Source organism: Paraburkholderia sp. SIMBA_053, assembly GCF_046534895.1.
Taxonomy (GTDB): domain Bacteria; phylum Pseudomonadota; class Gammaproteobacteria; order Burkholderiales; family Burkholderiaceae; genus Paraburkholderia; species Paraburkholderia caledonica.
Window position 1 is genome coordinate 115,344 of sequence record NZ_JAWRXU010000002.1, and the last position, 230,686, is coordinate 346,029.

General features: G+C 62.3%; 192 protein-coding genes, 2 tRNA genes, 2 pseudogenes and 1 riboswitch (1 of these 197 running past the window's edge). Of the genes and pseudogenes, 123 read left to right on the forward strand and 73 right to left on the reverse strand.

Going from position 1 to position 230,686, the window contains the following annotated elements; all coding sequences use genetic code 11:
- Window positions 1–569, reverse strand: the start of a protein-coding gene (locus tag SB753_RS07100) for a SulP family inorganic anion transporter (RefSeq protein ID WP_087751260.1). Its footprint begins 1,168 nt before the window's first position; the window shows 569 of its 1,737 coding nt (coding positions 1–569); it begins with the start codon at window positions 567–569; the stop codon falls past the left edge of the window.
- Between the two features lie 756 nt (window positions 570–1,325).
- On the opposite strand from SB753_RS07100, the gene SB753_RS07105 reads away from it, so the two are divergent.
- The gene (locus SB753_RS07105) at window positions 1,326–2,129 is read left to right on the forward strand and encodes a transglutaminase-like domain-containing protein (protein WP_088174838.1); all 804 of its coding nucleotides are present in this window, start codon (window positions 1,326–1,328) and stop codon (window positions 2,127–2,129) included.
- A gap of 512 nt (window positions 2,130–2,641) precedes the next feature.
- Here the strand turns inward: SB753_RS07105 and SB753_RS07110 are convergent.
- Genes SB753_RS07110 through SB753_RS07120 form a run of 3 tightly spaced genes read right to left on the reverse strand, consistent with a single transcriptional unit; the run spans window position 2,642 to window position 6,740 of the window.
- Entirely contained in the window at window positions 2,642–4,180 is a 1,539-nt protein-coding gene (locus SB753_RS07110) for an efflux transporter outer membrane subunit (protein WP_410799732.1), read from the reverse strand.
- Window positions 4,177–5,253 carry an HlyD family secretion protein gene (locus SB753_RS07115; RefSeq protein WP_410799734.1) on the reverse strand — a complete coding sequence of 359 codons (1,077 nt, stop codon included), beginning with the start codon at window positions 5,251–5,253 and terminating at the stop codon, window positions 4,177–4,179. Before SB753_RS07115 ends, SB753_RS07110 begins: the two co-directional genes overlap by 4 nt.
- Window positions 5,254–5,264: 11 nt before the next feature.
- The gene (locus SB753_RS07120; RefSeq protein ID WP_410799736.1) at window positions 5,265–6,740 is read right to left on the reverse strand and encodes an MFS transporter; all 1,476 of its coding nucleotides are present in this window, start codon (window positions 6,738–6,740) and stop codon (window positions 5,265–5,267) included.
- Window positions 6,741–7,488: 748 nt separating this feature from the next.
- Between SB753_RS07120 and SB753_RS07125 the strand changes: the two genes are divergently transcribed.
- On the forward strand, window positions 7,489–7,689 hold the full coding sequence (locus tag SB753_RS07125) for a hypothetical protein (RefSeq protein ID WP_020065378.1): 201 nt from the start codon (window positions 7,489–7,491) through the stop codon (window positions 7,687–7,689).
- A 62-nt stretch (window positions 7,690–7,751) separates the two neighbouring features.
- On the opposite strand, the gene SB753_RS07130 is transcribed toward SB753_RS07125, so the two are convergent.
- Window positions 7,752–8,426 (reverse strand): antibiotic biosynthesis monooxygenase family protein, encoded by a 675-nt coding sequence (locus SB753_RS07130; RefSeq protein WP_410799738.1) that lies wholly within the window; start codon window positions 8,424–8,426, stop codon window positions 7,752–7,754.
- 375 nt (window positions 8,427–8,801) lie between these two features.
- On the opposite strand from SB753_RS07130, the gene SB753_RS07135 reads away from it, so the two are divergent.
- Window positions 8,802–9,722 (forward strand): LysR family transcriptional regulator, encoded by a 921-nt coding sequence (locus SB753_RS07135; RefSeq protein WP_410799740.1) that lies wholly within the window; start codon window positions 8,802–8,804, stop codon window positions 9,720–9,722.
- Here the strand turns inward: SB753_RS07135 and mug are convergent.
- The gene (gene mug / locus SB753_RS07140) at window positions 9,695–10,225 is read right to left on the reverse strand and encodes a G/U mismatch-specific DNA glycosylase (RefSeq protein WP_410799742.1); all 531 of its coding nucleotides are present in this window, start codon (window positions 10,223–10,225) and stop codon (window positions 9,695–9,697) included. The genes SB753_RS07135 and mug overlap by 28 nt on opposite strands.
- Entirely contained in the window at window positions 10,222–11,247 is a 1,026-nt protein-coding gene (locus tag SB753_RS07145) for a GlxA family transcriptional regulator (RefSeq protein ID WP_410799743.1), read from the reverse strand. Before SB753_RS07145 ends, mug begins: the two co-directional genes overlap by 4 nt.
- A 336-nt stretch (window positions 11,248–11,583) precedes the next feature.
- On the opposite strand from SB753_RS07145, the gene SB753_RS07150 reads away from it, so the two are divergent.
- From SB753_RS07150 to SB753_RS07165, 4 genes are all read left to right on the forward strand, one after another.
- On the forward strand, window positions 11,584–12,162 hold the full coding sequence (locus tag SB753_RS07150) for an AraC family transcriptional regulator (protein WP_410799745.1): 579 nt from the start codon (window positions 11,584–11,586) through the stop codon (window positions 12,160–12,162).
- Between the two features lie 220 nt (window positions 12,163–12,382).
- Window positions 12,383–14,248: a biosynthetic-type acetolactate synthase large subunit gene (gene ilvB, locus SB753_RS07155; protein ID WP_410799747.1), complete on the forward strand. Its 1,866-nt coding sequence runs from the start codon at window positions 12,383–12,385 to the stop codon at window positions 14,246–14,248.
- Window positions 14,249–14,291: 43 nt separating this feature from the next.
- Complete coding sequence (locus SB753_RS07160) at window positions 14,292–14,591, forward strand: helix-turn-helix transcriptional regulator (protein ID WP_310065533.1); 300 nt, start codon at window positions 14,292–14,294, stop codon at window positions 14,589–14,591.
- A 217-nt stretch (window positions 14,592–14,808) separates the two neighbouring features.
- Window positions 14,809–15,747, forward strand: coding sequence for an aldo/keto reductase (locus SB753_RS07165; RefSeq protein WP_410799749.1), 939 nt, complete (start codon window positions 14,809–14,811; stop codon window positions 15,745–15,747).
- 152 nt (window positions 15,748–15,899) lie between these two features.
- On the opposite strand, the gene SB753_RS07170 is transcribed toward SB753_RS07165, so the two are convergent.
- The 3 genes from SB753_RS07170 to SB753_RS07180 are packed head-to-tail and all read right to left on the reverse strand — an operon-like array spanning window position 15,900 to window position 20,420.
- Window positions 15,900–17,030, reverse strand: a complete 1,131-nt coding sequence (locus SB753_RS07170) for an acyl-CoA dehydrogenase family protein (protein WP_410799751.1) — start codon at window positions 17,028–17,030, stop codon at window positions 15,900–15,902.
- A gap of 12 nt (window positions 17,031–17,042) precedes the next feature.
- Window positions 17,043–18,251 carry an acyl-CoA dehydrogenase family protein gene (locus SB753_RS07175; RefSeq protein WP_410799753.1) on the reverse strand — a complete coding sequence of 403 codons (1,209 nt, stop codon included), beginning with the start codon at window positions 18,249–18,251 and terminating at the stop codon, window positions 17,043–17,045.
- A 48-nt stretch (window positions 18,252–18,299) separates the two neighbouring features.
- The gene (locus tag SB753_RS07180; RefSeq protein WP_410799755.1) at window positions 18,300–20,420 is read right to left on the reverse strand and encodes a 3-hydroxyacyl-CoA dehydrogenase NAD-binding domain-containing protein; all 2,121 of its coding nucleotides are present in this window, start codon (window positions 20,418–20,420) and stop codon (window positions 18,300–18,302) included.
- Window positions 20,421–20,567: 147 nt separating this feature from the next.
- Between SB753_RS07180 and SB753_RS07185 the strand changes: the two genes are divergently transcribed.
- The 3 genes from SB753_RS07185 (at window position 20,568) to SB753_RS07195 (ending at window position 22,330) form a co-directional block, all read left to right on the forward strand.
- Window positions 20,568–21,476, forward strand: a complete 909-nt coding sequence (locus SB753_RS07185; RefSeq protein ID WP_410799756.1) for a LysR family transcriptional regulator — start codon at window positions 20,568–20,570, stop codon at window positions 21,474–21,476.
- 200 nt (window positions 21,477–21,676) lie between these two features.
- The gene (locus tag SB753_RS07190; RefSeq protein WP_088174822.1) at window positions 21,677–21,865 is read left to right on the forward strand and encodes a hypothetical protein; all 189 of its coding nucleotides are present in this window, start codon (window positions 21,677–21,679) and stop codon (window positions 21,863–21,865) included.
- Window positions 21,866–21,949: 84 nt separating this feature from the next.
- The gene (locus tag SB753_RS07195) at window positions 21,950–22,330 is read left to right on the forward strand and encodes a DUF5594 family protein (RefSeq protein ID WP_410799758.1); all 381 of its coding nucleotides are present in this window, start codon (window positions 21,950–21,952) and stop codon (window positions 22,328–22,330) included.
- Window positions 22,331–22,358: 28 nt separating this feature from the next.
- Here the strand turns inward: SB753_RS07195 and SB753_RS07200 are convergent, their stop codons facing one another.
- The 7 genes from SB753_RS07200 to SB753_RS07230 form a co-directional block, all read right to left on the reverse strand.
- On the reverse strand, window positions 22,359–24,158 hold the full coding sequence (locus SB753_RS07200) for a methyl-accepting chemotaxis protein (protein WP_410799760.1): 1,800 nt from the start codon (window positions 24,156–24,158) through the stop codon (window positions 22,359–22,361).
- A gap of 240 nt (window positions 24,159–24,398) precedes the next feature.
- Window positions 24,399–26,510, reverse strand: a complete 2,112-nt coding sequence (locus tag SB753_RS07205; RefSeq protein WP_204520485.1) for a phosphocholine-specific phospholipase C — start codon at window positions 26,508–26,510, stop codon at window positions 24,399–24,401.
- A 78-nt stretch (window positions 26,511–26,588) separates the two neighbouring features.
- Window positions 26,589–26,912 (reverse strand): hypothetical protein, encoded by a 324-nt coding sequence (locus SB753_RS07210; protein WP_410799762.1) that lies wholly within the window; start codon window positions 26,910–26,912, stop codon window positions 26,589–26,591.
- A gap of 179 nt (window positions 26,913–27,091) precedes the next feature.
- Entirely contained in the window at window positions 27,092–27,946 is an 855-nt protein-coding gene (locus tag SB753_RS07215; protein ID WP_410799764.1) for an alpha/beta fold hydrolase, read from the reverse strand.
- 8 nt (window positions 27,947–27,954) lie between these two features.
- Window positions 27,955–29,559 carry a benzoate-CoA ligase family protein gene (locus SB753_RS07220; RefSeq protein WP_204520487.1) on the reverse strand — a complete coding sequence of 535 codons (1,605 nt, stop codon included), beginning with the start codon at window positions 29,557–29,559 and terminating at the stop codon, window positions 27,955–27,957.
- 114 nt (window positions 29,560–29,673) lie between these two features.
- On the reverse strand, window positions 29,674–31,269 hold the full coding sequence (locus SB753_RS07225) for a 3,4-dehydroadipyl-CoA semialdehyde dehydrogenase (protein WP_410799765.1): 1,596 nt from the start codon (window positions 31,267–31,269) through the stop codon (window positions 29,674–29,676).
- An 8-nt stretch (window positions 31,270–31,277) separates the two neighbouring features.
- Window positions 31,278–31,745, reverse strand: a complete 468-nt coding sequence (locus tag SB753_RS07230) for a DUF4863 family protein (protein ID WP_410799767.1) — start codon at window positions 31,743–31,745, stop codon at window positions 31,278–31,280.
- Window positions 31,746–31,925: 180 nt separating this feature from the next.
- Between SB753_RS07230 and SB753_RS07235 the strand changes: the two genes are divergently transcribed.
- The 4 genes from SB753_RS07235 to boxA all read left to right on the forward strand — a co-directional run bounded on the left by SB753_RS07235 (window position 31,926) and on the right by boxA (window position 37,553).
- Window positions 31,926–32,945 (forward strand): helix-turn-helix transcriptional regulator, encoded by a 1,020-nt coding sequence (locus tag SB753_RS07235; RefSeq protein WP_410799769.1) that lies wholly within the window; start codon window positions 31,926–31,928, stop codon window positions 32,943–32,945.
- Window positions 32,946–33,058: 113 nt separating this feature from the next.
- Window positions 33,059–34,729 (forward strand): 2,3-epoxybenzoyl-CoA dihydrolase, encoded by a 1,671-nt coding sequence (gene boxC, locus SB753_RS07240; protein WP_410799771.1) that lies wholly within the window; start codon window positions 33,059–33,061, stop codon window positions 34,727–34,729.
- Window positions 34,730–34,796: 67 nt separating this feature from the next.
- Complete coding sequence (gene boxB, locus SB753_RS07245; protein WP_410799773.1) at window positions 34,797–36,224, forward strand: benzoyl-CoA 2,3-epoxidase subunit BoxB; 1,428 nt, start codon at window positions 34,797–34,799, stop codon at window positions 36,222–36,224.
- 87 nt (window positions 36,225–36,311) lie between these two features.
- Window positions 36,312–37,553 (forward strand): benzoyl-CoA 2,3-epoxidase subunit BoxA, encoded by a 1,242-nt coding sequence (gene boxA, locus SB753_RS07250; RefSeq protein ID WP_408414208.1) that lies wholly within the window; start codon window positions 36,312–36,314, stop codon window positions 37,551–37,553.
- 33 nt (window positions 37,554–37,586) lie between these two features.
- Here boxA and SB753_RS07255 read toward each other — a convergent pair whose 3' ends face one another.
- Window positions 37,587–38,327: a TetR/AcrR family transcriptional regulator gene (locus tag SB753_RS07255; protein WP_410799775.1), complete on the reverse strand. Its 741-nt coding sequence runs from the start codon at window positions 38,325–38,327 to the stop codon at window positions 37,587–37,589.
- Window positions 38,328–38,629: 302 nt separating this feature from the next.
- Between SB753_RS07255 and SB753_RS07260 the strand changes: the two genes are divergently transcribed.
- From SB753_RS07260 to SB753_RS07295, 8 genes are all read left to right on the forward strand, one after another.
- Window positions 38,630–39,910, forward strand: coding sequence for a Zn-dependent hydrolase (locus SB753_RS07260; protein WP_410799777.1), 1,281 nt, complete (start codon window positions 38,630–38,632; stop codon window positions 39,908–39,910).
- Window positions 39,911–40,077: 167 nt separating this feature from the next.
- Entirely contained in the window at window positions 40,078–41,427 is a 1,350-nt protein-coding gene (locus SB753_RS07265; protein ID WP_410799779.1) for an NAD(P)-dependent oxidoreductase, read from the forward strand.
- Between the two features lie 60 nt (window positions 41,428–41,487).
- A complete protein-coding gene (preA, locus tag SB753_RS07270; protein ID WP_408170969.1) occupies window positions 41,488–42,816 on the forward strand; it encodes an NAD-dependent dihydropyrimidine dehydrogenase subunit PreA in 1,329 nt (442 codons plus the stop codon).
- 127 nt (window positions 42,817–42,943) lie between these two features.
- Window positions 42,944–44,455: an NCS1 family nucleobase:cation symporter-1 gene (locus SB753_RS07275; RefSeq protein WP_020065408.1), complete on the forward strand. Its 1,512-nt coding sequence runs from the start codon at window positions 42,944–42,946 to the stop codon at window positions 44,453–44,455.
- Between the two features lie 52 nt (window positions 44,456–44,507).
- A complete protein-coding gene (gene hydA / locus SB753_RS07280) occupies window positions 44,508–45,959 on the forward strand; it encodes a dihydropyrimidinase (protein WP_410799780.1) in 1,452 nt (483 codons plus the stop codon).
- A 360-nt stretch (window positions 45,960–46,319) separates the two neighbouring features.
- Window positions 46,320–47,102, forward strand: coding sequence for an amino acid ABC transporter substrate-binding protein (locus SB753_RS07285; RefSeq protein ID WP_020065410.1), 783 nt, complete (start codon window positions 46,320–46,322; stop codon window positions 47,100–47,102).
- A 22-nt stretch (window positions 47,103–47,124) separates the two neighbouring features.
- Complete coding sequence (locus SB753_RS07290) at window positions 47,125–47,802, forward strand: amino acid ABC transporter permease (protein WP_020065411.1); 678 nt, start codon at window positions 47,125–47,127, stop codon at window positions 47,800–47,802.
- Window positions 47,802–48,569, forward strand: coding sequence for an amino acid ABC transporter ATP-binding protein (locus SB753_RS07295; RefSeq protein ID WP_020065412.1), 768 nt, complete (start codon window positions 47,802–47,804; stop codon window positions 48,567–48,569). Before SB753_RS07290 ends, SB753_RS07295 begins: the two co-directional genes overlap by 1 nt.
- A 124-nt stretch (window positions 48,570–48,693) precedes the next feature.
- On the opposite strand, the gene leuA is transcribed toward SB753_RS07295, so the two are convergent.
- Window positions 48,694–50,412: a 2-isopropylmalate synthase gene (gene leuA / locus SB753_RS07300; RefSeq protein ID WP_410799782.1), complete on the reverse strand. Its 1,719-nt coding sequence runs from the start codon at window positions 50,410–50,412 to the stop codon at window positions 48,694–48,696.
- Window positions 50,413–50,714: 302 nt separating this feature from the next.
- Between leuA and SB753_RS07305 the strand changes: the two genes are divergently transcribed.
- On the forward strand, window positions 50,715–51,221 hold the full coding sequence (locus SB753_RS07305; RefSeq protein ID WP_310355800.1) for a hypothetical protein: 507 nt from the start codon (window positions 50,715–50,717) through the stop codon (window positions 51,219–51,221).
- Window positions 51,222–51,281: 60 nt separating this feature from the next.
- Here SB753_RS07305 and SB753_RS07310 read toward each other — a convergent pair whose 3' ends face one another.
- The 4 genes from SB753_RS07310 to SB753_RS07325 all read right to left on the reverse strand — a co-directional run bounded on the left by SB753_RS07310 (window position 51,282) and on the right by SB753_RS07325 (window position 55,300).
- Window positions 51,282–53,150 (reverse strand): glycosyl transferase family 1, encoded by a 1,869-nt coding sequence (locus tag SB753_RS07310; protein WP_410799784.1) that lies wholly within the window; start codon window positions 53,148–53,150, stop codon window positions 51,282–51,284.
- 143 nt (window positions 53,151–53,293) lie between these two features.
- Window positions 53,294–54,556, reverse strand: coding sequence for a DUF3443 domain-containing protein (locus tag SB753_RS07315; protein WP_410799786.1), 1,263 nt, complete (start codon window positions 54,554–54,556; stop codon window positions 53,294–53,296).
- A gap of 30 nt (window positions 54,557–54,586) precedes the next feature.
- Complete coding sequence (locus SB753_RS07320; protein ID WP_410799788.1) at window positions 54,587–54,817, reverse strand: hypothetical protein; 231 nt, start codon at window positions 54,815–54,817, stop codon at window positions 54,587–54,589.
- 21 nt (window positions 54,818–54,838) lie between these two features.
- On the reverse strand, window positions 54,839–55,300 hold the full coding sequence (locus SB753_RS07325) for a DUF2844 domain-containing protein (RefSeq protein ID WP_410799790.1): 462 nt from the start codon (window positions 55,298–55,300) through the stop codon (window positions 54,839–54,841).
- Between the two features lie 343 nt (window positions 55,301–55,643).
- Between SB753_RS07325 and bamC (SB753_RS07330) the strand changes: the two genes are divergently transcribed.
- Window positions 55,644–56,876 carry an outer membrane protein assembly factor BamC gene (bamC, locus tag SB753_RS07330; protein WP_087752602.1) on the forward strand — a complete coding sequence of 411 codons (1,233 nt, stop codon included), beginning with the start codon at window positions 55,644–55,646 and terminating at the stop codon, window positions 56,874–56,876.
- Between the two features lie 178 nt (window positions 56,877–57,054).
- The gene (locus tag SB753_RS07335; RefSeq protein ID WP_020065419.1) at window positions 57,055–57,210 is read left to right on the forward strand and encodes a hypothetical protein; all 156 of its coding nucleotides are present in this window, start codon (window positions 57,055–57,057) and stop codon (window positions 57,208–57,210) included.
- Window positions 57,211–57,372: 162 nt separating this feature from the next.
- Here the strand turns inward: SB753_RS07335 and SB753_RS07340 are convergent, their stop codons facing one another.
- From SB753_RS07340 to SB753_RS07365, 6 genes are all read right to left on the reverse strand, one after another.
- Window positions 57,373–58,299, reverse strand: coding sequence for a DMT family transporter (locus tag SB753_RS07340; protein ID WP_392392371.1), 927 nt, complete (start codon window positions 58,297–58,299; stop codon window positions 57,373–57,375).
- Between the two features lie 250 nt (window positions 58,300–58,549).
- On the reverse strand, window positions 58,550–60,148 hold the full coding sequence (locus SB753_RS07345) for an L-lactate permease (protein ID WP_020065421.1): 1,599 nt from the start codon (window positions 60,146–60,148) through the stop codon (window positions 58,550–58,552).
- Between the two features lie 265 nt (window positions 60,149–60,413).
- Window positions 60,414–60,935 carry a hypothetical protein gene (locus SB753_RS07350; protein ID WP_020065422.1) on the reverse strand — a complete coding sequence of 174 codons (522 nt, stop codon included), beginning with the start codon at window positions 60,933–60,935 and terminating at the stop codon, window positions 60,414–60,416.
- Window positions 60,936–61,156: 221 nt separating this feature from the next.
- A complete protein-coding gene (locus SB753_RS07355) occupies window positions 61,157–61,369 on the reverse strand; it encodes a glycine zipper 2TM domain-containing protein (protein ID WP_020065423.1) in 213 nt (70 codons plus the stop codon).
- 265 nt (window positions 61,370–61,634) lie between these two features.
- Window positions 61,635–63,566 carry a phosphomethylpyrimidine synthase ThiC gene (gene thiC, locus SB753_RS07360; RefSeq protein ID WP_027775490.1) on the reverse strand — a complete coding sequence of 644 codons (1,932 nt, stop codon included), beginning with the start codon at window positions 63,564–63,566 and terminating at the stop codon, window positions 61,635–61,637.
- Between the two features lie 91 nt (window positions 63,567–63,657).
- Window positions 63,658–63,776: riboswitch (TPP riboswitch) on the reverse strand.
- Window positions 63,777–64,016: 240 nt separating this feature from the next.
- Window positions 64,017–64,436: a GreA/GreB family elongation factor gene (locus SB753_RS07365; RefSeq protein ID WP_020065425.1), complete on the reverse strand. Its 420-nt coding sequence runs from the start codon at window positions 64,434–64,436 to the stop codon at window positions 64,017–64,019.
- Window positions 64,437–64,993: 557 nt separating this feature from the next.
- On the opposite strand from SB753_RS07365, the gene SB753_RS07370 reads away from it, so the two are divergent.
- The 5 genes from SB753_RS07370 to SB753_RS07390 all read left to right on the forward strand — a co-directional run bounded on the left by SB753_RS07370 (window position 64,994) and on the right by SB753_RS07390 (window position 69,049).
- Window positions 64,994–65,848, forward strand: coding sequence for a DUF1223 domain-containing protein (locus tag SB753_RS07370; protein WP_410799794.1), 855 nt, complete (start codon window positions 64,994–64,996; stop codon window positions 65,846–65,848).
- A 26-nt stretch (window positions 65,849–65,874) separates the two neighbouring features.
- A complete protein-coding gene (locus SB753_RS07375; RefSeq protein ID WP_027775488.1) occupies window positions 65,875–66,513 on the forward strand; it encodes a cytochrome b/b6 domain-containing protein in 639 nt (212 codons plus the stop codon).
- 32 nt (window positions 66,514–66,545) lie between these two features.
- Entirely contained in the window at window positions 66,546–67,337 is a 792-nt protein-coding gene (locus SB753_RS07380) for a molybdopterin-dependent oxidoreductase (protein WP_020065428.1), read from the forward strand.
- 113 nt (window positions 67,338–67,450) lie between these two features.
- Window positions 67,451–67,696 carry a pentapeptide MXKDX repeat protein gene (locus SB753_RS07385; RefSeq protein WP_410799796.1) on the forward strand — a complete coding sequence of 82 codons (246 nt, stop codon included), beginning with the start codon at window positions 67,451–67,453 and terminating at the stop codon, window positions 67,694–67,696.
- Between the two features lie 423 nt (window positions 67,697–68,119).
- Entirely contained in the window at window positions 68,120–69,049 is a 930-nt protein-coding gene (locus SB753_RS07390; RefSeq protein ID WP_020065430.1) for an EamA family transporter, read from the forward strand.
- Between the two features lie 69 nt (window positions 69,050–69,118).
- Here SB753_RS07390 and SB753_RS07395 read toward each other — a convergent pair whose 3' ends face one another.
- Window positions 69,119–71,152, reverse strand: coding sequence for an FAD-dependent oxidoreductase (locus SB753_RS07395; protein WP_410799798.1), 2,034 nt, complete (start codon window positions 71,150–71,152; stop codon window positions 69,119–69,121).
- A 360-nt stretch (window positions 71,153–71,512) separates the two neighbouring features.
- Here SB753_RS07395 and SB753_RS07400 point away from each other — a divergent pair, with 360 nt between their 5' ends.
- Window positions 71,513–72,307 carry a DUF4397 domain-containing protein gene (locus tag SB753_RS07400; protein WP_020065432.1) on the forward strand — a complete coding sequence of 265 codons (795 nt, stop codon included), beginning with the start codon at window positions 71,513–71,515 and terminating at the stop codon, window positions 72,305–72,307.
- A 268-nt stretch (window positions 72,308–72,575) separates the two neighbouring features.
- Here SB753_RS07400 and SB753_RS07405 read toward each other — a convergent pair whose 3' ends face one another.
- Together SB753_RS07405 and SB753_RS07410 are read right to left on the reverse strand one after the other, a co-directional pair.
- Window positions 72,576–72,710 (reverse strand): entericidin A/B family lipoprotein, encoded by a 135-nt coding sequence (locus SB753_RS07405; protein ID WP_020065433.1) that lies wholly within the window; start codon window positions 72,708–72,710, stop codon window positions 72,576–72,578.
- 228 nt (window positions 72,711–72,938) lie between these two features.
- Window positions 72,939–74,480 (reverse strand): sensor histidine kinase, encoded by a 1,542-nt coding sequence (locus tag SB753_RS07410; protein ID WP_410799800.1) that lies wholly within the window; start codon window positions 74,478–74,480, stop codon window positions 72,939–72,941.
- Between the two features lie 239 nt (window positions 74,481–74,719).
- On the opposite strand from SB753_RS07410, the gene SB753_RS07415 reads away from it, so the two are divergent.
- The 5 genes from SB753_RS07415 to SB753_RS07435 all read left to right on the forward strand — a co-directional run bounded on the left by SB753_RS07415 (window position 74,720) and on the right by SB753_RS07435 (window position 77,023).
- Complete coding sequence (locus SB753_RS07415; RefSeq protein ID WP_020065435.1) at window positions 74,720–74,896, forward strand: DUF1328 domain-containing protein; 177 nt, start codon at window positions 74,720–74,722, stop codon at window positions 74,894–74,896.
- Between the two features lie 109 nt (window positions 74,897–75,005).
- A complete protein-coding gene (locus tag SB753_RS07420; protein ID WP_006052455.1) occupies window positions 75,006–75,167 on the forward strand; it encodes a DUF1328 domain-containing protein in 162 nt (53 codons plus the stop codon).
- Between the two features lie 83 nt (window positions 75,168–75,250).
- Window positions 75,251–75,823 (forward strand): bacterioferritin, encoded by a 573-nt coding sequence (locus SB753_RS07425; protein WP_020065436.1) that lies wholly within the window; start codon window positions 75,251–75,253, stop codon window positions 75,821–75,823.
- 118 nt (window positions 75,824–75,941) lie between these two features.
- Window positions 75,942–76,574 (forward strand): response regulator transcription factor, encoded by a 633-nt coding sequence (locus SB753_RS07430; protein ID WP_013338705.1) that lies wholly within the window; start codon window positions 75,942–75,944, stop codon window positions 76,572–76,574.
- Window positions 76,575–76,594: 20 nt separating this feature from the next.
- On the forward strand, window positions 76,595–77,023 hold the full coding sequence (locus SB753_RS07435) for a response regulator (RefSeq protein WP_027775480.1): 429 nt from the start codon (window positions 76,595–76,597) through the stop codon (window positions 77,021–77,023).
- A 13-nt stretch (window positions 77,024–77,036) separates the two neighbouring features.
- Here SB753_RS07435 and SB753_RS07440 read toward each other — a convergent pair whose 3' ends face one another.
- A complete protein-coding gene (locus SB753_RS07440) occupies window positions 77,037–78,239 on the reverse strand; it encodes an MFS transporter (protein ID WP_410799803.1) in 1,203 nt (400 codons plus the stop codon).
- 197 nt (window positions 78,240–78,436) lie between these two features.
- On the opposite strand from SB753_RS07440, the gene SB753_RS07445 reads away from it, so the two are divergent.
- A complete protein-coding gene (locus SB753_RS07445) occupies window positions 78,437–78,922 on the forward strand; it encodes a DUF2569 domain-containing protein (protein ID WP_410799805.1) in 486 nt (161 codons plus the stop codon).
- Window positions 78,923–78,944: 22 nt separating this feature from the next.
- Here the strand turns inward: SB753_RS07445 and SB753_RS07450 are convergent, their stop codons facing one another.
- Genes SB753_RS07450 through SB753_RS07475 form a run of 6 tightly spaced genes read right to left on the reverse strand, consistent with a single transcriptional unit; the run spans window position 78,945 to window position 84,872 of the window.
- Window positions 78,945–79,772, reverse strand: coding sequence for a phosphodiesterase (locus tag SB753_RS07450; RefSeq protein WP_410799807.1), 828 nt, complete (start codon window positions 79,770–79,772; stop codon window positions 78,945–78,947).
- A 44-nt stretch (window positions 79,773–79,816) separates the two neighbouring features.
- Window positions 79,817–80,905 carry an ABC transporter ATP-binding protein gene (locus SB753_RS07455; RefSeq protein WP_408171002.1) on the reverse strand — a complete coding sequence of 363 codons (1,089 nt, stop codon included), beginning with the start codon at window positions 80,903–80,905 and terminating at the stop codon, window positions 79,817–79,819.
- Window positions 80,902–81,807 carry an ABC transporter permease gene (locus tag SB753_RS07460; RefSeq protein ID WP_410799809.1) on the reverse strand — a complete coding sequence of 302 codons (906 nt, stop codon included), beginning with the start codon at window positions 81,805–81,807 and terminating at the stop codon, window positions 80,902–80,904. Before SB753_RS07460 ends, SB753_RS07455 begins: the two co-directional genes overlap by 4 nt.
- Before the next feature lie 49 nt (window positions 81,808–81,856).
- Window positions 81,857–82,681, reverse strand: a complete 825-nt coding sequence (locus SB753_RS07465; RefSeq protein WP_020065443.1) for an ABC transporter permease — start codon at window positions 82,679–82,681, stop codon at window positions 81,857–81,859.
- Complete coding sequence (locus SB753_RS07470; protein ID WP_410799811.1) at window positions 82,678–83,757, reverse strand: ABC transporter substrate-binding protein; 1,080 nt, start codon at window positions 83,755–83,757, stop codon at window positions 82,678–82,680. Before SB753_RS07470 ends, SB753_RS07465 begins: the two co-directional genes overlap by 4 nt.
- 47 nt (window positions 83,758–83,804) lie before the next feature.
- Window positions 83,805–84,872 (reverse strand): LacI family DNA-binding transcriptional regulator, encoded by a 1,068-nt coding sequence (locus tag SB753_RS07475; RefSeq protein WP_088174790.1) that lies wholly within the window; start codon window positions 84,870–84,872, stop codon window positions 83,805–83,807.
- A gap of 227 nt (window positions 84,873–85,099) precedes the next feature.
- On the opposite strand from SB753_RS07475, the gene SB753_RS07480 reads away from it, so the two are divergent.
- Window positions 85,100–85,184: transfer RNA gene (locus tag SB753_RS07480), tRNA-Leu, on the forward strand.
- A 68-nt stretch (window positions 85,185–85,252) separates the two neighbouring features.
- Here the strand turns inward: SB753_RS07480 and SB753_RS07485 are convergent.
- Together SB753_RS07485 and SB753_RS07490 are read right to left on the reverse strand one after the other, a co-directional pair.
- A pseudogene (locus tag SB753_RS07485) lies at window positions 85,253–85,447 on the reverse strand (tyrosine-type recombinase/integrase); the annotation flags it as partial.
- 660 nt (window positions 85,448–86,107) lie between these two features.
- Complete coding sequence (locus tag SB753_RS07490; RefSeq protein ID WP_310355773.1) at window positions 86,108–86,311, reverse strand: hypothetical protein; 204 nt, start codon at window positions 86,309–86,311, stop codon at window positions 86,108–86,110.
- Window positions 86,312–86,890: 579 nt separating this feature from the next.
- On the opposite strand from SB753_RS07490, the gene SB753_RS07495 reads away from it, so the two are divergent.
- On the forward strand, window positions 86,891–87,127 hold the full coding sequence (locus SB753_RS07495; protein ID WP_087752589.1) for a hypothetical protein: 237 nt from the start codon (window positions 86,891–86,893) through the stop codon (window positions 87,125–87,127).
- A 742-nt stretch (window positions 87,128–87,869) separates the two neighbouring features.
- On the opposite strand, the gene SB753_RS07500 is transcribed toward SB753_RS07495, so the two are convergent.
- Together SB753_RS07500 and SB753_RS07505 are read right to left on the reverse strand one after the other, a co-directional pair.
- Window positions 87,870–88,148 carry a hypothetical protein gene (locus SB753_RS07500; protein WP_410799813.1) on the reverse strand — a complete coding sequence of 93 codons (279 nt, stop codon included), beginning with the start codon at window positions 88,146–88,148 and terminating at the stop codon, window positions 87,870–87,872.
- A 266-nt stretch (window positions 88,149–88,414) separates the two neighbouring features.
- Window positions 88,415–89,485, reverse strand: a complete 1,071-nt coding sequence (locus tag SB753_RS07505) for a phytanoyl-CoA dioxygenase family protein (protein ID WP_410799815.1) — start codon at window positions 89,483–89,485, stop codon at window positions 88,415–88,417.
- An 807-nt stretch (window positions 89,486–90,292) separates the two neighbouring features.
- Between SB753_RS07505 and SB753_RS07510 the strand changes: the two genes are divergently transcribed.
- From SB753_RS07510 to SB753_RS07530, 5 genes are all read left to right on the forward strand, one after another.
- Window positions 90,293–91,804 (forward strand): sugar ABC transporter ATP-binding protein, encoded by a 1,512-nt coding sequence (locus SB753_RS07510; RefSeq protein WP_410799817.1) that lies wholly within the window; start codon window positions 90,293–90,295, stop codon window positions 91,802–91,804.
- Window positions 91,805–91,820: 16 nt separating this feature from the next.
- Window positions 91,821–92,846, forward strand: a complete 1,026-nt coding sequence (locus tag SB753_RS07515) for an ABC transporter permease (protein WP_020065452.1) — start codon at window positions 91,821–91,823, stop codon at window positions 92,844–92,846.
- 89 nt (window positions 92,847–92,935) lie between these two features.
- Complete coding sequence (locus SB753_RS07520) at window positions 92,936–93,877, forward strand: ABC transporter substrate-binding protein (protein WP_020065453.1); 942 nt, start codon at window positions 92,936–92,938, stop codon at window positions 93,875–93,877.
- 42 nt (window positions 93,878–93,919) lie between these two features.
- Window positions 93,920–95,218 (forward strand): L-fuconate dehydratase, encoded by a 1,299-nt coding sequence (locus SB753_RS07525; RefSeq protein WP_410799819.1) that lies wholly within the window; start codon window positions 93,920–93,922, stop codon window positions 95,216–95,218.
- A gap of 79 nt (window positions 95,219–95,297) precedes the next feature.
- Window positions 95,298–95,801 (forward strand): M48 family metallopeptidase, encoded by a 504-nt coding sequence (locus SB753_RS07530; protein ID WP_020065455.1) that lies wholly within the window; start codon window positions 95,298–95,300, stop codon window positions 95,799–95,801.
- Between the two features lie 50 nt (window positions 95,802–95,851).
- Here the strand turns inward: SB753_RS07530 and SB753_RS07535 are convergent, their stop codons facing one another.
- A complete protein-coding gene (locus SB753_RS07535) occupies window positions 95,852–98,200 on the reverse strand; it encodes an FdhF/YdeP family oxidoreductase (protein ID WP_410799821.1) in 2,349 nt (782 codons plus the stop codon).
- Between the two features lie 167 nt (window positions 98,201–98,367).
- On the opposite strand from SB753_RS07535, the gene SB753_RS07540 reads away from it, so the two are divergent.
- The 4 genes from SB753_RS07540 (at window position 98,368) to SB753_RS07555 (ending at window position 102,126) form a co-directional block, all read left to right on the forward strand.
- Window positions 98,368–99,801: a PLP-dependent aminotransferase family protein gene (locus SB753_RS07540; RefSeq protein WP_408171015.1), complete on the forward strand. Its 1,434-nt coding sequence runs from the start codon at window positions 98,368–98,370 to the stop codon at window positions 99,799–99,801.
- A 62-nt stretch (window positions 99,802–99,863) separates the two neighbouring features.
- Window positions 99,864–100,217, forward strand: a complete 354-nt coding sequence (locus tag SB753_RS07545; RefSeq protein ID WP_204520519.1) for an ArsR family transcriptional regulator — start codon at window positions 99,864–99,866, stop codon at window positions 100,215–100,217.
- A gap of 156 nt (window positions 100,218–100,373) precedes the next feature.
- Window positions 100,374–101,516 carry a BMP family ABC transporter substrate-binding protein gene (locus SB753_RS07550; protein ID WP_020065459.1) on the forward strand — a complete coding sequence of 381 codons (1,143 nt, stop codon included), beginning with the start codon at window positions 100,374–100,376 and terminating at the stop codon, window positions 101,514–101,516.
- 79 nt (window positions 101,517–101,595) lie between these two features.
- Window positions 101,596–102,126 (forward strand): nucleoside deaminase, encoded by a 531-nt coding sequence (locus SB753_RS07555; RefSeq protein WP_020065460.1) that lies wholly within the window; start codon window positions 101,596–101,598, stop codon window positions 102,124–102,126.
- On the opposite strand, the gene SB753_RS07560 is transcribed toward SB753_RS07555, so the two are convergent.
- Window positions 102,123–102,716 carry a lysozyme inhibitor LprI family protein gene (locus SB753_RS07560; protein WP_410799823.1) on the reverse strand — a complete coding sequence of 198 codons (594 nt, stop codon included), beginning with the start codon at window positions 102,714–102,716 and terminating at the stop codon, window positions 102,123–102,125. The genes SB753_RS07555 and SB753_RS07560 overlap by 4 nt on opposite strands.
- 252 nt (window positions 102,717–102,968) lie before the next feature.
- On the opposite strand from SB753_RS07560, the gene SB753_RS07565 reads away from it, so the two are divergent.
- The 5 genes from SB753_RS07565 (at window position 102,969) to SB753_RS07585 (ending at window position 108,859) form a co-directional block, all read left to right on the forward strand.
- On the forward strand, window positions 102,969–105,266 hold the full coding sequence (locus SB753_RS07565) for a putative bifunctional diguanylate cyclase/phosphodiesterase (RefSeq protein WP_310065485.1): 2,298 nt from the start codon (window positions 102,969–102,971) through the stop codon (window positions 105,264–105,266).
- Between the two features lie 126 nt (window positions 105,267–105,392).
- Window positions 105,393–106,793: an FAD-containing oxidoreductase gene (locus SB753_RS07570; RefSeq protein ID WP_288823548.1), complete on the forward strand. Its 1,401-nt coding sequence runs from the start codon at window positions 105,393–105,395 to the stop codon at window positions 106,791–106,793.
- 95 nt (window positions 106,794–106,888) lie between these two features.
- Window positions 106,889–107,464 carry a TMEM175 family protein gene (locus SB753_RS07575; RefSeq protein ID WP_020065464.1) on the forward strand — a complete coding sequence of 192 codons (576 nt, stop codon included), beginning with the start codon at window positions 106,889–106,891 and terminating at the stop codon, window positions 107,462–107,464.
- Window positions 107,465–107,466: 2 nt separating this feature from the next.
- The gene (locus tag SB753_RS07580; RefSeq protein ID WP_410799825.1) at window positions 107,467–108,273 is read left to right on the forward strand and encodes a hypothetical protein; all 807 of its coding nucleotides are present in this window, start codon (window positions 107,467–107,469) and stop codon (window positions 108,271–108,273) included.
- Window positions 108,274–108,370: 97 nt separating this feature from the next.
- Complete coding sequence (locus tag SB753_RS07585; RefSeq protein WP_410799827.1) at window positions 108,371–108,859, forward strand: metallophosphoesterase family protein; 489 nt, start codon at window positions 108,371–108,373, stop codon at window positions 108,857–108,859.
- Between the two features lie 174 nt (window positions 108,860–109,033).
- Here the strand turns inward: SB753_RS07585 and proP are convergent, their stop codons facing one another.
- The 3 genes from proP to argA form a co-directional block, all read right to left on the reverse strand.
- Window positions 109,034–110,503: a glycine betaine/L-proline transporter ProP gene (gene proP / locus SB753_RS07590; protein WP_020065467.1), complete on the reverse strand. Its 1,470-nt coding sequence runs from the start codon at window positions 110,501–110,503 to the stop codon at window positions 109,034–109,036.
- Window positions 110,504–111,242: 739 nt separating this feature from the next.
- Window positions 111,243–111,518: an oxidative damage protection protein gene (locus tag SB753_RS07595; protein WP_027775455.1), complete on the reverse strand. Its 276-nt coding sequence runs from the start codon at window positions 111,516–111,518 to the stop codon at window positions 111,243–111,245.
- 113 nt (window positions 111,519–111,631) lie between these two features.
- Entirely contained in the window at window positions 111,632–113,020 is a 1,389-nt protein-coding gene (argA, locus tag SB753_RS07600; protein ID WP_020065469.1) for an amino-acid N-acetyltransferase, read from the reverse strand.
- 23 nt (window positions 113,021–113,043) lie between these two features.
- On the opposite strand from argA, the gene hrpA reads away from it, so the two are divergent.
- The gene (gene hrpA, locus SB753_RS07605) at window positions 113,044–117,504 is read left to right on the forward strand and encodes an ATP-dependent RNA helicase HrpA (RefSeq protein WP_410799829.1); all 4,461 of its coding nucleotides are present in this window, start codon (window positions 113,044–113,046) and stop codon (window positions 117,502–117,504) included.
- A 267-nt stretch (window positions 117,505–117,771) separates the two neighbouring features.
- On the opposite strand, the gene SB753_RS07610 is transcribed toward hrpA, so the two are convergent.
- Window positions 117,772–120,642: a YadA-like family protein gene (locus SB753_RS07610; protein WP_410799831.1), complete on the reverse strand. Its 2,871-nt coding sequence runs from the start codon at window positions 120,640–120,642 to the stop codon at window positions 117,772–117,774.
- A gap of 577 nt (window positions 120,643–121,219) precedes the next feature.
- Here SB753_RS07610 and SB753_RS07615 point away from each other — a divergent pair.
- From SB753_RS07615 to SB753_RS07630, 4 genes are all read left to right on the forward strand, one after another.
- On the forward strand, window positions 121,220–122,239 hold the full coding sequence (locus SB753_RS07615; protein WP_020065472.1) for a beta-propeller fold lactonase family protein: 1,020 nt from the start codon (window positions 121,220–121,222) through the stop codon (window positions 122,237–122,239).
- Between the two features lie 63 nt (window positions 122,240–122,302).
- The gene (locus SB753_RS07620; RefSeq protein ID WP_410799833.1) at window positions 122,303–123,298 is read left to right on the forward strand and encodes a sterol desaturase family protein; all 996 of its coding nucleotides are present in this window, start codon (window positions 122,303–122,305) and stop codon (window positions 123,296–123,298) included.
- Between the two features lie 149 nt (window positions 123,299–123,447).
- Complete coding sequence (locus SB753_RS07625) at window positions 123,448–124,281, forward strand: EI24 domain-containing protein (protein ID WP_020065474.1); 834 nt, start codon at window positions 123,448–123,450, stop codon at window positions 124,279–124,281.
- 30 nt (window positions 124,282–124,311) lie between these two features.
- Complete coding sequence (locus SB753_RS07630; RefSeq protein WP_310355740.1) at window positions 124,312–125,142, forward strand: competence/damage-inducible protein A; 831 nt, start codon at window positions 124,312–124,314, stop codon at window positions 125,140–125,142.
- A 130-nt stretch (window positions 125,143–125,272) separates the two neighbouring features.
- Here SB753_RS07630 and SB753_RS07635 read toward each other — a convergent pair whose 3' ends face one another.
- Window positions 125,273–125,737 (reverse strand): rhodanese-like domain-containing protein, encoded by a 465-nt coding sequence (locus SB753_RS07635; RefSeq protein ID WP_204520527.1) that lies wholly within the window; start codon window positions 125,735–125,737, stop codon window positions 125,273–125,275.
- Window positions 125,738–126,175: 438 nt separating this feature from the next.
- Here SB753_RS07635 and glnA point away from each other — a divergent pair, with 438 nt between their 5' ends.
- From glnA to SB753_RS07655, 4 genes are all read left to right on the forward strand, one after another.
- Window positions 126,176–127,591: a type I glutamate--ammonia ligase gene (gene glnA / locus SB753_RS07640; protein WP_020065477.1), complete on the forward strand. Its 1,416-nt coding sequence runs from the start codon at window positions 126,176–126,178 to the stop codon at window positions 127,589–127,591.
- A gap of 143 nt (window positions 127,592–127,734) precedes the next feature.
- Entirely contained in the window at window positions 127,735–128,877 is a 1,143-nt protein-coding gene (gene glnL, locus SB753_RS07645; RefSeq protein WP_020065478.1) for a nitrogen regulation protein NR(II), read from the forward strand.
- 48 nt (window positions 128,878–128,925) lie between these two features.
- Window positions 128,926–130,443, forward strand: coding sequence for a nitrogen regulation protein NR(I) (gene ntrC / locus SB753_RS07650; protein ID WP_288823540.1), 1,518 nt, complete (start codon window positions 128,926–128,928; stop codon window positions 130,441–130,443).
- Window positions 130,444–130,624: 181 nt separating this feature from the next.
- The gene (locus SB753_RS07655) at window positions 130,625–132,760 is read left to right on the forward strand and encodes a prolyl oligopeptidase family serine peptidase (protein WP_410799835.1); all 2,136 of its coding nucleotides are present in this window, start codon (window positions 130,625–130,627) and stop codon (window positions 132,758–132,760) included.
- Window positions 132,761–132,846: 86 nt separating this feature from the next.
- Here SB753_RS07655 and xth read toward each other — a convergent pair whose 3' ends face one another.
- Window positions 132,847–133,623: an exodeoxyribonuclease III gene (gene xth, locus SB753_RS07660; RefSeq protein WP_310065475.1), complete on the reverse strand. Its 777-nt coding sequence runs from the start codon at window positions 133,621–133,623 to the stop codon at window positions 132,847–132,849.
- Between the two features lie 191 nt (window positions 133,624–133,814).
- Here xth and SB753_RS07665 point away from each other — a divergent pair, with 191 nt between their 5' ends.
- Window positions 133,815–134,102 carry a hypothetical protein gene (locus SB753_RS07665; protein ID WP_020065482.1) on the forward strand — a complete coding sequence of 96 codons (288 nt, stop codon included), beginning with the start codon at window positions 133,815–133,817 and terminating at the stop codon, window positions 134,100–134,102.
- 113 nt (window positions 134,103–134,215) lie between these two features.
- Window positions 134,216–134,292: transfer RNA gene (locus SB753_RS07670), tRNA-Met, on the forward strand.
- A gap of 106 nt (window positions 134,293–134,398) precedes the next feature.
- Here the strand turns inward: SB753_RS07670 and SB753_RS07675 are convergent.
- Complete coding sequence (locus SB753_RS07675; protein ID WP_410799837.1) at window positions 134,399–135,097, reverse strand: aspartate/glutamate racemase family protein; 699 nt, start codon at window positions 135,095–135,097, stop codon at window positions 134,399–134,401.
- A 222-nt stretch (window positions 135,098–135,319) separates the two neighbouring features.
- Between SB753_RS07675 and SB753_RS07680 the strand changes: the two genes are divergently transcribed.
- Window positions 135,320–136,612, forward strand: coding sequence for an amidohydrolase family protein (locus SB753_RS07680; RefSeq protein WP_410799839.1), 1,293 nt, complete (start codon window positions 135,320–135,322; stop codon window positions 136,610–136,612).
- A gap of 113 nt (window positions 136,613–136,725) precedes the next feature.
- On the opposite strand, the gene SB753_RS07685 is transcribed toward SB753_RS07680, so the two are convergent.
- Window positions 136,726–138,834 carry a M3 family metallopeptidase gene (locus tag SB753_RS07685; RefSeq protein WP_410799841.1) on the reverse strand — a complete coding sequence of 703 codons (2,109 nt, stop codon included), beginning with the start codon at window positions 138,832–138,834 and terminating at the stop codon, window positions 136,726–136,728.
- A gap of 278 nt (window positions 138,835–139,112) precedes the next feature.
- Here SB753_RS07685 and SB753_RS07690 point away from each other — a divergent pair, with 278 nt between their 5' ends.
- On the forward strand, window positions 139,113–140,255 hold the full coding sequence (locus tag SB753_RS07690) for an acyltransferase family protein (protein WP_410799843.1): 1,143 nt from the start codon (window positions 139,113–139,115) through the stop codon (window positions 140,253–140,255).
- A gap of 323 nt (window positions 140,256–140,578) precedes the next feature.
- Here the strand turns inward: SB753_RS07690 and folD are convergent, their stop codons facing one another.
- The 3 genes from folD to fixL form a co-directional block, all read right to left on the reverse strand.
- A complete protein-coding gene (gene folD / locus SB753_RS07695) occupies window positions 140,579–141,439 on the reverse strand; it encodes a bifunctional methylenetetrahydrofolate dehydrogenase/methenyltetrahydrofolate cyclohydrolase FolD (protein ID WP_020065487.1) in 861 nt (286 codons plus the stop codon).
- A gap of 355 nt (window positions 141,440–141,794) precedes the next feature.
- Window positions 141,795–142,442 (reverse strand): oxygen response regulator transcription factor FixJ, encoded by a 648-nt coding sequence (fixJ, locus tag SB753_RS07700; RefSeq protein ID WP_020065489.1) that lies wholly within the window; start codon window positions 142,440–142,442, stop codon window positions 141,795–141,797.
- Entirely contained in the window at window positions 142,439–144,955 is a 2,517-nt protein-coding gene (gene fixL / locus SB753_RS07705; protein ID WP_087754038.1) for an oxygen sensor histidine kinase FixL, read from the reverse strand. The genes fixJ and fixL overlap by 4 nt, the downstream gene beginning before the upstream one ends.
- 274 nt (window positions 144,956–145,229) lie before the next feature.
- On the opposite strand from fixL, the gene aceE reads away from it, so the two are divergent.
- The 3 genes from aceE to lpdA all read left to right on the forward strand — a co-directional run bounded on the left by aceE (window position 145,230) and on the right by lpdA (window position 151,685).
- Window positions 145,230–147,926: a pyruvate dehydrogenase (acetyl-transferring), homodimeric type gene (aceE, locus tag SB753_RS07710; protein WP_204520533.1), complete on the forward strand. Its 2,697-nt coding sequence runs from the start codon at window positions 145,230–145,232 to the stop codon at window positions 147,924–147,926.
- A gap of 85 nt (window positions 147,927–148,011) precedes the next feature.
- On the forward strand, window positions 148,012–149,682 hold the full coding sequence (gene aceF / locus SB753_RS07715; RefSeq protein WP_410799846.1) for a dihydrolipoyllysine-residue acetyltransferase: 1,671 nt from the start codon (window positions 148,012–148,014) through the stop codon (window positions 149,680–149,682).
- Between the two features lie 209 nt (window positions 149,683–149,891).
- Window positions 149,892–151,685: a dihydrolipoyl dehydrogenase gene (lpdA, locus tag SB753_RS07720; protein WP_410799848.1), complete on the forward strand. Its 1,794-nt coding sequence runs from the start codon at window positions 149,892–149,894 to the stop codon at window positions 151,683–151,685.
- 338 nt (window positions 151,686–152,023) lie between these two features.
- On the opposite strand, the gene SB753_RS07725 is transcribed toward lpdA, so the two are convergent.
- Entirely contained in the window at window positions 152,024–152,596 is a 573-nt protein-coding gene (locus SB753_RS07725) for a phasin family protein (RefSeq protein ID WP_020065495.1), read from the reverse strand.
- A 770-nt stretch (window positions 152,597–153,366) separates the two neighbouring features.
- Here SB753_RS07725 and pbpG point away from each other — a divergent pair.
- Window positions 153,367–154,548, forward strand: a complete 1,182-nt coding sequence (pbpG, locus tag SB753_RS07730) for a D-alanyl-D-alanine endopeptidase (RefSeq protein ID WP_410799850.1) — start codon at window positions 153,367–153,369, stop codon at window positions 154,546–154,548.
- A 96-nt stretch (window positions 154,549–154,644) separates the two neighbouring features.
- On the opposite strand, the gene SB753_RS07735 is transcribed toward pbpG, so the two are convergent.
- A complete protein-coding gene (locus SB753_RS07735) occupies window positions 154,645–155,457 on the reverse strand; it encodes an IclR family transcriptional regulator (RefSeq protein ID WP_027775436.1) in 813 nt (270 codons plus the stop codon).
- Window positions 155,458–155,636: 179 nt separating this feature from the next.
- On the opposite strand from SB753_RS07735, the gene SB753_RS07740 reads away from it, so the two are divergent.
- Together SB753_RS07740 and SB753_RS07745 are read left to right on the forward strand one after the other, a co-directional pair.
- Window positions 155,637–156,359 carry a (Fe-S)-binding protein gene (locus SB753_RS07740; RefSeq protein WP_020065499.1) on the forward strand — a complete coding sequence of 241 codons (723 nt, stop codon included), beginning with the start codon at window positions 155,637–155,639 and terminating at the stop codon, window positions 156,357–156,359.
- A gap of 10 nt (window positions 156,360–156,369) precedes the next feature.
- Window positions 156,370–157,785, forward strand: a complete 1,416-nt coding sequence (locus SB753_RS07745) for a LutB/LldF family L-lactate oxidation iron-sulfur protein (RefSeq protein WP_410799851.1) — start codon at window positions 156,370–156,372, stop codon at window positions 157,783–157,785.
- Between the two features lie 222 nt (window positions 157,786–158,007).
- Here the strand turns inward: SB753_RS07745 and SB753_RS07750 are convergent, their stop codons facing one another.
- Window positions 158,008–158,547 (reverse strand): hypothetical protein, encoded by a 540-nt coding sequence (locus SB753_RS07750; protein WP_410799853.1) that lies wholly within the window; start codon window positions 158,545–158,547, stop codon window positions 158,008–158,010.
- A 267-nt stretch (window positions 158,548–158,814) separates the two neighbouring features.
- On the opposite strand from SB753_RS07750, the gene SB753_RS07755 reads away from it, so the two are divergent.
- The 10 genes from SB753_RS07755 (at window position 158,815) to iscX (ending at window position 166,002) form a co-directional block, all read left to right on the forward strand.
- Window positions 158,815–159,054, forward strand: a complete 240-nt coding sequence (locus SB753_RS07755; protein ID WP_410799855.1) for a hypothetical protein — start codon at window positions 158,815–158,817, stop codon at window positions 159,052–159,054.
- Between the two features lie 192 nt (window positions 159,055–159,246).
- Complete coding sequence (locus tag SB753_RS07760; protein WP_214878655.1) at window positions 159,247–159,744, forward strand: low molecular weight protein-tyrosine-phosphatase; 498 nt, start codon at window positions 159,247–159,249, stop codon at window positions 159,742–159,744.
- A 133-nt stretch (window positions 159,745–159,877) separates the two neighbouring features.
- The gene (gene iscR, locus SB753_RS07765) at window positions 159,878–160,408 is read left to right on the forward strand and encodes a Fe-S cluster assembly transcriptional regulator IscR (protein WP_006051269.1); all 531 of its coding nucleotides are present in this window, start codon (window positions 159,878–159,880) and stop codon (window positions 160,406–160,408) included.
- Window positions 160,409–160,480: 72 nt separating this feature from the next.
- Window positions 160,481–161,704 carry an IscS subfamily cysteine desulfurase gene (locus tag SB753_RS07770; protein WP_020065504.1) on the forward strand — a complete coding sequence of 408 codons (1,224 nt, stop codon included), beginning with the start codon at window positions 160,481–160,483 and terminating at the stop codon, window positions 161,702–161,704.
- A 71-nt stretch (window positions 161,705–161,775) separates the two neighbouring features.
- Window positions 161,776–162,189 (forward strand): Fe-S cluster assembly scaffold IscU, encoded by a 414-nt coding sequence (gene iscU, locus SB753_RS07775; RefSeq protein WP_020065505.1) that lies wholly within the window; start codon window positions 161,776–161,778, stop codon window positions 162,187–162,189.
- A gap of 130 nt (window positions 162,190–162,319) precedes the next feature.
- Window positions 162,320–162,643, forward strand: a complete 324-nt coding sequence (iscA, locus tag SB753_RS07780; RefSeq protein ID WP_020065506.1) for an iron-sulfur cluster assembly protein IscA — start codon at window positions 162,320–162,322, stop codon at window positions 162,641–162,643.
- 131 nt (window positions 162,644–162,774) lie between these two features.
- Window positions 162,775–163,314, forward strand: a complete 540-nt coding sequence (gene hscB / locus SB753_RS07785; protein ID WP_020065507.1) for a Fe-S protein assembly co-chaperone HscB — start codon at window positions 162,775–162,777, stop codon at window positions 163,312–163,314.
- 104 nt (window positions 163,315–163,418) lie between these two features.
- On the forward strand, window positions 163,419–165,290 hold the full coding sequence (gene hscA / locus SB753_RS07790; RefSeq protein ID WP_410799858.1) for a Fe-S protein assembly chaperone HscA: 1,872 nt from the start codon (window positions 163,419–163,421) through the stop codon (window positions 165,288–165,290).
- 157 nt (window positions 165,291–165,447) lie between these two features.
- The gene (gene fdx / locus SB753_RS07795) at window positions 165,448–165,789 is read left to right on the forward strand and encodes an ISC system 2Fe-2S type ferredoxin (RefSeq protein ID WP_006051275.1); all 342 of its coding nucleotides are present in this window, start codon (window positions 165,448–165,450) and stop codon (window positions 165,787–165,789) included.
- A gap of 15 nt (window positions 165,790–165,804) precedes the next feature.
- A complete protein-coding gene (gene iscX, locus SB753_RS07800) occupies window positions 165,805–166,002 on the forward strand; it encodes a Fe-S cluster assembly protein IscX (RefSeq protein ID WP_410799860.1) in 198 nt (65 codons plus the stop codon).
- Between the two features lie 97 nt (window positions 166,003–166,099).
- Here iscX and SB753_RS07805 read toward each other — a convergent pair whose 3' ends face one another.
- The 5 genes from SB753_RS07805 to SB753_RS07825 all read right to left on the reverse strand — a co-directional run bounded on the left by SB753_RS07805 (window position 166,100) and on the right by SB753_RS07825 (window position 173,010).
- Window positions 166,100–166,864: a glycine zipper 2TM domain-containing protein gene (locus tag SB753_RS07805; RefSeq protein ID WP_410799862.1), complete on the reverse strand. Its 765-nt coding sequence runs from the start codon at window positions 166,862–166,864 to the stop codon at window positions 166,100–166,102.
- A 235-nt stretch (window positions 166,865–167,099) separates the two neighbouring features.
- Window positions 167,100–168,656: a lysine--tRNA ligase gene (gene lysS, locus SB753_RS07810; protein WP_131321599.1), complete on the reverse strand. Its 1,557-nt coding sequence runs from the start codon at window positions 168,654–168,656 to the stop codon at window positions 167,100–167,102.
- A gap of 157 nt (window positions 168,657–168,813) precedes the next feature.
- Window positions 168,814–169,918, reverse strand: a protein-coding gene (gene prfB, locus SB753_RS07815) for a peptide chain release factor 2 (RefSeq protein ID WP_410799864.1) whose coding sequence is annotated in 2 segments (ribosomal slippage) — window positions 168,814–169,836 and window positions 169,838–169,918 — 1,104 coding nt in all. Because the reading frame shifts where the segments join, the coding sequence is not laid out codon by codon here.
- A gap of 163 nt (window positions 169,919–170,081) precedes the next feature.
- Window positions 170,082–171,788, reverse strand: a complete 1,707-nt coding sequence (recJ, locus tag SB753_RS07820) for a single-stranded-DNA-specific exonuclease RecJ (RefSeq protein WP_408164454.1) — start codon at window positions 171,786–171,788, stop codon at window positions 170,082–170,084.
- Window positions 171,789–171,825: 37 nt separating this feature from the next.
- Window positions 171,826–173,010: a regulator gene (locus tag SB753_RS07825; protein WP_410799866.1), complete on the reverse strand. Its 1,185-nt coding sequence runs from the start codon at window positions 173,008–173,010 to the stop codon at window positions 171,826–171,828.
- 454 nt (window positions 173,011–173,464) lie between these two features.
- Here SB753_RS07825 and SB753_RS07830 point away from each other — a divergent pair, with 454 nt between their 5' ends.
- The 10 genes and pseudogenes from SB753_RS07830 (at window position 173,465) to ftsB (ending at window position 185,035) form a co-directional block, all read left to right on the forward strand.
- Complete coding sequence (locus tag SB753_RS07830) at window positions 173,465–174,718, forward strand: lipoprotein-releasing ABC transporter permease subunit (RefSeq protein ID WP_088174756.1); 1,254 nt, start codon at window positions 173,465–173,467, stop codon at window positions 174,716–174,718.
- A complete protein-coding gene (gene lolD / locus SB753_RS07835; protein WP_193610953.1) occupies window positions 174,711–175,454 on the forward strand; it encodes a lipoprotein-releasing ABC transporter ATP-binding protein LolD in 744 nt (247 codons plus the stop codon). Before SB753_RS07830 ends, lolD begins: the two co-directional genes overlap by 8 nt.
- A gap of 93 nt (window positions 175,455–175,547) precedes the next feature.
- Window positions 175,548–176,336: a TatD family hydrolase gene (locus SB753_RS07840; RefSeq protein ID WP_204520541.1), complete on the forward strand. Its 789-nt coding sequence runs from the start codon at window positions 175,548–175,550 to the stop codon at window positions 176,334–176,336.
- Window positions 176,337–176,460: 124 nt separating this feature from the next.
- Window positions 176,461–177,828 (forward strand): annotated as a pseudogene (locus SB753_RS07845) (ComEC/Rec2 family competence protein); the annotation flags it as partial.
- 118 nt (window positions 177,829–177,946) lie between these two features.
- Window positions 177,947–179,248 carry a ComEC/Rec2 family competence protein gene (locus tag SB753_RS07850; protein ID WP_410799869.1) on the forward strand — a complete coding sequence of 434 codons (1,302 nt, stop codon included), beginning with the start codon at window positions 177,947–177,949 and terminating at the stop codon, window positions 179,246–179,248.
- Between the two features lie 237 nt (window positions 179,249–179,485).
- Window positions 179,486–180,289 (forward strand): alpha/beta fold hydrolase, encoded by an 804-nt coding sequence (locus SB753_RS07855; RefSeq protein ID WP_087754024.1) that lies wholly within the window; start codon window positions 179,486–179,488, stop codon window positions 180,287–180,289.
- A 121-nt stretch (window positions 180,290–180,410) separates the two neighbouring features.
- Window positions 180,411–182,084: a CTP synthase gene (locus tag SB753_RS07860; RefSeq protein WP_020065519.1), complete on the forward strand. Its 1,674-nt coding sequence runs from the start codon at window positions 180,411–180,413 to the stop codon at window positions 182,082–182,084.
- The gene (gene kdsA, locus SB753_RS07865) at window positions 182,081–182,935 is read left to right on the forward strand and encodes a 3-deoxy-8-phosphooctulonate synthase (protein ID WP_020065520.1); all 855 of its coding nucleotides are present in this window, start codon (window positions 182,081–182,083) and stop codon (window positions 182,933–182,935) included. Before SB753_RS07860 ends, kdsA begins: the two co-directional genes overlap by 4 nt.
- Window positions 182,936–183,202: 267 nt before the next feature.
- Window positions 183,203–184,486 carry a phosphopyruvate hydratase gene (eno, locus tag SB753_RS07870; RefSeq protein ID WP_410799872.1) on the forward strand — a complete coding sequence of 428 codons (1,284 nt, stop codon included), beginning with the start codon at window positions 183,203–183,205 and terminating at the stop codon, window positions 184,484–184,486.
- Between the two features lie 117 nt (window positions 184,487–184,603).
- Window positions 184,604–185,035: a cell division protein FtsB gene (gene ftsB / locus SB753_RS07875; RefSeq protein ID WP_027775415.1), complete on the forward strand. Its 432-nt coding sequence runs from the start codon at window positions 184,604–184,606 to the stop codon at window positions 185,033–185,035.
- 153 nt (window positions 185,036–185,188) lie between these two features.
- On the opposite strand, the gene SB753_RS07880 is transcribed toward ftsB, so the two are convergent.
- The 3 genes from SB753_RS07880 to SB753_RS07890 form a co-directional block, all read right to left on the reverse strand.
- Entirely contained in the window at window positions 185,189–185,572 is a 384-nt protein-coding gene (locus SB753_RS07880) for a hypothetical protein (RefSeq protein WP_020065523.1), read from the reverse strand.
- A gap of 215 nt (window positions 185,573–185,787) precedes the next feature.
- Window positions 185,788–186,735 (reverse strand): Hsp33 family molecular chaperone HslO, encoded by a 948-nt coding sequence (gene hslO / locus SB753_RS07885; RefSeq protein WP_027775413.1) that lies wholly within the window; start codon window positions 186,733–186,735, stop codon window positions 185,788–185,790.
- Window positions 186,736–186,809: 74 nt separating this feature from the next.
- Window positions 186,810–187,334 (reverse strand): gamma carbonic anhydrase family protein, encoded by a 525-nt coding sequence (locus tag SB753_RS07890; RefSeq protein WP_020065525.1) that lies wholly within the window; start codon window positions 187,332–187,334, stop codon window positions 186,810–186,812.
- Window positions 187,335–187,555: 221 nt separating this feature from the next.
- Between SB753_RS07890 and SB753_RS07895 the strand changes: the two genes are divergently transcribed.
- From SB753_RS07895 to SB753_RS07940, 10 genes are all read left to right on the forward strand, one after another.
- Entirely contained in the window at window positions 187,556–188,479 is a 924-nt protein-coding gene (locus SB753_RS07895) for a ferritin-like domain-containing protein (protein ID WP_410799874.1), read from the forward strand.
- 80 nt (window positions 188,480–188,559) lie between these two features.
- Window positions 188,560–189,444 carry an alpha/beta fold hydrolase gene (locus SB753_RS07900; protein WP_410799876.1) on the forward strand — a complete coding sequence of 295 codons (885 nt, stop codon included), beginning with the start codon at window positions 188,560–188,562 and terminating at the stop codon, window positions 189,442–189,444.
- Window positions 189,445–189,559: 115 nt separating this feature from the next.
- Window positions 189,560–190,390 (forward strand): 3',5'-nucleoside bisphosphate phosphatase, encoded by an 831-nt coding sequence (locus SB753_RS07905; RefSeq protein ID WP_027775410.1) that lies wholly within the window; start codon window positions 189,560–189,562, stop codon window positions 190,388–190,390.
- Window positions 190,391–190,499: 109 nt separating this feature from the next.
- Complete coding sequence (locus tag SB753_RS07910) at window positions 190,500–191,135, forward strand: L-threonylcarbamoyladenylate synthase (protein WP_020065529.1); 636 nt, start codon at window positions 190,500–190,502, stop codon at window positions 191,133–191,135.
- Window positions 191,136–191,182: 47 nt separating this feature from the next.
- Window positions 191,183–191,845 (forward strand): site-2 protease family protein, encoded by a 663-nt coding sequence (locus SB753_RS07915; protein ID WP_020065530.1) that lies wholly within the window; start codon window positions 191,183–191,185, stop codon window positions 191,843–191,845.
- Between the two features lie 6 nt (window positions 191,846–191,851).
- The gene (locus tag SB753_RS07920) at window positions 191,852–193,054 is read left to right on the forward strand and encodes a tryptophan--tRNA ligase (RefSeq protein WP_027775408.1); all 1,203 of its coding nucleotides are present in this window, start codon (window positions 191,852–191,854) and stop codon (window positions 193,052–193,054) included.
- Window positions 193,055–193,071: 17 nt separating this feature from the next.
- Window positions 193,072–193,668: a class I SAM-dependent methyltransferase gene (locus SB753_RS07925; RefSeq protein WP_410799879.1), complete on the forward strand. Its 597-nt coding sequence runs from the start codon at window positions 193,072–193,074 to the stop codon at window positions 193,666–193,668.
- 43 nt (window positions 193,669–193,711) lie between these two features.
- The gene (gene dapA / locus SB753_RS07930; protein ID WP_020065533.1) at window positions 193,712–194,638 is read left to right on the forward strand and encodes a 4-hydroxy-tetrahydrodipicolinate synthase; all 927 of its coding nucleotides are present in this window, start codon (window positions 193,712–193,714) and stop codon (window positions 194,636–194,638) included.
- Between the two features lie 124 nt (window positions 194,639–194,762).
- Window positions 194,763–195,902 (forward strand): outer membrane protein assembly factor BamC, encoded by a 1,140-nt coding sequence (gene bamC, locus SB753_RS07935; protein ID WP_027804234.1) that lies wholly within the window; start codon window positions 194,763–194,765, stop codon window positions 195,900–195,902.
- A gap of 6 nt (window positions 195,903–195,908) precedes the next feature.
- On the forward strand, window positions 195,909–196,682 hold the full coding sequence (locus SB753_RS07940) for an MBL fold metallo-hydrolase (protein WP_087752283.1): 774 nt from the start codon (window positions 195,909–195,911) through the stop codon (window positions 196,680–196,682).
- Window positions 196,683–196,799: 117 nt separating this feature from the next.
- Here SB753_RS07940 and SB753_RS07945 read toward each other — a convergent pair whose 3' ends face one another.
- Entirely contained in the window at window positions 196,800–197,498 is a 699-nt protein-coding gene (locus tag SB753_RS07945; protein WP_020065536.1) for a Bax inhibitor-1/YccA family protein, read from the reverse strand.
- 321 nt (window positions 197,499–197,819) lie between these two features.
- On the opposite strand from SB753_RS07945, the gene ndk reads away from it, so the two are divergent.
- The 17 genes from ndk (at window position 197,820) to SB753_RS08030 (ending at window position 217,467) form a co-directional block, all read left to right on the forward strand.
- Complete coding sequence (gene ndk, locus SB753_RS07950) at window positions 197,820–198,245, forward strand: nucleoside-diphosphate kinase (RefSeq protein WP_020065537.1); 426 nt, start codon at window positions 197,820–197,822, stop codon at window positions 198,243–198,245.
- Window positions 198,246–198,405: 160 nt separating this feature from the next.
- On the forward strand, window positions 198,406–199,557 hold the full coding sequence (gene rlmN / locus SB753_RS07955) for a 23S rRNA (adenine(2503)-C(2))-methyltransferase RlmN (protein WP_088174746.1): 1,152 nt from the start codon (window positions 198,406–198,408) through the stop codon (window positions 199,555–199,557).
- A gap of 216 nt (window positions 199,558–199,773) precedes the next feature.
- On the forward strand, window positions 199,774–200,859 hold the full coding sequence (locus tag SB753_RS07960) for a helix-turn-helix domain-containing protein (protein ID WP_410799882.1): 1,086 nt from the start codon (window positions 199,774–199,776) through the stop codon (window positions 200,857–200,859).
- A gap of 85 nt (window positions 200,860–200,944) precedes the next feature.
- The gene (gene ispG / locus SB753_RS07965; protein WP_027775402.1) at window positions 200,945–202,261 is read left to right on the forward strand and encodes a flavodoxin-dependent (E)-4-hydroxy-3-methylbut-2-enyl-diphosphate synthase; all 1,317 of its coding nucleotides are present in this window, start codon (window positions 200,945–200,947) and stop codon (window positions 202,259–202,261) included.
- A 20-nt stretch (window positions 202,262–202,281) separates the two neighbouring features.
- Window positions 202,282–203,622, forward strand: coding sequence for a histidine--tRNA ligase (hisS, locus tag SB753_RS07970; RefSeq protein ID WP_088174744.1), 1,341 nt, complete (start codon window positions 202,282–202,284; stop codon window positions 203,620–203,622).
- A 78-nt stretch (window positions 203,623–203,700) separates the two neighbouring features.
- Window positions 203,701–204,330, forward strand: a complete 630-nt coding sequence (locus tag SB753_RS07975; protein ID WP_020065542.1) for a YfgM family protein — start codon at window positions 203,701–203,703, stop codon at window positions 204,328–204,330.
- A gap of 67 nt (window positions 204,331–204,397) precedes the next feature.
- Window positions 204,398–205,543, forward strand: coding sequence for an outer membrane protein assembly factor BamB (gene bamB, locus SB753_RS07980; protein ID WP_027775399.1), 1,146 nt, complete (start codon window positions 204,398–204,400; stop codon window positions 205,541–205,543).
- A gap of 732 nt (window positions 205,544–206,275) precedes the next feature.
- Entirely contained in the window at window positions 206,276–207,613 is a 1,338-nt protein-coding gene (gene der / locus SB753_RS07985) for a ribosome biogenesis GTPase Der (protein ID WP_027775398.1), read from the forward strand.
- A gap of 143 nt (window positions 207,614–207,756) precedes the next feature.
- Entirely contained in the window at window positions 207,757–207,993 is a 237-nt protein-coding gene (hfq, locus tag SB753_RS07990; RefSeq protein WP_006051315.1) for an RNA chaperone Hfq, read from the forward strand.
- A 73-nt stretch (window positions 207,994–208,066) separates the two neighbouring features.
- Window positions 208,067–209,239 (forward strand): GTPase HflX, encoded by a 1,173-nt coding sequence (gene hflX / locus SB753_RS07995; RefSeq protein WP_033379419.1) that lies wholly within the window; start codon window positions 208,067–208,069, stop codon window positions 209,237–209,239.
- 47 nt (window positions 209,240–209,286) lie between these two features.
- On the forward strand, window positions 209,287–210,681 hold the full coding sequence (hflK, locus tag SB753_RS08000) for an FtsH protease activity modulator HflK (RefSeq protein WP_410799886.1): 1,395 nt from the start codon (window positions 209,287–209,289) through the stop codon (window positions 210,679–210,681).
- 12 nt (window positions 210,682–210,693) lie between these two features.
- On the forward strand, window positions 210,694–211,596 hold the full coding sequence (gene hflC / locus SB753_RS08005) for a protease modulator HflC (RefSeq protein WP_020065548.1): 903 nt from the start codon (window positions 210,694–210,696) through the stop codon (window positions 211,594–211,596).
- Window positions 211,597–211,642: 46 nt separating this feature from the next.
- Window positions 211,643–211,834, forward strand: coding sequence for a DUF2065 domain-containing protein (locus tag SB753_RS08010; protein WP_020065549.1), 192 nt, complete (start codon window positions 211,643–211,645; stop codon window positions 211,832–211,834).
- A gap of 225 nt (window positions 211,835–212,059) precedes the next feature.
- Window positions 212,060–213,211 (forward strand): ATP phosphoribosyltransferase regulatory subunit, encoded by a 1,152-nt coding sequence (locus tag SB753_RS08015; RefSeq protein WP_020065550.1) that lies wholly within the window; start codon window positions 212,060–212,062, stop codon window positions 213,209–213,211.
- Between the two features lie 133 nt (window positions 213,212–213,344).
- Entirely contained in the window at window positions 213,345–214,691 is a 1,347-nt protein-coding gene (locus tag SB753_RS08020; protein WP_020065551.1) for an adenylosuccinate synthase, read from the forward strand.
- Window positions 214,692–214,694: 3 nt separating this feature from the next.
- The gene (locus SB753_RS08025) at window positions 214,695–215,285 is read left to right on the forward strand and encodes a phosphoribosyltransferase (RefSeq protein WP_020065552.1); all 591 of its coding nucleotides are present in this window, start codon (window positions 214,695–214,697) and stop codon (window positions 215,283–215,285) included.
- 295 nt (window positions 215,286–215,580) lie between these two features.
- Window positions 215,581–217,467 (forward strand): potassium transporter Kup, encoded by a 1,887-nt coding sequence (locus tag SB753_RS08030; RefSeq protein ID WP_027804236.1) that lies wholly within the window; start codon window positions 215,581–215,583, stop codon window positions 217,465–217,467.
- Between the two features lie 154 nt (window positions 217,468–217,621).
- Here SB753_RS08030 and SB753_RS08035 read toward each other — a convergent pair whose 3' ends face one another.
- Window positions 217,622–219,970: a Tex family protein gene (locus SB753_RS08035; protein ID WP_204520551.1), complete on the reverse strand. Its 2,349-nt coding sequence runs from the start codon at window positions 219,968–219,970 to the stop codon at window positions 217,622–217,624.
- Window positions 219,971–220,216: 246 nt separating this feature from the next.
- Between SB753_RS08035 and SB753_RS08040 the strand changes: the two genes are divergently transcribed.
- From SB753_RS08040 to SB753_RS08050, 3 genes are all read left to right on the forward strand, one after another.
- Window positions 220,217–221,254: a hypothetical protein gene (locus SB753_RS08040; RefSeq protein WP_087751094.1), complete on the forward strand. Its 1,038-nt coding sequence runs from the start codon at window positions 220,217–220,219 to the stop codon at window positions 221,252–221,254.
- A 171-nt stretch (window positions 221,255–221,425) separates the two neighbouring features.
- Window positions 221,426–221,644 (forward strand): DUF465 domain-containing protein, encoded by a 219-nt coding sequence (locus SB753_RS08045; RefSeq protein WP_020065556.1) that lies wholly within the window; start codon window positions 221,426–221,428, stop codon window positions 221,642–221,644.
- 64 nt (window positions 221,645–221,708) lie between these two features.
- Window positions 221,709–223,973: a helicase C-terminal domain-containing protein gene (locus SB753_RS08050; protein ID WP_410799890.1), complete on the forward strand. Its 2,265-nt coding sequence runs from the start codon at window positions 221,709–221,711 to the stop codon at window positions 223,971–223,973.
- A 198-nt stretch (window positions 223,974–224,171) separates the two neighbouring features.
- Here the strand turns inward: SB753_RS08050 and SB753_RS08055 are convergent, their stop codons facing one another.
- Together SB753_RS08055 and SB753_RS08060 are read right to left on the reverse strand one after the other, a co-directional pair.
- Complete coding sequence (locus SB753_RS08055) at window positions 224,172–224,435, reverse strand: hypothetical protein (protein ID WP_084166713.1); 264 nt, start codon at window positions 224,433–224,435, stop codon at window positions 224,172–224,174.
- Between the two features lie 233 nt (window positions 224,436–224,668).
- On the reverse strand, window positions 224,669–225,919 hold the full coding sequence (locus tag SB753_RS08060) for a JmjC domain-containing protein (RefSeq protein WP_410799892.1): 1,251 nt from the start codon (window positions 225,917–225,919) through the stop codon (window positions 224,669–224,671).
- A gap of 32 nt (window positions 225,920–225,951) precedes the next feature.
- On the opposite strand from SB753_RS08060, the gene SB753_RS08065 reads away from it, so the two are divergent.
- On the forward strand, window positions 225,952–226,497 hold the full coding sequence (locus SB753_RS08065; protein ID WP_020065559.1) for a peptidylprolyl isomerase: 546 nt from the start codon (window positions 225,952–225,954) through the stop codon (window positions 226,495–226,497).
- Here the strand turns inward: SB753_RS08065 and SB753_RS08070 are convergent.
- Together SB753_RS08070 and mutS are read right to left on the reverse strand one after the other, a co-directional pair.
- Entirely contained in the window at window positions 226,477–227,892 is a 1,416-nt protein-coding gene (locus SB753_RS08070; protein WP_410799894.1) for a hypothetical protein, read from the reverse strand. The two genes, SB753_RS08065 and SB753_RS08070, sit on opposite strands and share 21 nt — an antisense overlap.
- The gene (gene mutS, locus SB753_RS08075; RefSeq protein WP_410799896.1) at window positions 227,879–230,563 is read right to left on the reverse strand and encodes a DNA mismatch repair protein MutS; all 2,685 of its coding nucleotides are present in this window, start codon (window positions 230,561–230,563) and stop codon (window positions 227,879–227,881) included. Before mutS ends, SB753_RS08070 begins: the two co-directional genes overlap by 14 nt.
- Window positions 230,564–230,686: the final 123 nt, after the last annotated feature.

The window sequence follows — 230,686 nt, forward strand, 5'->3', positions numbered from 1 at the left end:
GCGCCAAGCGACAGCAGATCACGCAAGGGTCCGCGATCGTCGAAGGAAATGGCAAAGAGTTTGGGTAGCTGGCTGATCAGGACAGTCAGCGCAATGCCGTTCATGTAGCCGTATCGAATCGGCTTGGAGAGCAGTTCCGTAATGAAGCCGAGGCGGAGAAGCCCCATCACAATACAGAAGAGGCCAGAGACGATCGCCATCATGCTGGCTATCGCGATCGCGCGAGACGGGTCGCTGCCGGCGGTAGCAATAACGACGGCAAGAATCGGCGCGGCCAGCGCGGAGTCGGGACCGAGAACCAGAATCCGGCTGGGGCCGAAGACGGCATAAGCCAGTAACGGAACGATCGTCGCATAGAGACCGTAAACGCCAGGCACGCCGGACGCCTCGGCATATGCGATACCCACGGGTACGAGCATCGTGGTGAGCACCAGTCCCGCTGCGAGATCGTTAGGTAGCCAGTTGAGCCGATATGTCCGAAGCATCGTCAGACCGGGCAGCCAACGCAGCCATCGCCGCGCGGGCGCCGCAGTCTGTCCACCTTCCGGAACAGGATGGTCGGATTGCATTTGTCGGATGGTTGAGGAAAAAAGTCGCGATATTGAGTGTTCCGCACTGCCATTTCCGCATCAAGGATAGGCGAGTCAGTCGGGCACGGTGAATGGGACCATGGTCCAATATCTCCCGCAGCAGGCGATGCGTAGACAGGCGTTGACATGCATATTTACCGGTTACGAGTATTGACGCTCGTGACCGGCGGACCCGGTTTGCCAGCGCATGCAGTCCCGCGACGCAGCACGGTATCGGCAGCCGTTGACGGCAGCAAGCTTTGGCTCCGAGCGCCGCTTTTAAATAGATCGCGACATTAAGCAGAAATGCGCCCAGAATGAGGAGGAGAGCGGCCTCTTCGTGGCCGCCGAAACGGGGGAACAAAATGGCAAAAGGTCAACTGCGTAGTAACCGCGAGGCGAAAAAGCCAAAACAGCCGAAGAAGTCACCATCACCGGGAACGGATCTGTTCAGGACGCCTGCCTCCAAGTCTGCCGTACCGAGTGCGGTAGCGAAGAAAAAGTAACGACACGCGCACGTGGCGGGCAGCCGCTTTGCCCCATGTGTGTGCGCATTTCAACAAGGTGTACGAGAGCTAGTTAGAAGCAGCGTCGCTGCGATTTCGCGTGCACCTTTTTCCTGTTTTTGGCGAGTCACCATCAGCAGAATTGTTATCGCTGATCCGTCGCTCGATCCACCCGACCCACGTCACCGCCGGCACCCGGCATATCCAGCGCGCAGCGCGTCACGTGTTTTATCAATGAAAGGATGGTCCGATGAAACTTCGCGTGGGCTATGAGCTGGTCTATGAGTGCGCACAGCCGACACCGATGATGTTGATGCTGAACACACACTTTTCGCACGCTCAGGACGTGTTGTCCGCCGATCTTCTGGTTGTGGATCCGCCAGTGGCCATTACGCAGTATCGCGATAGCTTCGGCAATCTGTGCAGCCGCCTTGTTGCACCTCAAGGGGCGATCTCGCTTTCGACAAGCGCGCTGCTCAACGTCTCCGATCAGCCGGAGACGCGCGGTCCTTTTGACTATCAGCACGCCGTCGAAGCGCTCCCGGACGAGTGTCTCGCGTTCTTGCTCGGCAGCCGTTATTGCGAAACGGATCTGCTTTCCGACATTGCGTGGAAACTATTTTCCGGCACGCCACCCGGCGGTGCACGGGTTCAGGCGATTTGCGACTACGTGCACCGGCATATCGAATTTGGCTACGAATTCGCGCGCCCGACCAAAACCGCATTCGATGCATGGCAGGAACGCAAAGGCGTCTGTCGCGATTTCGCCCATCTGGCTGTGGCGCTGTGCCGTGCAATGAATATTCCGGCACGCTACTGCACCGGCTATATCAGCGATGTCGGCGTGCCGCCGCCCTGGAGCGCAATGGATTTTGCGGCATGGTTTGAAGCGTATGTCGGCGGCTCATGGCAAACCTTCGATCCGCGCAATAACGTGCCGCGTATCGGTCGGGTACTGATGGCGCGTGGCCGCGATGCCGCCGACGTGGCAATCAGCAACACGTTCGGCCCGACGAAGCTCATCAAATTCGACGTTCACTGCGCGGCGGAATGACGGGCGGTTCCGGCGCAGCCTGGAGCGAGGCGGTCGACACACGTTCGACACATGCTCGACGCCTCGCGGTGACATGTGTCGCCGGCCGAGTTAGCTGCCCCGATAAATGTCGCAAGACAAGCCAACGATACAAGGACCCCCGTCTCGCCCTCTGCCGCTTGCGGCGGAGCCGCCGGGTTGCGGTCCGAGAGAGTCGTACCCGGGTGTCGCTGCCGTAGGTTGCGACATTGCAGGTTGCGACATGGTCGTACCTGATCCGTCGCTATTCTGGACAGGCTGGCCAGTTTGCGAATACGCGAGACCCGATGCAGCGGACATTACCGTGGCAACCAGCATTGAAGATAAGGAAACTTTCATTTTTAACCTCAGTTTGAAGCACGATCCGGTATAGATCGATAGGATCACGAATCGAACCGTGTAGGTTGAATTACATACCTTCTTTTGACCCCTTTGTGCCGCAATTGCCTAATTGCGTGTCGATTGTAAGAACGGGCAGCGTCGCGGCTCAACTTCTAATGCTCCGCTTGCTGCTGGCCATAAGTCGACTCCCAACCACCGCCGAGTACCTTGCAGAGCGTGATGAGATCAGTGGCGGCGTTCGCTTTGCTGTGTTCAAGATTACTCTGAGCGTCGAGCAACTGCTTCTGCACGTTGAGCACGTCGAGAAAATCGACGGCCCCTGCTTTGTACCGTTGCCGTGCGATCGAAAGCGCACTCTGATTCAGGCTGACCACTTGTTTGAGCCGATCGTTGCGGCGCTGTTCGGCGTCGTACACGACAAGCGCATCGTCCACCTCGCGCCAGGCCTGCAGCACCGTGCGCTTGTAGACGATAGCGGCTTCCTGCTGTTGCGCCTCGCGCAAGTGCAGTGTTCCCTTCAGGCGGCCGCCCTCGAAGATTGGAAGCGTTATTGACGGCCCGATCACGAATTGACCCGACGCCCAGTCTGCGAGACTCGAAAGCTGAAGGCTCTGAAATCCCGCGCTGCCATTGAGCGATATGCGCGGATAAAAGTCTGCCTTAGCCATACCGATAGTCGCGGTCGCGGCGTGCAATTGCGCCTCGGCTCTCCTGATGTCCGGCCTGCGTTGCACCACTTCCGACGGAAACCCGATAGGTACCTGACGAGGCAACGCGGGAACATCACCGGCCTCGCTGAGCATCTGCTGTAGTCCACCCGGCTGCATTCCCAGTAACACGCCAATTGCATTGATCGTTGTTTCGCGGCTCGCCTCAAGAGTCGGAATGAGGCTCTCGATCGACTCTGCCTGCGCGGAAGCGTTGGCCACGTCCAGATTCGTAGTGACGCCTTCACGTACTCGCGTCTCTGTGAGCTTCGTGGCATCGCGAGCGATCGCAAGGTTCTGCTTTGCTATTTCCAGCAGAGCCTGAGTGTCGCGCAGCTGAACATAGTCTCGCGCAAGTTCCGCGCGTGCAGACAACAGCACAGCATTCCGGTCCTGATAAGACGCCTCGCTCATCGCGGTGGCGGCCTCCACGCCACGCCTTACTCGTCCCCAGAAATCGAGTTCCCACGACGCGTCGAAGCCGAACTGATAAAGGTCGTATGCCGGCGAGCCTTTGTCGCCAGGCAATGCCGCCACGCCGGTCGGCGAGGCACCGGAAGCAGACTGGGTTTGTGTTCCCGTGGGAGTAACGCCGAGCAACGAGAGGATGCCGTTCATGCTGCCACGCTCGCGGTTATATGAGGCGGCTCCATTGAGGCTGGGATATTCCTCGGCGCCGACGATGCGTCTCTCCGCCCGGCTTTGCAGCAGGCGAGCGGACGCCGCCGCTACATCGAGGTTCGCATCACCCAGACGTTCTTCCAGCGAATTCAGCGTGGGATCGTTAAGCAGCTTCCACCAGTCGGAGTTGAATTCCGACTCGACCGGGCGGCTCGCTGCTTGCGCGGACTGTGTTCGATTGAACACATCAGGTGCAGCGGCCTCTGGGCGCTCGAAGTTGGGCCCGACCAGACACCCGCTTAGCGCAAAGCACACCAACACAGCCAATGCCGGTGTACGGACGGAAAACTCGCGCGCGTTCATTTGAGGTCCGCCTCCTTCATCGACACATCGGCGGGTTTGCCGACAGCGACTTCAGTCTCGACAGAAAGCCCCACGCTCAATGCAGATGCCGCTTGCTGACCCGGGTCGATGCTGATCTTGACCGGCACGCGCTGCACCACTTTCGTGAAATTACCGGTCGCGTTGTCGGGCGCGATAGGCGCAAAGCTGACGCCGGTAGCGGGCGCAAGACTGTCGATATGGCCTCGAATAACGACGCCCGGAAAACTGTCGACCTTAATGCGCACTGTAGCTCCCGGGCGCATTCTTGCAAGCTGGTTTTCCTGAAAGTTCGCGACGACATATGCATCCGTAAGCGGCACGATGGCAAGAAGCGGGGCACCCGGCGTAATGAATGCGCCAACGCGTGCCGAACGTCTTCCGACCTTCCCGTCTATGGGCGCACGAATCTCCGTATAGGAAAGGTTCAGCTTTGCCTGCTCCAGAGTGGCCTGCGCATGCGCGAGGGCGCCGGCTGCTTTATCGCGCTGCGTACGCAGCACGTCGAGGTTTTGCTGGGTGGCGACGAGTACTGCGCGATCGCGCGACTGTTGTGCGAGTTGCTCGGCCAGTGCGCTCGATGCACGCTGTTGTTCCTGCGTCGTGCCCGCGCCGGTTTCGGACAGATTGCGATAGCGCGATGCATTTGCTTGCGCAAACTCGATGGCTGCTTCGTCCGAGCGAAGCGTCGCGCGGCCCTGATCGACGAGCGACGGATGTCGCGCAATCTCTGCGTCGTAGTTCGCAACGGAGGCTTTCGCGGCGGCCACGTCAGCCTCGGCGCTCATGAGCGCTGCCCGGAAGTCACGGTCGTCGATACGCGCGAGCAGTTGGCCGGCCTTCACCTGCTGGTTATCTGTGACCGGCACGTCAGACAACTGGCCTGCGATGCGTGACGCCACCAGAGTGAAATCGGCGGTGACATACGCGTCGTTGGTCGACTCGCTGCCGGGCTCGGCCCACAGCCATATACAAACAAGTGCAACGACGCAGGGAACCACCACATACGCGGCGAGCCGAAGCGTTTTCAAAGGGAGTCGGAAGACAGTTGACATATGTTCGTCGATCAGCGGGAAGAGGGAGGCGTGGTGCACCAGGGCGGATAGATACGCGTCGGTAACACGGGCACGAGAAGAAGCAGGGCTATCGCGATGCAGCCCATCACGCGATAAAGGTCCGCGGATGTCAGCACGACGGACTGCTCGTGAATACGATGCGCAAGTGCGGCGAGGAGGCCGTGATCTTCACCGACGCTTTGCGCTGTAATCAGTGCGCTATTGCCGAGCCGGTCAACGAGCATGCTCGAATGAAAGTGCTGGCGAGCGGTACCTAGCCCCTCGATGAGACTGGTCGCTACCACTCCTGCGAAAACCTTCACCGTGTTGAACATGGCGGATGCAAACGGGCCATCTGTTGGAGCGAGACCACCGGTTACGCCCATCAGGATCGAGAGGATCACCATGGGTTGTGCTGCAATTTGCAGCGATTGCAGCCAGTAGAAGTTATCGCGCACCCACTCTGACGTCATGAAGCTTCCCATGAAGCAGGTGACGCCCATCAGCGAAATTCCTACGGCGAGAATCCACCGGCGGTCGATCCGCTGGATGTTCAGAACGGCCGCAGTCAGAGGCAGCGCAATTAATAGAGGCAGTGCGACGAGCAGCGCCAACGGCGTCGTTTGAAGCGGCCGGTAGCCGTGTACTTTCGCAAGGTATTGGGACGGGATGACGGCGATGCCGGTCAGCAGGATCACGGCCCCCGCGAGCGTAAGAAGGCCGTGCGTGAAGTTTCTCCGGCCAAGTAGACGCAGGCCGAAAAACGGCAGCGGATGAAACCACTCGTTCACGATGAATGCGATCAGCAGCAATGCACCACCGCCGAGCATCACGCGGATAAAGCCGGAATTGAGCCAGTCCAGCCGGTCGCCCTGTAATAAACCAATGACCAGCATCGCAACTGCAGGACAGCCTGTCACGAATCCGCTCCAGTTGAACGATTTGAAGCGTTCGAGTTTGAGCGGCTCTACAGGAAGCCCTTGCTGGATCGCGATACAACTCAGCAGGCCTAGCGGCACGATCTGCCAGAAAGTCATCCGCCAGTTCACATATTCAGTCCACAGCGCGGCGAGAGGAATTCCGAGTGCCGGCCCGAAGGTTGCAGTCAATGCATAGCCAGCAAGTCCATAGAGCTTGATCTTCGGCGGAAGATAGCGCAGTGCTGCGATGATCAGCATCGGCGGAAGACAACCGCCGGCTATTCCCTGGAGTACTCGAAGCACATACAGCGTCGGCAGATTCGGTGCCAGCGGGCAAAGAAATCCGAACACCATGGTGGCCACTACCGCGCCGATCGTGAACCGCTTGAGCGTGAGCGTCATCGCGAACCACGGCGCAAATACCATCGTGGTCACGTTTGCAGCCTCGAAGAGAGCAGTCAGCCACGTTCCGTCGTCGTGTCCGATCGACAGCGCGCCGCGGATGTCCGTCAGCGCGACCGCCGTCACCTGCTCATTGACTATCGCCAGCAATGAGGAGAGAAGCATCCCAACCAACCCGATTGCGAGGCGAGGCGATAACGCAGATGTCGCAGCGTTCTTTGGAGCTGGACTGTCTGCTTCCCGTAAGGCGACCGGTGCCGACGAGCCGACTTCCTCCGGTTCTGCCGTTCCAGTTGTCCGTGGCGTTGCGATGTTCATGAGGTCTGCAGATCTACCAGAATGGTTGGGCTTTTGCGCCGGGCACCGGGATTGCCGACGCTCGGTAGTGTTAAATATCGAGCGGAATCGGCGTACAGGTCACTTCTTTCCCCTCGTAGTTCCGGCGCGTCCGTTCAACGTATTTCAGCGCCGCGGGACTACCGCATCGAGGTTGATTAATTCTAGGAGACCAACTGATCTTCATGAAAGACAATGGAGCTTGTGCATTTGGCCATTCCGTTTGCGAATCGGGCCAATGAGTCCGAGCGCCCTCATGCATGCGCGTGTTCTGGAATAGTCTCTTTCGATTCGACGAGCCAATCGACATGGGTTGTGCTGGAGACAGTACGAAGACGTGTAACTCGCCACGAAGCGTACGGTGGCCATTTCTGATCGTTTTTGGGCCAACGCAAGAATGCAGGCTTTCCAATGGCAAATACGACACCCATAGTTAGGACGAGCCGGCGATGTGCCGTCGCGCCATGCTTCTTCTGAAAGGTGCATCGCCATGAACCGTGTGCTGGTTTGCATGCAGCCTGATCTCTGGTGCGGAGAACGTGTGCAGCCGTAATGCTATTGACTGGAGAGGTGAGACATGAAATTTTCGGTGAAGAAAGACATTCACACAGACGACGTCCCGACCATTGAGCATGCAATGAAGATGGTCGACGCAGACGCCAAAGTTAGCGTGAACGTCGATGCAAAAACCGTGAGCGTCGATTCGTGGTTAATGCCGGAGGAGTTCCTCGTTGCTTTCGTTGACGAAGACTATGACGTGCGCATTGTCGAGGCATAGGCTGACGGTACTCGGGCGTATCGAGAGGCAGTGTAGAGCCGCCTCCCGATTCGCCCCGCGCGCTAGGCAGCGGGCTGCGCGTCGCTGAAGTATTGAGGTGCTTCACGGCGATCGAACATTCCATACTCGCGCACCACACGAATATGTCGCAAATGCACGTTGGCCGGCAGCGTGGCTCCTCGTTGGAACACCTGCGCGGCTTCTAGATCGCGCCATGTCAGCACCGCAATCACGTCGCCTGGCGTCATTAGCGCATCGAATACGTCCCACGCAACCAGACCGGAAGCCGCAAGGTCGAGTCCCATTGACTTCACAACTGCCTCTGCTCCTGCCTGTCTGAGCCACTCCGGCGCATACGTCGCAGCGAGTAACGTGACCGCAGTGCCTGCTCCTGTCTCAGTTACATCGAGACGTTGTTCAAGCAGCACTTCTCCCTCAGGCAGGCAAGTGTCCTCGACGACTTGTCCAATTCGCAGGCGATAGTCGGAAAACACTCGGTCGCGCGCTGCCTGTTGGACCTGATGATGCTTCGTCGTGGTGCGCCAGCGCACGAGGGACTTTTCATCGCGCCACGTTGACAGCGAAAGCAGCCACCCGTCGCGCGTCAAACTTGCATAGCGGTTGTTGTCGATAAAGCCCACGATCTTTTCGAGTTCTGGGCGTAGCATCTTTGCCATGCCGAGATACAGATCGAACTGTTCACGTAGAGGATGTACTTCGAGCATTGCAGAAAACATTCCGGACTCTTCCTTTGCTTAGCGATACGATTGACCCGCAGTCGGGCGATTGGCTGCATTGATTGTCCGTGACGCATCGAATTTACTGAAGCGCAAGCGCGCCCCATATTGGGCCAATAAGTTCGGCAAATTTGCCATTCCGCTGGCGCGTGTCACCACAGTCGCCGCGCGGAGACGAGCGTCTTCTTCCGTCAGACCAATAGTGCGGATGCGGGCATAGCTAGCACAGCGAACACTTTGTGCATTGCATCTGCGTCTTCCTTAAATAGCCTGCGCTCGGCCAATCCCGGTCTTCTTTGGGCCAAGGTGAAGAAACGAAGCATTCCGGTGCCTACAATCGCGAGGGGCGCAGCAGATGACCGATGGGGAGTTGAAATGGACAAATTGCGCGAGATGGAGGTCTTTGTAGCCATCGTCGATCGTGGCAGCTTTACGGGTGCATCGGAGAAGCTCGGAATGTCGACACCGGCGGTCTCACGGGCACTGAATTCGCTTGAAGCGCGGCTTGGCACGCAACTGCTCGCACGGACCACTCGCACGGTTCGGCCAACTGACGCAGGCGTCGGCTACCTCGATGCCTGCCGTAAGGTGCTGGACGCTATTACCGAGGCCGACGCGAATGTCGCTGCAGACCACCTGAATCCTGTCGGCACGCTGACGGTATCGGCGCCTGTTCTATTCGGGCAGCGGTTCGTCGCGCCCTTGATCAACGCGTTCGCGCTGCGCTACCCCGAGGTCAACGTCAATGCCGTGTATGCCGATCGCACGACTCGGCTACTGGAAGAAGGCGTGGATATTGCAATTCGTATCGGCCATCTTGGAGACTCGACGATATTTGCCGTTCCTCTAGGCACGGTGCGACGCCGGACCTACGCGGCGCCGGCGTACATTGCTGCGCATGGTGAGCCCAGCCATCCCAGGGACCTGATGAACCACCACTGTGTGTCGTTTACCGGCGTGTCCAGTCCGTTCGAATGGGTGTTCAACGAGAATGGATCAAGACTGCCGGTGCGGCTTCAGCCACGCATGATTGTCGACCTGTCTCCCGCCGCGGTGCTGGCGGCACTCGATGGCGTAGGCATCACTCAACTGCTCTCGTATCAAGCGGCGCCAGAGGTGCTCGATGGCAAGCTGCGGGCTCTCCTGACGGCGTTCGAACCCGAGGCTGTGCCAGTGAATCTGCTGCACATCGAGCGGCGGGGCGCGAGCGGCAAGGTGCGCGCGTTTGTGGATTTCGTCACCGAGAGCCTGCGCAGCAATCCGCACCTTCAGGACGAAGACGCAACGGCCACGTAAAGTTCGCGATAGGCACTCACCAGCGAATCGAGGCTATATGCACGATTGAGGCCACTCGGGTTAGGCAGCACCCATGCGCGCGCACCGCCGAATCTATCGGCCTGCAATCCCCATTGGATATCGCGCCTGCCGGACATTGCCGAGATCGCCATCTTCCCGAGAAAGGCAACATACCGCGGCGCATACCGTTCGATTTTGCGCTGGAAATCAGATGCGGCCGCTTCTATCTCCAGTCGCGAAAGCTCGCCTGCTCGCGCAGTTGGACGCGAGACCGCCGTGGTGAGTCCACAACCATAACGGAGCAAAGTACAGTCGTCTTCAGGACGAATCTGTTGCGGAGTAAAGCCTGCGAGGTGCACCGTCTGCCAGAAGCGGTTGTTTCTACCCTCGAAGTGGTGACCTGTCGCTGCAGCACGCATGCCAGGATTTATTCCACAAAATATCAGCGACAAACCTGGCTCGAGAACATCCGGAAGCGATTGAGCGTCGATTGCGCAACTCACGAATAGCTCGCGCTTTGAGCCGCCACCAGCATGCCGCTGCCCGTATCTGTCCGCGGGTGCGACTCGACCGTGCCGCGGAATCGTTGGCGATATTGTTTTGGCGTGACATTGAGTCGACGGGCGAAGGTGGTACGCATTTGCGTGGCACTGTGAAAACCGCACTTGAATGCGACGGTTTTTAGCGGAGCGTCCGAGTCTTCGAGCAGCTTTCTCGCCGTATCTACGCGAACCTGTTCGACAAACGCCGAAGGCGTGACCTTCGCATACTTGGCGAAGAGGCGGGAGAAAGTGCGTCGGCTGACCGAAACAGCGGTGGCGAGCTGTTCGATCGAAAGAGTGTCGGTTATATGCTCGGTCACATACTGATGCACTTTGCCGATAATCGGATTGTCATCCTTGCCGGCGCCGATGTAAGGGCTGTACTGCGATTGACCGCCTTCCCGCTGGATATATACAACAAGGCGTTTTGCGACACGCACCGCCATTTCGTGTCCCCAGTCTTCGGCCACGAGCGAAAGACAAAGGTCGATTCCCGCTGTCACGCCAGCAGATGTAAACAGCCGGCCGTCACGAATGAAAATCCGGTCGGGCTGCACGCAGGCCAGAGGGAAGTCGCGCGCGAGGCGGGCGGCTTCTGCCCAATGGGTCGTTACTTGCTTGCCGTCGATCAGTCCCGCGTGTCCCAGCACAAACGCGCCGTTGCACACCGAACCGAACCGTGCCGCGCCATATGCCTGCGTTTGCAACCATTTCAAAAAGTCGTCCGTTGGCTGGTAATCGGGCAGGGTCGGTCCTCCCGCGACGAGAACCATATCGAACTGGGCGAGAGAATCGGCAAAAGCCGATGGCACGGAAAGTTGCATCCCGTTGGAGCATGTCACGGTGCCGGCTTTGCTTCCGACAAGCGACACCTCATAGCGTTGATGCTCGGAGAGATTTGCATTCGCTTCCGCGAATACATCGAGTGGGCCTGCAACGTCCAGTGCCTGCACACCATCGAATACGACAATGGCGACTTTCATGCCGTGACCTTCATCAAATAGGAATGCGCTTCCGTTACCAGCATGGGCCGACGCTCCTTGATGGGGGCGCCATGCAACGCGATAAGCGACGGCAACGAGCGATGGCTTAGCTTACAGCAACCGCCACATGCGGCGCCCGCCGTAACCGTTAAATGACTTTTGCGTCAGTGTAAAGAACGGACAAAAACTCACGGCAACGCCGGCGGCACGAAGTGGCCCAAATTCCGCGCTGATTGGCCAGGTATCGCGGGTTCTATGCATTCCGGGGCGACGTCGATTGGTTAAAGTTGATTTGAAGGATCGATCTAGTTGAGTGCACTCGCGGAGTAACGGCGCATGCGTGTCGGAATGATGGTGTATTCAGGTTTTCAACTGCTCGAGGTGAGTTGCCCAATGGACGTGTTCCAGGAAGCGAACCGTGTATGCGGCGCCGCCTTCTACGAGCAGCACGTTGTCGGGCCGCGTCCCGGGCCGGTTACATGCTCGAACGGCACCGCGGTGGGCACCACAGCATCTCTGCGCGATTTGCAGACATCGTTCGACATTGTCATGGTGCCCGGTTCTCCGGCGACAGGTTCGGAGCGCGAGCACCGCGAACTGGTGAATTGGCTAACGAACGCTGGACGCATCGCGAGAAAGATCGCGTCGGTATCGAACGGTGCTTTTCTCGTGGCGCGCGCGGGTCTTGCGAACGATCGCTGGCTGACCACGCGTGAGTGCGACGCACAGCGTCTTGCAAGCGAGTATCCATCGGTACACGTTGTAACGGATCAAATCTGCTTGAAAGACGGCAACCTTTATTCGTCGGGCGGCGTGAGTGCCGGTATCTATCTCGCGTTGGCTCTCGTCGGAGAAGATCTGGGCGAGCACATCGCCGGCGACGTTGCGAAAGCACTATTGCGTCCAGGCATTTGAACCGAAGCGTGTACCGCAAGGTGCTGGAACGACCGCGTTTCCTTTTTCGCAATGCCACGGCGTTCCGGTGGCCCGGATGTGTTCTCTTTTGGCCCGTAGAGCGCCTGCATCGTTGAGCGTGCTGTTTCGAACATTGGCAGAATCGTCTTCATGTTCTTCCGGTCCATCGCCGGTAAGACCTGGCCGTCGATCCCAAGGCGGTTCTCCACACGAGTCAGCCATGACCACCAATCTGAACGTTGCTTCACAAGTCTGTCCGGCACCAACGCTTCCCGGCGAAGCAATGTCGGGCGCCGACATTATCCTGCGCGTACTTGCGGAGCAGGGCGTCGATACGCTATTCGGATATAGCGGCGGCGCGATCCTGCCGACTTACGACGCAGTGTTCCGTTTCAACGAATCACACGCCGCACGCCCTGAACGCCAGATCAAATTCGTCGTGCCGGCCAACGAACAGGCGGCGGGTTTCATGGCGGCCGGCTATGCGCGCGCGAGCGGAAAAGTAGGTGTGTTCATGGTGACGTCCGGGCCTGGCGCGACCAATGCAGTCACGCCGATCGCCGACTGTAACGGCGATTCGATTCCCGTCGTCCTCATATGCGGGCAGGTGCCGCGTGCGGCAATCGGCAGTGACGCTTTCCAGGAAGCGCCGGTCTTCAACATCATGTCGGCCTGCGCCAAACAGGTGTTTCTCGTCACCGACCCCGCCAAACTCGAACAGACATTGCGCACGGCATTCGAAATCGCGCGCACCGGCCGCCCTGGTCCGGTCGTGGTAGATGTGCCAAAAGACATCCAGAACTGGGTCGGTCAATATCGCGGGCAAGGCACCTTGCACTTTCGCGGCTACTCCGACCGGTTGCGATTGGTGGCTAACGGTTCTCGTCTTGACGAGCAAAAAGGCGCCCAGTTCTTCGATCTCCTTGGACAAAGCGAGCGACCGCTCCTGTATGTGGGCGGCGGTGTTATCGCGGCAGGCGCAACGGCCGAACTGCGTCAGCTCGCGGAGCGTTACGAGATCCCGGTCGTGACGACGTTGATGGGCCTCGGCGCGATGCCAGCGCAACACCCGCTATCGCTCGGCATGCTCGGCATGCACGGCGCCGCCTGCGCGAATTACGCCGTTGAAGATTGCGACTTCCTGATTGCTGTGGGCGCACGATTCGACGACCGGGTCGCGGGCGGCCGACCGGACATGTTTGCGGCAGGCGCGCGACACGTCGCACATATCGACATCGACGAGGCGGAGATCAACAAGGTCAAGCGCGCGCATTGGAGTCACATAGGCGACGCGAGGCAGGCATTGCGCGCATTGATGGAGCACGAGTCCGTTGCTTTGTCGTCCGCCCTATGGATCGGATGGGTGACGGAACTGAGGCAGCACCACGGCATGAACTATGACCGCAGCAACCCGCTGATTCAGCCGCAGCGTGTGATTGAAAAACTCAGCGAAATCACAGGTGGCCGCGCGATCATCAGCACAGGTGTAGGCCAGCATCAAATGTGGACCGCACAGTTCTACCAGTTCACCGAGCCGCGAAGCTTTCTTACCTCGGGCAGCATGGGCACGATGGGATACGGTCTGCCCGCCGCAATCGGCGCTCAACTGGCGCGGCCTGATGCGCTGGTTATCGACATCGACGGTGACGGCAGTATCCGCATGAACGCTGGAGAACTCGAAACGGCCAGCACGTACGGCGTTCCAGTAAAAGTCTTGCTGCTCAACAATCGCGGTGACGGGATGATTCGCCAGTGGCAGCGTCTCTTTTACGAAGGACGTACTTTCGTGAGCGACAAGGCTCTTCATCGCAAGGACTTTGTGATGGCGGCGCGCGCGGACGGCTTCGAGTTTGCCTGTCGCGTCGAAACACCGAGCGAACTCGAAGAGAAACTGAAAGCATTCGTGGCGTTCGAGGGACCCGCTTTTCTGGAAGTGATGATCGATCAGAACGCCGACGTATTTCCAATGGTAGGTCCGGGTCAAAGCTATTCGAACATGATTACAGGGCCGTTCATACCGTCGCGATCCGATCCGGAACCACGAAAGGAAGGGGCGGTGCGCCTTCAGGCTGCGGACATGTTCTGAGCATGCTTTCGATGCTTTCTATTTCCATTCCGGGCAAAACGCCATGATTGATGTCGACCTGATTCACAAGGCGCTAGCCAATCCCTTCCGGCGGCAGATTCTCGCGTGGTTGAAGACGCCGGACGAAGTTTTTGCACAGGGTCACATCGATTTCAGTCATGGCGTTCCACCGAACGCGATTCATGCGCGCAGCGGATTATCGCAGTCCACGGTCTCGGCGCACGTTGCAAGCCTGGTACAGGCGCAGCTTGTGGTTCCGACGCGAGTGGGCCAGTGGGTCTTTTTATCGCGCAATGAAGAGGTGATCGGCGAGTTCGCCAGACAGGTCAGCTTACATTTGTGAATGCGGCGCGCGGCGCACCGCGTCTCTTCTCTTCGTCGAAATCGTCCGGTGTTCTTCACAAATCGTCCTATGCTGGAAGTCGAGACAAGGGTTGGACAATTGCAAAGGCACAGTCTTCGCTTCAGGTTCGATGCGTGGCATTGACCCTGTCTCTTTGCCCGACCGGAGTACCCGGCTTCGGGACCTGTGCGGCACCACTCAATGCGGAGGTATCGTCATGATCGAGCCTTGCGATTTCCGGCTCAAAAGAATTGCGCTGAACCACGGAGGCGGCTCCATGCCCGCAATCGGCTTTGGCACGCTGATCGCCGATGCGGCCATCACGATAAGCGCCACGAAAGACGCGCTGGAAGCGGGCTATCGGCACTTCGATTGTGCGGAACGCTATCGCAACGAGCGCGAGGTGGGCGACGCGTTACAAGCGGGACTTGCAGCGGGTGGAATCGCACGCGAAGACATCTTCGTGACCACGAAGCTATGGAATTCGAATCATCGTCCGGAGCGCGTCAAACCGGCTTTCGACGCAAGCCTTGAAAGGCTTCGACTCGACTATCTGGATCTTTATCTCATTCATACGCCGTTCGCATTCCAGGCGGGAGATGAGCAGGATCCCCGAGACGTAAATGGAAACGTGCTTTACGACGAAGGAGTGACCCTGCTCGATACGTGGCGGGCGATGGAAGATCTGGTCGACGGGGGAAGATGTCGCGCGATCGGTCTGTCCGACATTGGCCTCGATGATCTGATACCGCTCTATGAATCGGCAAGAATAAAGCCGGCCGTGGTTCAGGTCGAGGCGCATCCCTATCTTCCAGAAAACGAACTCCTGGAGTTCTGCAAGAAGAAAGAGATCGTGTTTCTGGCGTTTGCCCCGTTAGGTCACGGAATTAGACCCGGGCCGCTCGAAGATCCCGTCGTTTCACGAATTGCCGCGCGGATTGGCAAGACGCCTGCACAGGTACTGCTTGCATGGGCGGTGCAGCGTGGTACCGCCGTCCTGACGACGCCGAAGACCGCCGCCCGTGCGCGCGAGAATTTCGACATTTCAGCTCTTCCCGCTGACGCCTTTGACGAGATCAATCGCATCGAAACCAGGCAGCGGTTCAACCAGGTCGTGAAGACCGGCAACCCGGGATTTATCCCGCGCATTGAATGAGGTTGCGATCTGGCGCAGTGCTGGCCAGAAACGAGCGTGGAATGCCCCGAAACCGTCGAAGCGAGCGCGTCAGTCATAACCCTTAGAACCTGAACTGTTCTCATCAGCGGTCAGGAGACTGCTGGTCCTGGCGGGCAGACACGGTTATGACTTCACTCGCGCCCCAAGCGCACGAATCTATCCAGGTGATGATCCTCATCTCCAAGCTGATGATCGATCATCACAAGCCGCTTCGCGTAATGAGCGAGTGGCAACTCCCACGTCATGCCTATGCCGCCGTGCAGTTGAATGCACTCTTGCGCGACGAGTGCGCCGATCCTGCCGATGCTGTACTTCGCCGCCGACACCGCGCGCTCCCGCACCGTGCGCTGCGCACCGAGCGCCGCTGCCGCGTTGATTACCGCTGAACGCGCCTGCTCGATTTCCAGCAGCATGTCGGCCATTCTGTGCTGCAGCGCCTGGAAGCTGCCTATCGCCACGCCGAACTGCTTGCGCGTGCGCAGGTAGTCGAGCGTGTAGTCTTTCGCGACATCCATCGCGCCGACGGCCTCCGCACACAACGCAAGCACACCACATGCGATCGCATACTCGAGCGTCGGGAAGCCCGCACCTTCCGCGCCAAGCAGCGATTCTTCGCCGAGCTTGACATTGTCGAACGTGACTTCGGCCGCGCGTCCGCCGTCGATCTTCGGATAGCCGCGCACGCTGACGCCTGCTGCGTCCCGAGGCACGAGAAAGAGCGATATGCCTTCCTCTGAGTCGTCGTCGCCGACGGTCCGCGCGGACACGAGGAAGAGTGCAGCGTGCTCACCGTGCTGCACCACCGCTTTAGCGCCGTTCAATTGCCACGTGTCGCCCTCGCGCTGGGCGCGCGTGGTGACACGCGAGAGTTCGTAATGGCCGCCGGGTTCACCATGCGCGAGTGCGGCGATACGCGAGCCGTCGATCAATTCGCCCAGCAGAGCGCGTTGCGCGGCGTTGCCGCTTCGTGCGACGGCCTGCCCCACACTAAGCGTATCGAGGAACGGTTCGACCACGAGGCCGCGGCCCAGGCTCTCGAACACCACCGCAATATCGAATCCGCCGCCGCCAAAGCCGCCGTTCGCTTCATCGAAGAGGGCACCGATAATGCCTAGCTCTGCAAAACGACTCCACAGTTCAGGGCTAAAGCCTTGAGGCGAGCGGGCGATCCTGTCGCGCGTCTCGAAGCGGTACTGCTCGCTGACGAAGCGGTTCAGCGTATCCGCAAGCATGCGGCGATCTTCGGTGTGCTGGAAATTCATGACGTGCGTCTCCTACAGTCCGAGGATCATTTTAGAAATGATGTTCTTCTGGATTTCATTTGAGCCGCCGAAAATCGACAGCTTGCGGTTGTTGAAATACATCGAAGCCGCGCTCGCCGCTTCTTCGGAACCGACCGGTGCGCCTTGATAACCGTCGTGCAATGCTTCTTCGATGAACGGCTGCGCATACGGCCCCATCGCGCGGCGCGTCAGCGACGAGATTTCCTGGCGAATCTCCGTGCCGCGAATCTTCAGCATCGAACTCTCGGCACCCGGCACGCCTCCGCCCGCTACTGCCGCGATCACGCGCAAGTTGGTCGTCTTCATGTTCTCCAGATCGATTTCAACGCGTGCCATGCGCGCCGCGAACGCCGGATCTTCGCAAAGCGGCCGGCCGTTGCGCTGCTGTTTCGCGGCAATCTTGCGCAGCCGGTTGAACGCCGCGACGGAGAACCCGACGCCCGCAATATTCGTACGCTCGTACGTCAGCAGATATTTGGCGTACGTCCAGCCCTTGTTTTCCTCCCCGACAAGGTTCGTAGCCGGCACTCGCACGTCGGTGAAAAATACTTCGTTCACTTCATGCTCGCCATCGAGCGTGATGATCGGCCTCACTTCGACGCCCGGCGCTTTCATATCGATGAGCAGGAAGCTGATGCCTTCCTGCTTGCGTACGTCGGTTGCGGTGCGCACGAGACAGAAGATCATGTTCGCGTAGTGGCCGAGCGTGGTCCAGGTCTTCTGGCCGTTCACGAGGTAATGCTCGCCGTCCGCGTCGACGCCGCGCACGGCAGTGGTCTTGACCGAAGCGAGATCGGACCCTGCGCCGGGTTCGGAGTAGCCCTGGCACCACCAATCGGAACCATCGAGAATACGCGGCAGCCAATGCCGCTTCTGCGCTTCATTGCCGTATCTGATCAACACCGGTCCGAGCATGTTGACGCCGAACGGCACGATGCGCGGCGCTCCGGCCAGCGCACATTCGTTTTCAAAGATGAACTTATGCACTGCGGTCCAACCCGGTCCGCCGTATTCTGCCGGCCAGTGATTCGCAAGCCAGCCGCGCTCGTTCAGAATCGCATGCCACCCGGCCATGTCGTCGCGCGTGAGGCGCCGGCCGCCATGCACCTTGTCGGCGAGGTGCTGTGGAAGCTTGTCGCGCAAGAACGCAAGCACCTCTTCGCGGAAGGCTTCTTCTTCAGGGGTGAAGTTCAGATCCATGACTGTTCCTTCGTGATGTTCAACGGCTGCGCGGAAAAGCGAGCCGCTTCATGCCGTGTGATTGAGGCTCGCAAAATCCGCGCCGCGCTCGACCAGATCAATCAGCAGGGGCGAAGCTCGCCAGAACAATGGGTCTTCTTTCGCAAATTCGCGGATGTCCGCGAGAATGCGCGGCAGGCCGACCATGTCCGCATATTTCATCGGGCCGCCGCGATAGCGCGGGAAACCGTAGCCGTATAAAAAGGTCACGTCGACGTCGAGCGGTCGCAGCGCAATCCGTTCGTGCACGACGTTCGCTCCTTCATTGATCATCGCGGCCATGTAGCGGCGAATGATCTCGTCGTCGGAGAATTCACGCGGCGTGATGCCGGCTCGTACACGCTCGGCATCGATGATCGCCTCGACTTCCGGATCGGGCTGGCCGCTGCGCGATCCTTCGGGGTACAGATAAAAGCCGCGCCCCGTCTTTTGACCGAACCAGCCTCGCTCGCATAGACGGTCGGCAATCTGCACATAGCGCGCCGCCGGATTGCGCGTCGCTGCGCGCCGTTTGCGCGCTGCCCAGCCGATGTCGCCACCCGCGAGATCCACCACCTGAAACGGTCCCATCGGGAAGCCGAACCCGCGTACCGCTGCATCGATCTGATAGGGCGAGGCGCCGTCTTCCATCATTGCGTCTGCGGCACTGCGATACACGGCGAGAATGCGGTTGCCAATGAAGCCGTCGCACACGCCTGCGCGTACCGGCGTCTTGCGCAGCTTTTTGGCAAGCTCGAATGCGGTGGCGACAACGTCGGCGCTGACGGCTTTCGGCACGACTACTTCAAGCAGCTTCATGATGTTGGCCGGCGAGAAGAAGTGCAGACCGATCACATCGGCGGGGCGCGAGATGCTGGCTGCAATCGCGTCGATGTCCAGATACGACGTGTTGGTTGCGAGCACGGCGCCCGGCTTGCACACGCGATCGAGTTCGGCAAACACGGCCTGCTTGACCGACAGATCTTCGAACACCGCCTCGATCACGAGATCCGCGTTGGCGAGTGCATCGTATGAAGTACTGCCGGTCCAGCGCGCCATGAGTTGGGCCTTTTTCTCGGCGCTCATGCGGCCCTTCGCAATCAGGCCGTCATAGACCTTTTCGATGTGCGCGCGGCCCCGGGCGAGCGAAGCTTCATCGCGCTCGATCATCGTCACGGGCAGGCCCGCGTCGAGCACTGCGACGGCAATGCCCGCACCCATCGTGCCGCCGCCGACGACGCCAATCGCGTTCAGCCCACGCGGCTTCGTGTCGCGCGTCTCGGGCGCTTTGAGCACTTCGCGCTCCGCAAAAAACGCATGAACGAGGCCCGCACGCTGCGGACTGTCGAGGCATTCGAGAAAGAGTTGGCGTTCGCGGCGCAAGCCGTCTTCGAAAGGCTGTGCGATCGCCGCTTCGACTGCATCGACGATTTTTAGCGGTGAAAACAGACCACGCGATTTTTTCGCGGTCTCGGCGCGTGCCGTAGCGACTGCGGCGAGGCTCGAGGCCCGGTCGTTCAACGCAGTGGCGTCACGGGTGCGCCGCACTGGCGCATGACCCGCAAGCAATTCGTGAACATAGGCGAGCCCTTCCGCGAGGATGTCGTCGCTGCTGCCAAGCCGGTCGACGAGCCCTAACGCCAGTGCTTCCTGCGCGTTTGCATGGCGACCGCTCAACATCAGGTCGAGCGCCGCCTGAGCGCCGATCAGGCGCGGCGTGCGTTGCGTGCCGCCCGCGCCGGGCAGCAACCCGAGTTGGACCTCGGGCAAGCCGAGCTTCGCCCCGTCTACGGCGAGCCGGTAGTGCGCCGCGAGCGCCACTTCCAGACCGCCGCCGAGCGCCGCACCGTGAATCGCCGCGATGACGGGTTTCGTACACGCTTCAATGCGGTTGCATACGTCCGGCAACGACGGCGGCACCGGTGGCTTGCCGAACTCGCGAATGTCCGCGCCGGCGATAAAGTTGCGGCCCACGCCGACGATCAACACGGCTTGCACGGAAGGGTCGCTGTCGGCGGCTTCGATCGCGGCGAGCAGTCCGCGCCGCACGTCGGCGGAGAGCGCGTTGACGGGCGCGTGATCGATCGTGACGAGCAGCACCTTGCCACGCAATTCGCGTGTCACGACGTCGGTTGAAGTGGTGAGGCTCATGGCGTTTCGTCTCCTGGCTGATTGTCTGGGCGCGTAGGCGGCATCCCGCGCCCGCGAATTGTGCTGATTGTGGAGTGGTCAAGGTTCATTGACAATCACATGAACGATTGACAGACTGTCAAAATATCTTTGACAAAAGGCGCGGTTGTGGACGTCCATTCGCTGACTTTGCTGGTGGAGATACTCGACGCAGGTAACCTGAGCGAGGCGGCGAGGCGCCTGAAAATGAGCCGCGCGAACGTGAGCTATCACCTGAACCAGCTGGAACGCTCGGTGGGCTTGCAACTCGTCCGGCGCACCACGCGTCGCGTCGAGCCCACGGAGATCGGTCTTCAGCTATATGAGCATGGCCGCGCGATTCAGAACGCGCTACTGGCCGCGCGCGAATCGGTAACGACGCTTGGGCAAAGCCTGCAGGGGCGAGTGCGCCTGAGCGTGCCGAGCGGTTATGGGCAACTCGTCATGTCGGAGTGGTTGATCGAGTTCAAGCGTCGCTATCCGGGCATCGTTCTCGATGTGTTGTTCGAGAACCGCGTGGAAGACCTGATGCGCGACGAAGTGGACATTGCCGTGCGGGTCATGTCCGAGCCACCGCAAAATCTCGTGGCACGCGACATGGGGCCGGTCAGGTACGTTGCCTGTGCATCGCGCACGTTCGCGGAAAGCCACGGCATGCCCATGCAACTAGACGATCTGCGCACCACGCCGTTGATTACGGCGGCGGTCGTGGGCCGTCAGTTACGCGTTGCCGCCTATCTCGGTGACGAACGGCATGAGGTGCTGCTCGAACCGACGATCATCTCCGAGAACTTTCTGTTTTTGCGGCAAGCGGTACTTGCAGGACTTGGCGTCGGCATCTTGCCGGATTATGTGGTGCAGGATGATCTGAAACGCGGCGATGCCGTCACCACGCTCGACGAATGGCGTTTGAGCATCTTCGGCACGAACATGTACATGCTTTACATGCCGAACCGGCACCACACTCGCGCCGCGGCGACTTTCATCGAGTTCATTCTGGCGCAGGCGCGAGCAAGCGGAAGAGGCGGCGCTTCGTAGCCCGCGCTTCATAGCCCGCGCTTCATAGCCCACGCTTTGTAGCCCACGCTTCGTAGCCCGCGCGTCTTCGGCGGACCACAATTGTCCCTTCATGTAGCTCTCGCGAGTATGCTGTGAAAAAGAGCGCGCACGCGCCGTGCGACAGTACGCCACGAACTTGAAGAACGTTATGAACGTCGTGAACGTCAGCGGAGACCGGAATGAAGTGGACAATCGCATTTCTCGTCGTGCTCGCAAGCATCATTGTCGCGATGCTGATCGCGCGCCTGCCCACCGAGCAGGCTATTCGCCTGGCTGGCTATGCGGCGACGGCAGCGCTTGCTGCGCTCGTGAGTTACGTGATCCGGCGGCGCGGCAATCGCGCGCGTAAAACGAGGCGCGTGGGCTAGGCGGCGCCGAGCTGAGTGCTTGCAGCGGGCCGCATGGTACATGCTACGATGCTCCGCTCATTGCGCAGCATGTCGGAGAATCAGATGCGTCCAGAGAATGCCGCCCGTTTCGATGAAGAGTTCGCGCCTCGCATTGCCGGGGCCATCGCCGCGTGCTTCGCTACCACCGTGCACACGGAAGTACTGCCGTACGAAGGCCCTGGCCATCCTACGCGCCTGCGCATTCATGCCGCACCGCTAGAGCATATCGCCCAGTTTGAGCATCCGTTGAATCTATATCTCACGTGGGACAGCGACGAGATCGAGAGGCTCATGAAAGAAGAAGGCCAGGCGCGTTTCTCTCGCTATCTGGCCGCGCTGCCGCGAAAGCTGGCGGCGTGGCATCATGCGCGTGACCTCGATTTTCTTTCGCACACGCAGGCCGATCCGGTGGCACTGATCGGCGGGCTCGACTTCGAGTCGTGAGCCCGCGCCACCGGTTTTTTCGGATCGTCTAGTCGAGCTTGAACTGCGTAACCGCGCTCGCAAGGCTCACCGCCTGCGATTGCAATGCAGCTGCTGCTGCGGTCGACTGTTCGACGAGCGCGGCGTTCTGCTGAACCATTTCATCCAGCTGGCTCACCGCGCGGTTCACTTCCTGAATGCCGCGCGTCTGCTCATTGGCGGCTTGCGTGATTTCGGAAATGATCGTGGTCACGTTGGCGACGTTGCTCACGATCTCCGTCATCGTTTCGCCCGCCTGCCGCACCTGGCCTGAGCCTGAACTGACACTCGCGACCGTGGCTTCGATCAGCGCCTTGATTTCCTTGGCGGCTTGCGCGCTGCGTTGCGCGAGGCTGCGCACTTCGCCCGCCACGACCGCGAAGCCGCGACCCTGTTCGCCGGCGCGGGCAGCTTCAACCGCAGCGTTCAACGCAAGAATGTTGGTCTGGAAAGCAATGCCGTCGATCACGCCGATGATGTCGGAGATCTTCACCGACGCATGTTCGATCTCGCCCATCGTCGTAATCACTTCGGAGATCACCACGCCGCCGCGCGAAGCGACCTGCGATGCGGAAACCGCGGTCGTGTCGGCCTGCTTCGCGGCGCTCGCCGATTGGGTGACCGTGGACGTGATCTCTTCCATCGACGCGGCGGTTTCCTGCAAGCTCGCCGCAGCCGATTCAGTGCGTCCGGACAGATCGACGTTGCCTGCTGCAATTTCATTGGCGGCCACGCGCACCGACTCGCTCGCGTCGCGAATCTGACGCATCACGTGACTCAGTTTGTCGATGAATGTGTTGAACGATCGGGCGATCTGCGCGACTTCGTCGTTGCCGACGGCGGGCAGGCGTTGCGTCAGATCGCCTTCGCCGGAACCGATGTCGTCCATTGCATCGCGTACTTTCGACAGACGCTGGAACGAAACCGCGGTGACCGCCGCGACGATAGCCGCTGCAATGCCCGCAATCACGATCAGCGCGATCACGGACGCGGTCAGCAGCGAACGCATGCCGGCGGTTGCCTCCGCTTTGTCGAGCGCGACGACCACGTACCAGTTGGTGCCCGGAATGGATTGCGCGCGCAACAGTTTCGGGCTGCCGCTCACGTCCATCTGCAGCGGACGTTGCGCGCCAAAGAGCGCGGCGAGCTTGTCGGCCGCGAGTCCCGGCACCAGATCGGACACCGGCTTCAACGTGAGCTTTGGATCCGGGTGCGCGACGATATTGCCGCTCGCATCGATCAGCATGCCGAAGCTCGCGGGCGTCGGGTGGATCGATTTCACGTTGGCGATCACGCTGTCCATTGCGACGTCGCCGGACACCACGCCCTTCACCGCGCCGTCGCGTACCACGGGCGCGGCGAAGGCGACCACCAGCTTACCCGAGCCGACATCGACATAAGGCGGCGTTGCCACCGGCTTGCCTGCTGCCACGGCCTGCTTATACCAGGGCCGCCCGGTCGGATCGTAGTCGGCGGGAATGCCGGTCGGGTCGGAGAACTTTGCTGTCTTGTCAGCGTAGCCGACATAAACGTTGGTGAACTTGCCAGCGGTGGCGATCTGCTTGAGCGCCGGCGACGGGTCGGGTTGCAGAACTGCGTTCTGCAGCGAGTCGATCATCTGGCTGTTGGCGGCAACCCAGTCGCTGATACCGGCTGCATGGCCGCTCTCGACTGCCGTCAAACTGCTGTCGATGGCGTCGGCGTTGTACGAATTCGCGACCACATAATTAAGGACCGCATTGGCAGCAAGTGCGACCACGACGATAGCGACGCACAGCGCAACGATCCGCGCGCGAATGGATGTGAACATGGTGGAAGTCTTTCGGATGAGCATAGAGCCGTAGTGATTGAGGCGGGCGCCTCATACGCGGTTTACGGCTCTCGAACCGAAAGTCTTGAGCGCATGTGCGCTAGTGTCTTCACGCAGTGCATCGCGCGAATTCGTCTGAAGATAAGATTCAAATACGGCCAACGTGCACTACGATTTGAAAAAAACGGCCGCTGCGTTTTATCGCAGCGGCCGTTGTCATGCGTTGGTGTTCGCGCTCGTTCAGGCGCCCAGCGCGGGATCGCTCATGCTGCTCTTGCCCGTCTCCACGTGGCCCGCAAAACGGCGGGCAAACAGCGGGTCGGTGTCGACGGTAATCGCCAGGTCGTACCAGCCGTGCGCATTGCGAAGATCGAGGTAAAGCTCGTCCGTATCGCCGCCGCGCACCACACGTTTGATCGTGTGCTTCGGGTCGTACGCATTGACAATCGTGAACTTGCAATGCGCGCTGCCCACGTTTTCAAGGCGCAATTGCAGGTTGCCGTTCACGACGTCGTAGCCTTCGAGCACTTCGGGGCGCGCGATATCCGAGCCGTCCCACCAGCTGCGAGCAATCGGCCGGCCGGTGAAGCGGCGCAAGAAACCGTTCGGACCGTGCACGGTGAAGTCGTAAGTGCCGTCCGCATTCAGCGGGAACTGATCCTGCAGGCGCTTGCCAGCCTCGACTGTGTACGTGCGCGGCGCCTCGAGGCTGTTCGCGCGATAGACGAGAAACACCGCGCCCGCGCTGCCCGTATTGACGAAGCGCATGGTCAACGTTTTTTCGGCGCCTTCGCCATGCACTCGCACGAACATTTCATACGGCAGCGCGCGAGCCGGGCGCACGCCGGGTTCCTGGCGCGGGACTGCCTGGACCGCCGGCGGCAGCGGCACATAGTCCGGATGACGGTTCTGATCGGGCGGCACATAGCCGCTCGTGCTCGGCAACGTCGGGAAGGCGTCGTTCGGATTGCTGAAGTTGAAGGCCGACGTCAGGTCGCCACACACGGCGCGTCGCCACGGCGAGATGTTCGGCTCGCCGAGATTGTGCTGCTGGCCGAAGCGCTGTTCGATAAAGCGGATTACCGACGTATGGTCGAACACCTCCGAACAAACATAGCCGCCTTTGGACCACGGCGAGACGACGAGCATCGGCACGCGCGGGCCGAGGCCGTACGGCGCGGCAACGTTCTTTGCATCGCCGGGATAGATTTCGTTGACGGTGTCGACGGTGGAGAGGCCGTTCGCACTCGAACTCGGCGCACACGGCGGCACCATGTGGTCGAAAAAGCCGTCGTTCTCGTCGTAATTGATCAGGAGTACGGTCTTGCTCCACACCTCGGGATTCGACGTCAGGATCTGCAAGACCTGGTCGATGTACCACGCGCCGTAGTTCGCGGGCCAGTTCGGGTGCTCTGAATAGGCTTCCGGTGCGACGATCCACGAGACTTGCGGCAGCGCGTTGTTTTGCACATCGCGCTTGAGAATGTCGAAGTAACCGTCGCCCTTCAATGCATTCGTGCCGGTGCGCGCGTTCTCATACAGCGGGTTGCCCGGCTGAGCGTTGCGGTACTGGTTGAAGTAGAGCAGCGAGTTGTCGCCGTAGTTGCCGATGTAAGCGTTCTGAGTCCAGCCCCACGAGCCCTTGGCGTCGAGCCCGGTGCCGATGTCCTGATAGATCTTCCAGGAAATGCCTGCGTTTTGCAGCACTTCCGGATAGGTCGACCAGCCGTAGCCGAGTTCGGAATTGTCGATCACGGGACCGCCGCCGGTGCCGTCGTTGCCTACACCGCCTGCCCACATGTAGTAGCGGTTCGGGTCCGTCGGGCCCATCAGCGAGCAATGGTAGGCGTCGCAAATCGTGAAAGCGTCGGCGAGTTGATAGTGAAAAGGAATGTCCTCGCGCGTGAGGTAGGCCATGGTGGTCGAGCCTTTGGCGGGCACCCACTGATCGTAGCGGCCGCCGTTCCACGCGGCGTGCGTGCTATTCCAGTCGTGCGCGAGGTCCTGCAGGAACTGCAGTCCGAGGTTCGGCGCGCTCGGGCGGAACGGCAACACATATCCGAGATCCGCAGCAAGCGGTTGATACCACACCGGCTTGCCATTGGGCAGGTTGACCGCACGCGTGTCGCCGAAACCGCGCACACCCTTAAGCGTGCCGAAGTAGTGGTCGAACGAGCGGTTTTCCTGCATCAGCACCACGATGTGTTCGACGTCGCGGATCGTGCCGGTCTTGTTGTTCGCCGGAATGGCGAGCGCGTTGCGAATGCCTTGCGGCAGCATGCTCAGCGCGGTGACGGAACCGGCCGCGTGCGCGGCAGAGCGTAGAAAATCACGACGATTTTTTGAGGTCATGGTATGTGCTTTCGTGTCTTCAGTGGGAAAACGATCCACGCAGCGCGGCAGGCATGAGCGGCGCGTGAAGCGCGGGACTCAGTCAACGGTATGGATTACAGGTGTGGCGAGGGGCGTCGAAGCGGCGGCGGACAATGCCGGGTCGGCGCTTGATGCAGGTAGTGCTGGGCTTTGAATCGTGACGGCGGCAGGCGAGGGCGATGCAGAAAGAGGATTTGCCGACAGGACGGCGGTGCTGCTCTGATCGGTGGCATTCAGCGCGGAGCCGGCATTGCCCGCATCCGGCGCCTTGGCGTCGTCATTGCCGCAGGCGACGATCAGCGCGGAAAGCGGCAGCGCCACGAGCGCAGTGGCCAAACGTTTGCGATGCAAGGCACTGAACGGCTTCGACACATAGGACATAGCGATGTCTCCGGCACGGGGAACGCGCGGGCATCGGTGTGCCCAGGTCAGCGGTGCGAAGAGAATATCCGCTTACCTGTGTAAGTTTTGTGAAGTTTTGGAAATTTGGGGATTTGGTGACAAATGGGGATAGAGGCTGTCGCCTCGCCCGTTGCGTGCCGGCGAGCGGCAACCTGCCGCTACCGGTATCGCGACACGAACTCCGCGATTGCCTCGTTCAACCGGTCCGGCGCATCGCGGTGTGGCGAGTGTCCGCAAGCGTCGAGCTTGACGAGTTCCGCATGCGGCGCGTACTTGGGAATGGTGTCGATCTGAGCCATCGTGCCGTAGTTGTCGTCGTGGCCTTGTAGGGCGAGCAACGGCTTGCTGATCGTCGGAAGCTGCTGCGCAATCGACCAGTCGCCGAATGCGGGGTCCAGCCAGATATCGTTCCAGCCATAGAAAGCGGAATCGACGTCTGCGTGATAGCGGGCGAGCTTGTCGCGCAGGTCGGTGCTTTCGTAAAGCTGCTTTGTCTGCGCGATGCTTTGCACCGATAACTCTTCGACAAATACGTGCGGCGCGATGGCCACCGCGCCCGCCAGCGCGTCGGGATGCAACGCCGCGTAAAGCAATGCGATCGAGCCGCCGTCGCTGTGTCCAATGACCCACATGCGCCGCCGTTCCTGCAGGCCAATGCCGAGTTCGTCCAGCAGCGCGGGCAAAATATCGCGTGCCTGGTCGCTCATGAAGTCGACCGGCCATTTGACGTGGTGGGGGCGCGGTGTCGACAAACCATAACCGGGACGCGAGTAGACGAGTCCACGCATGCCGAGCCGCTCGCACAGCGATTGTGGCCAGTCGCGCCACATGGCGATCGAGCCGAGTCCTTCGTGAAGAAAGACGGCGATTGGCGCATGGCTCGTTGCGTTGCCCGTTGGTTCGGCGGCTTCACCGTTCAACCAGCGATATTCAATACGCAGCGGCCCGTGCGATGCCGTGGCGGGTAAATCGGCGAAATGGCTAGTGGGTGTTTCGACAGCGGCATTCTGCATGTATCACCTTATGACTGTTCGCGCAGTTTGAAGCGTTGAATTTTTCCGGTGGCGGTCTTCGGCAAGTCGTCGACGAACACGATATCGCGTGGATACTTGTGCGGCGCGAGCCGGTCTTTCACGAACGCCTTCAATTCGTCCACCAGTATCTCAGACGGTGAAAACTCGCGCTTCAATACGACGAACGCGCGCGTTTTCACAAGGCCGCCGTGATCGACACCGACCACGGCCGCTTCGAGCACTGCGTCATGCTGCACCAGCACCATTTCCACTTCGACCGGCGACACATACTGGCCACTGACTTTCAGCATGTCGTCGCTGCGGCCCGCATACACATAGCAGCCATTTGGCAGACGGCTGTACTTGTCGCCGCTGCGAATCCACTCGCCGAGAAAAGTGGCTCGCGTTTTTTCGCGGTTACACCAGTACATCAGCGCGGCACTCGGGCCTTTGATAAAGAGGTCGCCCACTTCGCCGTCGCCGACCGCGCGACCGCTGTCGTCGCGCAACTCCACTTCGTAACCCGGTACAGGGCGCCCCGTCGTGCCATATTCGACTGCGCCCGCGCGATTGGACAGGAAGATATGCAGCATCTCCGTCGAGCCGATGCCGTCGAGAATTTCGCAGCCGAAGTGCCGCGTAAAACGTTCGCCGATCTCGCGCGGCAATGCCTCGCCAGCGGACGTGCAAATGCGCATCGCGACATCGTCGCGCGCAGGCAGGTTCGGCGAAACGAGCATGCTCGCGTAAAGCGTCGGCACGCCATAGAAAACGGTCGGACGGTGGCGCGTGAGGCGGGAGAAAACGGCGTCGGCGGTGGGGCGCTCAGCCATCAGCACAGCAGTAGCGCCGACAGAAAGCGGGAAGGTCAGCGCGTTACCCAGCCCATAGGCAAAGAACAGCTTCGCCGCGGAGAACACCACATCGCTTTCGACAATGCCGAGTACCGGCTTTGCATATAACTCGGCGGTCCAGTAAAGATTCGCATGCGTGTGGACCGTGCCCTTCGGTTTTCCGGTCGAGCCCGATGAGTACAGCCAGAAGGCAATGTCGTCGCAACCTGTGGTGGCGGCTTTCAAGGCGGGCGTCGCGGCGTCGATCAGGTCTTCCAATACCGGCGCCGCGAGCGGCTCGCCTTCAGGTGCTGGCGCCGCCCGGTTGGAGACAATGAGCTGGCAGCCGTCGTGCTCGGCCGTCGCCATGGCTTGCGTGACGTTTGGGATCAGCGCGCTCGACGCAATGACCGCCCGCGCATGGCTATGCGTGAGCATGTACACGTAATCGGCCGGCGTGAGCAGCGTGTTTGCGACCACCGGAACCACGCCCGCATAGAGCGCGCCAAGAAAAGCGATGGGCAATGAGACGGTGTCGAGCATTACCAGCAGTACACGCTCTTCCGGATGCACGCCCAAACCGCGTAACGCGCTCGAAAAGCGCCGTGCGCGGTCTTCGAGTTCGCCGTAAGTCATGTGGCCGCTGTCGTCGATATAGGCGGTTTTCGCCGCGCGCGGCGCGTTCAACGCGAACAGATGAGCCGCGAAATTGAAGCGAGCGGGCGGCGGCTCGACCGTGACGACGGGCTGGCTTGCAGCCGGTTCGAACAGGGCTTCCATATGTCTCCTCCATCGAGTGGGGGCGGTCCGGCTGTTATGTGCTCATGATCCGCTGAATGTCTGCGTGCGCTACTGTGGGCGCTTCTTCGTCATGTGGTGTTCATCTTCAAGCCGTCATGCCGTGGGCAAATGGGTTAGCTGCGCAACTGCATCGATTGCCGTTGCCGACGCCTGAATTGCTGAACGCCGGTGATAGAAACCAAGCGCGCGGAGACCACCGAGTTCTTCACCGCCGCCCGCGCGTCCCGGTCCGCCGTGAAGCGACATCGGCATCACGTTGCCGTGGCCGGTCTGACTCTGCTCGACGGACGGCGAAACCGCATGCACGCGGCCATGCGAATCGGCGAGTTCAAGCGCAAGCCTGCCCAGGTGCGCGTCGTCGTTTGAATAGATCGATGCGACGAGCGATCCCTGTCCGCGCCGCGCGAGGTCGACCGCGTGCGCTTCGCGCAGTTCACCGGCACTGTCTGCGACGCGATATGGCGCCACACTCGCCACGGGTCCGAATACTTCGACATCGTGCAGCAGGGTTGCGTTATCCGGATCGTTGACGACGAACAGATGCGGCGCGATGCACGCAGCAACAGCCGCATCGGCGTCGATGAGCGGCGCGGCCGACCCGTCGTACGCGAGCACCGCTTCCTGACGCAACGCTGCAATGCCCGCCAGCACGTTCTCGTATTGCGCGCGGCTCACGAGCGATCCCATGCGCACGGCGTCGTTGCGCGGATTGCCCACGGTGATCTTCGCGAGCTTCGTTTTTAGCGCATCGACGACGGCATCAAGCGCCGTGTCGGGAACGAACGCGCGCCGGATCGCCGTGCATTTCTGCCCGGATTTCACGGTCATTTCCCGCACGACTTCCTTGATGAAAAGATCGAATGCGGGCGTGTCGGGGGTCGCATCCGCACACAGAATCGCGCTGTTCAGACTATCGGCTTCGACGTTGAGCCGCGCGCCGCGTACGACGAAAGCCGGGTGCGCGCGCAGCGATGCGGCCGTTTCAGCCGAGCCCGTGAAGGACACGACATCGAACGCCTGAACCTGGTCGAGCAACCCCGCAGAGCCGCCACAAATCACCGAGAGCGCGCCGCGTGGCAGGATGCCCGCGTCGACGACATCGGCGATCATGCGTTGCGTGAGCCACGCCGTCGCGGTCGCGGGCTTGACGATGACGGGCACGCCGGAAAGCAACGCAGGGGCCGCTTTTTCCCACAAGCCCCACGACGGAAAGTTGAATGCATTGATAAAGAGCGCGACGCCGCGCGTTGGCGTGAGCACGTGCTGCACGCTGAACGATTGATCCTTGCTCAATGCGCTCGCGTTGCCGTCGCGCAGCGCATGCACATTGCCGAGCGATGCTCCTAACCTGGCGTAGTACGACAGCGTGAAAATGCCGCCGTCGATATCGACCGCTGAATCGTTGCGCGTCGTGCCGGAGTTCGCGAGAGCGATCGCATAGTAGTCCTCGCGCTTCGACTGAAGGAGCTTGACCACATCGGCGAGACGCGCGGCGCGCTCGGCATAGGTCAGCGCGCGCAGGGACGCGCCGGCTTCATCGCGCGCAAAGCGGAATGCGTGTGACAGATCCAGTCCTTCGCTGGACACGCGCACGAGCGCTTCTCCCGTTACCGGATCGGTCAGCGTGTGTCCGTCTCCGGTTCCCGCGACCCATTCGCCCGCTACGTGGTTCTTCAACAGTTCGATCATGACGGCACTCACGCAGCGGTGAATTCGATTGCGCCTTGCGGCAGGAGATACAGCACGAGCGCCCCGCCGTTCGCCACCGTGGGGCGATGCGCGGAGCCTGCCGGATAGACGCACCAGCCGGCAGGATGACCGTCGAAAGTCGCGCCTTCTGTCAGCGGCATGATGAGATCGATCTCGCCGTGCGGATGAACATGATGCGGGCCGGCAATGTCCTTCATGTCGACCACGTCGACGGAAAAGCCGTGGGTGTCGGGCAGCGCTTTGAAGATGCGCCCGTAACGGATGCCGCCGCCCTCGCGGTTGCACAGCCAGCCTTCAGCGGCTCCCGCGCGGCATGCAGCGGCGAGATCGCGAAATGTCTGGCTGTCTGCGGGATACGTGCTGTTGAGCCAGTCTGCGAGTTCGGCGTTCAGCGGCCGGCCCGCGAGTTGCGCTGTCACGCCGGCTATCAGGCGCTGGAAATCGGATGGGGACATGCGGGCCTCCAGACTGTGCGCACGCACGTTAATGCATGTGACGCGCTGCGCGGTCTCCGTAATGCCGCTCGAAGAATCGCGGCGAGCTTGGTATGCGATCAATGTTCGGCGAAAATTAACCGTTCACTAAGCGTGTGTCAAGCACTATAGTACATGTATGGCTGGATCTAGGTAGAAAACATGAACCGAAATAACGTTGCTTCATCGTCCGACTCGCCTTCTGACTCGCCGTCTGACTCGCCATCCGATTCGCCGTCGATCGAAACCGTCGGCGAGGAGAGCGCTCGCGGCGAGCGCACCGGCGAACGCGAAGAGCGCGACCCGTTTCTGACCGCGATGGGCGAGCGAGTGCGCCTGCTGCGCGCACGTCGCGGCATGACGCGCAAGACACTGGCTGCTGAAACCGGCTTGTCGGAGCGGCATCTCGCGAATCTGGAATCGGGCGTCGGCAATGCGTCGGTGCTGGTGTTGCGGCAGATCGCGGCCACGTTGAACTGCCCGCTGGCCGAGGTGATCGGCGACGAAACGACTGCGTCCGCCGAATGGTTGTTGATCCGCGAACTGCTGCACGGGCGCGACCAGGCCGCGTTGCAGCGCGCGCGCGTGGCACTTGCCGAGATGTTCGCGCAGGCGCCGCGCGACCCGCATCGCAAGGACCGGATTGCGCTGATCGGACTGCGCGGCGCCGGAAAATCGACGCTCGGGCGCATGCTCGCGCAGGAGCGCAAGGTTCCGTTCGTCGAACTGACGCGGGTGATCGAGCAACTGGCGGGCTGCCCGCCGGCGGAAATCCATTCCCTATATGGCGCGAGCGCTTACAGGCGGTACGAACACCGTGCGCTCGAAGCGGTGATTCAGGAGCACGAACGTGCGGTGATCGCGTCGCCGGGCGGGCTGGTGTCCGAGTCCGGCACGTTCAACGCGCTGCTGTCGCATTGCTTCACCGTGTGGCTGCAGGCCGCGCCGGAAGAGCACATGCGCCGGGTCGTCGCGCAGGGCGATTTGCGCCCCATGTCGGGCAACAAGGAGGCGATGGACGACCTGAAGCGCATTCTGGCCGGCCGCAGCGAGTTGTATGGCCGCGCGGATATGACCTTCGACACGAGCGAGAAAACCTTGGCGGACGCTTATCTGCAACTGCGAGACCGCCTTGCAGCGCGGCTCGCAGCCGAATCGCCCGATGAGGCACGCGCTGTCTGACATGCACTGACGGATCAGGGAAACACCTTAATATGCATTAAAGTGCTTTACATGGGTTGGACGGTGCACTATTGTTCTAGAAACAACTTGCATCGTCCAGTCAGGAGACGCCCATGTCCACAGCAGAAGCCGCGATTGCGCCGGTCGACTACCGCACCGATCCCTCGCAGTACAAGCATTGGAAGCTGAGCTTCAACGGCCCGGTAGCGACGCTCGGCATCGACATCGCGGAAGACGGCGGCATTCGCGACGGCTATAAGCTCAAACTGAATTCGTATGACCTCGGCGTGGATATCGAACTGCACGACGCCATTCAGCGAATCCGCTTCGAGCACCCGGAAGTCAAAACCGTCGTGTTGACGAGCCTCAAGGACCGTGTGTTCTGCTCGGGCGCCAACATCTTCATGCTCGGCCTTTCGTCGCACGCGTGGAAGGTTAACTTCTGCAAGTTCACGAACGAAACGCGTAACGGACTGGAAGACTCGTCGCGTCATTCGGGCCTCAAGTTTCTTGCGGCGGTGAACGGAGCCTGCGCGGGCGGCGGTTATGAACTTGCGCTTGCGTGTGACGAGATCTATCTGGTGGACGACCGCTCTTCGTCGGTGTCGTTGCCGGAAGTGCCGTTGCTCGGCGTGCTGCCCGGCACGGGCGGTCTCACGCGAGTCACTGACAAACGCAAGGTGCGCCATGACCGCGCCGACATTTTCTGCACCGTGGTCGAAGGTATTCGCGGCGAGCGGGCAAAAGCGTGGCGTCTCGTGGACGAGGTCGTCAAACCGAACCAGTTCGACCAGGCCATTCAGGCCCGCGCGCTCGAACTCGCCGCGCAGAGCGATCGTCCTTCGGCCGCGCAAGGTGTGATGCTCACGCGCATCGAGCGTACGGACCGCGACGACGGACTCACGTATAAAACGCTAGACGTCACGATCGATCGCGCTAAACGCATTGCGACATTCACCGCAAAAGCGCCGCAAACGGAACAGCCCACAAATATCGACGCGATCGTCGCAGCGGGCGCGAACTGGTGGCCGTTGCAATTCGCTCGCGAACTCGACGACGCCATCCTGTCGATGCGCACCAACGAGCTTGAAGTCGGCACGTGGATATTCCGAACCGAAGGCGACGCGCGCAACGTGCTCGCCGCCGACGCCGTGTTGATGCAGCACAAGGACCACTGGTTCGTACGCGAGACGATTGGCATGTTGCGCCGCACGCTCGCGCGCATCGACGTTTCGTCGCGTTCGTTATTCGCGTTGATCGAACCGGGCTCCTGCTTTGCCGGCACGTTCGCCGAACTCGCTTTTGCAGCGGATCGCTCGTATATGGCCGCGTTGCCGGGCAATGAGGAAGAGGAGCCGGCCATCACGCTGTCGGAAGCGAACTTCGGTCTTTATCCGATGGTTACCCGCCAGTCACGGCTTGCACGCCGCTTCTATGAAGAAGCGGCGCCGCTCGACGCGGTGCGTTCGCTGATCGGACAGTCGGTCAAGCCGGTCGAGGCCGAGCGTTTGGGACTTGTCACGGCAGCGCCGGATGACATCGATTGGGCCGATGAAATTCGGATCGCACTCGAAGAACGCGCGGCAATGTCTCCCGATGCGCTGACCGGACTCGAAGCGAACCTGCGTTTCAACGGCCCCGAAACAATGGAAACGCGCATTTTTGGCCGTCTCACCGCGTGGCAGAACTGGATCTTCAACCGGCCGAACGCAGTGGGCGAGAAGGGTGCGCTCAAGGTGTACGGCAAGGGCAGCAAGGCGCAATTCGACGTATCGCGCGTTTGACGCACGAGCGCGATACGACGCCCGCTTCCCGGTACGCCTCTCACCTTCCGCATTGCAAGGAACGACCATGTCAACGATCAACTACAGCGAAAAGATTCCGAACAACGTCAACCTCGCCGACGACCGCGCGCTGCAGCGCGCGCTCGAGCAGTGGCAGCCGAACTTCCTGTCGTGGTGGGGCGATATGGGCCCGGAAGGCTCGCACGGCTACGACGTGTATCTGCGTACTGCGGTGAGCGTGGATGCGGGAGGCTGGGCGCATTTCGATCATGTGAAGATGCCGGACTATCGTTGGGGCATCTTTCTGACCCCAGGCGACCAGGACCGCAAGATTCACTTCGGCGAACATAAGGGCGAAGCCGCATGGCAGGACGTGCCCGGCGAGCACCGCGCCAATCTGCGCCGTATCATCGTGACGCAAGGCGATACGGAGCCCGCTTCCGTCGAGCAGCAACGACACCTCGGCTTGACCGCGCCTTCCATGTACGACTTGCGCAACCTGTTTCAGGTCAACGTGGAAGAAGGCCGCCATCTGTGGGCCATGGTGTACCTGCTGCACCGCTACTTCGGCCGCGACGGTCGTGAGGAAGCCGAAGCATTACTCGGGCGACGTTCCGGCGACGACGACAATCCTCGCATTCTCGGTGCGTTCAATGAGAAAACGCCGGATTGGCTCGCGTTCTATATGTTCACGTACTTCACTGATCGCGACGGCAAGTTCCAATTGTCCGCACTCGCGGAGTCGGGCTTCGACCCGCTCGCGCGCACCACAAAGTTCATGTTGACCGAAGAGGCGCACCATATGTTCGTCGGCGAATCGGGCGTTTCGCGCGTGATTCAGCGGACTGCTCAGGTGATGAACGAACTCGGCACCGACGACGTCGCCAGGATTCGCGCGGCCGGCGTGATCGACTTGCCGACCATTCAGCGCTATCTGAACTTCCATTACTCGGTGACGATCGACCTGTTCGGCGCGGACCATTCGTCGAATGCGGCCACGTTCTATAGCTCGGGCCTGAAGGGCCGCTATGAAGAGGGCAAGCGCGACGACGATCATCAATTGAACGGACAGAGCTACAAGCTGCTGGATGTGCAGGACGGCAAGCTCGTGGAACGCGAAGTGCCCATGCTCAATGCGATGAACGAAGTTCTGCGCGACGACTACATCAAGGACTCGGTTGCGGGTGTAGGACGCTGGAACAAGGTGCTCGAAAAGGCCGGCATAGACTTTCGCATGACGGTGCCGCACAAGGCGTTCAACCGGCAGATCGGCACCTTTGCGGGCACACGCGTGTCGCCCGACGGCCGCGTGATTGGCGAAGCGGAGTGGGCCGCAAACGAAGCGAAGTGGCTTGCTACACCGGAAGACCGCGCATTCGTTGCTTCGCTGATGGGTCGCGTCTCGGAGCCCGGCAAATTCGCGAACTGGATTGCGCCGCCTGCGATGGGCGTGAACCGTCAGCCGGTCGATTTCGAATACGTGCGCTTTAACTGAACGCCGGTTTCGCAAAACGCGGGAGTTGCTGAAGTTGCATGAAGCGCGCGTGGCAAGCTTGCACGGCACAATATGGTGGAGGAAGTCATGAACGGCCCAGTGTCGATCGAGGTTCTCAGGCAGCATCTGATCGATCCGGAAATCTGCATTCGCTGCAATACGTGCGAAGAGACCTGTCCGATCGACGCGATCACGCACGACGAAAACAACTACGTCGTGAAAGCGGATGTCTGCAACGGCTGCATGGCGTGCGTGCCGCCTTGTCCGACCGGCGCGATCGACAACTGGCGTACCGTATTGAAGGCCGACGCATATCCGGTCGAAGAACAATTCACGTGGGACGTCTTGCCGGAGCAGAACACAATGGCCGCGCCCGCAGTGGAGGAATCGCCCGCGGCGGACACTACCGGCGATGCAGTGGCGAACGCGAGCGGCATTGAAGTAGACACCGTGCGCGGGTCGGTCGTGCCGCCGTGGTCCGCCGCGAAGCCTTACGTCAATCTGTACACACACAAGACACCGACTACGGCGACTGTGGTCGGCAACTACCGGCTTACCGACGCATCGACGGAAAGCGACATACATCACATCGTGCTGGATTTTGGAACGATGCCGTTTCCGGTGCTCGAAGGTCAATCGATCGGCATTCTTCCGCCCGGCGCGACCGGCGACGGGCGCGTGCACCACGCGCGCCAATATTCGATCGCCAGCCCGCGCGACGGCGAGCGCCCCGGCTACAACAACGTTTCGCTGACGGTGAAGCGCGTCGCACAACGGCATGGCGATTCGATCGACGGAGTCTGCTCGAACTATCTGTGCGATCTGAAAAAGGGCGACGTGGTCACGGTGATCGGCCCGTTCGGCAGCACGTTTCTGATGCCGAACCATCCGAATTCGCATCTTCTGATGATCTGCACGGGCACCGGTTCGGCCCCGATGCGCGCAATGACGGAATATCGCCGGCGCCGTCGCCTGAAGGGAGCAACGGGCAAGCTGATGCTGTTCTTCGGTGCTCGTACCAAAGAGGAATTGCCATACTTCGGACCGCTAACTAATCTGCCGAAAGATTTCATCGACACCAATCTCGCATTCTCGCGCACGCCGGGGCAGCCCAAGCGCTACGTGCAGGACGCGATGCGCGAACGCGCGGTCGACGTTGCGCAGATGCTCAAGGACGACAATACGCATATCTATGTATGCGGGCTAAAGGGCATGGAAGACGGCGTGCTGCAAGCGCTGAAGGAGATCGGCGAGCAGCATCAGCTGGATTGGGAAGCGCTGTGGGCAAAGCTGAAGAAAGAAGGGCGCCTGCATCTGGAAACGTATTGATCCGGCCGCGCCAGAAACCGCTACCGCGAAGCGTCACCGGCCTGGCGCCCGTTGTGCCGGCGACACTGCCCCGCACGCGCGAATGACCAGCTGCACGACTTCTTCGGTCGTCGCCTCGAACGACTTTTGCGTCATCGCGCGCTTGCCTTTCAGCGCGCGAATCTGTGCGTCGAAGTCGGCATAGTGCTGGGTCGTCGCCCAGATCATATACATCAGCGTGCGCGCATCGACAGGCGCGAGCAGGCCTCGTGAGATCCAGTCGTCGATTACTTTTACACGGCTGTCGAGCCATGGCTTGACGCGCCCCGTGAGAATGTCTTCCATATGCACGGCGCCGTGAATGATCTCGCTCGCCCACACTTTCGAGCCGAGCGGACGCCGCCGCGACAATTCCATTTTCGCGCGCACATATCCGCCGATTGCCTCCACCGGATCGTCGCTGCATTCGAATGTATCGGCTGCGCGGTACCAGTCTTCGAACAGGTCTTCGAGCACACGCCGGTAAAGCGCAAGCTTGGTCGGGAAGTAGTAATGCACGTTGGCTTTCGGTAAGCCCGCGCGTTCGGCGATCATCGCGGTGCTCGCGCCGTCGAGTCCGCGTTCCGCGAAGACCGCTTCCGCACAAGCCAGAAGATGCGCTTCGTTCGACTCGCGAATGTGCGCCTTGCGCCGCCGCAAAGGCGCGCGCGTTTCGTCGTTTTCCGTGATGCCCCCAGCCACGTCGTCGTCTCTCATGTTCGCCTTCGGCAGCATGGGTGCCGCGTCGCGCTTCATTCTAGTCGCTCGACGCACTGCTGATCTACGTATTTTGAAAGCCGCTTTCCGCGCTGCTGCAATGCAATGGCACGCTTCTCGCTCTTGGTTTGCACGTGCGAAAAGCATTGATTTGGCGGAGTTAATCGTCTACAACCTGTCCAACTGGACAGGATTGAGAAAGCGGGACATGCACCAGGGTTAGCCCTCGCTATGAGAAGCAACCAGGCGCATGGAACCTGCACCGCAGCCGTGCGGAGACGCCCCAAAAGCCGCCGCCCATGCACCAGTTTCATGTCGGTTCACCGGAAGGAGCGAGACGAATGAACGCGGTATCCGAAGCGCTAAAGCGGGCAGAGCCCGCTACGTCGATCAGGATCGACGGCAAGCGGCTGTGGGACAGCCTGATGACGATGGCAAAGATCGGCGCAACGCCTAAAGGCGGCGTATGCCGCCTCGCGCTGACCGACCTCGACAAGGAAGGGCGAGACCTGATCGTTAGCTGGGCGAAGGAAGCCGGCTGCACAGTCAGTGTCGATCAGATGGGCAACGTGTTCATGCGCCGCGCGGGACGCAATCCCGATGCGCTGCCTGTGATGACCGGCTCGCATGCGGACTCGCAGCCGACTGGCGGGCGCTTCGACGGCATTTACGGGGTGCTGGGCGGTCTCGAAGTGATTCGGAGTCTGAACGATCACGGCATCGAGACCGAGCATCCTGTCGAAGTCGTGATCTGGACCAACGAGGAAGGCTCGCGTTTTGCGCCGGCCATGGTTGCGTCCGGCGTGTTCGCAGGCGTGTTCTCGCTCGAATACGGTTTGTCGCGCAAAGACGTAGATGGCAAGACGATCGGCGAGGAACTGCAGCGCATCGGCTATGCGGGCGATGTGCCGTGCGGCGGTCGCCGATTGCATGCGGCGTTCGAACTGCATATCGAGCAGGGGCCGATTCTCGAAGCCGAGCAGAAAACCATTGGCGTGGTCACGGACGCGCAAGGTCAGCGCTGGTACGAAATCACGCTGACGGGACAGGAGGCGCACGCGGGTCCGACGCCGATGCCTCGCCGGCGCGATGCACTGCTCGGCGCCGCGCGAGTAGTCGACCTCGTCAATCGCATCGGGCTGGATAACGCGCCGCTCGCATGCGCGACGGTCGGCATGATGCAGGTCTATCCGAACTCGCGCAATGTGATTCCTGGGCGAGTGTTCTTTACCGTCGACTTCCGGCATCCGGACAACGCCGTGCTGGCGAAGATGGATGCCGCGTTGCGCGAAGGCGTGGCGCAGATCGCGAGCGGCATCGGTCTCGAAACCGAACTCGAACAGATCTTTTACTACGAGCCCGTTGCGTTCGACGAAGCTTGCGTGAAGTCGGTGCGCGCAGCGGCCGAGCGCTTCGGTTACTCGCATCGCAACATGGTGTCCGGCGCGGGTCACGACGCCTGTTATCTCGCGCAAGTCGCGCCCACTTCAATGGTGTTCGTGCCGTGCGTCGACGGGATCAGCCATAACGAAATCGAGGACGCCTTCTTCGAATGGATCGAAGCCGGCGCGAACGTGTTGCTCCATGCGATGCTGGAGCGTGCGTGCGAGCCGGTTTCATAGTTCGCCGATCAATGCGGCTTGCGAGCGCCGTCCTGGCTTCTGGTCGCGAGCCGGATTACCTGCTTTAACGGCTTCACCGTAGCGCCAGAAAAACATGCCGTGCAGGCTTCGCTCACGCGAGAGCCGACAGGTGCGGCTGCGTCCTCAAATCGACAGAAGGAACGTGTATGGCTATCAAGCAAACCGGCGACATCGCCGCGCAACGCCTGTCGCCCGAGCAGCTTTCCTGCGAGTTCTCCGACATTGCACCTTTGCTCGACGCAAGCGCCGCCGCCGCGGCGGCGAGCCGTTGCCACTACTGTTACGACGCGCCTTGCGTCAACGCTTGTCCGACCGGGATCGATATTCCCAGCTTCATTCGCAAGATTGGCAACGGCAACCTGAAGGGCGCGGCGGTGGACATTCTGTCGGCCAATCCGCTCGGCGGCATGTGCGCGCGCGTGTGCCCGACCGAAATTCTGTGTGAAGGCGCTTGCGTGCGCAATCATCAGGACGCGAAGCCGGTGGCGATCGGCGCACTGCAACGTCATGCAACCGACTGGGCGATGGCGCGCGGCGAAGCATTGTTCAAGCGGGCGCCCGCGACCGGTCGGCACGTCGCAGTGATAGGCGCGGGGCCTGCGGGGCTCGCGTGCGCGCATCGCCTTGCACTGGCGGGCCATGACGTCACCCTCTACGACGCTCGCGACAAAGCCGGCGGTCTCAACGAATACGGCATTGCCGCCTATAAAACAGTCGACGATTTCGCGCAGCGTGAAGTGGAATGGCTGTGCTCCGTGGGAGGCATCGAAATAAGAAACGGAGTTGCGCTAGGGCGCGACATCGACCTCGATACGCTGCGCAAGCAACACGACGCCGTGTTTCTCGCGATTGGCCTTACGGGCGTGCGCGCACTCGCGATGGCCGGCGAGGACCTGAGCGGCGTGATGAATGCGGTGGATTTCATCGAGCAGATTCGCAGCGCACGCGATCTCGGCACGGTGCCGGTGGGCCGCCGCGTCGTCGTGATCGGCGGAGGCAATACCGCGGTGGATGCGGCTGTGCAAAGCCGCAAGCTCGGCGCGACATCGGTAGCGATGGTGTATCGGCGCGGCGTCGAATCCATGAGCGCGACATGGGCCGAACGCGACTTCGCACAAACGAGCGGCGTCACGCTTATCACGCATGCAATGCCAGTACGTTTGATCGGCGAGGGCGGCGTGGTGACGGGCGTCGAATTCGAACGCACAGTGAGCGGGGGCGACCAGGAGCGCTTCGTGATCGAAGCGGACATGGTGCTCAAGGCGATTGGCCAGACGCTCGTGCCGGTGGGAATCGAACGCGAGTTGCTGACGCTCGACGGCAGCCGCATTGCTGTCGATGCAACCGGGCAGACGTCGCTTGCCGGCGTCTGGGCGGGCGGCGATTGTGCGGCCAGGGGCGGTATCGACCTGACCGTGCAAGCCGTGCAGGACGGCAAGCTGGCGGCCGCCGCTATCGATGCGCAATTCGCTCGCACCGCCGTGAAAGCCGCGTAGCGTGGCTCGCTGCACAGCACTGGAAGACACAACAAAATAGCCGTCCCCAAGGAGCCGAACATGGCCGATCTGCGCTGTACGATTGCCGGCATCACATCGCCGAATCCCTTCTGGCTCGCGTCTGCGCCGCCGACCGACAAAGCCTATAACGTGAACCGCGCGTTCGAAGCCGGCTGGGGCGGCGTGGTGTGGAAGACACTCGGCCTCGACCCGCACGTGGTCAACGTGAGTTCGCGCTACGGCGCGGTGCAATGGAACGGTCAACGCATCGCGGGGCTCAACAACATCGAGTTGATCACCGACCGCCCGCTCGACGTCAATCTGCGCGAGATCGCACAGGTGAAACGCGACTGGCCCGAGCGCGCCATGATCGTTTCGCTGATGGTGCCGTGCAATGAGCGCGACTGGAAGTGGATCTTGCCGCTCGTGGAGGACACGGGCGCCGATGCAGTCGAACTGAATTTCGGATGTCCGCACGGCATGAGCGAACGGGGGATGGGCGCGGCGGTCGGCCAGGTGCCCGAGTACATCGAGATGGTCACGCGCTGGGTCAAGGAAAGCTCGAAGCTGCCGTGCCTCGTCAAGCTCACGCCGAATATCACCGACATCCGGCTCGGCTCGCGCGCGGCATACAAGGGCGGTGCGGACGGTGTGTCGTTGATCAACACGATCAACTCGATCGTCGCCGTGGATCTCGACGCAATGTCGCCGTTGCCGATGGTGGACGGAAAGGGCACGCACGGCGGCTACTGCGGCCCGGCGGTCAAGCCGATCGCATTGAACATGGTCGCTGAAATCGCACGTGACGTGGAGACGCCGAACCTGCCGATTTCGGGTATCGGCGGCATTTCGACCTGGCGCGATGCAGCCGAATTCATGGTGCTGGGCGCGGGCAGCGTGCAGGTCTGCACCGCGGCCATGCACTACGGTTTTCGCATCGTCACGGATCTCGCCGACGGTCTTGCCAACTGGATGGACGAGAAGGGCTACGCGACGCTCGACGACATTCGCGGCCGCGCCGTGCCCAACGTTACCGACTGGAAGTACCTGAACCTCAAGTACGACATCAAGGCACGCATCGACCAGGACAAGTGCATTCAATGCGGCCTCTGTCATATCGCATGCGAGGACACTGCGCATCAGGCGATCATGAAAGAAAAAGATGGCGTCCGGCATTTTGAAGTGATGGACTCCGAATGTGTGGGCTGCAATCTGTGCATGCATGTGTGTCCGGTCGAGCAATGCATCACCATGGAGCGCGTGGACAACGGCGAATACGCGAACTGGACTACGCATCCGAACAATCCGGCGCGAGTGAATGCTCCGGCTGGTGAGGTAGAGGCAGAGTCAGCGAACGCCGAACCCGCCCACGCAGCAAAAGCCGCCTGAAATACAGGGCGAAATCGTTGTAAGCGCAGTTGTTAGCGCAGCGCTTGTACCGAACCGGTGTTTTCTCTAACGCCCGACGCGCCGACAGAAGCCGCGCGGGCTTCAACGATCTAGTGGAGATCTTTCGATGAAGCAGACCGCGCAACCCGTCGATCCGCAATTCGCGGCCGGCGCGCAAGGCAGCAGTCTTTACAACGACGACCTTGCACCCACCGGCCCCGCGCAGCGCACCTGGCGCTGGTATCACTTTGCAGCGCTGTGGGTGGGCATGGTGATGAACATTGCGTCGTACATGCTCGCGGCCGGATTGACTGAAGAGGGTATGTCGCCGTGGCAAGCGGTGTTGACCGTGCTGCTAGGCAACCTGATCGTGCTCGTGCCGATGTTGCTGATCGGCCACGCGGGCGCCAAGCACGGCATTCCGTATGCGGTGCTGGTGCGCTCGTCGTTCGGCACGCAGGGCGCCAAACTGCCGGCAATGCTGCGCGCGATTGTGGCCTGCGGCTGGTACGGCATTCAAACGTGGCTCGGCGGCAGCGCGATCTATACGCTGTTGAATATTCTCACCGGCAACGCACTGCACGGCGCAGCGTTGCCGTTCATCGACATTTCCATTGCACAGCTCGCGTGTTTCCTGGTGTTCTGGGCCTTGCAGATCTACTTCATCGTGCATGGTACGGACTCGATCCGCTGGCTCGAAAGCTGGTCGGCGCCAATCAAGATCGTCATGTGTATTGCGCTTGTCTGGTGGGCGACGTCGAAAGCGGGCGGACTCGGCTCGATGCTCGCGGCGCCTTCGCAGTTCGTGCCGGGCGGCAAGAAGGAGGGCATGTTCTGGGCGACTTTCTGGCCGGGCCTTACCGCCATGGTCGGCTTCTGGGCCACGCTCGCGTTGAACATTCCCGACTTCACGCGCTTTGCAAAAACGCAGCGCGACCAGATTGTCGGGCAGTCGATCGGTTTGCCGGTGCCGATGGCTTTGCTCTCGGTAATCTCGGTGGTGGTGACGTCCGCCACCGTGGTGATCTACGGCAAGGCGATCTGGGACCCGATCGACCTGACGAGCCGGATGACGGGCATTGGCGTCGGCCTCGCTCTCATCATCCTCACGCTCGACACGATGTGCTGCAATCTTGCCGCGAATCTCGTCGGACCCGCTTATGATTTTTCGAGCCTGTGGCCGAAGGGCATTTCGTATCGCGTCGGCGGCATGATTACCGCGACCATCGCAATCGTCATGATGCCGTGGAAGATTCTCGCGACTACCCAAGGCTATATCTTCACGTGGCTCGTCGGTTACTCGGCGCTGCTCGGTCCGGTGGCAGGCATTCTGATGGTCGACTACTTCCTGATTCGCGGCACGCGGCTCGATACCCGCGAACTATTCGACGAGCGCGGCGAATATAGCTATACCGGCGGCTGGAATATCGGCGCGGTGGTCGCGCTGGTGATCGGTGTGCTGCCGAATCTGCCGGGCTTTTTGCACACGGCGTTTCCTGCTTCGTTCGCGAACGTGCCGTCGATCTTCAATACGGTCTACACGTATGCATGGTTTGTCGGGCTCGCATTGGCGTCGATCGTGTACAGCGCCTGGATGAAACTCAGCAAAGGACCCAGCGCGCGCGTCGCGAGTGCATGAGATAAACGCGTATGTAGCAGGGACACAAGCAAATTCATAAGGAGGCGGCAAGATGACGACCCTGATTCGCGGCGGCACCATTATCGACGCGGAGAACACGTATCGAGCGGACGTGTTGTGTGCCGACCCGCAAGACGGCGGCACCATCCTGCAGATCGGAGCGGACCTGGAAGCGCCGGCGGGCGCGGCGATCGTCGATGCGGGCGGGCAGTATGTGATGCCTGGCGGCATCGATCCGCACACGCATATGGAGCTGCCCTTCATGGGCACCACCGCGAGCGACGACTTCTATACGGGCACTGCAGCGGGATTGTCGGGCGGCACCACGAGCATCATCGACTTCGTGATTCCTGGTCCGAAGCAAAGCCTGATGGAAGCGTTCAGGCAGTGGCGCGGCTGGGCGGAGAAGGCGTCGGCGGATTATGGGTTTCATGTCGCCGTGACATGGTGGGACGACTCGGTGTATCGCGACATGGGCACGCTCGTGCATGAACATGGCGTGTCGAGCTTCAAGCACTTCATGGCCTACAAGAACGCGATCATGGCCGACGACGAAGTGCTGGTGAACAGCTTCTCGAGATCGCTCGAACTCGGCGCGCTGCCCACTGTGCATGCGGAAAACGGTGAACTGGTGTTTCAGTTGCAGCGCCAGCTGCTTGCAAAAGGCTTCACGGGGCCCGAGGCGCATCCGCTGTCACGGCCGCCCGAAGTCGAAGGCGAGGCGGCCAATCGCGCGATTCGTATCGCGCAGGTGCTGGGAGTGCCGGTGTATATCGTGCACGTGTCCGCGAAAGACGCTGTCGATGCGATCTCGCGGGCGCGCAGCGAAGGGCTGCGCGTATTCGGCGAAGTGTTGCCGGGGCATCTCGTGATCGACGAAGCCGTATATCGCGATCCCGACTGGACGCGCGCCGCAGCGCATGTGATGAGCCCGCCGTTTCGCTCGGCCGAACATCGCGAGGCATTGTGGCGAGGTTTGCAGGCCGGCCAATTGCATACCACCGCGACCGATCACTGCGTATTCTGTGCGTCGCAAAAGGCCATGGGCCGCGAAGACTTCACGAAGATTCCGAACGGCTGCGGCGGTGTTGAAGATCGCATGGCGGTGCTGTGGCATCACGGTGTGAACTCCGGGCGTCTCACGCCTAACGAGTTCGTGCGCATTACGTCGACGAACGCCGCACAGATCTTCAACCTGTACCCGCGTAAAGGCGCGTTGCGTGTCGGCGCCGATGCGGATATCGTCGTATGGGACCCCAACGCAAGCAAGACGATCTCCGTGAAGACGCATCATCAGAAAGTCGACTTCAATGTGTTCGAAGGCATGACGGTGCAAGGCGTGGCCATGCATACGCTCACGCGCGGCGCGCTTGCCTGGACCGACGGCGACCTGCGAGCCGTGAGAGGCGCCGGGCAGTATCAGAAGCGCCCGCCAAATGCTGCTTACTTCGACGCGATCCGCGTGTCGAACAAGCTGAAAGAGCCGCATCCCATCGAGCGGTAGCGGTCTAAAGTCCGGACTGCGGCGCGGGCGGGCAAGCTCGCGCCGTTTTTCCTTTCGGCGCCGCGCAATCACCGCGCAATCACGCGGCACCGCTGTCTCGCGTTTTCCCCGATGGCGTCCCGCCCATGTTCCATGTTGCGATGCATGCCGCGTCGTCACATCTGCTGTAGAGTTGGAATTCATGTGATAGTGGAGGCGATGGCTGCGGCTTAGCACGGATGCGCATATGGATTGGAAACCTGATCCTTTGTAAAAACGCAGGCCGTTTGCTACAGTCCGCCCACTCCGCCGGGCACGAGCGCCGGTGGGACTGCCAACACGCGTCCAGGCATGCGTCCTGACCACCTTAGGGAGCCACTCATGAAGTCGATTCGTTCCATTGTGCTGATCGCGCTGTTTCATGCGGTAACCGTGAGCCCCGTGTTCGCCGCCGATGAACTCGCGCAGATCAAGTCCTCGGGCGTGTTCAGGATTGGTACGGAAGGCACTTATGCACCGTTCACCTATCACGACGAGTCGGGCAAGCTAACCGGCTTCGACGTGGAAGTCGGCACGCAGATCGCGCAGCGTCTGGGCGTCAAGCCGCAATTCATCGAAGGCAAATGGGACGGGCTGATTGCCGGTCTCGACGTGAACCGCTACGACGCGGTGATCAACGAGGTTGCGGTGACCGACGCGCGCAAGCTCAAATATGATTTCTCCGACCCGTACATCACGTCGCATGCTGCACTGATCGTGCGCTCGGACAACAACGCGATCAAGACTTTCGACGATCTGAAGGGCAAAAAGTCCGCCAACACGCTCACCAGCAACTTCGGCAAGATCGCCGCCGCGCACGGCGCGGAAGTGATTCCCGTGCAGGGCTTCAATGAATCGATCGATCTGCTGACCGCGGGCCGTGTCGATGCAACCGTGAACGATTCGCTGTCGTTCCTCGACTTCAAGAAGCACAAGCCGGATGCGAAGGTGAAGATCGCCGCGCTGGACACATCGCCGGAAAGCAGCGACAAGTCCGCCGTGCTGATTCGCAAGGGCAGCCCGGAACTCGTCGCGGCGATCAACAAGGCGCTCGCCGATATGAAGAAAGACGGCACCTACGCGAAGATCTCGCAGAAGTACTTCGGCAAAGACGTCTCCAAATAAACGCCTTTCGCGAGTCTGAATCATGCCGGCATGGTTGCATCTGATGGCGCACTCGCTGTGGCCCCTGCTATATGCGGGGCTCGTGTTCACGGTGCCGCTCACATTGGCTTCGTTTGCAATCGGACTCGCGCTCGCGTTTATTGTCGCGCTGGTGCGGCTCTTTGGGCCGAAGTGGGCAGTGGCGGTAGTGCGCTTTTACGTGTGGCTGTTTCGCGGCTCACCGTTGCTCGTGCAACTATTCGTGATCTTCTACGGCTTGCCGAACGTAGGCATCGTGCTCGATCCGTTGACGGCGGCGATTATCGGCTTCTCGCTGAACGTGGGCGCCTACAACTCGGAAGTGATTCGCGGTGTAATCGAGTCGATCCCGAAAGGACAGTGGGAAGCCGCGTATTCAATGGGAATGACGCGCGAACAGGCGCTGCGTCGTGCGATCTTGCCGCAGGCCGCACGCGTCGCGCTGCCGCCGTTGTCCAACTCGTTTATCGCGCTCGTGAAGGACACGTCGTTGGCTGCTGTGCTGACTGTGCCCGAAGTGTTTCAGGCAGCGCAGAGAATTGCTTCGGTCACCTACGAACCGTTGATTCTTTATACCGAGGCTGCGCTGGTGTATCTCCTGTTCAGTTCGGTGCTGTCGTCGGCTCAAGTGAGGCTTGAACGAAAGTTCGGCCGTCATGCACTCTTTCAGGCGGGCAACTAATGATCCGACTGGAAAAAATCGACAAGTATTTTTCCGGGCTCCGTGTGCTCAACTCGGTCGACCTGCACCTCGCGCAGGGCAACGTGACTGCGTTGATCGGGCCGTCGGGTAGCGGCAAAAGTACGTTGTTGCGTTGCGTGAATCTGCTGGAAATTCCCGAGGCCGGCTCGCTCGAAATCGGCGATCAGAAACTCACGTTCAGCCGCGACGAGCGGCCGTCGCGCGAAACGGTCCTGACTATTCGCCGCCGTACCGGCATGGTGTTTCAGAACTTCCAGTTGTTTCCGCATCTCACGGTGCGTCAGAACGTGATGGAAGGCCTCATCACCGTGCTGAAATGGGACAAGGAAAAGGCGCGGGCCCGCGCTGACGAATTGCTGGAGAAGGTCGGCATCGCGCACAAGGGCGATGCATGGCCTGTCACCCTGTCGGGCGGGCAGCAGCAGCGAGTTGCGATCGCGCGAGCACTGGCGCCGTCGCCCGAAGTATTGTTATGCGACGAGCCCACGTCCGCGCTCGATCCCGGACTCGCCGCGGAAGTGGTCGAAGTACTCAAGCAGCTCGCGAATGAAGGCATGACCATGCTGATGGCGACGCATGATTTGCGGCTCGCCGCTACGATCGCACGCGACGTGGTGTTCCTTAACAACGGCGTAGTGGTGGAGTCGGGTCCGTCACGCGATGTGTTCATGCGGCCGAAGCAGGAGGAAACCGCGCGCTTCGTCTCGACGCTGACGCACAGCTTGCCCGATGCATGGACCGAGTGAAGCGGGCGTGAGCGCACCTTTAAATAAGAAAGCCGCTGAGGTATGCAACAAAGAAGAAAGGGGCGCCAGTTCAGAACTGCGCCCCTTTTGCATATCAGGCCATTAAAGGCACCTTATTGGTGTCTTACGCTTCGACGCGCTCTGCTTCGTTGTCCAGCGCCGTTTCGAAGAACCGTGTCTTCGCCTCTTCACTGACGCGAGCATACGCGCGGTTCACGCCGCTGATCACCGCTCGAATCGACGCGGTCACCAGATTGGCGTCGATACCCACGCCGAACGCGCTGCCGGTTACGTCCGCACCGGCCATTTCGGCGACGGCGACCGCGCGGGCGTCGGCGCCTTGCGTCAAGGCGCGCTCCTCATAATGCTGGATGCGCACGGGCACACCGATCGCGTGCATCAGTGCGTCGAGCGGACCGTTGCCTTCGCCGTTCAATACGCGCCGGGTGCCATTGATGTCGACAGTCAGCTTGATGTGCTCGCGTCCGTCCTGCTCGGACAGGCTGTGGCCGATGTAGTGCACTGGCGCGGTATTCTGCACGTACTCCTGCTGGAACAGTTCCCAGATCTGCGATGGCGTGACTTCCTGTCCGCTGTCGTCGGTAAAACGCTGCACGGCCGAACTGAAATCCACCTGCAAGCGGCGCGGCAACACGACGCCGTAGCTCTGCTCGAGCAGGTACGCGATGCCGCCCTTGCCAGACTGGCTGTTCACACGGATCACGGAATCGTAGGTGCGGCCCAGGTCGTTCGGATCGATCGGCATGTACGGCACTTCCCACATCGCGTCGGGTTTCTGCACAGCGAAACCTTTTTTGATCGCATCCTGATGCGAGCCGGAGAATGCTGTGAACACCAGATCGCCCACATACGGATGACGCGGATGGACGGGCAACTGCGTGCATTCCTCGGCGGTGCGCGCGATTTCGTTGATGTTCGAGAAGTCGAGTCCGGGATCGACGCCCTGCGTGTACAAATTCAGTGCGAGCGTGACGAGGTCCACGTTGCCGGTGCGCTCGCCGTTGCCGAACAGGCACCCTTCGATACGATCCGCGCCTGCCATCACCGCGAGTTCCGCCGCGGCCACCGCGGTGCCGCGATCGTTATGCGGATGCACCGACACGATCAACGAATCGCGGCGCGCGAGGTTGCGGTGCATCCATTCGATCTGGTCGGCGTAGACGTTCGGCGTCGCCATTTCGACCGTTGCAGGCAGATTGACGATGGCCTTGTGTTCGGGCGTGGGTTGCCAGATGTCGAACACCGCGTCGCAAACTTCCTTCGCGAATTCGAGTTCGGTGCCGCTGAACACTTCAGGGCTGTACTGCAGCGTGAAATGCGTTTCCGGCGCGGCATCGGCGAGACGTTTCATCGTGCGCGCGGCTTTTTGCGCGAGTTCCTTGACGCCGTTCTGGTCGAGCCCGAACACGATCTTGCGGAATTCCGGCGCGGTTGCGTTGTACAGATGGACGATCGCGCGCGGCGCGCCACGCAAGGATTCGAACGTACGCTCGATCAGATCGTCGCGGGCTTGCGTCAACACTTCGATCGTTACGTCGTCGGGAATGTGGCCGCCTTCGATCAGCTCTCGCACGAAGTTGAAATCGGTCTGCGATGCCGACGGGAACGCGACTTCGATCTCCTTGAAACCGATCTGCACCAGCGTCTTGAACATGCGCATCTTGCGCTCTGCGTTCATCGGCTCGAACAGTGCCTGGTTGCCGTCGCGCAGGTCGGTGCTCATCCAGATCGGCGCGCGCGTGATCGTGCGCGACGGCCACTGGCGGTCCGTCAAATTGATGGGCTTGAAGGAGCGGTACTTGGTAGCTGGGTTCTTCAACATTTTCATCGTCCGTGGGTTCGACTGGCTGGTAGTCGACCGGACGACAAGAACGCAAAGCAGCGCCGCCGGTCGGAAACCGGGGCTGGGTCAGTTACTGGGGAATTATGCGGTGCTTCGGGTGTTTCAGATGGAAGCGCGCAGCAGCAGACCTAGCCCGGTAGAGCGGGCTAGTAGTAGCGATAGGGTGGTCTGGGCGCGGTACATAGTGCGCAATAGGAACATATTATTGGGGCGGCGTCAAGCGGGGCGCTCGCGCGCGGCGCCAGGCTACAATTCCCGACGGCTTGAAAAACGGAACGTCAATGAAGATTCGGATTGTCACTATCGCGTGCGCTGCGACCGCCGCAGCACTCCTCGCGGCCTGCACGGCTGTCTACAAGAACTCGGACGCGTGCGAGCAGTTAATGCGAAGCAAGCTGGCAGAACAATCGACCGATACGCTGAAGATCGGCCATACGGGCGCGGGAATCGACGGCTCACGCGTCGTGGTGGAAGGGTCCATTGAACATGTGATGACGGCGTCTGAAGTAGCGGCCGCGTCAGCGCGAGCAGCGTCGGGCGCTCGGGCAGGACGCAGAATGGCGGCCTCGGGTGTGGGGGCGGCTTCGTCTGTGTCGCAGGCGGCTTCGGCGGTCACTGCGTCGGAGGCCGATGCGCTTGCACGGAAGCCGAACAAGCCGAAGAAGCTGATTCTGGCCGCAGCCGCTGAATGCACGTTCCATGGCCCGACGCTGGACACGTTTAGCTGGCTAGCGCCCGCAAAGCTGGCGGCGCCCTCCGACCCGGACGCGAACGAAACAGACGAGTAAGCTCCCAGGCGGCCGGTTCATTATCCAGATGACGTGAATCCACCGCCTGACATTGCGCTGCTATCTGCTCTCCAGCATCAACGCTAGCGCGCTTTCGGCAAACGCCTCAGGCCGGCCTTCAAAGCAGCGCTCAACCGCGCGCGTGTCGATCAGCCGCTGCCGCAATGCTGTGCGTTCGTCGTGTCCGTCGATCATTCGCACCGCTGCCGCGATATAACCCTCGACGTTGTCCGCCGTTGTCCACGGCGGCATACCCACGCGCTCGAACAGCGCGCCGTCTATCCGTTCGAATACCTCAGGCCCGCGCTTGCACACGCCCGGCAAACCGAGCGTGAGCGCGTCGACGATCCCATTCGTATTGCCGAACGGGAACGGGCTCAGAAAGAGATCGGAGCGATTCACGCGCTCCAGGTAGCCCGCATACTGACAAAACTCGTGCACAACCGCGCCCGGCACCGCGCGTCCGATGACCTCGCGCATCTGGTCGAGCGCGAGGCCGGCCGGCACGCCGCTCATGAAGTGGAATTCGACAGGCGTCGCGGCCCGCGCACCGATCTCGCGACACGCTGCGAGAAAACCGGGGTTGAGCTTCATCGCGCTAGCGGTAATGACCACTTCTAGCGTTTCGTGCGCAGGCGGAATGCACGCGGAGATCTCCGGCAACGCAACCGAAGGCCGGTACGGCTGGCCGTCTTTCGGCAGCTTCATCAGGCGCTCGCTGAAGCATGCAGGATCGCCGACATAGTCTTCCTCGACGCTCACGTAGTCGATCTTGTCCGAGTGCGTGGTGGCCGGGTGCCCGAGGCCGGCGATCTGTAACGGCGCGACCCGCAGATTCGACATGAATACCGTCATCACGAACATGCCGACGCTCGGCATATACAGCACGTCGGGCTTTTCGCGCTCCGCAAAGTCGCGAATGGTGCGCAGACATTCCCCGATGTACTCCGGATCTTCCAGTTCGATAAAACGGTCGAAGACCGCTCGCCCGATATCGTCGATTGCATAGCCGAAGCCAAAGCCCACCACCTCGAAATGCTTGCGCGCTGCCTCGATAGTGCGCGAGTGCGTGCGGTAAATTGAATGCGCACCGCCGAACCACTCGAGCACGACTATCATCAACGGCTTTTTGCGGCGCTTCGCGTTCTTCGGCGTCTTGGCGCTCGCCGCGTTCGCCTTGCGCGGTGGCGCCGGCAGGTCGGTCAAACCGAGTTGCGTGAGCTTGCGGCGCACGAGCACATTAATGTCACGCTTGATCTCATGACGGCGCGGCGTTTCTGCGTAGCTGCAAAACATGTAGGCGTTGTGCAGCAACGCGGTGGGCAGATCGTCGAGGTCGCCGATCTGCTGCAGTTTGCCGGGAAGCCACTCGATCAGTGCCTCGCGCTTAACGTGCGCGCTCGGCGAACCCTTGAAAACCGGCGCCAGCAGGACGAGTGCCAGGGAGGCCGCAAGCACCTTGTCGTACGCCCACAGCGCGACCAAGTCCAGCTCCATTTCAGAGCCGGTTGAATACAGCACGCAAAGCTTCTCGACGAAACGGTCACCTGCAAGAAACTGCCTGTCGTGCGCGCCGCGCGGATTCAGTTGGCAGGCGACATGGTCCGCATTGCCAAACGGCGTAACCGAGAACAGCAAACCCACCCATTCATGCAGCGTCAGAAAGAGCCTGAAACATTCGCCGGGCAGCTGGAACTCCGGATCGGCAAAGAGCGTGGAGGCCGCGCTGGCGAGCCGCGTACAGAAGCGCGTGCGTTGCTCTGCAGGCGCAAGGCCGCTCATGCCCGACGCAAGAAAGCTCTCGTCCAGCAGACCGCGTTTGTACTGCAGCAGCGCGAATGCCGAGAGAAGCTGGATCGACGCCCGGATATGCTGCCGCGTGTAGACGAGATGCTCGAATTGGTCGAGCGAAAAGGTGGCTTCTTCCATCGGGAGGGCGTGGGTAGTTATGCATGACTAAGCATTTTCCAGATGCGTTAGCCGCGAACGACGATTATCGCAGCCAGCCGATATCGAATTTGCGCCGTCCACGAATTTGCGAATTTTCAGCACAGCAAATGAGGCATCCCCACTCAGAAGGCGTAGTAAGGGCCGGGCCCCGCGGACGTCGCGCGCGATGCAATCGCGGTGTACACACGGCGCCCGAAAAAGAACGGCAGGCCCCAGCCGAAGCCACTGCTTGCGATGCCCGCCATGTTGTCGAAGGCGTTGTTCGCCGATGCAAACAGAACCCGCGAATTGCCGACCGAAAACGTGACTGCGTTTGCCGCGCCGTCCGTGCCGGTGATCGTCGCCGTCGCCGACTGCGTCGAACTCGGGCAATACCAGTAGCCGCATTGGGGCAGTTGCGTATCGCGATAGAAGAAGCCGTTCGAGCCCGTGTCGAGATAACTTTGCGTGTACGTTTGAGCGCCTTGCGTGGTCGTCACGTAGCCGGTCTGCGGATTGCCCTTCAACACCCGCGCGCTGCCGAGCGTGTTGTTTGCCTGAGTGCCGATGCCGAAGATCATCGACCCGGAAACGGTGAGCGCGCCGCTGTCTGGAACCGCGGGAAGATCGATCACGACGCCGTTGTTGTCGAGGGCGAAGCGGCTGACCGGATTGACCACTTGCTGTGCGAGAGGTTGCGCGGCCGGCATGCAGGCGCCGCCCGCGTCGCAGCCGTAGTACCAGCGTGGCAGCGCCGCGTTCGCGCAGGCGCTGCCGCAGTCGGCCGCGAACGCGCCGACGCCGAGAATGCCGTTGGCACGCAGCGTGTCGAGCGTGAGCATCGACGGACCTGCGCCGGCGCAGTCCGCAGGGACCGTCGGCACCGCAGGGTCGGCAATCAGTTGAATCGCGATCGACGCGGCCAGTTGTCCGGCCATGCGCACGTCCGCGCTGCGCACCGCGCCCCACGCGTAGCCGCCGCCGAACACCGCGCATTCGCCCGATATCCCGGCGCCCGACGTGATCGCGGCGAGCGGCAAGCCAGCCGGAACGGCCGAGGCAAGAATGCGCAGACCGTGCGAGCCGGTGTCCACCTGAATGTTGTCGATGGTCGCGCAGTTGTCCGTGCCCGGCTGGCAGATGGTGACGCTCGTGGTCAGCATGTTGCGCGTGAGACGCGGCGCCGCCGTCACGACAATCGGCTGCACATTGGGCGTGTTCGACTGTGCGACGGCCGTGCCGCTCGGACTCGAGGCGGCGCTTGGAGCCGACGCGACGGGCGCGCTCGCCGCCCCTGAACTGCTCGCCGGGGTGGTCGCGGCCGGGCCGCCACCGCTGCCGCCGCCACATGCCGTAAGAGCCGCGCAGACGAGCAGCAGGAGAGGGAGTGAGAGATTGAGCTTCATGGCGTCAACGTAGGTCGGCAGTGGTTTTGGTTATTCCGGGCGCCTGGTGGTGCGGGCGCGCTGAGGCGAATAGTTGAGGCGCTTCTGGGCGCGGCTTGCCGCAATCGGGTTGAAGGCCGGCGCGAGCGCAGCAACAGGATTTGCGCGGCTGACCATGCGTTGGCCGCGTTGCTTGTCCGGCTCTGTTGGTCCGCCGGCGCCGAACGGGTTGTCCGATGGTCTTTCGAACTGGAGCAGCACCGATACAAGCGCCGGGCCCATCCGGAAGCGTCTGGACCAGCGTCAGCGGAGATCGTCGGCAGTGACGCCCGGCGGCAACGCGCCGGGTAGCCATGCGCGGCCCGCATAGCCGCGCATGGGTCCGCCCGATTCCACGATCACGTCCGGCCGCGCGACGCGCGACGCGTGCAGATTGCCGTCGATTGCGGCCGCAGCGCCCGCCCGGTAAGAGCCGGCGTAGTTGCCGAGCAGGGCGACGAGATCGGGCATCGTCGGGCCCTGCCACGTATAGGCGACGATTTCGCCCGTGCTCGTCGCGTATTCGTTGATGGCGGTGTTGCCCGCATCGGTCAATGTGCGCAGGCGCAGCGCGCCGTTCAGCAGGCTTTGCGGCGCCGCGGCGTGGCCCGTCGGCTGCAGCGGCATCACACCGCCCAGTTGAGCGCAAGCATGGGCACTGACGCACAGCGTCGCGACGGCAATCGCTGACGCGGTAATGACGGGAAAGAGATGGGCTTGGGGCATGACAGTCTCCGTGGCATGGCGCGTTCGTTGTTCTCGCGAAGTCGATTTGAAGATATCACTCGCGCTTCCTGACGAAGCCTGGCGCCCGTTTCACGGCCCTGTGTTATCGCAAAAGTGACGGGCGGCGAGCCTGCAAAGAGTCTTTGAAAACAATGTTCTGACAGACGTGTCGCATGCACCTGACAGGCCATTCGGAATGTTTGCCGAACGTTAAATATGACGCTTGCGGTGAGTCCGTCGGACGGGGCAAACCCCGGTTTTTGCACAGGGCTCGCCGGGATCGGTAAAATATCGGGTTGATCCACGGAAACTTGCCGTGGCGTAGCGGAAGGATTCCCCGAACATGACTGATCTTCGTCTTACCAAGCGGTTTGCAGTAATGCTGATGGCGGGCGGGCTGGTCGCCGGCTGCGGCACGTCGTCGCCGACCAAAGTCGACTACAAGAGCGACTCCAAATCGAAACAGGTGTCACTCGCCGTCCCGCCGAACATGATCGACGAGACGCCCGATCAGCGTTCGCTGCCCCCGCAAGGCGGCGAAACCTCGCTGTCCACGCTGCGTCAGGTTCAGGCGCAGGCGCCCGCGGCCAACACGCTGGCGGTCGTGCCGCCCGTGAGCAACATGCATATCCAGCGCGACGGCACAGAAAGCTGGCTCGTGATCGACGGCAAGGCGCCGGCAGACGCGTGGCCGCAAATCCGCCGGTTCTGGCAGGAGCAGGGTTTCCTGCTGGTGGTCGACCAGCGCGACAAGGGCGTGATGGAAACCGACTGGAACGAAACGCACGCGCAGATCAACGACGGTTTGATCCGCAGCACGCTGTCCAAGGCGCTGGGCAACAGCTACGTGACTTCCGAGCGCAACAAGTACCGCACGCGCCTCGAAGCGGCGCCGAACGGCGGCACGTACGTGTTCATCAGCCAGAAGGGCATGCGCGAGGCGCTGACCGGCACGAACAACGACTCGAGCACGTGGGAGCCGAAGGCGAACGACCCCGGCCTAGAGCAGGAATACCTGAAGCGCTTGATGGCGGCGCTCGCGCTTGCCGATTCGCGCGCAAAGTCGGGCGGCGGCCAGACAGCAGAACTGTCGCCGGCCGGCGCGCAGACCGCGCCTAACGCGGCTACGTCGGGCGCGAAATCGGCGGCTGCGGCCACTGCGGCACAGAATGTCGCCCTTTCGGCACAGCAGCCGGTGCGCGATCCGGACGCGGCGAACGCGTCGGCGCAGTTGTCGTCGAACGAACTGACGCTCGGCGAGCCGTACGACCGTGCATGGCTGCGCGTGGGCCTCGCGCTCGACCGCAGCAATTTCACCGTCGACGACCGCGATCTGAGCCGCGGCCTGTACTTCGTGCGTTACGTCGATCCGAAGGACATGTCGTCGGCCGAGCAGGGCTTCTGGAGCCAGGTATTCCACGGCAAGAAGGAAAAAGTGGCCAAGCAGTATCGCGTGAACGTGCGGGCGCTGACGCCTGACCAGACCCGCGTCGCCGTGGTCGACGACAAAGGTGGTGTCGACGAAAGCCCGCAGGCCACGCAGATCATGACGCTGATGGCCGATCAGCTGCACTGACGCGCGCCGCTGCAACTGGCGGCAGGCTGTCTGAAAACCCGTCCGGAACACCGTTCCCGGGCGGGTTTTTTATTTTGCGACGAATGAGATCACGTTGCCGTCACGCGAGATGCCGCGTGCACACGTCTTGCTCACGATGAGTGGGCCGGTGTGGACCGGCGCTCAACTTGAGACAGCCATGTTCGACGTGATCCCTTACTGGATGTGGGCGGCGAGCTTGCTCGTTCTCGCGCTCGTGTGCGGTGCGGCCTTGAATCCGCAGGAGTCGCGACGGCCGCGAGCGCTGCGGACGCGTCACGCGGGCACGCTGCGCCCGAGGTGGCCGATGCGCTGAATTCAAACGGTGGGTGATTGGAGTCAAGCGGGGGCGCGTCGTGTCGCAGGGCAGCGGGTAGGTAAGACGCTACCGCTGACCTGATGCGAACGCCTCACGGCGGCGCGCCGCAAGGGTTGCCGTTCGCCTGAATGCCCCTCTGATCGACCCGTTGCGCAACCCTCAGGTATCCGCGTGACGGGTCCCGACCCACGGCAAGCGCTTGATGACGCCCGTTGCCAGCGCCGTACCCACCAGAATCACGCCGCAGCCTTCGAGCATGCCGGCTGAAACGCCTTCGCCGAGAAACAGCGCGCCCCACAGAATGCCGAAGATCGGGATCACGAAGGTGACCGTGATCGCCCGCGCCGGTCCGGCCACCGCGATCAGGTGGAAGAACAGCATGTAGGCGATGCCGGTGCACGCCACGCCAAGCGCGAGCACTGCGCCCCACGCGTGCAGCGAGATCGGCGCACTTGGCCAGTAGATCACCGCGAGCGGCAACAGAACGATGGTGGCGCCCGTCATCGTGCCGGCGGCCACTGTGAGCGCGTCGACGCCGGTCAGGTAACGTTTCGTGTAATTCGCGGCGATGCCATACAGCAGCGTTGCGCCGAGCGCCGCGCCGGCGGCGAGCGCGGTTGTCAGCGGCGTCGCCGACGCGCTGCCCGGGCTGGCCATCTGATCCCAGACCAGCATCAGCACGCCGAGGAAACCGATCACGAGGCCGAGCGTGCGCAGCGCGCTCAGCCTGTCGCGCAGCCAGAGGAAAGCCACGAGGCCGCCCCACAGTGGTGTCGTTGCGTTGATCACCGACGTCACGCCCGCCGACAGCGTCAGCTCCGCATAGGCGAAGAGACAAAAGGGCGCCGCCGAATTCAGAATACCCACCACGAGCAGCGGAAAAGCGCGCGTGCGCAGGATCGTCGCCGATTGCTGCAACGGGCGGCGCGCGAGCAGGACGGCGATCAGGAAGGCCGCACCGATGCCGACGCGCAGCGCCATCAGCGGCGCGACGCCAAAGTCGGTTACGCCGACGCGAATAAACAGGAACGACGCGCCCCACAGGGCCGCGAGGATCAGCAACTGGACGATATTTTTGGCATTCATTGTGATGGCGTCGCGCGCGGTTGAGTCGAGACGCCTGCGCATCGTATCAGCGCGAGAAGACGAAACGTTTCAGCGTGGAATGAAATGGCAAGATTCGGGAGAGGGCGTCTGACACACGTGATCGTAAGCGTGGCGGGAAGCCGCGCAAAGCGAGCAATTCTCACGCTGATGTGAGAAAAATTGCGATTTCACGACGCGAGAGAGAGGCGCGGGCGCGCCGAGCCAGCGCGCCCGCCACGCCAACGCTTGTTCAGTGCGGAATCATCCCCTGAAGGACATTCTGCTGGAGCCAAACCAGAATGCCGAGCAGCACGGTCAACAGAATCGAATGCTTGAACGTCTTGGCGAATACCACGCCTTCCTTGCCTTTGAGGTCCGTCGTTGCCACGCCTGTCGAGATATTTTGCGGCGAGATCATCTTGCCCATCACGCCGCCCGAGGAGTTCGTCGCCGCCATCAGAACGGGGTTCAGGTTCAACTGATTGGCCGCAACCACTTGCAGGTTGCCGAACAGCGCATTGCCCGACGTGTCGCTGCCGGACAGGAACACCGCGACCCAGCCGAGGAACGCCGACACCAGCGGAAAGAACGGTCCGACCGACGCGACCCCGAGCCCGAGCGTGTACGTGAGCCCCGAGTAGTTCATCAGATAGGCGAGCCCGACGATGGTCGCGACTGTGAGAATCGCGATGCGCGTCTGCACCCACGTATCGACGATCGCCGCGCCGAAATCTCGCGCGCTGAGTCCGACCACCAGACTCGTGATGATCGCGGCGACCAGAATCGCCGTGCCGGTGGCGAGCGGCTGGAAGTCCCAGATCGCGCCGTACGGTGTGTTGTACAAGGTGATGAACACCGCCTTATCGAGGCCTGGCCAAGGCACTTTGACGTCGCCGATCAAAAAGATTTTCGCCACGGTCCAGACGATCACGACCACGGACACGATGATCCACGGATACCAGCCCTGGCTGCCGCCGATCTTGCCGCGCACTTCGCCGACGCGGTCGATATTGACCGCGAACGCGGGATCGACGGCCGGTTTCCACACGCGCAGAAACGCGATCGTGACGACGAGCGACACCATCGACGACAACACGTCGGTCAGACTGTAATTGACGTAGTTCGACGCGACGAACTGCGTGAGCGCGAAACTGGCGCCTGAAACCAGCAGCACCGGCCAGACGCGCACCATGTTGCGAAAGCCGGCATAGACGGCGATCACGTAGAACGGCAACAGCAAGGCGAAGAACGGCAACTGGCGGCCGACCATTTTTGCGAGCGAATCGGCGGGCAGATGCGTGACTGCGCCGAGCACCGTGATCGGCACGCCGAGCGCGCCGAATGCCACGGGCGCCGTGTTGAAAATCAGCGTGAAGGTGAGTGCTTCGAGCGTCGGAAAACCGAGCAGGATCAGCAGCGAACTCGTGATCGCGACCGGCGTGCCGAAGCCCGAAATTCCCTCCAGCAACGCGCCGAACGAAAAGCCCACCACGACCAGCACGACGCGCCGGTCGTTCGGCAGGTTGTCGATCATCCACATGCGAAAGGCCGCGAAGCGGCCGGAGCGTTGTGCGATGTTGTATAGCAGGATCGCGGTGAACACGATCCACATGACCGGCCAGCACGCGAACACGACGCCAGCGGCGACGGAGTCCAGCGCGAGCCTCACTGGAAACTGCCACACGGCAATCGCGACGACGAGGCCGACGATCAGCCCCGCGAGCGACGCCTGCCATGCAGGCCGGCGCGCCCAGCCGAGCAGCAACAGCACGACGATGATCGGCAATGCCGCGACTAGGAACGACGGAAGCAGGGAATTGCCGACTGGAGTGAGTAGTTGATGAAACATCACGTCTCCTTCGTTGTTGTTCGAAATCGACGCGTGACTGCGAATGACGGGACGCGTCGCTCCTGCAGGACGGATGAGCGCCGCCCGCGCAGAAAACCACCGGTCGGCTCGCTTTTAAACGGTTACTGTGTGCGGCTTAACCAAGCATAGAGCCCGAGGCTCTCACGTCAAGAAGGGAAACTACGGGAGCAATCGGAAGCTTGTCGCCCTGATTCTTGCCGGCGGCGCGCGCCGGCAAGAATCACTTCGCTCAACCTGAAGTCGTTCAATGATGGTAGCCGTGCCCATGGCCATGTCCGCCCGACCACCAGCCGAAGCCGATCGACACAGACGGACCGTACCAGCCAGGATAGCCGTAGCCGTACCAGGGCGGATAAACCGGCGGCGGATAATACGCGGGGTAAGCGGGCGCAACGTACACCGGCGGTTGCGCGACCACATAGGTGGCAGGGGGGTACGACGAGCCTGGCTGCTGCTCGACCTGTTGCCCCTGTTGCCCTTGCATTGGTTGCTGCCCGGCCTGCGGATCGGTGCCCGTGCCGCCCACCGTGCCCACCGGCACTTCTCGCTGTGCCGCGCTGGCTGGGACGGTCGCGTAATACGCAGGGTAGTAGCCCGGATAGTAACCGTATGGGTAATAGCAGCCCGACAGCACCACTGCGCCCGCGGCGCCGCAGAGCGCGAGCCGGACGCGGCCGATGCAACCGCTGGTAGAAATACGTTGGCGCGTGCGGAGCCGCGACAGCATGTGAACGGGATGAGAAGAGTCAATCAGGCGGGACTTCATGACGAGCTCCGGTATGCAAACTACTTGCGAGCGACGCAGCCGACGCCTTCGTCGGTACGTCATTGCACGAGCTTACGCTCACGCGGCGCAAAGAGGATTGCAAAACCGTAACGGCGTATTTCGCCTCGTTTTACGGCATTTCCCGGCGCACGTCTTGTCAGCGGAAAGCGAGCAGGGCATTGCACCCGGGCTCGCGTTTCACCGCTGAGGAGTAACGAAGCTTACTTGCCGACCTGATTACCAATCACGCCGCCCACGGCCGCGCCGCCGAGCGTGGAAAGCGCACTGCCTCCAATGACCGCACCGGCGGCACCGCCGACGCCCGCGCCGATTGCGGTATCCCGTTGCCGCGTACTCATTCCCTCGCAGGCCGAAAGACTCGCGACAACCGCGACGATCATCGCGAGCGAACCCAATTTACGAATCGATTTCATGATGCTCACTCCCTTTGTTGTGATTGGAAGCCGCCTGTCGTATTGCGTTCCTGAATTGATCTTATCGCTGTGGACAGTTTCCAGATGTATGAGGTTGTCAGCAGACTGACGGTTTCGTAATCAAATGTTTCCCAACGCGTAGCAGGAGCCGTACCTGAACAGCAGGCGAAAAAAAGCCCGCCAATGGCGGGCTTTGTGTTGCTAGACGTTGCGCGCGCATCGAAATGCGCGCGCGGCTGTCACCGGTGCGAGAACCGCGTGGCTTTTACTGCCGCTGATAGATCTCGGCGCCTTTCTTCATGAACTCGATGGATTTCACTTCCATGCCTTTTTTCAGCGCCTCGTCGTCGGTGACGCCCTGTTGCGCCGCGAATTCGCGCACGTCCTGCGTGATCTTCATCGAGCAGAAATGCGGGCCGCACATCGAGCAGAAATGCGCGACCTTTGCGGAATCCTTCGGCAGCGTTTCGTCGTGGAATTCGCGTGCCTTATCCGGATCGAGACCGAGGTTGAACTGATCTTCCCAACGGAATTCGAAGCGCGCCTTGCTCAATGCATTGTCACGCACCTGCGCGCCCGGATGGCCCTTCGCCAGATCGGCGGCGTGCGCGGCGAGCTTGTACGTGATGATGCCGGTCTTCACGTCGTCCTTGTTCGGCAAGCCCAGGTGTTCCTTCGGCGTCACGTAGCAGAGCATGGCGGTGCCGAACCAGCCGATCATTGCCGCGCCGATGCCCGACGTGATGTGATCGTAACCGGGAGCGATGTCGGTGGTGAGCGGCCCGAGCGTGTAGAACGGCGCTTCGTCACACCATTCGAGTTGCAGGTCCATGTTCTCCTTGATCAACTGCATCGGCACGTGGCCGGGGCCTTCGATCATCGTCTGCACGTCGTGCTTCCATGCGATCTGCGTAAGCTCGCCGAGCGTCTTCAATTCGCCGAGTTGCGCTTCGTCGTTCGCGTCGTAAATCGAGCCGGGACGCAGGCCGTCGCCGAGCGAGAAGGCCACGTCATACGCCTTCATGATTTCGCAGATGTCTTCGAAATGCTCGTACAGGAAGCTTTCCTTGTGATGCGCGAGGCACCACTTCGCCATGATCGAACCGCCGCGCGACACGATACCGGTCATGCGCTTGGCGGTTAGCGGCACATACTGCAAACGCACGCCCGCATGAATCGTGAAGTAATCGACGCCTTGCTCGGCCTGTTCGATCAGCGTGTCGCGGAAGATCTCCCACGTAAGGTCCTCGGCCTTGCCGTTGACCTTTTCGAGCGCCTGATAGATCGGCACCGTGCCGATCGGCACCGGCGAATTGCGGATGATCCACTCGCGCGTTTCGTGAATGTGTTTGCCGGTCGACAGATCCATCACCGTGTCGCCGCCCCAGCGGATGGCCCACGTCATCTTGTCGACTTCCTCGCCGATCGAAGATGTCACCGCCGAGTTGCCGATGTTCGCATTCACCTTCACGAGGAAGTTGCGGCCGATGATCATCGGCTCGCTTTCCGGGTGATTGATGTTGTTCGGGATGATCGCGCGGCCGCGCGCAACTTCGTCGCGCACGAATTCCGGCGTGATTTCGGTGAGGCCGTTCGGACCAAACGCGCTCGCACCGAACGCCTGGCCCGGATGCTGACGGCCCATCATGGCGGCGAGCTTTTCGCCGTTCGGACCGCTTGTCTTCAGCGTCTCGAGATATTCCGCGCGGCGCTGGTTCTCGCGAATCGCGATGTACTCCATTTCCGGCGTAATGATGCCTTTGCGCGCGTAGTGCATCTGCGACACGTTCTTGCCGGGCATCGCACGGCGCGGCGTGCGATGCAGGCCTTGAAAGCGCAATTCGGCGGTCGCGGGATCGGCGGCGCGCTCGCGGCCGTAGTCGCTCGTGAGGCCGGAGAGCGGTTCCGTATCGCCGCGTTCTTCGATCCAGCGCTGACGCAGCGCGGGCAAGCCGGCGCGGATGTCGATCTTCGCTTCGGGATCGGAGTAGGGACCCGACGTATCGTAGACGTAGACGGGCGGATTCTTTTCACCGCCGAAGCTGTCTGGCGTGTCTGATTGCGTGATTTCGCGCATCGGCACGCGGATGTCGGGGCGCGAGCCGGTCACGTAGACCTTGCGGGAATTCGGCAGCGGCGCGACGGCGGCTTCGTCGACGTGGGCGTCGGCGGAAAGAAACTTCGGGTTGGCGTTCATGCGTGTTCTCCGTCAAAGCAATGTGGGCCGCTAAGCAGGAGACGAGACGGAAGTAGTCGGAATTCGCGAGAGATGAGGCACAAGGGCTGGAGTGCGAAATCCGTACGCTTCCCTGCGCTGGCATTATCCAGATCAGGTTCAAAGGGTATTTCTCACCCACGTGGCACGGACCTCCAACTCCCGTGCATCGCAGGACCCCCGCGTTAGCAGCGCACACGATACACCGGGCGGGCGCCGCTTGGCAACCCGTCTGCAATGCTGTGTGCGATCGGTATGTGCGTCGTGCGCGAAGCGCAGCGCCCTTGCGGGCCGGGGCTATATGCGGGAGCGAAAGCGCAAGACGTCGCATCGCGTCGCAGCCCGCCGATCCGCTATTTGCGCACTATCCTTGTATTGACGGGCGTGCCGCGTATGACGCGCTGCAGCACTTATGCCACGCGGCCTGTTTGCTTACAGCGTGAAATCGTCCGAGGCTTCGGGCTGGTACAGGATCTTTTCGAGCTTCAGCACCTTTTCGGCACCGCTTGGCGGCACGAAGCGGATCTGCTCGCCGCGTTTCGCGCCGAGAAGCGCAAGGCCGACTGGCGAGAACACATTCAGGCGGCCATGCGCGAAGTCGGCGTCGGGCGGATAGACGACGGTCCAGGTCATGTGCTCACCGCTGCTTTCGTCGACGAGCGTCGCCTGCGAGTTCATCGTGACCACGTTGGCCGGAATCTCGCGCGAATCGACGATAACCGCGCGCTCCAGTACGTCGTCGAGCATGTCGTGCAAACGTGCGTCCGCGCCGGGTGCAGCGGCGTGCTTCTCAAGACGGGCGACGTCGAGTTCGGTGAGGTAACACTGCTTGGTCCTTCTGGTCGTTTTCACGGCGGCTACTCCAATTCGATCTGCAATATGGCTGCAATCTGTGTGAGGAAACATCATGCGGATGTGATCGGCCCGGCGCCCCGAAAGTCCCCTTGGGGACGACGCGGCTTCAGGCAAGGAAGCGAGCTGCGTCAGGTGGGGCGCCGGGCGGCGAGAAGCGGAAGCGTTTCTGGCGGAAGCGTTCGCGACGGCTCCTCGGCGGAATGCGGCGCGAACTGCACGCGCGCGCATCCACTTGCGCGGCGGGGGCGCAAGCGAATGTGGGCGCGTGAAGTCGGAGAACGCATTGAAGGGCCGGCAGTTGTCGAGTGGAGATGGGCGACGCGCCGCTTGTAGCTGACGATGACTGTGACGACAGCGAGCGGCGCAGTGATTAAGGGCATGTTAGCACGGCGTCTTTCAACGACCTTCGCGAACATTTCGCCGCTGTAAGTCGGGCCGCGCCAAACGGTGATGCGATGAACACGCGTGCAAACGTCAGGCAAAAAAATTTGCGGGGGACTGTCATAACCTGCTGCGCGCATCGACAAACGTGCAGATCCCGATAGGAGCAGGTCATGCAATCAATCGTTATGCGCCGCGCACGCCGACCGTTCGTTCGAGCCGTTGCAGTCTTCAGTGCAATAGCCATGTTGTCCGCAAGCGGTCTGGCAAATGCAGCCGGCGCGATGTGCAGCGCGCGTAGTCCAGCGCATCGCGTTGCACTCGTCGAGTTGTACAGCAGCGAAGGGTGCAATAGCTGTCCGCCCGCCGACCAGTGGCTCAGCCAATGGAAGCACAGCGGTTCGACGCAAAGCATCGTGCCTCTGGCGCTGCACGTCGACTACTGGAACAGCCTCGGTTGGACGGATCGCTTCTCGCAGCACCGCTTCACGGAACGTCAGCAGACGCTCACCGATCTTGCGGGCGGCCACACCATCTACACGCCTGAAGTTTTCGTGGCGGGGCGCGAGTTGCGAAGCTGGTCGCAACGCGACAGTTTCGAAGGTCGCGTGGGCAAGCTCGTGGCTGAGCCGGCACGAGCGAATGTCGCCCTCGAACTGAAGCCGCAGACGGGCGGCGCATTCAACGTCGCAGCGCGCTTTGACAGCAAGGCTGCCGATACCGCCGGGCCGCTCGATGCCTACGTCGCGGTGTATGAAAACTCGCTGAGCTCGCAGGTCGGCGCCGGCGAAAACCGCGGCGCGACATTGCATCACGAACGAGTGGTGCGGCAATGGATCGGGCCGGTGCCGCTCGTCGGCGGCAATGCGCAGATTACTCGCGACATTCGTTTCGACGATGCCGATACCAATGCCGATACCAACAGGAACGCAAACGCGTCGACCGACAGATTCGGCGTAGTTGCTTTTGTCCAGAACGCAGCAACCGGCGACGTGCTGCAGGTGGCCGAACTGGCTGCCTGCCATTGAGCTCGCGTCAATCAACGGAGATTCCCATGGCAACGCCTCATGTTGTTCGCGACAGCGCACCGCCTGCCGCGCCCTCCAGCGGCGTGATACATCCGGTATGGGTGCGCATCACGCATTGGCTCAACGCACTCGCGGCGATCGTCATGATGCTGTCGGGATGGCGCATTTACGACGCGTCGCCGGTCTTTCCCGCGTTCCGTTTTCCGACGGAAATCACGCTCGGCGGTTGGCTCGGCGGCGCATTGCAATGGCATTTCGCAGCGATGTGGCTGCTGGTTTTCAACGGCCTCGCGTATCTCGCGCTGAACCTTGCGACCGGACGTTTCTTCCGCAAGTTCTTGCCGGTCTCGCCGCGCGCGGTGTTGCACGATTTCATCGCCGCGTTGACCGGCAAGCTGTCGCACGCGGACTTGCGGGTCTACAACGCGGTGCAGAAATTCGCCTACCTGTTCGTCGTCCTCGATCTGCTCGTGCTGGTGCTGTCTGGGCTCGCGATCTGGAAGTCGGTGCAGTTCCCGCTGCTGCGCGAGTTGATGGGCGGCTACGACAACGCCCGCATCGTCCACTTCTGCGCGATGGCGCTGATGGCCGCGTTCATCGTCGTTCATCTGGCGATGGTTGCGCTCGTGCCTCGCTCGCTGCTTGCCATGTTGCGCGGTCGATAAATGCTTCGCGCGAATGTTACGGATACCGAATCATGAACAAGCTCATTAAAAACGCTGCGACGAATGTCGCTGGCAAACTGGACCGCGAGTCGATCCTGATCGACGTCAGGCGCGAGCTTTCGATGCCGTCGCGGCGTCTCTTCGGCAAGCAGCTACTGTCGCTTGGCGGTTTGTCGATGCTGACCGGCTGCTCGCTGACCGACGACGAATCGGTCAACAAGTTTCTCACTGCCGTCTCGCGCCTGAACGATCGCGCGCAAGCCGCGCTGTTCGATCCGAGACAGCTGGCGCCGACTTACACCGAAGCGCAGATCACGCGGCCGTTTCCATTCAATGCCTACTACGGTGTCGACGAGGTGCCGCAGGTCGACGCTTCCGGCTACAAGCTGAAAATCAGCGGCCTCGTGACCGGCCAGCGCGTCTGGAGCTTGCCGGAGTTGTACGCGCTGCCGCACGCGGAGCAGATCACACGGCATATCTGCGTGGAAGGGTGGAGCGCGATAGGTCGTTGGGGCGGCACGCCGTTCGGCGATTTTCTGCGTCGCATCGGCGCGGACACGAGTGCGAAGTACGTCGGCTTCAAATGCGCGGACGACTACTACGAAAGCATCGACATGCCCACCGCGCTGCACCCGCAGACGCTGCTCACGTTTTCGTACGACGGCGAGCGCCTGCCCGCGAAATACGGCTTCCCGATGAAGCTGCGCATGCCGACCAAGCTCGGCTACAAGAACCCGAAGCACATCGTCGAGATGTTCGTCACCAACACGTATCCTGGCGGCTATTGGGTCGACCAGGGCTACAACTGGTTCGGAGGCTCCTGACGCGCGCGGGTCGCCGCATGCGCCGCGCGCATGCGCGACCCCGGGCGGCAGAAGCTTCGGAAATACGCCGGCTACGGCCGGTTCGATTGATCCACAACAAACGGAGTTATCCCATGAAGAAATTTGCAATCGCAGCAGTGGCCGTCACCTTTCTGATGAGCGGCGGCGCCGCATTCGCGCAGGCAAGCGGCGCGATGTCCAACGATTCGATGTCGCATGATTCGATGTCGAAAGATTCCATGTCCAAGGACGGCATGTCGAAAGACCACATGAAGAAGGACACAATGAAGCACGACAAGATGAAAAAAGGCGACGCAATGGGCATGAAACACGACGCGTCGGGCGCGATGAGCAACTAGGCGGGCCGCCATAGCCGCTTATTTTGCGTGCCCGGTGCGGCTTGCGCCGCCCGGGTGGTTCCGATGCACGTTGCATGAAGCGGCGCTTGGCGCTCAAATCCAGACAGAAAGCCGGGGTGCGGTTACGCCCCGGCTTTTTGTTGCATGCGCACCAAAAGTTACGATTCTTTCGCATGGCGCGGTGGGCGCTTACTGCATAATGCGATGCGCGCCACGAATTCGGCGCGTGTCAGCCGCGAATCCGCCAGAGCCACCGCTCGACCGGCGCGGCGTTGCATGTCCCGTCTGGCTTTCTCTGTTAGCCAACCTTCGTACTTCGCTCCACCACCATGTCTGCCAGCCTCGCCCGCCTGACCGCATCGCCGATGCGGTGTCCGCCGTCCCCCCAGCGGGCGCCTCGAACGGCATGGGCGGGTTGAAACGATGTCGCTGGAACTTCCAAGCCGGTTTTCTCGTGGTTTCCCGATCCGTCTGCCGCAGTCGCGCAACGGGCAGATCGCGCTCGCGCTCGGCGTCGTTTATGTGGTGTGGGGCTCGACCTATCTTGCAGTCCATGTTGCGCTAGGCTCGTTTCCGCCGTTGCTGATGTCCGGCCTGCGCAATCTTTTCGCGGGCGTCGGGCTGTTCGTTTTCGCGGCTCGCCGCAATCCGGTTTGGCCGAGCGCGGCGGAGATCCGCAACGCCGGCCTCGTCGGTACGATGCTGGTCGGGCTGTCGAGCGGCATGCTGGCGTACGGCATGCGCACGGTCGGCACGGGCACAGCCGCGGTAATGGTCGCGACCGTGCCGCTCTTTGCGACGGTGATCGCTGCCGTGGCGGGACGCAAGATCGGCAAAGGCGAGTGGTTCGCGGTCGGGCTCGGGCTGGTCGGTATCGCGATCCTGAGCCATGGCGACAGTGCGCCCGGTTCGGCGGGCGGCAGTCTCGCGATTCTATGCGGGGCGCTCTTCTGGGCGGGCGGCGCGCATCTCGCGGGGCGTCTTAAGCTGCCGTCGGACCTGTTTTTGTCCACGTCGCTGCAGATCGGCCTTGGCGGCGCAATGTCGACCATGGTCGCCTGGGTTTCGGGCGAGCGCATGCTCGAAGTGCATTTCCTCCCGCTGCTCGCGTTCGTCTATCTGATGCTGATCGGGACCATGGCCGCCTACGTCGCCTACGGTTTTCTCATACGGCATACGAGCCCGATCATTGCGAGCAGTTGCATGTACGTGAATCCGGTGGTTGCGGTGGCGCTCGGCGCGTTGCTGCTCGGCGAGCCCGTTACGCACTCGACGGTGATCGCGACGGTCGTGATCCTGGTCAGCGTGGGCTTGTCATTCTGGCTCGATTATCGGAAGAAAGGGCTCGCCTGAAAGGCGACGCCTGCGGCGGTACGGGCAGGGCGCGCACGCGACTCCGCCCATTTCCGTAGATGTCCTGCGTCAAAGCCGTGCGGCCAGTTCCGCGCCTTCGCGGATTGCACGCTTGGCATCCAGCTCGGTGGCGAGCGCCGCGCCGCCAATCACGTGATAGCGTGGGCCGCCGGCATCCGCCGGTTCCCGCGGATGCAGATCGCGCAGCGATTCCTGCCCTGCACACACGACGATGTTGTCGACCTCCAGCCATTCTTCGACGCCGCCATGCGCGATCTTCAAACCGCGCTCGCTGATTTCCAGGTACGACACCCCGGCCAGCATCTTCACGCCGTTTCGCGCGAGCGTCGCTCGATGCACCCAGCCCGAAGTCTTGCCGAGCCCTGTGCCGAGCTTGCCCGCTTTGCGTTGCAACAGCCAGATTTGCCGGAACGGCCTAGCCGCAGCGGGCGGCTTCAAACCGCCGCGTTCGCTCACGGAAAGATCGACACCCCATTCGTCTAGCCACGCATCGCGCGGCATCGGCAAAGGCTCGCCAGTGGGATGCAGCAGGAATTCGCTGAGGTCGAAGCCGATGCCTCCCGCGCCGATCACGGCGACGCGGCGTCCTACAGGCGCGCCGCGCAGCACTTCCACGTACGACAGAACATTGGGCAGATCGATACCCGCGATTGCGGGCCGACGCGGCACGATGCCGGTTGCGATCACGATGTCGTCGTAAGCACCGGCGGCGAGGAGCGCTGGGTCGACGCGCGTACCGAGCCGCACGTCGACGCAATGCCGTTCCAGCTGGCTTTGGAAATAGCGGATCGTCTCGCTGAATTCTTCCTTGCCCGGCACGCGCATGGCCAGATTGAACTGGCCGCCGATCGTTGCGCCTGCATCGAACAAGGTGACGCGATGTCCGCGCGACGCTGCAACCGTCGCCGCCGACAGCCCCGCCGGTCCCGCACCGACCACCGCGATAGCGCGCACGAGTTGGGGACCCGCGAGCGGTCGATACACCAGCTCGGTTTCGCGCCCCGCGCGCGGATTGACGAGGCAGGTTGCGCGCTGATTCCTGAACGTATGATCGAGACACGCCTGATTGCACGCAATACAGGTGTTGATTTCGTGCGCGCGTCCTTCGGCGGTTTTCAGCACGAACTCCGGATCGGCGAGCAGCGGTCTTGCCATCGAGACCAGATCGCCGGCGCCGTCGGCGATCAATGCCTCCGCGACCTCAGGCGTGTTGATGCGGTTCGAGACGATCACCGGCACCTTCACCGCGGCCTTCAGTCGCGCGCTCAGCGCGGCGAACGCGGCGCGCGGCACCGAGGTGACGATGGTCGGCACGCGCGCCTCGTGCCAGCCGATGCCGGTGTTGAACATCGTCACGCCCGCTGCTTCGAGCGCCTGCGCGACCTGCACGGTTTCATCCCACGTATTGCCGCCTTCCACCAGATCGATCAGCGAGAGCCGATACACGACGATAAAGCGCTTCCCGCAAACCTCGCGAACCCGCTCGACGATCTCGCGCGCAATCCGCATGCGGTTTTCGATGCCGCCGCCGTAGCGGTCCGTGCGCCGGTTGGTGCGCGGGCAAAGGAACTGGTTGAGCAGGTAGCCTTCGCTGCCCATGATCTCGATGCCGTCATAGCCCGCGCGTTGAGCGAGCTTCGCGCAGCGCGCGTAGTCGCGCACCGTCTTCGCAATGCCGGCAATGCTCAGCGCGCGCGGCTTGAACTTCGAGATCGGCGACTTCAAAGCCGATGCCGACACAACTAGCGGCTGATACCCGTAACGCCCCGCGTGCAGGATCTGCAGCGCGATCTTGCCGCCTTCTTCGTGAACCGCCTGCGTGAGCAGTCGATGATTGCGCAGATCGAATACTGAGTTGAGCGTGCCGCCGAACGGCAGCAGCCATCCTTCGCGATTCGGCGAGATGCCGCCGGTGACGATCAGACCAGCGCCGCCCTTCGCTCGCTCACGAAAATACGCGGCCAGCTTTGGATAATTCCAGAAGCGGTCTTCCATGCCGGTATGCATGGAGCCCATCACAACGCGATTGCGCAGGCGGGTGAAACCGAGGTCCAGCTCCGCGAGTAAGTGTTGGTAAGACATACAGGCTGCCGTTGTAAGTATGGGATGCGCACGAACGATACACCGCGCGATCGCGACCACCATCTGAGGAAAGCTTCTAATGCTCGCAAGATGTTGCCCGGTAAGACATTGTCACGCCTCGATAAGCCAAATCGATGGTTGCGGCACAGCCATTGCTCATTGCGTGCGTCCATCGAATGGACCGCGCGGCGCCCTGAAAAGGCGTAATGCGCGCAGGGATAGGAGGGAGTGCTTCGCGAAGGACAGCCGGACCGGGACCGTTCGAACAACGCATCGAACACGGTTTCAGATGGCACTGTCTTTAAGCGTGCGCCCGCATATGAATGGGCGGAGAGCCCGACATCGATATAGGTGAACACAATGAAACTGATCCGAACCATGGCGGCCGTGATTGCCGTTGCTTCTGTCCTGAGCGCGTGCGGCGGGGGCTCCGACGACGTAGGCAAAGAGCTTGGCCTGACGAACCCGCAAATCCATTTCGTGCATGCGATCCCGAGCGGACCGGCCGTGGATTTTCTCGTGAACGGCACCGCACCGTCGGGACAGACGAATGTCTCGTATAAGGGCGTGACGAACTTCACGAACATCAACACGGGCTCGACGAACGTGGGTTATGCGGCAACCGGCACGACGACCGCGCTCGCAAGCGGCAACTTCCCGAACGTCGCGAAGGGCCACGAATATACGGTGCTCGCGTTGCCGGGCGCGGCGGCAGCCGACATCGGTCTGATCGACGATCCGTTCGACAAGGGTCTGCTTTCGAACAGCGCGCGTGTGCGGGGCTTCAACGCATCGGGCAATGCACCGAACCTCGACCTCTATCTGGTCCAGTCGACCAACACGAACATCAGCAACGTAGCCCCGACGATGTCCGGCTTGTCGTTCAAGAACGCGGTGCCGGCAAGCGGCCAGGATTCCATCTACGTGTCGGGCGGCCAGTATGTGCTGATCGCGACGGCGGCCGGCAGCAAGACGCCGATCTATCAGTCGCAGTCGTTCACGTTGTCGAACAACGCTGACTGGCTGATCACGTCGGTGCCGATCGGCGGCGCGCTGAGCCAGCTGGCGGTGGGACAGATCCATCTGCTCGTCGTGCAGAACGGCAACACGAACACGCCGAGCGTCGAATTGTCGAACACGCTGACGGGCGCATAAGTTCGCTAGAGAGCGTGCGCGCATTGCAGCGCACGCGATAGCGGCAAGTCCTGGGGAGGACGGGGCGGCGATCCACGCATGTGGGTCGCCGCTTTGTTTTGTGCGCAAGCATCGATACATGCATTCGATACCCGCACCCGGACATGACCGCGCTCAACAACGTTCAACAACGTTCAACAAAAAACCCGCTGCGGTTTCCCGCAGCGGGTTTCGTTCAAACGCAGCGGCTATGCGCCGCGGCGGCGCTGGCCGCTCGACGTAGAACGACTTACTTCGCCTTTTCAGCGGAGTTGGTAAGGGCGTCGCCGCCCTTCGAGATGTCCTGGCCAGCACCTGCCATGGTGTTGCAGCCGGCGAGCGCGGCCGTGCCTGCGATGAGAAGCAAAGCGATCAGTCGATTCATGAAAGTTCTCCTTGTCGAGAAGGTATCGGTAGACGTGTCCCGCTAGCGGCTGTGCTAGCTGCCGACCCTGGCTTGCGCCAGTCGATCCGGTCTGATTGCATGGTAAAAAAAGGGTGCGTGCCGCGCTGTCGGCTACGCTGCGATTTTGTTGTAGGCGTGCTCTGGTGTTGGCGTCGGCGCACTCCTACAAATACGAGCAGCAGCGGATTCAAGCGCGGCGCAACGCGGCTAGACCGAAGTGCGCGCGGGGAACGGCAACGGGTCGCTGCCCGGCTGCGCCGACGTGCTGACGCTCGGCATCACGACATGGATGTCGGTACCCCTCGGCACGCCGCGTCTGATGTCGAACTGCCCGCCATGCGCGGCGACCCGCTGACGCATGCCGAGCAGTCCATGGGTATGCGTGCGTGTCAGATCGGCTGGCATGATGCCTACGCCATTGTCGGCGATATCGAGCGTGACGCGCCCGTCGCCGACCTGCAAGCCGATCGACACCTGCGACGCTCGCGCGTACTTCGCCGCGTTCGTCAACGATTCCTGCGCGACGCGAAAGAGCGCGATTTCCGTTTGCTCGTCGAGCTGGATATCGTCGGCGGGAAGCTGCAGGTTCAGCGTCCAGTTATTGCGTTGCGCGGCTTCGTCGGCGAGTGTGCGCAGTGCGGTCACAAGACCGAAATTCGCCAGCACGGTAGGCCGCATGTCTTCGATAATGCGGCGCTTGAGCGCAATGCCCTGGTCCAGATTGGCGAGCGCGCGCTTTAACTTCTCGGAGATGTCCGGGTCGCTCTCTTTCAGTTTGCGGTTTGCCCACGCCACGTCCATTTTGCTCGCGGTGAGAATGGCGCCGAGTTCGTCGTGCAGCTCGCGCGCGAGTTGCGTCTTCTCGTTTTCGCTGACGGCCTGCAAATGCCAGCCGAGTGCCTCGAGTTGACGCGTGCGTTCGTTCACGAGTTGATCGAGCTCGCCTTGTTGTGTGATCAATTGACGCTGAACGCGCGCCTGCCGGTCGATCTGAATGCCCAGATTGCGGAAGAGCAGAATGAACAACACGATATTGAGCGCCGACAGGCCAGCCGCGCATAACGTCGAAATGCGCTGATCGGCACGGCTCGCGGCGAGTGCGTGCTGCGCGCGCCGTTCTTCGTTGTCGCGCAGCAGGCTCAGTGTGCTGTCGACGAGCGCCGCATCTACCGCGTTGGCATGGCTCGCGTTGCCGCATGCGCTCAGATCGAGCGGACGAGGCGCCGCGCGTTGCAAGGCGGCGGCGCCGGCGCCGATTCGCGCGTCGATCAGCGCGCGGATTTGCGTGAAGCTCGCGAGCTCCGCGCTATCGGCTTTGGGACTGCGGTAAAAACGCTCCAGCAGCTGTTCGCTGTCGCGAATGCTGACGGCGGTTGCGCAAAAATCGTGAGCCGCGGCGTCACGCTTCGTCAGAAGAAAGTCGCTTTGCTGCGCGCTCAGACGCGATAGCTGACTCGCGAGCGCGCTGAGTTGCACGGTGACGTCGCGGGCTTCGAGCGCTGTCTCGTACTCGGCGGCGATGCGCTCGCGCGCGGTTTCGAGAATCACCAGGCCGCCGACGGTGATCACAATCGCCACGGTCATCGCGATCGCCCAGCTGCGGTTGCGCATCCAGTTGCTCAGGCGGGCCGCGGCGCCGCGTTGCGGCGCCGGGGTTTGCGATCCGGTTCGCGCTTCCTGTTGCGCTTCGTTCTGCACTTTATTGTGCACTTCATTATGCACATCAGCCGCGTTCTGCACGTTTGACACGTTCTACTCCTTGGACACGCATCAGTGTAGCGTCCGCTGCAGTCGCCGCGGGTGCGCGCCCGCGCGCTGGCGCGCACATTGTGCGTGGCGAATCTGCGTCCCGGCCGCTTCGCGTAAAGCGGCCGTAATCCAATGTAAGCGGATTCTCACACGAAAACCGGAGTGCGTCGGAATGCGCCCGGCGATACAGCTGGATACGATGGAACCTGATCCCATTCACTGTTCTGGAGGAAGCCATCATGCTGAAGTGGGCGTTGTTCTTCGCCGTCATCGCGGTGATCGCCGGCCTTCTTGGGTTCACCGGCGTGGCTGCGGGCGCGGCGGCAATCGCGAAGTTCCTGTTTGTCGTGTTCCTGATTCTGTGCGTGGTGTTCCTCGTGCTCGGCTTCGTGGTGACGAAAAAAATCGTCGATTAGCGCCGCTTTGCCTCCTCGAGGCGCCTGAAACTGGGCGCTTAAGCAAAGCGGCACGCGCAACCTGAGCGCACGGAAATCCCCGCAGATACCAACAAGAAGGAGAGTCGCCATGCTTCACTATGCCATCGTGTTCTTCGTCATCGCCATCATTGCTGCGGTGTTCGGTTTCACCGGAATCGCGGCGGGCGCGGCCGAGATCGCGAAGATACTGTTCTATATTTTCCTCGTCGTGTTCGTGGTCACGCTGCTGCTCGGTGTCTTCCGAACATAGATCTGAACATGATTCTATCGGCGCATCGCGCGGGCACCTTGCGTGATGCAGCCACCCCCCAATACGGATAAAGGAGAGATTCAATGGCGAACACACCTGGCGCCCAAGGCGCGGCATCGCAGTCGAGCGATCCGTTCGTGATGGACATTCAGAAGATCCGCGACGACGCCCGCAAGCACATGTCGGATGGTCCGGTCACGCAAACTTACGGCGCTGATCGCGACACGGTGCTCAAGCTCCTCAACGACGCGCTGGCTACCGAAATCGTCTGCACGTTGCGCTACAAGCGCCATCATTTCATGGCGAAGGGCATCAACTCGGAAGCGGTAGCCGCCGAATTCGCGGAGCACGCGGCCGAAGAGCAGGAACATGCCGACCGTATCGCCGAGCGCATCGTGCAGCTTGGCGGCGAGCCGGACTTCGCGCCGGACGGCCTGAAAACGCGCGCGCATTCCGAGTACAAGGAAGGCGAGAACCTGACGGACATGATTCGCGAGAACCTGGTGGCCGAGCGCATCGCTATCGACACCTATCGCGAGATCATCCGCTATCTTGGCGAGAAGGACGTGACGACGCGGCGTATGTTCGAAGAAATTCTCGCAGTCGAGGAAGAGCATGCGGACGATATGGCCGACCTGCTCGAAGGGCGCGAGTGATTGCGCCTGGCATGGCGAGCTTGCGGCCGGCGGTTCCGGCCGCGATAACGCCAAAGTACGGCGCGACGTCATTACAATGTCTGCTTTGGAGCGATTCCATCGTACGGACACCAAGCCGATGATTCGAGTGTTGATAGCTGACGACCACGCGATCGTCCGAGGGGGTTTCAGACAGTTCGTCGCCGACGAGCCGGACATGTGCGTCGCGGCGGAAGCGGCCACCGGCGACGAAACCATCAGCCTCGTGCGCGAACAGGCATTCGACGTCGTGCTGCTCGACATTGCGATGCCGGACAAGAACGGCATCGACACCTTGCGCGTCATCAAGCAGGTGCGCCCGGAGCAGGGCGTGCTGATCCTCTCGGGCTACCCGGAGAGCCAGTACGCGATCAACCTGCTGCGCGCGGGCGCGAACGGTTATCTGAACAAGGACTGCGAACCCGACGAGATCGTGCGCGCGATTCGTGCGGTAGCGCGAGGGCATCGTTATTTATCCGAGGCGGTGGCCGACACGCTTGCCGACAATCTCGACAAACCGGCGGCGGCGCGGCCGCACGAAGCGCTGTCCGAGCGCGAGTTTCAGATTTTCTGCAAGCTCGCGGCGGGGCAGATTCCCACGCAGATTGCCGAGGAACTGCATTTGTCCGTGAAAACGGTCAGCACGTATAGGGCTCGCGTGCTCGAGAAAATGCGCCTGGCGAACAATGCCGATCTGACTTATTACGCGATCAAGAACGGCTTGATCGAATAATGGACGATCGAGAAATCCCGATGAACAGCGAATCGAACACCGTTGCCGAGTCAGCCAGCCGCGCACCGTTGCGCGTGCTGCTTATCGAGGATTCGCCGCTGATCCGCCGCAGTCTCGTGGAGGCGATCGACGCGTCGGGTTCGCTGCGCGTGGCGGCTTATGCCGATTCGGCCGACGAAGCCATCGCGCTCCTGAGCGACGACGCGTTCGACGCGGTGATTGTCGATCTGCAATTGAAGCAGGGCTCGGGCGTACCCGTCCTGGCCTATTTGCAGCGCGAAGGTTTGATCGACTCCGTGTTCGCCGCGGTGCTGACCAACCATGCGTTGCCGGCTTATCGCGAGCGCTGCGAACAATATGGCGTGCGCCACTTCTACGACAAGTCTTTCGAATTCGATCGCGTAATCGATGCACTGCACGAGTACGCATTCGCACGAAGCAACGGCTAAGCGTTCGCCGCGATCAACCTTTGGCAGTACGAGCCTGCAGCGCCAGATGGTTCCATGCGGCGAGGCCCGCGAACAACAGACCCGCGACGCTCACACCCACCCATCCGAAAACCGGCCACACCGCTGCGCCGACGCCTGAGCCGATCGCTCCGCCGATGAAATACGCAACCATGTACACGGTGTTCACGCGGCTGCGTGCGTCGGGCTTGAGCGCGTAAATGCGCGACTGATTCGAAATCTGCGCGGCCTGCACGCCGACGTCGAGCACGATCACGCCAATCACGAGTCCCACGATGCTCTTCGCGGATGCGCCGAACACGACGAAGGAGATTGCCACCAGCACGATGGACAGCGTGATGATCGCGCGTGGTCCGCGGCGGTCCGCGAACTTGCCGGCAAGAGGCGCGGCGAGCGCCCCCGCCGCGCCGACGATGCCGAACAGTCCCGCAGCCTGTGGTCCGAGATGGAACGGCGCGCCCGCCAGCAACAGCGCAAGCACCGACCAGAAGATACTGAAACCGGCGAATAGCGCGGCGCCCGTCAGCGAAGCCTCGCGCAACGCGCGATGCTCGACGAGCAGATGCCACATCGACATGAGCAGCTTGCCGTAGGTCAGCGTCGAGGTCGGCTTGCTTTTCGGCAGACGCAGGATGATGACCACGGCAAGCACGAGCAATGCGACCACGGAAGCGGCGAATACCGCACGCCAGCCGAGGTATTGCGCAACGAGGCCTGCAGCTGTCCGCGCCAGCAGGATGCCGAGCAGCAGACCGCTCATCACCGTGCCGACCGCATGCCCGCGCTCCGACGGCGGCGCGAGTTCGGCGGCGAACGGCACCGCCTGTTGGGCGATGGTAGCGAGCACACCGATCGCGAGGCTCGCGACGATCAGCACCGACAGCGTCGGCGCGGCGGCCGCCACGACAAGCGCGACGCACATGCCCGCAGTCTGTAGCAGGATCAGCGCCCGCCGGTCGAAGCGATCGCCTAGCGGCGCGAGCAGCAACATGCCGGCCGCGTAGCCGAGCTGAGTGATGGCCGGCACCGCGCCTACCCATGACGCGCTCGCGGGGAACGACTGCCTGAAGTTGTCGAGCAGCGGCTGGTTGTAATAGATGTTGGCGACCGAGATGCCGGCAATGGTCGCGAGCAGAAGCAGCAGGCTGCGCAGCGACCGGTCGGCGGAGGCGGGTGTGGACGCGTTGGAAGTGGACATGAGAGAAGCGGTGGGCGGACCGGCCCATGCACGGTCCTCAAGCGTGCCGATCATACCGGAGCGAACCGGATTGTGCTGACTCGCCGCCACTCGTGCGCCATGTGCGCCCGTGACAAAAATGCGAAGTTTGCCGGGCCCGGATTCGTAGAATCGGCGCGCTATCTCAGCCAACTCCGTACGATCTCATGAAAGAGCCCATGACACGCTCGATTCAACGCCAGTCGCCACGCATTGGCGGATGCCTGCTCATCGCGCTGATCTGTTTCGCGGCGTGGGCGCTCGCTACCGCAATCGCAATGCGCGACCCACTGGAAATGATGCTCGAATGGGAATTGCTTGCGGTATTCGCGCGCGCCGGAACACATGGCTGGTATCGCACGGTGATCGTCATGGTCGGCGCGAATGTGATGACCGGCGCGTTCATCGTGGCGGGTGCAGGTTGGCTGACGCTCCTCGCCGTGCGTAGATCGGCGCGCTTTAACGTGCACGTGCAGGCGTGGCTCGGTGCGATTCTGGTGCTGCGCACCGGCGCTTATCTGGCAAGCGATTACATGACGCATGCGATTGGGATCGACATTGCGATTCCGTTCGACGGCCTGATCCAGGCGATCGTCGCGGCCGCGCTCGGAATACCGTACTTCAGCGTATCGCGGCGCGCGCGTCGAACGTTCGTCAATCGCTGATCCATCAGAAACGGACGCGTGTTCAGTCGATTAGCGCACCTTCCGGCTCGTGGAACGGATAGGGACCGTCGGCGGCATCGACATACGCGTGATGCGTAACCAGACCTGTTGCCGGATCGTAGCGATGCAGCGCATACGCAGGCGGTTCCATCATGAACGCCGACGGCGCGTCGTCGCGAAGGTCGAGCGCGACCTGATGCGCGGGCGCCGGTACCGCGGATGCAATCGTGCCGCCAAAACGCACGAACATCGGGCGATGCACATGCCCGCAGATCACGCGCTCCACGTTCGGATAACGCGCGATCAGTGCAGCCAGTCTGGCTGACGCAGAAGGATCGAGCCGCAACTCGTCCATATGTCCGATGCCGCAAGCAAACGGCGGATGATGCAGCGCGACGATTGTTGGCTTGCCGCTCGCCGCGTCGAGTTGCGTCTCGAGCCACGCGAGCCGCGCGTCGCACAGCGTACCGGCGCTTTGGCCCGGCTCCAGCGAATCGAGAGCGATCACGCGCAATGCGCCGACATCGAATGCGTACTGGACGAATTCGCCGCCGCTGTGCAGTTCCGCACGGTCGGGGAAGGCGGCGCGCAGCGCGGCCCGGTCGTCGTGATTGCCGACCAGCAGAAAGTAGGGCAATTCAAGCGGCGCGAGCAGCGTCTTCAGATGTTCGTACTGTTGCGGATCGCCCTGATCGACGAGGTCGCCGGTGATGATCACGGCGTCAGGACGGGGAACGAGTGCGTTCAGCGCATCGACGCAACGCGCGAGATACGCGGCGGTGTCGACGCGGCGATAGGCGAGCCCGCCGGGCCGCTTGATATGCAGGTCGCTAATTTGAGCCAGCAGCATGGGATAGTCCTTGTTTGAGCGCGCTCAAAAGCAGCGCCGCGTTATTACGATAGCGCAATCAGCGCGTCCTGCACGATCGAGATGCCGACCGGCGTGCCGCGCGCCAGTTCGACGCGGCCCGCGACGTCGACGAGCAACGCATCCGGTGCGGCGCCGCTGATCGTCAGGCGCGTGCGCTCACCGAGAAACGCGCTTGTTTCGACGTGACCTTGCAGTTGTGCGTGTGCGGGATCGGCGAGAAACGCGTCTTCTGGGCGGAAAAAAATCTCGTGCGCCGAGCGTGCCGGCGTCGCAATTTGCGTGGGCGTCGAAGGCAGCGGCACGGCACCGCCCGTGGTCGTCAACATGTTGCCGCGGCGTTCGCCGGCGACACGGTTGATCGTGCCGACGAACTGCGCGACGGTGCGATTTGCAGGTCGGTAGTAGATGTCGCGCGGGGACCCAATTTGCTCGATGCGCCCGGCGCTCATTACGACGATGCGGTCGCCCAGTTCCATCGCTTCGGCCTGGTCGTGCGTCACATACACGGTCGTAATGCCCAGTTTGCGCAGCAGCGTGTTCATCTCGCTGCGCAGTGCGTCGCGCAAACGGGCGTCGAGTGCCGTGAGCGGTTCGTCGAGCAGCAGCACGCGCGGCTGCACGGCAAGCGCGCGTGCCAGCGCCACGCGTTGACGCTGTCCGCCGGAGAGCTGGTCGATCGGTTTATCGGCATGCGCGGTGAGGCGCATCATGTCAAGCAATTCGTCGATGCGCTGCCGCGCTGTCGCCGCAGGCATACGTTTGATCTTCAATCCGTAACCAATGTTGCCGCGCACGGTCAGGTTAGGAAACAGCGCATAGCTCTGGAACACCATGCCCACCTGACGTTTTTCGATGGGCAGGGCGGTGACGTCGTCGTCGCCGAATGCGATGCGGCCGCCGGCGTCGGGCGTTTCGAGTCCTGCGATCATGCGCAGCGTCGTGGTCTTGCCGCAGCCGGACGGACCGAGCAGCACGAGCGTCTCACCGGCTTCGATATGAAGATCGACCGGTTCGAGCACACGTGTGCCGCGGAACGTTTTCGCGCATTGCGTCAACGTGATGGGAACCGAGCCGGCAACAGAAGCGGGCACAGCGGTAGAGGCGAGTTTCATGGTGTCGTGACGGAATTCGAAGCAGAACCGGCGATGCGTTTTTTCGCCGCGTTGCGCTGCCCGGTCGCATCGACGCCGAGCCATTGCATTGCGACGAGGAGCGGCATCGTCATGATGAAAAAGAGAATCGTGTAGGCGCTGCCGATTTCGATGCGCATCGACGCATATGTGTCGGCGAGACCGACCGGCAGCGTTTTCGTGTCGGGCGTGTGCAACATCCACGTCAGATTGAATTCGCCGATGGAAAGCGTCAGCACGGCGAGCGCGCCCGCCACGATGCCCGGCCTCGCGTTCGGCAGAACGATGGTCACGAAGCGCTGCATGAAACTCGCGCCGAGACTTGCCGCGCCTTCTTCGAGCGTGCGCAGGTCGCTGCTCGCGCACACTGCGGCAACCGCGCGCACCATGAACGGCAGCGTGAACACCACATGTCCGACGACGATAAACGCCACGCTCATGCGGAACATCGTGAAGCCGCCGTACACCACGAGGAGCGCGAGAGCCGATGCGAGACCCGGCAGTGCAATCGGCAGCACGAGGAATTCCTCGACGATGCGCGAAAGCCGCGTCTTGCTGCGCGCGAGCACGTAGCCTGCGGGAACGCCGGTCAGCAGCGTGATAAGCAACGTGATCGCTGCCACTTCGAGAGACAGGAACACCGAGCCGTGATACTGCGTCCACACTTCGACGAGCCAGCGCAGCGTGAAGCCGCTCGAAACACCCTTGAAGTAGTTGACGGTCACGCCGGCGACGATCGACATGACAACCGGCACGATCAGGAACGCGCATAGCAGCAGCGTGACGAGCCATTGGCCCGCCGTGAGCCACGCTCTTGCATCGGGCAGACGGAACCGCGTACGTGGCTTTGCCTCGGACGGCAAAGAGGAAGTAATGGAATTCATCGAGAGGTTCTGCTTCCGGTTGGGTTCGCGCTGTATCGAATGACGCCGCTCATGCGCTCGCCGCCACGGCTGAGCCGCTCACGCTGCGCGCCAATGCAAGCACCGCCCACGTGACGATGCCGAGCACGATCGAAAGTCCGGCCGCCGTCATCATGTTCGCGTTGAGCGTGAACTCGGTGTAGATGGTCATCGGCAATACGTCGATGTCGGTTGCGAGCGTGAATGCCGTGCCGAACGCGCCCATCGCGGTCGCGAAGCACACCGCGCCCGCCGCGATCAGGCCGGGCGACAGCGCGGGCAATACGATGTCGCGCGTAATGCGCCACGGCGACGCGCCGAGCGAACGCGCGGCTTCTTCGAGCGATGCATCGAGCTTGGTTGCCGACGCCATCACCGTGACGATCACGCGCGGAATCGAGAAGTACAGGTAGCCGAGAAAGAGGCCGCTCATCGAGTAGGCGAACACCCAGCGGTCGCCGGTGAGCTTGAGCGACAGCGCTCCGATCAACCCCTGGCGTCCCGCGAGCATGATGACCATGAAGCCGACCACTACGCCAGGAAACGCGAGCGGAAACGTCAGCAACGCGAGCAGCGTGCGCTTGAACGCGAACTCGCGACGCGCGAGCAGCAAACCGGCGATCACTGAGAGCACTAACGTGGCCGCCGTGACGGCCGCCGACAACACGATCGTCGCGCCGAGGCTCGACATGTAGCGCGGATTCGTCAGCATCGCGCGGTAGGTGGCGAACGCGTGGCCGTCGCCGCTCAGTTGCGCGAGGGCGCCCATCGGCAACAGCCAGAACGCGATGAAGACCGCTAGCGCCGGCGCGATCAGTGCAATGCGCCAGCGCAGTGGGAACGTAATGTCGTTCAATGCATCACCTGCAGATAACGCTCGCCGAAGCTCGACTGCTTCTCGGCCATCTTGCCGAAGTCGACGGGTTTTGCGCGTGCGTAGTCGCTTGCCGGCAGGAATTTTGCGGCGGTCTGCGCGCTCATCGCGTTCGCGCGAACCGGGCGCAGATACGCATCGGCCCACAATTTCTGGCCTTCGTCGGAGAGCACGAAGTCGAGCACCTTCTTGCCGTTCGCTTCATGCGGCGCGCCCTTCACGAGACTCATCACGTACGGCACGGAGATCGTGCCTTCCTTCGGGATCACAAATTCGACGTTCGCGTGATCCTTGTATTTCGCGCGATAGGCGTCGAAATCGTAGTCGAGCAGAATTGGAATTTCGCCGGACATGACGCGCGCGTAGGCGGTCTGCTTCGGCACGATCGGCGCGTTGGCCTTGAGCTTGCGAAACCAGTCGAGGCCCGGTTCGAAGTTATCGAGCGTGCCGCCGAGCGCCTGATTCACCGCGACCGCGCCTGCATAGCCGACGAATGCGCTCGACGGATCGAGATAGCCGACCATGCCTTTGTACTCGGGCTTGAGCAGGTCTGCCCACGAGCGCGGCACGGGCTTGCCTTCGAGCGCGTCCTTGTTGACGAAGAAGCCGAGCGTGCCCGAGTGGATCGTGAACCAGTAGCCTTGCGGGTCTTTCATGTTCGCGGGGATGTCGTCCCAATGCGCGGGCTTATACGGCTCGACGACACCCTTGTCTTTCGCCTGGAAAGCCGATGAGACGCCCAGATACACCACGTCCGCCACCGGGCTCTTTTGTTCCGCCATCAACTGCGCGATCGACTGGCCGGAGTTCTTGTTGTCGAACGGCACGCGAATGCCGGTCTTCTGCTGGATCGCCTTGATCTGACTTGCCCAGTCGGCCCATTCGGGCGGGCAGTTGTAGCAGATCGCGGTTTCATCGGCGTGGGCCGTTTGCGAGGTGACGGTGGCAAGCGCGGCGGTCACGAGCGTACCGGCGCACAGTGCGACGGCGGTGGATTGGACGAGGCGGCGCATCAGCGGTGTGACTGCCGATGCAAGGCGTACGGAAGAGCGGATCACTGCGGTTCTCCTGGAATGGAAGAGAGCGGGTGGTTCAGGTGGATTGTTCAAGGTTGGAGATGAAGACGCTGGCCGACATGCGTCGCGCCCGCGTCGTTGCGATTTGAAATTGCGGCGATCGTGGCGCCTTCGCGCAAGCTGTGCGGCAGCGTCAGTGCAAGCGGCGTTTCGCCGAGACCTTCGAAATTTGCGGTGACGCGTGTCAGCAAACGGCGCCATGCGGCGCAGCCGATCTCACGGTTCGGCGCGCAGACGCTTGCGAGCGGCGGCGACAAAAGTTCGCCCATTGCGAGACCGTCGAAGCCGAGAATCGACATGTCGCGTGGAATCTGCAGACGCGCCCGGCGCAGGCCGCGCATCACGACCATTGCGAGCAGATCGTTACTGCAGAAGAGGGCGCTTGGACGGTTCGGGCCGCTCGTCAGATGCGCGAGCACCGCGGGCGACAGTTCGTCCGCGTTGAAGTCGACTTCAAGCGCGGGTGCAGGCGAGAGGCCGGCTTGCTGCATTGCTTGCGTGTAGCCGAGATGCCGCTGCCGCGCGCGATCGGAGGCAGCGAGCGTGCCGGCGAGCATGAGGATGCGGCGATGGCCGTGCGCGATCAGCATGCGCACGCCTTCGTAGGCGGCGAGACGGTTGTCCACGGACACCGACGGACGGCGCACCGTGTCGTTGTGCATCAGCACATAGAGCAGACCGTCACGGTCGAGCTCGTCGAGAAGGGGATGCGTGTCGGCGTCGGCGACCGTCAGGATCAGGCCTTCCACGCGATGCTCGCGCAGCGTTTCGATGGCGCGGCGTTCGCGCTCGGCGTCGTACTGGGTGGTCATCAGCATGAGCCGGTAGCCTTGCGCGGCCGCGAGTTCGTCGATGCCTTGCAGGCACTCCGCGAACACAGGGTTGGCAAGCGTGGGCACGATCACGCCGATCAGGCGCGTGCGCTCGCCGCGCAGTTGACGGCCGAGCGGGCTGGGCCGGAAGTTGAGTGCGTCGATGGACTGGCGCACCTTGTCGAGCGTGACCGGATTGACGGTGTGCGGCGCGTTGATCGCGCGCGAGACCGTCGCGATCGAAAAGCCCGCGTGCGCAGCGACGTCCTTGATTGTCGGGGTCATGATTTCCGCTCGGTTGTAAACGTTTTCAGGAGCGGATTATCGGAAAGGTTTGTGACTTGGCGATGACGTCGGTTTCGGTTGCGGATTGTTTGGTTTGAAGTCGAGCGGGGGCGGTGAAGTGCGGTGCGGGTGTGTTGGCGTTGCCGGTTCGATCGGCGGCGCTGCGGAGGTTTGGCCGGCCAGGCGGCCAATGGTAGAATGCGCGTCCACGCGTTTTGACCACCCTCGCCGGGGTGATGAAATTGGTAAACATAGCGGACTTAAAATCCGCCGCCTAACGGCTTGCCGGTTCAAGTCCGGTCCCCGGCACCATTCGCCCAGCGCGGGAAATGACGAAATCGCGCAACGCGTACCAACGAGGGGGTGTGGATTTTTCTGCCCTAAACCGGATTCTGCGGGTCCTTCCTCTTTTGCCCGATCCTACCCACTGCAGCAGCCAGTCTGTCAGTGACGAGGTGCGAGTACCGTTTGGTCGACACGACGGACTTGTGCCCTAGGACGCCGCCGACCGTGAACAGGTCGATTCCCGCGTTAATCATTTCCGACGCGGCGCCGTGCCGCAGATCATGGAATTTCGTGTTCGGATAGGGGCTTTAAGGGTAGCGTGACAGCCTCGCCCGGCTTGCCCACCTTCACGTATGCCGTCTTGGCTGCGTCCCGGCAACACATCAATCCAATTCGATCTCAGCACCTATTTTCCGCATCGTTGCCAGCACCTTCGCTAGTTCATCGGGAGACAGTGCAAGCCGAGCGGCTCCGAAAAAAGGATGTGTGGACTCATCTCGCGTGGCTCGACGCCACCCGTATATTTGCGCCATTGCTGGCTACCCGCGACGCCGAACAGCTCGGCCATCTGTTCGCCTGTGCGATCCAATCGGTTCTTGAGATCGTGGAAGTCGGACGCTTTCGGAGACGAACATTTCATAGAGAAAAGCCGCCTTTCGGCGGCCCTCGGATTTAGTTGAACAGAAACTTCGCGATTGTCATGATCGCGAGGATCAGGCCGCGCGCCATACTAAGGACATCCAGCGCACCTACAGTTTCAACTTCTGCGTTTCGGCCGTCAGCTTTGCAACCCATGCTGCGACTTTGACGACGTCCGAAGTCTTGTCCATTTTCGCTTCATCCTTCCGGGATCGGGCTCCGCGCTCGAACTGTGTGACATCATGAACGCGATCATTCGGCGGAAGGTGTAGCGACACTGCAATCTCGATGATGAGCCACCATCGTTGAGGCTACCCGACGATGCTTATCACCTCCTCGATCGTCATGTCGCCAAAGTACTCCACGAGCAGCGGAAACAATGCGGCGTCGTATGCAGCACAGTGCTTCTCCTTGAAGATGTCGAACTCCCCGTATCGCGCGACAACGCTGGCTTCGGCTGCAATGCTCGCCGACTCGAAGAATGCTTTTGCTTGGGTGATGATGTTGGGGTCCATGCGAAGACTAACGGCAGCGTCGATAAAAGCTTGAGGTCAAGTTGGATGCCGCCCTGTCGCAATAGGAAGGAACAACTCATCAGGAAAAATTCGCATAGTGGTCACGTGTCCTTCTTGATCCCCGAGAGCATCGATTCAAGCGTCGGCGCAATGTCGGCTGTGTAGTAAGTCAGCGGCGCTCCGGCAGGCGTGGAAACCGCACAGTTCATCATTGATCGGCTCCACTGTAGACGCGGCAATCGTAGCCACCCCGGCAGTGTGTGAGGTACCATACTCAAACGCCACTCTCACCGAATTGAACACCGCCCATCATGCCCGCCGCGAGCGGGCTTTCGCACATTCAGCATTTAAAACTGAGGTGTGAAATGGCAGGTACAGCGCGGCGCCGGGCGGATCGGGCGCGACTCAAACATAAACGTAGGGACTGGTGGGCCGGGAAGCCGAAGAAAACTGACGTACAAATCGGCCGCCTGATCGACACTCCCACCCCTTGCAGCTGCTGGATGTGCGGCAATCCGCGGCGCCATCAAAAGGACCGTCTCTCCATCTGGGAGCACCGCTGGTTTCAGGAGGTCGGCGATGAGTCGTAGCAAACGGAAGAATCCAATTCTCGGTAACACGACCGCTGAGACCGAGGCGCCCGAGAAAGCAAAATGGCACCGCCGACATCGGCGCGAAGAACGCGCGCGGCTAAGCTCCCAAGGTGAGGACTACGTCGAACGCAGTCATCGTGAGCATTCGGATCCATGGTCGATGGAAAAGGACGGGAAGAAGTACTGGGGCGATGCGATCAGCTCCAGGCACATGCGCAAGTGAAAGGAAGTGTTCAAGAACGTCGAGCAACGCAGCGAGTTTTCCCGGGTGGTTGAATACCTCAGGGAATTGGGTGAAAAGAGCGCTGCTCCGTCTACAGTGCGCGGCCAGAAGACGAGATGTACTTTGCCTGCCGGGCAAGATCAAACCCGGTGCCGACAGCTTCCACAAGCCCGCCGCGCACATTTTTCATGTCTAACCATCCTTAACAGTGCGCCATTTCGGTCCACCGTATTCTTGCTGGCTGAGAAATCGGGGGATCGCATGAAATATCCGTACGACTTAGTCGCAGGCAGCGTGTTTTTCACTTTGGCAGTCGTATGTCTGGTTGCGCTGCTGGCTTGCTGACTTCTATACCCGTCGCTTTGCCTTCTGTTAGTCGTCTGGGCCAATGGAGCGAAGCCAATGCACACAGCCCTGTTCCGGCTGCGCGTTGACTCGGGCGCGACCGCCGTACATGCAAAGAACGATCGAGCCGCCGGTGCGATACTCCGCCGAAGTGCTCGCAACCGACGCAGGGGCGCGGATTGCCGTATGGGTCGAAATGGGGCGGTTTAACGTGGCGCCTCCAACGCATGCTAAGGCAATGATTCCGAGTAAGACGAGTGTCCCGAGTGAATTGCATCTGCGGCCGCAGCGGTAATGACCACCACGGGCATAGGCGTCCGCACCGAGGATCAACTACGCTGCAAATGTCCACCGAAACTACGTTGATTGCTTGATCATAGTGCTGTCCAGGACGGCATCAACTGGTCGTGCATGAGAACGTGAGCTCTGCCTCCTGGGGCGTCCATCCGCGGACGCCGTGCGTCTGCATATCGACCTGATGCATCAGCTTGCCCTGCTGCCTACAGTATGCGTCCGCCCGTTGCAGGCTCGACGCCTTGACCTCGCCCCATGCGGTCATGCCGCCTCGGACCTGCGTGGTAACTGTGTAGCGGCCGTCGCCAGCGGGCGTGACGTCGGATATGGTGGTGCATGCGGTGAGCATGGTCAGTGCTGCCAGCGCTGTTTTCGTTTTCATTGTGATCCCGTTGCTTGCGGATTGTGCAGCTATGAGTTGACGCGTGCGCTGCTCGTCAACAATTTTGGTGGGTATTCCAACATTTTCCAATGTCTGAGCGCGCGTCAGCAATGCGCGCTCACCAAATACAGTCATCGACAGAACCCGCTCGCCGCCAACGCAAGAGGAACGTTCTTCCTTCCTCAGCCCCGATCACCGCGTATGCGGCATAGGAAGACAACGACCGGGGCATCCGCCACCGGCGTTCAATATGCATCGGCCACGGGTCATTCTGGCCTGAGTCGCCGTCCTTCGCGCCAACCGTGCAGGCGGTAGTGCAAGACTGGATCTTCTCCGGCCTCAAAGACGTCGGGATTAGCTAGCAGGTACTGCTGCGGGTCAAAGTCTGCAGGGATCACCGCTTTTTGTGCGCTGCAATTATTGAAAGACGAGTCTATGAAGCTCTCAGGAATATTGAAGCCGCTGTATTGGTGTTTCACCGGCTCGCCGGTGATCATGTCGTTCATTTTCGAAAAATAGATCGAGCCATAGAACGGGTCGGATCTGAACGGACGATAGTACGCGCAGCCTTCGAAGTAATAGTGTGTCACTTGCGACCAGCGAGTCTTTTCTTTGTTCTTGTGCTCAAGACCGCCATGCAACAAGTTTGATAGCCAGATGACGCTCTCGCCTTTTTTTGGTGTGAAGATGGCCGGCTTTGCTCCATGGGCTTCGATCAATGCGTCCCACATTGTCTCGTAGTCCATCTTGTTTGTTTCTGTGACTGGCTCTGTGGCGCAGTAGCCGATGTGTTCGTTCGTGTAGACGGGCCATTTGTGTGAGCCGGGATAGTACAGGAGCGGGCCGGCATCTTCACCAATGTCTTCGAGAGCCGTCCATACGCCGCACATGAAGCGCTCCGGCACTGAGCTGAAGTGAATCGAGTCAGAGTGGACATGCTGCTGCGTGCCGACAGGGAAATTCAGGGTTTGAAACGGCCACGCTTGCCGTCCGAAAAGCTTGGACAGCAAGTCGATCACTTTCGCGTTCGTGGCAATTCGACGAACGTTTTCGTCGGTCTTCCATGCATCAAGGACTCGCAGGCCGACTTTGGCGTCGTACCACTTTTCCCGCCACGTGGCCCAATCGTACTGATCGTGAAGATTTGACTTGATGGCTGCTGCAATCGCGTCAAAGTCGTCGTCGGGAAACTTGATAATTGCATAGCCGTCGCGATTCAAATCAGTGGCGACCCTAAGCGTTTCGGCGTCGACCGACGGGTCCGCAAAAATCTGCTTGAAAAACGGGCTCTCGACGCTGGGCACACCCGGGAGCAAGTTCGTGAATTTTCCTGTCATTCTCTTTTGTTACCTCTGTGGACATCGCGGGGCGCAAAAACGGGTCGGCGAATTTTACAGCAAAGGTAAACGCCCCAAGTCGCGCGACGGACATTCATCTGCAGCGGATGTAGGGAGAGGGATAGACGCGGAGGTAGCCAAGTTTTGAGCTGGTTTTTACTAGTCACTTTCTACGTCAGCAAGGTCGATGTGCTCGCAAAAAGTACCTTCGCCGACTCGATCGCGAGAAGGTTGATCAACTCCTCGCCTTTCTTTTGCCTTGGACGGCGCCGGAACCGGCCGCTAATCTTCGAAATAAGAATCCATTGCCGAGAGCAACGCCTCAGCGGCCATGGAGCGAGCCTCATCAAGGGCATTGCTCCAGGTAATGGCCTCCGGAATATCCCGGAAGGTGACCACGAATCCCCCTTCTTCGGAGCCGCCGTGCGCTTCCAAAGATGATGCGTGAGTCGTAACGTGGCTCCCGCTTCTTGCGATGTCGCTCCGCGGACGCCGTGGGTTTGCATATCGACTTGATTCATCTGCTTTCCCTGCCGGTGGCGGTATCCGTTACCGCCGCCCCCACCCCAATCCCAAACTGTGCACAAACCCCACCACGTAAGCACTGCACACACTGGGGAATGCCTGAGCTTGAGCCGCTCCCGTCGCGCGTCGTAGAATCGTCGCACATCGGTTTGGGGGTCCAGCAATGTGCCTGGCTTCTCGTTGCGATTTCATTCGAATAATGCCGGGCCGCCCGGCGCTTTCGCGACCCGTCTCCCGGGTTGATGCGGGCGTTCGCCGCTCGCTCGTCATCGGCTTCGCGCCATGACCCCGTTGATTTCCGTCAAAAAGCTCAGCAAGAGCTTTCCCGGCGTGCGGGCGCTTCACGACGTTCAGTTCGACCTGGTCGAGGGCGAAGTCCACGCGCTGATGGGCGAAAACGGCGCCGGCAAATCGACGCTGATGAAAATCCTCGCCGGCGTCTACACCCGCGATTCCGGCGAGATTCTCCTCGGTGGACAGACGGTGGAGTTGCAGAGCCCGCGTGACGCGCAAGCCGCGGGCATCGGCATCATTCATCAGGAACTCCAACTGATGAATCACCTGACGGTCGCCCAGAACATCTTCATCGGCCGCGAGCCTCGCGGGCGGCTTGGCCTCTTTCTCGACGAAGACAAGCTCAATGCGAAGGCGCGCGAAATCCTCTCGCGCATGCATGTGAATATCGACCCGCGCGCCATGGTCGGCAACCTCACGGTTGCGAGCCAGCAGATGGTCGAAATCGCCAAGGCTTTGTCGTTCGACTCGCGCGTGCTCATCATGGACGAGCCTACGTCGGCGCTCAACGACGCCGAAATCGCCGAGCTTTTTCGCATCATCCGTGAACTGAAGCAGCGTGGCGTCGGCGTCGTCTATATCTCGCACAAGATGGACGAGCTCAAGCAGATCGCCGATCGCGTCACCGTACTGCGCGACGGAGAGTACGTGGCCACCGTCGCCGCCGCCGACACGAGCGTCGAGGCGATCATCGGCATGATGGTCGGGCGCACCTTGAGCGACGTTGCGCCCGCCGGGCGGGCTGCGTCGCAAGGCGAGATCGCGCTCGAAGTCAGAAATCTCCACGCCGGCCCGCTCGTGCGGGACGTGAGTTTTACGCTGCGCAAAGGCGAGATATTGGGCTTTGCCGGCCTGATGGGCGCGGGGCGCACCGAGGTCGCGCGAGCCGTGTTCGGCGCCGATCCGGTCGAGTCCGGCGAGATCTTCGTGGAAGGCGCGAAGGCCTCGATCAGAACGCCGAGCGACGCCGTCGCGCATGGCATCGGCTATCTGTCGGAGGACCGTAAGCGTTTCGGGCTCGCCACCGGCATGGATGTGGAATCGAACATCGTCATGTCGAACCTGCGCAATTTCCTGTCGCTCAACTTTTTTCTGCGCCGCGCGCGAATGCGCCGCCGCGCGTCCCACTTCATCAATCTGCTCGCGATTCGCACGCCGTCCGCCGCGCAGGAAGTGCGGCTGCTGTCGGGCGGCAACCAGCAGAAGATCGTGATTGCGAAGTGGCTGGAGCGCGACTGCGACGTGCTGTTCTTCGACGAACCGACGCGCGGCATCGACGTCGGCGCGAAAAGCGAAATCTACAAGCTGCTGCGCTCGCTCGCGGACGAGGGCAAGGCGATCGTGATGATTTCGTCGGAACTGCCGGAGATATTGCGCATGAGCGACCGTGTCGTCGTGATGTGCGAGGGCCGTATCACCGGCGAACTCCCGGCGGAGCAGGCGACCCAGGAGCGCATCATGCATCTGGCCACGCAGCGCCAAACACTGAAAGCGGCGTAAGCCGCGAGAGGACGCTATGACAATGCAACCCGATTCTTCCGCGCTGACCGGCCAGCGGCGCTTAACCGGCCTGAGAGCCCGCATCTTCTCGCCGACTGCGTTGCAGAAGCTGCTCGCCTTCGCAAGCCTGATCCTTCTGCTGGTGTTTTTCAGCTTCGCGTCGCCCGCTTTCATGCAGATGGACAACATCCTCGGCATTCTGCAGGCGACGGCGGTCAACGGAGTCCTCGCGATTGCCTCCACGTTCGTCATCATCACCGGCGGCATCGATCTGTCCGTCGGCACGCTGATGACCTTCACCGCAGTCATTTGCGGCGTGTTTCTCACGTACTGGCATTTGCCGATGTGGCTCGGCGTGATTGCCGCGATCGGCACGGGCGCGATCTGCGGCACCATTTCGGGCACGCTCACCGCGAAGATGAAGATACCGCCGTTCATCGCGACGCTCGGCATGATGCTGCTGCTCAAGGGGCTCTCGCTTGTCGTGTCGGCCGACAAGCCGATCTATTTCACCGACACCGAAAACTTCTACATGATTTCGCAGGACTCGTTGATCGGTTATCTGGTGCCGAGCCTGCCGATTCCCAACGCAGTGCTGATTCTGTTCTTTCTCGCGATCGTGAGTTCCGTCACGCTCAATCGCACCGCGCTTGGCCGCTACACGTTCGCGCTCGGCAGCAACGAAGAAGCGGTGCGGCTTTCGGGCGTGAACGTCGACAGGTGGAAGATCGCCATTTACGGCCTGGGCGGCGCAATTTGCGGTATTGCGGGGTTGCTGATCGCGTCGCGGCTGAATTCGGCGCAGCCGGCGCTCGGCCAGGGTTACGAGCTCGAAGCGATTGCGGCCGTAGTGATCGGCGGGACCTCGCTTTCGGGCGGCTCGGGCACGATACTCGGCACCATCATCGGCGCATTCATTATGAGCGTGCTGACCAACGGCTTGCGCATCATGTCCGTTGCTCAGGAATGGCAGATCGTGGTGACTGGCCTCATCATCATTCTCGCGGTCTACGCGGACATCTTGCGACGCAGGAAGAGCTGACGCTCGCGACAATATCAACAACGGGAGGCGCCACAAGGCTTCCTGCACAGCTGAAGAAGAAGGGTCCACACCTCAGGAGGAGATATTTCATGTTGAATCGCAAACTATTCGGCGTCGTCATAGGCGTCGGCGCGCTCGTCGGCGGCGCGAATCTCGCACACGCGGACGAGGTCTACATTCCGCTCATTTCCAAGGGCTTCCAGCACCAGTTCTGGCAGGCGGTCAAGGCAGGCGCCGAACAGGGCGCGAAAGAACACAAGGTCAGAATCACCTTCGAAGGACCGGAGACGGAAGCCATGGTCGACAAGCAGATAGACATGCTGTCGGCCGCGCTCGCGAAAAAACCGCAGGCGCTCGGCATCGCCGCGCTCGACAGCAAGGCGGCCATCCCGCTGCTGCGAAGAGCGCAGGCCGCGAAGATTCCGGTTATTGCATTCGACTCCGGCGTAGACAGCGACATTCCGCTCACGACCTGCTCGACCGACAATCTCGCGGCCGCCGCGCTCGCCGCCGACAAGATGGCCGAGGCGATCGGCAATGCAGGGGAAGTGGGCGTCATCGTGCACGATCAGACGAGTCGCACGGGCATTGACCGCCGCGACGGTTTCCTCAACGAAATGAAAAGCAAGCATCCGAACGTCAAGATCGTCTCGGTGCAGTACGGCGGCGGGGACCATCTGAAGTCCGCCGAAATCGCCAAGGCGATGATCCAGGCGAATCCGAATATCAAGGGCATTTTCGGTGCCAATGAGGGTTCGGCGGAAGGCGCGGCTATCGGCGTCAAGGAATCGGGCAAGAAGCTCGTGCTGATCGGCTACGACTCCGGCAAGGAGCAGAAAGACGACATCAACTCCGGGTTGATGGCCGGCGCGATCACGCAGAACCCGATCGGGATCGGTAAATGCGTCGTCGATTCCGCGGTGAAAGCGCTCAAGGGCGAGAAGCTGCCGAAGAAAGTCGACACCGGCTTTTACTGGTACGACAAGAGCAACATGAACGATCCAAAGATCGCCGCAGTGCTCTACGATTGATTGATCGTCGCTTAACGAACTGCCGTCGAGGAGCGTGCTCACATGACCACGATTACCACGCTGTCCGTCAGGGACATCCGGTTTCCGACTTCGCGCTCGCTCGACGGCTCCGATGCGATGAACGCCGCGCCCGATTATTCGGCCACCTACGTGACCCTTGAAACGGATGCGCCACACGCGCTTACCGGCCATGGGCTGACATTCACGATCGGCCGCGGCAACGAGATCTGCGTGAGGGCGGTGGAGGCGCTCGCTCCGCTTGTCGTCGGTAGAACGCTCGAAGAGATTGCTTCGGACATGGGCGCTTTCTGGCGCATGCTGACCTCGGACAGCCAGTTGCGCTGGATCGGTCCGGACAAGGGCGCGATCCATCTCGCCACGGCTGCGGTCGTCAACGCGGCGTGGGACCTGTGGGCAAAGGCGGAAGGCAAGCCGGTTTGGAAACTGCTTGTCGATATGAGCCCGGAAGAACTGGTGCGGTGCCTGGACTTCCGCTATGTGACGGACGCGATCACGCCGCAGGAGGCCATCGCGATGCTGCATCGGCACGCGGCTACCAGAAGCGGGCGCGAAAACGAAATGCTCGCGCACGGCTATCCTGCGTACACGACGTCAGCAGGTTGGCTCGGCTATGACGACGACAAGATTCGCCGGCTCGCGCGCGAAGGCGTCGCTCAAGGCTGGACGCATTTCAAGCAGAAGGTCGGCGGCAATCTCGACGAGGACATGCGCCGCGCTCGCATCCTGCGCGAAGAAATCGGCCAGGACCGCAAGCTGATGATGGACGCGAATCAGGTGTGGGATGTGGACGAAGCCATCGCGAACATGCGGCATCTCGCGCAGTTCGACCCGTGGTGGATCGAAGAGCCCACGAGCCCCGACGACATTCTCGGTCATGCGGCGATCTGCCGCCGCCTTGCGCCAATCGGTGTGGCGACGGGCGAGCATTGCCATAATCGCGTGATGTTCAAGCAGTTGCTGCAGGCGCACGCAATCGATTTCTGTCAGGTGGACAGTTGCCGTTTGGGCGGCTTGAACGAAGTAATCGTCGTACTGCTGATGGCGGCGAAGTTCGGCGTGCCCGTGTGTCCGCACGCGGGCGGCGTCGGCCTATGCGAGTACGTGCAGCATATTTCGCTGTTCGACTACATTTGCGTATCGGCGTCGCTCGAAAACCGGGTGCTCGAATATGTGGACCACTTGCATGAGCATTTCGTCGATCCTGTCGTGATCCGCAATGGCCGTTATATGCCGCCGCAGCGGCCGGGCTACAGCATCGAAATGCACGCGGCCTCGCTCGACCAGCACGACTTTCCTGACGGTCCCGTTTGGCGCCCTTGAGCGCGTTGCTGGCCTGGCCGTGTAAACTTGGCGTTCAGCGTTCCGCATTCTCAAGCGGCGCTCATGCAAAGCCACGACCATGCATCAACTGAAATATCTGAGCGGCTATCCGCCCGCATTGCTGGAGAAAGTCAAAAAGCTGATCGCCGACGACCAGCTCGGCGCCTATCTCGCCGCGCGCTATCCGAACTCGCACGAAGTCCAGACGGACCGTGCGCTCTACACATACTGCGCGGAATTGAAGCGTGAGCATTTGCGCAGCGCGGAGCAGATCGACAAAGTCACTTACGACAGCAAGCTCGACGTAGTGCGTCACGCGCTGGGCCTGCATACCAGCATTTCGCGCGTGCAGGGTGGCAAGCTCAAAGCGAAGAAGGAAATCCGCATTGCGTCGCTATTCAAAACGGCGGCGCCGGAGTTTCTGAAAATGATCGTCGTGCACGAACTCGCGCATCTGAAAGAGAGCGACCACAACAAGGCGTTCTACCGCCTCTGCGAGTTCATGCAGCCGGGTTACCACCAGATCGAATTCGACCTGCGGCTTTACCTGACCCATCGCGAGTCGGCGAAGAGTCAGGCTTGATACGTGCCACGGTTTATCCAAACGAAAGCGCGCGGCACGTCATGGCCTTCTCAGGCGGCGACCGCTTCAGCCATTTCGACAGCCGACGCCTTCAGCAACACCGGAATGGACTTCGATGTGGGCGTACCCGCACCGTCCGCGACCGACGACAGCGGCACGAGCGGATTTGTCTCCGGGTAGTAAGCGCCGAGGCAACCGCGCGGAATGTCGTATTCGACTAGCAGAAAACCATCTGCGTGACGTTCGATACCATCGGCCCACACGCTCGTAATGTCCACGCGCTGTCCGGCGACAAACCCCAGCATCGCGATGTCGTCCTTGTTGGCGAACAGCACGCGCCGCTGTCCATATACGCCGCGATAACGGTCGTCGAGGCCGTAGATCGTCGTGTTGTACTGATCGTGCGAACGGGTCGTCATCAGCGTCATCAGGCGTTCGCCGTGCTGTTCTCGTGCGCGATGAATCGGCGTGTCGAGCGCGATGGGATGCACGAGAAACTGCGCCTTGCCGCTGGGCGTTTTCCAGATCCGCTCGCGCGATGCGACGCCCAGGTGGAAGCCGCCCGGGCGCTTGAGCCGCTCGTTGTAATCGTGAAAGCCGTCGATTACTTTCTCGATGCCGTCGCGAATCAGCGAGTAATCCGCGGCGTGCGCGAGCCAATCGACCTTGTCGCTGCCGAGCGTCGCATGCGCCATGCGCGCGACGATCGCGATTTCCGACAGCAGGTTCTCCGACGCCGGTTTGTTCATGCCGTACGAGATGTGCACCATGCTCATCGAATCTTCGACGCTCACGCCTTGCGCAACGCCGTTCTGCAAGTCGATCTCGGTGCGGCCGAGCGTCGGCAGAATCAGCGCGTCGCGGCCATGCACGAGATGGCTGCGGTTGAGCTTCGTCGTGATATGCACGGTCAGATCGCACGAGCGCATGGCTTCCCATGTGCGCGGCGTGTCGGGCGTCGCAATCGAAAAGTTGCCGCCAAGGCCGATGAACACTTTGACCTTGCCATCGAGCATCGCCTGAATCGTATTGACCACGTCGAGCCCATGCTCGCGCGGCGGCTCGAAATTGTAGGCCTCGCCGAGCCGGTCGAGGAACGCCTGCGTCGGCTTTTCTTCGATGCCCACGGTGCGGTCGCCCTGCACGTTCGAGTGTCCGCGCACCGGGCACAGGCCCGCGCCGCGCCGGCCGATATTGCCGCGCATCATCATCAGGTTCGACAGCAGCTGTACCGTCGGCACCGAATTCTTGTGCTGCGTGAGGCCCATGCCCCATGTCGAGATTACCGCGCGGCCCTTCACGTAGATGTCGGCGAGCTTCAGCACGTCCTCGAACGGCACGCCTGCTTCGGCGACGATGGTCTCCCAGCTTTCCGCGCGCAGATCTTCGGCGAAGGCCTCGAAGCCGACCGTATGTTCAGCGATGAACGCGACGTCGAGCACGCGTTCCAGCCCGGAAGCCTGAGCCTCGTCGTCCAGTTCGATCACGCGCTTGGCGACGCCCTTGATGAGCGCGAAGTCGCCGCCGACCTTCGGGCGGATGAACACGGAGCTGATCTTCGTGCTGCCCATCGTCAGCATTTCCACTGGATGCTGCGGGCTCGCAAAACGCTCGAGTCCGCGTTCTTTCAGCGGATTGATCGACACGATCGTCGCGCCGCGCTTTGCGCACTCGCGCAGTTCACCGAGCATCCGCGGATGGTTGGTCGCGGGGTTCTGGCCGAAGATCAGCAGCGTGTCGGCATGTTCGAAGTCGTCGAGCGTCACCGTGCCCTTGCCGATGCCCACGGTGTGAGGCAGGCCGCGGCTCGTCGCTTCGTGGCACATGTTCGAGCAATCGGGGAAATTGTTGGTGCCGTACATCCGGACGAACAACTGGTACAGGAACGCTGCTTCGTTGCTCGCGCGGCCGGACGTATAGAACGCTGCCTCATTCGGGTCGTCGAGACGCTGCAGATGGCTCGCGATCAGATCGAACGCTTCGTCCCAGCCGATCGGCACGTAGCGGTCGCGCATCGCGTCATAGACGAGCGGGTCGGTCAGGCGGCCGTGCTGCTCCAACTCGAAGTCGGACTGCGTCATCAGTTCGGCGACGGTGTGCTCCGCGAAGAACGCGGGCGTCACGCGCTTGCTGGTTGCCTCCGCGGCCACCGCTTTTACGCCGTTCTCGCAGAACTCGAACGTGGATGCGTGCTCGCGGTCGGGCCATGCACAGCCGGGGCAGTCGAAGCCGTCAGGCTGATTCTGTTTGAGCAGCGTGCGGTAGTTGCCGCCCGTCACCTTTTCCTTGATCAGGTTGATGGCGACGTATTTGAGCGCGCCCCAGCCGGCTGCCGGATGCTTGTATGGCTCGATGCGAGGTTCGCTGCCGGATTCGCTGCGTGTGTCGGTTTTTTTCATGAGGTTGCCGCGCGTGGTCTTGTCATGGCTTTTCGGGCCGATGTTCCAAGGCTACTGTGTTCCAATCGCAGTGCAGCATACAGAAAATCAAAAAAGGAAGGGATACAGTTGCTTGCGATTTGTCATAGACTGGCGTCTCAAACCATCCAGTTCCTTGAGCCACGTCCTTGAAACTGTACGAAAAGCTCGCCGATGAAATCACCGAAGCCGTGCGCCGGGGCGTGTTCGCCGCGGGTGAGCGGATTCCTTCGGTGCGGCAGGCGAGCCAGCAGCATGGCGTGAGCATCAAGACGGTGCTGCATGCGTACGCGTTGCTGGAGAGCCGCGGCATTGTCGAGACGCGCCCGCAGTCCGGATACTTCGTGCGCGAAGCCGCGCTGCACGCGTTTCGGCCCGAGACCCGGCGGGCGGGCGGCAAGCCTGCCGCGCTGGTCGCGCCCGTTGCCGCGGAAGTCGACGTGAGCCGCCTCGTTCTGTCGACGCTTCGCAGCATTCGCGCGCACGACGCCGTTCCGTTTGGCTCGCCGTATCCCGATCCATCGCTATTTCCGTGGCGGCGCATCAACCAGTACGCGAACGCGATTGCGCGCCGTCAGGCGAGCTGGAACCTGATCGACGATCTGCCGCCCGGCAACCCGGAGCTGATCCGGCAGATCGCCCGGCGCTATACCGAGAACGGCATGCCGGTCGATCCGGACGAGATCGTCATCACGCTCGGCGCCACCGAGGCCATCAACTTGAGCCTGCAGGCGGTCGCCAAGCCGGGCGACACAGTGGCCGTCGAATCGCCGACTTACTACGCGATGCTGCACGCGATCGAGCGTCTCGGTATGCGCGCTATCGAGGTAGCGACGCATCCGGTCGACGGCATCGACATCGACGCACTCGCACAGGTCATCGAGCGGCAGAAGATCGCCGCCTGCATGGTGATGCCGAACTTCCAGAATCCGCTCGGTTTCCAGATGCCGGATGCGCGCAAGCGGCAACTCGTCGAATTGCTCGCCGCGCATCAGATTCCGGTGATCGAGAACGACGTTTATCAGGAGTTGTATTTCGGCGAGACGCGGCCGTCGGCATTGAAAAGCTTCGACACGCAAGGGCTCGTGCTGCATTGCGCGTCTTTTTCAAAGAGCCTCACGGCGTCTTACCGGATAGGCTGGGCGTTGCCGGGGCGTTATCGTGCGCAGGTCGAGAAGCTGAAGTTTTTGAACACGCTCACGACGCCTTCCGTGCCGCAGGTCGCGGTCGCCGATTATCTGCGGCAGGATGCATACGACCGGCATCTGCGGCATGTTCGCAAGGTCTACCGGCAGCAGGCGAGCATCATGACCGCGCTGGTGCGGCGTTTCTTTCCGGCCGGCACCCGTATCTCGACGCCGCAAGGCGGCTATGTGTTGTGGGTGGAGTTGCCCGAGCGTGTCGATTCGATGCGCCTTTATCAGGCGGCGCTCGCGCGCAGCATTACGGTCGGCCCGGGCATGATGTTTTCGACGCGCAACGATTTTCGCCATTTCATCCGGCTTAATTACAGCTACCCGTGGACTGCGCAAACGGAGGCGGCGTTGAAGACACTGGGCGAACTGGTGACGCAGATGGCGTGAAGCGCTTGCACGAGTTGATGCAGCAGAGCCAGGCAGACAAAAACAGTAAGAAGGAGACACGAATGGATGACGATGAAATCGACCCGGTGCTGATCGCCGTGCTGGGGCAGCTTTGGCGCGCGCATCGAGAAAGCTTGGGAGACGTGAGGCCGCGCCGCGAGATGCGCAGCGGCGCGTGGTCGTTAGCGAGGCTCTCCAAGCAGGCCAACGTGCCGATGAGCGCGCTTCGGCGGCAGTTGACGGTGCTCGTCGACAGCGGTCTGGTGGAGACGACTTTCGACGAAGAGGGCGCCGGCACCGCGCGTCTGAGCGACAGCGGCCGGGAAGTGTGCGCGGAGCTGTTCGGCGAGAGCGGTGCCGCGGGCGATGACGGGGCGCCCGACCCCGACGACACTTCGCCGCCGAGCCTTCACTAGTTAATCGCGCCGCGCGCAATACCGGTTCCGTTATACACGGGATAACAGCGAATAATTTTTCCTCTGAAATTGACCTCGGAATATGGCCCCCTATGCTGGAGGCCTGCCCGCACCAACGGGCGCCAGGCGAACCCCTTAATCGATTTCGGAGAATTCATGAAAACAACGCTGGCGCGAGCGCTGCATCGATCATTGCGTATCAAGACTGCCCGGACCGCGCTCGTCGCGGCATGTGCCGCGACCGTCGGCCTCAGCTTGGGCTTTGCTGCCACGGCAGCGTCGGCGGCCACCGCGCAGCCCGTCGGCATTGCGTTTGTCTACCTCGGCAATCCCGGCGACGCCGGCTGGACCTACGCGCACGAACAGGGCGTAAAAGAGGTCGAGGCAAAGTTTGGCGACAAGATCAAGGTGACACGCATCGAGAACGTGCCCGAGTCCGCAGACTCTGAGCGCGTGTTCCGCGATCTCGCGTCGAAGGGCAACAAGATCGTGGTGGGTTCGAGCTTCGGCTTCCAGGACTTCGAACTGAAAGTCGCCAAAGACTTCCCGGATACGGTGTTCGAACACGCGACCGGCTACAAGAAAGCGGCCAACTTCGCGACGTACGACGTGCGCACCTACCAGAGCGCCTATCTCGCCGGGCTCGTCGCCGGTTACACGACGAAGTCGAACACGCTTGGCTTCGTGGGCTCGGTGCCGGTGCCGGAAGTGGTGCGCAACATCAACGCTTTCACGATGGGCGCGCGCTCCGTGAACCCGAAGGTGCGCGTCAAGGTCGTGTGGATCAATAGCTGGTTCGATCCGGGCCGCGAGAAGCAGGCCGCCGAAACGCTGATCGGCCAGGGCGCGGACGTTCTCATCCAGAACACGGATTCGACTGCCACCATGCAGACCGCCGAGCAGAAGAAGGTGCACGCGTTCGGCTGGGATTCGAACATGAAGAAGTTCGGGCCCAACGCGCAACTGGGTGCGTGCGTGAGCAACTGGGGCGTGTATTACACGTATCTGGTGCAGCAGGTCATGGCGGGCACATGGAACAACGCGCCGGTGTGGTGGGGCCTGAAAGAGAAGGCGATCGATCTCGCCGATATCAACACCGAAGCGGTGTCGCCGACTGCGCAAAAGGCGTTGAGCCAGAAGCGCGACGACATCATCTCGGGCAAGTTCAATCCGTTCGCCGGGCCGATCGTGGATCAGTCCGGGGCGGTGAAGGTTGCGGCGGGCAAGTCGCTGAGCGACGCGGAGCTGCTGCGGTTGAACTGGTTCGTGCAGGGCGTCGACGGCTCGCTGCCGAAGTAACGCGAACCGCATGAACTTTCCATCCTGCCGACAGTAAAAAAGGAGTACACCCGTGAGTCTGACTGTTCCGAGCGGGGAGATGAGCGCAACCGCCGGCGCCGATGCGGCTGGCTTTCCGCCGCAAGGTTTGACGCCCACGCACGAGCAGATCGTGCGGCATCTGCGGCATTCGAGCCGGATCGCCGAGCGCGCGACGCTGCTCGGGCATCACCCGTTCGGCGCGGTGCTGGTCGGCCCGGACCAGGAAACCGTGTTGATGGAGCAAGGCAACGTCGACACCGTGAACCATGCGGAGTCGGTGCTCGCTCGCGTGGCGGCGCTCAACTTCACTCCCGCCTACTTGTGGAGTTGCACGCTGTACACGTCGGTCGAGCCGTGTTGCATGTGCGCGGGCACGATGTATTGGGCGAACATCGGCCGGGTGGTGTTCGGCATGACGGAGAAGCGCCTGCTGGAGGCGACCGGAGATCACGCCGAGAATCCGACCATGAGCGTCGATTGCCGGTATGTCTTCGATCACTGTCAGAAGCGCGTCGAAGTGATCGGCCCGGTCGCCGAAGTCGAGTCCGAGGTAATGGACGTGCAGCGCAGGTTCTGGAATAGCCGCTAGCTCCGCTCCAGCATCGCGATGCCGCAGAACCAGTCGCCGCCATGCGGCCGGTATTTCCACCGGCCGTCGTTCTGCTTGATGACGCTCGGGCACTGCTCGCCGATTGCGATCCCCGGATTCGCGGCCGTGCATTGGCGCATTGCCGTTTCGACGGTGGGACTCGCAGGCACGGACGGCTTGCGTGAGCGCTCCGGGGGCGCGGGCTTGCGCGCGGGTTTGAACGCATCGGCAGGTTCCATGGGTTGGGCGAGCGCAGGCGGCGCGCCCGTCGGGAGGCTCGCCAGCAACTGCTGAAGCTCGTCGATACGTGTTGCGTACCACGTGCCGAGACACGCCGCGTCCCGGCAATTGGCCTCGCGCCAGGCCCATTTGCTGTCGCTGTCGGCGATAAAGCCGCGCCGATCCGGCGCTCGTCGGCGCGCTTTCCAGTAGAGCTGCCCAAGCGTGTCGTCAAGACGCGACAACGCCGTGTCGCTGCAGATCATCTTCTCGGTGAAGGAACGGCCCTTCGTGCAGTTGAAACTTGCGGCCTGAACGGGCGAATGCGCGATCAGCAGCCCGGCGATCAGAACGGAGCGGACGATTTTCATGACGATTCCCGCGATGCATGGTTTTTCATGCAACGGATGATCGTCCGATCCCGTGCGATCGAGACGCCGGAAAAACGCGGCACTTACCGCGAGTGATTACCAGATGTTGCGTCGCGCGGGTCCGCCCGACACTCCGGATCGCGCAATGCAGGACAAACGGAAGCACGCCCGGCGGACATCTTCACGTTTGGCGGGTATACCCTGATGCGCTGCTTACGCTTTCTTGCCGATGTTGGGTTGGGGGGCGCATATATGAACCGCGAAGCGACATCACGCATGGACGTAGGAGCGACGCCCGATGCCGGCCATTACCGGCCGGATCTGGCCGAAGAGGTGTTGGCGTCGGAGCGTAGCGTGTTGCGGCTGATCACGCGCAATACGCCGTTGCCGGAATTGCTGGAAGAAGTCTGCCACCGCGCGGAAGCGCTGCTGGGCGGGGGCGCGTCGTGCTCGATCCTGCTGCTCGACGACGACGGCGTACACGTGAAAATGGGCGCCGCGCCGTCGTTGCCGGCGGAGTTCAGCACGGCGATCGACGGCGTGCCGATCGGTCCGAGCGCGGGCTCTTGCGGCACCGCGATGTACGAGCGGCGGCTGGTGGTGGTCGAGGACATCGAGACGGATTCGCTATGGGCGGACTTCCGCGCGCTTGCGTTGCCGCACGGCTTGCGCGCGTGCTGGTCGGTGCCGTTCGAGAACGACGCCGGCGCCGTGCTGGGCGCGTTCGCCGTCTATCATCGCGAGCCGCGCCGTCCTACCGCGCAGGAAGAGACGATGCTCCGCGATATCAGCCGCAGCGTCGGGCTTGCCGTGCATCAGGACGCGATGGCGCAGCGGCTTGCGAACAGCGAGGAGCACCACCGGCTGGTCGTCGATCATCTGATCGAGGGCATTGTCGTGCAGTCTCGCTCGGGCGTCGTGCTGGCCTGCAATCCGAGTGCGCAACGCATGTTGCGCACCGGTCCGCAGATTGTCGGACGCAGTATCCGCACGGTGATGGTGCGTGGCTTTCACGAGGACGGCTCGCCCGTGGCCGAGCATGAGCGGCCTGTCGCGCAGGTGCTTGCGAGCGGCAAGCCGATGCTCGGCGTCACACTGGCGCTCGAACTGGTGAACGGCGAAGTGATCTGGGTCACCGAGAATGTCGTGCCGATTCTGAAGCCGGGCGAGAGCAAGCCCGACTCCGTACTGATCTCGTTTACCGACATCGGCCCGGTGCGCGAGGCGCAGCGCCAGTTGAAATTTCTCGCGACGCGCGATTCCCTCACCGGGCTCTACAACCGGGCCTATCTGACGGAGCGCATGAACAGCCTGTTCGCACCCGGCAACCCGAATTACAGCGGCGAGCTTACGAGCGTCGCCGTGCTGTTCGTCGATCTCGACGGATTCAAGAAGGTCAACGACACGGCCGGTCATGAGGCCGGCGACGCGTTACTGAGACGGGTCGCCGAGCGGCTTGCCGGCTGCGTCGGCCCGGACGACACACTCGCGCGCGTGGGCGGCGACGAGTTCGTGATCGTGGTGAGCGCCTGCGAATGCAACGAGCAGATAGTCGGCCTCGCGCGTCGCATCCTCGGGGAAATCGCGGTGCCGTTCGCGGTGGCGGACAACGAGTACTACCTGGGCGCGTCGATTGGCATCAGCCGCTTTCCCGAAGACGGCCAGGACGCTCCTACGCTGATGCGCAACGCCGACTCGGCGATGTATCACGCAAAACAGCGCGGGCGCAACAACTTCCAGTTCTTCACGGCCGAACTCAATCAGCAACTGCAACGCCGGTTCCTGATCGAGCAGTCGCTGCGCCGCGCGCTCGCCGCCCACGAGCTCAGTCTCGTGTATCAGCCGATCGTCGATAGTCACGCCGGCCGGACCATCGGCGCGGAGGCACTGCTGCGCTGGTACAACAGCGAGCTTGGCAATGTCTCGCCGGCCGAGTTCATTCCGGTTGCGGAAGACGCGGGCCTGATCGTCGAGATCGGCGACTGGGTGCTCGCCCGTGCCTGCGAGCAGGCGGCGCAATGGCGGCGCACGCTCGCGCCGGATCTGATCGTCGCGGTGAATCTGTCGCCGCGCCAGTTCAACGACGGTCTGGTGGAGCGGATCAGGCGCTGTCTGGACCACTCCGGGCTCGAGCCGGCGGCGCTCGAACTGGAAATCACCGAGCGGCTTCTGATGAGCGACAGCGACACCGTGCTGCCCATGCTGCTCGCGTTGAGCGCGACGGGCGTGCGTATTTCCGTCGACGACTTCGGCACTGGCTATTCGTCGCTGTCGTATCTGAAACGCTTTCCGTTGCACAACCTGAAGATAGACCGGTCGTTCGTGGCGGGCTTGCCCGATCATCGCGATTCGATCGCGATCACGCAGGCCGTGGTGGCCATGGCGCACTCGCTCGGTATGAACGTCACCGCGGAAGGCGTGGAGACGCCCGAGCAGGCCGCATTCCTTCGTTCGATCGATTGCGACAAACAGCAGGGTTATCTGTACAGCCGGCCAGTGGGAGCGAGCGCGTATGCACGCGCGTTGGCGGATGTGTATGCGGCGACGTAATCCGCTCGCCGTGTTGGCGTATGTCGCGAGGGTTCTCAATCCGCGAGGATCGGCAGCGTGACATAACCGCGCTGAAGACTGGGCGTAAGATGCAACGACCTGCATCTGAGCCCCAGGAGACTTGCGATGGCACAGCACTTCGACGCGGTTGTGATCGGCACGGGACAGGGCGGCGCGCCGCTCGCCGTGCGTCTTGGCAAAAGCGGCCGCCGCACGGCGGTCATTGAACGCGCGGCGTTCGGCGGGACCTGTGTGAACGTCGGCTGCACGCCGACAAAGGCGTATGTGGCGAGCGCCCGCGCGGCGCACGTGGCGCGCCATGCGGCAAGGCTGGGCGTGCATATTGGCGGCGCGGTCGGCGTGGATATGGCAGCGGTTAAGGCGCGCAAGGACAAGATCGTGGGCCAGTCGCACGACGGCGTCGAGGCCTGGCTGCGGGGCGCCAGGAACCTCACGGTGTTCACCGGCCATGCGCGCTTCACCGGGCCGCACACGCTTGCCGTCAGCGGGCCGGACGGAGCTGTGCTGCACGAACTGAGCGCGGACGAAATTTTCCTCAATACGGGCACCCGTGCCGTGGTGCCGCCGCTTGAAGGGATCGAGCGAGCCCGCTATTACACCAACTCGAGTCTGCTTGAGATCACGGAGTTGCCAAGCCGGCTCGTGATCGTCGGGGGCAGTTATATCGCGCTCGAATTCGCGCAGGTGTTTCGCCGCTTCGGCAGCGAAGTGACGGTGCTGGTGCGCGGCGATCGTGTGCTCACGCGCGAGGACGCCGACTTTGCGGAGTCGGTGCAGAGCGTGCTGGCGCGTGAGGGCGTGGAGTTCCGTTTCGGAGTGCAGCCTTCGCGCGTCGAGCCGCATCCGCATCGCGAGAATGAGGTGTGTATCGGCTTCGAGCAGAATGTTCCGGCGCTCGAGGCGTCGCACCTGCTGTTCGCAACCGGCCGCAAACCGAATACCGACGATCTCGGTCTTGCCGCAGCCGGCATCGAAACCGACCGGCATGGCACGATTCCGGTGGACGGCCAGTTGCGCACCAACGTTCCGGGCGTATGGGCGATCGGCGACATCAACGGGCGAGGCGCGTTCACGCATACGTCCTACGACGATTACCAGATCGTCGCGGCCAATCTGTTCGATGGCGGCACGCGCACTGTCGACAAACGGATCATGGCGTACGCGGTGTTCGTGGACCCGCCGCTCGCGCGCGTGGGCCTTTCCGAAGACGACGTGCGCAAGAGCGGCCGCGACGCGTTGATCGCGACCATGCCGATGTCGCGCGTGGGCCGCGCTCGCGAGCGCGGCGAGACCGACGGTTTCATGAAGGTGCTTGCCGACCCGCACACCCGGCAGATTCTCGGCGCGGCGATCCACGGTATAGAAGGCGACGAGGCGATTCATACCTTCATCGATATCATGACGGCGGGCGCGCCGTATCCCACCTTGCAATACGCGATGCACATTCACCCGACCATCAGCGAACTGGTGCCGACCTTGCTCGACGGCCTGAAGCCGCTGAAGTAACGCGAGCGCGGCGCGCATCGACAAAGCGTCGCGCCATCGCGGATAATCGCCCCGCATTCAATCGCATTCAATCGCATTCATTCGAGGAACAGCCGATGGGCAAGGGACGTGTCGAAGCCTTCAGCGATGGCGTGATCGCCATCATCATCACGATCATGGTGCTGGAAATCAAGGTACCGGAAGGCTTCGATCTCGCCGCACTGACTCCGCTCGTGCCGGTATTCGCCGCCTATGTGCTGAGCTTCATCTACGTGGGCATTTACTGGAACAATCATCATCACATGTTCCATGCGGTGCAAAGGGTCAACGGCGGCGTGCTGTGGGCCAATCTGCATCTGCTGTTCTGGCTGTCGCTGCTTCCCGCCGTCACGCATTGGGTCGGCGAAAATCATCTTGCCTCGTGGCCCACTGCCATGTACGGCGTCGTGCTGTTCATGTCGGCCATCGCGTACTTCATCCTGACGCGCACGCTGATCCGTGCGCACGGTCATGACTCGACGCTCGCAAAAGCGGTGGGCAACGACATCAAAGGGAAAGTGTCGGTGGCGATTTATCTGGCGGGCATTGCGCTCGCGTTCGTCGCACCGTGGATTTCGGCGGCGCTCTACGCGCTTGCTGCGGCATGGTGGCTCGTGCCGGACCGGCGCATCGAGCATGTGATGGAAGCCTGAGCGTGCTGGCGCTGAAGCTCGCGCTCGTGCCGGCGTTTCTCGCCGCGCTGACGATCGCGGGACGCTTGTGGGGACCGTCGGTCGCGGGATGGCTCGCGGGCCTGCCGGTCGTCGCGGGACCGATCGTGCTGCTGCTCGCACTGGAGCGCGGACCGTCGTTCGCAGCGCCGGCGTCGGTCGCGTCGATTGCGGCGATTGCCGCGTCGGAAGCATTCAATTTCACATATGCGTGGAGTTGCCGCCGGTGGCCCTGGCCGCTCGCGTTGGCTGCGGGCATGAGCGGGTGGCTGACAGCGGCGGTGTTGCTCGTTCATCTGCGCCACTCGCTAGTCTGGGCGGTGGGCGCGGCTTGCGTGGCGGTCGCGGTTTCGCAGAGCGCCTTGCCGCGCGTGTCAGCGCACGTGCCGGCCGGACGCCTGGGCGCGGTCGACCTTGCCATGCGCATGCTTGCCGGCGCGCTGCTGACGCTCGCTGTCACGAGCCTGTCCGCGTCGATGGGCGCGACGTGGAGCGGCCTGCTATCGGTGTTTCCGTTGCTCGGCATCGTGCTCGCCGTGTCGGCGCAACGTGAACACGGCCCTGGCTTCGTTGCGTTGCTGATGCGCGGCATGGTGATCGGGCGCGGCTCGTTTGCGGCGTTCTTCGCGGTGACAGCAGCGATGTTGCCGCGCTATGGCGTGTGGCTGAGCTTTGCGTGCGCGTCGGCGATTTCCGTCGTCGTGCAGGGCGCGACGCGGCGCATGCTGGATTCGAGCCGGCCGCTGCAAGCGGTGTCACGTGAGACATCGTTGCAGCAGACGGTGGATTGATTTTTGCCGGTGCTTGCGGGCGATCGCCCTTGCGCAGCTAGTCTGCGTGCAACGAGCCTGATTGCGACCAGACCCGAGCTTCACGGATACTGTCGTCATGACTTCGTCTAATCGTCGCGCGCCATCGAGCCGCATCGGTCTCATCTCCGACACGCACAACCTCGTGCGTCCCGAAGCGCTCGAATATCTCGCGGGCTGCGACGCCATCATTCACGCGGGCGACATCTGTAACGAGGCCGTGCTGGAGGCGCTCCGTCAGATCGCACCGCTCACCGTCGTGCGCGGCAATAACGACACCGGCGAGTGGGCCGCGTCGCTGCCTACGCATGCGACGCTCAACGTGCAGCAGGTCGCGATTCTTGTCGTGCATGACATCGCCGACGTGCCAGCCGATCCGCGCAACGACGGTATCGGCGTGGTGGTGACCGGCCATTCGCATAAGCCGTCGATCACCGAGCGCGACGGCGTGCTGTTCATCAACCCCGGCAGTGCGGGGCCGCGGCGCTTCAAGCTGCCGGTGTCGGCGGGCATCCTGACGGTCGAAGGATCGCGCGCGCAGGCGAGATTCGATCTGCTGCTGAAATGAAAACGGGCCGGCAAATCTGCCGGCCCGTCGTACGTCTATTTTCGATGTAACTGGAATGCCGCGCGGTACGTCGGCTTCGCTAGCGCGATTACCGCAATCAAGCCTGATACCGCGGTTAGCGGCGACTGCCGAAGGAATCGTGTCGCGTCACCGCGGCTACCGCGCCGCAGTCAATCACGCACGCGCCGTAGCAGTGGCTGCGTAGCGTTCGTCCATCTCTTCGGCTTCACGTTCGCCGCGCAGTACTGCGTGCGCTTCGGCGCGCGTCGCCACGCAAGGGCCCGAGCCGAGCAGCGGCTTGCGGGCGGTTTCGCGAAGCGCCATCACGGAGACGATACCGATCAGCGACGCGCCCATCAGGTAGTACGCAGGCATCATCAGATTGCCGGTGCGGTCGACGAGCCATGCGGTCACCAACGGCGTCGTACCGCCGAACAGCGACACCGAGATATTGAAGCCGATGGCCAGCGCGCCGTAGCGGATTTTGGTCGGGAACAGCGCCGGCAGTGCCGACGGCATCACGCCCGTGAAGCACGACAGCAGCACGCCGAGAATCATCAGGCCGCCGAACACGGGCACCAGCGTGCCCATGCGGATCAGCAGCAGGGCAGGGATCGACAGCGCGAACAGACCCACGCAGCCGAACAGCATCACCGGCTTACGGCCGATCGTGTCGGACAGACGGCCGGCTGCGAGCGTCATCGGCATCATCAGTACCATCACGAGCAGCACGATGAAAAGGCCGTGCGATTCGTTGAAGTGCAGGGTGGCCGACAGGTAGCTCGGCAGGTACGAGAGCGCCATGTAGTCGGTCACGTTGAAGATCAGCACGAGGCCGACGCACAGCAGCAACGGCTTCCATTGCTGCATGAGCAGATTGCGCAGCGACTGCTTCGGCACCGCCTTGTCTTCGGCTTCGCGTTGCTCGGCCTGCTTCTTGAACGCGGGCGTTTCTTCGAGCTTCATCCGGATATAAAGACCCACCAGGCCCAGCGGACCGGCGATCAGGAACGGCACACGCCAGCCCCACGACAGCAGCGCATCGTTCGACAGCGTCGCGGTCAGCACCGCAACCGTGCCTGCGCCGAGCACGTAGCCGATCAGCGTACCGAACTCAAGGAAGCTGCCCATGAAGCCGCGCCGCTTGTCGGTCGAAAATTCGGCGATGAAGGTGGCTGCTCCGCCGTATTCGCCGCCGGTCGAAAAGCCTTGCACCAGACGCGCTACGAGCAGCAGCGCCGGCGCGAGGATGCCGATCGAGCCATAGCTCGGGATCAGCCCGATCGCGAACGTGCCGATCGCCATCATGATCATGGTCATTGCGAGTACGCGCTGACGGCCGATGCGGTCGCCGAGCGGCCCGAACACCATGCCGCCGACCGGGCGCACGAGAAATGCGGCGGCAAACGTTCCGAACGTGGCGATCAACTGGGCGGAAGGGCTCGACGACGGGAAGAACACTTTGCCGAGCGTGACAGCGATGTAGCTGTACACGCCGAAATCGAACCATTCCATTGCGTTGCCGAGCGCCATGGCGCCGACGGCACGTTTGAGGAGCGAGTTGTCGACGACGGTGATGTCGTCGAGAGAAAGGCGCTGTTCTTGTTTGTGATGTCGCCAGAAGCCGTTGCTGGAAGCGGTCAAGGTAAAACTCCGATGACTGCGACGAAACTCATGATGCGTTCCGCCACGGTTGCTGGGAAGTGCAGTTTCGCAAACGGGGCGATGGCGTTCTTGCGCCGCGAAGGCGAAAGAGTGGGCGCGCGTCGGAAAAGAAACGCGAAAGCGCGGCAATAGCAGCAAACGCCCGTGCCTCGCGAGCCAGGTCGCGAAAAAACACTCGATTAAATTGTGTTGACTGTTGCACCTGCGTGGCCGTGGAGGGGGGCAGATGCATGAGGACGCAGACGGCTGGAGGCCGGACTACGCCACTGGAAGGCTTGAAACGAAAAAGGCCGGTGCTTTATTCGCCGCCTGAATGACCCTTGGATGACCGAAGGGCGACTTCAAACCGCGATACGACCGACAAGCCTTCTTGTATAAAAACTGTTCCATCGCGATGGACTCACGCAGTGCAGGCACATGGCGGGTCGCAAGGTCAGAGAACGCGAATGTAGGTGAATTGCTGTTGGAACGACGCACATGTTAGCACGATGACAGAGGATCGTGCAAACCCGGTTTCGCACCCGCGGTTTGCCGAAGGCGCTCGATCCCTTGCGGGGCGGGAGATTCCGGCGATCGAGACAGTCTTGAAAAGACATCTGGAAGAGCACCGAATGTACCGTTTGGAGAGTTTGTGCGGCAGGCGAGGGGCGAAAAAAATCCGCGCACCTGGCGCGGATTTCGTCGCTACTGCTGCGAGTGCGGAGCACTCGAATTGCGCTCACTCAGCTGGCGGCGGCACATAACCTTGCGCCGTATCTGCGCCTTCGCCGAAGAAGAACTTTTCGGTCTGCTTCATCAGATACTGTCGCGCGCGCGGGTCGGCCATGTTCAGACGGTTTTCGTTGATCAGCATGGTTTGCTGCTTCAACCAGGCTTGCCACGCTTCCTTGGAAATGCTTTCGTAGATCCGCTTGCCGAGTTCGCCCGGCAGCGGCGGGAAATCGAGGCCTTCGGCTTCCTTGCCGAGCTTCGCGCATTGAACCATACGAGTCATGCTGTGCTTCTCCTGTGTCGACCGGAGTGAATGCTTCGGCACTCACTCCAGTCCCATAAAAAATAATTACCGTAATCGATACGAGGACGGGCGGTCGCTTTATATGGGGCCGCTCAGAGCTGTTTCATCAGCACGAGCGATTTGCGCTGCCAGTTGTACAGTCGGCGGCGGTCTTCGGGCAGGTCGTCGACCGTGACCTTGACGAAGCCGCGCTTGAGGAACCAGTGCTCGGTGCGCGTGGTAAGCACGAAAATGCGCGTGAGCCCGCGGGCCCGCGCGCGTTGCTCGATGCGTTTGAGCAGGCGCTCGCCGTCGCCGGTGCCCTGCGCTTCGGGCGCGACTGTCAGGCAAGCCATTTCGCCGATGCGCTCCTGCGTGTACGGATACAACGCCGCGCAGCCGAACAGCACGCCATCGTGCTCGATCACCGAGAAATGGTCGATGTCGCGCTCGATCTGATGGCGGCCGCGCCGCACCAGTGTGCCGTCCGATTCGAGCGGCTCGATCAGCGCGAGAATGCCGCCGACGTCGTCCGGCGTGGCTTCGCGCAGACTTTCCAGATTCTCGTACGAGATCATCGTGCCCACGCCGTCGTGCAGGAACAGTTCGAGCAGCAGACTGCCGTCGAGCGCGTAAGGGATGATGTGCGCCCGCGCAACGCCGCCGCGGCATGCGCGGATCGAATGCTTCAGATAGAAGCCCGCGTCGCCGGTGACTTCGCCGCTTTCGTGCAGCTTGTACGCGTCGTCGAGCGACAGTTCGCGGATCAGTTCGGTGCCGTCTTCGCCGGCCTGCATGAGGCCGGGCGTTTCGGTCAGGAACACGATCTTGTCGGCGCGCAAGGCGATGGCGGCAGCCGAGGCGACGTCTTCCATTGCGAGGTTGAACGCCTCGCCGGTGGGCGAAAAGCCGAGCGGCGACAACAGCACCAGCTTGCGGCTTGCGAGCGAATGGCGGATCGAATCCGCGTCGATCTTGCGCACCACGCCTGTGTGCGCGAAGTCGACGCCGTCCAGAATGCCGACCGGGCGCGCCGTCACGAAGTTGCCCGAGACGACGCTGATGTGCGCGTGCGCCATGGGGGTGTTCGGCAAGCCCTGGCTGATGGCGGCCTCGATATCCAGACGCACTTCGCCCGCGGCTTCTTTCGCGGACTCGAGCGCGCGGGCGTCGGTAATGCGCATGCCGTGCGAAAACTCCGACTCGACGCCGTGCAGACTCATCTGTTCTTCGACCTGCGGCCGGGAGCCGTGCACGAGAACGATCTGGATGCCCATGGCCTGCAGCAGCGCGATGTCGGACACGAGCGCATTCAGGAGCCCCTGATGCACCACTTCGCCGCCGAAACCGACAACAAACGTCTTATTCCGGAACGCGTGGATATAAGGGGCGACTGAGCGCATCCAGTCGACGAATTGCGCGTGCTGTGCGAGGTTTTCCGTTGCTCCGGCGGGGGCCGGAACGCTCGCGGGCGCGGGGACGAGGTCGGTTTGGGAATTCATGCCGGGGATTATAATGCGCCCCCATGTCGAATGTACCCAAAAGTCCCGCCGCGGCGAATGAGAATGCGGCGCCGGCCGCCGATCAGGCGAACTCCGGCGACGCGCAGCGCCGCCCCGAAAAGGACGCGAACCGAAGCAACCCGGACGCGCCTCGCAAGGCGCGCGAGCCGCATCGTGCCGGCGAACGCGCGCAGGCGTCTTCCAACCAGAAGAATCCGTCTCGCACAGCGAAGGATGTCGAGCGCGCTGAGCCGTCGGGCGAGACGCGTAGCGCACCTGAATCGCGTGAACGGGGCGAACAACGCAAACAACGCGGCGAACAACGCGGCGAACAACGCGGGCAGAGCGCTCAGAGTGACCAGCGCGACCAGCGCGACCAGCGCGGGCAGCCGGAGGCTGGAAAGCCATCGCGCCAGCAACCGCCCCGTGAACCGCGCGCCCCACGTGAGGCGCGCGTGGTGCAGCCGAATCCGGTTCCGCCGATCACTTTCCCCGAAGCGCTGCCGGTCTCGGCCCGCCGCGACGAAATCGCCAAGGCGATCGCGGAAAACCAGGTGGTAATCGTGTCGGGCGAAACCGGCTCGGGCAAGACCACGCAGTTGCCGAAAATCTGCCTCGCGTTAGGGCGCGGCCTCGGCGCGGGCGGCTCGGGCTTGATCGGCCACACACAGCCGCGCCGCATTGCCGCTTCGGCGACGGGCCGGCGCATCGCCGAGGAGCTTGGCACGCCGTTCGGCGAAGTGGTCGGCTACAAAGTGCGCTTCACGGACAATCTGTCGCCGGGTGCATCCGTCAAGCTGATGACGGACGGTATTCTCCTCGCCGAAACACAGACTGATCCGCTGCTCAAAGCGTATGACACGCTGATCATCGACGAGGCGCACGAGCGCAGTCTGAACATCGACTTTCTGCTCGGCTACCTGAAGGAAATTCTGGCCAGGCGCCCCGATCTGAAGCTGATCGTGACGTCGGCGACGATCGACGCCGACCGGTTCGCGCGCCACTTCGGCAGCGAGGAAAAGCCCGCGCCAGTAATCGAAGTGAGCGGGCGGCTTTACCCGGTCGAGGTGCGCTACCGTCCGATCGAAGAGGACAGCCCCGCCGTGAAAGCGGCGCAGGGTACGTCAGGCACATCGGGCGGTCCGGCGTCGCGTGAACGTGCGAAAACTCCGCGAGAGACCGGCAAGGAGCGCGACCGCGATCTGATGGAAGCGATCGTCGACGCCGTCGACGAACTGTGCCGCGAAGGCCCCGGCGACGTGCTGGTGTTTTTGCCTGGCGAGCGTGAAATCCGCGACGCCGCCGAGGCGCTGCGCAAGCATCATCCGCCGCACACGGAAATCCTGCCGCTGTTCGCGCGCCTCTCCGCCGCCGATCAGGAGCGCGTGTTCCGCACCTCCAACGCACGGCGCATCGTCCTCGCGACGAACGTGGCGGAGACGTCGCTCACGGTGCCGGGCATTCGCTACGTGGTCGATACGGGACTCGCGCGCGTGAAGCGCTATTCGTATCGCAACAAGGTCGAGCAGTTGCAGGTCGAGCCGATCTCGCAGGCCGCCGCGAATCAGCGGGCAGGGCGCTGCGGGCGGGTGGCCGACGGCATCTGCATTCGCCTGTATGACGAGAGCGATTACCAGAGCCGCGTGCGCTTCACCGATCCGGAGATTCTGCGGTCGTCGCTCGCGTCGGTAATTCTGCGCATGAAGTCGCTGCATCTGACGGCGATCGAGACGTTCCCGTTCATCGAGCCGCCGCCGGGCCGTGCGATCGCCGACGGCTATCAGCTGCTGAACGAACTCGGCGCCGTCGACGACGACAATCAGCTGACGCCGCTCGGCCGCGAACTCGCGCGTTTGCCGCTCGATCCGCGCGTCGGCCGGATGATTCTCGCCGCGCGCGATCAGCAATCGCTGAAGGAAGTGTTGATCATCGCGAGCGCGTTGTCGGTGCAAGATCCGCGCGACCGGCCGATCGAGGCGCAGGAACAGGCCGACCAGGCGCATCGCCGGTTTGCCGACGAACGCTCGGAATTCCTGCAGTGGCTGAAAATCTGGAACTGGTTCGAAGAAGCGATCGCGCACAAGAAATCGAACAAGCAGTTGCACGAGGAATGCCGGAAGAATTTTCTGTCGCAATTGCGTCTGCGCGAGTGGCGCGACGTGCATTCGCAACTGCTGACGGTGGTGCGTGAACACGGCTGGCGTCTGAACGAAGCTGAAGCGACTTTCGAGCAGATCCATCTCGCGCTGCTGACCGGTCTCCTGGGCAACATCGGACTGAAAGCCGACGACGAGCCGTACTACCTGGGTGCACGCGGCATCAAGTTCTATCTATGGCCGGGCTCCGCGCTCGTCAAGAAAGCGGGCAAGTGGGTCATGGCCGCGGAACTCGTCGAGACGAGCCGTTTGTACGCGCGCTGCATTGCGAAGATCGAGCCTGAATGGATCGAAAAAATCGGCTCGCATTTGCTGAAGAAGTCGCTGTCAGAACCGCATTGGGAGAAGCGCGCGGCGCAGGTGTCGGCCTTCGAGCGCGCGGTTCTGTACGGGCTGCCGATCTATCACCGGCGGCGCGTGAGCTTCGGCAAACAGGACCCTGCGCGAGCGCGCGAACTGTTCATCCGCGGCGCGCTCGTCGAAGGTGAGTTCGACACCAAGCTCGGATTTTTCGCGCACAACCGCAAGCTGCTTGCCGACATCGAGCAACTGGAACACAAGTCGCGCCGTCAGGATGTGCTCGTCGACGACGAACTGATTTTCGCGTTCTACGACCAGGCGCTGCCGAAGGGGATTTACACCGGCGCGTCGTTCGAGCGCTGGTATCGCGATGAACTGAAGAAAAGCGGTCAGCCCGAGGACAAGCTGCGCCTGCTGTATCTGTCGCGCGACGACCTGATGCGACACGAAGCTGCCGGCGTGACGACCGATCTGTTCCCGAAACGGATGACGATGGCGGGCGTCGAAATGGCGCTCACCTATCACTTCGAGCCGGGTTCTCCGCGCGACGGCGTCACGCTCGCCGTGCCGCTCTATGCACTCAATCAGGTCGACGCGCGGCGCTGCGAATGGCTCGTGCCCGGCATGCTGAAGGAGAAGACGCAACTGCTGCTCAAGTCGCTGCCGCAGAAGCTTCGGCGTCACTGCGTGCCGCTGCCGGAATATGCGGCCGGTTTCGTCGACCGGCATGGGCCGCCGCGTTTTGGTGCTGGCGGTTTGCTCGAAGCGTTGATCGCCGATATTCGCGAGCAGAAGCAACTGATGCTGAAACAGTCCGACTTCAAGCTTGAGACGTTGCCGCCGCATCTGTTCATGAACTTCAAGGTCGTGGACGAACACGGGCGGCAGCTCGCGATGGGGCGCAATCTGTCGCAGCTACGGGCGGAACTGGGCGGTCAGGCCCAGCAGCACTTCCAGAAGATCGCATCGAGCGCGGCAGGCGCGGCGTTGGCGGATGCGGCCGGTTCGCGGACGGACGGAGCAGGAGTTGGTGGAGCGCCGCGGACGGCGCCTGCCTCCAGTGGTCAGGCACAGCGAGGGAAGGGCGCGGCTGCGTCAGCGCCGCAGACGCCGTCGCAGGGTGGCGCGGGTAGCGCAGGTAGTGCGGGTAGTGCGGGTAGTGCGGGCGGCACGGCGCTGTACGAAAACCTCACCACGTGGAATTTCGGAAAGCTGCCGGAGTTGCTCGAGATCCGTCGCGGCGGGCAGACGTTATTCGGTTACCCGGCTCTCGTGGATCGCGGCACGCATTGCGACGTCGAGGTGTTCGATTCGCCGGATGAGGCCGCGCGTATTCATCGGGCGGGCCTGCGTCGGCTATTCGCTTTGCAGCTGAAGGAGCCGATCAAGTATCTGGAGAAAAATCTGCCGGGCTTGCGCGAAATGGCGATGCAGTTCATGACGCGCGGTACACAGGAGGAGTTACGCGATCAGCTGATCGACACCGCGCTCGATCGCGCCTGCCTGCAAGACCCGCTGCCCGACGACGACGTCAGTTTCCACACACGCCGCGATGAAGGGCGTAGCCGGCTGACGTTGCTGGCGCAGGAGATTGCGCGGCTGGTTGGGCAGATTCTCGGCGAATATGCGTCGGTACTGAAGAAGCTGGTGCAGGCGAAGTCGTTCACGGCTGCGCACGCGGACATGCAAAATCAGCTCGACGCTCTGATCGGCAAGCGATTCGTGGTGGACACCCCGTACTCGCAGCTCACGCATTTTCCGCGTTATCTGAAGGGTATCGCGTTGCGGATCGACAAATTGAAGGCCGATCCCGCGCGCGACGCACGGCAGTTCGCGGAATTCCAGCCACTGCTGCAGAACTATCAGCGAGCGGTCGCGCAGCGCGGCGGCGTGCGCGATGCACGTCTGTCCGAGTTCCGCTGGCTGCTCGAAGAGCTGCGCGTTTCGCTGTTCGCCCAGGAGTTGCGCACGCCGATGCCTGTGTCGGTCAAGCGGCTTTACAAGGTGTGGGATTCGATGCAGCGGTGAGTCGTTGGGAGGGGCGTAGTGCGTGGCGGTGGCTCGGGCGTTTGGGGGCCGCTGCGCATGCCGGGCGCTTCCTGCGCTTTCCTCGCCTTCAACCGCGCTGAACAAAAAAGGCGCGTGACACCCGTTTCTTATGGAGCACGGGTGTCACGCGCGAACAGGCGCAATCCGGCGCCGGACCTGCGCCGACCTGCTGACTCCATATTTAGCGCCGCGATGCACGGCGCGCTGCCGGACCGGACGCCAGCGCGCCAGCCCGGCAGCACTTACTTACCAGTGCATACCCGCACCGATCGATGCGCCGATCTGGCCGCGCGAGTCCGTACTGCCTTGCAGCTTGTAGACCCACTTGCCCGTCTCCGACAACTGCGACACGCCGATGGCAAGCGCTGACTGGCCGCCATAGGTGCCGCCGGCCATCGCGACCATGCCGTGACCGGGCAGCACAGCTTGCGGCAGACCGACCATGGCTAGAGCAGATGCAGTGCCGCCGTACGAGTCGCGTCGAGCTGAGCGGATCTGGTCGTCGGTGTAGCTGCGCGCCTCGCCCACCGCGCCGTTCGCGCTCTGCTGCAACTGATTGACGTTGACTGCGTCCGTGCCTTGCACGCCGGCTGCGACATTGGCGATCTGGCGCTCCTGACCTGCGGCGCCGACGGACACCGTATTCGCGCGATCCGCGATCGAGCCTTGGCCCAAGGCGACGGAATTCGCGCCGCTAGCATTGGCGGCCGCGCCGAGCGCAGTCGCGTTGTTGCCGCCTGCGATGGAATTCGCGCCGATTGCGGTGGCGTTCACGCCGGTGGCCTGCGCGTTCGCGCCGCCCGCGACCGAGTGTACGCCCGACGACACGGCACCTTCGGTGTCGCGATTACCTTCGCCGCTGAAGAACGGATTCGCTGCGTTGACCACGGCGTTGTTGACGGCGCCGGTGATCGCAGCGTTCAGTTGACCGACGTTGACGGCATCGGAAGCGTCGACGCCTGCGGCGACGTTATGGATCGTGGTGCCGCCGCTGGCAGCATTGCCACCCAGCGTGACGCTGTTTTTGTCGACGTTGCCATTGGCGTCCTGGTCGTACATCACTGCACCGTCGAGCTTCGCGGCGTTGGCAGCGCCTTGGTCGCTGACGGTTTTCAACTGTGCGACGTTGACGGCGTCGGTATCGGCCGTGCCGGCTGCGACGTTCGTGACCTGCCGCTGGTTACCGGCCGAGCCGACCGAGACCGTTCCGGCGCGATCGGCGATGGAACCCTGGCCGAGCGCAACGGAGTTCGCGGCGACGGCGCTTGCCTGATAGCCGAGCGCGACGGAGTTGGAAGCCGCCGCGTTTGCCTGATAGCCGACGGCAAGGGAGTTGAGCCCCGCCGCGCCTGCCTGATAACCGAGGGCAGTCGAGCCGTCGCCTGACGCACTAGCAAAGCCTCCAACGGCGGTGCTGTAGCCACCCTGCGCCTGGGAACTGGTGCCGGCGGCCAAGCTTGCGTCGCCGGCGGCAAGTGCCGAGCTGCCGATGGCAACCGCGTTGCCCCCGGTCGCCGATGCGTCGTCGGTGCCGTCGTTCAGGCCGTTTGCCTTGAAATAGCGCGCCGCGTTCGCACTCACCGTTTGTAACTGGCTCAGGTTGACGGCGTCGGTTGCCTGGGTGCCGGCAGCGACGTTGGTGATCTGGCGTTCGTTGCCGGCTGAGCCGACCGAGACCGTTCCTGTGCGATCAGCGATTGAACCTTGACCGAGCGCGACCGAGTTGGCGGCGACAGCGCTTGCCTGATAGCCCAGGGCGACCGAATTGGCCGCGACAGCGCTAGCCTGATACCCGAGCGCGACCGAGTTGGCCGCGACAGCGGTTGCCTCATAGCCGAGGGCAGTCGAGCCCTCGCCTGACGCGCTGGCAAAACCCCCGACGGCGGTACTGTAGCCGCCCTGTGCGTGCGAACTCGTGCCGACGGCCGAGCTTGCATCGCCTGCGGCAAGTGCCGAACTGCCGATGGCGACCGCATTGGCCCCGGTCGCCGATGCGTCGTCCGTGCCATCGTTCAGGCCGTTGCCGTTTGCCTTGAAGTAGCGCGACGCGCTTGCGGTAGCGGCCTGCAACTGACTGACGTTGACGGCGTCGGTTGCGTCCGCTCCGGCCGCGACATGCGTCAGGCGGCGCTCGTTGTCTTGAGAGCCGATCGATACTTCGCCCTTTGCGACCGTAGCCGCAATTGTCGTGGGATCGGCGCCAGCGGGTACATACGCGGGTTTGCTGAGGTCCGCGCCCGTTGCGGATTGAGCGCCGAGCGCCACGCTGTTGTCAGTGGAGGCTGCGGCACCGTAACCGATCGCGACCGAGTTCAAGCCTGTAACCAGGGCCGCGTAGCCGAGCGCCGTGGAGTTCCCGCCTGAGGCAGTAGCCGACGGACCACCGGCGAAGGCGTTGTTGCCCGACGCCGTGGCCGCATAGCCCAGCGCGACACTGCCGATCGCGCTGGACTTCGCGCCGTAGCCAAGGGCGGTCGACTGCGTTGCGGTTGCGGCTGCGCCGCTGCCTAAGGCGGCGCTGCCATCCTTGTCTGCGAGCGCTCCTGACCCGGCCGCGATCGAGTCGATGCCGTTTGCACTTGCCAGCACTCCCGTGGCAACCGCGTGATCACCAGCGGCAACGGCTGCGGTCCCCGTTGCGACCGAATCGGCGCCCGACGCCACGGCGCCGTTTCCTGCTGCAATCGACCGGAAACCCTCTGCACGCGCACTCATGCCCAACGCTGTCGAACCGTCGGCTGAAGCACTCGAACCCGCGCCTTGTGCGATCGAATTTAACCCGGAGGCTGTTGCCCCTGAGCCCACTGCAATCGAGTTGTCTGCCGCCGCGGCGGCGCCCGCACCTTCCGCAATGGAACTCGTACCCGATGCCGTCGCGTTCAATCCGAGCGCCACGGAGTTATCTCCGGCGGCGGCTGCGAAAGGCCCCGCGGCCGTGGAATTGACGCCTGCCGCCATCGCGTTCGCCTCGCCCAATGCCGCAGCCGCCGCGACAACCGCCAGTACGACAAGCTTCGTGCGCGTAGAGCCGCGCTTGGTCTTCGCCGTTGACGTTTCCGGCGTCGCTACCCAGGTTGCCGTCGCTTCGCACCAGATTGATTGATGGATTTTGTTCACTTGTCTTGAAACTCCGCGCAGTTGTGTCGTGGCCGGAGTGGACGAAATAATCGGAGAGGGCGTCATCGCCCATTAATCAGGTTGCGTGCGGAAAATATCGGCTATTAACGCGAGCCTGCCTGCTGCCATTATCTGGCTGTTGCTTTCGTGTGGTTGCCCACGCCCGGATTATCTGCGTCACACTCGAAACGTCCACGGGATTGAGGGTTGGACGATGAGCACGCGAGATTGTCGGAGCGCGCTGCGAACGGCGGAAATAAGCGAAATCCGAAAATATGCGAAACAAATCCAGCGGTCGTAAATCGATCGCTTAATTTGGTTGTAAAGCGAGGCGGAATAGAGAGTAGTCGTGATTATTCCGAGTTTTAATAATGCGGAGCGGAGATTGTCTTACCGCGTCCGCGCCCAAATGAGACTGACGTTTCTTGCACCGCCGACGCACCCGGAGGCAGATTTCAAGCTTTCCGCAAGCGTCCCATCCGGCCCCTCATTTTCCGTGAGCGACACCCCGATCTGCGTCAACCGCAGGCCCGGGCAAACGTTCTACAATGACGGTCGTTCTCCGAAGTGAGTTTTCATGCGTAAATTTTTTCTTTCTGGCGTGACAGCCACGTTCGCCGCGGGCATGGCTCTCGTAGCCGCCGCAGGCGTTTTTTCTCCGGCGGCCCATGCCAACAACGTGATCGTGCTGAATTCCGCCGAAGCCACGCTGAGCCTTATCGACGAGACGACTCGCCAGGTAGTCGGCACTGTACCGACCGGCAAGGAACCGCATCATCTGATGGCGACGCCGGACAACTCGTCGCTGATCGTGGCGAACTCGGTCTCGAACAACCTGATGTTCGTCGACCCAAAGTCGGGGCAGGTGCAGCGCTGGGTCGAAAACATTGAAGACCCGTACCAGATCGGCTTTTCGCCTGATCGCAAGTGGCTGGTTACTACCGGTTTGCGCCTCGACCGCCTCGATATCTATCACTACGACGGCCAGAAGAACCAGATGACGCTCGCGTCGCGTCTGCCGCTCGCGGTCATGCCGAGCCACATGGCGTTCACGAACGACAGTAAAACGGTGTTTGTCACGCTGCAGGTCTCCGGCGAACTCGCCGCGATCGATCTGGCTACGCAAACCGTCAAGTGGAAAATGAAGGTCGGCAAGGTCCCCGCCGGGCTCTGGATGACGCCGGGCGAAAAGTATCTGCTCGTCGGCATGACCGGCGCCGACTACGTGGCCGTGGTCGACTGGCACACGCAGAAGATCGTGAAGACCATTCACACGGGCAACGGCGCGCACAACTTCCGCTCGCTCGCCGACGGCAAGCACGTCGCGGTGTCCAACCGGGTGGCAAGCACGATCAGCATCATCGACGAAGATTCGCTCACCAATGTCGGCGACATCACCGGTTTGCTGCCGGGTCCGGACGACATGGAACTTTCCGCCGACAAACGGTATCTGTGGGTAACGTTCCGCTTCGCGAAGCACGTCGGCGTCATCGACCTGAACACGCGCAAGCTGATTCAGACCATTGCGGTAGGCCGTTCGCCGCATGGCATCTATTTCTTTAATCGTGCGCCGGTCACGGCGCCGAATGGCGCGTGATAATGCAGCTATCCAAGCCGCTTTTGAGCGAGCCGCACCGATCGAAGTAACCCGACCAGCGCCATGTTCCATCTGATTTCGTCTTCTCTCGACAGCTTCGTCTCCGCGTTGCAGACGTTGCTGTATGTCGACGTGGTGCAGCCGCTGCTGTTCCACTTCAATCTGATGGACTACGACGAGGACACCTACGACAGCCTGTACTGGGTAATCGTGGGCGTCCTCGAAGTGCTGGCCATGTACGCGATTTTGCGGCCGCTGGAAGCGCTGCGTCCGGTCGAGCAGTGGGAGAACCGCAAAGCGGTGCGCGTCGACGTGATCTACACGTGGATCGCCAAGCTGGGCATTCTCAACCTGTTCTCCTTTTTTGCGCTGCAGCCGTTTTTCGACCATGTGCAGGCGTGGTTGCGCCTGCATGACATCTCGAATATCGAGTTCGACAATCTGTGGCCCGGCGTGACTACGCAGCCGCTCGTCACTTTTGTCATGTACCTTCTGGTGCTCGATTTCGCGGGTTACTGGTATCACCGCTGGCAGCACCGCGTCGGCGTCTGGTGGGAGTTGCATGCGGTGCATCACAGCCAGCAGCAAATGTCGCTGTGGGCCGACGACCGCAATCATCTGCTCGACGACCTGCTACAGGCGTCGTTCTTCGCAGTGATCGCGCTCGTGATCGGCGTGCCGCCGTCACAATTCGTCGTGCTGGTCGCCATCACGAATCTCGCGCAAAGCGTCCAGCACGCCAACATTCGCCTGTACTTCGGCTGGCTCGGAGAGCGTCTGCTGGTCAGCCCGACGTTCCATCGGCGCCATCATGCGATTGGCTACGGTCACGAAGGTCTGAAATACGGCTGCAATTTCGGCGTGCTGTTTCCGTGGTGGGACATGCTGTTCCGGAGCGTGTCGTGGAGCCGCGAGATGGAGCCGACCGGTATCAGCGACCAGCTTCAGGGCCGCGTCTACGGCGAAGGTTTCTGGGCGCAGCACTGGCTCGCCTTCGCGCGCATCGGCCGGCGTCTGTCGGCACGGCGGCGCAATCAGGGCGGTGCGACCGCAGTCTGAGCCTGACGGTTCGTTTCTCCGCCCGCCGCCGGTTTCCCCGGCGGCGCGTCACGTGGTTTATGCTGTCCACGTTCGCGCTCAAGGTCCGCATTCTGTGACGGCGCGCCGCTTCCTCCATTTCATCGTTGCATTCACCGGCACTGGCTCGCATGAATGATCTGTTGCGCTCGTTCGGGCGCGCGCTCGCAAGCGCGCTCCACCCGCGCATGCTCTGGCTGACCTTCCTGCCGTTCCTCGCGGCAACAGTCGGGTGGGGCGTGATCCTGTGGTTCTCGTGGCAGACGCTGATCGGCGCGACGCGCGGCTGGCTCGAAAGCTGGTCGTTCACCGTCACGCTCTACCATCTGTTCGACTCGCTTGGCTTTTCCGGACTGCACGCGGCCATCGCGCCGTTCCTCGTGATTGCCATGACGATCCCGCTGATCGTCGTCACGGTATTGCTGCTGATCGCCACGCTGTCGATGCCGGCCGTGATCCGCTTCCTGTCGACTCGCCAGTTCCCAGGCCTCGAAATGCGTCGCGGCGGAACGTGGTACGGCAGCGTCGGCCAGGCGCTGTGGACGACGCTGGTATGTCTCGTGCTGCTGATCGTCACGCTGCCGCTGTGGCTGGTGCCGCCCTTTTTCGCATTGATTCCGCCGCTGCTGTGGGGCTGGCTGACCTATCGCGTGATGACCTACGACGCGCTCGCTCTGCACGCGACCCGCGACGAACGGCGTGCGCTGGTTCGGCGTTTCCGCTTGCCGCTGCTGTTGATCGGCGTCGCGAGCGGTTTGCTGGGTTCGTTGCCGACGCTGTTGTGGGCATCGTCGGTGTGGCTGATCGTGTTATTTCCGGTTATCACCGCGGTGACCATCTGGATTTATGCATTCATCCTCGTGTTTTCGGCGCTGTGGTTCGGCTACTACTGTTTGCGGGCACTGCAACGCATGCGCGCGGACGAGGCAGGGGGCGTGCGGCAGACTGCGCCGGTTCCTTATTGATCAACAAACGACATAACCAAAGAGGCGGCAATGGCATTTGGCGTCATCATCATCGGCGATGAAATTCTGTCGGGCAGGCGCGTCGACAAGCATTTGCCGAAAGTCATCGAACTGCTGGGCGCGCGTGGCTTGTCGCTCGGCTGGGCGGAATATATCGGCGACGACCCGCACCGCATTACCGCGACGCTGCGGCGCACTTTCGACTCCGGCGATATCGTGTTTTCGACGGGCGGCATCGGCGCGACACCGGACGACCATACGCGTCAATGCGCGGCGGCTGCGCTCGGCGTGCCGCTGGAATTGCATCCGCAAGCGCAGAAGCTGATTCAGGAGCGCATTCGCGACATGTATCCGGCCACGGCAGCGACGCCGCTGGACCTGAATTCGCCCGAGAATCTGCATCGTCTGAATATGGGCACGTATCCGCAGGGCGCGGAGATTATTCCGAACGGCTACAACAAGATTCCGGGCTTCTCGATTCGCGAGCACTATTTCGTGCCGGGCTTCCCAGTCATGGCCTGGCCAATGATCGAATGGGTGCTGGACACCCACTACGCGCATCTGCATCACGCCATGCCGCACGCGGAAAAGTCCTTGCTGGTGTTCGAACTACCCGAGTCGCGCGTCACGCCGCTAATGGAGAAGATCGAACACGATTTTCCTGGCGTGCGCGTGTTCAGTCTGCCGAGTGTCGGCGACGCCGAGCGCGGGGGTGTGTATGCGCGTCATCACATCGACCTGGGCGTGAAGGGCGAGCCGGAGGCGGTTGCAGCGGCGTTCGTGAAGCTGCGAGAAGGCGTGCACCTGCTGGGCGGTGACATCGTCGAGCACGAGGCGGCAGCGGCGAAGCCCCGCGCCTGAGCTTCGCCTGCGCGCTACGAAATTTGCGACCGCGCTTGCCGCGCGGATTCGCATTGGGCGGTACGTAATCGCCCTCACGCAATCGCCCTCACGCAATCGCCCTCACGCAATCGCCCTCACGCAATCCCTCTCAAGCGCCGATCCACGGCAACCCGCGAAAACACCAGCCCGAGACGGTCTTGCGGTGCCCCTGGCCGTCCTTGTCGCCTTCGAAGCCTTCCAGCAGGTCATAAGCCTTCGTAAAGCCAGCTTGCGCGGCCGCGACGGCAGCGAGCTTCGAACGCGCGGCGCTGCGGCACAGAAAAAGCACCGGCGTATCCGGCGACGCAACGTCGCTCAACTGATGCAGGAACTCCTGATTCGGCACCGCGCCCGGATAGCGCGTCCATTCGACGTGCGCATACTGCCCGTCGCCGATCACCGGCCGGCCGACCCAGTCGAGTTCCGCGCGCGTGCGCACATCCACGAGACGCGTGCGCGGATCGAGCTGCAGCAGTTCGAACGCCTCGGCAGGCGAGAGCGCGCCAGCGTACGGCAACTGGTTTTCGGTGCGACGTTTGTCCGCTTGTGAATACAGCTGTTCTAGTGTGCTCATGAGTCAGTCTCCTTGACCAAAAGACCATTCTATCGCGGCCTCCAGACGTGGCGCGGGGTCCAGATGCTGCGTCGAACACCACGCCATCCGGCGGATTTAATCGCCCATGTTTGGTGCAAATTTCCGCCAATGCACCAAAATAAACTGACACGGATAGCGCTCAACGAAAATTGCCCCAATGCGGTGCTTGACGCTGAGACGCGAACTGAAGGGCGCACGTCAGGCGGTGCGCGAATTCCCCGGAAACGCGCGCAGCACGTGCGTTCGCGCCTTGTTGGCGCATACATGGCACAGTTGCTGCTTTAACCGTCCCGATCGATCTGCCGCGGCTAATTTCGACTTTTACTCTTCATCATTGAGGGGTGGACGTGCCGGGACGGGTCAGCTAGATTGGGCGGCGGCTGAAATCCGCCGAATTCGTTAATCAGGAGATAGGTTATGAGTAAATCCGTGGCCGACGTCGTTCAACTCGTCAAAGACGAAGACGTCAAGTTTGTCGACTTCCGTTTCACCGACACGCGCGGCAAAGAGCAACACGTTTCGGTGCCGGTGTCGGCATTCGATGAAGACAAGTTCGAAAGCGGCCATGCGTTTGACGGTTCGTCGATTGCCGGTTGGAAGGGCATCGAAGCATCGGATATGTTGCTGGTCCCGGACGCGAACACGGCCTTCATCGACCCGTTCTACGAAGAGTCCACGCTCGTGCTGACCTGCGACGTCGTCGAACCGGCGGACGGCAAGGGCTACGAGCGCGACCCGCGCTCGCTCGCCAAGCGCGCTGAAGCCTATCTGAAGAGCTCGGGCCTGGGCGACACGGCCTTCTTCGGTCCGGAGCCGGAATTCTTCATTTTCGACTCGGTTCAGTGGAACACGGATCAGTCGGGCTGCTTCGTCAAGATCGGCTCTGAAGAAGCACCGTGGTCGTCGTCGAAGGAATTCGAAGGCGGCAACACCGGCCACCGTCCGGGCACGAAGGGCGGCTACTTCCCGGTCGCTCCGGTCGACACGTTCCAGGACATCCGTTCGGAAATGTGCCTGCTGCTCGAACAGATTGGCATTCCGGTCGAAGTGCATCACCACGAAGTCGCGGGCCAGGGCCAGAATGAAATCGGCACCAAGTTCTCGACGCTGGTGCAACGCGCCGACTGGCTGCAGCAAATGAAGTACATCATCCAGAACGTCGCGCACACGTACGGCAAGACGGCAACGTTCATGCCGAAGCCGATCGTTGGCGATAACGGTTCGGGCATGCACGTTCACCAGTCGATCTGGAAGGACGGCCAGAACCTGTTCGCAGGCAACGGCTACGCGGGTCTGTCGGAATTCGCGCTGTTCTACATCGGCGGCATCATCAAGCATGCTCGCGCGCTGAACGCGATCACGAACCCGTCGACGAACTCGTACAAGCGTCTCGTGCCGCACTTCGAAGCACCGGTGAAGCTGGCTTACTCGGCTCGCAACCGTTCGGCGTCGATCCGTATTCCGCACGTGTCGAACCCGAAGGGCCGCCGTATCGAAACGCGCTTCCCCGATCCGATGGCGAATCCGTACCTGTGCTTCTCCGCGCTGATGATGGCGGGTCTGGACGGCGTGCAGAACAAGATTCATCCGGGCGAAGCTGCCGACAAGAACCTGTACGACCTGCCGCCGGAAGAGGATGCAAAGATCCCGACCGTGTGTGCCGGCCTCGATCAGGCCTTGGACGCGCTGGACGGCGACCGCGAATTCCTGACGCGCGGTGGCGTGTTCACGGATTCGATGCTCGATGCGTACATCGAACTGAAGACGAACGAGCTGCAACGTTATCGTCAGTCGGTGCACCCGATCGAGTTCGAAATGTACTACTCGCTGTAAGCGGCAATGGCGCTTCGCCCTTCGAACGGCGAAGCGTTTTGTCCGACGCTCGCGATCGGTCACGAAGGGACGGCGGCGCCGTCCCTTTTTCGTTGGACCGGCCGCAGTGATTTGCCACCATCTCCTATCGGCCAGACTGCAAGATGGTTCTGAAAAATCTGATCAAGGCGCGCAAAGGGCACGAGCAGACGCTGTCGGATGACGCGCAGCTCGTCGCTTCCGGTTTGCTGCAGGGCTTCGAGGCACTGCCCACCGTCGTGCTGATACTCGAGAAGCGCACGCTGCGCGTCGCGTTTGCGAATCCGTCGGCCGAGTCGATGCTCGAGCTTTCGCGCAAGCAGTTGACGCAGATGGCGTGGCCGGACATTTTCTCGAACGCGGACGAGTTGGTCGCGACCATCACCTCGATCGCCGCGAACCGTTTCCACGCGACGCATCTGGATGCTGTGCTCGAGCGGCCCGGTCACGAGCCGCTGCATGTGCACGCGATCGTCGGCTTCCTGGAAAGCGCGCAAGACTACGTGTTGCTCGAACTGTTCGAGAACGAGCGGCATTTGCGCACCGACCGCGAGGAGCGCATCAACGACCTGACGGCCGTCAATAAACAGCTGATCCGCAATCTCGCGCACGAAATCAAGAATCCGCTCGGCGGCATTCGCGGCGCGGCGCAATTGCTCGAATTCGAACTCGGCGAGCGTCAACGCGACGAGTTGCGCGAATACACGCAGGTCATCATCAAGGAATCGGACCGCTTGCAGACGCTCGTGGACCGGTTGCTCGAGCCGCACCGTCATCCGCATATCGTCGGGGACGTGAATATTCACGAAGTGTGCGAGCGCGTGCGTCAGGTGATTCTCGCGGAGTTTCCGCGCGGGCTCACCATCGAGCGCGATTACGACGTGAGCGTGCCGGACCTGCGCGGCGACAAGGAGCAATTGATCCAGGCGCTGCTGAACATCGTGCGTAACGCGGCCGAAGCTTTGCGCGAACGCATTTCGCAAGGCGACGCTCGCATCGAATTGCGCACGCGCATCGCACGCAAGATTACGGTGTCGAAACGCTTATGTAAGCTGGCACTGGACTTGCATATCATCGACAACGGCCCCGGCATTCCCGAGGAAATCCGTGACCGCATCTTCTATCCGCTCGTATCGGGGCGCGAGGATGGCAGCGGTCTCGGCCTGACGCTCGCGCAGACGTTCGTGCAACAACACGACGGTTTGATCGAAGTGGAAAGCCGGCCTGGCCACACCGAGTTTCAGATTCTGCTGCCGCTCGACTGCTAACACCGCATCTGCACACTGCAGGCATCTCAAGACTTCTGACAGACCTATATGAAGCCGATCTGGATAGTAGACGACGATCAATCGATTCGCTGGGTGCTTGAAAAAGCCCTCGCTCGCGAAAACTTCGCGACTCGCAGCTTCGCGAATGTGCGCGAGGCGTCGGCGGCGCTCGATCACGACAGCCCGCAGGTGCTGGTGTCGGACATCAGAATGCCCGGAGGCTCCGGCCTCGAATTGCTGCAAACCGTGCGTGACAAGGTGCCGGGCTTGCCCGTCATCATCATGACGGCGTTCTCGGACCTCGACAGCGCCGTGGCCGCATTCCAGGGCGGCGCGTTCGAATATCTCGCGAAGCCGTTCGACGTCGACAAGGCTGTCGAACTGATCCGCCGCGCCGTGGACGAGAGCATGCGCGGCGAACAGACGTGGGACGAGCGCGTTGCCGATGCACCGGAAATGCTCGGCCAGGCACCGGCAATGCAAGACATGTTTCGCGCGATCGGACGTTTGTCCCATTCCGCGGCAACCGTGCTCATTACCGGCGAATCGGGCACCGGAAAGGAACTGGTCGCGCGTGCGCTGCACCGACATAGCCCACGCGCGAACGGTCCCTTCATTGCGCTCAACACCGCCGCGATCCCAAAGGATCTGTTGGAATCCGAACTATTCGGCCACGAGCGCGGCGCGTTCACCGGCGCGCAGGCAATGCGCCAGGGCCGCTTCGAACAGGCCGAGAACGGCACGCTCTTTCTGGACGAAATCGGCGATATGCCATTCGATTTGCAGACGCGTCTGTTGCGCGTGCTGTCGGATGGTCAGTTCTATCGTGTCGGCGGACACAACCCGCTGCGCGCCAATGTGCGCGTGATCGCGGCGACGCACCAGAATCTGGAATCGCGCGTGCGTCAGGGTTTGTTCCGCGAGGATCTGTATCACCGTCTCAACGTGATCCGGTTGCGTTTGCCCGCATTGCGCGAGCGCAGCGAAGACATTCCTTTGCTCACGCGGCACTTCCTGCAAAAAAGCGCGCGCGATCTTGGCGTCGAGTCCAAGCGGGTGTCGGAAGAGGCGCTCGCGTATCTGGCGTCGCTGCCGTTTCCCGGCAACGTGCGGCAGTTGGAAAACCTCGCCAACTGGTTGACGGTGATGGCGCCCGCGCAGACCATCGAGATCAAGGACTTGCCGCCCGATCTCGGTCCCGCGCAGGCCGGTGCAACCGACCTTGCCGGCGGTGGCGGCGCCGCGCTCGGCACGTCGGACGCGAGCCTGGCGGGTACTGCGCCGATCAACGGCATGAATCCGGTCACGCATTCCGCGGCGGCTGGCAGCATGCCGGTCGCCACGCCCGTCAGCGCTTGGGAAGGCGGCCTGCGCACGGAAGTCGCACGCCTCTTGCGCGAGAACTCCGCCGATGTGATGGACGAACTCGCGCGCCGCTTCGAAGCTGCAGTGATCCGCGAGGCGCTCGACTTTACGCGCGGACGCAAGGTCGAGGCGGCGGAGCGTCTGGGCATCGGGCGCAATACGATTACGCGCAAGATTCAGGAACTCAATCTCGAGCCTTGACGCTCGTTCGTTCCCACTGACCGGAGCGCGGCGGCTCAGGGTATGGCGCGCGCGGCGCCCGCCCTGGCCGATCGCGAGATGTTGCGCCCGGTAACCCCGCGTCGCGAGTCGCGGAAGCCATTGAAGCGGGCTTCCGCGGTCGCAAGGCATAATCAACGCTGTTTTCCTTCGACAGCCGACGATGCCTTCTGCTTCTTCCGTTTCTCCCGACCCGTTTCTCTGGCTCGAGGCGCTCGACGCCCCTGAAGCGCTCGCGTGGGTCGAGAGGCAAAATGCCCGCACGCGCGCCGCATGGTGCAGCGGCGTGCCGTTCGAAACGCTCAGGCAACGTCTCGCCGATGCCTACTTGCCGCGCGAACGTCCGGTGATTCCCGATCGTTGGAAGGAATGGGCATACGACCTGTGGCAGGACGAGCGCAATCCCAAAGGCATCTGGCGGCGCACGACCTGGGCCGCATGGCGCGGCGGCAAGCCTGAATGGGAGAATCTGATCGACTTCGATGCACTCGGCAAAGCAGAAGGAACGCCGTGGGTGTGCTCGGAGTTCGACATTCTCTATCCCGACGGCGATCGCGCGCTGATCACGATGTCGCCGGGCGGCTCGGACGCGCTGGTGGTTCGCGAATTCGACATCGACACGCGGCGTTTTGTCGACGACGGATTCGCGATCCCGAAGGCCGGCAAGCACACCGCATCCTGGATCGACCGCAACACGCTTTACGTGGGATGGGACAATGGTCGCAAGAGCCTGACGCGCTCCGGCTATCCGCGCGAAGTGCGGCGCTGGACGCGCGGCACGGCGCTCGCCGATGCACCCGTCGTGTTCAAGGGTGCGTTTAGCGATATCGGCGTGGAAGGGCATTACGATCCGGTGGAAAAGCGGCACACGGTGGTGAGCAGCGTCGATTTCTTCGACTCGCACACGTACTACCTGGACGACGCGGGCGGCGTCGATGGCGCTCACGCTCCGGCCGACGCCTGGCGTCTTTATGATGTGCCGTCGCACGTGGCAGTGAGCGGCTGGCAGGGCTGGCTGTTGCTCGAACCGCGCCTCGACTGGCACTGCAATGGCGTCGTCTATCCGGGCGGCGCGTTGCTGGCGATTCGCGAAGCCGCGTTCCTGCGCGGCGAGCGTGACGTGACACCGCTCTTCATGCCGACTGCGCAGACCTCCGCGTGCGAATGGACGCATACGCGCAACCAGCTCATCGTCTCGTATCTGGAAGACGTGCAGAACAAGACCTTGTTGTTCACTACGTCGCAAGCCGCCGATCAGACATGGCAGTGGCAGCGGCGCGTCTTTCCATCGCACCCGGACGGGCAAGCCGACGTCTCGCCGGTGGAGTCGACGCTGAACGACGAGGTGTTCGTCGATACCGACGACTATCTGCAGCCTCCCGCGTACTGGCTCGCCGATCTTGCCCGTGACGATCTCAACGAGTGGGAACTGCTCGAGCGCTGGCCGACACAATTCGACGCGACGCGCTTCATGGTGACGCGCGGGCATGCAGTCTCCGCGGACGGCACGCGGATACCGTACACGGTGGTCGGACCGCGGACCGCGCGGGATCAGCAATGCAACGACCCGGCAGGAGGGCAGCCGGCCTCGCAATCGTCGCGGCCCTGCCTGCTGACCGGCTACGGCGGCTTCGCGATTCCATTGCTGCCGAGTTATCTGACGGGGCAGGGCATCGGCTGGTTGGAGCGTGGCGGCGTGTACGTGGTCGCGCACATCCGCGGCGGCGGCGAGTTTGGTACTCAGTGGCACACGGCGGCGCAAGGCGAAGAACGGCAGCGTGCGTTCGACGACTTCATCGCCGTGGCGCAAACGCTCGTCGCGAGCGGCGTGACGAGCGCCGCGCAACTCGGCATTCAGGGCGGCAGCAACGGAGGCCTGCTGGTGGCAGCGTGCATGGTCCAGCGCCCCGAACTCTTCGGCGCGGTGATCTGCGAAGTGCCGCTGCTCGACATGAGCCGCTATCACCTGCTGCATGCGGGTGCGTCATGGATCGACGAATACGGCGATCCCGACGACCCCGACGACGCGCGCGCACTCGCCGCATACTCCCCTTATCACAACGTGTCGGCCGGCGTGAAGTATCCGCCGGTCCTGTTCACGACATCCACCGCCGACGATCGCGTGCATCCCGGCCATGCGCGAAAGATGGCCGCGCGCATGCAGGCGCTCGGCGTCGACAACGTGTGGTACCGCGAAAACACGGACGGAGGACACGGCGGCTCCGATGAACTGGAGCAGGCCGAGCACGATGCGATGGTTTTCGAGTTTTTATGGCGAACGCTGAGCGCTTCCGCTTGAGGCTTCGGGAGAGGCTTTGTGAGAGCCTTTGTGTCTCCCCGCCGGGTTAGGCATCGCCAGACCCGGCCTGATCTTGCCGGTGTTCGTCAGCCGATCTGCGCGACGACCGGTGCATGGTCCGACGGCTGGTCCCACTTGCGCGGCACCTTGTCCACTTCGCATGACGTGCAGGCTTCAGAGAGCGGCTTTGAAAGCAGGATATGGTCGATGCGCAGGCCCGCGTTGCGGCGAAACGCCATCATCCGGTAGTCCCACCACGAATAGATTTTTTCGGGCTGTTCGAACTGACGGAATGCGTCGACGAGACCCAATTCGATCAGCCGCACGAACTCGGCGCGTTCTTCCGGCGAAACGAGGTTCTGGCCTTCCCACGCCTTGGGATCGTGCACGTCGCGGTCGTCCGGTGCGATGTTGTAGTCGCCGAGCAGCGCGAGCTTCGGATACAGCGCCATTTCGCTTGCAACCCAGTTGTGCAGCGCGGCGAGCCAGCGGAGCTTGTACGCGAATTTGTCGGTGCCGGGCGCCTGGCCGTTCGGGAAGTACGCAGAAATAATGCGCACGCCTTCGACGGTCGCCGCGACCACGCGCTGCTGCAAGTCCTCAAAGCCGGGAATATTTCGCACGATGCTGCTTTCGTCCACATTCAGACCCTGGCGCACGAGAATGCCGACCCCGTTGTACGTCTTCTGGCCCGCGAACCAGCTGCGGTAACCTTTCTCTTCGAGTTCGGCGCGCGGGAACTTCTCGTCGGGCAGCTTCAGTTCCTGAAGGCACAGCACGTCGGTGCCGCTGGTTTCCAGCCAGTCGATCACATGCTGTTGGCGGACTTTGAGGGAGTTGACGTTCCAGGTGGCGATTTTCACGGGAGATTCTCAAGCTGAATGGCGCGGGAGCCGTAGCTTACCAGCGCATACGGGGCAAAACGATTTTCGCGCGGCTCGAACCACGCGCAGCGAACCAAAATAAAAAGCCGATGCGCGACGCGCGCGGCGTATAGTGGGGATCACACTCACAGTTTGACTTACTCAGGCACTGGCGTGCAGCGGAGGGCATCATGGCTCAACTTTATCCTGATCTTTATAAGGACTTCGAAGTGCATCCGCTGGTTTTCTCGCGGGCGTTCGACAAGTTCGACGGTCACAAGCGGCACGCGGAAGGCTATGACGTCGCGGTGCGCGTGTGTCGTCCCGGCGCAATCAGCGGGTCGAAGGCGAGCCGCGTGTTCCGTCTCGTGCTGCCTGCAACGTTCTCCGATTTCGGCGTGGCCAAACGCAGCGCGAGCCAGTACGGCGCGGATATTATCGACGGCAAGATCGAGGGCGCGACTGTGCTGGATCTGTGAGCCACAGATGCTCCTTTTGCGCTTTCGTTCGTGCTTCGCTCTAATGAATCATGCGATTGTTGCGGGATCGTTTGACGTATAGCTCACATCTCTATACAATCCTTTTTCTCTGACGCGGGGTGGAGCAGTCTGGCAGCTCGTCGGGCTCATAACCCGAAGGTCACAGGTTCAAATCCTGTCCCCGCAACCAAGCATTGTTGAAAGCCCGCTGGCGCAAACCAGCGGGCTTTTTAACTTGTAGCGCCGCAATTGTGGCGCTGCGATTGCGATGAAATGCAATCGCGCGTCGTCTGGCACTACTGCGTTCCAATCGCCCACTCAACCGCCGTTTGCGCATGCAACGCCGTGGTATCGAAGACGGGCAGAACAGAATCTTCCGGCTTGATCAGCAACGTGATTTCGGTGCAACCGAGAATCACCGCTTGCGCACCACGCGAAGCCAGCGATTCGATCACGTTTTGATACACCGCGCGCGATTCGCTGTTCACGTTGCCGTGACATAACTCGTCGTAAATGATGCGGTGTATGTCCGCGCGTTCTGCTTCTTCGGGCACCAAAGTCTCGAGTCCATAGCGCTCGTGCAGTCGGCCTGTGTAAAACGTCTGCTCCATCGTATAGCGCGTGCCGAGCAAGCCGACGCGCGCGACGCCCGCCGCGCGCAACGCGGTGCCGGTCGGATCGGCGATATGCAGAAACGGTACGTTGATCGCCTGCTCGATCGATTCATACACGCGATGCATCGTATTGGTGGCGAGCATCACCAGCTCGGCGCCGCCGCGTTCCAGTTGACGCGCCGCGTCGGCCATCCTCTCGCCGAGCGCGCCCCAGTCGCCCGCGCGCTGATCTGCTTCGATTGGCGCAAAGTCCACGGTCAGCATCAGGCTGCGTGCGTTGTGATGACCGCCCAGGCGCGCCTTCGCGTGACGGTTGAGCAGCCTGTAATACTCGGCGGACGACTCCCAGCTCATTCCGCCAATCACTCCTATCGTCTTCATCTGCATGCTCCCGATCATTGCGTCTTGCTGACTGAGCTGAGTATAGGTGCGCGGCGGTGCACGCCGCCGGTACGGATTTCGCGGCACTCGCCGGTACGGCAAGCGGACAAAACGCCGGATAAAGCGGTAGATAAGACGCCAGATACAACCTGCGCATACTTTCTGGCGCCGATAGAATCGTCATCAGCCACAGCGCACGGACATACAGACAAGGAGGGAGAGATGGATCTGATCATCCGCCACGCGATGCTGCCGAAAAGCGTCGCGCCGCTAGCCGGGCAGCCGCTCGACATCGGCATTGAAGCGGGGCGCATCGTTGCCGTGGAATCGAATCTCGCCGCCGCCGCGCGCGAGGAAATCGACGCCGCCGGCTCGCTCGTCACGCCGCCGTTCGTCGATCCGCATTTCCATATGGACGCGACGCTCTCGTATGGTTTGCCGCGCGTGAACGCGTCGGGCACGCTTCTCGAAGGCATTGCGTTGTGGGGCGAACTGAAGCCGCAACTTACGCAGGACGCGTTGATCGAACGCGCGATGCAGTATTGCGACTGGGCGGTCGCGCGCGGGCTGCTTGCAATCCGCAGTCACGTCGATGTGTGCGATCCGCGTCTTCTCGCTGTCGAGGCGCTCATCGAAGTGAAGCGCCGCGTCGCGCCTTATCTCGATCTGCAACTGGTGGCATTTCCTCAGGACGGCGTGCTGCGCAGCCCAGGCGCTTTCGAGAACCTGAAGCGGTCGATCGCAATGGGCGTCGACGTGGTCGGCGGCATTCCGCATTTCGAACGCACCATGGCCGACGGCGCGCAGTCGGTGCGCATGCTGTGCGAGTATGCGGCGGAGCAGGGGCTGCGCGTGGACATGCATTGCGATGAATCGGACGACCCCATGTCGCGCCACATCGAAACGCTCGCGGCCGAGACGCAGCGTCTCGGCTTGCATGGGCGCGTCACCGGCTCGCATCTGACGTCGATGCATTCAATGGACAACTACTACGTGAGCAAGCTCTTGCCGCTCATGCGCGAATCGGGCGTGGCGGCCATCGCGAATCCGCTCATCAACATCACGTTACAGGGACGCAGCGACACGTATCCCAAGCGGCGCGGCATGACGCGCGTGCCGGAGATGATGGCGGCGGGTATCAACGTCGCCTTCGGGCACGATTGCGTGATGGATCCGTGGTACAGCCTGGGCTCGGGCGACATGCTCGAAGTCGCGCACATGGGCTTGCACGTCGCGCAGATGACAGGCGTCGAAGGCATGCACGCGTGTTTCGACGCGGTCACGGTGAACGCAGCGCGCATTCTCGGTCTGGAAGGCTATGGCGTCGCGCCCGGCTGCGCAGCCAATCTCGTGCTGCTCGACGCGCGCGATCCGGTCGAAGCGATCCGTTTGCGCGCGGCGCGACTGGCGGTAATAAGCCGCGGCAAGGTGGTGAGCCGTGCGCCGGCTGCGCGCGCGGCGCTGTCGCTCGAAGGGCGTCCCGCAGAGGTGGATTTCAAGCTGCATCGCAGTTGAGCGCGGCAGGTTTTAGCTAAAGAAAAGCCGGTGTCCGCTCGCGCGGAACACCGGCTTCTTTACATCGGCACTGATCGATGCGCCGAGGGTTTCCTCCGCGCATCGTGCGGCGTTCAATGCGCCGCGGCGGGCGTCATGCCGTTGTGTCGCAACAAGGCGTCGATGTTCGGCTCGCGTCCGCGGAACGCCTTGAACGATTCCATCGCCGGACGGCTGCCGCCCACTTCGAGAATCTCCTTGCGGTAACGCATGCCGGTTGTCTGGTCGAGCACGCTGCCGCTCGCGGCCTGCGCCGCTTCCTCGAATGCCGCGTAGGCGTCGGCGGACAGCACTTCGGCCCACTTGTAGCTGTAGTAGCCGGCCGCATAACCGCCGGCAAAAATATGGCTGAACGTGTTCGGCCAACGCGAGAACGGCGCCTGCGGCACGACATGAAAGCGCTCGTTGATCTCGCTTGCAAGTTCGGTCGCGTTCTTCGTGCCTGCTGCGTCGAAGCCGGTATGCAACTGCATGTCGAACATGGAAAACACGATCTGGCGCAACGTGCCGAGACCGCTCTGGAAATTCTTCGCGGCCAGCATCTTGTCGAACAGTTCACGCGGCAGCGGCTGCGCGGTTTCGACGTGCGACGTCATGTCCGAGAGCACATCCCACTCCCAGCAGAAGTTCTCCATGAATTGCGACGGTAGTTCGACCGCGTCCCATTCCACACCGTTGATGCCCGAAACCCCGAGCTCGTCCACACGCGTGAGCATGTGATGCAGGCCGTGCCCAAATTCGTGGAAAAGCGTGATGACTTCGTCGTGCGTGAAGCAGGCCGGCTTGCCGCCGACCGGCGCAGAAAAGTTGCAGGTCAGATAAGCAACCGGCGTTTGCACGCCGCCATGCGTATGTTTGTGACGGCCGCGCGCGTCGTCCATCCAGGCGCCGCCGCGTTTGCCTTCGCGTGCATACAGGTCGAGATAGAACTGCGCGACAAGGCCGCCGTCCTGGTTTTCGACGCGGAAAAAGCGCACGTCCGGATGCCAGACGGCTGCTTCGTCGCGGCGGATGCGCACGCCGAAGAGCGTTTCCGTCACCTTGAACAGGCCTTTGAACACGGCGTCTTCAGGGAAATACTGTTTGACCTCGTTCTCTGAGAACGAATAGCGCTTCTGACGCAGACGTTCGGCGGCGAACGTCATGTCCCACGGTTGCAGATCGCTCAAGCCGAGTTCGCTCAAAGCGAATTCGCGCAACTCCTTCCAGTCCTGTTCCGCATGCGGTCGCGCGCGCGTGGCGAGGTCTTCGAGAAAAGCCATGACCTGTTCCGGCGATTCGGCCATTTTGGGCGCGAGCGATACCTCGGCGAAATTCTTGTAGCCGAGCATATGCGCTTCTTCGGCACGCAGCTTCAACTGGTCGGCGAGCACCGACGTGTTGTCCCATTCGGGCTTGCCCTTGCCGTATTGCGGGCCCAGTTCGGATGCGCGCGTCACATATGCGCGGTACATGGCTTCGCGCATCGGACGGTTTTCCGAGTACTGCATGACCGGGAAGTACGACGGGAAATGCAGCGTGAACTTGTAGCCGGTCTTGCCTTCGCGCTCGGCGGCTTCCTTCGCGGCCTCGATCACGTCTTCCGGCAGGCCGGCCAGTTCCGCCTCGTTGCCGGCTTCGACGAAATACGCGTAGGCGTTGGTCGCATCGAGCACGTGGTCCGAAAACGCTTTCGACAACGCTGCCTGACGTTCCTGCAACTCGGCGAAATGCGGCTTCTGGTCTTCAGGCAATTCCGCGCCGGACAAACGGAAGTCGCGCAGCGCGTTGCCAAGAATTTTCTTGCGTTCGCTCGTCAGCGAGGCGAATTCATCGCTCGCGTTCAGCGTCTTGTACTTCTCGTAGAGCGCGAGATTCTGACCGACGCTCGACCAGAACTCGGTCACGCGCGGCAGATTTTCGCCATACACGGCGCGCAACTCGGGCGTGTCGGCGACGGCGTTCAGATGGCCCACGACGCTCCAGGCGCGCGACAGCGGTTCGGTCGCGCGCTCGACGGGCTCGACGACATCGGCCCACGAAGCGGGCGTGATCGGCTGGGCGGCGCGTTCGACGGCGGCGGCCGCATCGGCGAGCAGCACGTCGAGTGCGGGCGTGACATGTTCGGGGCGGATGTCGCCAAAGCGCGGCAGGTCGGAGAAATCGAGGAGCGGATTGTCGTGATTCGAGACGGTAGTGGACATGAGGCTTCCTGTCTGACGCGGGTGAACGGGTAATCGGTACTTTAATCGGTGCTTGAGCCGCGTGCGCGCTGCGGCGGCTCGTGGCGGCTCATGGCGGTTATTACACCGCACATCAGCATTATTGGGGCGGGGCGCGCCGATTCCAATTGCCGGCACACAAATTAGCAGATGTGGCCGCCTGTAGCGCTTTTGTGCGAAAACGAACGGTGCCAAATGGTGCCGCGCCGCATTCTGACGTGTCTATCGCGTTGCGACGCTTTTCAGCAGGAGAGGTACCGATGACCCCGCTTTCGCACGCTTTATCGCGCAAAGGCAACAATTTCGACCTCGTGCGGCTGCTGGCCGCCGTGGCCGTGGTGTATGGCCATTCGTATCTGCTGCAGTCACCGGACGGCACGACCGACTGGGTCGAAAACGCGCTCGGTTTCGACGGTTTCGGCGCGCTCGGTGTGTACGCGTTTTTTTTGCTGAGCGGCATGCTGGTGACCGCGAGCTTCGACCGCCAACGCTCGGTGCCGCGCTTCGCCGTGCTGCGGATTGCACGCCTGTGGCCGGCGGTGGCGGTTGGATCGCTCGTTACGGTTTTCATCGTCGGACCGCTTTTCACGACGCTGCCGCTGCGTGAGTACTTCAGTTCGGGCATGACGTGGGCGAATCTGGACAACTTCTCGACCATCGTGATGAAAACCGGCTGGGCGCTGCCGGGGGTGTTCGAACACAACCGCTTTCCCGTCGATGTGTGCGGCCCGTTGTGGACGCTGCCGCTCGAAGTACGCTGCTACCTGATCGTGCTCGCAACCGGCTTGCTCGGGTTGCTGTCGAGCGCGCGCGGCGTCGCGCTCGCGGCGGCGCTCGGCATTGCCGCTTTCGTGCTGCGCGTGCATTTGCCGCCGCATCTGACGCCGCATTCGCTGCCGCTCGCACAGATTGGCCTGCGCGACTTCACCGAGACGCCCGGCGGCTATTCGTTCTGGCCGGAGCCGTTTTTCATGCTTGGCATGCTGCTGTATGGCTTGCGGGAGCGGATCAGTATCGACGGCCTGACAGCGCTCGCATTCACCATGGTGTTCCTCGTCTTCCGCGACACGGCCGGCGCGCAGCCGCTGTTCTATCTGGCTTTTGTGTACGGCGTACTGTGGATAGGGACGACGCCGCTGTTGCGGCGGTTCGTGCCGCGCCATGACTACTCGTACGGAATCTACCTGTATGGCTTCATGGTGCAGCAATGCGTCGCGAATATCGCTCCGCAGTTGAGCCATGTGACGGCAGTGCTGATCGCCGCCCCGTTTATCCTGCTCTGCGCGGCTTTGTCGTGGCACTGCGTCGAGCGGCCGGTGCTGACGTGGTGCCGTGGGCGCCTCGCGCGCCGGCGGGCGCCGCGTCCCGACGGCGTGCCGGTGAGCGAGCAGGCCGCGCGCTAGAGCGTGTGGTGAATGTGTGGGGCGGTCAATCCAGGCTTGGAGTGACGGGTTTCGTTTACTGCGACGGCAACGCCGTGAGACGCGATGCGTGTGAGACAGACATTCGAAATGAGCGGGGCGGGGAGCAGGGCGAGGAGATGACGAGACGTCGGCTGGAAGCGACGCGAGGGTGTTTTAAGGTGTTGCAGTAAGTGAGTCTGAAAGCGAGGCAGGAAGCGAAGCGGGAGGTCGGCTCGAACTGATGCGAGAGCCGACCTCCGAGTAGGGTGCGAAGCGAGTTGAAAGCGCGGGGCAGGGCAACGCTCAGCGCTTTCTTTTTTACCTCAAGCGTGCCGCGCGGCCTCACGTTCCGCGGCTTCGATCGTGTTGACGAGCAACATCGTAATTGTCATCGGGCCGACGCCGCCCGGCACCGGCGTTATGTAGCCGGCCACTTCCTTGACGCCTGCAAAATCCACGTCGCCGCACAGCTTGCCGGCTTCGTCGCGATTCATGCCGACGTCGATCACGGCCGCGCCCGGCTTCACCATGTCGGCGGTGAGAATGTTGCGCAGGCCGGTGGCGGCCACCACGATGTCGGCGTTGCGCGTATGCGCGGCCAGATCGCGCGTTTTGCTGTGACAGATCGTGACCGTGGCGCCCGCTTCGAGCAGCAACAGCGCCATGGGCTTGCCGACAATGTTCGAGCGTCCTATCACCACCGCGTTCGCGCCCTGAAGCGGAATGTCGTAAGCCGCAAACATCTTCATCACGCCGTACGGCGTGCACGGGCGAAACAGCGGCTGGCCGGTCAGCAATGCGCCGGCATTGGCGACGTGGAAACCGTCCACGTCTTTCTCGGGCGCGATCGCCTCGATCACCTTGTGGCTATCGATATGCGGCGGCAGCGGAAGCTGCACGAGAATGCCGTGGATGCGCGGATCGCGGTTCAGTTCGTCGATACGTTCGAGCAGTTCGGCTTCCGGCAGATCGGCCGGATAGCGGTCGAGCGATGAGCCGAGACCGTTGTCGTGGCACGCCTTGACCTTGTTGCGCACATAGACTTCGCTTGCCGGATTGTCGCCGACCAGCACGACGGCAAGCCCCGGCTGATGGCCGCGAGCGGTGAGTGCGGCGGCGCGCGCGGCCACGTCGGCGCGCAGGGTCTTGGAAAGGGCGAGGCCGTCGATCAGTTTGGCAGTCATGGTCGGTCGAGAGGGACAGTATGGAAAGCGGAGCAGCGCGCGTGCCGCGCACCGTGGCGTTTTTCAGCGGGAACGGGTCGGCGCAAGAAAAGCACGTGACGCCAATCGGAGCTAGGCGCCGCTGCAAAGTCCGTCATTATACCGGCGTGCGCGGTCATGCCGATGACGTCCGATCGACGCGAGCGCTTGCCTTGACGAAGAAGTAGCGAGGAAGAACCGGCGAAAGGCCGGACTGGGTAGTCCGGCCGCTTGGGGGCCGTGTGGACCGACCGCGCCGACCGGGCCGCCGGGGGCGACGGCCTTTCAGTTCGCGTTAAGCGCGGCAGAAGGCGCGCCTGAAGCACGCCGCCGGCGCTTATTGTGCCGCTTGCTGCGGTTTGTTCGACAACGCGAGTCGCAACAGGTCGGCGACCGTGTTGACGTTCAGCTTTTCCATGATGTTCGCGCGGTGCGCTTCGACCGTCTTGATGCTGATGCCGAGGTCGTCGGCGATCTGCTTGTTCAGGCGGCCGGCAATGATCCGCTCCAGCACCTGATGTTCGCGGGCGGTGAGCTTGCCGAGACGCTCGGCGGCCGCGCGCTGCTGCTGCACGCTCGTGCTTTCGCTGCGCGCCTTGTCGAGCATGCGCTCGACGAGCTTGCGCAACTCGGCTTCGTCGAACGGCTTTTCGATGAAGTCCATCGCGCCTTTTTTCATCGTGGACACTGCCATCGGCACATCGCCATGACCTGTCACGAAGATGATCGGCAGCGACGCATTGTCGGCGATCAGGCGCTCCTGCAGTTCCAGTCCGCTCATGCCGGACATCCGCACATCGAGAATCAGGCAGGCTATCTGGCCCGGATGCTGATGCGGCTGCCATGCGTCGATGAATTGCTCGGCGCTCGAAAAGCACTGCACGCGGTAGCCGTTTGCCTCCAGCAGCCAGCGCAGCGAATCTCGCACGGCCTCGTCGTCGTCGACGACAAAGACAGTTTCCTGTGTGGTGACTGGGCTGTTCATAGCTCTCCCGTAACGGTTTGTGGTGTCGGCGCCTCTGACCCGCCGTTGCTCGGGCCGTCGGGCTCTCCAATAGGCAGACTGCAATGGAACGTGGCGCCCGTGATGTGGCCGTCTGACTCGACGTTGTTGACCACCCACAGACGGCCGCGGTGCGATTCGATAATCGAACGGCAAATGTTCAGCCCCATGCCCATACCATCGGACTTGGTGCTGTAAAACGGTTCGAACAGCCGCTCGGCCGTTGCTTCGTCGACACCCGGACCCTGGTCGACGACGCTGATGCAGACAAAGCCGCTTTCCAGCCGCACGACCACGCGGATCACCGGATCGACCGCATTGGGCCGCGCTTCGGCCATCGCCTCGGCGCCGTTCTTGAGCAGGTTGACCAGCACCTGCTCGATCAGCACCGGGTCGACGTAAATGACGGGCAACCGCGAGCGCATGTCGGTGACGATGCGAATGCGCCGCTTGCGCACCTCGATCTCCGCGAGGCCCACCGCGTCTGCGACGATGTCCGCCACGCGCGTAGCCTGACGCTTGGGCTCGCTGCGTTTCACGAACTCGCGAATCCGCTTGATGATCATGCCGGCGCGCACCGCCTGCTGGGCGGTCTTTTCGAGCACGGGCAGCAGGTTGTCCGGCGTCGTCCGACCGGATTTAACCAGTGCAACGGTTCCCGAGCAATAGTTATTGATCGCGGCGAGCGGCTGATTCAGTTCGTGCGCGAGCGACGAGGCCATTTCGCCCATGGTCATCAGCCGGCTCGTGAACTGCAGTTTTTCGTCCTGCTGGCGCGACAGTTCCTGCGCCTGCTTGCGCGTGGTGATGTCGGTTGCAATCTGCATCTGCGCAAGGTGGCCGTCCACCCATTGAATGTACTGGCGGCGCACTTCGAACCATTTCTGGATGCTTTGCACATAGATTTCCTGCGCGTCTGCCGTGCTCTCCGTCAACGCGGCGGCGGGCAGTCCGGCGTAGGTATCCACCATATCGATCGAATCCGACGACGCCTGTGCGCTATCGAACCCGCCGCCCGCCAATTCCAGGTGGCCGTCAGGGCGGATCCCGAACAGGTGCCGGTAGTAGCGGTTCGCGAACAGCAGTTCGGCTTCATCGGCGGCGAGCACCGAGACGGCGGCGTCGAGGCTCTCCAGCACGGTCGTGAAGCGCTCGTGTGCGGCGGCGAGTTCTTCACGCGCGCGCTTGGGTTCGGTGATGTCGGTCATCGACGACATCCAGCCGGTCTGGCGGCCCGAACTGTCGATGAGCGGCGATACGTAGAGGCGCGCGTGGAACGTGGAGCCGTCTTTGCGGCGCACGCGCAATTCGAAGCCCGAAGAGGGCGCCTTGCCGCGCAGCGTCATGTCGAGCTGACGCTGCATCTCCGGATAAGCGTCGCGCGGCCAGTAAGCGAACGGCGCGGTCTTGCCGACAAGGTCGCTTTCGTCCCAGCCGGTCATCCGGCAAAACGCCGGATTCACGTGTGTGATGCGGCCGTGCATGTCGAGCACGCGCATGCCGATCAGCACGGAATTTTCCATCGCACGACGGAAAAACGCTTCGGCGTAAAGCGCCTGTTGCGCCTCGAAACGCTGCCGCGTGTGTTTCCACAAACTCCACAGACTCCACAGCACGAAACACGATAGACCTGCCACCAGCCACACGAGTGTGTTGTTGGTGAAATTGGTCATTTGCGGGAACGCATAGACGCGCACCGAGACACCCTGGCCCGGCGGGTCGAGCGGCAGGTCGTAGAACATGTCGCGCGGCAGGCGCGGGCGCGTGGACGTGGTGGTCAGCTCGCGGTTGTTCGCGTCGATGATCGAAATCTTGTACTTGGCCGACAGCTCGGGCGGGATGTCGTGCTTCAGAATGCCTTCGACTGAAAACACGGCGGCAATCGAGCCGAGAAATTCGCGGTCGCGATAGACCGGTGTTTGCAACGTGATGTAGCCGTTGCCGAGGTCGTCGTAGATGAGCGGCGAGTAGACCTGGCGGCGCGTGCTGCGCGCCTCGGTGAAGGCGGCTTTCACTGCCTCGTCCATCTGGGTGTCGTTAGGCTTCGCGAGCCGCTGTCCGAATACCGGAAGCGCCGTGCTGGGCCAGCGCGGCTGCTGCTGGCTCGTGTACCAGTTCATGTAGAGGATCTCGGGATGCCCCTGCATGATGTCCGTGGTGGACACCTGGAACGACTGCGGATCGGCGTGGCCCGCCACGAGGTCGCGGGCGAGAGCCTGGATCTGTTCTTGCGCGCCCGTCATGGACAGGCGGATCTGCTGCTGGGCCCATGCGACGTTACGGTAGAGCGTGTCTTCCTGTTGCTGCTGCTCGCGCCGGTTCAGGCTCCAAAGAATCAGGCTCATGACGACCAGGAAAACCAGGATCGACAGGAGCGGCGTGAGCAAATAGGAATTCGACCACCATGGTCCATGGTGCCAGCGGGAGGACGGCGTCGAATCCGCCGGCGAACCGGCGGTGCGCGCCGAGCGAGCGAAAAGCCGTTCGGTCAACATGCGTGGCATTGTAGCGCAGCGCGTACTTCCCAAATGGCGCAAAAATCACGGAAAGTGCCGTTAATCGGCGCACACTAGCTCGCGTATCCGTCAAAAGGCAGTCAAATCAGGTTGCGCCGCAACAATTTTCCGCATTATGATAACCGATCTCGTAATTCGAAAATTTTGTTGCGTGGACGTCGGGACCCTTATTACAATCGGCCGAAGCTGCCGCGGCCGTGCTTCGTCCGCGTCGTCTGTCCAAAGAGCGTTCCTCTATATCCAGGAGACGAGCATGTCCGCTGTACCCGACGAAGTCATGAAATATGTCGCCGCTGAGAAAGACGACGATCCCCAGGAAACCGGCGAATGGCTCGAAGCGCTGGATGGCGTGATTTCTGCTGTTGGCCCCGACCGTGCCCACTACCTGATCGAGAAGCAGATCGAGTTTGCCCGCGTGCATGGCGAACATCTGCCGTTCTCCGCCAACACCCCGTACATCAACACGATTCCGGTCACGCGTCAGGCGAAGATTCCCGGCGACCAGGACATCGAACACCGCATCCGTTCGTACACGCGCTGGAACGCCATTGCCATGGTGCTGCGCGCCGGCAAGGACACCAATGTCGGCGGCCACATCGCGTCGTTCGCGTCGGCGGCCACGCTGTATGACGTCGGCTTCAACCATTTCTGGCATGCGCCGTCCCCCGAACACGGCGGCGATCTCGTGTTCGTGCAGGGCCACTCGTCGCCGGGTGTGTACTCGCGCGCGTTCCTGCTCGGCCGTCTGACCGAACAGCAGCTCGACAACTTCCGCCAGGAAGTGGGCGGCGAGGGCATCTCGTCGTATCCGCACCCGTGGCTGATGCCGGATTTCTGGCAATTCCCGACCGTTTCGATGGGCCTTGGCCCGATCATGGCGATCTACCAGGCGCGCTTCATGAAGTACATGCAGGCGCGCGGCATCGCGAAGACCGAAGGCCGCAAGGTGTGGGCTTTCCTCGGCGACGGCGAAACGGACGAACCGGAATCGCTCGGCGCGATCGGCATGGCCGGCCGCGAACGGCTCGACAACCTCGTGTTCGTGATCAACTGCAACCTGCAGCGCCTCGACGGTCCGGTTCGCGGTAACGGCAAGATCATCCAGGAACTGGAAAGCGAATTCCGCGGCGCGGGCTGGAACGTCATCAAGGTCGTGTGGGGCAGCCGTTGGGACGCACTGTTCCAGCGCGACAAGTCGGGCGCGCTGATGCGCCGCATGATGGAAGTCGTGGACGGCGAATATCAGACGTACAAGTCGGAGTCGGGCGCGTTCGTTCGGGAGCACTTCTTCAATACGCCGGAACTGAAGGCGCTGGTCGCCGACTGGTCGGACGAAGACGTGTGGAATCTGAACCGCGGCGGCCATGACCCGCACAAGATTTACGCGGCGTTTTCCGAAGCCACCCAGACGAAAGGCCAGCCGACCGTCATTCTTGCGAAGACGATCAAGGGCTACGGCATGGGCGAAGCCGGCCAGGCCATGAACATCACCCACCAGCAGAAGAAAATGCAGGTGGAGCAACTGAAGAAATTCCGCGACCAGTTCCGTCTGCCGATCGCCGACGAAGACCTGGTGAACGTTCCGTACCTCAAGTTCGAAGAAGGTTCGAAGGAACTCGAGTACATGCGTGCCCGCCGTCAGGAACTCGGCGGTTATCTGCCGGCGCGCCGTCAGAAGGCCGAATCGCTGCCGGTGCCGGACCTGTCGGCATTCGAGCCGCTGCTGAAGGGCACGGGCGAAGGCCGCGAGATTTCCACGACGATGGCGTTCGTGCGCATTCTCAACATCCTGCTCAAGGACAAGGCGCTCGGCAAACGCATCGTGCCGATCGTGCCCGACGAGTCGCGTACGTTCGGTATGGAAGGTCTGTTCCGTCAGATCGGTATCTGGAATCAGGATGGCCAGAAGTACATTCCGGAAGATTCCGACCAGCTGATGTTCTACCGCGAGTCGGAAACCGGTCAGATTCTGCAGGAAGGTATCAACGAAGCCGGCGGCATGTCGGACTGGATCGCAGCCGCGACGTCGTACTCGACGCACGGCGAGATTATGATCCCGTTCTACATCTTCTATTCGATGTTCGGCTTCCAGCGCATCGGCGATCTCGCATGGGCCGCGGGCGACATGCGCTCGCGCGGCTTCCTGCTGGGCGGAACCGCGGGCCGCACGACGTTGAACGGCGAAGGTTTGCAACACGAAGACGGCCACTCGCTGCTGTGGGCCGCTTCGGTGCCGAACTGCATCAGCTACGACCCGACGTTCGGTTACGAACTCGCGGTCATCATGCAGGACGGCCTGCGCCGCATGGTCGCTGATCAGGAAGACGTGTACTACTACATCACGGTGATGAACGAGAACTACGAGCACCCGGCGATCCCGCAGGGCGAGAGCGTAGCGGCTGACATCATCAAGGGCATGTACGCGTTCCGCAAGGCCGATGCCGACAGCAAGGCGCCGCGCGTGCAGCTGATGGGCGCGGGCACGATCTTCAACGAAGTGATCGCCGCCGCCGACCTGCTGAAGAACGACTGGGGCGTCGCCGCCGATCTGTGGAGCGTGCCGAGCTTCACCGAACTCGCGCGCGAAGGCCACGAAGTGCAGCGCTGGAACCTGCTGCATCCGACCGAAGAGAAGAAAGTCTCGCACGTCGAGAAGCTCCTGAAGGACGCGCCTGGTCCGGTGATTGCCTCCACCGACTACGTGCGCGCGCTGACCGAGCAGATTCGCGCATTCGTGCCGCAACGTTTCGTCGTGCTGGGCACGGACGGTTACGGCCGTTCGGACACGCGCGAGAAGCTGCGCCACTTCTTCGAAGTCGACCGCTACTGGGTCACGGTGGCCGCGTTGAACGCACTGGCAGACGAGGGCACGATCGAACGTAAGGTCGTCGCCGAGGCGCTCAAGAAATACAACCTTGATCCCGCCAAACCCAACCCGATGACCGTCTAAGGCATCATTCCCCGTGTGCCACGGCGTGCGCGCCTGTTCCTGATCGTCAGGGGCAGGTGCGTGCGCGGCCCAGGAGACACTAACAATGAGTCAAGCGATCGAAGTCAAGGTGCCGGACATCGGCGATTACAAGGACATTCCTGTGATCGAGGTGCTGGTCAAGGCGGGTGATACCGTCGAAAAAGAGCAATCGCTCGTCACGCTGGAGTCCGACAAGGCGACCATGGACGTGCCGAGTTCGGCCGCCGGCGTCGTCAAGGAAGTAAAGGTCAAGGTCGGCGACAACGTGTCGGAAGGTTCGCTGATCGTCGTGCTGGACGGCGCCGAAGGTGGCGCGGCTGCTCCGGCGCCCGCTGCTGCGCCTGCCCCCGCTGCTGCTCCTGCGCCCGCACCTGCGCCCGCACCTGCACCGGCCGCAGCGCCCGCTGCAACCGGCGGCGGCCTGCAGGATGTCAAGGTGCCCGATATCGGCGACTACAAAGACATTCCCGTGATCGAAGTCGCGGTGAAGGTCGGCGATCGCGTCGAGAAAGAGCAGTCGCTCGTCACGCTCGAATCCGACAAGGCGACGATGGACGTGCCCAGCTCGGCCGCTGGTGTCGTCAAGGAAGTGAAGGTCAAGGTCGGCGATACCGTCTCCGAAGGCTCGGTCATCGTCGTGGTGGAAGCCGAAGGCGCCGCCGCGGCACCCGCTCCGGCACCCGCAGCAGCACCGAAGCAGCAAACCGAAAAGCCGTCGGACGCGCCGGTTACGCCGTCGCCCGCTCCGGCTTCGCCGTCCGCACTCGCGCAAGCGCCGGTGATTCCGGCCGGCGAGGGGGGCGCACGGCATCCGAGCCACGCTTCGCCGTCGGTGCGCAAGTTCGCGCGCGAACTCGGTGTGGATGTGACGCAGGTGCAGGGCACGGGTCCGAAAGGCCGCATTACGCAAGCTGACGTGACCGCGTTCATCAAGGGCGTCATGACGGGCCAGCGCGCAGCGCCGGCCGGTGCAGCCGCGCCCGCGGCTGCCGGCGGCGGCGAGTTGAATCTGCTGCCGTGGCCGAAGGTCGACTTCACGAAGTTCGGTCCGGTCGACCCGAAGCCGCTCTCACGCATCAAGAAGATTTCCGGTGCGAACCTGCATCGCAACTGGGTCATGATTCCGCACGTCACGAACAACGACGAAGCGGACATCACCGAACTGGAAGCGCTGCGCGTGCAGTTGAACAAGGAAAACGAAAAGGCCGGCGTGAAGATCACGATGCTGGCGTTCGTGATCAAGGCCGTCGTGTCGGCGCTGAAGAAATTCCCGACGTTCAACGCGAGCCTCGACGGCGACAACCTCGTGTTCAAGCAGTATTACCACGTGGGTTTTGCTGCCGATACGCCGAACGGTCTCGTGGTTCCGGTGATTCGCGACGCGGACAAGAAGGGTCTCGTCGAAATCGCAAAGGAAATGACCGACCTGTCGAAGGCGGCGCGCGAAGGCAAGCTGAAGCCGGACCAGATGCAAGGCGGATGCTTCTCGATCTCGTCGCTGGGCGGTATTGGCGGCACGAACTTCACGCCGATCATCAACGCGCCCGAAGTCGCGATTCTCGGCTTGTCGCGTGGCGCGATGAAGCCGGTGTGGGACGGCAAGCAGTTCGTACCTAAGCTGATGCTGCCGCTGTCGCTGTCTTACGACCACCGCGTGATCGATGGGGCCGAAGCTGCGCGCTTCAATGCGTATCTTGGGGCGCTTCTTGCCGATTTCCGGCGTGTGATTCTTTGATTGTGATGTTGCGCGGGGCGCTGGTTTTTTCTTTGATCCGCGTCTCCCTGTAGAACCTGCTCTCTCGTCGGTGAATTTAGCGTCGCCCTTGTGCAGGGCGGCGCCTGCTTTCCTTCGTATTCCAGAGAAAAGCAGCCAGACGAATGGCGCGTTTTCGCCTGACGGTGCAGGTTCCTCGTTCATCACAGTCAATAAGAGAAGGGGACACTATGAGTCTCGTCGAAGTAAAAGTGCCGGATATCGGTGACTTCAAAGACGTCGATGTCATCGAAGTCAACATCAAACCTGGCGACGTCATCGAGAACGAACAGGCGCTGATGACGCTCGAGTCCGACAAGGCTTCCATTGAAGTGCCGAGCGACACAGCCGGTACCGTCAAGGAAGTCCGCGTCAAGGCTGGCGACAAAGTTTCGCAAGGCACGATCATCGCGCTCGTCGAAACGTTGGCGGACGCGGCGCCCGCGAAAGATGCGCCTAAGGCTCCGGCCAAGGAACCCGAGAAAGCGCCGGCTGAAGCGAAACCTCAGGCCGACGCGGCGAAGCCTCAAGCCGCCGCGCCCGCGCCGCAAGCCGGTAGCTTCTCCGGCAGCGCGGACATCGAATGCGACATGCTCGTGCTCGGCTCGGGCCCTGGCGGCTATTCCGCCGCGTTCCGGTCGGCCGACCTCGGCATGAAGACAGTGCTGGTCGAGCGTTACGCAACGCTTGGCGGGGTTTGTCTGAACGTCGGCTGTATTCCGTCCAAAGCGCTGCTGCACACCGCGCTCGTGATCGACGAAGCCGAAGCGCTCGGCGCTCATGGCATCACGTTCGCAAAGCCGCAGATCGATCTGGACAAGCTGCGCGACTTCAAGTCGGGCGTCGTCAAAAAGTTGACGGGCGGTCTCGCTGGCATGGCCAAGATGCGCAAGGTCGAAGTCGTGACGGGGACCGGCTCTTTTGTCGATCCGAATCACATGGAAGTGCAGACCGAAGGCGGCAAGAAGGTCGTGAAGTTCAAGCAGGCGATCATCGCTGCGGGCTCTGAAGCGGTGAAGCTGCCGTTCATTCCGGAAGATCCGCGCGTGGTGGATTCGACCGGCGCGCTCGAACTGCGCCAAATTCCGCAGCGGATGCTGGTGATCGGCGGCGGCATCATCGGCCTGGAAATGGCAACCGTGTACGCCACGCTCGGCGCGAAGATCGACGTCGTCGAAATGCTCGACGGTCTGATGGCAGGCGCCGACCGCGATCTCGTCAAGGTCTGGGAGAAGTACAACAGCAAGCGTTTTGCGAACGTCATGCTGAAGACCAAAACCACCGCGGCAGAGGCCAAAGACGACGGCATCTACGTGTCGTTCGAAGGCGAGAAGGCTCCGGCCGAAGCCCAGCGCTACGACCTGGTGCTGGTGGCAGTCGGCCGCTCGCCGAATGGCAAGAAGATCGGCGCGGACAAGGCGGGCGTGACGGTAACGGACCGCGGTTTCATCGACGTGGACAAGCAGATGCGCACGAATGTGCCGCACATCTTCGCAATCGGCGATATCGTCGGCCAGCCGATGCTCGCGCATAAAGCCGTGCACGAAGGCCACGTTGCTGCCGAAGCGGCTCATGGCGAGAAGGCGTACTTCGACGCGCTGCAGATTCCTTCGGTGGCGTACACCGACCCGGAAGTCGCTTGGGCCGGCAAGACGGAAGACCAGTTGAAGGCCGAAGGCGTCAAGTACGGCAAGGCAGTATTCCCGTGGGCCGCTTCGGGCCGCGCGATTGCCAACGGACGCGACGAGGGCTTCACGAAGCTGCTGTTCGATGAGGAAACGCACCGCGTGATCGGCGGCGGAATTGTCGGTCTGAATGCAGGCGACCTGATCAGCGAGGTGTGCCTCGCGATCGAAATGGGCGCGGATGCCACCGACATCGGCAAGACGATTCACCCGCATCCCACGCTCGGCGAATCGATCGGCATGGCCGCCGAACTCTACGAAGGCGTGTGTACGGACTTGCCGCCGCAGAAAAAGAAGTGATACGCACGGTACATCCGCATTCGTGCGGATCGTGCCAACGAAAAACGGCGCGCCCTTTGCGGGGCGCGCCGTTTTCATTTGGAACAGCGAGCGAGATAGGTTTGCTGCCGGATCGCACCCCAGCGGGGTGCTTACGCCGCGCAAAAAAATCCCGGCGCTTCGCCGGGCAAACGATACGTCAATCAACGTATCGGAGCGTTCGGCCAATTGAAACCGTGTGAGCGGCAACGGCACGACGCTGTTGCTTGCAGAAGCGCCGGCGCAGCGGTGAGCTGGGCCGGCGCAAATAACGCCTTCAAGTCACGCTCCGGGCAAGCCCGAGGAGCGAGGCCTGAACGTTAGACCGGCTTCTTGGCCGAGCGCGATGCTTGCGCTGCGGCTTGCGAAGCTGCCTTCGACGCGGCCGTAGCGGCTGCGTTGAAGTTGCTTTCGGCGATTTCAACAGCTTGCTTCGTGGCCTTGTGAACCGTTTCGTACGTGGTGTTGGCGGCGGTGATGGCCGACTTGATCACGGCGACGGCGGTTTCCGAACCGGCCGGTGCGTTGCGCGCGACGTTTTCGACGAGCGACTGAACCTTGCGGTTCTGCTCTTCGAATTGCGCTTCGGCTACGCGGGCGAACTCGCCTTGCGTTGCCGAGACGATTTCGTACACGTGACGGCCATACGACAGCGCCTTTTCAGCGACCGGCTGTGCGAGGCTTGCTTGCAGTGCCAGCAGTTCTTGCGCGTCTTTGACGGACAGCGCGCGTTGGGCATTTTCCTGGCTTTCCGCGAGCGTCGATTTCACGACTTGCAGGTTCAGTTCAACCAGCTTTTCGACGCCTTCGAATGCCTTGGTCGTCAGGCCGAACAGCGTTTCGAAATTAGCTTTCTGGGCTGCAGCGAATTGCTCGGGGGTCAGCAAAGTCATGGTTTACGCTCCTGGATCGCGGCCCATCTTTGCAGACCGCATTGGGTGGTGGCGAGACGCAGATTCGTCTGCCCGGACCGCGATGAATTGTGCATCGCAGCAATGGATCCTATTTTAAGATGCCGCCAGCGAATGTCAAGCGGTTTTTGTGCATTGCACAATTTTAAGAAACCACTTAGAAAACAATAGCTTATGCGCTTGGCATGACAAGCACGTGACGCGGTCGAATTGACCGTTGCACTGAGCTGGTGCGGCGATTTTTCGGTAGTTAGTTCCGGAAAATGCCCGCTTTTACGCGCTAGTTGTGCGTCGCAAAGCGGGTGGAGCGCAGGGTTGTCATTTAACAAAATATCGCCGCGCAAGCGAATCGATGTAAACCATAAAGTGTCACGGAACGTTAATCGTTGATGCTGGTCGAATGCGCGTCTTTCGATTTGCAGCGGACACTTAACATCGCGCAGGCGCCTCGCATCCAAAGCGTCGCGCGAGGCGTTGCGGCGCTGGTTGCGCGACGCTCGTGTTTCCCCTCATCAAGGTTGTCTCGAAATTGCCGTTATGCTTGAAGGATCACGCCCTTTTTGAGCGTAACGGCGATGGCGGGGCTCGGCGTCCCGATCGTTTTTTTCGATCGAGGCGCGGCACTTATTTGTATTTTTGCGATCGGAGCTTACAAGCCGGTTTAAGGAGCGCCCATAAGTGCTTCAAATTGCTAAATTTTCGTTGTTTTACTACACTTGCGGAAATCTCTCGCCGCTCCTCATAGAACACCCATGAAAACCGACATGTTTTCGTCGCTAAAAGTGATCCACGGCGCGGCGCGCAGCACCGCGCTGTCGGTGGCCGCCTCCATGGTCCTCGCGGCCGCGCTTGGCGCCCCGGTGAGCACTTTTGCCGCTACGCCAGCTGCATCTGCAAAAACCTCGAAACACGCGAAAGCCGCGACCAAGCCGGCCGCCACCGCCAAGGTGTCCAGCAAGGCGGCTAAAGCGGGCAAAGCCGCAGTGGCGAAGACCGCAGCCGTCGACGACGACGCGCCCCGCGCGAGCGTCAAGCGCAAGCGTGTGACTTATACGTCGAGCGGACGTCATCGCTCCGTAGTGCGGCGCGTCGCATATGAGCCGCGGCAGCCTACCGTTGGCCAGGCGTTCGGCCTGCACGAAACGCCGGACGCGCTGATGCTGCGCTCGAGCGTCGCGTACGTGGTCGATCAGAACACGGGCGAGCCGCTCTTCGACAAGAATTCGCGCGCCGTGGTGCCGATCGCGTCCATCACCAAGCTGATGACGGCTATGGTGGTGCTCGATTCGAAAGAACCGATGACCGATCAGCTCGAAGTCACGGACGAAGACCGCGATTACGAGAAAAACACTGGCTCGCGCCTGTCCGTGGGCTCGGTGCTCTCGCGCGAAGACATGCTGCACATTGCGCTGATGGCGTCGGAAAACCGCGCGGCTGCAGCGCTTTCGCGCTACTTCCCCGGTGGCCGCCCGGCGTTTCTCGCGGCCATGAACGCAAAGGCGCGGCAACTCGGCATGACCGACACGCACTTCGAAAATCCGACGGGTTTGACGAGCCAGAATGTGTCGAGCGCGCGCGATCTCGTGAAGATGGTCAACGCGGCCTATCAATATCCGCTGATCCGCAGGTTCTCAACGGATCACAGTTATGAGGTCTACACCGGCAAGCGCACGCTGGCCTACAACAGCACTAACGCACTCGTGCGTAACCCGACCTGGGACATCGGTCTCCAGAAGACGGGTTTCATCAACGAAGCAGGCGAATGCCTCGTGATGCAAGCCAACATTCATGGCCGTCCGATGGTGCTGGTGCTGCTCGATTCGTCGGGCAAGTATTCGCGTTTCGCCGATGCGACGCGGCTGCGCACGTGGCTCGACAACGGCGGCGACCAGGCGCGTATCACGAGCGCAGACGCCAGCGGTCCCGGCACCTGAGCTGTTCGCGCACGGCCGGCTTGCCGGCCAGCCGCTTGAAGTTAAAAAGCCCCGCACTTCTGCGGGGCTTTTTTCATTCGACGGACGGTTTTCGCGTTACGCGTGCGAGCCCGGATGGTGGTTATGACCTTGGGAAGCTTGCGGCCGATACCCGAGCGCCTCGGAAATCACGAGCGCGGTCTGGCTGAGTTGGCCGAGCCAGGAATCCTGCAGGCGATCGGCCGGAGCGGACAACGACAAGCCAGCGACCAGCTTGCCCGTATCGTCGTAGATACCCGCGGCGATGCAGCGCACGCCGAGTTCGAGTTCTTCGTTATCGCGCGCGCAAGCCTGCTGGCGTACGTGCGACAGTTCGCGCTCGAGCTTGGCGAGATCGGTGATGCTGTTCTGCGTGTGACCGGACAGGCCCGTGCGCGTCGCGTAGGCGCGCACGCGCGTCGATTCGTCGGCGGCGAGAAAAAGTTTGCCCACCGAGGTGAGATGCAGCGGCGCGCGTCCGCCAATGGCCCGCACCACCTGCATACCCGAACGCTCCGAATACGCGCGTTCGATGTAGACGATCTCGTCGCCCTGACGCACCGACAGGTTCACCGTCTGGCCCGTCTCGCGATGCAGTTCGCGCATCGGCGTGAGCGCCGCGTCGCGCACCGACAGGCGCGCTTTCACCAGGTTGCCGAGTTCGAGCAGGCGCATGCCGAGCCGGTAAGTGCCGGGATCGGACCGATCGACCAGCCGGCACATCACCATGTCGTTCAGGATGCGATGCGCGGTGGACGGATGCAGCTGCGTGCGGATGGCGAGTTCTTTCAGGCTGACCGGGTCGCTATGCGCGGCGAGTGCGTCGAGCAGGCGCATCATGCGTTCGATCACCTGGATCGAAGTTTTGGGATCCGGGTTCGTGTCGCTCATAAGAAGAATCAGTTGACGCGTCAAACAGCGGAAATTGATTGTATCTCGTATCGTGAAAAAAGCGAACGCACTTGGAAGACCTCTTCGAATTCGGCGAGGCCTTCGTCCTACACCTTCCGAGCGTTGGTATTGTCCGCCAAACAGCGGATAATCAGGGACGTTTTCCCGGAGGAGGGCTCATGCGAGTCGGATTGTTCGTCACCTGCCTCATCGACCTGATGCGGCCCGAAATCGGTTTTTCGGTTATCAAGCTGATCGAGGGCGCCGGTTTTGAAGTCGTAGTCCCACCGGCGCAGACATGCTGCGGGCAGCCCGCGTACAACTCGGGCGAGCGCCGTATCGCCCGCGATCTCGCCGAAAAGACCTTGCGGGAGTTCGAACAGTTCGATTACGTGGTGGTGCCCTCGGGCTCGTGTGGCGGCATGATCCGCACGCATTACGGCGACCTCTTCGCCGACGATCCCGAACTGATGAACCGCTTCGGCCGGCTGCGCGCCAAGGTCTTCGAGCTCACCGATTTCCTCGTGAATGTCGCCCACGTGCAATTGCAGCCGGGCGAGTTCGGAGGGCCGGTTACGTATCACGACTCGTGCTCCGGGCTGCGCGAGCTTGGCGTCAAGGCGCAGCCGCGCGAGCTCCTCGCACAGGTGGGCGTGGCGGTGACGGAAATGAAGGGCTGCGAGCACTGCTGCGGCTTCGGCGGCACGTTTGCGGTCAAGTACGGCGACATTTCCACTGCAATCGTCGACGAAAAATGCGCGAATATTCGCGACAGCGGTGCAGGCACGGTCGTGCTCGGCGACCTGGGCTGCATGCTCAATATTGAAGGGCGTTTAAGGCGTACCGGCGATACCGCGACGCGCGTGCTGCACATCGCGCAAGTGCTGGCCGGGGACGTTTAAGGGGATCGCCATGCAAGTCCAGTCCATGCAGTTCAAGGCGCGCGCCGGTCAGAAACTCGCGGACCAGCGGTTGCAGCAGAACCTGACCAAGCTGTCCACCAAGTTCGTTTCCGCCCGCGCCGTCGCGATGACGGCAATCGACTTCGCCGCCACGCGCGCGGCGCTCAAGGAACGTCGCAATCGCGCGCTCGAAAACCTCGACGTGTGGCTGGAAACCTTCGAGCGGGAGGCGACCCGGCGCGGCGTCACGGTGCTTTTCGCGGAGACCACTCAGGAGGCGGCGAGGCTCGTCGGCGACATTGCACGCCGGCACGATGTGAAGAAGGTGATCAAGACGAAGTCGATGGTCACCGAAGAAATGCGCCTGAATGAAGTGCTCGGGCAAATGGGCGTCCAGTCCATTGAAACCGATCTCGGCGAATACATTCTGCAGATCAACGGCAACGAGCCACCGAGCCACATCATCGCGCCGGTCGTGCATAAGGATAAAGACGAGATCGCCGACCTCTTCGCCAAAACACATGGCCGGCCGCGCCTCACCGAAATTCCCGACATGACGCTCGAAGCACGGCAGGTGCTGCGTCCGCATTTCATGAGCGCGGACATGGGCGTGACGGGCGGCAATTTCGTGATCGCGGAAACCGGCTCGGTCGTGCTCGTCACGAACGAGGGCAACGAAGGCATGTGCACCGTCATGCCCCGCGTGCATGTGGCCGTGACCGGCATCGAGAAGGTATTGCCTACGCTCGAAGACCTCGCCACGGCCATGCGTCTGCTGCCGCGCTCGGCGACCGGCCAGACCACGTCGAATTACTTTTCGCTCCTGACCGGACCGCGAGGCGAGGGCGATCAGGACGGGCCGGAGCACATGTATGTAGTGCTCGTCGATGGCGGGCGTACGGGGCTGATCGGCGGCGATTTTCAGGAGATGCTTCGCTGTATTCGCTGCGGCGCGTGCATGAACCATTGTCCGGTGTATCAAAAGGTGGGCGGACATGCGTATGGCTGGGTGTATCCCGGACCTATGGGCTCGGTGCTGACGCCGAGCTACGTCGGCCTCGACAAGGCGCTGGATCTGCCGCAGGCCGCCACGCTATGTGGCGAGTGCAACAGCGTGTGCCCGGTTGGGATTCCTTTGTCCGATCTGTTGCGAAAGCTGCGGGAGAAGCAGGTGGAGCGGCGACTGCGTCCATGGAAGGAACGCGCCGGCTTGGCTGTGTGGGGCTTTATGGCGCTGCATCCAGGTATGTATGCGCTTGTCACGAAGCTCGCCGTGCGCGTGCTAGAGCGCCTCGGCGGAAGCAATCGGTCGATCGCCAAGTTGCCGTTAGCCGGCGCCGGCTGGACCGACACCCGTGACATGCCTGCACCGGTGGGGCGCACATTCCGGGAGTTGTACGCCGCGCAGCGCAGTCATATCGGCTAATTGTGGTGAGCACGCTTCGCGTCCCGCTGTAACGCGGGTAACGGGGCGCAGCCATCGTGGCCGTAGTCGCTGAGTCAGTGAGTCAGTGAGTCACTGACTCAGCGAGGCGCGCGCTCCCGCAAGCTTGTGTCAACTGCGCGAAAGCGAATCCGCGTGCGCCGAGGTCCCTGCCAGGTACGCTGTACGTGCTTCTTGCAGATCGCCGAGGCGGTCAAACGCCATTTAGTGCTCTGTCATCCCGCTCGACCGGTGACTCGGAACTCCTCCCTCGCCCGCTCGGCCGCCGTTGCCATGGCCGCCTCCACCTCCGCCTCCTCCCCCTGCCTGTTGCGCCGGTGCCGGCGGCGGAGGCGCGGCGACCGGGCGCGGCGCATTCGACCCACTCGGTCCACGCGGACCGGCGGCCGCCCCTTGGGGCGGCGATGCGCCGCCGGGCTGGCCGTGCCATCCACCGTTGCCGCCGTGATTGCCATTGCCGCCGTGATTGCCGTTGTCGCCGTCGTGGTACGGACGTCCCGGATAACCGCGATATCCCGGTCCCGGCCCGTAGTAGCGCCCGGGGCCGTCGTAATAACCGGGGCCGTAGTAGTTGCTGTAACCCATGTAGACGTTGGTCTGTGGCGGGACAGGCGCGCCGTAGCCATCGTAACCGTCGTAGGTGCTGTAGCCGTTGCTGTACATCGGAGTGCCGTCCGGATACACGGCGCAGCCGCCCAGAAGGGCGGCAACGGCGACAGCGCCGAGGGGTGCAAAGCGTTTCATTTCAAGCCCGAGCTAAGAGGTTTCATGTCTATGAGACCGCAATTATGACCGTCTGTCTCGCCAGCTTTGTATGCTTTTGTAAGGAGTTAAGTTCCGTGCCAGGCGCGACGGCGTATGGCGCTGCCAGTAGTCACGTCGTTGCACTGTTCCATTACACGCAACGCTGTATCGCGCGACGGCGGGTTTTTCTCGATTGCCTCTTTCTATAGGATTCGTGATGGGCATAGTGAGCATTGAACTCGCGAGCCACTTAGGAAGAACGACATCATGAAAAAGAAAATAGCGGTGTATTGGCCTCTCGCACTCGTCCTCGCGCTGGCGGGGTTGGCGTATATGCAAATCTGCGGTGACATGGCTTCGCGTGCCTCGCAGGCGCCCCTTGCCGCTGAGCAACTGACTGCGGAACTCGCGCGCGCCGTCTCGTACGGCATGATCGACGATGCATCTTCGTTGCCGGCCAAGCCGTTGCGCGCCGTCACGGCGTCGCCGCTGCCACAGGCATCCTGAACTGGCGAGCGACCAGCCGGATCGAGCGTTAGGCTGCGGGCGAGATTCGGCGGGGCTTTGTATAATCGCGGCACCGTGCGGTAGGCGTCGCGTTTCATCTCCTAAGCCCGCGTGGACGACGTTTTGCGGGCCGGTGCCGTTGCCGCGGAGTTGTACTACTAGTGCGCTGTGAAGCGTCAGAAGAAGCCGCTGATGAAAACTGTGTCTATCTGCTTTGTCTGCCTCGGCAACATCTGTCGTTCTCCCACCGCGGAAGGCGTGATGCGCCGTCTCGTCGAAGAAGCGAAGCTTGGCGAGCGCATCCTGATCGACTCGGCAGGAACAGGCGATTGGCACATCGGCCAGCCACCGGACGAGCGCGCGCAGCACGCTGCCCGTGGCCGGGGCTACGATCTCGCCGCGTTGCGCGGTCGGCAGATCGCCGGAATCGACTTCGATCGCTTCGATCTTCTGATCGCAATGGACGATAAGAACGTGGCCGCGCTGCGCCAGGTCTGCCCGCCGGATCAGCGCGACAAGATCCGTCTGCTGATGGAGTTCGTGCCTGAAACCGACGCGCGCTGGGGCGGCGCACGCGAAGTTGTCGATCCGTATTTCGGCGGCGCAGAAGGCTTCGAGCAGGTTCTCGATCAATGCGAGGCGGCGTGCCGAGGCCTTATCGCGGCGCTGCGTCCCCAATTGATCGGCTAGATCCACCGGCGGTCGGCTGCGAGGCGCGCTGACAATTAAGCGAATGACCCAAATTGCGATAGGGATACTTGACTAAATCGCTCATGTATTTATACTTGACAAAACTTGTCGAGAATAGCGGTTCCCCATACATATGAGACTCACCACGAAAGGCCGTTTCGCCGTCACGGCGATGATTGACCTGGCGTTGCGCCAGGAGCAGGGCCCGGTGACGCTTGCGGGTATCAGCCAGCGCCAGCATATCTCCCTGTCATACCTCGAGCAGCTCTTTGGCAAGCTGCGTCGCCATGAAATCGTCGAGTCCGTGCGCGGACCGGGCGGCGGCTATAACCTTGCCCGCCGTGCTGAAGACGTGACCGTAGCCGACATCATCATCGCGGTGGACGAGCCGCTCGACGCTACGCAATGCGGCGGCAAGGGCTCGTGCGAGGGCACGAAACAGCACGACGGTCACTGCATGACCCACGAGCTGTGGTCCACGCTGAACCAGAAAATGGTCGAGTACCTGGATTCGGTCTCCCTGAAAGATCTGGTGGATCAGCAGCGTTCGCGCGAAGGCGCCCCGGCCGTCCTGCGCGATAGGCGCAGCGAGGCGCCGGCGGTCGAGCCGGTGCGCGTGGCGCCAAAAGGGCCCAATTCCGTTTTCAACATGGCCGGTTCCTGAGGCGCGGCACGACATCACCGCAGCCCATAGCGAATTCAGAAGCCAGAGCACACGACGTCCCCGGAGCGATAGATGAACAACGACATTCCCCACCTGCCCATTTACATGGACTACAGCGCCACGACCCCGGTCGACCCGCGCGTGGTGGACAAGATGATTCCGTATCTGCGCGAGCAGTTCGGTAACCCCGCATCGCGCAGCCACTCGTATGGCTGGACGGCGGAGCGTGCAGTCGAAGAAGCGCGCGAGAACGTCGCGGCGCTCGTCAACGCCGACCCGCGCGAAATCATCTGGACCTCGGGCGCAACCGAGTCGGACAACCTCGCGATCAAGGGTGCAGCGCACTTCTACAAGAGCAAAGGCAAGCACATCATCACGGTGAAGACCGAGCACAAGGCCGTGCTCGACACCTGCCGCGAACTCGAGCGCGAAGGCTTCGAAGTCACGTATCTGGATGTGAAGGACGACGGTCTGATCGACCTCGAAAAGTTCAAGGCGGCGATTCGCCCGGACACGATTCTCGTGTCGATCATGTCCGTGAACAACGAGATCGGCGTGATTCAGGACATCGAGGCAATCGGCGAGATCACCCGTGAAAAAGGCATCATTTTTCACGTGGACGCGGCGCAAGCCACCGGCAAGATCGAGATCGATCTGCAAAAGCTGAAGGTCGACCTCATGTCGTTCTCGGCGCACAAGACTTATGGCCCGAAGGGCATTGGCGCGTTGTACGTGCGCCGCAAACCGCGTGTGCGTATTGAAGCGCAAATGCACGGCGGCGGTCACGAGCGCGGCATGCGTTCGGGCACGCTGGCCACGCACCAGATCGTCGGCATGGGCGAAGCATTCCGGCTTGCGCGGGAAGAAATGGCAACGGAGAACGAGCGCATTCGCATGCTGCGCGACCGCTTGCTGCGCGGCCTGTCGGAAATCGAAGAAGTGTATGTGAACGGCGACATGGAAAAGCGTGTGCCGCACAACCTGAACATCAGCTTCAATTTCGTCGAAGGCGAATCGCTGATCATGGCGGTGAAGGACGTGGCGGTGTCGTCGGGCTCGGCGTGTACATCGGCTTCGCTGGAACCGTCGTATGTGCTGCGCGCGCTCGGCCGTAACGACGAACTCGCGCACAGCTCGATCCGCTTCACGGTGGGCCGCTTCACGACCGAGCAGGACGTCGACTACGTGATCAATCTGCTGAAGACGAAGATTTCGAAGCTGCGCGATCTGTCGCCGCTGTGGGAAATGCATCAGGACGGCATCGACATTTCGACCATCCAGTGGGCGGCGCACTGACGCGCCGGCTGGTCGAAATGGATCGCGCTGTTATCCGATTGGCAGATTGAAACGAATTAAGGAGTGTAATCATGGCTTATAGCGACAAGGTTCTGGATCACTACGAAAACCCGCGCAACGTCGGCTCGTTTGCGAAAGACGACGACACGGTCGGCACCGGCATGGTCGGCGCGCCTGCTTGCGGCGACGTCATGAAGCTGCAGATCCGCGTGGGCGCAGACGGCATCATCGAAGACGCGAAGTTCAAGACGTACGGCTGCGGTTCGGCGATCGCATCGAGCTCGCTCGTCACCGAATGGGTGAAGGGCAAGACGCTCGATCAGGCTATGTCGATCAAGAACACGCAGATCGCGGAAGAACTCGCGTTGCCGCCGGTAAAGATCCACTGCTCGATTCTCGCGGAAGACGCGATCAAGGCTGCGGTCGCCGACTACAAGCAACGTCACGGCGCAGCGGTCGAAGAAAGCGACAAGCAGCACGCTTGAGGCTTCTGGTTCGGGAACGACCGGGTGAAAGGAAGCGGGCGGCGCGGCAACACGCGCCGTCAGGCATGAGCGACATTTGATGCAGGCAGGGTAGCGGTGTGTCGGCACGCACCGCGCAATGAGAAACGCTATGGCAATTACGTTGACCCAGAAGGCAGCACAGCACGTCCAGAAGTATCTGACCCGTCGCGGTAAAGGCGTGGGCCTGCGTCTCGGCGTGCGCACCACAGGTTGCTCCGGCTTGGCTTACAAGCTCGAGTATGTGGACGAACTCGCGCCCGAAGACGAGGTGTTCGAGTGCAATGGCGTGAAGATCATTGTCGACCCGAAAAGCCTTGCCTATATCGACGGAACCGAACTCGATTTCGCGCGCGAAGGGCTGAACGAAGGCTTCAAGTTCAATAACCCGAATGTGAAAGACGAGTGCGGCTGCGGCGAGTCGTTCCGCGTGTAACTCGAAAACTTCCGCGTGCAGCGGACCAAAGGCGGCGCGGGCCGCCTTTTTAGTTTGCTCCGCGATTTCGCGTGAGGCAGCCCGGCGACCTCCGCTCCAATGCACTTTTCTCGACGGAATTTTTTGATTCGATGGTTTCGCTGAACGTCTCGCTGAACGATAGCCACTTCGACCTGTTTGGTCTTCCTGCGCAATTCGCGCTCGATCCGGCTGCGCTCGATCACGCGTATCGCACGGTGCAGGCGCAAGTGCATCCGGACCGCTTCGCGGCGGCCGGCGACGCACAGAAGCGCATCGCGATGCAATGGGCCACGCGCACGAACGAGGCGTATCAAACGCTTCGCGATCCGCTAAAGCGCGCGACCTACCTGTTGCATCTGCGTGGCATCGACGTCGGCGCGCACGACAACACCGCCATGGAGCCGGCGTTTCTGATGCAGCAGATGGAGTGGCGCGAAGGCATTGAAGACGCCGCCGCGGCCAAGAACGTCGACGCGCTCGACGCGTTGCTCACGGAATTGCGCGACGAGGAACGCATCCGTTTCGAGAAGCTCGGCGCATTGCTCGACAGCGGCGCAAATCAGGCGGCGGGCGAGGCGGTGCGGCAGTTGATGTTTATCGAACGGGTGGCCGCGGAAATCGGCACGCAGATCGAGCGGCTCGAGGATTAGGCGGCTCGTTTGCAGCATCGCATCGCAGCGATGCAAAGCGGCATTGGCATTACATCCAGCAACGCAATTTCAGGACGGAGTCTGACGGCTCCGAGAAGATCCAGATGGCCTTACTGCAAATCTCCGAACCCGGCATGGCGCCGGCGCCCCATCAGCGGCGTCTGGCGGTCGGTATCGACCTCGGCACGACCAATTCCCTCGTCGCCGCCGTGCGCAGCGGCGTGCCCGATGTGCTGCCCGACGAAGACGGCCACGTGCTGCTGCCCTCCGTCGTGCGCTACCTGGAAAAGGGCGGCCGCCGCATCGGCCGCGCGGCCAAGGCCGAGGCGGCGACCGATCCGCGCAACACGATCGTCTCAGTCAAGCGTTTCATGGGACGCGGCAAGGCGGAAGTGGAAGGTGCCGAAAACGCGCCCTACGATTTCATCGACGCGCCCGGCATGGTGCAGATCCGTACCGTCGACGGTGTGAAGAGCCCGGTCGAGGTATCGGCGGAGATTCTCGCGACGCTGCGCCAGCGCGCCGAAGACACGCTTGGCGACGAACTGGTCGGCGCAGTGATCACGGTGCCCGCTTACTTCGACGAAGCCCAACGCCAGGCGACCAAGGACGCCGCGCGTCTGGCGGGCCTGAACGTGCTGCGCCTGTTGAACGAGCCGACCGCGGCCGCGATTGCCTACGGCCTCGACAACGGCTCGGAAGGCTTGTACGCCGTCTACGACCTCGGCGGCGGCACCTTCGACCTGTCGATTCTCAAGCTCACGAAAGGCGTATTCGAAGTGCTCGCGGCGGGCGGCGACTCGGCGCTCGGCGGCGACGATTTCGACCACGCGCTGTATCGCCATGTACTGGAGCAGGCCGGCATCGCGCCGAAAGCGCTCGCGCCCGAAGACGTGCGGCTGCTGCTCGACAGCGTTCGCACGACCAAGGAGGCGTTGTCGGACGCGCCTGAGGCAACCCTCGCCGTGACGCTTTCCAACGGCACCAGGATCGATCTGACGATCGACGAGGCCACTTTCGAGGCCATCACTCAGGCGCTCGTGCAACGCACGCTCGGCCCGACGAAGAAAGCGTTGCGCGACGCCAAGGTTACGACCAAAGAGATCAAGGGCGTCGTCCTGGTGGGCGGTGCGACACGCATGCCGGTGATTCGCCGCGCGGTCGAATCGTTCTTCGGCCAGCCGCCGCTCACCAATCTCGATCCCGACCAGGTCGTCGCGCTGGGCGCCGCAATCCAGGCTGACCTGCTCGCCGGTAACCGCGGCGCGGACGGCGACGACTGGTTGTTGCTCGACGTGATTCCGCTGTCGCTCGGCGTCGAGACAATGGGCGGTCTGACCGAAAAGATCATCCCGCGTAATTCGACGATTCCGGTCGCGCGCGCGCAGGATTTCACCACGTTCAAGGACGGCCAGACGGCAATGGCGATCCACGTCGTGCAAGGCGAGCGCGAGCTCGTCAGCGACTGCCGCTCGCTCGCGCGTTTCGAGCTGCGCGGCATTCCGCCGATGGCGGCCGGCGCGGCGCGCATCCGCGTGACGTATCAGGTGGACGCGGACGGCCTGTTGTCCGTGTTTGCGCGCGAACTGGGCTCGGGCGTGGAGGCGTCGGTGGTCGTGAAGCCGTCCTACGGTCTCGCCGACAACGACATCGCCAGAATGCTGGAAGACAGCTTCTCCACCGCTGAAGTCGACATGCGCGCCCGCGCGCTGCGCGAGGCGCAGGTCGAAGCACGGCGTCTCGTCGAAGCGACCGACGCGGCGCTCGCCGCCGACGCCGAACTGCTCGACGACAGCGAGCGCGCGGAACTCGACGCGCTGCTGACCGGCCTGCGCAATGTCGCCGGGAGCGACGACGTCGACGCGATCGAAGCGGCCACCAAAAGGCTTGCCGAGGGCACCGACGAATTCGCTGCCCGCCGCATGAACAAGGGCATTCGTCGCGCGCTGGCCGGCCGCAAGCTCGACGAGATCTGAAGCTCGCGCCGGCTGCTTTGACAGCGTCGGCAAGTGTCGGCAAGCGGCGTCGCCGCAAGAACTGAAGCGCGTCGCGCGGACTTAAAAACTTCGCGTGTCGCCAGTAAAATGGCGCGGACCCGGTTGAGGCCGCGCCTCAGACCCAAACGGAAAATGTATGCCTCAAATCGTTGTGCTGCCTCACGTCGAACTGTGCCCGGAAGGCGCGGTGATCGAAGCCGTGCCCGGCAAGAGCATTTGCGACAACCTGCTCGATAACGGAATCGAAATCGAGCATGCCTGCGAGAAGTCGTGCGCGTGCACGACCTGTCACGTGATCGTGCGTGAGGGTTTCGCCGCCTTGACGCCGTCCGAGGAAGACGAGGACGATCTGTTGGACAAGGCGTGGGGGCTCGAGCCGGCTTCGCGTCTGTCGTGCCAGGCGATTGTGCCGGCCGAGCAGGACCTGGTCGTCGAAATCCCGCGTTACTCGATCAATCACGCGAAGGAAAATCACTAACAGGAGGACGCAGCCATGAAGTGGACCGATACGCAAGACATCGCGATGGCCCTGACCGATAAGCATCAGGACGTCGATCCGCAGCAAGTGCGCTTCACCGACCTGCACCGCTGGGTCACCGAACTGGAAGGATTCGACGACGATCCCAACCGGTCGAACGAAAAAATCCTCGAGGCGATCCAGGCTGCATGGATTCAAGACGCGGATTACTGAGTTTGCGAAGCGGCTTGCGCTGATGCGGCTGCGGTAAAGAAAAAGGCGATTCCATTGGAATCGCCTTTTTTATGCACGTTAGATCCGATGCGCGGCGTCAGTCCGCCACCAGCGTACCGTTCTGCACGCGAACGCGTTGTCCCTGCTGGAAGGGCGGCGCTTCGTGATACGTGAAGTAGCGCGTCTTGCCATTTTCCATTCGCACCCGCACCGAATAGGACGTCGTGCTGCGAATATGTTTTTCGACTGAATTGCCCGCAAGGCCGCCGCCGAGCGCGCCGAGCAGTGTCATCGCGGTGCGCCCGTTGCCGCTGCCGAACTGATTGCCGACCACGCCGCCCGCCACCGCGCCGCCGACGGCGCCAATGCCGGTTCCATGACCTTCCTGCCGCGCTTCGGAAATGGCCACGACAGTGCCGCAACTCGCGCAGTAGGCCGGTTGCGTCGGCTGGTGCTGAGCAAATTGCGGCGCGGGCTGTGCCTGTTGCTGTTGTGCGTACTGTTGCTGCGAGGGAACCGGTGCCGGCGCGCGTTCCGGCTGCGGTACGGGTTGCTGCTGCGCGGCTTGCTGGGCGATCTGACCGGAACTCTGCTGCGCCGACGGGTTGGCCGGCGCCGCCGAATCGACCACGGCTGGCTGGCCGTTTTGCGGCAAGACCTGCGCCGCTTGCGTCTGACTGGTGGGCTCGCCGGTGCTGGACGCCTTGGGGAACATGCCCGTCATCGCCGCCGTCGCGACGAGGCTCGCGATAATCACAGCGCCCGCAGCGGTCGCGACGAGCGGATGGAGCCGCCGCTGGGATGTCGGCGGTGCCGAGTTCTGCGTGACCGGTGTAGCAGGTTGCGTGTTGGGTCTTTCCATTTTCGCCTCCGTCTTTGGCAGAGTGACTTGTAGTGAGACCAAGTCTCCGCGAAATCGATCCACCTGACGTTTCCAATTGTAACGATTTGACCAAAATCGCGCTTTCGCCCGCGTACGCAAGGGCGCTTTTACCAATGGTTACACGCCCGAATGGTCCAGCCAGTGTTCGGCGTTCCGTACAAAACAAAACGCCCGGCATCGAAGCCGGGCGTTTTCAAGGCAAAGCGCGTAATGCTCAGTCTTCGCGACGCAGGTGCGGGAACAGAATCACGTCGCGGATGCTCGGGCTGTCAGTGAGCATCATGACCAGACGGTCGATGCCGATACCGCAGCCACCCGCTGGCGGCATGCCGTATTCGAGCGCGCGGATATAGTCGGCGTCGTAGAACATGGCTTCTTCGTCGCCGGCGTCTTTCTGGTCGACCTGCTTCTTGAAGCGAGCCGCCTGATCTTCCGGATCGTTCAATTCTGAAAAGCCATTGGCGATTTCGCGACCGGTAATGAACAGCTCGAAACGCTCGGTGATGCCTTCCACCTTGTCCGATGCGCGCGCGAGCGGCGACACCTCGATCGGATAGTCGATGATGTACGTCGGCTCCCACAGTTGCGACTCGGCGGTCTCTTCGAACAGCGCGAGTTGCAGCGAGCCCACGCCCGCGTTCAGGAACTGCGGCTGCGACGCGTCCACGCCGAACTTCTTCAGCTCCGTGCGCAGGAACGCGCTGTCGGCTAGCTGCTCGTTCGTGTATTGCGGTGCGTACTTCTGGATAGCCTGAGTGATCGTCAAACGGTGGAACGGCTTCGCCAGATCGAGTTCGCGCCCTTGATACGTGATCGTCGCGGTGCCCAATGCGTCGATCGCGGCCTGGCGGATCAACTGCTCGGTGAAGTCCATCAGCCACTTGTAATCGGTGTACGCCGCGTAGAACTCGATCATCGTGAATTCCGGGTTGTGGCGCACGGAGACGCCCTCATTGCGGAAGTTACGGTTGATCTCGAACACGCGCTCGAAGCCGCCCACCACCAGCCGCTTCAGATACAGCTCAGGCGCGATGCGCAGGAACATCTGCATGTCGAGCGCGTTGTGATGCGTCGTGAACGGCTTGGCCGCCGCACCGCCGGGAATAGGGTGGAGCATGGGCGTTTCGACTTCCATGAAGTCGGCGTCGGCCATGAATTTGCGGATCGACGAGATTGCCTTCGTACGCGCGACGAACGTCTTGCGCGTTTCCGGCGTGACGATCAGATCGACGTAGCGCTGGCGATACTTCATCTCCTGGTCCGACAAGCCGTGGAACTTGTCCGGCAGCGGACGCAGCGACTTCGACAGCAGGCGCAGTTCCGTACAGCGCACGGAAAGCTCGCCCTTGTTGGTGCGAAACAGCACGCCGCGCGCCGCGACGATGTCGCCCATGTCCCACTTCTTGAAGGCGTCGTACGTTTGCTGACCGACGTCGGCCGGTGTGATGAAAAACTGGATCTGCCCCGAGCCGTCGCGCACGGTCGCAAAGCTCGCCTTGCCCATCACGCGCTTGAGCATCATGCGGCCGGCAATCGCGACTTCGAGCGGGTTTGCCTCAAGCGCTTCCTTGTCGGTGTGCTCGAACTGCGACTGCAGATCTTCCGCATGATGCGTGGGACGGAAATCGTTCGGATAGGCGACACCTTGCTCACGCACCTCGCGCAGCTTTTCACGGCGTTCGGCGATGATCTTGTTGTCGTCCACCTCGGGCACGACGCTCGGCTGGGCCACATCGGGCTGGGCCGTATTAGGCTGGATCGGTTCGTTCATGATGGTTTGGTATTCGTGGTCCGCAATCGGTGGTCCGGATTCGGTGGTCCGCAATCGGTGGTCCGCATTCGGCGGCCGGCTTGCGGACAGCCAGTTGGTGACAGACCTCAGGCGGTAAAAAGATACGGCGCGACGTTGCATGCCGCGCCGGTCGTACTCAGACGCCCTGTTTCAGGCTCGCGCTGATGAACGGATCGAGATCGCCGTCGAGCACGCTCTTCGTATTGCTGATTTCGACGTTGGTGCGCAGGTCCTTGATACGGCTGTTGTCCAGCACGTATGAGCGGATCTGGTGACCCCAACCCACGTCCGTCTTGCCCGCTTCGAGCTTGTCCTGCTCGGCCTGACGCTTGCGGATTTCCGCTTCGTACAGGCGCGATTTCAGCATGGCCATTGCTTCAGCGCGGTTGCGGTGCTGCGAGCGGTCGTTCTGACACTGCACGACGATACCCGACGGAATGTGCGTGATACGCACCGCGGAGTCGGTCTTGTTGATGTGCTGACCGCCCGCACCGGACGCGCGGTACGTGTCGATACGCAGATCGGCCGGGTTGATGTCCACTTCGATTGAATCGTCGACTTCCGGATACACGAACACCGAAGAAAACGACGTATGACGTCCGCCCGACGAGTCGAACGGCGACTTGCGCACGAGGCGGTGCACGCCGGTTTCGGTGCGCAGGAAGCCGTAAGCGTATTCGCCTTCGATCTTGATCGTGGCGTTCTTGATGCCCGCGACGTCGCCGTCGGTCTGCTCCAGCACTTCGGTCTTGAAGCCCTTGCGTTCGCAGTAGCGCAGGTACTGACGCAGCAGCATGGACGCCCAGTCGCACGCCTCGGTGCCGCCCGCGCCGGCCTGGATATCCAGGAACGCGTTGTTCGGGTCGGCCGGATTCGCGAACATGCGGCGAAATTCCATGTCGGCGACGCGCTGTTCGAGCTCTTGTGCGTCCGTTTCGCAGGCGATCAGCGTTTCGTCGTCGCCTTCTTCACGCGCCATGTCGAACAGGTCTTGCGCGTCGCGCAAGTCGTTGTCGAGCGACGTGAGTTTGCCGACGGTGTCGTCGAGCAGTTTCTTCTCCCGGCCGAGGGCCTGGGCGTGTTTCGAGTCGTTCCAGACGTCCGGGTCTTCGAGTTCCCGGTTGACTTCGATTAGACGCAGTGCTTTGTCGTCGTAGTCAAAGATACCCCCGTAGGTCGGCCGCGCGCTTGCGCAGGTCCGCCAGAGAGGCTTCGATCGCGTTGAGACGTTCCGCTTCCATGTCGATCTTTTATAGCTTCGTAAAAAGGGGAAATTATAGCCGATCGGCGCCGGGCGCCGGAGTCGATCGAGCGATCCGGCGCGGGTTTGGGATTGATTTTGCGGAGATTTTCGGCGCCGCGGCAGCTTCGCGCAGCGGCGCAGGTGACGCCGGTGGAGTCGCTCTAGCTCGCCGCGTGCTCGACGATCAGCTGCACGCGCGAGACGCCGTTCCACGTGTCGCTCGCCAGCCGGTACGCGACCGTGGTGCGTGCGGGCAGCGTGTCGGTGTGATTGAACCAGATCGCGTTGAAGCGCTGGCGGCCGCGCATCAGTTGCAGCTTCAGGTGCTTGTCCTTCACGAGCGCCTGCGACGCGACGTCGAATTCGCCGGAAAACACCGGCGCCGGGAAACCTTGGCCCCAGACAGCGGCGTCGAGCATTTCGACGAACTGCGGCGTGAAGTACGCGTCTTCCAGTTCGCCGTCGGTTTCGACGGTGCGCGAAAGCGCTTCTTCGGTGAGCCACTCGCGGCCGACCGCTTCAAACGCGGCGGTAAAGCGCGGCACGTCGGCGGCGGCGAGCGTCAGGCCTGCCGCCATCGCGTGGCCGCCGAATTTGACGATCATGCCGGGCTCGCGCTTTGAAATCAGATCGAGCGCGTCGCGCAGATGGAACCCCGCGATCGAGCGGCCCGAGCCTTTGACGAGCTGGCCGCTGTCGTCGGCGAGTGCGAACGTGAACGAAGGCCGGTGAAATTTTTCCTTGAGCCGTCCGGCCACGATGCCGATCACGCCCTGGTGCCAGGCCGGATTGAACAGCGTGATGGTGGCCGCGCCGTCGGGGTCGATCGACGAGAGGTCGTCGAGCGCCTGTTGCTGCATGCCCGCTTCGATTTCGCGGCGCTCGCGGTTCATCGCATCGAGTTGTTGCGCGAGTTCCCACGCGCGGCCGACGTCGTCGGTCGTCAGGCATTCGATACCGAGCGACATATCCGACAGCCGTCCCGCCGCATTCAGGCGCGGACCGAGCGCGAAGCCGAGGTCGAAGCCCGACGCACTGCGCGCGTCGCGCGCGGCGGCGCGAAAGAGGGCGGCGATGCCGGGCTGCATCTTGCCCTTGCGGATGCGTTGCAAACCTTGCGCGACCAGCACGCGGTTGTTGCCGTCGAGTTTCACGACGTCCGCGACGGTGCCGAGCGCGACCAGATCCAGCAGGCCATCCAGGCGCGGCTCCGGGAAATCGTCGCCGAACGCGCCGCGGCGGCGCAATTCGGCGCGTAACGCGAGTAGCACGTAAAACATCACGCCGACGCCTGCGATGCACTTGCTGGGAAACTCACAGCCCGGCTGGTTCGGATTGACGATCGCACGGGCGGCGGGCAACTGGTCGCCGGGCAGATGGTGATCGGTGACGAGCACGTCGATGCCAAGGGCGTTGGCTGCCTCGACGCCGTCCACGCTCGCGATGCCGTTGTCGACCGTAAGCAGAAGGTCCGGTTTGCCCGATGCGTTGCGCGCGGCCAGCGCGACGATTTCGGGCGTGAGGCCATAGCCGTATTCGAAACGGTTCGGCACCAGATAATCGATCTGGGCGCCGAACATGCGCAGCCCGCGCACTGCGACCGCGCAGGCGGTGGCGCCGTCGCAATCGTAGTCGGCCACGACCAGCATGCGGCGCTTTTGCCCGATCGCGTCGGCGAGCAGCGCAGCGGCGTCTTCGCAGCCTTTCAGCGCGGCGGGCGGCACGAGGCGCGCAAGTCCGGTTTCGATTTCATCGGGCAGGCACACGCCGCGCGCCGCATACAGACGCGCGAGTACCGGATGCAGGCCGTGGCGCACGAGAATTTCAGCGTCGACGGGAGAACAGGCGCGCGTAACGATTCGGGTCATTCTGAAAGGCCGTCTGTAGGGTCGGTCATGCAATCGATCATTCGATGAAAAGCGAGGCGAGCAGGCGCCGTCGCCAGAACTTGCGCAGATCGCCGCGCGTGATGCTGAGCGTGACGGACCCCGTGTCGCCGCACAAGGTCAGGCCGAGTTCGGCAAGTGCACCCGATTGCAACGCTTCGAGCGCCGGTTCGAACCAGTCGCCCTGGAGCGCCGCGAAGGCCGCGTTCCAGCGCGCCCAGTCCTGTTCGATGTACGGCGCCGAGAACGGGTCCAGCTCCACAAGAGTGGTGTTTCGTGCGTGTGCTGCGGTGTGCACATCGTTCGCCGCGCTCGAACGGGTTGCCTGGTCGCCTGCATTGGTGCCGCCGCGGTCCTCCAGCGAAGACAGCGCCGCGAACGAAGCGGGCGGAGCGCCAACTGGCACGCCGGCTGTGAGTGCTAGACCGCGCGTGGCTGCGGCGTCTGAAAAGACGCGTGAGAACGGGCTGCGCACAGGCCGCGCCGCACCTTGCGCGTGAAACCAGATCGAATTGACGGCGGGCAGGCCGCGCGCCTCGCGGGCTTCGTTCACGGGGTGCTCGAACCAGGCCATCTGCACTTCGTTCTGCAGCTTCATCCACGCACGCGAACGCTCGCCGGAATGCGCTTCGTGCGGCAACCAGATTTCGATGTTACGGCCGCTCGCGCGCAACGGCGATGCGCCGGCCAGCGTGCCGAAGCCGTCGCCCGACAGGTACCAGCGCGCGGGCTTCGGCGCCTCGATGCGCACGCCGAGTTCCTCGATCAAAGGCCGGGCCACCTCGAGCAGCGCGCTCGCTTCGTCATCGGAAAGATCGAGCGACGCCGGGTCGATCAGCACCAGATGGTCGTGCGCGATGCGAACGTGCACCGGCTGCACGCAGGCCCACGTCGCGTCGCCCGGCTCGCCGCCGTCGGCGCGAAGCATGTAGGGCGCGAGCGGGGCTTCGTCGGCGGCCGCCGCGCCCGTCGAGGCGGTCGATGCGCTAGATAGCGCGCCGAATTGACGCGCGATCCACCGTTCATGCGGCAGCGTGCGCTGAAAATCCTCGCCGATCACACGCTCGACGAGCGTCGCGCGCGCGACCAGCCGGTCGAGTGCGGGGCTGCTGATGTCGTGTAGGGCGGTGGAGGCGTCGGCTGCGGCGGGCAGCGCGAAAGGAAGCAGAAGATGGAGGCGGTCGGCGTGCATGATGCTGCGCATTGTAGGGCAAAGCGCGCTGCGGTTTCGATAGGCTCGGCCGGTTGGCGCGGGATGGCGCGGGTCGGCGTCGGACGGCAATGGGTCGCCGTCGCGTCGGCGGTTGCATCGGCAGTGGCGTCGACCTATCCACGCAGCGCTCCCGCAGCGGGCTGTCCGGCAGTCCCGCCAGCCGCTCTACCGGCAGTCCCTTTATGCGGCGGCGCGGCATTGTATGGCAAACTTCGCGCTTGGTTGACGGTGGCGGCATCGGCAATGCGGGGCGGGTTTGCGCCGCGACGTCGGCAGGAACCATCCGGATTGCCGCGACACCAATGATCAGGACACTCGGGCCGGACTCGCGACGCGAAGGCAGATGCAACAGCGGGCTTATCCGCGGACGCATCGCCAGACGTATCGCCAGCCGCAAGACGCCGCACGCAGCCCGGGTAGCCGAAGAACGCAGAAAAGGACTCGCTTGAAATTTCCCTACGAATGGCAGATCGGCTGGCGCTATACCCGCGCCGGCAAACGCACGACCGGCAACGGCTTTATCTCTTTCATCGCACTGGTTTCGATGTCGGGCATCGCGCTTGGCGTCGCCGCGCTGATCGTGGTCTTGTCGGTCATGAACGGCTTCCAGAAAGAAGTGCGCGACCGCATGCTGTCGGTGCTTGCGCACGTCGAAATCTTTTCGCCGACCGGCTCGATGCCTAACTGGCAACTCACGGCCGACGAAGCGCGCCGGAACAAGGAAGTGATCGGCGCCGCCCCTTATGTGGAAGCGCAGGCGCTGCTCACGCGCCAGGATGCGGTCAGCGGCGTCGCGTTGCGCGGCGTCGAGCCGACGCTCGAGCCGCAGGTATCCGACATCGGCAAGGAGATGAAAGGCGGCAAGCTCACCGATCTCGTGCCTGGCGACTTCGGCATCGTGCTGGGCGCGGACCTCGCGACCAATCTCGGCGTGACCGTCAACGACAAGATCACGCTGGTCGCGCCCGAAGGCACCATTACGCCGGCCGGCATGCTGCCACGTCTGAAGCAGTTCACGGTGGTGGGTATCTTTGAGTCGGGGCATTACGAGTACGACAGCACGCTCGCGCTCATCAATATCAAGGATGCTCAGGCGCTGTTCCGGCTACCCGCGCCGACCGGAGTGCGGTTGCGTCTCGCCGACATGCAGCGCGCGCCGGAAGTCGCACATCAGCTTGCGCGCAGCCTCTCCGGCGACCTGTATATCCGCGACTGGACGCAGCAGAACAAAACCTGGTTCTCCGCGGTGCAGATCGAAAAACGCATGATGTTCATCATCCTCACCCTGATCATTGCGGTCGCGGCGTTCAATCTCGTATCGTCGCTCGTGATGACGGTGACCAACAAGCAGGCCGACATCGCGATCCTGCGCACGCTCGGCGCGCAGCCCGGTTCGATCATGAAGATTTTCGTCGTGCAGGGCGTGACGATCGGCTTTATCGGCACGGCAACCGGCGTTGCGCTGGGCTGCCTGATCGCGTGGAGTATTCCATGGCTCGTGCCGATGATCGAACATATGATCGGCGTGCAGTTCCTGCCGCCGTCGGTGTATTTCATCAGCGAGCTGCCGTCCGAACTGATTCCCGCCGACGTCGCGCGAATCGGCATCATTGCGTTCCTGATGTCGGCGGTGGCGACGCTTTACCCGAGCTGGCGCGGTGCCAAAGTCCGTCCCGCGGAGGCGCTGCGCTATGAATGACCGTTCCGCAACTCTACCCATGGCCGCTCAGGAACTGACGCCCCATCAGTACGTGCTGGAAGCAACCGGCATTTCGAAGTCGTTCGTGCAGGGCGGCCTGAATGTGCAGGTGCTCAACAACGCCGAACTGAACGTGCGGCGCGGCGAGAAGCTCGCGATTGTCGGCGCGTCCGGTTCGGGCAAGAGCACGTTGCTGCATGTGCTTGGCGGCCTTGACGATCCGAGTGCGGGCCACGTCTCGGTGATGGGCAAGCCGTTCACGAAGCTCTCCGAACGCGAACGCAACGACTTGCGCAATCGCGCACTCGGTTTCGTGTACCAGTTCCATCATCTGCTGCCCGAGTTTTCCGCGCTCGATAACGTCGCCATGCCGCTGCGGATTCGCCGCATGACGACCGAAGCCTCGCGTCGTGAAGCGCTCGCGGTGCTGGAGCGCGTCGGCATGGCGCATCGCGCGAAACATCGGCCGGGCGAACTGTCGGGCGGCGAGCGTCAGCGTGTGGCGATTGCGCGGGCGCTGGTCACGAGGCCGGCATGCGTGCTTGCCGACGAGCCAACCGGCAATCTGGACGGCGGCACTGCGGACACGGTCTTCAATCTGATGCTCGAATTGTCCCGAACGCTCGAAACGAGTTTCGTGATCGTCACGCACGACCCTGAACTGGCCGGGCGGTGCGACCGCATCATGCGGTTGCGCGACGGGATTTTGCATGAGGAGCCGCCGGTTCCGGTGTAAGCGTGGCGAGGCGGCACAGAGCTGGAAGTGACTCGACGTACCGGCCGCCTGATCTGCTTAATCCACTCAGTCCACTTGTCAGCGAGGCAACCCATGTGGATCGATACGCACTGCCATCTCGACGCCTCCGAATTCGACGCCGACCGCGAGCACGTCGCTGCGGCGGCGAAGAGTGCGGGCGTGGGGCGTATCGTCATTCCGGCCATCGGCCGGCAGAACTTCGCGGCCGTGCGCGAGCTGGCGCACCGCTTCGACGGCGGCGCATATGCGCTCGGCATTCATCCGCTCTTCACGCCATCCGCGCAGGAACAGGATCTTGAACTGCTGCGCGCGGAAATTGAGGCGAGCCTCGACGACCCGCGCTTCATCGGCATCGGCGAGATCGGGCTGGATTATTTCGTCGACGGTCTCGACGACGCCCGGCAGCAATTCTTCTACAACGGTCAACTACAGATCGCGCGGGAATTCGATCTGCCGGTGATCTGCCATGTGCGCAAATCGCAGGATCAGGTGATCAAAGGCTTGCGCCGGCATCAGATTCATCGCGGCATCGCGCATGCATTCAACGGCAGCTTCCAGCAGGCGCAGGCGTATATCGACCAGGGCATGCATCTCGGTTTCGGCGGCAATCTGACGTTCGAGCGCGCGCGGCAGATTCGCCGCCTTGCCGAGCAGTTGCCGTTCGACGCGCTCGTGGTCGAGACCGACGCGCCGGACATCGCGCCTTCGTGGATTTACAAGCAGCGCAACTCCCCCGAACAGATTCCGGCCATCGGCGCCGGACTCGCGCAGTTGCGTGGCATGGCGGTGGACGAAGCCGCCCTAGGCACAACGGCTAACGCGCTCGCCGCGCTGCCGCGGCTCGCGCTTTCCTCTGCATAATTTGTCCGGTTGATTCTCGAGTGGTTTGCGCCGGGCGAGACACACGTCCGGCGGCATGCTTGCGCGTTGCGCCGTGCGTTGCGTCGTCTCGTCCCGCGTACGGCCGGTGGCGGGCGGAGGGCGCATGCGTGCATGGTGGTGTGGATTCGGGTTGGGCGTCGTCTGGCTGCAGCGGCAGGCGGCGTTGCCCGGTTGGGGCGGCTGGTGCGCGCTGGTGTCGTTGGGCTGCGTGGCGTCGGCTGCCGCAGTGTGGGCCTTGCGTGGGTCTTCGCACATCGCGGATCGCGAGCGGAGCGCGCCTTCCAGTTGGACGCTTCGACGTGTGCGCTCATTCGCCGGTTGGGGCGCGCTCTCATGCGCGGCCTGGTGCGTCGGCTTCGGCTACGCGGCGTTGCGTGCGGAAGCACGGCTCGCAGCGAGCTTGCCGCTTGCGTGGGAAGGCCGCGACATCGAGCTGACCGGCAACATTAAAGGATTGCCCGCGCGCGACGATAAAGGCGTTCGTTTTCTTTTCGACGTGGAGTCGGTCGACGCGCCTGCCGTTGAATCGGCGCCTGGCGAACCGGTCAGGTTTCCGCGCGTCGTCCAACTGTCCTGGATCGCCGACGAAGCGCCGCCGCCGCCGCTTGAGCCCGGTGAACGCTGGCGTCTGCGTGTGAGGCTGAAACGGCCACATGGCAATGCGAACTTCGGCGTGCGCGACGCGGAAGCCGGCTTGCTTGCGCGGAACGTGCGGGCCACCGGTTACGTGAGCGCGGCAACGCAGGCCGTGCGGTTGCGCCCGGATGCGCGCGGCGCGAGCGTGACGGTGGACCGCTGGCGCGCGGCGCTGCGTGCACGCATCGACGCGGTGCTGGCGCACTCGCCGCATCGCGGCATCGTCGTCGCGCTGGCAATCGGCGCGCAGGACGAAGTGAGCGCCGGCGACTGGCAGTTGATGCGCGCCACCGGCACCAGTCATCTGGTGGCGATCTCGGGATTGCATATCGGCTTTGCCGCGGGTCTCGCGGCATGGCTTTGCGGCGCGTGCTGGCGACGCTCGGGATTGATCGGCCGCAACTGGCCGCTGCACGTTCCCGCGCAGTTCGTCGCGGTGACTGGCGGCGCGCTCTTCGCCGCGTTGCATGCTGCGTTGGCCGGCTTCAACGTGCCCGTGCAGCGCGCGCTGTGGATGGCCGGCGTCATGGCGCTCGCGTATCTGAGCGGGCGCAATGTACCGCGCTCGGCCGTGCTCGCGTCTGCGCTCGGGCTCGTGTTGCTGATCGATCCGTGGGCAGTTGTCTCGGCGGGATTCTGGTTGTCGTTCTGCGCAGTGGCGGCGATTCTCTTTGCCACGTCGGGGCGGCCTCGCGTGGAGAATCACGAACAGCGCACGCACGAGACGGACGAACAGGGCGGCACGCCCAGTCGATTGTCGCGCCTGCGTGCTGCCGCCGCGCGCCGCGTTCAGGCTTTCGGTGAACGGCTGCGCGGCGCCGCGCATGTTCAGCTTGCTGCCACCGTCGCGCTCGCGCCGTTGACCGTCTACTGGTTCGCTCAGATTCCGTTGATCGGGCCCGCTCGCGAACTCGTTTGCGATTCCGTGGGTAAGCCTGCTGGTGACGCCTTCGGTGCTGGCAGGTGTCGTGTTGCCCGCGCCGCTCGATGCCTACGCGTTTCGTACGGCGCACGCGCTGCTCGAGCTGATGATGGCCGGATTGCATTGGCTTTCCGGACCCAGGTGGGCGCTGTGGTGGCTGCCGCAGCCGGACGGATGGACGCTCGCTGCGGCCGCGGCCGGCGTGCTGTGGTGTCTCGCACCGCGCGGCTGGCCGCTGCGCTGGGCGGCGCCGCTCGCGTGGTTGCCGCTGCTTGCGCCAGCGCCGTCCGGGCCGCCTCACGGCAGCTTCCGGCTGACCGCGCTGGACGTTGGGCAGGGCACGTCGGTGCTGGTCGAGACGGCGCACCACGTGCTGCTGTTCGACACGGGGCCGGGCCCGGAATCGACCTACGCTGGTGAGCGAGTCGTCGTGCCGTATCTTCAGGCGCACGGCTTCAACGTCCTCGACACGCTGATTGTTAGCCACGCGGATTCGGACCACTCGGGAGGCGCGCCGGCCGTGCTGGATGCGATCGAGGTCCATCAGATGGTCGCCGCTCTCGCACCGGCTAATGCGCTATGGGCGAATGCGAGGCAACGGGGCGCGCAGACGCTGCCTTGTGCGGCGGGACAGCGCTGGCAGTGGGACGGCGTCGAATTCTCGATGCTCTGGCCCGACGCCGGGCCGCTACAGGGCAAGCCGAACGCGCATTGCTGTGTGCTGCGGGTGAGCACGTCGCCGGGTGCAGTTGCGAGCCCGGGAGAGGGAAGTGCAGAGGCTTCGCTTGCGGAGGGTACGGCAGGTGGCGTGAAGGATGGTGGAGCCGCCAGCGCGGCGGAGCATGCGTCGGGCAGCAGATTGCATCATGCGCTGAAGAGTACAACGGAAAGCGCGGCGAATCGCCCGTCGGCTGACGCGCCGGACGCGCACGCGCAAGCCACGAGCCTTGCCGCGCTGCTGACCGCCGACATCGAAGCCCCTGCCGAACGCGTGCTGTTGTCGCGCGATCGCGAGATGCTGCGTGCTCAGGTGCTGGTGGTCCCCCACCACGGCAGCAAGACGTCGTCGACTGAGCCGTTCCTCGATTCTATCGACCCGCTCGTCGCGCTATTTCAGGTAGGCTATCGCAACCGGTTTCATCATCCCAGTGCGGGCGTGCTGGCGCGTTATTCGGCGCGGCATATCGAACTCGGACGCAGCGATGCGGATGGCGCGGTGCGCGTCCTGATCGACCCGGATTTCGCCACGCGGCGAGGTGCGCATGCAAGCGATACCGCGCTGACCATCGAGCGTTATCGCGACACACGCCGGCGTTACTGGATGGATCGCTGAACCGATCGCCGGCTGACGCTACGCAAGTGGAAGAGCCGCAAAAGAAGCGCGCTGAAGGCAACTCGTAGAGCGCCGTAGAAGAGAGGCAATGAGCGGGCGGCAAAGCGAAGCCGCTCAATGGGAATCGTACTCAAGCTTTACAGCGGAGCACCGTCACAGCCATACCGCAACACTCAGCACCGCGAGACACCGCCAGGCTTCACCCGCCGCGAATAAACAGAACGGAGATAGCCGCAGTTGAAAAACATCATTCACTTCTCGCACGCAAACGGTTTTCCAGCGTCGATATACCGGACGATTTTTGCGGAACTCGCCGACGACTATGAAGTGCGGCACATCGAACGCATCGGACACGATCCGCGCTATCCGGTGACTCAGGACTGGCCGCATCTCGTCGAGCAGTTGCTCGATGACATCGGGCGGACCTACGAGCAGCCGGTGTGGCTCGTCGGACACTCGCTCGGAGGCTATGTGTCGCTGATGGCGGCCTTGAAGAAACCGCAGTGGGTGAGGGGCGTCGTGATGCTCGATTCTCCGGTGGTGGCAGGCTGGCGCAGCAGCATTTTGCGCGTGTCGCAATGGACCGGGCTCGACGAGCGGCTTTCGCCCGCAGCGGCCACGCGCAAGCGCCGCACTCACTGGGCAAGCCGCGAAGAGGCGTGGCGTCATTTCCATTCGAAGCCAGCGTTCGCGCGCTGGGACGAGCGCATGCTGTCCGACTACATCGAGTTCGGCATTCCACAGGTTTCGCACGACGGCTCGCGCAGCCTCGCGTTCGATCGCCGTATCGAATATCAGATCTACCGGACTTTGCCGCATACGCTCGGCGCGCGGCTCGCGCGCGGCGCACCGGTGCCGGTCGGATTCATCGCCGGCACCCGGTCGCGAGAAATCCGTCAGGTCGGCTTGCGCGCCACGCGCCGTGCTACCGGCGGCCATGTGGAATGGATCGAGGGCAGCCACCTCTTTCCGATGGAAAAGCCGATCGAAACCGCGCGTGCCGTGCAGCGGATGTTGCGCGAACTGGAGCAGCGCGGCTGACGCTGCGCGCGCCGGTCACCGGTGGTTTGCGCGGCGCGCATGCGTGCCCGGGCCGCTCGCATTTTGCTGGGTTGAGACCCTGCTTTACGGTATAATCCGTTTTTCCCGCGAGCATCCAGCGATGACCAAATATGTTTTCGTCACCGGCGGCGTAGTATCTTCCCTCGGCAAGGGTATTGCCGCCGCTTCCCTCGCCGCGATCCTCGAATCGCGCGGTCTTAAAGTCACCCTTCTCAAGCTCGATCCCTACATCAACGTCGACCCCGGCACGATGAGTCCGTTCCAACACGGTGAAGTGTTCGTGACGGAAGACGGAGCGGAGACCGACCTCGACCTCGGCCATTACGAGCGCTTCATCAGCACGAAGATGCGCAAGGCCAATAACTTCACCACGGGCCAGATCTACGAATCGGTAATCCGCAAGGAACGCCGCGGCGATTATCTCGGCAAGACGGTGCAGGTTATTCCGCACATCACGAATGAAATCCAGGCGTTCATCGAGCGTGGCGCGGCGTCGGCCACCTGCGGCGAGCCGGACGTGGCTATCGTCGAAGTGGGCGGCACGGTGGGCGACATCGAATCGCTGCCGTTCCTCGAAGCCGCGCGTCAAATGAGCCTGCGCATGGGCCGCAACAGCGCGTGCTTCGTGCACCTCACGCTGGTGCCTTGGGTCGCCACGGCCGGCGAACTGAAAACCAAGCCCACGCAGCACAGCGTGCAGAAGCTGCGCGAAATCGGTATTTCGCCGCACGTGCTGCTATGCCGCGCCGACCGCCGCATTCCGGACGACGAGCGCGCGAAAATTTCCATGTTCTCCAACGTCCCGGAAGACGCCGTGATCTCGGTGTGGGACGCGGACAGCATCTACAAGATTCCGCAGATGCTGCACGATCAGGGTCTCGACGCGATCATCTGCGAAGAGTTGAAGCTCACGCCGAAGCCCGCCGATCTGTCCATGTGGGCGGACCTGGTTGAGAAGCTGCAGAACCCGGAACACGAGGTCACCATCGGCATGGTCGGCAAATATGTCGATCTGACCGAATCGTACAAGTCGCTGATCGAAGCACTGCGCCACGCGTCCATGCATACGGCGACGCGCGTGAACATCGAGTACATCGATTCTGAAGAGATTGAGACGCAGGGCGTCGAAAGTCTCAAGCATCTCGACGCGGTGCTCGTGCCTGGCGGCTTCGGCCGTCGCGGTACTGAAGGCAAGATCGCGGCGATCCGCTATGCACGGGAAGCGAAGGTGCCGTATCTCGGCATCTGCCTCGGCATGCAACTGGCCGTCATCGAGTTTGCGCGCGACGTGGTCGGGCTGAAGAACGCGAACAGCACCGAGTTCGATCAGGAAACCGAAAACCGCGTGGTCGCGCTGATCACCGAGTGGTACGACCGCGAAGGCCGCGTCGAAAAGCGCACTGAAGAATCGGATCTCGGCGGCACCATGCGCCTCGGCTCGCAGCGTTGCCCGATCAAGCCCGGCACCATGGCCGAAGAGATCTACGGCAAGGACGTGAACGAGCGTCACCGTCACCGTTATGAAGTCAATAACCGCTTCGTGCCCCAACTCGAAGCCGGCGGTCTTATCATCAGCGCCCGTACTCCGAGCGAAGATCTGCCGGAAATGATGGAACTGCCGCGCAGCATGCACCCGTGGTTCGTCGGCGTGCAGTTTCACCCGGAATTCACGTCCACACCGCGTGACGGCCATCCGCTTTTCAAGTCGTTCGTCGAGGCTGCGCTCGCGCGTCAGCAGTCGCGCGTCACGAACGAAGTCGGGGAGAAAGCATGAAACTGGGCGATTTCGAAATCGGGCTCGACAAGCCGTTTTTCCTGATCGCGGGCACCTGTGTCGTCGAATCGGAGCAAATGACGATCGACACGGCGGGCCGGCTGAAGGAAATCTGCGCAAAGCTGAACATTCCGTTCATCTACAAATCGTCGTACGACAAAGCCAACCGCAGTAGCGGCAAATCGTTTCGCGGTCTGGGCATGGACGAAGGGCTGCGCATCCTGTCGGAAGTGAAGCGTCAGCTCGGCCTGCCGGTGCTGACCGACGTTCACGCGGAGCACGAGATCGAACAGGTCGCCTCAGTGGTCGATGTTCTGCAAACGCCGGCTTTCCTGTGCCGTCAAACTGACTTTATTCACGCGTGCGCACGGTCGGGCAAACCGGTCAATATCAAAAAGGGCCAGTTTCTCGCGCCGCACGACATGAAAAACGTGATCGACAAGGCTCGCGACGCGGCACGCGAGGCTGGTCTGTCGGAAGACCGCTTCATGGCGTGCGAGCGCGGCGTGTCGTTCGGCTATAACAACCTCGTGTCCGACATGCGTTCGCTTGCCATCATGCGTGAAACGAATGCGCCCGTCGTTTTCGACGCCACGCATTCGGTGCAGTTGCCAGGCGGGCAGGGCACGAGCTCGGGCGGGCAGCGTGAATTCGTGCCGGTGCTCGCGCGTGCCGCGGTCGCGGTCGGCGTCGCGGGTCTTTTCATGGAGACGCACCCGAATCCGGCGCAGGCCAAATCGGACGGTCCGAACGCGGTGCCGCTCAACCGCATGGCCGATCTGCTCGAGACGCTTGTCACGCTCGATCAGGCCGTCAAGCGCGCGCCGTTCCTCGAAAGCGATTTCAACTGATTCAGCCGTTCGCCGCATGCTGGCTCGCGTGTTGAGCCGCCCATTCAAGTGGGAGTGCGCGGCGAACGTGCACAATGGTGGTCGAACGTATCGTCGCGTAGCTTGTCTGTCGGGAGGCCATGCTCCGCACGGACCGGAACGAGCGCTGAAGGCCAGCTCCGCATTCGTGTGCTCTGTAGACGGGGTGAGCGCTAAACCGCTAACTCCGATCGACCTGCGGGATACAGTGTCACAGTAAAGAATTTATCGTCATTTCTTGAGGAAACCATGAGTGCTATCGTAGATATCATCGGTCGAGAGATTCTCGATTCGCGAGGCAACCCCACCGTCGAATGCGACGTGCTGCTCGAGTCGGGCACCATGGGCCGCGCCGCAGTGCCGTCGGGCGCATCCACTGGTTCGCGCGAGGCGATCGAGCTGCGCGACGGCGAAACTGGCCGCTACGGCGGCAAGGGTGTGCTGAAGGCAGTCGAACACATCAACACCGAAATCTCCGAAGCGATCATGGGCCTTGACGCTTCCGAGCAGGCTTTCCTCGACAAGACCCTTCTCGAACTCGACGGCACGGACAACAAATCGCGCCTCGGCGCGAATGCGATGCTGGCCGTGTCCATGGCCGTCGCGAAGGCCGCCGCTGAAGAAGCCGGCCTGCCGCTCTACCGTTACTTCGGCGGCTCGGGCGCGATGCACTTGCCGGTGCCGATGATGAACATCGTCAATGGCGGCGCGCACGCGAACAACAGCCTGGACATCCAGGAATTCATGATCGTGCCGGTCAGCCAGCCGACCTTCCGCGAAGCACTGCGCTGCGGCGCTGAAGTGTTCCACGCGCTGAAGAAGATTCTGTCGGACCGCGGCATGAGCACGGCGGTGGGCGACGAAGGCGGCTTCGCGCCGAACTTCGGCAGCAACGACGAATGCCTGTCGACCATCCTGCAAGCAATTGAAAAAGCTGGCTATCGTGCCGGTGAAGACGTGCTGCTCGCGCTCGACTGCGCGGCGAGCGAGTTCTACCACGACGGCAAGTACCAGTTGGCGGGCGAAGGCCTGCAACTGTCGTCGGCGGAATTCACCGACTACCTCGCTACGCTCGCTGACAAGTTCCCGATCGTCTCGATCGAAGACGGCATGCACGAAAGCGACTGGGAAGGCTGGAAGCTCCTGACCGACAAGCTCGGCAAGAAAATCCAGCTGGTTGGCGACGACCTGTTCGTGACCAACACGCGCATCCTGAAAGAAGGCATCGAGAAAGGCATCGCGAACTCGATCCTCATCAAGATCAACCAGATCGGCACGCTGACGGAAACCTTCGCCGCGATCGAGATGGCCAAGCGGGCTGGCTACACGGCTGTGATCTCGCATCGTTCGGGCGAAACGGAAGATTCGACGATTGCGGACATCGCCGTCGGCCTGAACGCCGGCCAGATCAAGACGGGTTCGCTGTCGCGCTCGGACCGCATCTCGAAATACAACCAGTTGCTGCGCATCGAGGAAGACCTCGGTGATATCGCCAGCTATCCGGGCAAGTCGGCGTTCTACAATCTGCGCTAATTCGTTGTGATTGGACTGTTTCTAGCGCTGACCGATGAGCCGGTTTTTCTTCGTGTCTGATTGACCTCGCCGCCCTGCGTTTAGCGCAGGGCGGCGCGTATTTATTGTGCTTACTTCATGCGGCTCGTCACTGCTGTACTGATCGTTCTGCTGGCGTTGATCCAGTATCCGCTTTGGTGGGGCCATGGCGGCTGGTTGCGCGTGCACGAACTGCAGCAGCAGCTCGCGCAGCAGATGCAAAAGAATACCGACGCGAAACTGCGTAACGAGCGGATTCAGGGCGAGGTGCAGGACTTGCAGAACGGCACCGCTGCCGTCGAAGAACGCGCCCGCTACGAAATGGGCATGGTCAAAGACGGCGAAGTGTTCGTGCAATTCGTTTCGCCGAATGCACCTTTGCCGACGGCCAACGCGCCTTCGGCTTCCACCTCGACTCGCGGCGAAGTGTCGTCGGCACCGCTGCATGTCGTGCCGAATCCGGAGTCACGCGCTAAGCCAGAGCGCAAGCACGGCGGCAAGCCAGCGAAAGACAAGAAGCCCGCGCACTGAGCGCTGACGGCGCTTCGTTGGGAAGGCGAAAAAAAGGCGCGGTGTCGATTGACCCGCGCCTTTTTTACATCAATGAGCATTTAACAGTCGAAACCGGCAGCCGGAATACTTTAATCGCTGGCGCTTCCAGCGCTAATCAGCGCGCACGGTCAATCACCAGCCCCAAGGGCCGTAGCCGATGCCCACGCCGGTGCCCCAGCCATGCCCCCATCCACCGCCGTAGTAGCTACCGTAAACGCTCACCGGCACTGGCGGACTGTAATAGCGCGACCACGCCTGCGCGGCGTTTTCGGCAGCGATTGCCTGGTTTTGCTCCGCCATGACCTGCTGATCGATTGCGTTGTAACGCTCGCGCTCAGCGGGCGTGAGCGGTTGCGCGGTGCTGGCCATGCCCGACTGGTCGGCGGGCAGCCGGCTGTAAATAGGCGACGGTCCCGGCGGGTCCATCATGCAACCGGCTAACGCAGTGACGCCCGCCAGCGCCGTCAAGGTGGCGAGCGTGCGCGCGGGACGTAGCAGCGAGAAAGAAATGCTCATGTTCGGTCTCGATCAGTCGGATACCTAAGTAAAACATGTACAGCGGCACTCACTAAGCAGTGCAGCCCCACAATGTCAAAGATACCGCGCCGCCTGTGTCTGTAAAAGCCCGGGTGGGGCGCACACTCAATGGCAATGAAAAGCGGTGACACGCGTGCTCAGCCCAACTTCGGACGCCGCCGCGAGCGCGGAAAGCGCTCGCCCGGCCAGCCGCTTCAGTGCCGTTGCCCAGCAGCCGGCGTCACACCTTGTGAGAGTGCGTTCACGAGAAAAAGTTGCGCCACGTCGACCGGGTCGAACTCATACCGCTGGTTGCAGAACTCACAATGAATCTCGACGTGGCCGCGCTCTTCGAGCACGCTGTCCACCTCTTCCCGGCCGAGCATTTTCAGCATCGAGCCGACTTTTTCGCGCGAGCAGGTGCACTCGAAACGCGCGGCGGCGGGCTCGAAATGCTGAACGTTTTCCTGCCAGAAGAGCCGCCGGAACACCGTTTCCGGTTCTTCCTTCAGCAGCTCGTCTTGCGAGAGCGTGCCGCCCAACGTGCAGACGCGCTCCCAGGTGTCCGCGTCCAGCTCGCCCGGATGCGGGACGATGCCGCCGTCGCCCGGCAGCTTTTGCAGCAGCATGCCGACCGCACGCTCGGAATTCGCCGCGAGCCACAGGCGCGTGTCGAGCTGCTCGGAGTGATGCATGTAGTGCTCGAGCACTTCGGCCATAGAGTTGAGCGGACCGTCCACGCCCGACAGCGGCACGATGCTCTGATACGGCTGCTGGCCAGGCTTCTTGTCGCGCGGGTCGAGCGTGATCACGCAGCGACCGTGGCCGCTTGCGTTGAGCAGCTCCACCAGCGAAGCGCTGTCGCCGATCGTGCCTTCGTCGCCGGAAAGCTTGGCGGTGGCGCGCATCGACAGATCCGAGCTGCATTGAACCACCAGCATCTTGGCCGGGCCGTCGCCGAAAATCTGCATGATCAGCGTCCCGTCGAACTTCAGATTCGCCGACAGCAGCGCGCACGCAGCCATCATCTCGCCGAGAATGGTCCGCACCGGCGCCGGGTACTCGCGGCGCGTCAGCACTTCCTGCCACGTATTGCGCAGCGAAACGATTTCGCCGCGCACCGGCGCCGCGCTGAACATGAATTTTTGCAACTGGTCGCTCACAACTTTTCCTCAGTCGAATGGCGCGCCACGACGATATGCCGTGCCGGCGCCGTGCGCGCTGCGCGCCCGGCCGGTCAGCCGATGCGTACGAGCTGCGCCTTGAAATACTCGCGGCGCTCGGCATAGCTTGCCGCGCCGCGCTGCATGTTGGCGATATCCGTCTCGGACAATTCGCGCACCACCTTGGCGGGCGCGCCGAGAATCAGCGAATTATCGGGAAATACCTTGCCTTCGGTCACGATGGCGCCCGCTCCGACCAGACAGTTGCGGCCGATTACCGCTCCATTCAAGACCACCGCCTGAATTCCGATCAGCGAGCCTTCCTTGATCGTGCAGCCGTGCAACATTACCTGGTGGCCGATCGTGACGTTCGGCTCGATGGTCAGCGGAAAGCCGGGGTCGGTATGTAAGACCGCGTTTTCCTGAACGTTGCTGCCCGCGCCCAACGTGATCGGCTCGTTGTCGCCGCGTAGCGTTGCGCCGAACCAGACGCTCGAATTTTCCGCGAGCGTCACATTGCCGATGATGGTCGCGGAGTCCGCGACGAATACGCTTTCGTGGATGGTCGGTGCGGCGTCGCCAAGCTTGTAAATGGTCACGTTGTCTCCTCGTGGATCGGTCGCCGGACGCCGGCGGCGAAAAGGGGCCGCGCCCATGCGTGGCTGGTGGCTCTTCGTCGTTGCGGCTGGCGCTCGCGATTGTCGAATCGAGTATTGTAAACGGTTGTGTGGTTGTCACGCTTAGGCCTCGCGAGACCGTTCCGCGCCTGTGCGATCACGTCTTCGTCGCCATTCCCAATTTCTTCACCGATTCACATCTGATGATTTCCGCTGTTCCACCAGTCCCATTGGCGCCGCCCCGTTCGGCGGACGAGCCCGCGTCCGGCTCGATCAGCCGGCCGCAGTGTGCGCGCCGCGCCGCGCTCGCCGCGCTGCGCGAAGCCGATCCGGTCACGAAGGCGGCCGCGGCGCGCGCGTTGTATGCCGCCGTGATCGACGGCAGCGCGCCATGCCCTGCGGAACTCGAACTGGACGAACCGCCCGAACTTCCGGGCCGTCCCGCACGGCCTGAACTTGTCGAGCCGCGCAAGCTCGGGCGGCGCAGCATGCAATCGCCGCAAGGGCGAGCGGTGCTGCTGCACGCGCTCGCGCACATCGAATTCAACGCGATCAACCTGGCGCTCGACGCCGTCTGGCGCTTCGCCGGCATGCCCGCCGCGTTCTACACAGACTGGTTAAAGGTCGCAGCCGAAGAGGCGTATCACTTCTCGCTGCTCACGGCGCGGCTTGCCGAGTACGGCCGTGCCTATGGCGACTTTCCCGCGCACGACGGCCTATGGGACATGTGCGAGCGAACCCGTGGCGACGTGCTCGCGCGCATGGCGCTGGTTCCCCGCACGCTGGAAGCCCGTGGGCTCGACGCCTCGCCGCCTATCCGCGCGCGCTTGCAGCAGGCGGGCGATCACGCGTCGGCGTCGATCCTGGACGTGATACTGCGCGACGAAATTGGTCATGTGCTGATCGGCAACCGGTGGTTTCGTTATCTCTGCGACAAGAGCGGTCTCGATCCGCACGCCACTTACACGCGCCTCGCCGAGCAGTATCACGCGCCGAAATTGCGCGGCCCGTTCAATTTCGAGGCGCGCCGCGACGCGGGTTTCGACGACACCGAACTCGCCGACCTGGCCGCGTTGGCGGGCATCGACGCAGGCGGCGCGCAGACCGATCAGGGAACCGAGGACTGAGGCTTGTCTCGACCCGGGCTCAGGTCCGCCGTACGGTTATCTCGTTATAATCGAACGATCATTCTTTTTTGTGGCCGATCATGAACACTTCCCGCTCCGAGCTCGTCGCCGTGCGAGGCGTCCGTCTGCATGTGCGGCGTTGGGGCAACCCCGACGCGCCGGCGCTATTCATGCTCCACGGCTGGATGGACGTGGCGGCGTCATTTCAGTTCGTCGTCGATGCAATGGGCGGCGACTGGCAGGTCATTGCGCCGGACATGCGCGGCTTCGGCCTGTCGGACTGGCCGGTGGCGCAAAGCGGCGGCGGTCACTACTGGTTCCACGATTACCTCGCCGATCTCGACGCACTGCTCGATCACTATGCGCCGACCGGCCAGGTCAATCTGGTCGGGCATAGCCTCGGCGCGAATATCGTCTGCCTGTACGCAGGCGTGCGGCCGGAGCGGGTGCGTCGCGTGGTCGACCTCGAGGGCTTTGGACTTGCGCCGTCGCATGCGGCGCAGGCGCCGAAACGTCTGCAAAACTGGCTCGACGAGTTGCGCGATCCGCCGCAGCTCAAGCGCTACGCGTCGCTCGACGAAGTAGCCGGCCGCCTCGTCAGGACCAATCCACGTCTGGCCGCCGCGCGTGCGCAGTTTCTTGCAAAGCATTGGTCGAAGCCCGATGGTGAAGGGCGTTTCATGCTGCTTGCCGACCCGGCGCACAAGCTGCGCGGCCCGACGCTGTACCGGCTCGACGAGGTCATGGCCGTCTGGCGAAAGGTGAGCGCAAAAGTGCTGCACGTCGAAGCCGCCCGTTCGCCGACGCTCGCCGCGATTGCCGGCGAAATTCCGCTTGATGAATTTAAGGCGCGTTTCCAGGCGTTTCCGGACTGGCGCGAAAAGATCATCGACGAGGCGGGGCACATGGTGCACCACGACCAGCCGGAGCAGGTGGCGGCGCTGATCGAGGGATTCTGCGCGTAGCGCGCAAGCAAACCGGGGCGCGCGGCAAGTCAGCGGAAAGCGGCGACGAGAGATTGCCCTGCGTCCACTTACTGCGTTGCAGTAAAATGGACTGCAGAACCTTCTCCAGACGATGATGAACGCCGACCTCCACTGTCACTCCACCGTTTCCGACGGCCAGTTTGCGCCGGCCGATGTCGCGCGCCGTGCGCATGCGGGGGGCGTGACCTTGTGGGCGCTGACCGATCACGACGAACTCGCCGGCCAGCGCGAAGCGCGCGAAGCCGCCGGGGAACTCGGCATGAGCTATGTCAGCGGCGTGGAAATTTCGGTGACCTGGGCGGCGCGTACGGTGCACATTGTCGGACTCGGCATCGATCCCACGAGTTCCGTGCTGATCGACGGCCTTGCTCGCACGCGCAACGGGCGGGCCGCCCGGGCGGAAGCCATCGGCGAGCAACTGGCCACGCTCGGCATTCCCGACGCTTACCAGGGCGCGCTCAAATACGTGTCGAACCCGGACATGATCTCGCGCACCCATTTCGCGCGCTTCATGGTCGAGAGCGGCTACGCCAGTTCCACGCAAGACGTGTTCAACCGCTATCTCGGCGACGGCAAGCCCGGCTATGTATCGCACCGCTGGGCGAAGCTCGCGGACGCGGTCGGCTGGATCAAGGCCGCGGGCGGCGAGGCGATCATCGCGCATCCGGGTCGTTACGCGTACTCGCCGGTCGAATTCGACGCGTTTTTCGCCGAATTCATCGACTTGGGCGGCAAGGCGATCGAAGTCGTCACGGGCAGCCACACGCCCGATCAGTACCGCGAATATGCCGACGTGGCCCGCCGCTTCGGCTTCGAGGCGTCGCGTGGCTCCGACTTCCACGCGCCCGGTGAGGGCCGCGTCGAACTCGGCACGTTGCCGCCGCTTCCTTCCGATCTCAAACCCGTCTGGGAACGCTGGCTGTGAACGCGCGCCGTGCCCATGCGGCACGTCGCGTGCGGGAGCCGGCCATCTGCGCGCGCGTCCCGCCGATTCGCCATAATTTGCCGTCGATCCTCAGCCATCGTTAGCCGCCATGTCCCAATACTTTCGGCTTCATCCAGACAATCCGCAGCCGCGCCTCGTCAAACAGGCGGTGCAGATCATCAACGACGGCGGCGTAGTCGCGTTGCCGACCGATTCCAGCTACGCGCTCGCCTGTCATCTCGACGACAAGGACGCGGTCGAACGCCTGCGCCGAATTCGCGGGCTGGATGAAAAGCAGCTGCTGTCGCTCCTCGTGCGCGATCTGTCGGAACTGGCGAACTTCGCGATGGTGGACAACCGCCAGTACCGGCTGATCAAATCCGTGACGCCGGGACCCTACGTTTTCGTGCTGCAGGCGACCAAGGAAGTGCCGCGGCGCCTGTCGCATCCGTCGCGCAAGACGATCGGCCTGCGTGTGCCGGATCATGCGATCACGCTCGCGATTCTCGGAGAGCTTGGTCAGCCGCTGCTCGGCTCCACGTTGATAATGCCGGGGGAATCCGCGCCGCTGAACGATCCCGAGGAAATTCGCGAGCGGCTGGAAAAGCAACTGGATCTCGTGATCGACGGCGGCGCCTGCGTGTGCGAACCGTCCACGGTGATCGATCTGACCGGCGCCGAGCCGGTACTGGTGCGGGCAGGGCGCGGTTCTCTCGCGCCATTCGGTCTCGAAGAGACGGCATGAGCGAAAGCGGACAGATGCACGCAATCGCATTGTTACAATAGCGAGTTATGGATTCTTCCCTGATACAAACCATCGCGGTCTACGCGTTGCCGGTGATTTTCGCGATCACGCTGCACGAGGCCGCGCATGGCTACGTCGCGCGCTGGCTCGGCGACAACACGGCCTATGTGCTCGGTCGCGTTTCAATCAATCCGATGCGGCACATCGATCCGCTCGGCACGATTGCGATTCCGTTGCTGCTTTACTTCGCGACGAGCGGCGCGTTCATGTTCGGCTACGCGAAGCCGGTACCCGTTGCCTTCGGCAACCTGCGCAATCCGCGCTGGGGGAGCCTCTGGGTCGCCGCTGCCGGTCCCGCGTGCAACTTCGTGCAGGCGCTCATCTGGGGCCTCTTCGGCGTAGCGCTCGCGGTGATGGCCGTCGACGAACCGTTTTTCACGCGCATGGCGGGCGCCGGCGTCGGCGTCAATCTCGTGCTCGGCGTGCTCAATCTGTTTCCGCTGCCGCCGCTCGACGGCGGTCGCGTGCTGATGGCGTTATTGCCGCCGCGCCAGGCCATCACGTTGTCGCGACTCGAGCCGTATGGTTTTTTCATCGTCATGGCGCTGGTCATGACGGGCACGCTGACGCGATACTGGCTCGGCCCGCTCGTTACCCTCGGGTATAGCGCGATCACCGCAATCCTGACTCCACTTGTTTCGCTTTTCTAAATAACCATGTTCCCAGACCGTATCTTCTCCGGCATGCGGCCCACCGGGTCGCTGCACCTCGGCCACTATCACGGCGTGCTGAAAAACTGGGTGCGGCTGCAGTCCGAGTACCCGTGCTTCTTCTGTGTGGTCGACTGGCACGCGCTGACGACTCACTACGAAACGCCCGAGGTGATCGAAAAGAACGTGTGGGACGTACTGATCGACTGGCTCGCTTCGGGCATCGATCCGGCGCAGGCCACGCTGTTCATCCAGAGCAAGGTGCCTGAGCATGCAGAGCTTGCGCTGCTGCTCGGCATGAGCACGCCGCTCGGTTGGCTCGAACGCGTGCCGACCTACAAGGAGCAGCAGGAAAAGCTGAAGGACAAAGATTTGTCCACGTACGGCTTCCTCGGCTATCCGGTGTTGATGGCGGCGGACATTCTGCTGTATCGCGGCTCGCTCGTGCCGGTGGGCGAAGACCAGGTGCCGCACGTCGAAATGACGCGCGAAATCGCGCGTCGTTTCAACTACCTGTACGGCCGCGAACCGGGCTTCGAAGAGAAAGCCAACGAAGCTGCGAAGAAGCTCGGCGGCAAGCGCGCGAAGCTCTATCACGAACTGCGCAACGCGTATCAGCAGGACGGCGACGACGAAGCGCTCGAACAGGCGCGCGCGATGTTGCAGGAATCGCAGAGCCTGTCGATGAACGACCGCGAGCGTCTGTTCGGCTACCTGGAAGGTTCGCGCAAGATCATCCTGGTCGAGCCGCAGGCCATGCTGACCGAAGCGTCGCGTATGCCTGGCCTCGACGGTCAGAAAATGTCGAAGTCGTACGGCAACACGATCGGTCTGCGCGAAGATGCCGAGACCATCACGAAGAAAGTGCGCACCATGCCGACCGATCCGGCGCGCGTGCGCCGCACCGATCCGGGCGATCCGGACAAGTGCCCGGTGTGGCAACTGCATCAGGTCTATACCGACGAAGCCACGCACGAGTGGGTTCAGAAAGGTTGCCGCTCCGCGGGCATTGGCTGTCTCGAATGCAAGCAGCCGGTGATCGAAGGCATCCTGCGCGAACAGCAGCCGATGCTCGAACGCGCGCAGAAGTACATGGACGATCCGTCGCTGCTGCGCGCGATCGTCGCCGACGGCTGTGACAAGGCCCGCCGCTTCGCCACGGAAACGATGCGCGACGTGCGCGAGGCCATGGGCCTGTCGTACAACTGAACGACTGCGCCAAAGCGATGAGCACGACCGCTGTCTTGCATGGATTGGGCGAGCCGTCGCGCTGGGTGCGTCAATGGGCGCATCTGGTCGCGGCGCACGGTGCGGTGCTCGACGTCGCTTCTGGCGCGGGACGGCACGCGCGCTTTTTCGCATCGCTCGGCCATCCGGTGACTGCAATCGACCGCGACGCGGCCGCGCTGAATGCGCTGGCCGACGAGCCGCTCGTCACGACGGTCATGGCCGACATCGAAAACGCGCCTTGGCCTTTGGCAGCGGACGCACAGTTCGCCGCAGTGGTCGTCACTAACTATCTGCACCGGCCGCTTTTTCCCCAGTTGATTCGCTCACTCGCGCCCGGCGGCGTACTGGTTTACGAGACGTTCGCGCAAGGAAACGAAGGGGTGGGCAAGCCCTCTAATCCGGCGTTCCTGCTCGCGCCTGGCGAGCTGCTCGACGTGGTGCGCGCCCGGTTGCGAGTGGTGGCCTTTCAGGACGGTTTTGTCGCGCAGCCACGCCCGGCTTACGTCCAGCGCATCTGCGCAATTCTGGAGGCGGATTGCTCAGACGACTCCGCACAGGCGGCGCCCCCGCCTTGTTACGAGTTGCCCGGCTAATCCGCTACAATCGCGGTTTACCTGATCAAATTCATGGCGTTTCATGACTAACGGCAATCAATCCGGCAACCCGCGCGGCAACGACGGCGTTCAGATTCGCGGCAGCATTCCTGCCATCATCACCCCGATGCTCGAAGACGGCAGCCTCGATCTGCCGGCATTTCGCAAACTGATCGACTGGCACGTCGCGGAAGGCACGAATGCGCTGGTCGTCGTCGGCACGAGCGGCGAGTCGGCTACGTTGTCGGTCGAAGAACACGTGCTCATGGTCAAGACTGCGGTGGAGCACACGGCGGGCCGGATTCCGGTGATCGCGGGCTCGGGCGGCAACTCGACTGCTGAGGCCATCGAACTCACGCGCCAGGCGAAGGAAGTGGGGGCCGACGCCACGCTGCAGGTCGTGCCGTACTACAACAAGCCGACGCAGGAAGGCATCTATCGCCATTTCGCAAAAATCGCCGAAACGGTAGACCTTCCGGTGATTTTGTATAACGTGCCCGGCCGCACGGTCGCGGACATGAGCAACGAGACTATTCTGCGTTGCGCGCAGGTGCCGGGCATCATCGGTGTGAAGGAAGCGACGGGCAATATCGATCGGGCCGCGCATCTGATCAAGTCGGCACCGGCTCACTTCGGCATCTACAGCGGCGACGACCCCACGGCAATCGCGTTGATGCTGCTCGGCGGTCACGGCAATATCTCGGTTACCGCGAACGTCGCGCCGCGCGCCATGAGCGAACTGTGCAAGGCCGCGCTGGCTGCGGACGCAAAGACCGCCCGCGAGATTCATCTGAAGCTCCTGTCGCTGCATAAGAACCTGTTCATTGAATCGAATCCGATTCCCGCGAAATGGGCACTGCAGCAATTGGGTCGTGTGCAGGGCGGAATCCGCCTGCCGCTTACGCCGCTCGACGCGCAATACCATGAAGTGGTGCGCGGCGCGCTGCGCGAAGCGGGCCTGCTCGGTTAGGCGGCCCGTCCGCGTACCCTCGGCGCTCACCCAGTCCACTGGCATTCCCTTAACCGACGTCGATCCAGCCCACGTTCCCGGCACACAGAACCAGGCACCGCGTTCCAGCATCACGAAGGACCTCATGAAACGTTCCGCACTTTCCCTCCACGCAACCCGCATGGCGGCGCTGACGCTTGCCCTGGTGACGCTCGCCGGCTGTGACACCCTGAACGACTGGTTTGCCTCCGATCGTGTGAATTACAAAGGCGCGGGCAGTGCGCCGCCGCTCGCCGTGCCCGGCGATCTGACCACCACGCCGACCGACCAGCGCTACGTTGCACCTCCGGCTAATCTGGCGCTGGGCGGCGCCACGCAGCGCGCGGTTACGGCTGCCGGCAATTCCACGGAAGGTCAGCCGACCGCGCAGGACCCGTATGGCATGCACATCGAGCGCGACGGCGACCGCCGCTGGCTGGTGGTCGACGGCCGCTCGCCGGAACAACTCTGGCCGCAGTTGCAGGAGTTCTGGCAGGAGAACGGCTTCGCGCTGAAGACCGACGCGCCGGCCACCGGCATCATGGTGACCGACTGGGCTGAAAATCGCGCCAACATTCCCGACGACTGGTTCCGCCGTACGGTCGGCAAGGTGATCGACTTCGCTTATTCGTCGGGCACCCGCGACAGTTTCCGCACGCTCGTGTCGCGTGGTCCGTCAGACACCACCGACATTTCCGTCACGCATAGCGCAATGGAAGAGGTGTTGACGGGGCAGGACAAGACATCGTCGCGTTGGGAAGAGCGTCCGCGCGATCCGGCGCTGGAAGCGCTGTTTCTGACCAAGCTGATGCAGAAATTCGGCCTGACCGAAGCGCAGTCGAAGCAGCTGCTGACGGAGGCGCACCCGGCCACCGCGCCGGCTACGCTCGACAAGAGCGCGGGCACTTCCACGCTGGATCTGCAGGAATCGTTCGACCGTGCATGGCTGCGCGTCGGCCTCGCGCTCGACCGCACGAATTTCACCGTGGACAACCGGGATCGCGCGAAGGGCATTTACTACGTGCGCTACGCCGATTCGATGCAGGAACTGAAGAAAGAAGGCCTCCTCGGCAAGCTGTTCTACAGCGGCAATTCGTCGAAAAAGCCGGGGCAGGAGTTTCTCGTCAACGTGCGCCCGAAGGGTGACACGGTGACGCAAGTGGCAGTGCTCGACGCGAACGGGCAGATCGACAATTCATCCGACGCGCAGCGCATCGTGACGCTCCTGCACGCGCAACTGAACTAACGGCCTGTGCGATTCGCAAGTCTTGGCAGTGGCAGTGAGGGCAACGCACTGTTGGTGGAAGCGCAAAGCGGCGCGACCACCACGCGTGTGCTGCTCGACTGCGGCTTTTCCGCCAAGGAAGTCGAACGGCGTCTGACGCGGCTCGGCTGTAGCGCCGAAGGTCTCGACGCCATCCTGATCACTCACGAACACAGCGACCACATCGGCAGCGCGCTGACACTGGCGCGCAAGTGGTCCATCCCGCTGTACATGAGTTGGGGCACCGCCCGCGCAGTGGGTGCCGACGAGGCCAATGTCGACCTGCAAGTGCTGTGGGGCGATGAGGCTGTGGCGATCGGCGACCTGAGCGTTCTTCCGTACACGGTTCCTCACGACGCCCGCGAGCCGTTGCAATACGTGTTCTCAAATGGCGCGAGCCGCCTTGGCGTGCTGACTGATGTAGGCACTTCCACGCCGCATATCAGTTCCGTGTTGAGTGGTTGCGACGCGCTGGTGCTCGAATGCAATCACGACGTGCGAATGCTTGCCGGCAGCCGCTATCCGCAATCGCTGAAGGCGCGCATCGGCGGCAATCATGGGCATTTGAACAACGACGCCGCAGCCGAAATTCTGGCTTCGCTCGATCGCTCCAAACTGCGCCATCTGGTGGCCGCACACTTAAGTCAGCAGAATAATCTGCCGGAACTGGCGCGGGCTGCCATGGCAAGCGTGCTGGGCGCGGCGCCGACTGAGGTCGTAGTGGCGTCGCAGGCCGAAGGGTTTGAATGGCTCGATTTGTGAGCGTTGCGGTATTGCCCAACGAAAAAAGCCCATAACGAGCAATCGTTATGGGCTTTTTCTACGGCGCGGCGGCTGGTGGGGCCAAGCAATGCCGCGCCTAGGTTCGACGCGTAGAACTTAGTTGCGGTTGCCGCCGAAGATGCCGAGCAGCGCAAGCAGGTTCACGAACACGTTGTACAGGTCGAGATAGATCGCGAGCGCTGCCGTGATGTAGTTCGTCTCACCGCCGTTCACGACGCGTTGGACGTCGAACAGCATGTACGCCGAGAAAATCACGATGGCCATGACGGAAACCGTGAGCATCAGCGCCGGCAGGTGCAGGAACACGTTCGCGACGGACGCCAGCAGCAGCACGATCACGCCCATGAAGAGCCACTTGCCGAGACCGGAGAAGTCGCGCTTGCTGACGGTCGCAATGGTTGCCATCGACGCGAAAATCACACCGGTGCCACCGAAGGCGAGCATGATCAGCGATGGGCCGTTGGAGAATCCCAGCACGAAGCCAAGAATGCGCGACAGCATCAAGCCCATGAAGAACGTGAAGCCGAGCAGCACGAATACGCCGGCGGCGCTCTCCTTCGTTTTCTCGATCGCGAACATGAAACCGAAGGCGATCGCGAAGAACGCCAGCATGCTCATGGCAGGACTTGTGGCGGCGAACAGCGAGAACCCGGTGGCCAGGCCTACCCACGCGCCGAGCACTGTCGGAATCATGGACAGCGCGAGCAGCCAGTAGGTGTTTCGTAGCACGCGGTTACGCGTTTCCACCGTGCTGACCGCGCCAGTGCGGCCAAAGCTATACGGATGATCGTTCATGGTCTCTCCTTACGTCAGAAGCGTGTTGCGTGGTGGTATCAGCGGTTTATCCAGCGCTCTTGCAGCGGGCCGTGCCGGAAGCTTTTCGCCCCGGTCGCGGACTACTCGTTCCTAAGATCGGTGCGGCGGCAGGGAGTTTCAATGCCGTCAACCAACTTAAAGTGCATTAAAAAGTGCTCACGAGGCCTACGCTACCAGTATTCAGAAACTCCTGCTTTGAGTCTTTCAATGCTGTAAGGGTTCAATCGCAATCATACACGGGAACATGCTACAATAGCGGATTCATTTGAATCTGTAACCTCTTAATTTTTTGGAGTTTTTATGGCGATCGAACGCACCCTGTCGATTATCAAGCCGGACGCAGTGGCCAAGAACGTGATCGGCCAGATCTACAGCCGTTTCGAAAACGCTGGCCTGAAGATCGTGGCTTCGCGCATGGTTCATCTGTCGCGTGCCGACGCTGAGAAGTTCTACGCGGTGCACGCTGCACGTCCGTTCTTCAAGGACCTGGTCGAATTCATGATTTCGGGCCCGGTGGCCGTTCAGGTGCTGGAAGGCGAAAACGCTATCCTGAAGCACCGTGACCTGATGGGTGCAACGGACCCGAAGAAGGCGGAAAAGGGCACGATCCGCGCCGACTTCGCTGACAGCATCGACGCAAACGCAGTGCACGGCTCCGACGCCGCTGAAACGGCTGCAGTTGAAATTGCATTTTTCTTCCCGCAAGTGAACGTCTACTCGCGCTAATGCTGGATTGCCCCGGCGGTTGTGCAGCCGGTTTCGTTTAGTCACACGAATCGCTGGGCAAAGTAGTAAGGTAAAAGCAGCAGGGATGGGCGCGAACGGCTTTGCGTTCATGCAGCTTGTTGCATGAACGCAGTCTCGCACTGAAATGGCAGGATTCGATATGACGAGCAGTTCCACCGTCAACCTTCTCGACCTCGACGCCCAAGGGCTAGTCGCCTATTGCGACAGCCTGGGCGAGAAGCCGTTTCGCGCCAAGCAATTGCAGCGCTGGATCCACCAGTACAACGCTGCAGACTTCGACGGCATGACCGATCTCGCGAAGTCCTTGCGCGAAAAGCTGAAAGGCCGCGCTACGATCTCGATGCCGGGCATCGTCAGCGACCATATTTCCACCGACGGCACACGTAAGTGGCTGATCGACGTCGGCAACAGCAACGCAGTCGAAACCGTTTTCATCCCCGAAGAAACGCGCGGCACGCTATGCGTGTCGTCGCAAGCGGGGTGCGCGGTGAACTGCCGTTTCTGTTCGACCGGCAAGCAGGGTTTCTCCCGCAATCTCACGACTGGCGAGATCATCGGCCAGTTGCGTATGGCCGAGTTCGCGCTGCGGGCGTCGCGCGGGGTGGACGGTGGTCGCGCCTCGGGTGGCGACGGCAAAGGTGAGCGCGTCGTCACGAATGTCGTGATGATGGGCATGGGCGAGCCGCTCCTGAACTACGACGCGGTCGTGCCTGCCATGCGCCTGATGCTCGACGACAACGCGTACGGCTTGTCCCGTCGGCGCGTGACGCTGTCGACCTCGGGCGTCGTGCCCATGATGGACCGGCTTGGCGCCGATCTGCCCGTTGCGCTGGCTGTTTCGCTGCATGCGCCGAGCGATCCGTTGCGCGACATGCTGGTGCCGCTGAACAAAAAATATCCGCTGCGCGAATTGATGGCGGCTTGCCAGCGCTATCTGAAAGTCGCGCCGCGCGATTTCATTACTTTCGAATATTGCATGCTCGACGGCGTGAACGACAGCGAAGCGCAAGCGCGCGAGCTGCTGGCACTCACACGCGACGTGCCATGCAAGTTCAACCTTATTCCGTTCAATCCGTTCCCCGAGTCGGGCCTCGTGCGCTCGAAACAGGAACAGATCAAGCGGTTTGCACAAGTGTTGATGGACGCGGGCGTCGTCACCACGGTGCGTAAAACACGCGGCGATGATATCGACGCTGCCTGCGGTCAGTTGGCCGGTGCGGTGAAAGACCGCACGCGCCTTGCTGAGCGCACCGGGAAGGCAGCGAAGATCATTGAAGTTCGTGCCGTGTAGGTCGCAAGGGCGGCGCCTTCGGGTATTAGGGCGCGAAACGCCCGTCAAAACTCTAAAGCGCCAGGCATGCCGGCGATTGAAAAGAAAGTTTGCAGAATCGATCGGAAGCGGCACATGAGGCCGCGCATTTTGTTATAAACGGTCTGCGATTCGGACATGAAGTTTGGACCGGTCCGGTCGCACGAGTGAAAAAGAATCGACGCGAAAGGATTTGGGATGAGTGAGCCGCAGCACCCGCAGCCGCAGGACACAGACACGAACGAGAGCCACCCGGCATCTGCCTCGCGGGCGGCGCTGCAGCCTGTCGTACAGCCTGTTGCTCAGCCGGGCCTCGACTCGCTTGCGGCGGTTGGCGCGCGCTTGACGCAACTGCGCGAGTCGAAGGGCTGGTCGATCGAAGACGTGTCGGCCCGGCTGAAAGTGGCGCCCGCCAAGTTGCGCGCGCTCGAATCGGGCGACATCAGCCACTTGCCGGACACCACTTTCGCTCTCGGCGTGGTGCGCAGCTACGCCAAGATGCTCGGCGCCGATCCTGCTCCGTTCACGCAGGCGTTGCGCCGCGAGAAGGGTGTGGCGGCGCCGGACCTGTCAATGCCCGCGTCCTCCGGCAAGGACTTGCCGCGCGGCCGGGTGTCGCTGTCGCTTGGCGGCGGCGCACAAAAAAGCCGCTCGTGGTTGTGGGGCGTGGCGGCGGTGATCGTCGCGGTGATTTCGCTCGCCATGTGGCACACCAATGGGGGCGATTCAACAGCATGGCTCGCGCGCCTGAAGGCGAGCGCGAATGGTGGGGCCGGTGGCGCCACGGGCGCGTCGGGCACTGTCGCGCAAGGCCCGGCAGCGGGCTCCGAAGCAATTTCGCAAGAGGCTGCGTCCGAGTCCGAGGCGCAGGCTGGCGGCCAGAGCGGAGCGTCGGCTACGCCGATGCCCGTGCCGCTTGCGGCCGGCACCGCGCCGGCTTCCGCGCCGCCCGTCACGGCGGCGCCTGCTGCTAGCGCCCCGGCGGTTGTCGCCGGTGACTCGACGAAGGCGGCGGCAGCATCGGCACCGGTCGCGGGGTCCGCAATCATTGCGCTGCGCGTGACCAAAGATAGCTGGTTCAGTGTGCGCGGCAAGGACGGCAAAGAAGTGTTCTCCGGCCTCGTGCATGCTGGCGATACAAAGGAAGTGACGGGCGAGGCGCCTTTCAGGGTCACGGTTGGCAACAAGGCCGGTCTTGAGTCGTTGACGCTGGACGGTCAGCCGGTCGATCCGTCGAAATATGCGGCGGCGAAAGGCAATGTGGCGCGCTTTGCGCTGCCTTGATACAGACGGTGTGCGTCGCGGCCAACCGGACCGCGGCGCTTTTTCAATTGAGGCGTCGCATCTTTGTGTGACGCGCGTGGCGTAAATGGGTTTTTCGATGCAATCCGAAGCTCAATCCCAATCCAGTAGCAAGATCGTGTCAAACGAGCCGGTGTTCGGCGGACAGGCTGCGCGGCGCAAGTCGCATGCGGTCGACGTCCGCTGGGGTGGCCAGCTTGTCACCATCGGGGGCGATGCGCCCGTGCGCGTCCAGTCGATGACGAACACGGACACCGCCGACGCGATTGGCACGGCCATCCAGATCAAGGAGCTGGCGCAAGCCGGCTCGGAACTGGTGCGTATCACGGTCAATACGCCGGAGGCGGCCGCGGCCGTGCCGGCGGTGCGCGAGCAGCTCGACCGCATGGGCGTGTCGGTGCCGCTCGTCGGCGATTTCCACTACAACGGCCACCTGCTGCTGCGTGATTACCCCGCGTGCGCGGAGTCGTTGTCGAAATACCGGATCAATCCCGGCAACGTTGGGCACGGCGCGAAACGCGACACCCAATTCGCGCAGATGATCGAAGCGGCGGTGAAGTACGACAAGCCGGTGCGCATCGGCGTCAACTGGGGCAGTCTGGACCAGGATCTGCTCGCGAAAATGATGGACGAAAACGCTGCCCGCGCGACGCCGTGGGAAGCGCAAAGCGTCATGTACGAAGCGCTGATCCAGTCGGCGATCGGCTCGGCCGAGCGCGCGGTTGAACTCGGCCTTTCACGCAACAAGATAATTCTGTCGTGCAAGGTGAGCGGCGTGCAGGACCTGATCGCGGTGTACCGCGAACTCGCGCGCCGTTGCGATTTCGCGCTGCACCTCGGGTTGACGGAAGCGGGCATGGGCTCCAAGGGCATCGTCGCGTCCACGGCGGCGCTGTCGGTGCTGCTGCAGCAAGGCATCGGTGACACGATCCGTATCTCGCTGACTCCGGAGCCGGGCGCGTCGCGTACCGGCGAGGTCATCGTCGGCCAGGAAATTCTGCAGACCATGGGCCTGCGCTCGTTCACACCTATGGTGATCGCGTGCCCCGGCTGTGGCCGCACGACGAGCACGCTGTTCCAGGAACTCGCGTCGCAAATCCAGACGTATCTGCGCACGCAGATGCCGGTGTGGCGCGATCAGTATCCTGGCGTCGAGAAAATGCACGTCGCGGTGATGGGCTGCATCGTCAACGGTCCGGGCGAGTCGAAGCAGGCGAACATCGGTATCAGCCTGCCTGGTTCGGGCGAGAATCCGGCGGCCCCGGTGTTCATCGACGGCGAGAAGGTAAAGACGCTGCGCGGCGAAAACATTGCGCAAGAATTCCAGCAAATCGTGAGTGACTACGTCGAGCGCCGGTACGGCCGCGCCGAGGCGCTCAACTAAACATCGGCTATCGGATACAGATGACTGAACAGAAGAAAAAGCTCGAAAAGCTGTCGGGCGTGAAGGGCATGAACGACATCCTTCCGCAGGACGCCGGGCTGTGGGAATTTTTCGAAACCACCGTCAAGTCGATGTTGCGTTCGTACGGATACCAGAATATTCGTACGCCGATCGTCGAACATACGCAGCTGTTCACGCGCGGTATCGGCGAAGTGACCGACATCGTCGAGAAAGAGATGTACAGCTTCACCGACGCGTTGAACGGTGAAAATCTGACTATGCGCCCGGAAAATACGGCGGCGGTGGTGCGCGCGGCGATCGAGCACAACATGTTGTACGACGGCCCGAAGCGCCTGTGGTACATCGGCCCGATGTTCCGTCACGAGCGTCCGCAACGCGGCCGCTATCGCCAGTTCCATCAGGTCGGCGTGGAAGCGTTGGGCTTTGCCGGTCCGGACGCGGACGCTGAAATCATCATGATGTGCCAGCGCTTGTGGGACGACCTGGGCTTGACTGGCATCAAGCTCGAAATCAATTCGCTCGGTCTCGCGGAAGAGCGCGCGGCGCATCGCGTCGAACTGATCGCTTACCTCGAAAAGCACATGGACGTGCTCGACGAAGACGCGAAACGCCGTCTCTACACGAACCCGCTGCGCGTGCTCGACACGAAGAATCCGGCGCTGCAGGAAGTCGCGCAGAACGCGCCGAAGCTGATCGATTTCCTCGGCGAGGAATCGCGCGCGCACTTCGAAGGTTTGCAGCGCATTCTCAAAGCGAACAACATTCCGTTCAAGATCAATCCGCGTCTCGTGCGCGGTCTCGATTACTACAATCTGACCGTGTTCGAATGGGTGACGGACAAGTTGGGCGCGCAGGGCACCGTCGCGGCGGGCGGCCGTTACGATCCGCTGATCGAGCAGCTAGGCGGCAAGCCCACGGCGGCGTGCGGCTGGGCGATGGGCATCGAGCGAATTCTCGAGTTGCTGAAGGAAGATAAGCTCGTGCCTGAAGACGAAGGTTGCGACGTCTACGTAGTCCATCAAGGCGACGCCGCGCGCGAACAGGCTTTCATCATCGCCGAGCGGCTGCGCGACACCGGCCTTGATGTGATCCTGCATTGCAGCGCTGACGGCCAGTCGGCGAGCTTCAAATCGCAGATGAAACGCGCCGACGCAAGCGGCGCCGCGTTCGCGGTGGTGCTCGGCGAAGATGAGATCGCGAACGGTACGGTCGGGGTCAAACCGCTGCGAGATACGCAGGCGAGCGGCGGTAAAAACGAGCAACATAACGTGCCCGCCGAAGACTTGACCGAATTTCTAATCAATGCGATGGTTGCAACCGCCGAAGACGGCGACGACTGATCGCGATGTCGTCGAGCCGGTTGGTGATCAATCAGGCTCGACACGCACACGTAGCAAGAAAGAGGAAATCGCCGGGCAATGAGTTACCACGACGAACAAGAATCGATTGAAGGTCTGAAGACTTGGTGGGCGCAATGGGGTAATGCCACCACATGGATCGTGCTGGTGGCGCTGGTCGTCTCGGCAGGCTGGAACGGCTGGAATTTCTGGCAGCGGCGTCAGGCAGCGGAAGCCGCTGTGTTGTATGACCAGGTGCAGCAGGCTGTAGCGTCGGGCGACAAGGCGAAGATCACGCGCGTCGCGGCAGACATGGAAGACAAGTTCAGCCGCACGGCCTACGCGCAAATGACCGCGCTTGGCGCCGCCAAGGCGCTCTATGCCGCAGGCGACGAAGCCGCGGCAAAAGCCCAGCTGCAATGGACCATCGATCACGCGAAGGACGACGAGTTCAAGCAGATCGCCAAGTTGCGGCTTGCTTCGCTGCTGCTCGACGAAAAGGCTTACGACCAGGGTCTCGCACTGCTCGCCGAGCCGCAGTCCGATGCGTTCAAAGGCATCGTCGCAAACGGCCGCGGCGATCTGCTCGCCGCTCAGGGCAAGCGTGACGACGCGCGCGCGGCCTATAAGCTCGCGCTCGAATCGCTGTCGAAGAATGACAGCTCCGCACGTCAGTTGATCCAGTTCAAGCTCGACGCGCTGGGCGGCTAAGCGCCGGGTGCGGTGCACCGCGTGCAACGAGTTTCTTTAACCTATTTCCTGAATGCTTCGTCCACCGATGAATCTGCTGAAACGTTACGCTGTGCCCGTTGTCTGTGCGATGACCGTCCTCGCTCTCGCGGCATGCTCATCCACGAAAGACGAGCGCCGCGTGCCGACGCCGCTCACCGAGTTCAAACCCGTGCTCGACGTGCAGCAAGCCTGGAAGACGAGCGTCGGTAAGGCAGGTCGTTATCTGTTCTCGCCGGTTGCGGTCGGCGACGCCGTCTATGCGGCCGGCCAAAACGGTTCGGTCGCGAAGATCGACGCACAAACCGGCAAAGACATCTGGCGTGTCAAGCTGCACGACGACATTTCCGCAGGTGTCGGCAGCGACGGCACGTTGGCGGCGGTCGGCGGCCTGAAGGGCGACGTCTATGTGCTCGGCGCGGACGGCAAGCAATTGTGGACGGCCAAGGCACCGGGCGAAATCATTTCGCCGCCGCTCGTCGGCAACGGTCTGGTGGTCGTGCGTACCGTGGACGGACAGATCGTCGCATTCAATGCGCAAACCGGCGAGCAGAAGTGGAACTACCGCAACCGCGCGGTGCCGCTGAACCTGCGCGTGTCGTCGGGTATGACTTTCGCCGGCGACGCGGCTGTGCTGGCCGGGTTCCCCGGCGGTGCGTTTGCCGCGATCAATCTGCAGACGGGTGAGAACTACTGGCAAACGCCGGTTTCTTATCCGAAGGGCGTGACCGAAGTGGAGCGCATCAACGACGTGACCGGACCGCCCACGCTGGTCGGCTCGGAAACCTGTGCGGTGACGTTCCAAGGGCAGATCGGCTGTTTCGATGCGAACTCTGGCCGTGCGCTGTGGGAAAAGGCGTTCTCGAGCGCGAGCGGTCTCGCGCAGGACGACCGCGCGGTTGTCGCAGCGGACGACTGGTCAGTCGTATCCGCGTTCGACGTCACGAATGGCACGCAGCTGTGGAAGAACGACAAGCTTAAGAATCGCGAACTGGGCGTGCCGTTCATCCTCGGTCATGCGGCCGTGCTCGGCGACTACCAGGGTTACGTGCACTTCCTGTCGCGCGACGACGGAACGCTAGTCGCGCGCATGAAGACCGACGGAAGCGCGATTTCGGCGGCACCGGTGCTGGCCGGCGAGACGCTCGTAGTGCAAACGCGCGACGGCGACCTGTACGGTTATCGTCCGCGTTGATTTTGCGGGAACGCCGCCCAAGCGGGCGGGCCGGCTTTGCCGGCCGAACGCTGTTGGCGGTGGATGCAGGTGCCATGTTCTTTGCGTTCGGCGGCGCACGTGTTGTCCCGCAAGGCGGCGTCGCAAGTAAGTAGGGAAATGGAATTCCGCCGCACTGGCTGGGTCGGCGGGCCGACAAAGAACGGCTGAATGAGTGGCTAATGAAAGTGGCCAATGAAAGTGGCCAATGAAAGTGGCCAATGAAAGCGGCCAATGAAAGCGGCCAACGGCAACGGCCGGCGAACGCAGCCAACGAAAACGGCCAATGAAGCGGCTACAAGCAGTGGCTGAAAAACAGCGGCCAACCAACGCGGCCGAGAAAAACAGCTGCGAAAGCCACTCAGCGAAGGCGGCAAACAAAGCGGCGACCAACGGCAGCGTACAGCGGTGACGCACACGGGCCAACAGAAACGCCCAATGTGGCTTGTTCACCGCTCGCGGCGCCGTTCTTTGGCCGTTGCAAGACGGGCAGCGCAATTCGCGAGCGAACTGCCCGCAGCAAAACGAAGCCTCGTAGCCTCGCCGCGCTGCCATACAGTCAAACCCCCGTCCGCCTCGGCGCGCATATGGACAGCGCAGCCGGGGCTGGCCGAATTCGTGATAATTTTCGTCAAACGCTGCCGTCTAGCGGCGCAATGGCGTCGCAACGCGGACGGTCGATTCCGATCCGCGTTTCACTGTGAACAACATCTGATGAAACCCGTTATTGCCCTCGTAGGGCGCCCCAATGTGGGGAAATCCACACTCTTCAATCGTCTCACGCGTTCGCGTGATGCGCTCGTTGCCGATCTGCCCGGCCTCACGCGCGATCGCCACTACGGCGAAGGGCGTACAGGCGAGCGGCCCTACCTGGTCGTCGACACCGGCGGTTTCGAGCCCGTCGCGAAAGACGGCATTCTCCATGAAATGGCGCGCCAGACGCGCCAGGCAGTGGAGGAATCGGACATCGTCGTGTTCATCGTCGACGGTCGCAATGGCCTTGCGCCGCAAGACAAGTCAATTGCCGACTACTTGCGCAAGACCGGCCGGCCGATCTTCCTCGTCGTCAACAAGGCCGAGGGGATGAAGTACAGCACGGTCGCCGCCGACTTCTACGAGCTCGGTCTCGGCGATCCGCGTGCAATTTCGGCTGCACACGGTGACGGCGTCACGGAGATGATCAATGAGGCGCTCGGCGTCGCTTACGCGGGCCAGCCCGAAGAAAGCGACGACGAGAAGGAAGCGCGCGGCGTAAAGATCGCGATCGTCGGCCGTCCGAACGTCGGCAAGTCGACGTTGATCAACGCACTGGTCGGCGAAGAGCGCGTCATCGCGTTCGATATGCCGGGCACTACGCGCGATTCGATCTACGTCGACTTTGAGCGCCAAGGCAAGCCGTACACGCTGATCGATACGGCGGGCTTGCGCCGTCGCGGCAAGGTGTTCGAAGCGATCGAGAAGTTCTCGGTGGTGAAAACGCTGCAGTCGATTTCGGACGCGAATGTCGTGATTCTGCTGCTCGACGCGCGTCAGGACATTTCGGAACAGGACGCGCATATCGCCGGCTTCGTGGTGGAGCAAGGTCGTGCGCTGGTGGTCGGCGTAAACAAGTGGGACGGGCTCGATTCGCATGTGCGCGAGCGCACCAAAGCGGATCTCGAACGCAAACTAAAATTCCTCGACTTCGCCAAGTTCCATTTCATTTCTGCAGCGGAAAAAACAGGTATCGGTCCGCTGATGCGCTCGGTGGACGACGCGTACGCCGCGGCAATGGCGAAGCTGCCCACGCCGAAGCTCACGCGTGCGCTGATTGATGCAGTGGAGTTTCAGCAGCCGCGTCGCCGTGGTCCGGTGCGGCCGAAATTGCGTTACGCGCACCAGGGTGGACAGAATCCCCCGATCATTGTGATTCATGGCAACGCACTCGATGCGATCACCGAAACGTACAAACGCTACCTTGAAAACCGCTTCCGTGAAACTTTCAAGCTGACCGGGACTCCATTGCGAATAGAGTTCAGATCGTCGACCAACCCTTACGCGGACAAAGGCTGAAACCCGCATGTGCGTTGGGTTTGGCCGCTTGGGCAGGGTGCCCGCGCGAAAACGAAAATCGGCTATAGTGTAGCGGTTGACGGCGGATACCTTTTTCTTCTGTCGTCAATTTAGTCAACCTGCAAAAAAATACGGAGTTTGCTATGAGCAACAAAGGGCAATTGTTACAAGACCCGTTTTTGAACGCACTGCGTAAAGAGCATGTGCCGGTGTCGATCTACCTGGTCAACGGCATCAAGCTTCAAGGGAACATTGAATCGTTCGACCAGTACGTCGTGTTGCTCCGGAATACGGTCACCCAGATGGTCTACAAGCACGCAATCTCGACTGTCGTGCCAGCCCGTCCGGTGAATTTCCACCCGGATTCTGAACAGTCCTAAACCCCCGTCGCGGCCGGCGTAGCGTCGCCCGTTGGCGATCACCTCCGGCCGCCTCATTTTGATACCCTCCAATTTGATCAATGCAGCGCTTGTCGGCATCGACTTCGGTAAGATCGATTTCGAAGCCAGTCTCGAAGAACTCAGCCTGCTCGCGCAAAGCGCGGGCGCGAATCCTCTAGTCACCCTCACCGGGCGCCGGGCCAGTCCCGATGCGAAGATGTTCGTCGGCAGCGGCAAGGCCGAAGAACTGCGTCTCGCGTGTGAGGCGAACGACATCGAACTCGTTATTTTCAACCACGCTCTTGCGCCTGCCCAGCAGCGCAATCTGGAGCAAGCGCTTAATCGGCGCGTGGTCGACCGCACGAGTCTCATCCTCGATATTTTTGCGCAACGCGCCCGCAGCCATGAAGGCAAGCTGCAGGTGGAACTCGCGCAATTGCAGTATCTGTCGACGCGGCTAATCCGCGCATGGACCCACCTCGAGCGGCAAAAAGGCGGTATCGGCTTGCGCGGTCCAGGCGAAACGCAGCTCGAAACCGACCGCCGGCTGATCGGCGAGCGCATCAAGGCGCTCAAGACGCGGCTCGAAAAACTGCGTCGTCAGCATGGCACGCAGCGCCGCCAGCGCTCGCGCAATCAGACCATGTCGGTGTCGCTGGTCGGCTATACGAACGCGGGCAAGTCCACGCTCTTCAACGCGCTCACGAAGGCGCAGGCGTATGCGGCCGACCAGCTGTTCGCCACGCTCGACACGACCTCCCGCCGCGTTTATCTCGGCGACGAAGCAGGGCAGGTGGTGGTGTCCGACACGGTCGGCTTCATTCGCGAACTGCCCCACCAATTGGTTGCGGCGTTTCGCGCCACGCTCGAGGAAACAATTCACGCTGATCTGTTGCTGCATGTCGTCGACGCGTCGAGCGCGGTGCGACTCGACCAGATTGATCAGGTCAACGAGGTGTTGCACGCGATCGGTGCGGACACGATCCGGCAGGTGCTCGTGTTCAACAAGATCGACGCAGTGCCGGAGTTGGCGGCCCGCGGGGACGCGGTCGAGCGGGACGAGTATGGTAATATTTCGCGCGTCTTTTTGAGCGCGCGCACGGGGCAGGGGCTGGATACATTGCGCGCTGCCATCGCTGAGATCGCTACTGCAGAAGCTCTGTCCGACACGCCGCATGACTCCTCGGAAGAAGACCGGTCGGCGGCACCGCGCGACGAGCGCAAGGTCTCAGAACTCGGGCACTGACCCGTTCCAATTGCATACCCGCTGTCTACTCTGGTGAACGAACACAGGTGAACGATTACAACGAGCGGAGTATCTGGCTGCGCATGCGCGCCATGTTTTCACTGAACGATCCCCGCTGGGGCCGTGGCGACGGCAATGGCGAGCGTCAGCGGCCGGGTGAGCCCAAGCGTCCTCAGACCAAGGAAGGTGAAGGTCCCCCGGATCTCGACGAGATGTGGCGGGATTTCAACCGCCGTCTGAGCCGCATGTTCGGCCGCAAGGGCGGCGGTGTTGGCGGCGGGCGTCCGGACAACGGCCGTGGCGCGCGCATCGGCGTGGGCATCGTCATCGGCGTGCTGATCGCAATCTATCTCGGCAGTGGTGTGTTCGTCGTGCAAGACGGCCAGGCCGGCGTTGTGATGCAGTTTGGCAAATATCGCTACACGGCGGGGCAAGGCGTGCACTGGCGCCTGCCTTATCCGTTCGAAGCGCATGAGCTCGTCAATATCGGCCAGGTTCGCCAGGTGGAAATCGGCCGCAATAACGTGGTGCGTCTCGCGAACGTAAAAGACGCGTCCATGCTCACGCACGACGCGGACATCGTCGACGTGCGCTTTGCGGTGCAGTACCAGATCCGCAAGCCGACCGATTACCTTTTCCGCAGCGTCGATCCCGATCAGGGCGTGATGCAGGCCGCGCAGGCGGCGGTGCGCGGCATCGTCGGCGCGCGCAGCACAGACGAAATTCTTGGTCAGGATCGCGAAGTAATTCGTCAGCAGTTAATGGCAGCAATCCAGCAATCGCTCGATGAGTATCAGTCCGGCCTCGCTGTCACCGGTGTGACGATCCAGGGCGTGCAGGTTCCCGACAGGGTGCAGGCCGCGTTTGACGACGCTGCCAAGGTCCGTCAGGAGAACGAGCGTGCGAAGCGCGACGCGCAGGCGTACGCCGCTGATCTGCTGCCGCGCGCGCAAGCCGATGTGGCGCGCCAGATCGACGACGCGAAAACCTACAGCGACAAAACGGTGGCTGAGGCGCAAGGCGACGCCGACCGCTTCAAGCAGGTCTATGCGCAGTACTCGAAAGCGCCCGCGGTCATTCGCGAGCGCATGTATCTGGAAACCATGCAGCAGATCTATTCGAATACGACGAAGGTTTTTGTGGACAGCAAGAGCGGCAACAATGTGCTGTATCTGCCGCTCGACAAGCTGGTCGAGCAGACTCGTCAACGGGTGGCCGATTCTGCTGCAGCCGCCACGGCGGCATCGGGCGGCGTGGCCGCCAGCGCGCCGCAGGTAGCGACTTCCAATGCGCCCGCCGCAGGCGGATCGACGGCGGCAGCGCCTGCAGTGTCTGCGTCTGCCGCAGCCGCCACACCCGCCAGCCGGGCGGCGGCCAGCAGCGACGCGCTGCGCTCACGCGATTCCTTCCGCAGCCGTACGCGTGAAGACGACGTTCAATAAGGGGCACACATCATGAACAAGATCATTGCGCTCGTCATTGCCGTTGTCATCGTGCTGTTTGCCGCTTCGTCGATGGTATTCGTTGTCGACCAGCGTCATATGGCAGTGTTGTCCCCGCGCGGCGACGCCGCTCCCACCTTGCTCGGTCCAGGCTTGCACGTGAAGTTGCCGCCGCCGTTGCAAACGGTGACGCTTGTCGATAACCGCATCCAGTCGCTCGACGCGCCGGACGAAGATCGCTACGTCACGTCGGACAAGAACGATCTGCTCGCGAACCCTGTCGTCAAATATCGCGTGACCGATCCGCTGAAGCTGCTGACCGAAACGAAGGGCGACGTGCAGAGCCTGCCGGACCGCATTGCCCTCGTTGCGCGCAGTGCGCTCGGCGACGCGTTCGGCAAGTACACGTTGTCCGACGCATTGGCCAAACAGCAGGCACTCGCCGACGAAGCCCGTGCCGCGATGGCGAAGAGTGCGGCGTCGCTGGGCGTGTCGGTCGTGGACGTTCAGTTGACGCGGGTCGATGTTCCGGCCTCAATGGCTGACTCGGTCTACAAGCGGATGATCGCCGAACGCGAGCAGGCCGCGGCCGACGAGCGCGCGAAGGGTGCCGCCGAGGCCGACAAGATCCGGGCGGACGCGGTCGCGCAACAGCAGGCGATTCTCGCGGACGGTTACCGTCAGGCGCAAACCATCAAGGGCGAGGGCGACGCAAACGCCGCCGAGATCGCCGCGCAAGCGTACGGCAGCGACCCGGAGTTCTATCAGTTCTACCAAAGCATGCAGGCGTACCGGAAGACCTTCAAGCCAGGCGACGTAATCGTGGTCGATCCGAGCAACGAGTTCTTCCGCTTCATGCGTAGTTCGACCGGCGGCCTCGCCCCGGACGCTTCCGCGGCTCCGCGCAAACACTAATAACCCGGAACGCCGCGGCATTCGCATCGCGGCCCCCTTCTTTAGCATGGATATAGTCGGCTCGTTACTGCTCGCGATCGCGTTGATGCTGATTATCGAGGGGATGTTCCCGTTCGTTTTTCCGAGCGCCTGGCGCGACACGTTCCGTAGAATAGCGGAACGACCGGCGCATCAGATTCGTGTCGGCGGGCTGATCGTGATGCTGCTCGGGCTGATTCTGCTGTTTTTCGTGACCTGAGGCAGTAGGCCGGTTAGCGCGATGCCGCGTGCGGCGCGAGTTCGGGTGTGACCAAGGTCGCACATTTGCGCGGCGGCTCGCTGCGGAACCCGCGCTTTCGGTCCAACGCAATACGGGCCGCATCCGGAAAGCCGCCGAACTCGCCAGAATCGAGCCCTGGCCCGCCAAACACTCTCACTTACCGGCGCACTCAGCCGCCGTGTTCAACGTCGTAGGACTGTATCGATGTCGACCTGGTTACTTCCCGAGAATATTGCCGACGTGCTGCCGTCGGAAGCCCGCAAGATCGAAGAGTTGCGGCGCCATCTGCTGGACCGTTTCCGCTCGTACGGCTACGAGATGGTGATGCCGCCGATGCTCGAATACATCGAGTCGCTGCTGACGGGCGGCGGGCACGACCTCAATCTGCGCACGTTCAAGCTCGTCGATCAGTTGTCCGGACGCACGCTCGGCCTGCGCGCCGACATCACGCCGCAGGTCGCGCGTATCGACGCGCACCTGCTGAATCGCCAGGGCGTCACGCGTCTTTGCTATGCCGGAAATGTCGCGCACACGCGGCCGCGCGGCTTGCACGCGACGCGCGAGCAGATTCAGATCGGCGCCGAAATCTACGGTCATGCGGGCCTCGAGGCCGATCTCGAAATCCAGCAGCTAATGCTCGATGCGCTGCGTCTCGCGGGCCTCGCCAAGGTGCGTCTCGACCTGTGCCACGCGGGCGTGCTCGCCGCATTGATCGAAGCGGAACCGGCGGCCGCCGAGCTGGGACAATCGTTGTACGACGCGCTGGCGGGCAAGGACGTGCCGCGGCTAGTGGAATTGACCGCGAACCTCACGGCCGTGACACGCGATGCGTTGCGCTCGCTGCCCTCGCTTTACGGGGACGCCTCGGTGCTCGAGGAGGCACGCGCCCGCTTGCCGAATGCGCCGGCTATCGCGCGTGCGCTCGACGACCTCGCCTTCCTCGCAAGCCAGGTGGAAGGCGCCGAAGTCATGATCGACCTCGCCGATTTGCGTGGCTACGCGTATCACAGCGGCGTCATGTTCTCGGCGTACGTGGACGGCGTGCCGAATGCCGTCGCGCGCGGCGGCCGTTACGACCATGTCGGGCAGGCTTATGGGCGCGCACGGGCGGCGACCGGCTTTTCGCTCGATTTGCGCGAAGTGGCGCGCATCTCGCCTGTCGAAGCGCGGAGCAGCGCGATCCTTGCGCCGTGGCAGCACGACGACGCGCTGCGTGTGAGCGTCGCCGCGTTGCGCGATGCCGGCGAAGTGGTGATTCAGGCACTGCCTGGCCACGAGCACGACCTGGATGAATTCGCGTTCGACCGCGTGTTGGTCGAGCGCAACGGCGCATGGACGGTTGAACCGCGTTCCTGAGCGCGCTCCGATACGAGCGGCGCTTCTTCGCAATACCCACCATAACGTGCATACCGTTGAGCGGAAACGGAAAAATTCCGGATGCTTCCGCGAACCTAGGTAGAATACGTTTTTAACCAGCTTACGAAACAACATGTCTGCCAGCGCAGTGAATGTGAACCCCGGGCGTAACGTCGTCGTCGTGGGGACCCAGTGGGGTGATGAAGGCAAGGGCAAGATCGTCGACTGGCTGACGGACCACGCCCACGGCGTCGTTCGCTTCCAGGGCGGTCACAATGCCGGTCACACGCTTATCATCGGCGGCAAGAAAACCATCTTGCGTCTGATTCCGTCGGGCATCATGCATCCCGGCGTCGCGTGCTACATCGGCAATGGCGTCGTGTTGTCGCCGGAAGCGCTGTTCAAGGAAATTGGCGAGCTCGAAGCCGCCGGCGTCGACGTTCAGAAACGCCTGTTCATTTCCGAAGCCACCACGCTGATCCTGCCGTACCACATTGCTATCGACCAGGGCCGCGAAGCGCGCCGCGGTGCGAGCAAAATCGGCACGACCGGCCGTGGCATCGGCCCCGCCTATGAAGACAAGGTGGCGCGCCGCGGCTTGCGCGTTCAGGACCTCTTCGAGCCGGAGACTTTCGCTGAACGCCTGCGCGAAAACCTGGACTATCACAACTTCGTGCTGACGCAGTACCTGGGCGTCGCCGCTGTCGATTTCCAGCAAACGCTCGACACGATGCTGGGCTATGCCGACCGTCTGAAGCCAATGGTCACCGACGTGTCGCGCCGTTTGTACGACGCGAACGCCGCCGGCAGCAACCTGCTGTTCGAGGGCGCGCAAGGCACGCTGCTCGATATCGACCACGGTACCTATCCGTTTGTCACGTCGAGCAATTGCGTCGCGGGCGCAGCGACTGCGGGTGCGGGCGTCGGTCCGCAGAAGCTGAACTACATTCTCGGCATTACCAAAGCGTACTGCACACGCGTCGGTTCGGGCCCGTTCCCGAGCGAACTGTACGACGCGGACAACGCCGCGCGTCAGGAAGCGATCGGTCTGGAACTTGCCACCGTCGGCAAGGAATTTGGCTCGGTTACCGGCCGTCCGCGCCGCACCGGCTGGCTCGACGTTGCAGCACTGCGCCGCTCGATCCAGATCAATGGCGTGTCGGGCCTGTGCATGACCAAGCTCGACGTCCTCGACGGTCTCGAAGAAGTGAAGCTCTGCGTCGGCTACACGGTGGACGGCAAGAACGTCGATCTGCTGCCGCGCGGCGCGTCGGAAGTTGCGCGCTGCGAGCCGGTGTACGAAACCTTCGCGGGCTGGAAGGAAAGCACGGTCGGCATCAAGGAATGGGACAAGCTCCCGGCGAACGCACGTGCGTATCTGTCGCGCGTCCAGGAAGTGGCGGGCATTCCTATCGACATGGTGTCCACGGGTCCGGATCGCGACGAGACCATTCTGCTTCGTCATCCGTTCAAGGCTTAAGCGATGGTGCAAGGTCTCCCCATGATTGCGATGAAAGATCCGCGCAACGACGACAAGAACCTGTGGGTCGGCTGGGACGAATATCACCGGCTGATCGAATTGCTCGCCATGGCCGTGCACGAGTCGGGCTGGAAGTTCGACAAGATCCTGTGCCTCGCGCGTGGCGGTTTGCGCGTGGGCGACCAGCTTTCGCGTATCTACGATCTGCCGCTGGCTATTCTCGCCACGAGTTCGTATCGCGAAGCGGCCGGCACGGAGCAGGGCGAACTGGACATCGCGCAATACATCACGATGACGCGCGGTGAACTGCACGGCAACGTGCTGCTCGTCGACGATCTCGTCGATTCGGGCGTCACGCTCGCACGGGTTCAGCAGCATCTGAAAGAGCGTTATCCGGCGATCACGGCAGTGCGCTCCGCAGTGCTCTGGTACAAAGGCTGCTCGAAAGTGAAGCCCGATTATCACGTGCAATATCTGCCTACGAATCCGTGGATTCATCAGCCGTTCGAGGAGTGGGACACGGTTCGTCCGCATAACCTCGGCGCGTGGATCAAGCGCGGCGTCGCGCAAGCGCAGGAGTCCTCGGGAAACTGAGCGGGCATCGCAACGTTTAGCGGCACTCAGCGCTGCACCGTGCTATGCAACGCATCCGAAGCGGAGCCCAATTGGGCTCCGTTTTTTTATGTGCGCGCAGTCACCGGCGCCTACGCTTCGCAGCCTGCGATGACATCCGCGGCATAGCGATTCGTACAGCAGACGCGCACATACCGCAGTGCTACACTGCGCGGACCATCCACGTGGTGTATCCACAACAAGCCGGGCGGCTTCAGACAGGCGGTTTAGAATAGCGGTCGCTTTTTCCGCCCTGGGAACGGATTTTCTCGCGTTTATGACAGATAACAATCACGTGCACAAACAGCCACTGCCTTCCCTCGCGGTCGCCGCGATCGGGGTGGTGTTCGGCGATATCGGCACGAGCCCGTTGTATGCGCTGAAAGAAGCCTTCAGCCCGTCGCATGGCATCCCGCTTACCGATCAATCCATCCTGGGCGTGATTTCGCTGCTGTTCTGGGCCATCGTGATCGTGGTGGGCATCAAGTACGTATTGTTCGTGATGCGCGCGGACAACAACGGCGAGGGTGGCGTGCTCGCGCTCATGGCGCTGGCGCTGCGTTCGCTCGACGAGAAATCGAAAATGGCCGGATTGCTGATGATGCTCGGCATCTTCGGCGCCTGCATGTTTTATGGCGACGCAGTGATTACGCCGGCCATTTCGGTGATTTCCGCAGTCGAGGGGCTGGAGATTGCGGCGCCTCATCTGTCGCATCTCGTATTGCCGCTGACCATGGTGATCCTTGTGCTGCTGTTCTGGATCCAGCGGCACGGCACGGCCACGGTTGGCCGGTTGTTCGGCCCGATCATGCTGGTGTGGTTCGTGGTGCTTGCTGCGCTCGGGCTGTGGCATATCGTGCAATCGCCGAACGTGATCCGCGCGCTGAACCCGTATTACGCGTACACCTTCATGGCCGCGCATGTGCTGCAAGCGTATGTCGTGCTTGGTTCAGTGGTGCTGGTGCTGACGGGCGCTGAGGCGCTCTACGCAGACATGGGCCACTTCGGGGCCAAGCCGATCCGCATGGGCTGGTACGTGCTGGTCATGCCGTCGCTGGTGCTGAACTATTTCGGCCAGGGCGCGTTGCTGATGCACGACGCCAAAGCGATCGAGAATCCGTTCTTCCTGCTCGCGCCGCAATGGGCGTTGCTGCCGCTGGTCGTGCTGTCGACGGTCGCGACCGTGATCGCTTCGCAGGCGGTGATTTCAGGCGCGTATTCGCTGACGAGCCAGGCGATCCAGCTCGGCTACGTGCCGCGTATGAAGATCCTGCACACATCCGAACTCGCAATCGGCCAGATCTATGTGCCGGTGGTGAACTGGATGCTGCTGTTCATCATTCTATGCATCGTGATCGCGTTCAAAAGCTCGGACAATCTCGCGGCCGCATACGGCATCGCGGTGACCGCGACCATGGTCATCACGACCATCCTCGCTTGTGTCGTGATGGTGAAAGTGTGGAACTGGAACAAGTTCCTCGTCGGGCTGATCATCGCTGTGTTCATTACGATCGACTTAGGCTTTTTCGGTGCGAACTTGCTGAAGGTGGAAGAGGGTGGCTGGCTACCGCTCGGCATCGGCGCGCTTCTGTTCTTCCTGCTGATGACATGGTTCAAGGGCAGGATGATCGTGAAGGAGCGCACGGCCGCCGACGGTATTCCTTTGATGCCGTTCCTGCAAGGTTTGCTCGCGCACCCGCCGCATCGTGTGTCGGGTACGGCGATTTATCTGACGGGCAGCGATTCGCTGGTGCCGGTCAGCCTGCTGCACAATCTGAAGCACAACAAGGTGTTGCATGAGCGCACGATCTTCCTGACCTTCGTCACGCGCGACATTCCATATGTGAACGACGCCGAGCGGGTGACGGTGAAGAATATCGACGGTGGTCTGTATCTGGTCAAGGCCGCATACGGGTTCAACGAAACGCCGGACGTGAAAGCAGTGCTCACCGAAATCGGCCGTACGCACGACATGACCTTCGAGTTGATGGATACGTCGTTTTTCCTCGCGCGCGAAACGGTGGTGCCGACACAATTGCCAGGCATGTCGGTGTGGCGCGAGCGTGTTTTCGCATGGATGCACCAGAACGCCGCCAAGCCGACGGACTTCTTTAGTATTCCGGCTAATCGCGTAGTGGAGTTGGGTACGAAGATCGAGATATGACGGCGCAGGGCGTGCCTTGCCCGTTTGCATCGCAGAATGCTTCTGCGGAAACAAAAAACCCACGCAAATGCGTGGGTTTTTTATTAGCTGACGTGTGGTAGAAGGCGCGTGTTCAGTGGGGCGCAAGCGCTTCGTCCACTGAACACAGAGACTTTTACTTTTGCTTCAACTTCGCGAATGCCGCAGCCATCGCGCCGCCTGCTTCCGGTTCGCGTGAGCGCTGTTGCGACGCGCCGCGTCCATTGCCACCCGAGCGGCCAAAGTTGCCGCGATCCTGCTGCGCACCGCCGCCACTGCGGGCCGCCGCCGCGCCGAATTCGTCGTCGAGGCGCATGGTGAGCGCGATACGCTGACGCTTCACATCGACTTCGAGCACCTTGACCTTGACGATCTGTCCGGCCTTGACGACCTCGTGCGGATCCTTGATGAACTTCGTCGACATTGCCGACACGTGTACGAGCCCATCCTGATGTACGCCGATGTCGACGAACGCACCGAACGCCGCGACGTTCGTGACGACGCCCTCGAGCACCATACCCGGCGTCAGATCGCTGACTTTTTCGACGCCTTCACGGAATGTAGCCGTCTTGAACTCCGGGCGCGGATCGCGGCCCGGCTTTTCGAGTTCGAGCAGAATGTCACGCACGGTCGGCAGGCCGAAACGTTCGTCGACGAATTCGCCTGGCGACAAGCCGCGCAGCGCATCCCGATTGCCGAGCACTTCACCAACGTGCTTGTTGATCTTCGCGAGGATCCGTTCAACGACCGGGTACGCTTCCGGGTGCACGGACGAGCGGTCGAGCGGGTTTTCGCCGTTGTTGATGCGCAGAAAACCTGCAGCCTGTTCGAACGTCTTGTCACCCAGACGCGGCACCTTGCGCAGATGGTCGCGCGATGGGAACGGACCGTTTGCATCGCGATAATCGACGATGTTGCGAGCCAGCGTGGCGTTCAGCCCGGACACGCGCGCGAGCAGGGCGACCGACGCCGTGTTCGCGTCAACGCCCACGGCGTTCACGCAGTCTTCGACGACCGCGTCGAGCGAGCGCGCGAGTTCCCGCTGATTCACGTCGTGCTGGTATTGCCCGACGCCGATTGCCTTCGGCTCGATCTTCACGAGTTCGGCGAGCGGGTCTTGCAACCGCCGCGCGATCGACACCGCGCCGCGCAGCGACACGTCCATGTCGGGGAATTCCTTCGCGGCCAGCTCGGAAGCGGAATACACCGACGCGCCGGCTTCGGACACGACGATTTTCTGCAGCTTGAACTCCGGATGGCGCGCAATGAGTTCGCTCGCGAGCTTGTCCGTTTCCCGCGACGCCGTGCCGTTGCCGATGCTGATCAACTCGGCCTGCGTCTGCGCGCAGATGCGCGCGAGTTTGGCAATGGAGCCGTCCCAGTCGCGGCGCGGCTCATGCGGATAGATCACGTCGGTGACGAGTACCTTGCCGGTTCGATCCACCACCGCGACCTTCACGCCGGTGCGCATGCCCGGATCGAGGCCGATCACGGCCTTCGGTCCCGCGGGTGCGGCCAGCAGCAGGTCCTTGAGATTGCGCGCGAATACGCGAATCGCTTCGTGCTCGGCTTCGTCGCGCAGGTTGGTCAGCAGTTCGTTTTCGATGTGCGGCTGAACCTTCACGCGCCAGCACCAGCGGCACACGTCGGAAAGCCACTTGTCGGCCGGCCGGTTCTGATTGGCAATACCGAAGTGACGTGCGATCAGCGCTTCGCCCGGATGGGGCACCTGTGCGTCGAGTTCTTCGCCGAGACCCAGCTTGACCATCAGCACGCCCGCATTGCGGCCGCGGAAAAGCGCGAGCGCACGATGCGACGGCACCGTGCGAATCGTTTCCGCATAGTCGTAATAGTCGCGAAATTTCTCTTCTTCAGCGGTTTCCTTGCCTTCGACCACTTTCGACGACACCACGCCCTGATTGAACAGGTAATCGCGCAGTTTGCCGAGCAGATCAGCGGTTTCGCCGAATTGCTCGGAGAGGATGTCGCGGGCGCCGTCGAGTGCGGCCTTGACGTCGGCGACGCCTTTCTCCGCGTCCACGTACGCGGCGGCTTCCGTTTGCGGGTCGAGCAGCGGATTGCCGAGCAGCGCGTCGGCGAGCGGCTGCAGGCCGGCTTCGCGGGCGATCTGCGCGCGAGTGCGGCGCTTCGGTTTATATGGGAGATACAGGTCTTCGAGCACCTGCTTGCTGTCGGCGCCTTCGATCGCGTTGCGCAGCTCGTCGGTGAGCTTGCCCTGTTCGTCGATGCTCGCGACGATCGCCGCGCGCCGGTCTTCCAGTTCGCGCAGATACAGCAGGCGTTCTTCGAGATTACGCAACTGCGTGTCGTCGAGATTGTCGGTCACTTCCTTACGGTAGCGGGCGATGAACGGAACAGTCGCTCCTTCGTCGAGGAGTTGCACCGCGGCCGCGACCTGGCGCGGCTGTACGGACAGTTCGGCGGCGATGCGCTGTACGATCTTGAGTGCTACGGTTTCCGTCATAAGCTCTTGGGTTTCCTGCGGACTCGGTCAAGGGCCGTGCGCCGGCGGCGCCTTGCGGCGCCGGGCACGCAGTGCGTGCGCGCTGCGACCAGGTTGCTAGAGCGGGGCATTTTGCCACAAATGCCAAAGGGCTCAACCGCCGGGGGTGATAGAATTTCGGGCATGTTCCGTTGCCCCTCTACGACGTTGCCAATCTCCTTTTCTTTCAACCGCCTGGGCTCGAACCCGGTCTCCCGTACGCCACATTTGCCGCTGTCCGCAGTGCGCTGGCCGTTCACGTTGCGTGGACGGGTGACGCGCGGCGTCGAAGCGAGCGCGCTGGTTTCGGGCAGAGCGTTCGCGGTGTCGTGTGCGGCGTGTGTGATGGCTGCCGCGCTCGCGTTATCGGCGCCTGCTTCGGCGCAATCGGTGGCGCCTGAAAGCGGCGCTAGTGCGCCTGCCGGAAAGCCCGCGGGCTCGGTGACCCGAGGCGCAGCGTCGGCGGATCAAGGCAATGGCGTCAGTGGCGAAGCGGATGGCTCAGTGAATGCCGGAGCTGATAGCACAGCGAGCGGCGACAGCGCCACTTCTGGAGAGAGCGAGTTCGACGCGCGGCAGAAGGTGCTGAACCAGCGCAGCGACGAAAACAACTACCGCTATGGCGTCGCCGAGCATAATTGCTACAGCACGTTCTTCGTCAATCACTGCTTGAACAAGGCACGCGATCAGATGCGCACCGTACAGGCGCAGATCCGCAAGGAACAGCTCGCGTTGGACGGCGAAGAGCGCGCGCAACGTGCCCGCAAACGTGACGAGCAGGCGGAGCTCAAGCGCGCGCAGGAGGAAGCTGGCGCGCCGCAGCGCGCCGCCGAAGACGCGCGCAACGCCCAGGCTTATGAAGAGAAACAGCGTCAACATCAGTTGAACGAGGCACAGCGCAATGCAGAGGCGCCGCAGCGCGCCGCGAACGCGCAGGCCTATGAGGAAAAGCAGCGCCAGCACGCGATCGACCAGGCGAAGCGCGGCATCAGCCCGTCGAAGGCCGCGGCCAATCAGCAGGCTTACGATCAGAAGCAGGCCGACTTCCAACGCAAGCTCGACGAAGCTCGTCAGCAGGGCGCGCAGAAGGCTCAGGAACGCGTAGAGAAGCAGCAGAGCTTCGAGAAAAAGCAGGCCGAAGCGGCTCAGCACAAAGCCGACGTCGAGGCGCGCCAGAAGCAGGCAGCCGAAAAAGCGGAGCAGAAACGTCAGGACCAGTTGAAGCAGCAGAAGCAACTCGAAGAGCAGCAGAAGCAGCAACAGTAAGCTGCGCGCGACGTAGCGCTCGTGTGGCGGGCGCCTGCGCGGTTGTAGTATCGAAGTAGTGCACGCATCGGTGCAGGTAGTCGTAGCGCGTTTTAAGCCGGACAGCAACCTCAGGCAACGGGCTGAACATGGCGAACATGCAGCCCACGCAATAGTCGAGCGGAGGCGAGCATGCGCGATCAACATCACGTCATCAACGCGGACACACTTCGCGACCGGATTCTGCAACTGGAATCGGAGCACAGTGGGCTCGACCGTTTGATCGGCCGAATGTCGGATGAGCCCGGCATCGACGACTTCGAGTTGCAGCGCCTGAAAAAGCGCAAACTCAAGGTCAAGGACACCATCATCTTGCTGCAATTGCAGCTCGAACCGGACGTACGCGCCTGAGTTCGCGGCCTGGCAGGCGCCGGGCGCGCGCCGCGCGAGCCGGATTTTGCAGGAAACGCTTGCCTTGAATTCACCGCTTGAAACTTCCCGCCGCGCGTCGGCCGCCGACGAGGCATCACAAACCGGCACACCCGCGCCGCGTCCCGCCGCGTCCGCGCTGAGCGCATCGCTCAATCCACGCCGCGCCGCGGAGCTCAACGAGATCTTCGCCGATAACGGTTTATTGGCCAGGCAAATCGACGGCTATCGCTCGCGCGCGTCGCAGATCGAAATGTCGCGCGCCGTCGCGGCCGCGATGGAAGCGTCGGGCCGCGCGATGCCCGAGCCCGCCATGTTCGAGGCGCAAAAGCGTCCGGCGCGGCGCCTGCAAACGGGCGCCGCCGAGACCGCAGCCGACACGGTAGAAGCCGACGAAGCGCAGGCCCTGGACGGCGGCGAGAACACGCTGATCGTCGAGGCAGGCACGGGTACCGGCAAAACCTATGCGTATCTTGTGCCGGCCATGTTGTGGGGCGGCAAGGTGATCGTTTCGACGGGCACCAAGCACCTGCAGGACCAACTCTTTCAGCGCGATATTCCGACCGTGCGCGACGCGCTTGCGGTGCCGGTGTCGGTCGCCATGCTCAAAGGCCGCGCGAACTATCTGTGTCATTACTATCTGCAGCGCACGGCGGATAACGGCCGTTTGCCGTCGCGACAGGAAACGTCGTATCTGCAGGACATCGTCCGGTTTGCAAAGATCACGCGCACGGGCGATAAGGCTGAGCTCGCGAGCGTGCCGGAAACCGCGGCGGTGTGGTCGATGGTCACGTCCACGCGAGATAACTGTCTCGGCCAGGAGTGTCCGCATTACAAGGACTGCTTCGTAATGCAGGCGCGCCGCGAAGCGCAGCAGGCCGACATCGTGGTGGTCAATCACCACCTCTTTTTCGCCGACATCATGTTGCGCGATACCGGCATGGCGGAGCTGCTGCCTACGGCCAACACGGTCATCTTCGACGAAGCGCACCAGCTTCCCGAAACCGCCACGCTGTTTTTCGGCGAGACGCTTTCCACCGCGCAGTTTCTCGAACTTGCACGCGATTGCGTCGCCGAAGGTTTGGGTCATGCACGTGACGCAGTCGACTGGGTCAAACTCGGCTCCACGGTGGAACGCGCCGCGCGTGACGTGCGGCTCGCGTTCAAGGAAGACTCGGTGCGTTTGTCGATCGGTCAGTTGCCGGACGATCATCCGTTGTTTGATGCGCTCGTAGCGCTCGAAACCGAACTTGACGCGCTGACTTCCGCGCTTGCAACGCAAGCCGAACGCGCCGAGTCGATCGGCGCGTGTCTGCGCCGCGCACGCGAGCTGCAGGGCGTGCTCGCCGGCTGGACGACGCCGCCTACCGAGCTGGAACGTCAGACGGTCGATGCGGCTCAGAACGGCTCCGCAGAAGGCAAGAGCGAGCGTGCCGATCCTAACGAGAAGGTGCGTTGGATCGAAGTATTCGCGCATACCGTGCAGTTGCACGAAACGCCGCTCTCGGTCGCGCCGATCTTCGCCAAGCAGCGCGCAGGTGTTCCGCGTGCGTGGATCTTCACGTCGGCCACGTTGTCGGTGCGCGGCGATTTCACGCACTACGCCGCGCAAATGGGACTCAACGCCAAACGTTCTATGACGCTGCCGAGCCCGTTCGACTACCCGTCGCAAGGGCTTCTGTATGTGCCGCGCAATTTGCCGCAACCGTCGTCACCGACATTCACCGACGCTGTGTTCGACGCAGCCTTGCCGGCGATCGAAGCGTCTGGTGGAGGCGTATTCATGTTGTGTACGACGTTGCGCGCCGTGGACCGAATCTCCGCCAAGCTGCGAGATGTGATCGAAGCGCGCGGCTGGAACTATCCGCTGCTCGTGCAGGGCGACGCAAGCCGCACGGAATTGCTCGACCGCTTCCGTGCTTATGGCAACGCGATTCTGGTGGGGAGTCAAAGCTTCTGGGAAGGTGTCGACGTGCGTGGCGACGCGCTGTCGCTCGTCGTCATCGACAAGCTGCCGTTTGCGCCGCCTGACGATCCGGTTCTGTCGGCGCGTCTCGACGCGCTGACGAAGAAAGGTCTGAGCCCATTTGCGGTTCATCAACTGCCCCAAGCTGTTATTACGCTGAAGCAGGGCGCCGGCCGACTGATCCGCGCGGAAACCGACCGTGGCGTCTTGATGATCTGCGACACGCGTCTTGTTGATAAACCTTATGGACGCCGAATCTGGCAGAGCTTGCCGCCGTTCAAGCGCACACGTGAAATCGAGGTGGTGCGTGAGTTTTTCGAGGAGAGCGGCCAGGCTGCTCAATAGCCGCGCTTCAATAGCTGCGCTTCAAAGCCGAATGTCGTTGCGATAACCGGCTTCGATTGCGCTAATGCTTTAACGAAATCGGCGCCTGAATGACAAAACGCCACGGACGTGAGCCCGTGGCGTTTTGTTTTACTGCTCGGGAAACCGAGACGATTTCCCGATGCAGTTTTCGCCCTAAGGCGAACCCTACGCGACAGCTTACTGGCTTGCGCCCGAAGCCGGAGCAGCAGCCGAAGCAGCAGCGCCTGCGTCCGAAGCAGCGGTCGTAGCCGAAGCAGCAGCGTCGCTCGCAGCAGCAGCCGCACCCGAAGCAGCAGCAGCCGAATCCGAAGCTGCAGCAGCAGCCGGTGCCGAAGCGGCAGCTGCGTCGCTAGCCGGGGCAGCGGCTTGGTCGTTGCTCTTGTTGCATGCAGCCAGTGCCACAGCTGCCAACAGGGATGCTACGAGGAGGGATTTCTTCATGATCACGTCCTTTTATGGTTAAAGGTAAGCAACAGCGCAAAATAATACCGGTAATGTGCTCCAACACCGACCTGGGCCGCTGGTGGAGACGCTCTTTTGACGAGCAGGAATCTTCCCTACGGCTTGGGCGGAAATTATATGCACTTTCGTACTGACAATCCATAAATCCGGGGTCAATACGTTGTCTTTCTCATACAAAATTTCAATGTACTGTGTATAACAGACACGCGAGGCTAGGCAAGCTCGCCCATCCGCATCCAGCCCGCACAATACCACTCGTGTAGCCGTGCTGTCACCGACGAATCGTGTGAGAGTGTTACAAAGCGTTTCGCACTCAGACACCGGTGATCGGCGAGATCAAATAACCATTTTTTCGCGCCGTCGATCGACATTTTCTCTCCATTTACGAAGAAAAAACGGCGGTTGTACAACATATTCGTCTTGCGGTCGAGTCGCACACCTAAGCGCGACGCCTGGCTAATGAAACGTGCTTCGTTGAGCGGCCTTTGCGGCGGATCGAAGACGACACTCGGCTTGGGTTCGCTGAGGTACGTGCCAAGGAACGACGCAATGTCCTGCTCATTCCATTTGATGCCAGCAAGGATTGCGCCAACGCGTTCGACCAGCGCGGCAGGCAGTTCCGCCGGCCGGTCCACAGCAGGTTGCTGTGGGTCGCGGTAAAGCGCTCCCGTCTGACCGTTTTCTTCGCCGCGCTCGGCCAGATGGTAGAGAAACTGGGCCGTCAGCTCACCGGTTGACGGCGCGCGAAAGCCGATCGAGCACGTCATGCACTCGCCTTCGGCGACGCCGTCGTGCGCAATGTGCGGCGGCAGATACAGCATGTCGCCCGGCTCGAGCACCCACTCCTGTTCCGCTTCGAAGTTCTGTAAAACTTTCAACGGCAGTCCTGCCTGCAGCGTCAGATCTTTCTGCGAACTGATGCGCCAGCGCCGCTTGCCTTTTACTTGCAAAAGAAACACATCGTAGGAATCGAAGTGCGGGCCTACGCCGCCGCCGTCTGTCGCATAAGAGATCATCAGATCGTCCAGACGCGCATCGGGGACGAAGCGGAAGCGGTCCAGCAGGGCCCGCGCGCGATCGTCGTAGAGATCGACGCCCTGCACGAGCAGTGTCCACGCGCGCTGCTTCAGCGACGGCAGTTCGTCCGGCGCAAACGGTCCGTGTTCAAGCTGCCACTTATTGCGAAAGTGAGTGATGAGGCGTGCTTCGACGTCGTCCTGGTCCGCCAGTTCGAAGAACTCGTCGCGCGAGAGCGGCGACTCGACATCAGGAATTGCCTGGCGGATCAATAGAGGCTTTTTCTGCCAGTACCGGCGCATGAATTGCGACGGCGAAAGGTTGCCGAGCAATGGCGTGGGTGTGTCGGGCGAAGGCGGAAGAATCGCGGTAGCCGGCTTTTTAGCCGATGACGAATTGCGTGCCGAAGCTGCTTCGGCCGGGTGGTCAGTGGGCCGCTTGGGCATCGTATAATGTGAGTTGTATTCTGGAGAATCGAATGAAAATCGCAAAGAACACCGTCGTGTCGGTCGCCTACAAGCTGTCGGATGCGCAGGGCAATCTGATTGAAGAGAGCGACGAGCCGATGGTCTATCTGCACGGCGGCTATGATGGCACGTTCCCCAAGATCGAGGAAGAGCTCGACGGCCATGAGGCCGGCTTCGAGACCCAGATCCAGCTCGAGCCGCAAGATGCATTCGGTGAGTACGATCCGGACCTCGTGAAGATCGAGCCGCGTAATCGCTTTCCGGAACCGCTCGAGGTCGGCATGCAGTTCGAAGGCACGCCGGAAGAGGGCGACGAAGACCTCGACTCGCTCGTCTACGTCGTGACCGACGTTGCCGAAGACAAAGTCGTGCTCGACGGCAACCATCCGCTAGCCGGCATGGCGCTGCGTTTTGCGTTGACGGTCAAAGACGTGCGTCCCGCGACCGAAGACGAAATCCAGCATGAACACGCGCATGGCGCCGACGGCCTCGAAGTTCTCGACGAAGACGACGAGGCAGACGACGAAGGCGGCAAGTCAGGGCCCACGCTGCACTGAGCTTGCGGGCGCGCCGGGAGTGCCGAGGGTACCTGAAGCACCCGGCGCCCCCGTAGCCCCCGGCATGCGTGGCTGCGCGGACGGCACCGTTTGTGCAGGCGGAACCGACGTAGCGGGTCCGTATCCGCCGCCGCCCTGATCGGCTGGAATGCGCGGCAACTGGTCGAGTTGCTGAAAGTCCGGTTGCGGCTGGCCGGGCGTTTGAATTAGCGGCGGCAAGTCCGAGGCCGGTCCAAGCGACGGCACGGCCGGCATCGAGGCGGCGGGCTCGTCCCGCAGCAACGGGGGCTGTGCCGTGGGCATGGGCATTTGCCGCGGTACGTCGCGCACAGTCACACGAAACGGCGGCTTTCTTCCCAAGTCCGCTTCTATCTGAATCCACTGGTTGAGGCGATCATGCGGCGCAAGCGCGACACGCGTGAGGTTCGTCACCAGGTTCCCCTTGTCGTTGCGTAGCGGCTGATCGATCACGAAGCCCGCGCTTGCGCGTTCGTCGTCGGTGTGGATGACGAGCACCGGGCCGGGAAAGATCTGAGCGAGCTTCACGAGGCTGCGCTTGAACTCCAGAAATCCGTCGCGGCGCGGATTGTGCCCGAACCGCAGCCAGGCGAAACGCTCGGGCCGTTCATAGCGCTCGGGATCGGGATCGCCCTGAATGAACACGACTATCGCGCGCGCGTCGCGTCGCTTCGCAAATTCGCCGGCATGTTCGAGCCAGAACGCATTGGCGATCACCCGGTCCTCGAACTCGCCGTTGCGACCGCCGGCGGTCAGATAATGATTGTTCGGACTCGGCACGTTCAGCCCGACGAACACGGTGTCTCCTGCTTGCCAGCGCACGTTTTCCCGATACGGACGAAAGCGCGATACCTCGCTCTCTCGCGTCAACGCGATCGGGTTCTGACCCATCGAGCTCGCGTCGCTAAAGAGCGTCTGGCGAAGCTGGTCGAGCCGTTCGACCGGATCGAAACCGCCTGCCTGCGCGCTCGCGCAATCGATCCAGTCATGCTGACCAGGAATGAAAAACAGAGCGGGCCGCGACGTTTCCAGCACTGCATGCCGCCGTTCATACAGCGCATCGCGGCAGGCTTCTTTCGGGCCCTTCAGATTGCCGTCGTACACGATGAACGACAGGCCGCGCTCCCGGCCGATTGCATCGATTAGCCGCTGGGTCGGCGCTTCGTCGGCGGGACTTTGCATGGTGTTCGCGATGACCGCGAAACTGTAGCTGGGCGCTGCCGCATACGCCCCCGATGCGGGCAACAAGACAGCAAAGACAGACGCGAAAACGGCGGCGAACCGCCGGCCGCACGCTCGCGTGAAGGCCATAGCCAATTCCGCGCCGGGTCGGCGCGGACGTCGCGCAAGACAGCGGCGTGCGTCAGTGATCGGCATCCGGCGCTGCGGCCAGCTCGTGCAGTTCATACAGCAGATCGAGCGCTTCTCGTGGCCGCAGATCGTTCGGATCGATGCCGCGCAGACGCTCGACGAGCGCTGTCATTGCAGGCGATTGCGAAGGCGTTTCACTGCCAGCACGTTCGTCGTCCGCATCTTCGAGCAACATCGGCAACGGCGCGGCGAACAGATCGAGTTGCGGAGTGGGCTGCGCCGCCGACTGCTGTTCCAGGTGTGCGAGATGCTTGCGCGCCGCGCGAATCACCGCGTTCGGCACGCCGGCGAGCTGCGCGACCTGCAAGCCGTAGCTCTGGTTCGCCGGACCTTCGTTGACGGCGTGCAGGAACACGATGCCGTGTCCGTGTTCGACCGCCGACAGGTGCACGTTGGCCGCTTGCGGAAATTCGGCGGGCAACTGTGTCAGCTCGAAATAATGTGTCGCGAAAAGCGTATGGCAGCCGTTGTGCGAAAGCAGATGCCGCGCGATCGCCCATGCGAGCGCGAGACCGTCGAAGGTAGACGTGCCGCGGCCGATCTCATCCATCAACACGAGGCTTTGCGGCGTCGCGTCGTTCAGGATCGCGGCGGCTTCAGTCATTTCCACCATGAACGTCGAACGTCCGCCGGCGAGATCGTCCGCTGCGCCGATGCGCGTGAAAATGCGATCGATTGGGCCGAACGCCGCGCGCCGTGCGGGCACGTAGCTGCCCACATACGCGAGCAACGCGATCAGCGCCGTCTGACGCATAAAGGTCGATTTACCGCCCATGTTGGGGCCGGTGATCAGCAGCAGCTTGCGCTCGGGCGTAAGCGTGCAGTCGTTCGCGATGAATTGCTCGACCTGCGCTTCGACAACCGGATGACGCCCCTGTTCGATTTCGATGCCTGCGTTCGGCGAGAAGCTCGGCGCAACCCAGTCGAGTGCGCGGGCACGTTCGGCAAAAGCGGTCAGCAAATCGAGCTCCGCGAGTGCAGACGCGACGCGCTGGCAATCCGGAATCAACGGCAGCAGCGTCTGCAACAGCGCGTCGTAAAGCGAACGCTCGCGGGCAAGCGCCCGTTCCTGCGCGGAGAGCGCCTTGTCTTCGAACGTTTTCAGTTCCGGCGTGATGTAGCGCTCGGCGTTCTTTAACGTCTGACGGCGGCGATAGTCGTCCGGCACCTTGTCGGTCTGACCGCGCGTGACCTCGATATAGAAGCCGTGCACTTTGTTGTATTCGACGCGCAGATTGCCGATGCCAGTGCGCGCGCGTTCACGCGTTTCGAGATCGATCAGGAACTGCCCGCAGTTCTCCGAAATATCCCTGAGCTCGTCGAGCTCCGCATCGTATCCGCGCGCGATGACACCGCCGTCTCGCACCATGGCGGCCGGCTCCGGTGCAATAGCGCGCGTGAGCAACTCGGCGCAAGCTTGCGGCGGTTCGAGCGACGCGTCGATGCGAGCGAGCGAATCCGCATTCGATGAAACAGCCGCCACCTTCGCGCGAAGCTCGGGCAGCGCGGCGAAGGTGTCGCGCAAGCTCGACAGATCGCGGGGCCGCGCGGAAAGCAGCGCAAGCCGTCCGGTGATTCGCTCGATGTCCGAGATATGTCGCAGTGCGCTGCGCAGCGAGTCGACGTCCGCACCCGCGGGCGCCTCGAGCAACGCGCCGATAGCCTGCTGACGCGACTGCGCGACGAGCGGGTCGCGCGGCGGATGATGCAGCCAGTGCCGCAGCAAGCGGCTGCCCATGGTCGTGCAGCACGTGTCGAGCAATGAGCACAGCGTGGGCGACTCTGTGCCGCGCAGCGTCTGCGTAATTTCCAGGTTGCGCCGCGTGGCGGGGTCGAGGCCGATATATTCGGACTCGTATTCGACCTTCAGGCTGCGCACGTGCCGCAGTTGCTGACCTTGCGTGGCCGCCGCGTACAGCAGCAACGCGCCGGCCGCGCCGCATGCGCAAGTGAGTGAATGCGCGCCAAAACCGTCGAGGCCCGCTACTTCGAGTTGATCGCACAGACGTTGCGTGCCGGAGGCGACATCGAAATGCCAGGCGGGCACGCGAGTCAGTGCGCGCGCGCCGGTGGGCGGTGTCCAGCTCGCGGAATCCGCAGCGGTGTCGGCAACCAGAATTTCCGCAGGGCCGATCCGTTCGAGCGCCGCGGCCACCTGATCAGGTGCGACTTCCGCGAGCCGCAATGCGCCGCTCGCGAGATTCAGCCATGCGAGGCCGACCCCCGTCGCGACGCCGCGACGGTTGTGCGCGACGCACATGGCGAGCAGAAAGACGTCGCTTTTGTCCGACAGCAGCGCGGCGTCCGTTAGCGTGCCCGGCGTGACGACGCGCACTACCTTGCGCTCGACTGGACCTTTAGACGTGGCCGGGTCGCCGATCTGCTCACAAATAGCGACGGATTCGCCGAGCTTTACCAGCTTCGCAAGATACTGTTCGACCGCGTGATGCGGCACGCCCGCCATCTTGATCGGATTGCCCGCCGACGCGCCGCGCTGCGTGAGCGTGAGATCGAGCAGACGTGCGGCTTTTTCCGCGTCTTCGAAAAAGAGTTCGTAGAAGTCGCCCATCCGGTAGAACACCAGCGTGCCCGGATGCTCCGCCTTGATGCGCAGGTACTGCTGCATCATTGGCGTGTGTTGTGCGACGTCGCTGGCCGCTGCGGTTTGAGTGCCCATCCTCGGTATCTTTTTGCGTTAGCTGTTCAGGGCGTGAGTTTAACCCGCCGACGCGGCGAGCGGACCCTGGCCGGATGGCCAACCCACGCTGTCACGCCGATTGCTCGGGCCGCGAGCACAGGC

What these genes read in the sequence shown, in the direction of transcription:
- SB753_RS07105 (WP_088174838.1), top strand. Translation starts at nt 1,326, where the DNA reads ATGAAACTTCGCGTGGGCTATGAGCTGGTCTATGAGTGCGCACAGCCG.
- SB753_RS07110 (WP_410799732.1), bottom strand. Translation starts at nt 4,180, where the DNA reads ATGAACGCGCGCGAGTTTTCCGTCCGTACACCGGCATTGGCTGTGTTG.
- SB753_RS07115 (WP_410799734.1), bottom strand. Translation starts at nt 5,253, where the DNA reads ATGTCAACTGTCTTCCGACTCCCTTTGAAAACGCTTCGGCTCGCCGCG.
- SB753_RS07120 (WP_410799736.1), bottom strand. Translation starts at nt 6,740, where the DNA reads ATGCTTCTCTCCTCATTGCTGGCGATAGTCAATGAGCAGGTGACGGCG.
- SB753_RS07125 (WP_020065378.1), top strand. Translation starts at nt 7,489, where the DNA reads ATGAAATTTTCGGTGAAGAAAGACATTCACACAGACGACGTCCCGACC.
- SB753_RS07130 (WP_410799738.1), bottom strand. Translation starts at nt 8,426, where the DNA reads ATGTTTTCTGCAATGCTCGAAGTACATCCTCTACGTGAACAGTTCGAT.
- SB753_RS07135 (WP_410799740.1), top strand. Translation starts at nt 8,802, where the DNA reads ATGGACAAATTGCGCGAGATGGAGGTCTTTGTAGCCATCGTCGATCGT.
- SB753_RS07145 (WP_410799743.1), bottom strand. Translation starts at nt 11,247, where the DNA reads ATGAAAGTCGCCATTGTCGTATTCGATGGTGTGCAGGCACTGGACGTT.
- SB753_RS07150 (WP_410799745.1), top strand. Translation starts at nt 11,584, where the DNA reads ATGCGTGTCGGAATGATGGTGTATTCAGGTTTTCAACTGCTCGAGGTG.
- ilvB (WP_410799747.1), top strand. Translation starts at nt 12,383, where the DNA reads ATGACCACCAATCTGAACGTTGCTTCACAAGTCTGTCCGGCACCAACG.
- SB753_RS07160 (WP_310065533.1), top strand. Translation starts at nt 14,292, where the DNA reads ATGATTGATGTCGACCTGATTCACAAGGCGCTAGCCAATCCCTTCCGG.
- SB753_RS07165 (WP_410799749.1), top strand. Translation starts at nt 14,809, where the DNA reads ATGATCGAGCCTTGCGATTTCCGGCTCAAAAGAATTGCGCTGAACCAC.
- SB753_RS07170 (WP_410799751.1), bottom strand. Translation starts at nt 17,030, where the DNA reads ATGAATTTCCAGCACACCGAAGATCGCCGCATGCTTGCGGATACGCTG.
- SB753_RS07175 (WP_410799753.1), bottom strand. Translation starts at nt 18,251, where the DNA reads ATGGATCTGAACTTCACCCCTGAAGAAGAAGCCTTCCGCGAAGAGGTG.
- SB753_RS07180 (WP_410799755.1), bottom strand. Translation starts at nt 20,420, where the DNA reads ATGAGCCTCACCACTTCAACCGACGTCGTGACACGCGAATTGCGTGGC.
- SB753_RS07190 (WP_088174822.1), top strand. Translation starts at nt 21,677, where the DNA reads ATGAAGTGGACAATCGCATTTCTCGTCGTGCTCGCAAGCATCATTGTC.
- SB753_RS07195 (WP_410799758.1), top strand. Translation starts at nt 21,950, where the DNA reads ATGCGTCCAGAGAATGCCGCCCGTTTCGATGAAGAGTTCGCGCCTCGC.
- SB753_RS07200 (WP_410799760.1), bottom strand. Translation starts at nt 24,158, where the DNA reads ATGTTCACATCCATTCGCGCGCGGATCGTTGCGCTGTGCGTCGCTATC.
- SB753_RS07205 (WP_204520485.1), bottom strand. Translation starts at nt 26,510, where the DNA reads ATGACCTCAAAAAATCGTCGTGATTTTCTACGCTCTGCCGCGCACGCG.
- SB753_RS07210 (WP_410799762.1), bottom strand. Translation starts at nt 26,912, where the DNA reads ATGTCCTATGTGTCGAAGCCGTTCAGTGCCTTGCATCGCAAACGTTTG.
- SB753_RS07215 (WP_410799764.1), bottom strand. Translation starts at nt 27,946, where the DNA reads ATGCAGAATGCCGCTGTCGAAACACCCACTAGCCATTTCGCCGATTTA.
- SB753_RS07220 (WP_204520487.1), bottom strand. Translation starts at nt 29,559, where the DNA reads ATGGAAGCCCTGTTCGAACCGGCTGCAAGCCAGCCCGTCGTCACGGTC.
- SB753_RS07225 (WP_410799765.1), bottom strand. Translation starts at nt 31,269, where the DNA reads ATGATCGAACTGTTGAAGAACCACGTAGCGGGCGAATGGGTCGCGGGA.
- SB753_RS07230 (WP_410799767.1), bottom strand. Translation starts at nt 31,745, where the DNA reads ATGTCCCCATCCGATTTCCAGCGCCTGATAGCCGGCGTGACAGCGCAA.
- SB753_RS07235 (WP_410799769.1), top strand. Translation starts at nt 31,926, where the DNA reads ATGAACCGAAATAACGTTGCTTCATCGTCCGACTCGCCTTCTGACTCG.
- boxC (WP_410799771.1), top strand. Translation starts at nt 33,059, where the DNA reads ATGTCCACAGCAGAAGCCGCGATTGCGCCGGTCGACTACCGCACCGAT.
- boxB (WP_410799773.1), top strand. Translation starts at nt 34,797, where the DNA reads ATGTCAACGATCAACTACAGCGAAAAGATTCCGAACAACGTCAACCTC.
- boxA (WP_408414208.1), top strand. Translation starts at nt 36,312, where the DNA reads ATGAACGGCCCAGTGTCGATCGAGGTTCTCAGGCAGCATCTGATCGAT.
- SB753_RS07255 (WP_410799775.1), bottom strand. Translation starts at nt 38,327, where the DNA reads ATGAAGCGCGACGCGGCACCCATGCTGCCGAAGGCGAACATGAGAGAC.
- SB753_RS07260 (WP_410799777.1), top strand. Translation starts at nt 38,630, where the DNA reads ATGAACGCGGTATCCGAAGCGCTAAAGCGGGCAGAGCCCGCTACGTCG.
- SB753_RS07265 (WP_410799779.1), top strand. Translation starts at nt 40,078, where the DNA reads ATGGCTATCAAGCAAACCGGCGACATCGCCGCGCAACGCCTGTCGCCC.
- preA (WP_408170969.1), top strand. Translation starts at nt 41,488, where the DNA reads ATGGCCGATCTGCGCTGTACGATTGCCGGCATCACATCGCCGAATCCC.
- SB753_RS07275 (WP_020065408.1), top strand. Translation starts at nt 42,944, where the DNA reads ATGAAGCAGACCGCGCAACCCGTCGATCCGCAATTCGCGGCCGGCGCG.
- hydA (WP_410799780.1), top strand. Translation starts at nt 44,508, where the DNA reads ATGACGACCCTGATTCGCGGCGGCACCATTATCGACGCGGAGAACACG.
- SB753_RS07285 (WP_020065410.1), top strand. Translation starts at nt 46,320, where the DNA reads ATGAAGTCGATTCGTTCCATTGTGCTGATCGCGCTGTTTCATGCGGTA.
- SB753_RS07290 (WP_020065411.1), top strand. Translation starts at nt 47,125, where the DNA reads ATGCCGGCATGGTTGCATCTGATGGCGCACTCGCTGTGGCCCCTGCTA.
- SB753_RS07295 (WP_020065412.1), top strand. Translation starts at nt 47,802, where the DNA reads ATGATCCGACTGGAAAAAATCGACAAGTATTTTTCCGGGCTCCGTGTG.
- leuA (WP_410799782.1), bottom strand. Translation starts at nt 50,412, where the DNA reads ATGTTGAAGAACCCAGCTACCAAGTACCGCTCCTTCAAGCCCATCAAT.
- SB753_RS07305 (WP_310355800.1), top strand. Translation starts at nt 50,715, where the DNA reads ATGAAGATTCGGATTGTCACTATCGCGTGCGCTGCGACCGCCGCAGCA.
- SB753_RS07310 (WP_410799784.1), bottom strand. Translation starts at nt 53,150, where the DNA reads ATGGAAGAAGCCACCTTTTCGCTCGACCAATTCGAGCATCTCGTCTAC.
- SB753_RS07315 (WP_410799786.1), bottom strand. Translation starts at nt 54,556, where the DNA reads ATGAAGCTCAATCTCTCACTCCCTCTCCTGCTGCTCGTCTGCGCGGCT.
- SB753_RS07320 (WP_410799788.1), bottom strand. Translation starts at nt 54,817, where the DNA reads ATGGGCCCGGCGCTTGTATCGGTGCTGCTCCAGTTCGAAAGACCATCG.
- SB753_RS07325 (WP_410799790.1), bottom strand. Translation starts at nt 55,300, where the DNA reads ATGCCCCAAGCCCATCTCTTTCCCGTCATTACCGCGTCAGCGATTGCC.
- bamC (WP_087752602.1), top strand. Translation starts at nt 55,644, where the DNA reads ATGACTGATCTTCGTCTTACCAAGCGGTTTGCAGTAATGCTGATGGCG.
- SB753_RS07335 (WP_020065419.1), top strand. Translation starts at nt 57,055, where the DNA reads ATGTTCGACGTGATCCCTTACTGGATGTGGGCGGCGAGCTTGCTCGTT.
- SB753_RS07340 (WP_392392371.1), bottom strand. Translation starts at nt 58,299, where the DNA reads ATGAATGCCAAAAATATCGTCCAGTTGCTGATCCTCGCGGCCCTGTGG.
- SB753_RS07345 (WP_020065421.1), bottom strand. Translation starts at nt 60,148, where the DNA reads ATGTTTCATCAACTACTCACTCCAGTCGGCAATTCCCTGCTTCCGTCG.
- SB753_RS07350 (WP_020065422.1), bottom strand. Translation starts at nt 60,935, where the DNA reads ATGAAGTCCCGCCTGATTGACTCTTCTCATCCCGTTCACATGCTGTCG.
- SB753_RS07355 (WP_020065423.1), bottom strand. Translation starts at nt 61,369, where the DNA reads ATGAAATCGATTCGTAAATTGGGTTCGCTCGCGATGATCGTCGCGGTT.
- thiC (WP_027775490.1), bottom strand. Translation starts at nt 63,566, where the DNA reads ATGAACGCCAACCCGAAGTTTCTTTCCGCCGACGCCCACGTCGACGAA.
- SB753_RS07370 (WP_410799794.1), top strand. Translation starts at nt 64,994, where the DNA reads ATGCAATCAATCGTTATGCGCCGCGCACGCCGACCGTTCGTTCGAGCC.
- SB753_RS07375 (WP_027775488.1), top strand. Translation starts at nt 65,875, where the DNA reads ATGGCAACGCCTCATGTTGTTCGCGACAGCGCACCGCCTGCCGCGCCC.
- SB753_RS07380 (WP_020065428.1), top strand. Translation starts at nt 66,546, where the DNA reads ATGAACAAGCTCATTAAAAACGCTGCGACGAATGTCGCTGGCAAACTG.
- SB753_RS07385 (WP_410799796.1), top strand. Translation starts at nt 67,451, where the DNA reads ATGAAGAAATTTGCAATCGCAGCAGTGGCCGTCACCTTTCTGATGAGC.
- SB753_RS07390 (WP_020065430.1), top strand. Translation starts at nt 68,120, where the DNA reads ATGTCGCTGGAACTTCCAAGCCGGTTTTCTCGTGGTTTCCCGATCCGT.
- SB753_RS07395 (WP_410799798.1), bottom strand. Translation starts at nt 71,152, where the DNA reads ATGTCTTACCAACACTTACTCGCGGAGCTGGACCTCGGTTTCACCCGC.
- SB753_RS07400 (WP_020065432.1), top strand. Translation starts at nt 71,513, where the DNA reads ATGAAACTGATCCGAACCATGGCGGCCGTGATTGCCGTTGCTTCTGTC.
- SB753_RS07405 (WP_020065433.1), bottom strand. Translation starts at nt 72,710, where the DNA reads ATGAATCGACTGATCGCTTTGCTTCTCATCGCAGGCACGGCCGCGCTC.
- SB753_RS07415 (WP_020065435.1), top strand. Translation starts at nt 74,720, where the DNA reads ATGCTGAAGTGGGCGTTGTTCTTCGCCGTCATCGCGGTGATCGCCGGC.
- SB753_RS07420 (WP_006052455.1), top strand. Translation starts at nt 75,006, where the DNA reads ATGCTTCACTATGCCATCGTGTTCTTCGTCATCGCCATCATTGCTGCG.
- SB753_RS07425 (WP_020065436.1), top strand. Translation starts at nt 75,251, where the DNA reads ATGGCGAACACACCTGGCGCCCAAGGCGCGGCATCGCAGTCGAGCGAT.
- SB753_RS07430 (WP_013338705.1), top strand. Translation starts at nt 75,942, where the DNA reads ATGATTCGAGTGTTGATAGCTGACGACCACGCGATCGTCCGAGGGGGT.
- SB753_RS07435 (WP_027775480.1), top strand. Translation starts at nt 76,595, where the DNA reads ATGAACAGCGAATCGAACACCGTTGCCGAGTCAGCCAGCCGCGCACCG.
- SB753_RS07440 (WP_410799803.1), bottom strand. Translation starts at nt 78,239, where the DNA reads ATGTCCACTTCCAACGCGTCCACACCCGCCTCCGCCGACCGGTCGCTG.
- SB753_RS07445 (WP_410799805.1), top strand. Translation starts at nt 78,437, where the DNA reads ATGACACGCTCGATTCAACGCCAGTCGCCACGCATTGGCGGATGCCTG.
- SB753_RS07450 (WP_410799807.1), bottom strand. Translation starts at nt 79,772, where the DNA reads ATGCTGCTGGCTCAAATTAGCGACCTGCATATCAAGCGGCCCGGCGGG.
- SB753_RS07455 (WP_408171002.1), bottom strand. Translation starts at nt 80,905, where the DNA reads ATGAAACTCGCCTCTACCGCTGTGCCCGCTTCTGTTGCCGGCTCGGTT.
- SB753_RS07460 (WP_410799809.1), bottom strand. Translation starts at nt 81,807, where the DNA reads ATGAATTCCATTACTTCCTCTTTGCCGTCCGAGGCAAAGCCACGTACG.
- SB753_RS07475 (WP_088174790.1), bottom strand. Translation starts at nt 84,872, where the DNA reads ATGACCCCGACAATCAAGGACGTCGCTGCGCACGCGGGCTTTTCGATC.
- SB753_RS07490 (WP_310355773.1), bottom strand. Translation starts at nt 86,311, where the DNA reads ATGGACCCCAACATCATCACCCAAGCAAAAGCATTCTTCGAGTCGGCG.
- SB753_RS07495 (WP_087752589.1), top strand. Translation starts at nt 86,891, where the DNA reads ATGAGTCGTAGCAAACGGAAGAATCCAATTCTCGGTAACACGACCGCT.
- SB753_RS07500 (WP_410799813.1), bottom strand. Translation starts at nt 88,148, where the DNA reads ATGAAAACGAAAACAGCGCTGGCAGCACTGACCATGCTCACCGCATGC.
- SB753_RS07505 (WP_410799815.1), bottom strand. Translation starts at nt 89,485, where the DNA reads ATGACAGGAAAATTCACGAACTTGCTCCCGGGTGTGCCCAGCGTCGAG.
- SB753_RS07510 (WP_410799817.1), top strand. Translation starts at nt 90,293, where the DNA reads ATGACCCCGTTGATTTCCGTCAAAAAGCTCAGCAAGAGCTTTCCCGGC.
- SB753_RS07515 (WP_020065452.1), top strand. Translation starts at nt 91,821, where the DNA reads ATGACAATGCAACCCGATTCTTCCGCGCTGACCGGCCAGCGGCGCTTA.
- SB753_RS07520 (WP_020065453.1), top strand. Translation starts at nt 92,936, where the DNA reads ATGTTGAATCGCAAACTATTCGGCGTCGTCATAGGCGTCGGCGCGCTC.
- SB753_RS07525 (WP_410799819.1), top strand. Translation starts at nt 93,920, where the DNA reads ATGACCACGATTACCACGCTGTCCGTCAGGGACATCCGGTTTCCGACT.
- SB753_RS07530 (WP_020065455.1), top strand. Translation starts at nt 95,298, where the DNA reads ATGCATCAACTGAAATATCTGAGCGGCTATCCGCCCGCATTGCTGGAG.
- SB753_RS07535 (WP_410799821.1), bottom strand. Translation starts at nt 98,200, where the DNA reads ATGAAAAAAACCGACACACGCAGCGAATCCGGCAGCGAACCTCGCATC.
- SB753_RS07545 (WP_204520519.1), top strand. Translation starts at nt 99,864, where the DNA reads ATGGATGACGATGAAATCGACCCGGTGCTGATCGCCGTGCTGGGGCAG.
- SB753_RS07550 (WP_020065459.1), top strand. Translation starts at nt 100,374, where the DNA reads ATGAAAACAACGCTGGCGCGAGCGCTGCATCGATCATTGCGTATCAAG.
- SB753_RS07555 (WP_020065460.1), top strand. Translation starts at nt 101,596, where the DNA reads ATGAGCGCAACCGCCGGCGCCGATGCGGCTGGCTTTCCGCCGCAAGGT.
- SB753_RS07560 (WP_410799823.1), bottom strand. Translation starts at nt 102,716, where the DNA reads ATGAAAATCGTCCGCTCCGTTCTGATCGCCGGGCTGCTGATCGCGCAT.
- SB753_RS07565 (WP_310065485.1), top strand. Translation starts at nt 102,969, where the DNA reads ATGAACCGCGAAGCGACATCACGCATGGACGTAGGAGCGACGCCCGAT.
- SB753_RS07570 (WP_288823548.1), top strand. Translation starts at nt 105,393, where the DNA reads ATGGCACAGCACTTCGACGCGGTTGTGATCGGCACGGGACAGGGCGGC.
- SB753_RS07575 (WP_020065464.1), top strand. Translation starts at nt 106,889, where the DNA reads ATGGGCAAGGGACGTGTCGAAGCCTTCAGCGATGGCGTGATCGCCATC.
- SB753_RS07585 (WP_410799827.1), top strand. Translation starts at nt 108,371, where the DNA reads ATGACTTCGTCTAATCGTCGCGCGCCATCGAGCCGCATCGGTCTCATC.
- SB753_RS07595 (WP_027775455.1), bottom strand. Translation starts at nt 111,518, where the DNA reads ATGACTCGTATGGTTCAATGCGCGAAGCTCGGCAAGGAAGCCGAAGGC.
- argA (WP_020065469.1), bottom strand. Translation starts at nt 113,020, where the DNA reads ATGAATTCCCAAACCGACCTCGTCCCCGCGCCCGCGAGCGTTCCGGCC.
- hrpA (WP_410799829.1), top strand. Translation starts at nt 113,044, where the DNA reads ATGTCGAATGTACCCAAAAGTCCCGCCGCGGCGAATGAGAATGCGGCG.
- SB753_RS07615 (WP_020065472.1), top strand. Translation starts at nt 121,220, where the DNA reads ATGCGTAAATTTTTTCTTTCTGGCGTGACAGCCACGTTCGCCGCGGGC.
- SB753_RS07620 (WP_410799833.1), top strand. Translation starts at nt 122,303, where the DNA reads ATGTTCCATCTGATTTCGTCTTCTCTCGACAGCTTCGTCTCCGCGTTG.
- SB753_RS07625 (WP_020065474.1), top strand. Translation starts at nt 123,448, where the DNA reads ATGAATGATCTGTTGCGCTCGTTCGGGCGCGCGCTCGCAAGCGCGCTC.
- SB753_RS07630 (WP_310355740.1), top strand. Translation starts at nt 124,312, where the DNA reads ATGGCATTTGGCGTCATCATCATCGGCGATGAAATTCTGTCGGGCAGG.
- SB753_RS07635 (WP_204520527.1), bottom strand. Translation starts at nt 125,737, where the DNA reads ATGAGCACACTAGAACAGCTGTATTCACAAGCGGACAAACGTCGCACC.
- glnA (WP_020065477.1), top strand. Translation starts at nt 126,176, where the DNA reads ATGAGTAAATCCGTGGCCGACGTCGTTCAACTCGTCAAAGACGAAGAC.
- glnL (WP_020065478.1), top strand. Translation starts at nt 127,735, where the DNA reads ATGGTTCTGAAAAATCTGATCAAGGCGCGCAAAGGGCACGAGCAGACG.
- ntrC (WP_288823540.1), top strand. Translation starts at nt 128,926, where the DNA reads ATGAAGCCGATCTGGATAGTAGACGACGATCAATCGATTCGCTGGGTG.
- SB753_RS07655 (WP_410799835.1), top strand. Translation starts at nt 130,625, where the DNA reads ATGCCTTCTGCTTCTTCCGTTTCTCCCGACCCGTTTCTCTGGCTCGAG.
- SB753_RS07665 (WP_020065482.1), top strand. Translation starts at nt 133,815, where the DNA reads ATGGCTCAACTTTATCCTGATCTTTATAAGGACTTCGAAGTGCATCCG.
- SB753_RS07675 (WP_410799837.1), bottom strand. Translation starts at nt 135,097, where the DNA reads ATGAAGACGATAGGAGTGATTGGCGGAATGAGCTGGGAGTCGTCCGCC.
- SB753_RS07680 (WP_410799839.1), top strand. Translation starts at nt 135,320, where the DNA reads ATGGATCTGATCATCCGCCACGCGATGCTGCCGAAAAGCGTCGCGCCG.
- SB753_RS07685 (WP_410799841.1), bottom strand. Translation starts at nt 138,834, where the DNA reads ATGTCCACTACCGTCTCGAATCACGACAATCCGCTCCTCGATTTCTCC.
- SB753_RS07690 (WP_410799843.1), top strand. Translation starts at nt 139,113, where the DNA reads ATGACCCCGCTTTCGCACGCTTTATCGCGCAAAGGCAACAATTTCGAC.
- folD (WP_020065487.1), bottom strand. Translation starts at nt 141,439, where the DNA reads ATGACTGCCAAACTGATCGACGGCCTCGCCCTTTCCAAGACCCTGCGC.
- fixJ (WP_020065489.1), bottom strand. Translation starts at nt 142,442, where the DNA reads ATGAACAGCCCAGTCACCACACAGGAAACTGTCTTTGTCGTCGACGAC.
- fixL (WP_087754038.1), bottom strand. Translation starts at nt 144,955, where the DNA reads ATGTTGACCGAACGGCTTTTCGCTCGCTCGGCGCGCACCGCCGGTTCG.
- aceE (WP_204520533.1), top strand. Translation starts at nt 145,230, where the DNA reads ATGTCCGCTGTACCCGACGAAGTCATGAAATATGTCGCCGCTGAGAAA.
- aceF (WP_410799846.1), top strand. Translation starts at nt 148,012, where the DNA reads ATGAGTCAAGCGATCGAAGTCAAGGTGCCGGACATCGGCGATTACAAG.
- lpdA (WP_410799848.1), top strand. Translation starts at nt 149,892, where the DNA reads ATGAGTCTCGTCGAAGTAAAAGTGCCGGATATCGGTGACTTCAAAGAC.
- SB753_RS07725 (WP_020065495.1), bottom strand. Translation starts at nt 152,596, where the DNA reads ATGACTTTGCTGACCCCCGAGCAATTCGCTGCAGCCCAGAAAGCTAAT.
- pbpG (WP_410799850.1), top strand. Translation starts at nt 153,367, where the DNA reads ATGAAAACCGACATGTTTTCGTCGCTAAAAGTGATCCACGGCGCGGCG.
- SB753_RS07735 (WP_027775436.1), bottom strand. Translation starts at nt 155,457, where the DNA reads ATGAGCGACACGAACCCGGATCCCAAAACTTCGATCCAGGTGATCGAA.
- SB753_RS07740 (WP_020065499.1), top strand. Translation starts at nt 155,637, where the DNA reads ATGCGAGTCGGATTGTTCGTCACCTGCCTCATCGACCTGATGCGGCCC.
- SB753_RS07745 (WP_410799851.1), top strand. Translation starts at nt 156,370, where the DNA reads ATGCAAGTCCAGTCCATGCAGTTCAAGGCGCGCGCCGGTCAGAAACTC.
- SB753_RS07750 (WP_410799853.1), bottom strand. Translation starts at nt 158,547, where the DNA reads ATGAAACGCTTTGCACCCCTCGGCGCTGTCGCCGTTGCCGCCCTTCTG.
- SB753_RS07755 (WP_410799855.1), top strand. Translation starts at nt 158,815, where the DNA reads ATGAAAAAGAAAATAGCGGTGTATTGGCCTCTCGCACTCGTCCTCGCG.
- SB753_RS07760 (WP_214878655.1), top strand. Translation starts at nt 159,247, where the DNA reads ATGAAAACTGTGTCTATCTGCTTTGTCTGCCTCGGCAACATCTGTCGT.
- iscR (WP_006051269.1), top strand. Translation starts at nt 159,878, where the DNA reads ATGAGACTCACCACGAAAGGCCGTTTCGCCGTCACGGCGATGATTGAC.
- SB753_RS07770 (WP_020065504.1), top strand. Translation starts at nt 160,481, where the DNA reads ATGAACAACGACATTCCCCACCTGCCCATTTACATGGACTACAGCGCC.
- iscU (WP_020065505.1), top strand. Translation starts at nt 161,776, where the DNA reads ATGGCTTATAGCGACAAGGTTCTGGATCACTACGAAAACCCGCGCAAC.
- iscA (WP_020065506.1), top strand. Translation starts at nt 162,320, where the DNA reads ATGGCAATTACGTTGACCCAGAAGGCAGCACAGCACGTCCAGAAGTAT.
- hscB (WP_020065507.1), top strand. Translation starts at nt 162,775, where the DNA reads ATGGTTTCGCTGAACGTCTCGCTGAACGATAGCCACTTCGACCTGTTT.
- hscA (WP_410799858.1), top strand. Translation starts at nt 163,419, where the DNA reads ATGGCCTTACTGCAAATCTCCGAACCCGGCATGGCGCCGGCGCCCCAT.
- fdx (WP_006051275.1), top strand. Translation starts at nt 165,448, where the DNA reads ATGCCTCAAATCGTTGTGCTGCCTCACGTCGAACTGTGCCCGGAAGGC.
- iscX (WP_410799860.1), top strand. Translation starts at nt 165,805, where the DNA reads ATGAAGTGGACCGATACGCAAGACATCGCGATGGCCCTGACCGATAAG.
- SB753_RS07805 (WP_410799862.1), bottom strand. Translation starts at nt 166,864, where the DNA reads ATGGAAAGACCCAACACGCAACCTGCTACACCGGTCACGCAGAACTCG.
- lysS (WP_131321599.1), bottom strand. Translation starts at nt 168,656, where the DNA reads ATGAACGAACCGATCCAGCCTAATACGGCCCAGCCCGATGTGGCCCAG.
- recJ (WP_408164454.1), bottom strand. Translation starts at nt 171,788, where the DNA reads ATGACCCGAATCGTTACGCGCGCCTGTTCTCCCGTCGACGCTGAAATT.
- SB753_RS07825 (WP_410799866.1), bottom strand. Translation starts at nt 173,010, where the DNA reads ATGCGCAGCATCATGCACGCCGACCGCCTCCATCTTCTGCTTCCTTTC.
- lolD (WP_193610953.1), top strand. Translation starts at nt 174,711, where the DNA reads ATGAATGACCGTTCCGCAACTCTACCCATGGCCGCTCAGGAACTGACG.
- SB753_RS07840 (WP_204520541.1), top strand. Translation starts at nt 175,548, where the DNA reads ATGTGGATCGATACGCACTGCCATCTCGACGCCTCCGAATTCGACGCC.
- SB753_RS07860 (WP_020065519.1), top strand. Translation starts at nt 180,411, where the DNA reads ATGACCAAATATGTTTTCGTCACCGGCGGCGTAGTATCTTCCCTCGGC.
- kdsA (WP_020065520.1), top strand. Translation starts at nt 182,081, where the DNA reads ATGAAACTGGGCGATTTCGAAATCGGGCTCGACAAGCCGTTTTTCCTG.
- eno (WP_410799872.1), top strand. Translation starts at nt 183,203, where the DNA reads ATGAGTGCTATCGTAGATATCATCGGTCGAGAGATTCTCGATTCGCGA.
- ftsB (WP_027775415.1), top strand. Translation starts at nt 184,604, where the DNA reads ATGCGGCTCGTCACTGCTGTACTGATCGTTCTGCTGGCGTTGATCCAG.
- SB753_RS07880 (WP_020065523.1), bottom strand. Translation starts at nt 185,572, where the DNA reads ATGAGCATTTCTTTCTCGCTGCTACGTCCCGCGCGCACGCTCGCCACC.
- SB753_RS07895 (WP_410799874.1), top strand. Translation starts at nt 187,556, where the DNA reads ATGATTTCCGCTGTTCCACCAGTCCCATTGGCGCCGCCCCGTTCGGCG.
- SB753_RS07900 (WP_410799876.1), top strand. Translation starts at nt 188,560, where the DNA reads ATGAACACTTCCCGCTCCGAGCTCGTCGCCGTGCGAGGCGTCCGTCTG.
- SB753_RS07905 (WP_027775410.1), top strand. Translation starts at nt 189,560, where the DNA reads ATGAACGCCGACCTCCACTGTCACTCCACCGTTTCCGACGGCCAGTTT.
- SB753_RS07910 (WP_020065529.1), top strand. Translation starts at nt 190,500, where the DNA reads ATGTCCCAATACTTTCGGCTTCATCCAGACAATCCGCAGCCGCGCCTC.
- SB753_RS07915 (WP_020065530.1), top strand. Translation starts at nt 191,183, where the DNA reads ATGGATTCTTCCCTGATACAAACCATCGCGGTCTACGCGTTGCCGGTG.
- SB753_RS07920 (WP_027775408.1), top strand. Translation starts at nt 191,852, where the DNA reads ATGTTCCCAGACCGTATCTTCTCCGGCATGCGGCCCACCGGGTCGCTG.
- SB753_RS07925 (WP_410799879.1), top strand. Translation starts at nt 193,072, where the DNA reads ATGAGCACGACCGCTGTCTTGCATGGATTGGGCGAGCCGTCGCGCTGG.
- dapA (WP_020065533.1), top strand. Translation starts at nt 193,712, where the DNA reads ATGACTAACGGCAATCAATCCGGCAACCCGCGCGGCAACGACGGCGTT.
- bamC (WP_027804234.1), top strand. Translation starts at nt 194,763, where the DNA reads ATGAAACGTTCCGCACTTTCCCTCCACGCAACCCGCATGGCGGCGCTG.
- SB753_RS07945 (WP_020065536.1), bottom strand. Translation starts at nt 197,498, where the DNA reads ATGAACGATCATCCGTATAGCTTTGGCCGCACTGGCGCGGTCAGCACG.
- ndk (WP_020065537.1), top strand. Translation starts at nt 197,820, where the DNA reads ATGGCGATCGAACGCACCCTGTCGATTATCAAGCCGGACGCAGTGGCC.
- rlmN (WP_088174746.1), top strand. Translation starts at nt 198,406, where the DNA reads ATGACGAGCAGTTCCACCGTCAACCTTCTCGACCTCGACGCCCAAGGG.
- SB753_RS07960 (WP_410799882.1), top strand. Translation starts at nt 199,774, where the DNA reads ATGAGTGAGCCGCAGCACCCGCAGCCGCAGGACACAGACACGAACGAG.
- ispG (WP_027775402.1), top strand. Translation starts at nt 200,945, where the DNA reads ATGGGTTTTTCGATGCAATCCGAAGCTCAATCCCAATCCAGTAGCAAG.
- hisS (WP_088174744.1), top strand. Translation starts at nt 202,282, where the DNA reads ATGACTGAACAGAAGAAAAAGCTCGAAAAGCTGTCGGGCGTGAAGGGC.
- SB753_RS07975 (WP_020065542.1), top strand. Translation starts at nt 203,701, where the DNA reads ATGAGTTACCACGACGAACAAGAATCGATTGAAGGTCTGAAGACTTGG.
- bamB (WP_027775399.1), top strand. Translation starts at nt 204,398, where the DNA reads ATGAATCTGCTGAAACGTTACGCTGTGCCCGTTGTCTGTGCGATGACC.
- der (WP_027775398.1), top strand. Translation starts at nt 206,276, where the DNA reads ATGAAACCCGTTATTGCCCTCGTAGGGCGCCCCAATGTGGGGAAATCC.
- hfq (WP_006051315.1), top strand. Translation starts at nt 207,757, where the DNA reads ATGAGCAACAAAGGGCAATTGTTACAAGACCCGTTTTTGAACGCACTG.
- hflC (WP_020065548.1), top strand. Translation starts at nt 210,694, where the DNA reads ATGAACAAGATCATTGCGCTCGTCATTGCCGTTGTCATCGTGCTGTTT.
- SB753_RS08010 (WP_020065549.1), top strand. Translation starts at nt 211,643, where the DNA reads ATGGATATAGTCGGCTCGTTACTGCTCGCGATCGCGTTGATGCTGATT.
- SB753_RS08015 (WP_020065550.1), top strand. Translation starts at nt 212,060, where the DNA reads ATGTCGACCTGGTTACTTCCCGAGAATATTGCCGACGTGCTGCCGTCG.
- SB753_RS08020 (WP_020065551.1), top strand. Translation starts at nt 213,345, where the DNA reads ATGTCTGCCAGCGCAGTGAATGTGAACCCCGGGCGTAACGTCGTCGTC.
- SB753_RS08025 (WP_020065552.1), top strand. Translation starts at nt 214,695, where the DNA reads ATGGTGCAAGGTCTCCCCATGATTGCGATGAAAGATCCGCGCAACGAC.
- SB753_RS08030 (WP_027804236.1), top strand. Translation starts at nt 215,581, where the DNA reads ATGACAGATAACAATCACGTGCACAAACAGCCACTGCCTTCCCTCGCG.
- SB753_RS08035 (WP_204520551.1), bottom strand. Translation starts at nt 219,970, where the DNA reads ATGACGGAAACCGTAGCACTCAAGATCGTACAGCGCATCGCCGCCGAA.
- SB753_RS08045 (WP_020065556.1), top strand. Translation starts at nt 221,426, where the DNA reads ATGCGCGATCAACATCACGTCATCAACGCGGACACACTTCGCGACCGG.
- SB753_RS08055 (WP_084166713.1), bottom strand. Translation starts at nt 224,435, where the DNA reads ATGAAGAAATCCCTCCTCGTAGCATCCCTGTTGGCAGCTGTGGCACTG.
- SB753_RS08060 (WP_410799892.1), bottom strand. Translation starts at nt 225,919, where the DNA reads ATGCCCAAGCGGCCCACTGACCACCCGGCCGAAGCAGCTTCGGCACGC.
- SB753_RS08065 (WP_020065559.1), top strand. Translation starts at nt 225,952, where the DNA reads ATGAAAATCGCAAAGAACACCGTCGTGTCGGTCGCCTACAAGCTGTCG.
- SB753_RS08070 (WP_410799894.1), bottom strand. Translation starts at nt 227,892, where the DNA reads ATGCCGATCACTGACGCACGCCGCTGTCTTGCGCGACGTCCGCGCCGA.
- mutS (WP_410799896.1), bottom strand. Translation starts at nt 230,563, where the DNA reads ATGGGCACTCAAACCGCAGCGGCCAGCGACGTCGCACAACACACGCCA.